The organism is Cyanobium sp. ATX 6E8, assembly GCF_024346335.1.
Lineage (GTDB): Bacteria > Cyanobacteriota > Cyanobacteriia > PCC-6307 > Cyanobiaceae > Cyanobium_A.
This window is the reverse complement of the sequence record NZ_JAGQCT010000001.1, coordinates 162408-372092: the sequence shown is the minus strand read 5'-3', so window position 1 is coordinate 372092 and position 209685 is coordinate 162408. Positions and strand designations below refer to the sequence as shown.

Here is a 209685-nt window from a genome sequence, read left to right as displayed (position 1 = left end):
CTGGGATCAACCCAAAGATGTGTGGATCAACAAGCCACCGGAAGAGCACGAACTGACCCTGGCGCTACCCTTAATTCAGGCCGTCTGAATGGCAGCCCAGGAGTGACAACTTTCCTGAAAGTCACCGGGAGCCAGCCTGTAGCCAAGCCGGTGCAGCAGTGGGCAGCGACACTGGCCTCAGAGGTGGATGGCGCAACCACCGACTTCCTGATGCATCTGGCCGACACGATCCACCGTGGCTTTCAACACGTGGGACGGCCCGACGGTGAGCCGATGCCCCCTGTCGACACGCTCGCAACGCGGACCGGCGCCTGCCGTGACACCGCCATGCTGTTTGTGGCGGCCTGTCGCAGTCTCGGTCTTGCCGCTCGATTCGTCAGCGGCTACTCGATGCACCACCCCGCGGAAGTGAGCGAGCACGAACTACATGCCTGGGCGGAGGTTTACCTGCCCGGCGCAGGTTGGCGGGGCTATGACCCCAGCCTTGGCTTGGCCGTGGCAGACGGGCATGTGGCGCTCACCGCTGCCCCCGATCACCACCTGGCCGCTGCTGTCAGCGGCAGCTACCGCGGCACCGGCATTGGCTCGTTGATGCGCTACGCCGTGGAGGTGCGCACAGCCAGAAACCTGGACGAGCTGCAGGGCCTCGATCGCAACCAGCAACTCCAGCTGCCTCCGTTGGAGCAGTGGCTCAGCGGTGAGCAGCCTTCAGCTGTGTCTTGCTGAACAGATGCAGGCTCACGCCAAGTGGTAGTGCTCAGCACAGCCCATGCCGATCCAGGGAGCCCACGATTGTCAAACCGACCTTGATCGCCATGCCCACTTTCACGATCACGCTTGAGAGCGGCAAATCCTTTCCCTGCCCAGACGACGCTTACATCCTCGATGCCGCCGAAGAGCAGGGCATTGATCTCCCCTATTCCTGCCGGGCAGGCGCCTGCAGCACCTGTGCCGGCCAGCTCATCGCGGGCAAGGTTGATCAATCCGATCAGTCCTATCTGGACGACGACCAGATCGAGAAGGGGTTTGCACTCCTCTGCGTCAGCTACCCGCTGAGCGATTGCACGATTCGCGCCAACGCAGAGGAAGACCTGGCGTAGTGCTCATTCCAGGCTGCCATGCAGCACATCCATCACCTGGAGGATCCATCACCTGGAGGATGTCGTCTGTGAGCGACTACTCCAGATTGAGAACCGCGGCAAGATTATTGAGAATATTTCGCTCATCCACCTTCAGCTCACCATCAGATGCTCGGCTCCCTGTGTGCGCAATTGCCCTAACAGGCCATCCAGCAATTGCGCCATCTCGCCATCGCTGTAGTCGCGAAAAGGCAGGCGGTAATCCAAAGCGTGGCGAAGGGAGCGAGCTCCCGCTGCGCTCATCACGCCATCCCAGCAGAGCGCTGCCAAAGCCACCGCCGCAAACCCATCCGCGGCACTGGGGGAGGTTGTCATTGTTGAGGTCTGCAGACGTTGAGAAATCACCAGTTGCGGAGAAGCAGCTCCTTGAATCTTTGGTGACAGTCATTCATTGCACAGCTTCCACTCGCCTGGCTGCTGTGGCCTGTGCAACAGGTTCTTGAAAAGTCACGCATTTAAAAAAGAAAAAATAACGAATCAGCAAGCTGTGACCTACCGCACAGCACAGGGACCAAGTCGGCATCTGCACTGGGGTGGTTTGCTGATTCCGGGTTCAGCCGCCACCACGCGGGGATCATGGCCAGCCCTGACAGCTGGCAGGGCCTGCGCCGATCCCGATCGGCCTAGGACGAACAGCTGTAATGCGACACGCCACCCGCATTGAAGAACTCCCTGGGCTTGAGCCGGTCGTAGGTCGCCGCCAGTTCGGCTGCTGGCGCGTCGTAGGGATGGCTGAACACCTCCTGAAGCTCCTGGATCAGGGTTGTATCTCCCTGTTCAGCCTGTTGATAGGCGGGCGCCACCAACCACTCGCGCCAGGTGATCGCGGGGTTGACCCCTTTCATGGCTGCGGAGGTTTCGCTGAGGTTGCCGTTGGCGTTGAGTTGATGCCGCCACCGTTGCAGCCAGCTCTCCCACTGCACCTTGAGCTCCTCGGAGCTGGGCAGATAGAAGCTCGCTTGTAGGGCTGAGAGCTGCTCGGGAATCTCGGAGAGCCGCCGAAAGAAGATCGTGTAATCCGCCTTGGACGCCACCATCAGCTCGAGCAGCTCGTTCACCAGCGCGGCATCGGGACTGCTCAAGCCCAGCTTCCTGGCCCACATCGCCTCGAGCTCCTGTTGCATCGCTGCGACGAAGCTGTCGCGGATCGCATCCAGCCGCTCCAGGGCCTCCGCATGGTCTGCGAGCAGCAGCCGGATGGCGGCCCAGAACATCTGGAAGTTGGCTTCGGCGGCCACCGGTTGATTCAAGAAGCAGAAATGCTCGCCGCCGCCGGTCCAGGGTTGGAAGCGGGGGTCGAACAGTTCGCAATAGCCGAAGGGGCCGTAGTCGAGGGTGTAGCCACCGGCAGCGCAGTTGTCGCTGTTGAAATTGCCCTGGCAGTAGCCCACGCGGATCCAATTCGCCACCAGTGCGGTGAGCCGCCCGCGAAACAAGCCCGCCAGTTCCACCACCTGATCCCTGAACTCCAGGCTCGGATCAATCTCCGCCCGGTAGTTGCGCTCGATCAGATGCGCCACGATCATCCGCAGCTCGAGTAGCGCATCCGGATGGGCCTGGCTGCGGGCGCGACGGGCAAACAGCTCCAGCTGACCCACCCGCAGAAACGAGGGCGCCACCCGGGTGGTGATTGCCACGGGATTGTCCACCAGGATGTCGGGATCGAACGAGCTGGAGTTCGGCGCATACCAGGGCCGCCGCACCGTTTCAGCGCGCGACACATAAAGCGTCAGCGAGCGGGAGGTGGGAACCCCGAGGGCATGCATGAACTCCTGGGCCAGAAACTCGCGCACGCTGGAGCGGAGCACCGCCCGTCCATCGGCGCCGCGGCAGTAGGGCGTTGGGCCGCCGCCTTTGAGTTGCAGTTCCCAGCGCTTGCCGTTGAACAAGCCTTCAAACACGGAAATGGCCCGGCCATCGCCGTAGCCGTTGCCGGTGCCAAACGGGCACTGCTGGATGTATTCGCTGCCGTAGATCGACAGGGCATAGCCGGTGGCCCAGCCATACGGGCGCATCGGCCCTGTGGCCACGCTGATGTCGCCGGAAAACAGACGGCGGAACTGGTCGTCGTGGGCCAGCCCATCGCTCAGGCCCAGTTCATCAAACAAGGCTTGGCTATGGGCCACATACTCCGGATCTGGCAGCGGCGTGGGCGTCACCGGCACAAAATGACCGGAGAACACCTGGCGGGGCCGGTGATCCTGGCCATCGCCGCTCGCCTGGGGATCGCCCTGCAGCGACTCCAGGAGCGAATAGTCGGCCCGTTGGACGAACTCCGGGAAGGTTGTGATCAGCACGGCTCTCTCAGGTTCTGGGCTTGCCGGGGCCAGCCCGGTCGCTGAGGTCATCATCTCTATGAAGCTGCTCATCGATGGCCTATCAAGAGCTGTACGGATCGCGACCGCAACCCCAGCCTCCGCCCCACCATGCAGATCGTGATCCTCGATGGCTACACGGCCAACCCCGGCGATCTGAGCTGGGCTGAACTCGAGGCCCTCGGCCCGTGCACCGTGTTTGACCACACGGAGGCGGAGGCGGTGATCTCCCGCATCGGGGCTGCGGAGATCGTGCTCACCAACAAAACTCCGCTGCCGGCGGATGTGCTCGCTGCCTTGCCCCATCTGAAGCTGATCAGCGTGCTGGGCACGGGCTTCAACGTGGTGGACGTTGCAGCGGCCAAGGATCGCGGCATCACGGTGTGCAATGTGCCGGCCTACAGCACGCCTGGAGTGGCTCAGGCGGTGTTCGCCCTGCTGCTGGAGCTCACCAACCGCACCGGCCACCACAACCGCACGGTGCACGAAGGGCGCTGGAGTGCCAGTAAGCAGTTCTGCTACTGGGATGGCACCCTGCAAGAGCTCGCCGGCCTCACCTTGGGAATCGTGGGCTACGGCGAGATCGGCGCGGCGGTGGCCCGCGTGGGCCGGGCCTTCGGCATGCACATCCTCGCCAACCGGCGCAGTGGCGCAGGCACCATCGCGGAGGGCGGCGCCTTCGTCGACCTCGATCGCCTGTTTGGCGAGAGTGATGTGGTGAGCCTGCACTGTCCGCTCACCGCCGACACCGAGCATCTGGTGAACGCCATCCGGCTTGCCCAGATGAAGCCGACGGCCTACCTGATCAACACAGCCCGGGGCGGCTTGGTGCAGGAAGCAGATCTGGCGGCTGGCCTCAACGCCGGCCACCTTGCCGGTGCCGGCCTCGATGTGCTCTCCGTGGAACCTCCCCCGGCCGACAATCCACTGCTCACGGCGAAGCATTGCGTGATCACCCCCCACATCGCCTGGGCCACCAGGGCCGCCCGCCGCCGGCTGCTCACCCTCTCGGCTGCCAACATTGCCGCGTTCCTCGCCGGCACGCCGCAACACGTGGTGACCTGATGCCATCCCTCCTCTGCAACGGCACCAGCATGCAACCGGCGTAATCTGCCCCCAACTCCCGCTCCGCTCGCACCATGCATGCCGTGCCGCTCCACCTTGAGGCCGGCAGCGACGTGCGCCGCGGCCTCGAGCAGCTGGCCCAGCAGCATCAGGCCGGTGGCTTTGTGCTGAGTGTGGTGGGCAACCTCTCCCAGGCGGCCTTCGCCTGCCCCGGCAAAACCGCCCCCACCGTGCTCCAGGGCGAACTCGAAATCATCACCTTGCAGGGCACCCTCTCGCCGGATGGTGTTCACCTGCACCTGAGCTTCTCCGATGCCGAATGCCAGGTGTGGGGCGGCCATCTCGAGCACGGCACCCTGGTGCTGCGCGGCGCCGACCTGCTGGTGGGGTTCCTCACCGAGCCGGCCCAGGAGCTGACCCACCCGCGGATGATCGCCAAACCGCGCGTTGAGATCGCCACGTTGCCGGGCTGTCCCTTCTCGCGGCGGGCCCTGCGCATGTTGCGCACCCTCGGCATTCCTTTCCTGGAAATCCAGCCCACTGCCGAAGGCAGCGTGCCCCAGATCGTCATCGATGGCGTGGCCATCGGCGGCTACGACGCCCTGGCCGAGCTGCACAGCCGCGGGGAACTGGAAGCCCTGCGCGGCCTGTGAGCGCCTGGCCGAGCAGCGGCCAGCTGCAGCTGAGCACCACAGCGGGCTGCGGCCTGGCGATCGCCGGCTATCCCCGCTTCCGCTACGACGCCCGTGGAGGCGGTGGCCTCGGACACCTCGATGCCGCCGATCACACTGGCCGCCAGGCGCTGGTGTTTGCGCCGGCGAGCCTGGTGATTCCGCCGCTCTGCTGGCGCACCACCCGGGTGCTGGGGCTGCCGCTGCCACCAGGGCTGGCCATCCACATCGAGCCCGAGGAGCTAGCGGGCCACTGGGATCCAGCCACTGCCAGCCTGACGCTGCGATTTCGCGCTCGCTTTCACCTCAACCTCGCAGGCCTCTACCAGCCCCCCGCTCTGCAGATCGACACGGAGCTCAGCAGCACCGCGGCCCAGGGCCTGCGCCACCGGGCCAGCGGACAACCCCTGGACGCGGATGGCCAAACCTTGCTGGTGGGCGTCGCCACGGTGCCACCCAGCGGAGACCCCTGGCTGGATCGCTTCCTCGGCCTTCCGGATGAAGCGCTTGCCATGCTGCGCTGCAGCGTCGTGCCTGTTCCGTGAGTGAATCGCTGCCCCAACGCCTGGATCGCTGGATCGCCCGAGCTGGTTTCAACCTGGTGATCCCCGTGGTGATCCTGCTGATCCCCTGGCTGCAGGAACTGGTGGATCAGCTGGTGTTTGGTGGGCGCTGGAATCTGCCGATGACGCCTGGTGGCTCATTTTTGGGCGTGCTGACGGCTCCCTTCAGCCACAGCGGTTTCGGCCACCTGCTGGCCAACTCCCTCACCTTTCTGCCCCTCTCCTGGCTGGTGCTGCTGCGCGGTCGCCGCGATTACCTGGCCGTTTGGCTGGGGGTGTACGCCACCGCCATCCCCGTGTGGCTGCTCTGGCCCAGCGGCAGCCATGGGCTCTCTGGTGTGGTGTATGGCCTGCTGGGTTACCTGCTGCTGATCGGCTGGCTGGAGAAGCGCCCCCTGTCGCTGGCCCTGTCGGTGCTGGCCCTGGTCACCTACGCCGGGGTGCTGCCAAGCCTGCTGCCAATTTTTTCGCCGCCCGGCGTCAGCTGGATCGGCCACCTCAGTGGCTTCGCCGGCGGCTTGCTCGCGGCTATGGGCGTCGCCCGCGATTGAGCTGCCGCATCTGCCAGGTCACCAACGTGCCCACCGGACTCCAGAGCAGATAGGGCACCAGCAGGCCAGCGGCCAGGGAGCTCAGCGTTGACACCCCCAGGGTGAGGGCAATGCCCCACACCCAGCCGGCAAAGCCGATCGCCGTGCCCGCACCCAGGCTGCGGCTGCGGCAGATCGCCAGGGTGTAGCTCTGCACCAACACCAACTGCACCAGATACGCCACCATCCAGGGTGCGCTCCAGGAGGCCTGCCAGGTGAGCCAGGCTGAAGCCGCGAAGCAGGCATAGATCAGCAGCCAGATCACCGGGATCCAGCCTTCAAACACCAACCAGCGGGGCCGGCGTAGCCGAATGAACCAGGCAAAGTCCTGACGACTGGGGTTCAGCACTCCCGCCACCCCCGTCATCACCAGCAGAATCATCAGGCCTGCCAGCACGGCGCGCGGCTCGTCAACCCCCACCCTGACGCAGCACCGGCGGCGCTGCGCTAAGCCAAGTCACAACGCACCACACGTCGCAGCCATGCAGCCAGCCAGCCAGGTCGATCGGCCCAGCCCACAAACCATCCTGGCTGCCTCTAGCCCCTGGGTAGCCGTGGTGCTCAACCTGGTGCCCGGCCTGGGCACTGGCTACATCTATCAACGTCGCTGGCGCGCCTACTGGATCACCTCCGCGGTGGCCACGGCCTGGTTTGTGGCTGGCGCCCTGCTGGGCCAGAAGGTGGATCCCGGGCTGATGCCCGACCTCGTGCAGCGCAACCAACTGATCGGTCTGGCCGGACTGTTGGCGCTCGCGGGCATCACCGCCACCGAAGCGGGCCTGGCGGCCCGCCGCGCTCAGCCCAGCTCCAGGCAGGCCAACCCATAAACGTCGTTGAGGGGCACCGCCGGCAGCACGCCTCGCACCATCCGCAGGCTCTCCCCCACCACGGCAAAGCCAAGCTGCTGCAGGAGCGGAGCAGCCTGGGGATTGGCCCCCGGGGCATCGATCAACACCACGCCGGGATGGCGCTCCATCAGGGCCTCCAGCAGGCGTACCGCCAGGGCTGGCGTGTCGGCCAGCAGGGGGCCAATCCGCCAACCCTCCCCCCGTTGCAGCAAGCAGGGGCGAATCCGCCCGAAGCCATGGCAGGCCCCCGCCGCATCCATCAACGCCAGCACCGTGCCAGCGGGATGGTGCAGCCAGTCGGCCAGGAAATGGGGGCGTGGGCTGGGCTCCCGCACCGCGTCGTAGGCCTGCACGGCCGCATCCGGAATCGCCGGCCCCTCCACCAGGCTGAGCCCCTCCGCCGCGGCGGCCTGGCCCGAGGCATTGCCCTCAACGGGTGCTCGCTCCTCCACGATGCTCTGCCAACGTCGGGTCGGAGAAGCCGCCACAAAGCCCCAGCTGGCGTAATCGGCAATGCGATCCGTTGCCGCCTCGATGCCGATACAGGGGATGCCCTCGAGATGCGCCAGGGCATGGCACCAGAGCTGGCGGCCATAGCCCTGGCCGCGGTACTCGGGCTGCACCAGAAACAGGCCGATGAAGCCGTATTCGGCATTGTAGCGCACACCGGCGATGCAACCGATAGGACGGCCATCAAGACAGCCCACCCAGAACCCCTGGCGATCGGTATGGCGGTAGATGGCGAAATCCCCGCGGCCCGGCGCGAACTGTTCAGCCCGTGCCCAGGCGGTGACCAGGGGCAGGTCCCCCTTGTTGAGAGCCCGAATCTGCAGCCGTGAAGCGGCCACCCGCCCTCAGACCGAGCCGTAGGCGATCTGACAGCTGGCATTGAGCAGCTGCGCCTGGTCGGCCGTGGTGGGCGGGACGCCGTTGATCAGGCCCTGCTTGCAATCGCTCGTGACCGTGGCGTAAGGCATGCCGGCCGCAGCAACGGCAAATTGCACCCCGTTGGGGGGCAAAGCCTGAATCGAGCCGTAATCGAGCTGCAGGCTGGTCTGGGGCACAACGATGACGGTGGACTGCTGGTCGGCGGCAGCATCCACGGCACTGGTGATCACGGCGGCTGTGGCCAGACTGGTGACACCCCAGGCCGCTGAACTGGTGCGCCACCAGGGCCAGGCAGCCGGATAGGGCCGATACCAGCCGGTGGACCAGGTGCGGGCAGGCCAGTAGCCCCGCCGCCCCCAGGCCGGATTCCAGGCCGAAACCCCGGGTGCCCGGGTCAGCCCAACCCCAGGTGCGCCGAAGCCTGCCCCGGGCCGCACCCCAGCTCCGGGGGCACCCCAGCCCGCCCCTGGACGAACCCCGGCGCCGGAGGCGGGTCCGCCGAGGCCGCCGCCGCGCATCGGGCGCGCCAGGGCCGCGTCCAGCCAAGGGGCGGCCGTCAGCAGGCCCAAAACAAGACCTGTCAGTGACGCGGTGGGATAAACCCTGGCCATGGAGATCTCGATCGCTAAGCGATGTCTAGCCAATGGATTGGGCCCTGGCGGGAAGAAACCACAGAATGGTGTGCATCGGCACAGAAGCTGCGCTCGCACTGCCGCAGGGTCGGTGCGATCAGAGGACACCTGGGCCATGGAACCCTGCCTCTACCGAAATTGCAGCGCCCAACTGGTAATCCTGCGCTGTATCGGTGCTGAGGCCTACTTTCTCGAGAAGGTGATTTTTCCCTTTGAAGACTGGTGTTTCCAGGCGCCCGGCGATGCCGATGTGGAGCTCTGGACCCACGGTCTCGGGGGGGCGGAGTTGCTGGAGCGCTTTGATGCCCGAACGTTGGTTCAGCAGGTCAACCAGCCTGCCGATACAGCAGCCGTCGCTGCCTGAGCAACGCCAACTTCAAACGAACCAGCAATCAACCAAGGAACCGAACCAAAGCCTCAGTTGTATTCGCCCGGTATGTCCTGTTTGGTCACGGTGACCCGGCCCACCTTTTGGCCTGAGATCCGCAGCAGTTCGTCCCCAGAAAACTCATAGCCCAGGCCTGCACCGATCTGGGCCACGTCGTCGGCCGTCGCAGCGGATTTGACCGCTTCTCTCAGGGCCGCGTCATCTTGAACCTTGGCCAGAAAGGCCTTCAACTCAGCGAGGGACATGGCAGGTCGTCGGCGAGGAGGCTCAGCAGATCGGTGGCATCCTGATCCACCAGCACCAAGCGCTGCAGCACGAGCTGCCGATCCAAAGCTGTCAGTTCACCATCGGCCTGCCACTTAAGGCAGGTGCGTCCCAAACAGGTCATGCCCCCTCCTTTGGTGTGTGTGTCGTTCTGTCTTCCATCGTCATCCCGGCGGAGCAGGCTGTCTGCCCCCATCCGGGGGTGATTACGGCGCACCAATGCAGCGCACGAAACCAAATGCTGCAACGAGCGCTCGCAGCCGCTCAAAATGGTGGATCTGTGTGACTCCAGGCCATGGCCAGCGATCGCGAACGCCAGCTGGATCTGCTTCAGATCGTCTGCTGCGTGGCCTGGGTGGACGGAGATGTCTCGGCAGAAGAGAAACGCCTGCTCGAACAATTGGTGGTGCGCTACTTCTCGTCTGAAGGGGGCGCCGATGCCAGTGAGGAAGCGGCTCGTCTGCTGGCAGCCTGGACTGTGGATGGGGCGCTGCTGGATGAGCTGATGGCGCGGATGAGCGTGGCCGAGGACCGGCTTCTGGCGCTGAAACTCGCCTACATGATGGCCCGGGTGAGCCAACGCCCAGAGGACAGCGCCGCGATCAATGCCCAGGAAAAAGCGATTTATCGCCAGCTGGTGGAAGGACTCCGCCTCACCGAGGCCGAGGTTCGGGAAGCGGAGTGGGCCGCTGAGCAGGAGTTGTCCAGCGGCAAAGGGATCTGGGCCCTGCTGGGGGCGGCATTCTCAGGGCTGGGCGCTTGGCCCAGCCAGGAGATGCTCGAAACCCCCGGGATGCAGTGGCTCTGAGCACGTGAGTACGAAACCTGGTCTCAGCCCAGGCCGATTTGGTGGAGGATGCCCTGGCCGGTGAGCAGCTCGGTCGCGAGGCCGATCACAAAACCCATCATGGCCATGCGGCCATTCCAGGTTTCAGCAAAAGCGACGAAGCCAAAGCGGGAAGAGGAATCAGTCATAACCGAAAGTTTGTTACGAAACTTCGCGTCAACGTAACGGGGGGTGGGACTCCCGGATGTATCTCCGGATGCCAATCGGCGCATCTGCCGCACGTTCGCCTTGTTACGAAAGACTGAGGTCCGGTCACTCCAAGATCGACGGAGCAAACTTCTGCGAAGCCGCACCGCTCCACCATGTCTGTTGGAACCGTGTTTCTCGAAGCCCTCAGCACCGGGGTCATCGCCCCAGCCGAACTGAGCTGGCTCACCCAGCACCAGGACGACTTCAACCGCGTCGAAGAAGCCACCGCCTTGCGCCTGGGTCGCCTGCTCGACCAAGGCGTCATCCAGCTGGGCTGCCGCCTGCCTCGGCCCTGAGGCCCAGCTCCAGCGCCTCCAGCAACGCCGGCCCGTAGCGATCCAGCTTCGCCTGGCCAATGCCGCTGATCTCGGCCATCGCCTGGAGTGATCTGGGCCGGCGGGCCACCACCTCCACCAGGGTGCGGTCGTGGAACACCACATAGGGCGGCAGCCCCTGGCTACGGGCCTGCTCCCGTCGCCAGTCCTTGAGCGCCTGCAGCAACGGAGCGTCGTCGGGGCTGAGCTCCGCAGGAAGGGGTGCCGTGCCAGCAGACGGCTGGCGTCGCCGCTCCCGCTTGGGGGGCGGCAGGCGCAGCAGCAGCTGTTGCTCGCCCCGCAGCAGAGGCTTCACCAGCGCATCAGCGCCAAACCCCAGGGCGCCATAGCGGTCAGGGTCCGAATGCAGCAGGCCGCGGGCGACCAGTTGCCGAAACAGGCTGCGCCACTGGCCCCGGTCGAGCTCCTGGCCGATGCCATACACACTCAGATCCTGGTGGCCGAGCTCACGCACCCGGGCGGTGTCCGCCCCCAGCAGGACATCCACCAGATGGGCCGCCCCGAAGCGACTGCCGCAGCGATACACCGCTGAAAGGGCTTTGCGGGCCGGCTCGGTCACATCCACCGCCGTGTCCGGCTCCAGGCAGAGATCGCAGTTGCCGCAGGGTTGGGCCAGCCCCTCAGCGAAGTGGGCCAGCAACACCTGACGGCGGCAGCCGCTGGCCTCCGTGAAGGTGATCAGGGCATCGAGTTTGCCGTGCTCAATCCGCTTCTGAACGGGCTCGGCGTCGGAGTCGTCGATGAACCGGCGCAGCTGGGGCACATCCCCGGCTCCGTGCACCATCCAGGCAAGCGCCGGCAGACCATCGCGGCCCGCCCGGCCCGTCTCCTGGTAGTAGGCCTCCAGGCTCTTGGGCAGATCCACGTGGGCCACAAAGCGCACATCGGGCTTGTCGATGCCCATGCCGAAAGCGATCGTGGCCACCACGATCACGCCGCTCTCCCGCCGAAAGCGCTCCAGGGCAGCGCTGCGCTGGGCCGCATCCAAACCGGCGTGGTAGGCCACAGCGTCGTACCCGGCGGCCTGCAGGTCGCGGCTGAAACGGTCCACCCGGCTGCGGGAGCGGGCATACACAATCCCCGCCTCACCGCGGTGGTCGGCCAGCAGCTCAAGCAGCTGACGGCGGGCATCGTCCTTGTCGCGCAGCACATAGCGGATGTTGGGCCGATCGAAGCTGGCCAGAAACACCCGGCCCTGCTCCAGTTGCAGCCTGGTGCGGATCTCTTCGCGGGTGCGGGGATCGGCGGTGGCGGTGAGGGCCAGCCGCGGCACATCGCCAAAGCGCTGGGCCAACACCGCCAGCTGCAGATAGTCGGGGCGGAAATCGTGGCCCCACTGGGAGACGCAGTGGGCCTCATCAATGGCAAACAGAGCGATCGGCAGGACCGCCAAACGATCCAGGGTGCCCGGGGCCAACAGACGCTCGGGGGAGAGGTAGAGCAAGTCGAGCGCTCCGGTGCGAAGAGCGCTCCAGGTGGCAGCGCTCTCCTCAGCGGAGCAACTCGAATGCAGCGCAGCTGCCCGCACCCCGGCCTGGCGCAAGCCTTCCACCTGGTCCTGCATCAGGGCAATCAGGGGCGAGATCACCACGCCGATACCGGGGCGGCAGAGGGCGGGGATCTGATAGCAGAGCGATTTACCGCCGCCCGTGGGCATCAGCACCAGCGCCGAACCGCCCGCCACCACGTGCTCGACGATCTCCTGCTGGGGGCCCCGGAAGGCGCCATAGCCGAACACCTCCTGCAGCACCTGCGCGGGAGAGGGCGGGCCCGCCATCGCAGCGGGTGGCATCGCGGCTGGCCGGCTCAGGCCTTGGCGAAGCGCATCGCCGCGGGCTGTCCCCAAGCACCGCTGGCCCGATAACCGCGGGGGTTGGCACAGAGATGGCGCAGGATCCAAAAGAGGGGCTCAGGGCTTTCGGCGCCGAGGGCCTGCTGCAGCTCCTGCAGGCTGCGCTCCTGGCCATCCGCCAGCAGCGCCTCAAGCCGCCCCTGCAACGCCAGGATCTCGGCAGCCGCCTTCTTGCCGGCCTCGACGCCGGGCTGGTCGTAGGCGTTGATGTTCACCAGTTCGGCATAGAGGCCAACGGCGCGCTCAAACAGGGCGATCAGGGCGCCGAGGGTGGTGGCATCAAAGCGGCGCAGGGTGATCGAGAGGCTCTGGCGGCCGCCCTCCTTCAGGGCAGAGCGGGTGCCCTGCAGGAAGCCATCGAGGAAGTCGCCGGGGATCTCATCGCCAATCGGGGGGATATCACTGGGTTCCTCCAGGGCCTCGATGAAGGTGACAAAGAAGTTGTCGATGCCATCGCGCAACTGCTGCACATAGGCGTGCTGGTCGGTGGAGCCCTTGTTGCCATACACCGCGATGCCCTGGTGCACCACCTGGCCATTGCGGTCGTGCTTCTTGCCCAGGCTTTCCATCACCAGCTGCTGCAGGTAGCGGCTGAACACCTCCAGGCGATCGCGGTAGGGGAGCACGACCATGTCGCGCTGGCCCCGGCCGTGACCAGCCACATACCAGGAGGCCGCCATCAGGGCCGCCGGGTTGCGACGCAGGTCGGCCAGCCGGGTGAGCGCATCCATGCGGGAGGCCCCGGACAGAAAACCAGGGATGTCGGCAGCGATCAGAGCCGCGGGCAACAACCCCACCGCACTGGTGATGCTGGTGCGTCCGCCCACCCAATCGAACATGTCGAAACGGCGGAGCCACTGGCCCGCAACAGCCAGCTGATCGAGCTTGCTGCCCAGCATCGTGACGGCCACCGCCTGGCCGGCCCACTGGCCACCGCGGGCCTCCAACCGGGCCTGGGCCTGCTCCATGCCGATGTGGGGCTCCGGCGTGCCGCCCGACTTGCTCACCACCACCACCAACGTGGTGGCCAGCCGACTGTCGAGGGCCGCCAGGGTGCGGCTCATGCCATTTGGATCGACGTTGTCGAAGAAATGGAAGGGGAGCCCCTGACCCGCGTCCTGCAGGGCACGCACCATCAACAGAGGCCCCAGCCCGGAACCACCGATGCCGATCCAGAGCACGTCGGTGAAGGCCTGGCCGTTGGGAGCCTTGAGGCTGCCGTTCAGCACCGCCTGGCCGAAGGCTGCGATCCGTTCCACCTCCGCGTCGATGTGGGCGGCAATGGCGGGTTCCGGAGCCAGGCTGGGCGTGCGCAACCAGTAATGACCCACCTGACGCTGTTCGTCAGGGTTGGCGATCGCCCCGGCCTCAAGGGCTGCCATGGCTGTGAAAGCCTGTTCGAAGCGAGGAGCCAGGCCGTCGAGGTCGCCCTGGCCGATCGCCATGCGGCTCACATCCAGCCAGATGCCGAGATCCTCCTCGTACCAGAGCAGCTCGCAGAAGCGCTGCCACTGGGATTCAGCACTGGAGCCATCGAAATTGGCAAGCATGGGCTTGCGGCTCAGGCCGCTCACGTCGACAGAACTTACGCCTGAACCCCGCCCTGCACCAGCGCAGGAGCAGGGGCCGGACGTCAGACCGTTCCCTGGGCCAAGAAAAACCCAGACAATTCCTTAAGATCAGTTTGGGAATTTAAGACTTGTGTGTCGAACCGTTTCAGCCACCGGAGCTGGCTTGCCTGGGGCAAGCGCCTGGTAGGGGTTCGGCGCCCCACTGGGCTGACGGCAGCCCTTCTGGCCGTGGCTACCCTGCCGTTCACCGGTGGCCCCAGCAAGCCCCTGCTGCTGCTTGACCCTGGTCTGAGCGGCAGCATCGGCACCGCCCAAGGCGCAAGCGACCAAGTCGACCCCCTGCAGTTCTCGGCAGCCGAGCTGAGCGAATTAAAGCGGCGTTTTGGCGTGCACGGCCCCCAGCCACGGCTGGCCCAGCTTTTCACCAGCGGCATCGACCAACTCGAGCCCCTGCGCTCCCACACCCTTGGGCGCATCGCCGATCTGAGGCCTTTGATCCTGGCCGAAAGCCATCGCCAAGGTGTGAATCCGATGCTGGTGGCGGCGATTCTCTTCGACGAAATGCGCCACGCCAAACCCGGCGAAGATCTGCCCCTGGCGGCCCACTCCGGGTTGTTCAGCACCCACGGCCCGGCCCAGCTCGGCCTGGGTGAAATGGTCCACCAGGGTCTGCTGAAGCCCGATGCCTCCGATGCCGAGATCAGCCAGGCCCGTGATGCCTTGCTCGACCCCGAGCAGAACGTGGTGCTGCTGGTGGGCAAATTCGCGCGCCTGAGCCGGGAGTTGAACTTGCCGAAGCGCCAGCTGCAGGCCAGCAAGAGCCAACGGGATGCCAAAGCGCTGGCCACCCTGGCCTATCTGCACAACGGCAAGCTCGACTACCCCCGCCGCATCCTGCGCGCCATGCAGGATGCCGAGCTGCACGCCCTGATGTACTCCAGGCGCAAAGCGGCGCCTTCACCCCTGATCTGATCGGCCAGAACACAGCATTCCCAGGTTCTGGAGGCGCTGTTGCAAGGCTGACCACTGAAAACTGCGGGGATCGGCCCGCTCGCCGCCCAGATCCACGGCTCGATGGGTGGTGATGTGCTCGGCCGGGATCCCGTAGCGCTGCATCCAGCCGGCCAGCAGGGCCGCCAAGGCGTCGTACTGGGCCGCGGAATAGCCGCTGTGGGTCGGATTCTGGCCCTCGCCATCAAGGGGCGTTTCCAGGCTGACGTGCAAGGCGAAGTTGTTGACAGAGCCGCTCGCCTTGGCGTTGGTCACCACCCAGCGGCCATTGAAGGCCGAATTGCCGGCGCCAAAGGCGCGCTTGGCGGGATCCAGCACCTGCACCACTGAGCCATCCCCACCAATGAGGGAGTGGTAGCTCACCTGGTCGTCATCGCGCGGATGGGGGGTGAGGAAGGTGTTGATCGCCGAGCCGATCCCGTACACCGTCTCGTGCAGCACCACCAGCTGGGGAGTGGGGTCGATGGGGTTGCCATAGGCATCCCGGATGAACCGCTCGCCGTAGTTGGTGGGGTGGATTTGCACCCGGGCCGGCGAGGTCTGCACCTCGCTCACCAGGGCCTGCAGCCGGGTGCGTTGGGCGGGATCGGTGATCGTGCAACTGCTGCGCAGAGGCGATTGCCAGCTGGCCTGTCTCGGCGGGCCCGGGGCCGCACGCCGGCCCGGCTCCGGAGCCGCGGGCGGCTGACGCACCTCCTCCAGCAGCTCCAGCAGGCTGGGGCGCTTGCGGCCGCCGCTGGCTTCTGCCGACAACTCCCGGGCCAACCAGCCCATTCCCCCCAGGGCGACCATGGCGCCTGCGGCCAGGGCCAACCACAGGGGGCGGGGGGAGGCGGTCATGGCACCTCCAGGGTCAGCCACCGCTGGCGCTGGGGTGCCGTCGCCTCGCCGGATGCGGGGTCCAGATCCAGAGTCCAGCGCTCCACGGCTGGCGCCTCGGGCAGGAGGGTGGTGGTGCGCACCCGTCCGTCCCGGCAAAACAGCAACGCGTGGCCACTCAGAGGACGCTGCGGCCGAAGCAGATCCGCGATGTCGTCGACATTGCGCACACGCATGCCATCGAGGGCGAGCCATTCATCGCCAACGGCCAGGCCCGCCCGCTCGGCCGGGCCATCGCGGACAACCCGCTGCAGCTTCAGGCCAGCGGCCCCAGGCTCCAGCCGGCAGCCCAACTCCTGGCTGGGGGCCAGCTGGGGTTCCAGCCGCAGGCCCACATCCGCCAGATAGGCCTGCAGCGGTGGATCGTCGCAACTGTTGAGCCACTGCGGCAGCAGCACGGCCAGATCGGCGGCATGGCGGGCAAACGCATCGATCAGATCCACGTCCCGGTAACCCCGGCCCCCAGCCCCATGGCTGGCCCACAACTCGCGCAGCACCTGGGGCAGGCAGGCCCCAACGCGACGCAGGTGCAGATCCAGCACCAGGGCCAGCACCGCTCCCTTGAGGTAGTAGCTGATCTGGCTGTTCGGCGAATAGGCATCGGGCCGGTAGAGCTTCACCCAGGCCTCCTCGCTGCTGGAGCGCAGGCTCTGCACCCGCCGGCCAGGGCTGAGCAGGTAACGGCTCAAGTCGGCGCCCAGATCCTCGAGCACCTCCTTCTCGGTGCTGCACCCGGCGCTGTGGGGCAACAGCTGATCGACATAGCTGGTCACGCCCTCGGCGAACCAAAGCGTGGGGACCACCACCGCCTGGTCGTAGCGATAGGGCGTGAGCTCGGCGGGGCGTAACCGCCGCACGTTCCACTGATGCAGGTATTCGTGGGCGGCGAGCTGCAGCAACTTGCGGCGCCCCTCCGGTCGGCCCAAAGACCGCCGACCGAACTGCAACACCGTGCTGAGATCGTGCTCCAGGCCGCCATAGCCGCTGTCGGTGAGGTGCAGCACAACCAGGTAGTGATCCGCCGCCGGCCGCTCCACCCCCATCAGGCGGCAACAGGCCAGGCAGACCTGCTCGAGATCCTTAAGCCAGCGCGGATCGGCGTCAACGGGATCACGTCCTTGCAGATCGGAGCCCCAGCTCACCCAGCGGTGGGGCACGCCGGCAACGCTGAAGGCGTGGGCGCGGTGGGGGCCGGCCTCGACCGGCGTGTCCAGCAGCTGATCGAAGTCGCGGGCCAGCCAGCCGCCGCCTTCAGCCCCGGTGGCATCGCCCTGCGGGGCCTCCGGCAGGGGCACGAAGGCCTGCCACCCAGTCGGGAGCGAAAGCTGCAGCCGGTGGGGCGTCCAGCGCTCCCCCTCCAGCTCCAGGGCCACCGCCGCCAAGGCCAGAAAGCCATGGTCGCCGTCGAGGTGGCAGGTGCGCACCGTGAGCTCGGTGGCCAGCACCGCGTAGTGGATCTCCAGCGGCTCGAGGCTGGGCAGCTCGAGCTGCCAACGGCTCGGGGTGAGTCGACGGGGCTCAAGGGTCCGCCCCCCCTGCCTGACTGTCAGCCCCTCAAGCTGACGGACATAGTCGCGGATCAGGTAGGAGCCCGGGGTCCAGGACGGCAGAGACAGGCGCAGACAGGAACGACTGGGGGTGTGGCTGAGGCGCACCCGCACCAGGTGCTGGTGGCAGGCCGTGAGATCCAGGTGAAACGCGGGCACGGGCTCTGGCACGGATCGCTCTGGCACAAGCAGGCGTCAGAGCACCACGCTCACCTGGGCCCCCGACAGCTGGCTGGCCGCTTCGCGCAGGGCCATCTCAGCGGCGTAGCGGCGGGTGATGGCGCCCAGCAGACGCTGCAGGGTCTGGGAGCGGCTCAGCCGCTGCAGATCGCCCACCAAGGCAAGGGATCCATCCGTGTGGCGCGTCCAGCCGAGCTGCACGCCACTTGAAAGGGTCACCTGCAAGTCGACAGGCTGGGTCTCGCCGGCGAAACCCTCCAGCTGGCCGCCCCACTCCGGGGAATGGCCCAGAGCCGCCAGGCTGGCTGCGAGTCCCTCGGCATCGCGAAGCACGGTTGGCAGGATGGAGAGGTGGGACACGGCACAATGCCCGCTTTTTCAGACCCTAGCGATCAAGGGCCCTGCGTCCAGTGGCCGTTGCCACCGGATTGCCGAGAAGCCCATGCAACGGCCTGCGCACCGGAGCCCGGCCTCCTGCGGCTGGGGGTGATGGCCTCCGGTGCCGGCAGCAACTTCGAGGCCCTGGTGCAGGCCTGCCGGCAAGGCAACCTCCAGGCCGAAGTGGCCCTGCTGGTGGTGAACAACGGCGGCTGCGGTGCCCAGCAGCGGGCTGAGCGGCTGGGCATTCCCTGCCAGCTGCACGATCACCGGAACCATCCCAGCCGCGACCAGCTCGACCGGGCCCTGGTGGCCAGCTTTCAGGCAGCTGCCGTGGATCTGGTGGTGATGGCGGGGTGGATGCGGGTGGTCACCCCCACTCTGATCGGCGCCTTCCCAGACCGGCTGCTCAACATTCATCCCTCCCTGCTGCCCAGCTTCCGGGGCCTCGATGCGGTAGGTCAGGCCCTGGCGGCCGGGGTGACCCTGGCCGGCTGCACGGCCCACCTGGTGAGCGAGGAGGTGGATGCCGGCAGAATTTTGGTGCAGGCGGCCGTGCCCGTGCTGGCTGGCGACGACCACGCCAGCCTCACCCGCCGGATTCAGATGCAGGAGCACCGGATCCTGCCCCTGGCCGTAGCCCTCACCGCCCAGCAGCTTGGCAAGCCTGGCTGAGCGGGCTCAGGGATAGAAGGGCAATAACGGCAGACCCGTCGTGGACTCCAAGCCCGCCATCAAATTCAGGCACTGCACCCCCTGGCCCGCCTGACCCTTCACCAGGTTGTCGATCGCGCCCATCACGATCAGCTGGCCCGTGCGGGGATCAACCTGCACCGACAGCAGGGCCCGGTTGGTCTGGCGCACCCACTTGGTGGAGGGGTAGGTGCCCACCGGCAGCACCTCCACGCAGGGAGCCTGGCGGTAGGCCGAGGCCAGCAGGGTGGCGCAGTCTTCAGCGGTGAGGCCCGGATCCCGCAGGCGGCAATACACGGTGGCTAGCAGACCCCGCACCATCGGCATCAGGTGGGGCGTGAACTGCAGCTGGATCTCGCGGCCGGCCACTCGACCCGCCAACTGCTCGATCTCGCTGGTGTGGCGGTGGCCCACCACGCCATAGGGCGCCACCGACTCGGAGCACTCGGCCAGCAGCAGGTGCTCCTTGGCGGCCCGTCCTCCGCCGGAGGTACCGGTCTTGGCGTCGATCACGATGCCGCCGGTGTCGATCAAGCCCTGCTTCAAAAAGGGGAGCAGCCCCAACAGGGATGCGGTGGGGAAGCATCCGGGGGCGGCCACCAGGCGGGCGCGACGGATCGCATCCGCCTCCCATTCCGGCAGCCCGTAGACAGCCTCACTGCACAGGTCGCCGTCGCTGCGGGGCACCTGGCGGGCCTCGGTGGCGTACACCTCTTGCCACTGGGCCAAAGAGCTATAGCGGTAGTCGGCGGAGAGATCCACCACCCGCACGCCGCGCTCGAGCAGGGGAGGCACCAGCTGGGCCGCCACACCGTTGGGCAGGCTGAGCACTGCCAGATCCGCCGCCTCGGCGATGGCGTCGGGCTCCGGGGTCTGCACCACGGGGTCACCGGCCAGGGGCAGGAAGGGCACCAGTTCGCTCCAGCGCTTGCCGCTGCTGCGCTCGCCGCCCAGGAACGTGACGTCTAGGTTTGGGTGCTGGTGCAGCAGCCGCAAGGTTTGGAGCCCGCCGTAACCACTGGCCCCGATCACCGCAACGCGCTTGTTGGCCATGGCAGAGCCGCGGGGAAGGACGACCCGGGCTTTATAAAGGATGATTGCGCCAGGGCTCAGGCCCCACCCGCACTCCGTTGACCCTCCTGCGCGACCAGCCCCTCCCCTCCCACGACCCCGGCATCCGTTTCGACTCGATCGCCGATGCCCTGGCGGCGATCCGCAACGGCGAGTCGATCGTGGTGGTGGACGACGAAAACCGCGAAAACGAGGGCGACCTGATCTGCGCGGCCCAGTTCGCCACGCCCGAGCAGATCAACTTCATGGCCATCGAGGCTCGGGGCCTGATCTGTCTGGCGATGGAGGGCGAGCGGCTCGATGCCCTCGATCTGCCGCTGATGGTGGATCGCAACACCGACAGCAACCAGACCGCCTTCACCGTGAGCGTGGATGCGGGTGCTGAGAACGGGGTGAGCACCGGCATCTCCGCGGAGGATCGGGCCCGCACCATCCAGGTGGCGATCCATCCCCACACCCGTCCCAACGATCTGCGCCGGCCCGGCCACATCTTTCCGCTGCGGGCCAAGCAGGGCGGCGTGTTGAAGCGGGCTGGTCACACCGAAGCCGCCGTCGACCTGGCTCGCCTGGCCGGCCTCTACCCGGCCGGGGTGATCTGTGAAATCCAGAACAGCGACGGCTCCATGGCCCGGCTGGCCCAGCTGGCCGTGTACGCGAGGCGCCACGGATTAAGGCTGATCAGCATTGCCGACCTGATCCGCTACCGCCTCGACACCGAGCGTTTCGTACGCCGCCAGGCGGAAGCCACCTTGCCCAGCGCCTTTGGCGACTTCCGAGCCATCGGCTACCGCAACGAGCTCGATGGCAGCGAACATATCGCGATCGTGAAGGGGCAACCCGAGCGGGCTGAAGCCCCGGTGCTGGTGCGGGTGCACAGCGAATGTCTCACCGGCGATGCCTTCGGCTCCCTGCGCTGCGACTGCCGGCCCCAACTGGAAACCGCCCTGCGCATGATCGAAGCGGCCGGCGAAGGCGTGGTGGTGTATCTGCGCCAGGAGGGCCGCGGCATTGGCCTGATCAACAAACTCAAGGCCTATTCCCTCCAGGACACAGGCCTCGACACGGTGGAGGCCAACGAGCGCCTCGGCTTCCCCGCCGACCTGCGCAACTACGGCGTCGGTGCCCAGATCCTCAGCGATCTGGGGGTGAACCGCCTGCGCCTGATCACCAACAACCCGCGCAAGATCGCCGGTCTGGGCGGCTACGGCCTGAAGGTGGAAGACCGGGTGCCGCTGGTGATGGATCCCGGCAGCCACAACGCCGCCTACCTGCAAACCAAGCGCATCAAGCTGGGACACCTGATGGGTGATGGGCCGTCCTGCCCCATCGGTGGACCCACGGCGGTGCTGGCCTGGCACAGCACCGCCGAGCAGCACAGCACTGAGCTCAGCACGGAGCTCAGCACGGTGGCGATTGCCACCCAGCTGGACGCCCTCCAGCAGTGGGCGCAGGCGCAGGGGCTTCAGGTGGAGCGTGAGGAGCACCCGCGCCTGCTGGCCCTGCTCAACCAACCGGCGCTGGCGGTGGTGCTCAGCGGCCTCGACCAGACACGGGGTGGAGTGGGAGCAGTGGGGGCAGCCCTCAGCCAGATGGCGCACTGGAGCCACACCAGCGCCGTCAGCCTGCTGCTGGCTCCGGATGCCCAGCGGAGCAGTCACCCCAGCGCTGACCTGGAGCGCCAGCAGCGCTCCCTCAGCGAACTGGGCGCCGAGTTGAAGGTTCAACCCGGCGCCTTTCTGGTCTGGCGCTAACGCAGTCCTGGCTGGAGGATCTTCAATCCTGAACAGTCACCTTGGTGATGCGACTGCCGTTCTTGAGGGCGAGCACCACGTCCATGTTGCCGGTGTGGCCAAACACGGTGTGCACGCCATCGAGGTGGGGCTGGGCGCCGTGGCAGATATAAAACTGCGAACCACCGGTGTTCTTGCCGGCGTGGGCCATCGCCAGGGTGCCGGCCTGATGCTTCTGGCTGTTGATCTCACAATCGATCTGGTAGCCGGGGCCACCGGTGCCAGCCGTACCGCGGGAGCCTTCCCGGCTGTTGGGGCAGCCGCCCTGGGCCATGAAACCGGGGATCACACGATGGAAGGCCAGTCCGTCGTAGAAGCCCTCCTTGGCGAGCTTGGTGAAGTTGGCCACGGTGTTGGGCGCATCGCTCTCGAACAGGTCGAGTTCGATGGTTCCGGCCTCGGTCTCCATCACGGCTTTGGTCACGGTTGCTGTGCGTAAAAGCCGACTGTATGGGGTGGGGGAATGCGCGTGATGAAAATGGAGAGCCATGCGGTCGCCTCGCCGATGAGCAGCCCCACGTCCGACTCGCCCAGCGGTCTCGATCTGAGCCGTGCCCGGCTTGGAATCCTGGGAGGCAGTGGCCTTTACGCGATGGAGGGCCTGGAGGATGTACAGGAGCTGACGATCGACACGCCCTACGGGCCTCCCTCCGATTCCCTGCGACTGGGCAAGATCGGCGATATGGAGGTTGTGTTCCTGGCCCGCCACGGCCGGCACCACAGCCACACCCCCACGGAGGTGCCCTATCGCGCCAACCTCTGGGCCCTGCGCTCCCTGGGCGTGCGCTGGATCCTGTCCTTGTCGGCAGTGGGCTCCCTGCAGGAGCAGTTTCGGCCGCTCGACATGGTGGTGCCGGATCAATTCATCGATCGCACCCACCAGCGCCCGCTCACCCTGTTTGGCGACGGGCTGGTGGCCCACGTGGGCTTCGCCGATCCCTTCTGTCCGGTGCTCAGCCGGCTGCTGGCCGATGTGGGCGAAAGCCTGATGCCCACCGGCCGCCAACTGCACCGCGGCGGCACCTACCTCTGCATGGAGGGTCCGGCCTTCTCCACCCGCGCCGAATCGGAGCTCTACCGCTCCTGGGGCTGTGCCGTGATCGGCATGACCAACCACACCGAAGCGCGCCTGGCCCGGGAAGCTGAGATCGCCTACGCCACCCTGGCGATGGTGACCGACTACGACTGCTGGCACCAGGAACACGCCTCGGTGACGGTGGAGATGGTGATTGCCAACCTGCACGCGAACGCCAGCCTGGCCCAACAGATCGTGCGGGTGGCGGCCGAACGGGTAGCGGCCCAGCGCCCCACCAGCAGCGCCCACCAGGCCCTGCGCCACGCCCTGATGACCCCCAAAGAGCAGGTGCCGGCCAGCACCCGCCGCCAGGTCGACCTGTTCACCGCGCCCTACTGGGGCTCGTTCAACTGAGCCAGACCGTTCAACTGAGCACCGCAGGCCTGCAGAGCCGCCCGCAGGCTGGGGCCATGCTGGGCCAGATGGGCGGCGGCTGAGCCAGGATCCATGCCTGAGGCCGCCATCAGCAGCGCGAGCTTCACCGAACCACCCGCCTGCTCCAGCAGCTGAGCGCCCTGCTCGCGGCGCAGCCCGGCCAGGTCCTGCAGGATGCGCAGGGCCCGATCTTCGAGCTTGGTGTTGGTCACGGCCACATCCACCATGCGGTTGCCGTGCACCTTGCCCAGCCGCACCATCACGCCGGTGGACAACAGGTTGAGGGCCATCTTGGTGGCGGTGCCGGCCTTAAGCCGGGTGGAGCCAGCCAGCAGCTCAGGGCCCGTCAGCAGGCGGATGTCGATGTCACAGGGCATGGGGGCCTGGTTGGCGGGCACGCAGGCCATGGCGATCGCCAGGGCACCGGTTGCCTGGGCGTGGCGCAAGGCGCCGAGCACGTAGGGCGTGGTGCCGCCGGCGGCGATGCCCACCAGGCAATCGCCAGGGCCGAAGCCCCGCTCTTCCAGATCGTGCTGGCCGGCCTCGGCCAGATCCTCCAGCCCCTCCGAGCTGCGCAACAGGGCGGGCGCCCCGCCAGCTAGCACGCCCTGCACCAACTCCGGCGACGTGCAGAAGGTGGGCGGGCATTCGGCCGCATCGAGCACCCCCAGCCGGCCGGATGTGCCGGCGCCCAGATAAAACAGCCGCCCGCCGATCGCAAGCCGCGTCGCAATGGCATCCACGGCGGCCGTAAGCGCCGGAGCCGCCGCCTCCAGGGCCCGTTGGGGCTCCCGGTCGTTGGCGCAGAACAGAGCCACCAACGCGTCGGTGGGCAGCTGGTCGAGCCGCTCGCTGAGGGGATTGGCCTGTTCGGTGAGCAGGTGGCCGCGGTCTGCGCCGGCCGCGGCCCCGCTCACAACAGGCCCTCGAGCTGGCGGCGAAAGGCCTCCAGGCTGGGGTCGCCAGAACTCTCAGCAGTCTCGGCCGCCTGCTGCTCCTGCCATTTGGCGACGTCCATGTTGCGCTCGGGCGGCGCAATCAGCAGGCGATCTTCGGCGCTCTGGGGCAGAAACCCCGCCGGCACGAAACGGGCCTCGTACCCCGCCTGGCTGCAAAACAACTCCATCTCCTCCCGGTCGAGCGGCTCCACGGTGGGCACGGGAAAGTCCTGGGCCTCCAACAGTCCGGCATAGCGCTCCGCGTCATCGCGGTCCTCAAACAGCAGCACCACGGTGCGGCCATTGAGCTCCAGCGAATGGATGCCTTCCTGGTCACTTCCGGCATCGAACAGCATCACGTGCACCGGCATGGATCGCGGCAAAGGGCAGAGGACCCTCAGTGTGTCACCGGTGCAGACCGTCGGGATCGTCGGCCAGTTCCTGCAGGCGGCGATACAGGGCGGCTTCGGCGTCGCCCAACTCCTCGGGCACCACGATGCGCACCTCCACCAGCTGGTCGCCGCGCTGCTCCCCCCACTCCTGGCCACGGCCCCGCAGGCGCAGCAGCCGGCCGCTCGAGGAGCCCGGCGGCACCCGCAGCTTCACCGGCCCCCGCAAAGTTGGCACCACCACCTCGGCGCCCAGGGCGGCTTCCGCTGGGCTGAGCTCCAGCGGGTAGAGCACACGCAGGCCATCGATGCGCAGCCCCTCCTCCGTGCGCACCCGCAATTGCAGGAAGTGGTCGCCGCCGCCGGGGGTCACCCCCGCGAGCCGCAGCCGCCAGCCATCGCCCGCCAGGGGTGGGGTCCACACCTCCACCGCCGTGCCATCGGCAAGCTCCAACTCCACCCGCTCCCCCTGCAGGGCCTGCTCGGGGCTGAGCTCCACCAGGCTCTCTTGGTCGCTGGAGGCCTGCACCGGCAGCGGCGGCGGCGGCGAGGCCGTCACCGAGCCCGGAGCCTCTCGCTCGTGTCCCTCTGGCTCGGCGTCGGGCTCCGGGGCAGCCTCGTCGTCGCGTCCAGGGGGCCCAAAATCAGCACTGGAGGGCCGACGGGAACGGCGCCGCTCACCGAACAGAGCGTCGAGGTACTCCTCGAAGTCGGGAAAGCCGGTGGCGAAGGGATCCTGCGGCTCGCGGCCAGGAGCGTCACCACCAGGATCGCCGGCCTCCCAGGCCTGGCGGCGGCGCGGGTCGGACAGCACCGCATAGGCCTCGTTGACCAGCTTGAAGCGCTCCTCTGCCAGCGGGTCATTGCCGTTGAGGTCGGGATGCCAGCGGCGGGCCTGGGCGCGAAAGGCCCGCTTGAGGCTGCTGGCGTCGGCGCCGGGCTCAAGGCCCAGCACCGACCAGTAGTCGGACGGGGCGGCGGGGCTACGCGTCACCGGTAGGACCCATCCCCCCAAGGGTCGTCATCCACCCGGGGCGGGCGCTCACGCACCAAAGCTTCGGGTTCGCGATAGGGAGGTTCCCGATAGCTGGGCTCGCGATAGCTGGGCTCGCGGTCATAACGCGACGGTGGCATGGCCCAGGGGTCGCTGCCGGGGCGGTTCCAGTCGTCCCAGTCGTCGTCGGCAAACAACTCATCCTTGAGGGAGCCCAGGGTGTTTTTGAGGCCCTGCAGGGGCCCCTGTTCGGCCTTGCGCTCACTCAACAGGCGCCGGTTGAGCCCAAACAGGGCCTCCTGCAGCTGGCTCACCGCCAGTTCCAGCTCCACCAGGTCGTCGGCAGCGAGCAGGTCCTGCACGTCGCGCAGGGCCATCTCCACCGAGCGCTGCTGCCGCTCGGCGCCATAGGGCCCCAGCTCCAGGGCGGCATCCCTGAGCCGGCGCTCCGCCTGGGCCACCAGGGTCTGGGCCCGATTGCGACGATCGATCTCAGACCGCTTGCGGCGATCTTCGCTGGCCTTCTGCTCCGCCTCTTCGATCAGCTTGGTGATCTCCTCCTCGCTGAGGTTGGAGCCGCCCTGAATGCTGACGCTCTGCTGCCGGCCGGTGGTGCGGTCGGTGGCCGACACCTGCAGCAAGCCATTGGCATCAATGTCAAACGAGACCTGCACCTGGGGCACGCCCCGGGGCGCCGGCGGGATGCCAGACAGGCGGAAGCGGCCCAGACTCTTGTTGTCGTCCGCCATCTGCCGCTCCCCCTGCAGCACATGGATCTCCACCGAGCTCTGATTGGCTTCGGAGGTGCTGAACAGGTCGCTCTTGCGCACCGGAATGGACGAGTTGCGAGGGATCAGCACCTTCATCACGCCGCCGATGGTCTCCAGACCCAGCGACAGGGGGGTGACGTCGTTGAGCATCAGATCGCGCAGCTCGCCGGTGAGGATGCCGGCCTGCACCGCCGCGCCGATCGCCACCACCTCATCGGGATTCACCGACTGGCAGGGCTCCAGGGGGATGAGGGTGCGCACCATCTCCTGCACCATCGGCATGCGGGTGGAGCCGCCCACCAGCACCACGTCGTCGATGTCCTCGGCTGCGAGGCCGGAATCGCGCAGGGCCCGCTGCACCGGCCGCAACAGCCGATCGAGCAGGTCGGGGCAGAGCCCCTCAAACACCCGGCGCTCCAGGGTGGTTTCGATGTGCAGCGGCCCGTCGGGTCCGGTGGCGATGAAAGGCAGCGAGATGGGCGTGCTCTGCACGCCGCTCAGCTCGATCTTGGCCTTCTCCGACGCCTCAGTGAGGCGCTGCAGGGCCTGGCGGTCACGGCGCAGGTCGATGCCGTGCTCCGCCTGGAAGGCATCAGCCAGCCAGTCGACGATGCGGCGATCCCAGTCGTTGCCGCCGAGCTGGGTGTCGCCGCTGGTGGCCTTCACATCGAACACCCCCTGGGCGATGCGCAGCACCGACACATCGAAGGTGCCGCCGCCCAGGTCGAACACCAGCACCCGCTTCACCGTGCTGCGGTCGAAGCCGTAGGCGAGGGCCGCTGCCGTGGGCTCGTTGAGGATGCGCTCGACGCTGATGCCCGCCAGCCGGCCGGCATCCCGGGTGGCCTGGCGCTGGGCGTCGTTGAAATAAGCCGGCACGGTGATCACCGCCGCCTCAACGGGTTCCCCCAGGTAGGTGGCGGCGTCGTCGCAGAGCTTGCGCAGCACACTCGCAACCAGCTCTTCCGGGGCGTATTCCCGCTCGGTAGCCGGACAAACCACCCGCACATTGCCCTGCTCGTTGGCCCGCACCGAGTAGGGCACCGACAGGCTGCCCTCCTCCAGTTCGTCCCATTGGCGCCCCACGAAGCGCTTGAGATTGGCGAAGGTGTTGCGGGGGTTGAGCACCAGCTGGCGGCGCGCCAATTGGCCCACCAGCAGCTCCTGGTCGCGGCTGAAGCCCACCACCGACGGCGTCGTGCGGCCGCCCTCGGCGCTGGCGATCACCGCGGGGCGGCCACCCTCCAACACCGCCACCACTGAGTTGGTGGTGCCCAGGTCGATGCCGACTATCCGCGACATGCCACCCCGCGAGATGCAAAACCGCTACTTGCAAAACCGTGCCAGGAAACCCGTCGACCCATGAAACCGGCTGTTGCAGCCCCGCGCGGTGGAGCCCAAAACTACCGGGCTCTCAGACGTTAATCACCACTTAAACGACCTGGTGTGGGGCTCTTCGTAGATTTAGCTCGGATCGGCCACCCCTGCGCTGACCGATGCAAAGCCTTCTTCCCCCATGCTGACGGACCCAAGCCCCGCCCTGGACGCCGACGCCTTCACCCTGCGTCGGCGTCCACCGACCGAAAAACTGGTGGACCTGGGCTTCCGCCAGCTGACCCTGGTGCTGGCTTCGATGGTGGCCATCGTGCTGCTGGGCATCTTTCTCACCGTGTTCCAGGGGGCACGGGAGGCCATCGCCACCTTCGGACTGGACTTTCTCACCACCTCTGCCTGGGACCCCGTCAACGAGCAGTACGGGGCCTTCATCGCCATCTACGGCACCTTGGTCACGTCCTTCTTGTCGCTGCTGATTGCGGTGCCCCTGGGAGTGGGTACGGCCATCTTCATCACCGAAGACCTGATTCCCACGGTGTTGCGGGATGCCATCGGTCTGATGGTGGAGCTGCTGGCAGCGATTCCCTCGGTGGTGCTGGGCCTCTGGGCGATCTTCGTGATGGAGCCAGCACTCCGCCCGGTTCTCAACCTGCTCCACAGCCTGCTCGGCTGGAGTCCGTTTTTTAACACCGTGCCCCAGGGCCCTGGCATGACCCCGGCCATCCTGATCCTGGTGGTGATGGTGCTGCCGATCATCACGGCGATTTCTCGGGATGCGCTCAACCAGGTGCCGATTGAGTTGCGGCAGGGGGCCTATGGGGTTGGCACCACCCGCTGGGGCGCGATCTTCAGTGTGATCCTGCCGGCAGCGATCTCGGCCATTACTGGGGGCGTGATGTTGGCGTTGGGTCGAGCCATGGGTGAAACCATGGCGGTGACGATGATCATCGGCAACGCTCTCAATTTCAACCTGTCGCTGCTGGCACCGGGCAACACCATCGCCTCCATGCTGGCCAATCAGTTCGGTGAAGCCAATGGCATTCAGGTGTCTGCCTTGATGTATGCCGCTCTGATCCTGATGTTCCTCACGTTCGCCGTGAATGTGGCAGCCAAATGGATCGTGCGTCGCCTCAGCCTGCGCTACTGAGATCCCCCATGGCGAACCAACCCATCACCTATTCCAGCAGCGCCCTCTTCGACAGAAGGCCACTGCACTTTGATCCCAACCTGCGGCGCAACCGCCTCAACCAACTGTTTACCGGAATCGCTGGCTTGTTTGCTGTGATTGCCGTTCTGCCCCTGCTGCTCGTCCTGTTTCACGTGCTGGTGCAGGGCGGCAGACTGATCTCCGTGGGCATGTTTAGCGAACTGCCACCGGCACCAGGGCTCGATGGGGGTGGTATTGGCAATGCCATTCTCGGCACCCTTTTGGTAACCCTGATTGCCTCCCTGATCGCCATCCCGGTCGGCGTAGGAGGGGGCATCTACCTCAGCGAATACTCCCAGCGCGGTTGGTTTGCTCAGTTTGTGAGCTTCGGCAACGACATCCTGGCCGGCGTTCCATCGATCATCAGTGGAGTTTTCGTTTACGGGATTGTGGTGGCGACGCGGGTGTTTTTTGATCAGAGCTACAGCGCCATGGCTGGCGGTATCGCCCTGGCGGTGCTGATGCTTCCCACGGTGATCAAAACTACCGATGAAGGCCTCAAGCTGGTGCCCCAGGAACTGCGCTGGGGAGCCTATGGCGTGGGGGCTTCGAAGTTTGTGACGGTGATGCGAATCACCCTGCCCTCAGCCTTCACCCCCATCGCCACAGGGGTGGTGTTGGCGATCGCCCGAGCCGCCGGCGAAACCGCACCACTGATCTTCACCGCGCTGTTCTCCCCCTTTTGGCCCGAAGGGGTGTTCAACCCGATCGCCACCATGTCGGTGCTGATCTTCAACTTCGCGATCATGCCTTATGAGGCCCAGAACGCACTGGCCTGGGCGGCCTCCTTCGTGTTGGTGATGATGATCCTGGGCGCCAATCTCCTGGCTCGCTGGATTAGTCGGATGGCCAAAGCCTGATCACGACCTCATCCCGTTTCCTTAACTCCTCCCTGCTCTCGAGCCATGACCAGCAGCTTCCACACCAGCCCAGCCGTTGAAGCCAGCAAGGAGGACGTCTGCATGTCGCTGCAGAACGTCACCATTTCCTACGGGAAGTTCGAGGCCGTCAAAAATGTCTTCATGGACATTCCCCGCGGACGGGTCACCGCGTTCATCGGTCCATCCGGCTGCGGCAAGTCGACCGTGCTGCGGGGGTTGAACCGGATGAACGATTTAATTCCGGGCTGCAGACTCAAAGGCCGTGTGGTGTTCGATGGCTACGACCTCTACGACCCCAAGGTGGATCCGGTGGAGGTGAGGCGTCGCATTGGCATGGTGTTTCAGAAACCCAATCCGTTTCCCAAATCCATTTACGAAAACATCGCCTTCGGTGCCCGCATCAACGGCTTCAAAGGCGACATGGATGAGCTGGTGGAGCGATCCCTGCGCAAGGCTGCCGTGTGGGATGAGTGCAAGGACAAACTGCGCGAGAGCGGCTTTGCCCTCTCGGGCGGTCAGCAGCAGCGCCTCTGCATCGCCCGAGCCATCGCCACCGAGCCGGAGGTGATCCTGATGGACGAGCCATGCTCAGCTCTCGATCCGATCTCCACCCTCAAGATCGAAGAAACGATGCACGAGCTCAAACGGAGCTACACCATCATCATCGTGACCCACAACATGCAACAGGCGGTGCGGGTGGCTGATCACACGGCCTTCTTTAATGCGGAAGCGGTGGAAGGAGGCACCGGCAAGGTGGGGTATCTGGTGGAGTTCAACGACACGGAACGCATCTTCAATGCACCCGCCCAGCAGGCCACCCAGGACTACGTCAGCGGCCGCTTCGGTTGAGGATTAAACCGCGGGATTCTGGCCATCGACGACACCCTTCGCCGACGAAGAAATTGCCATGAAAAAGCCGGCTGCAAAGCCGGCTTTTGAACGGAGAGGGAGGGATTCGAACCCTCGATAGAGTTGCCCCTATACAGCATTTCCAGTGCTGCGCCTTCGACCACTCGGCCACCTCTCCAGGGGCAAAATGGGGCAACCAGATGGCAATGTAGCAGTTCGACTCTGGCTTCCCAGTCGCTTCGCACCATGACCCGCAGCCACCCGATCACGATCCACTGGCGCCAGACCGGCCGCGTGATCCGCCACGAGGTGCCGGAGGGGGACTACATCCTGCGCAGCTTTGAACAGCAGGGCGATGCCCTGCCCTTCAGCTGCCGCAATGGCTGCTGCACAGCCTGCGCCGTGCGGGTGATCTCCGGGGAGATCGACCAGCGGGAAGCGCTGGGGCTGTCGCGCGAATTGCGCGGCCGCGGCTACGGCCTTCTCTGCGTCGCGCGTGCCACCGGTCCGCTGGAGGTGGAAACCCAGGACGAAGACGAGGTGTACGAGCTGCAGTTCGGTCGCCACTTCGGCCGCGGCAAGGTGCGCCCTGGCCTGCCCCTCGACGACGAATGACTGACTTCCCCACCCATCCGGCCAGCCTTTCAAACCAGGCCTGGGAAGCCTCGGAGCTGCCTGCCGTTGAACTCGAGCGGCTCGCCGCCGTAGCCCGCCGGGCGGCGGAGGCCGGCGCCGAGCAGCTGCGCCATCACTTCGGCCACCTGGAGCGGATCCGCGAGAAGGGCCGGGCCGGCGACCTGGTGACCGAAGCCGATGTGGCGGCGGAGCAGGCCGTGCTGGCGGTGCTCGAGCAGGAGACGCCCGAACTGGGGGTGCTGGCGGAGGAGAGTGGTCGGCGCCAGGGCCAAGGTTCACCGCTGGAGTGGTGCGTGGACCCACTCGATGGCACCACCAACTACGCCCATCGGTTTCCGTTCTTCGGCACCTCGGTGGGCCTCACCTGGAATAGCCAGCCGCTGCTGGGGGCCCTGGCGGTGCCAGCGCTGGAGCAGCTCTACTGGGCGGCGCCGGGGTTGGGGGCCTGGGCCAACAACAGCCCGATCCGGGTGAGCGACTGCAGCGAACTCAGCCAGTCGCTGCTGGTCACCGGCTTCGCCTACGACCGTCACACCCGCGTCGACAACAACTACGCCGAATTCGCCTGGTTCACCCATCGCACCCGGGGGGTGCGGCGGGCCGGTGCCGCTGCGGTGGATCTGGCCTTTGTGGCCGACGGCCGGTTGGATGGCTACTGGGAGCGGGGGCTCTCGCCCTGGGATCTTGCCGCCGGCGTGGTGCTCGTGGAGCAAGCCGGCGGGGTGGTGTGCGCCTACGACGGCGGTCCGGCGGAGCTGGCCAGCGGCAAGCTGATCGCCTGCACACCAGGGCTGCGCCAGGCGCTGATCGAAGGGCTGGGCGCCTGCAAGCCCCTGGCAGGCGGCAGCTACGGCGCTCCCGAGCTCGATGCCCCCAACCTGGATCCATAAGATCATCCCAGTCCCTTTCGCCAGCTCGACGCCGCAATGGCCCTGCAACCCGCCGCCGGCGCCCGGGATCTCAATCCCCGCGAGGTGGAAGGCAACTGCCGCATCGCCGAGCAACTGGCTGCGGTCTACCGGCTCTGGGGCTACCAGGAGGTGGCGCCGCCGAGTTTTGAACGGCTGGACACCCTCGAGGCCGGTGGTGGCATCGATGGCCGTGAGCTGGTGCGGTTGGCCACCGATGAACCTCTGGGCTTGCGCCCCGAGCTGACCGCCTCGATCGCCCGAGCCGCGAGCACCCGCCTGGCGGAGCGGCCCCGCCCCCTGCGCCTGTGGGCGATGGGCAGCACCTTCCGCAGCTCCACCGGCGATGGCGGCGGCCAGCGGATCCTTGAACAGCTCCAGAGCGGTGTCGAGCTGCTGGGGGTGCGCTCCGCCGCCGCCGACGTGGAACTGATGCGACTGCTGCTCGCGGCCGCCGGACGACTGGGCCTGGAGGAACGCCATCAACCCCGACTGCTGGTGGGGCACCACGGCGTGCTCAGCGTCCTACTGAGCCAGCTCCCCGACGGACAGCGCAGCGCTGCCCGCCGCGCCCTCACCAACTTCGATCCCCTGGCACTGGCCCAGCTGCCCCTGCCGGAGTCCGATCGCCAGCGGCTAGCCACCTTGATGCGCCTGCGGGGCGAGCCGGCCCGGGTGCTGTATCAAATCGAGCAATGGCTGGGCCCCGTGCCGCTGCTGGCCGAGCTGGGCGCCACCCTGGCCGCGGTGGCCCCGGCTGCCGAGCGGCTGGGGGTGGCGCTGCAGCTCGATCCCAGCTTCCAGCCCCACTTCGCCCTCTACGACGGCCTGGTGCTGAAGCTGGTGTGCCAGGGCCAGGAAGCGCCAGTGGAGATCGCCAGCGGTGGCCGCTACGACGCCCTGGTGGGGCGGTTCTGCCAAGACCCTGCCCAGGCCGCAGGCGTGGGCTTCGGCTTTGACATCGAGGCGGTGCGCGAGCTGGTGGCACCAACGCTGGACGCCTCTTCGCCGGTGCTGGTGGCCTACGGCCGGCCGGAGGATCTGGCCCCGGCCCTCGATCACCTCGAAGCCCTGCACCAGGCCGGCACCTGTGCGGAACTGCTCAGCGGTGCCACCGCCAGCCAGGCCGAAGCCCAGGCCATCGGCGAGGCCCGAGGCTGCAGCCGCACCCTCTGGATCGCTCCCTAGGATCCGGCCAGCACCCGCGCGAGCCATGGCCCACACAATCGTCACCAACGTCTGTGAGGGCGTCGCCGATTGCGTCGATGCCTGCCCCGTGGCCTGCATCCATCCAGGCCAGGGCGCCAACACCAAGGGCACGGCCTTCTACTGGATCGACTTCGACACCTGCATCGACTGCGGCATCTGCCTGCAGGTGTGCCCGGTGGCCGGGGCGATCCTGCCGGAGGAAAAGCCCGAGCTGCAGCAGGCCGGCTGAAGCACCGCCCCTAACGCTCCAACACCTCGTGAGTGGCTGAGACCCAGGCGCCGCTGCCGTCGTAGCAGCGGATCAGGCGCTCGAGCCGATCGGGAGCGGTGAGCCAACCGGCCTGCACGCTGAAGGCTTCCCGGTGGCTCACCTGCTGGGGCCAGCGGCAATAGCCGCCATCGGCGAGCCACTGCAACTCAGCCATCTCGGCAGCCGAGAAGCTCACCCGGGCCTCCGATCGATCGGGCTCGGGCCAGTCGGCGGCAATGGTGGCCCGGCTGCCCTGCCACGAACCCTGCAACTGCTCCGGCGTCAGCGGCGGACACTCCTGGGCGCCCGAGCCGACGCGGTATTCCCGGATCAGCACCAGCTGGTCGGCATCGCCGGCTTCGGTGTAGAGCAGCACCAACCGGTGGCGACGATCGCCATGCACAAAGCCAAACTCCCCGCCGAACACCGTGCCCGGTGCCAGCTGCAGCGACCCCTTGCAGAACGTGCCGGTGTCAAAAAACACTACCTGGCGGCCGAGGCTGCGGTACTCCTGGCTCAGGTCGCTGCTGGGCGGAGCGCTGCGGTCGCCCCCTTCAAAGCGCTGCAGGCGGAAGCGCACCATCGAGATCGCACCCTCTGCGTTCTGCTCGCCGGCTTCGAGGCTGAGCAGCGAAAGGGTGGTCTTGAGCTCCGTGCCCGTGGGGCTGATGCCGGTGAAGGAGCCCTGCCAAGCCCCCAGATTGGCCAGGAAGTTCTGCCACTGGCTGGCCATCGACTGGGGATCAGGAGACTGCAACTGATCCTATGGAGCCCCCACCGGCAGAGGCCTTGGACGGTTTCCTGCCCATGGCGCCCCCTTGGCGGGCGGCCCCACCCCGGGGGAATCTGGTGTCAGCGTGATTTTGAAAGCTGTGGTGCTACAGGCGGAACAGGGCCAGATTCAGATCCATACCGAGAACATCTTTCCGATCATCAAAAAGGCCGTCTACAGCGGCCATGAGGTGTTCCTGCGGGAGCTGGTGAGCAATGGCGTCGATGCCATCAGCAAGCGCCGCATGGCCGCCATGGCCGGCGACTGCAGCGAAGGCCCCGAAGGCAAGATCTCCATCCGCATCGACCGCGAAGCCAAAACGCTCACCATTTCCGACAACGGCATCGGCATGGGCGCCGACGAGGTGAAGCGCTACATCAACCAGGTGGCGTTCTCCAGCGCCGAAGACTTCCTCGAGAAGTACAAGCAGGAGAACGACGCGATCATCGGCCACTTCGGCCTGGGCTTCTACTCCAGCTTCATGGTGGCCAAGCAGGTGGAGCTGGTGAGCCTCTCGGCCCGCGAGGGGGCTGAGGCGGTGCGCTGGAGCTGCGACGGCTCGCCCAACTTCTCGCTGGAGGCGGCTGAGCGCAGCGAGCCGGGCACCGATGTTGTCCTGCACCTGATGGAGGAGGAGCTCGAGTACATCGAGCCAGCCCGCATCCGCACATTAATAACCACCTACTGCGACTTCCTGCCGGTGGAGGTGCAGCTGGAGGGCGAAACCGTCAACAAGCGCGAATCCCCCTGGCGCAAGAGCCCGCGCGACTTGAGCGACAACGACTACATCGAGCTCTACCGCTACCTCTACCCCTTCCAGGGCGACCCGCTGCTGTGGGTGCACCTCAACACCGACTACCCCTACAACCTGCAGGGAATCCTCTATTTCCCCAAATCCACTGGCCGGGCCGACTGGGAGAAGGGTGAGATCAAGCTCTACTGCAACAACGTTTTTGTGAGCGACTCGATCAAGGAGGTGGTGCCCCGCTACCTGCTGCCCCTGCGCGGCGTGATCGATTCGCCCGACATCCCCCTGAACGTAAGCCGTTCAGCCCTGCAGACCGACCGGCGGGTGCGCTCGATCGGTGGCATCGTGGCCAAGAAGGTCGGCGACCGGCTCAAGGAGCTGCATCGCGACGATCCGAAGCGCTACGCCGAGATCTGGGAGTCGCTGGCTCCGTTCATCAAGATCGGCGCCATGGAGGACGACAAATTCGCCGAACAGGTGGCCGACCTGGTGCTGTTTGGCTCGACAGCTGCTGCGGGTGAAGGCGACAGCCCCGATCCCATCCCCGGCGAGGGTGGCAAGGCTTACACCACCCTCGCTGGCTACCGCTCACGCCTGGCCGCCGACAATGACAAGCGGATCCTCTATTGCACCGATGAGGCCGGCCAGGCCGGAGCGCTGGCCCTGTGGAAGAGCCAGGGCGCCGAGGTGCTGCTGGCCGACACCTTCATTGATACCCAGTTCATCCCCTGGCTGGAATACCGCCACGAGGAGCTGAAGTTCCAGCGGGTGGACAGCGAACTCGACGACTCCCTGCAGGAGAAGGAGAGCGAGCTGAGCGATGCCGAGGGCAAGGACTCCAGTGAAAAGGTGCGGGAGCTGTTCAAAGGCGCCCTGGCCAACGACAAGATCACCATCCAGGTGCAGGCCCTCAAGGGCGACAACGCCCCCGCCGCCCTGATCCTGCTGCCGGAGCAGATGCGCCGCATCAACGACATGGGCGCCCTGATGGAGCAGCGCCTGCCGGGCCTGCCCGATCACCACGTGCTGCTGGTGAACCGCAAGCACCCCCTGGTGGAGGGCCTGCTCAAGCTCTCGGCCGGTTCGGTGATCACCGGTGCCGGCGGCAGCTCCCCCAGCCAGCAGCTCGCCGACGACCTCAGCCGCCATGTCTACGAGCTGGCCCGCCTGGCGGTGGGCGGCCTGGAGCCCAACGAACTGGCCGGCTTCCAACAGCGCAGCGCCACCCTGATGGGGCAACTGATGGCGCGGGGGCTCTAAAACCGCAACCAGCCCTGGGCCAAGGCGATCTGAAAGCCAACGGTGCCGAGCAAGGAACCCAGCAGCCCACCAGCAAAGGCCAACCAGGCGATCGGTGCTCCCACCGCCTGGCTTACCGAGGTGGGCTGAACGAGGCTCAGGCGCTCAGCGGCAGTGGACTGATGGTCCTGCTGGCGACGGATGAGGGCTTCGAAATCAGGCATTCAATTTCCTGGGCAACGGACTGATAGGCCGACCAACCGGCCATGCGGCGAGGGTCAGCCCGGCCGCGGTCGTCGATGGCGGCAAACACGGGCAATCCCTGGGTTTCGGCCTTATCGAAGGCTGCCAGCAGGGGGATTTCGGCCCTGAGCACCTGCAGCCCAAAGGTTTCGAGGGCTTTGCGGGCTTCGTGGGCCGCCCGCTGCTGGCGCAGATCCACCTTTACCAACAGCACGGCATGGGGCACCTGCACGCGCTGCAACAGCTGGGCCAGCTCTACGGTGAGCTCAACGGCACGGGCCTTGGGGGCAGTGGGCAGCAGCACGAGGTCGGAACCGTCGGCCAGGTGACGCAGCTCCTCCTCATCGCTGCTCGCCTGGCCATCGGTGATCACCACATCGGCAAAGCGGCTGGCCTTGGCGGCGGCCTCCACCGGCACCACCTGGAAGGGCAATTCGCCGCGGATGCGATAGGCCAGGGCCGAGCGGTTGCGGTCGGCATCCACCACGCACACCGAGCGGCCGAGCTCCGCCCAGACACTGGCGAGGTGGATGCTGGTGCAGGTTTTGGCGACCCCACCCTTTTGGCCGGAAACGGTGATGAACACCGCAGCTCAACAACTGGTTCAAAAATAGAGGTGTTATTCGAATCGATCAATCAAATCCGCGACCTGGGGAGGCGTTGTGAGCAAAAGCCGACGCAAGCCCAGGCCCAGGCGCCATCCCTTGCCGGGGCCGACACCCCCCTGCAGACCAGTTGGTACAGTGGTGGCTTGGGCATTGTGCCCTGCACGTCGTTTCGGAAATTGGTCATGTCCCGGGTCTGCCAGCTCACCGGCAAGCGCGCCAACAACGGCATGGCCGTCTCGCACTCCCACGTGCGCACCAAGAAGCTGCAACAGGTGAACCTGCAGGAGCGGCGCCTGTGGTGGGCCGAAGGCAACCGCTTTGTCAAGTTGCGCGTCTCCACCCGCGCCCTGAAAACCATTCAAAAGAAGGGCCTGGGCGCCTATGCCAAAGAGCTCGGCGTCAACCTGGCCAAGATCTGAGGGCACCATGCAACGCCGGGCAGTTCTGCGCAGCCTGGCCGCCCTGGTGCCTGCCACTCTCGGGGCAACAAGCCTGCTGGCCTTCGGTCGGCAGGCTTTTGCTTTGGGAGGCACGCTTCCGGCCCTGAATCAGCCCGCTCCGGATTTCGCCCTGCCGGGCATCGCTCCCGCGGCCGATGGTGAGGCCGTCGAAACCCAGTTGCAGCTTGCTGATTTCCGAGGACGCTGGCTGGTGCTGTATTTCTATCCGCGTGATTTCACCGGCGGTTGCACCCTGGAGGCACGCGGCTTTCAGAAGGATCTGGCTGCCTTTGAAGCCGCAAACGCCGCTGTGGTGGGGGTGAGCGCCGATGACGCCGAATCCCACGCCGACTTCTGCAGCAGTGAAGGGCTTGCTTTTCCGCTGCTCTCCGATCCAGCGGGCAGCGTCAGCCGCGCCTACGGCAGCTGGATCGCACCGTTTTCGCAACGCCACACCTTCCTGATCGATCCCGTTGGTGTGTTGCGATCCACCTGGGTGGCCGTGCGTCCAAGCGGCCACAGCGCCGAAGTGCTGGCCACCCTGCAGGAGCTTCAGATCAGCCGCTAGGTCAGGCCAGCCGATAGGTCATGAACCATCCCGTGCCGGGGCCTTCCACCTCCCAGCGCGGCAGCCAGTGCCGCCAGCTGTAACGCACGCCGTGGCCTCCCCGGCCTACCTGCACGTACCCGCCACCTGGGTTGTCGAGTTCGCCATAGGCCGTCGGCGAGATGGTGTCATCGGCATTGATCCCCAGCAATGCCCCAGGGCGCAGGTATTTGATGGCCATGGCGCAGGTGCTGGAAAAGCACATGCGATGGGCCTGGCCCGGCACGGCACTGTCGGTTTGCACGTAGTACTGACGCACCGGCAGGACGGTGCCAGCGGAAACGCTCATGCCCCCTGCTAGCAAGAGCCGCTGCAGGTGTCCAGGCTCTCCAGCAGTTGGCGATGCACCGCCGTCTGCTGGCGGAGCTCCGCTAGCCGGGCGCTGGGCGGCGGGCTGTCGAGCACGGCCGTCCAGGCGGCCACCAGCTCGGCCGGCGCTGCTGCCGCATCCAGGCTGTGGCAGGGGCAGCCCAGGGCAGAGGCGGCGGCGGCCACTTTCGGGTCGTAGCTGAGGGCGGCGCAGGGCGCTCCGGAGAGGGCCGCCAGGATCAGGCCATGCAGGCGCATCGCCACCACAAGTCCGGCACCACTGCCCATCGCCATTGCTTCGCTGGGCCGCTCCGCCAGCACCTCCCGGCTGCGGGCCGCCAGGCCTGCTGGCAGCAGCTGCTCCTGGCGCAAGTGCTCCAACAGGCCCCGGTCCTGCGTGGCGTGGAAGGGCAACCAGATCACCTCGCGGTCGTGCTCGCGGGCCAGTTGCTCCAGGGCCTCGAGATAGGGGCGCCAGGTTGCTCCCTGCAGCTGACCGGTTGGCCGAAAACAGAGCACCAAGGGGCCACCATGCCCGCGCCAGGGCTGGGCCGGCAGGGCCCACACCGGATCACTGCCCACCGGGCCCTCGCGCCCGAGGCGCTTGGCCAGAGCCGCCGATTCCGGATCCCGCCAGCTCACCGCCGTGGCCAAGCGCAACAGGCGGCCCACCAACAGCCTGCTGCGACGGCGCCGTAGCGGACCCAAACCCTGGCCCCAGAGCAGCACCGGCTTGCCTTCCAGCCGGGCCGCCGCAATCAGAGCGCCGTAGTAGAGCAGGCTGCGGAAACTGGTGGAATCCTGCAACAGGCTGCCGCCGCCGAGCACCAGGGCATCGCAGCGCCGCAGCGCCTTAAGCACCAGCGGCAGGCTGCGGCGCGGCACCGTCTCCACTCCAAAGCGCTCCTGCACCAAAGCAGCGTCATGGGCTGTCACCACCGCCTGGCATCCCGCAGGCAGTTGGCTTATCAGCACCTCCAGCAGGGCGTCATCGCCGAGGTTGTGCTCCCCGTAGTAACCGCACAGCAAAACCCTGCGAGGCGCCAGGGTCTTGCGCACCAGGCCCATCGGAGCCGGGTCAGTCTTCTGTCTGGTCTCGCGCACGAGCCGGGCCTCACCGCCCAATCAGCATGGCACCAAAACTGATTGGTGCAGATCGCTGCATCGATGCAGATTGATGGCCATCAGCCCTGGAAGCGGAGATCCGCAGCGCACCCGCCGCATTCACAACCACCACTTCGACAGCCGTCGCTGGGATCATGTCGCGCTCCGCGATGACGACATCGTCATCGCCAGCCCCTACAAGAGCGGCACCACCTGGTTGCAAGCCATCGTGGCCCACCTGGTGTTTGACGGTGAACTGGCGGCCCCTCTGGCCGACCTCTCGCCCTGGCTGGAAGCCAATTACCACGATCTCGACGCTTTGGTGCTGACGCTGGAGCAGCAACGCCACCGCCGTTTCATCAAAAGCCACCTACCCTCGATGCCCTGCCATGGGATCCCCGGCGGCGTTTTCTCTACATCGCCCGCGATGGAAGGGATGTGGCGATGTCGCTCTGGAATCACTACCTGAACTGGAGCGATCAGGCCCATGCCCTGGTCAACCAGGTGCCCAACGAACGGGGCGAGACCTTCCCCCTTCCCCCGGCAGACGTGCAGACCTTCTTTGATCGCTGGTTGCACAACGGTTGGCTGGACTGGGAGAAGGATGGCTGGCCTTTCTGGTCGTTCTTTCACAACGTGCAGTCGTGGTGGGATCACCACCATCAAGCCAACATCCTGCTGCTGCACTACAGCGACCTCAAGGCCGATCTGCCGGCCCAGATCGCCAGGATTGCCAGCTTTCTCGGCATGGAGATCGATGCTCCGCGGCTCGAAACTGTGGCGGCCGCGGTTGCCTTTGATGCCATGCGACTCCACAGCGATCGCTACGTGCCCTGCGGGGGACGTCTCTGGAAAGGCGGCGCCACCACATTCCTCTACCGCGGCAGCAACGGCCGCTGGCGGGGCGTCCTGCGTCCGGAACAGCTCGAGGCCTACGACCGGGTCAGCCGGGAAGCCCTCAGCCCGGCCTGTCACAGCTGGCTGCATGGCGTCGACAGGGAATCGTCGCTAGCACTTGAGTGGTGCTAACAGACCACAATGGTGACGGAGGAAGCCCTTGAGGCCCTCGATCTGCTGATCTGGCTTGGGAATGGCGCCCATGCCAGTGAGCTCGCTCATTGCAACCAGAGCACCGTGTCGCGTCGGGTGCAGCAGACCCTGGCCACCTTCAACCTCAAACTGCGCCGCGTCTCAGAAGCCTGGCAAGCGACGGGCGACCCACTGCTGCTCCGCCTAGAGCGGCAGCTGCACCAACGCGGCCGGTTTCTGGGACGGCAAGCCCTGCGCCTGCAGGCTCCTTACTGGAGCTCCGATGCCCTGTTCAACAACCTGCCTCCCCACTGGATCAGCAACCCCTTCAGCTCCTTGGGCTCCGCCCACCACTGCCTGGACCTGCTCGAGCAACGGGTGGTTGACGCCTGCCTGGCCACCCTGCCAGAACGGCCGGCCAGCGATGACACCCGATTTGCCTGCTTTGACCTGTTCCACTCTCCGATCCATCTGGTCACGCGCCCTTCAGCACGGGTGAGCCGAATCACCCAGCCCAGCAGGGCTGAGATCGGCACCCATTGCCACATCGACACCTTCCCCTTCAACCCTCGCCCCCAGAAGCAGTTCATCCGCGGCTTCTATGACCACCATTTCCGGCCTGCTCGCACCCGCAGAGGCACGCGACACCCCGATACGGATCCTGTTTATTTCGCCAACAGCCTCATGCTTAATGCCTTGGCTGACAAAATTGACGTCATCTGCCTCAAGGTGGCCGTACCGTCTCACTACGTGGAAAGCCTGGTGGTGTTGCACGAATACCGGGAAGAGCCAGCTGTTGCCCAACTGGTTGAACTGCTGCGCCGGCAGATCCTCGAACGTTCACGCTCCGAACCACAACTCATCGCCATCCACTGACCCCATGCACGCCCTGTCCCTACCCACATGGTGGATCCATGTCGCCTCGGTGCTCGAGTGGGTGGTGGCGATGGTGGCGATCCAACGGCTGGGCGTTGCCCGCCGGGAAGGGGGGTGGCGCTGGCTGAGCCTGGCCATGCTGCCCGCCCTGGTGAGTGCCATGGCCGCCTGCACCTGGCACCTGTTCGACAACAGCCCCACGCTGCAAGGCCTTGTGGTGCTGCAGGCCGGGCTCACCACCCTCGGCAACGGCACCCTGGCCCTGGCGGCCTGGAACCTGGTGCGTCAACAACGTCAGGCAGCGCCATGAGTGGGCCGCTCAGCTGGCTGGCCGGCATCGATCCCACGCCGCTGTTTGTGCTGTCGCTGCTCCCCTACCTGGCCTTTCTGTGGTGGGCGGGTCGGATCGTGGGGTTCCCAAAGCTGGCCCTGCGCGGCTTCCAGTTCACCCTGGTGTTTGTGGCGGTCACCATCGGTGCCGCTGTGATCGCCCAGCTGCGCTACGGCGCCCTGCTTGCCAACGTGGACCCTCTCCACGGTGGCGCCGAATCCCTGCTCACCGTCTCCAACCTGTTGGTGGTGCTCGGATTCAGCGGTGTAGGCGCCGTGGTCACCACACGCCCCCAGAAGGGAGGGCAATGAACAAGTCTTAAGCAGGGGGATGCAAGGCCAACGGTGCCCGGAAGATGGGGCGTCGGCACTTGCTCCATGATCACTCCGCTTCTGGCCCTGGCCCCCGCCACGATCACCTGGTCGCCCAAGGTGGCGCTGGTGATGATCGTCTGCAACGTGATCGCCATTGCCATCGGCAAGGCCACGATCAAGCATCCCAACGTGGGCCTGCAGCTGCCCAGCCCCAGCCTGTTTGGCGGCTTCGGCCACGGAGCCATGCTCGGAACCCTGAGCCTGGGTCACATCCTCGGCATGGGCGCCATCCTCGGCCTGGCCTCCCGCGGCGTGGTTTGAATCGTCAGCCCGGTTTGAAGTCTGGCGTTCAACGCCAGCCCAGCAGATAGGGCAAGGCTTTGAGCCCGTAGCGCTCAAAGCGGTAGTCGAACAGCAGGGCGGAGAGATCCTCCGCCCGTTTGGTCTGCAATCCCGCCAGCAGTCTCTCCAGGCGTTGGTCCGCTTGCTGATCGGCCAGGCCCAGCCAGGTGCGCCGGGCCAACCGTCCGCTCAGGCTCCAGCGCCAACCCAGCTCCCGCCGCAGCAGCAGCGGATAGCGATCGAGCGGCGTGGCTGTATCACCGCGCTGGCCGCCACCATCGCCCCACACCTGCAGCAGCAGCGGTGCCAACACCCGGGCACTGGCCAGGGCGTGGCGGATCCCTTCACCGCCAAGCAAGTTGGCGGTGCTCACAGCGTCGCCCAGGCCGATCAGCGGCCCCTGGCGGTGCGCTTCCCGGCGCCGCAGCGTGCTGCGGATGCGGCCGCCATGGCGGTCGAGCACCACCGCTCCCGCCAGGCCGCTGCGCTGCAGCAACTCCTGCAACTCCTGCCCAAGCGGCGGTTGGGGCCGTTGGGCATCGTGCAAGCGGCACACCCCCACCTTGAGCTGGCCGGGGCCCATCGGAAACACCCAGCCATACCCCTGCTGCACCCAGTCGCTACCCAGGAAAAAACTGAGCCGATCCGCCCAGGCGGCGTAGGCATCGGAACTCACCTGCAGCAACCACTCCACACCCAGCCCCGCCACCAGCGGATCGCCCGGGCAGCTGCTGGGCTCGCCAATCAGGGCGCGGCTCTCACCACTGGCATCCACCAGCCAACGGCTGCGGATGGCGCGGCGGCCACCACGGCCATCCCGCACCCAGGTGCAGGCCCCCTCCCCATCGGGCTGCCAGCCCAGCGCCGTGACCCCGAGCTGCAGCCGGGCGCCCCAGCCCTGGGCCTGATCCGCCAGCCATTGGCGCAGGGCGCCGAAATCCAGCACGGCCCCCAGCGGCTGATCGGAACTCCACTGACGCCCCTGCGCTCCGGGGCCCACCAATTGCCAGCCGCTCCAGCGGGCCGCCACCACCGCAGACGGCAAGCCGTAGCGCTCCACCGCCGCCAAGGGCAGGGCCGCGCTGCTGAAGGCCGCCTGGCGGAGGTCGGCCAAGCGATCCACCAGCAACACATCCACCCCCGCCAGGGCCAGCAACCGGGCCAGCTCAGCTCCCGCCGGGCCGGCACCCACCACCAGCACCTCGCAGCGGTCGGGCTCAGCCGTGGTGGAACGCTCGCTGAGGCTCAGACGGCAACGGGCTGACCGGCGGCCGCCAGATTGGTGGGGCGGGGAGAGCCGAAGCGCTCCAGGATGCGGTCGGCCATCTGGGGAGGGGTGAGGCCGAGGCTCTGCTTGCTCTGGTCGGGGCTGGCGTGGTCGACGAGCAGATCGGGAATGCCAATGCGCAGCACGGGCACAAGCACGTCGTGATCGACGAGGGTTTCCACCACCGCGGCACCGAAGCCACCCGCCAGGGCGCCCTCTTCGATGGTCACCACCTTGCCAATGCGCTGGGCCATCGGCAGGATCAGCGCCTCATCGAGGGGCCGCAGGAAGCGGGCGTTGATCACCGCAGCGCGGATGCCCTTCTCCTGCAGCAACCCAGCGGTGGCCATCGCCGGGGCCACCATGGCGCCGTAGGCCACGATCAGCAGGTCGTCGCCATCGGTGAGCAGCTCACCGCGGCCGATCTCCAGGGGTTCAAAGCCCTCTTCCGCAAGAGGCACGCCCTCGCCTTCGCCGCGGGGGATGCGCAAAGCGCAGGGGCCGCTGTGATGAATTGAGGTCACGAGCATGCGCTGCAACTCAGCCTCATCCTTGGGAGCCATCACGGTGAAGTTGGGGATGGCACGGAAGTAGCTGATGTCGTACTGGCCCTGGTGGGTGGGGCCGTCGGCACCCACGATCCCGGCCCGGTCCAGCACGAAGGTGACCGGCAGCTTCTGGATGCCCACGTCGTGGATGAGTTGGTCGAAGGCGCGTTGCAGGAAGGTGCTGTAAATCGCCACCACCGGCTTGAGGCCCTCGCAGGCCATGCCCGCAGCCATGGTGACGGCATGCTGCTCGGCGATGCCCACATCAAAATATTGATCGGGCAGGGCCTTCTCCAGCAGATCCAGACCGGTGCCCGTGGCCATGGCGGCGGTGATGCCCACCACGGTGGGGTCCTGTTCGCAGAGCTTCACCAGCGTTTGGCCGAACACCTTGCTGTAGCTCGGCGGTTTCGGCTTGCTGGAGGGATAGGCCTTGCCGGTGGCCAGATCAAAGGCGCTCTGGGCGTGGTAGCCCACCTGGTCGGCCTCGGCGTAGGCATAACCCTTGCCCTTGGTGGTGGCCACGTGCACCAGCACGGGACCCTCGGTGCGATGCGCCTGCTCGAAGGTGCGCACCATCCCGGCAATGTCGTGGCCATCGATCGGGCCGATGTAGGTGAAGCCCAGCTCCTCAAACACGGCACCCACCTTGGGCACCGCCAGGCGCTTCATGCTCTCCTTGAGCGTCTTGAGCTCGGTGGGGAGCTCGCCGTGCAGGAAGGGCAGGTGCTTAATCGCCTCCTCGGCGTTGCCCTGCAGAAACTGCAGCGGCGGGCTCAGCCGCATGCGGTTGAGGTAGGTGGAGAGGGCTCCCACCGGTGGACTGATCGACATGTCGTTGTCGTTCAGCACCACCAGCAGCTTGGTTTTGGGCAGGTGGCCGGCATGGTTGATGGCCTCGAGGGCCATGCCGCCGGTGAGGGCACCATCGCCGATCACGGCGACGCATTTGAAGTCTTCGCCGCGGCGATCCCGTGCCAGGGCCATGCCCAGGGCGGCTGAAATCGAGGTGCTGGCGTGGCCGGCACCGAAGTGGTCGAAGCGACTCTCACAGCGCTTCAGATAGCCCGCCACGCCGCCCTTTTGGCGCAGGCTGTCGAAATCCTTGTAGCGGCCCGTCAACAACTTGTGGGGGTAGGCCTGGTGGCCCACATCCCACACCACCTTGTCGTGATCGAGATCGAGGGTTTGATACAGGGCGAGGGTGAGCTCCACCACCCCCAACCCTGGCCCCAGGTGACCACCGCTGGTGCTGACCACCTCCAGGTGGCGCTCCCGGACCTGGCGGCCAATGGCTTCAAGCTCAGCCGTGCTCAGGCCGTGCAGCTGATTCGGGTGATTCAGCTCGCTGAGATGCATGCACAACCCTGGAGGTGGGATGCAATCTAGGCCTTGGATCCCGCCCAGCGGTGCGGATTGCGACACTGGTGCCATGAGCGAGGCTCCCCACAGCTATCTCCAGCGAATCCTGCGGGCGCGGGTGTACGAAGTGGCGATCGAGTCGCCGCTCGATCCCGCACCCAATCTCTCGGCGCGCCTGCACAACCGGGTGCTGCTGAAGCGCGAAGACCTGCAGCCCGTGTTCAGCTTCAAGCTGCGGGGGGCCTACAACAAGATGGCGGGCCTCTCGCCGGCGGAGCTGGAGCGCGGCGTGATCGCCGCCAGCGCCGGCAACCACGCCCAGGGGGTGGCGCTGGGGGCCCAGAAGCTGGGCTGCAGGGCGGTGATTGTGATGCCGGTGACCACACCGGAGATGAAGGTCAAAGCGGTGGCCGCCCGCGGCGCCGAAGTGGTGCTGCACGGCGACAACTACGACGCAGCCTGCACCGAAGCCACCCGACTGGCCGCAGAGCGGGGGCTCACCTTCATCCACCCCTTCGACGATCCGGATGTGATCGCCGGGCAGGGCACGATCGGGCTGGAGATCCTGCGCCAGTGCTCCGCGCCACCGGATGTGATTTACGTGGCGGTGGGCGGTGGCGGCCTGATCGCCGGCATCGGCGCCTACGTCAAAACCCTGTGGCCCCAGGTGCAGATCGTGGGCGTCGAGCCAGTGGATGCCGATGCCATGACCCGCTCGCTGGCCGCCGGCGAGCGGGTGCAGCTCGACCAGGTGGGTCTGTTTGCCGATGGGGTGGCCGTGCGCCAGGTGGGAAAGCTGACCTTCGATCTGGCCCGCCAGACGGTGGATCGCATGGTGACCGTCGACACCGACGCCATCTGCGCCGCCATCAAGGACGTGTTCGAGGACACCCGCTCGATCCTGGAGCCGGCCGGCGCCCTGGCGGTGGCGGGCATGAAGCGGGATGTGCTGCAGCAGGGCCTGCATGGTCAGACGCTGGTGGCGGTGGCCTGCGGCGCCAACATGAACTTCGATCGGCTGCGCTTCGTGGCCGAACGCACCGAAATCGGCGAAGACCGCGAGGCGATGCTGGCGGTGGAGATCCCCGAGCAAACCGGCAGCCTGCGGCGCTTCTGTGGGGTGCTGGGCCAGCGCAGCCTCACCGAATTCAGCTACCGGCTGGCCGATCCCCGCGTCGCCCACATCTTCGTGGGGGTACAGACCAGCGGCAGCGACGACGAGCAGCAACTGATCCACGACGTGCAGGCCGCCGGATTCCCCTGCCTCGACCTCTCCAACAACGAATTGGCCAAGCTGCACCTACGCCACATGGTGGGCGGACGCCTGCCCGCCAGCGCCGGCCCCGCCCTGGAGCAGGGGGAGGAGTTGCTCTACCGCTTCGAGTTTCCCGAAAAACCCGGGGCCCTGATGGCGTTCGTCAACGCCTTGCACGCCAACTGGAACATCAGCATCTTTCACTACCGCAACCACGGCGCCGACGTGGGGCGGATCGTGGTGGGGGTGCAAGTGCCCCGCGGCGAACGGTCGCAGTGGCAGGCCTTCCTCAATGGCCTGGGCTACCAGCACTGGGATGAAAGCGACAACCCCGCCTACCGGCTGTTTCTCGGCCCCAGCAGCGCTCCCCTGCCAGCCCTGGCCTGAGCCCGAACACCTGCGGTACCGTGCCGCCATGCACACAGGCGCAGCGGCCACTGAGGCGATCCAGGGTCTGTCGCTGCCGGCCCGGATGGAGGCGATTCTCTATCTCAAGGGCCGACCCCTGAGCCTCGCTGAGCTGGCCGAGATTGCCGCCGTTGGTCGGGAAGAGGCGGAGCTGGGGCTGATCACCCTGATCACCGACTACGCCCACCGCGACACCGCGCTGGAAGTGCGCCAGGAGGGCAACCGCTACAGCCTGCAGCTGCGCGACGGCCTGGGCGACCTGGTGCAGAACCTGCTGCCGGTGGACCTCTCCACCGCTGCCCTGCGCACCCTGGCCACGATCGCGCTGAAGAAACGGATCCTGCAGTCGGATCTGGTGGAGCTGCGGGGTTCGGGTGCTTACGAGCACATCAAGGAGCTCCTGGCCCAGAACTTCATCGAGCGCAAGCGCCAGAGCGAGGGTCGCTCCTACTGGCTCACCCTGAGCGAGAAATTTCACCGCACCTTCGCCGTCAAGGCCGACGACCTGCAACCCCGTCCGAGGGCGGCCAAGGCCAAGGTGGTGGATCCCGAACCAGCTCTAGATCAGGCTGAGGATCAGGCTGGTAATAAGGCTCCAACTCAGGATGAAGCCTGGGACGAGGCTGCCTAGAGTTTCCCGATCGAGATTCCGCCAACGAGCACCCATGGACGCGCTGAGTTTTCTGCTGCAGGTGCTGGCCCAAACCCTCAGCATCTACACCGTTGTGCTGCTGGTGCGGGTGCTGCTCAGCTGGTTCCCCAACCTCGACTGGAGCAATCCGCTGCTCTCCACGGTGAGTTCGATCACCGACCCCTACCTCAATGCCTTCCGCGGCCTGATCCCGCCCCTGGGCGGCCTCGACCTGTCGGCGATTGTGGCCTTCATCGCCCTGCAACTGGTGCAGAGCCTGCTCGCAGGCGCCAGCGTGTCGGTGCTGAGCGCCGGTTACTGATCGGGCTCCGCGTTACTGATCGGCGAGAGCCTGCTCAAGCGGCAGCAATTCGTCGTCGATACCGGCGCGGGTGCGCACCGGGGCACTGAAACCACGCGCCTTGACGCTGCGGAAGCTGAGGGGCCCTGGTGTGCCCGCCGGCACCGACAGGCGCAGGGCAAAGCCGGAGCTGCCGGGGGGCACGTCGCCGATCGACCCCACGCGGGTGCGGTTCTGGAGCACCGGCTCGCCGCTGGAATCGACGATCAGAGCAAACACATCGGTGTCCACCACAGGTTTGCGGCCCGGATTCAGCACAGTGCCACGCAGGGCGTAGCAGCTGGCGCCGGAAGGGCGCCGCAACTCGGGTTGGGCGCCAACATCTTCGGCGGGACAGGGCTCGAGACTCACCTGCGAAACCTGCAGCTCGGCCGCCCAGGCAGGACCAGGCACAAGCAGCAACAACGTCACCAGAAAAGGAGCTAGCACGACTCTGATCACCGCGTATCCCCACTACCTGCAATCACGTTACGGGCGGCGCGGCTGGCCAGCTTGTCGAGATTGGCCTGGGCGATCTGATCGAGCTCCAGGCCCAGTTCGGTGGCGAGTTGCGCCACGTACCAGAGCACATCCCCCAGCTCCAGCTGCAGGGCGGCGATCACCTCGGGGGTGAACACGCCGTTCTGGTCGCGCATCACCTTCTTGACCTTGTCGGCCACCTCACCGGCCTCACCGCACAGCCCCAGGGTGGGATAGATGGGGTTGTCGCCGGCCTCGGGATAGAGGGCGGTGGCGCGGGAGCGCTGTTGGTAAGCCTGAAAGTCCAACTGCGGCAGCTCGTTGCAGGCCTGGATGGTAGTTTCCAGCTGTCTGATGGCGTGTTGATGCCCCAGCCCGATCTCATGCGTCGCACCAAGATCGTGGCCACGATCGGGCCCGCCACGGAATCTCCGGAACGCCTGCGCGAGTTGATTGCCGCCGGGGCTACCACCTTTCGCCTCAATTTCTCCCACGGGGACCACAGCGAGCACGCGGCTCGGATCGCCACGATCCGCCAGGTCTCCACCGAGCTGGGCATCGAGATCGGCATCCTCCAGGACCTGCAGGGTCCCAAGATCCGGCTGGGCCGCTTCGCCGACGGGCCCATCACCCTGGCCAAGGGTGATCCCTTCACGCTCACCTCGAGGGATGTGGCTTGCAATCAATCGATTGCCACAGTCACCTACGACAATCTCGCCGACGAGGTCGTGCCCGGCAGCCGCATCCTGCTGGATGACGGCCGGGTCGAAATGCTGGTCGAGCGCGTCGACAAGCCCGAGCAAACCCTGTTCTGCAGCGTCACCGTCGGTGGCGTGCTCTCCAACAACAAGGGCGTCAACTTTCCAGACGTGCAGCTCTCGATCCGGGCGCTTACCGAAAAAGACCGGATCGACCTGGCCTTTGGCCTGCAACACGGTGTCGATTGGGTGGCGCTCAGCTTCGTGCGCAACCCCTCGGACATGCGCGAGATCCGCGAGCTGATCCGCAGCCACGGACACAGCACGCCGGTGGTCGCCAAGATTGAAAAATTTGAGGCGATCGACCAGATCGACGACATCCTGCCCCTTTGCGACGGGGTAATGGTGGCCCGCGGTGATTTGGGCGTCGAGATGCCTGCCGAAGAGGTGCCGCTGCTGCAGAAGGAGCTGATCCGCAAAGCCAACAGCCTCGGCATCCCGGTGATCACCGCCACCCAGATGCTCGATTCGATGGTGAGCTGCCCCCGCCCCACCCGGGCCGAGGTGAGCGACGTCGCCAATGCCATCCTCGATGGCACCGACGCCGTGATGCTGTCCAACGAGAGCGCTGTGGGTGATTTCCCGGTGGAAGCGGTGGCCACCATGGCCACGATCGCCCGGCGCATCGAGCGTGATTACCCCCAGCGGGTACTCGACAGCCACATGGCCACCACCATTCCCAACGCCATCTGCCAGGCGGTGAGCAGCATTGCCCGCCAGCTCAATGCCGCGGCAATCCTGCCCCTCACCAAGGGTGGCTCAACCGCCCGCAACGTCAGCAAGTTTCGGCCCAGCACGCCCATCCTGGCGATCACCAGCGAGGTGAAGGTGGCCCGCCAGCTGCAGCTCTGCTGGGGAGTGAATCCCCTGCTGGTGGCGGAACAAAGCTCCTCCACGAGCACCTTCAGCCTGGCCATGGGCATGGCCCGGGAGCTGGGCTTTCTGCAGGACGGCGACCTGGTGGTGCAAACCGCTGGCACCCTGTCTGGGGTGAGCGGCTCCACCGACTTCATCAAGGTTGGCATCGTGTCGGCCGTGCTGTCGAAGGGCACCGGCATCGGCAACGGCTCGGTGAGCGGGCGGGTTCGCCTCGTGGATAGCCCCGAGGCAGCAGCGGCGATCCAGTCGGGGGAGATCCTGGTGGTACGTGAAACCTCGGCTGATTACATCGAGGCGATTCGCAAAGCCAAGGCCGTGATTGCCGAAGCCGACGGCATGGAGAGCCACGCGGCCGTGATCGCCCAGCGCACCGGCATTCCGGCGATTGTGGGCGTCGACAACGCCTTTGCCAGCCTGCGTCAGGGCGAGATCGTGACCCTGGATCTGCTCCGCGGGGAAGTGCATCGCGGCGCCCGCAGCCACAACGCGGACAGCGGAACCGCCATCGTTTAGGGTCCCAGCACGTGCCCATGGCTTCGAAATTGCCCGTCGGTGAAACCGTGGGCATGGCTCTGACCACCCTGCGGGCCAACCGGCTGCGCAGCCTGCTCACGATGCTCGGCATCGTGATCGGCAATGCCTCGGTGATCACCTTGGTGGGCGTGGGACGGGGAGCCCAGAACCTGGCCGAAGGCCAGCTCAGCAACCTCGGCGCCAATGTGTTGTTTGTGGTGCCGGGCAACAACGACACCCGGCGCCAGGGCATCGACTTCCCCAAAACCCTCGTGCTCGAAGACGCCGAGGCGATCGCCGAGCAAGTGCCCAGCGTCAAACGGGTGGCGCCCCAGATCACCCTGAGCGAGGTGATTCAAGCCGGCGGCATCAGCAGCACCGCCTCGGTATCGGGAGTGACACCCGAGTTTCTGCCGGTGCGTCAATTTGAGGTGGCCCAGGGCCGTTTCTTCTCCGCCAGCGACCTCAGCAGCGCCCGCAACGTCACTGTGGTGGGGCCCGATCTGGGCGCCAAGATGTTTCCCGGCAAGGCGCCGGTGGGGCGCCAACTGCGCATCCGCAACCAGCTGTTCGAGGTGATCGGCGTGCTGGAACCCAAGGGGGCGGTGTTTGGCCAAAACCAGGACGAAAACGCCTACGTGCCGCTCACGACGATGGTGAGCAAGCTCTCCGGCCGCGATCCCACCTACGGCGTCAACCTCAACTTCATCAGCGTCGAGGCCCGCGACGAACAGAGCACCGGAGCCGCGAGCTTTCAGATCACCAACCTGCTGCGCCAACGGCACCGGATCCTGCGGGAGGACGACTTCGCCGTGCGCTCCCAGAAGGACGCCCTGACAATCGTGAGCACGATCACCGGTGGACTCACCTTGATGCTGGCAGCCATCGGCGCCGTGTCGCTGCTGGTGGGCGGCATCGGCATCATGAACATCATGTTGGTGTCGGTGAGCGAGCGCACCGAGGAGATCGGTCTGCGCAAGGCCCTCGGCGCCCGCAGCGGCGACGTGCTGCTGCAGTTTCTGGTGGAGTCGCTGGTGCTGGCCAGCCTCGGCGGCGTGATCGGCAGCGCCGTGGGCATCGGCACGGTGGTCATGGTGGCCGCCGTTACGCCGTTGCCCGCCACGATCGGAGCCGCCACGGTGCTGGCCACGGTGGGGCTGTCGGGCTCGATCGGCCTGTTCTTCGGCGTGGTGCCGGCCCGCCGCGCCGCCCGGTTGGATCCAATCGTGGCCCTGCGCAGCCTCTGAGCCAGCCGCGCCAGACCCTCTTTGCTCCAGCCCAACCGGCCCGCAAAACCGAAGAAACTATTAAAAACCTAAAAACGTGGCGTTCGTCACCAAATCCGCACGTGAGGCGATGGCTTCATGGTGTGCCCTCACCAGAACTGGCCTTGACTCTGCTCTCGTGCGGCTACCGCAACACCAGGGATCGCATGGTGATCCTGCGCTGCGTCGGACCCGAGCAGTTTTTCCTCGAACGGGTGGTGTTTCCGTTTGAGCTCCTCAGCTTTCAATGCCCGCCACTAAGCGTGATCAAGATCTGGACCCATGGCCTCGGCGGTCCTGAACTGGTCGAAACAATCCAGGCCCAGGAGTTGCTGGTTGAGCCACCCAGCAGTCCTGCCCAGCTCGAAGCCCTCGCCGGTGCCAGCTTCAACGAGCTGCCCTGGGCGCAAGCAGGCTGAAGAAGGGTTCGATGGTGCACAGAGCGCCAGCCTGCCTTTGTTGAATTCGGCGTGAACAAGCACATCCAGGGAAGCTACAGCGGTCCGCAGCGCCGTTACACTTGTTAAGAATGTGTCTCAGCTATGAACCAGCGCTGGCGTCTGATTGCCCTCTGGCTGCTGCCCCTGGCGGTGGTTGCCTTTCTCGGATGGCAGTTGCTGAGCAGCGGAGGCACGGCCCGCTTCAATCCCAATAATTCCGCCAGTCCCACCGTTGCGCCCCGCAATGCGGCGGTAGCCCGGATGAGCTACGGCCGCTTCCTTGACTACGTCGACGCCGGACGCGTGACGGCCGTAGACATCTTTGATGGTGGCCGTAGCGCCGTGATCGAAGCGGTGGATCCCGACCTCGACAACCGGGTGCAGCGGCTGCGGGTGGATCTTCCAGGAGTGGCGCCGGAGCTGGTGAACAAGCTCAAGGATCAGGGCATCAGCTTCGACATCCATCCACCCAAAACCGCCCCTCCGGCTCTGGGACTGCTGGGCAATCTGCTATTCCCGCTGCTGCTGATCGGTTCGCTGGTGTTCCTGGCCCGTCGCGGTAACGGCATGCCTGGCGGCCCCGGCCAAGCGATGCAGTTCGGCAAGACCAAGGCCCGCTTTGCGATGGAGGCCGAAACCGGCGTCAAATTTGACGACGTGGCCGGCGTGGAAGAAGCCAAGCAAGACCTACAAGAGGTAGTGACCTTCCTGAAAACGCCGGAGCGCTTCACCTCCGTGGGCGCCAAGATTCCCAAAGGCGTGCTGCTGGTTGGGCCTCCAGGCACCGGCAAAACCCTTCTGGCCAAGGCCATTGCCGGCGAGGCCGGCGTGCCCTTTTTCTCCCTTTCCGGTTCGGAATTTGTGGAGATGTTCGTGGGCGTGGGTGCCAGCCGGGTGCGCGACCTGTTCAAGCGGGCCAAGGAAAACAGCCCCTGCTTGATCTTCATCGACGAAATCGATGCGGTAGGCCGCCAGCGTGGCGCCGGCGTGGGAGGTGGCAACGACGAACGGGAGCAGACCCTCAACCAGCTCCTGACGGAGATGGACGGCTTCGAGGGCAACAGTGGCATCATCATCATTGCCGCCACCAACCGGGCCGACGTGCTCGATTCGGCGCTGCTACGCCCCGGCCGCTTTGACCGCCAAGTGCAGGTTGACGTGCCCGACATCAAGGGGCGCCTGTCGATCCTGAATGTGCACAGCCGCAACAAAAAGCTGGCGCCGGATGTGAGCCTCGAAGCCGTCGCACGCCGCACCCCTGGCTTCTCAGGCGCCGACCTGGCCAACCTGCTCAACGAAGCGGCGATCCTCACCGCCCGCCGCCGCAAGGAAGCCACCACCTTGGCCGAGATCGACGACGCCGTGGACCGGGTGATCGCCGGCATGGAGGGCAAACCGCTCACCGACGGGCGCAGCAAGAGGTTGATCGCCTACCACGAGGTCGGCCATGCCCTGGTGGGCACCCTGGTGCAGGCCCACGACCCGGTGCAAAAGGTGACGCTGATCCCCCGGGGTCAGGCCCAGGGCCTCACCTGGTTTTCCCCCGATGAAGAGCAGATGCTGGTGAGCCGGGCCCAGCTGCGGGCAAGGATCATGGGCGCCCTGGGCGGCCGCGCTGCTGAGGATGTGGTGTTCGGCTATGCGGAGGTCACCACCGGTGCTGGCGGCGACATCCAGCAGGTGGCCTCGATCGCCCGCCAGATGGTGACGCGCTTCGGCATGAGTGACCTCGGCCAGGTGTCGTTTGAAGCGGGCAACCAAGAGGTGTTCCTCGGCCGCGACCTGATGACCCGCAGCGACGGCTCTGATCGTCTTGCCAGCAAGATCGATGACGCCGTGCGCCAGATCGTGCAGAGCTGCTACGCCGACACGGTGAAGCTGGTGGCGGAGCACCGCGCCTGCATGGACCGGGTGGTGGAGCTTCTGATCGAGAAGGAAACGCTCGATGGTGAAGAGTTCCGCGCCATCGTTGCCGAATTCACCACAGTCCCCGAGAAGGAGCGTTTCTCGCCCCTTCTTTCTGATGCGGCTGTGGCTGAACCAGCCCCTGCTGCTTAAACCAGACCCAAAAGCCCCCCCGTGGATCAACCTCGGGAGGGACTTTTTTGAAACCTCGCTGGGCCTCAGATCAGTCGAAGCTGAGCTTCAAACGGGTCGAACGGGACGCTTCTCGATCACCTTGTCGATCAGGCCATACTCCACCGCCTCAGCCGGCGACATGAAGAAGTCGCGGTCAGTGTCCTCTTCGATGCGCGGCAGGGGCTGGCCGGTGCGATCGGCCAGCTCCGTGTTGAGCTTCTTTTTGAGATAGAGAATCTCATCGGCCTGGATGCGGATGTCGCTGGCCTGGCCGCGGGCACCGCCCAGGGGCTGGTGAATCATGATCCGCGAGTGGGTGAGGCTGCTGCGCTTGCCCTTGGTGCCGGCGCAGAGCAGGAAGGCTCCCATCGAGGCGGCCAGCCCCACACAGACGGTCTGCACATCGGGCTTGATGTGTTGCATCGTGTCGAAGATGCCGAGGCCGTCGTACACCGATCCGCCGGGGGAGTTGATGTAGAGGAAGATGTCTTTCTCCGGATCTTCCGCTTCCAGAAACAGAAGCTGGGCCACCACGCGGTTGGCCGACTCTGACGTGACCGGTTCGCCCAGGAAGATGATTCGCTCCCGCAACAGACGGGAATAGATGTCGAATGCGCGTTCACCCCGGCCCGACTCTTCAATCACGATCGGGATCATGGAGCTGTTGGAGCGACTGGACCCGATCCTACTGAGCCTGGGCGGCTAGGGTCGGCGGATCTTGGCCCGATTCAGCGTGAGCGCAGCCCTCACCGTTGCCGACAGCAAGCGTGCCTTCCACCGCACCTTTCCCCACGTGATTGCGCCGCTCTACCGGCGCCTGGTGGATGAGCTGCTGGTAGAGCTGCACCTGCTCAGCCGCCAGAGCGGCTTTCGCAGTGATCCCCTGTTTGCCTGCGGGCTGATTCAGGTGTTCGACAGCTTTGCCAAGGGCTATCGCCCCGACAGCCAGCGGGAGCCGCTGTTGGCAGCGCTCTGCTCCGCCTCAGGCTTTGATGCCGCCGCCCTGCGTCAGCAGCGCGATCAGGCCATGGCCGCCATGGGCAGCCACAGCGTCGAGCAGGTGAAGCAGTGGATCGAGCAGGAAGGGGCCGGTGCACCCGAGCCGGTTGCAGCTGCTTTGGCGAGCATCCGCCGGCCCGACTTTCACTACTCCCGGCTGATGGCAGTCGGCCTGCTGAGCCTGCTGGAGCAGGCCCAGGGAGCTGATGCCATGGATCCCACGGCCCTGCGCAGCTACGCCCACGACCTGGGCAGCGCCATGGGCCTGCTGCGCGATCGACTCGACAAGGACATCAGCCTCTATGCCAACAATCTCGAGAAGATGGCCCAGGCGGTGGAACTGATGGAGGAAACCGTTGCCGCTGAGCGCCGCAAACGCGAACGGCAGCAGCAAGCTGCTGAGGCTGCACCCAGCGCTAGCGAGCCACCGGCGGACGCTGGGAGCGAAGCTGCAACTGAAGCTGCCCCGTCAGCTGGCTGAGGGGCGAGCCGAGCACTCCGGCGCCACTGGCCGCATGCATGGCCACCAGATCCAGCTGGGCGGCCTGCTGCACCAGCTCCGGCAGCTCCGGAGGCAGCAAGCCCAAGCGGGCCAAGGCCTGGGGGCGAGCCCGCAACACCGTTGCCCCAGCTGAGCCGGGCAGCCCGAGGGACGGGGTGGGAGCGGCAAGGGTTGGATTGGCAAGGGTCGCAGCGAAGTTGGCCAAGGGGGGCTCAGGCCCCAGATACAGAAGCAGTTGGGGCTCGCCCGAGGCGGCCAGCACCCAGCGCCAGCCACCCACCACCAGGCCATCCTCGCGGCGCCAGCTGATGGCGGGCAGGGCAGCTGAGCCGGTGCGGGTCGCGGCAAGACCCTGCGCCTCCAGCGGCGCCACCAATCCATCCAGCAGCTGGGTCCAGGGGCGGCATTCGCCGCTGACATGCAACTGAACCTCAAGACCGGCCTGAAACGGCCCCTGAGCCAGCGGCCGCACCCGCAGCACAAAGGGAACCCGGCGCAGCAGGGTCAGCTGGCCATCACCGATGCCATAGCGGGCCGCCAAGGGTTCGCGGATCAACTGGCGGCTGAGCAGTCCCTGCACCAGCGCATCCAAAACTGGGCCGCGCCACTCCAGCAGCAAATCGGCGGGCAGAGGCGGCAGCGGTGGAGCCGGTTGGGGCCGGCCGGGGGCGCTCAGGAGGCCGCTGGCGGCACTCGCCTCGCCCGTCAGGCCCAAGCTGGCCCCCTCCAACCGCAGGCTCAGGCAACCCTCCTGGAAACGCTGGAGCAGGGGCGCCATCGGTCCAGCCATCACCCCGAGGCCGAGGGGCGCCCAGAACACCGCCTGCTCCTGCTGCAGCCGCAGCAGACAGCGCTGCTCCAGGCCGCGGCGCTGGCGCTGGGCCAGCCGCAGCTGGTCTTGCAGCAGCCGCTGGGAGAGCGGATCGGCCGCCACCACCACCAGGTCATCGACCCGCAGGCTGTGGGGCGGCAGGCCACTGGCGGCGCGGGCCGTGAGCGCCGGGGGCAGGGTGTGGGCGGGGAACGCCAGATAGGCACCGCCATCGCCATCGCGCCCCCAGAACTGCCACCACACCCGCCGCTGCTGCTGCCAGACGTTGCGGGCCAGGGCTGGCCCTAGCCGCTGGCTCCACAGGGCCGGCACGGGGCGCTGCGGCGAGGCGGGAAAGCTCTGCATCAGCGCCGCCTGACCCATCAGCCGCTCCAGGCCCTGGGCCCGCGGCCGGGGCCAGCGCAGCAACGCACCAGCCGGCACCAGCACCAGCAGGGCAGTGAGGGCCGCGGTCCAACGCAAACGCGTCATGCCACAGCCCCGTAGAGGGTGGTGCGGCGGCGCACCGGACGGCCCAGCTGACGGGCTGCTGCCTCGAGAGCCTCGGGCGACTGGCAAGTGCCGCCGCTGGCCCCCGCCATCGTGGTGATGTGCTCCTCCATCAGGGTGCCGCCCAGGTCGTTGCAGCCCCAGCGCAGGGCTTCGGTGGCGCCGGCGAGGGTGAGCTTCACCCAGCTCGGCTGGTGGAAGGGAAACCAGGGCCCCAGCAGAATCCTGGCCTGGGCCGTGAGCCGCAGCATCGCCGCGGCATCGGGCTGGTCGCGCCGCACCCGGGCCCGCAGGGCGGCCGGCGCCGAGGCGCCCACGAACGGCAGCAGCACAAACTCCGTGAAACCCTGGCGTTGATGCTGCCAGGCATAGCGCTGCACGGCCACCAGGGTGAGCAGATGGGCCGCCCGATCGGCCGGGCCCTCGATGTGGCCGGCCATCAAGGTGCTGGTGGACGGCAGCCCGTGCTGATGGACCTGCAGCATCACCGCCACCCAGTCCCGCGCCGTCAGCTTCTCGGGGCAGAGCACCCGCCGCACAGGCTCACTCAGCACCTCGGCTGCCGTACCCGGCACCGAGCCCATCCCCGCCGCCTGCAGCCGCTCCAGCACATGATCCAGGGGCACACCGTCGTGCTGGGCGAAATACAGGAGCTCCTGGGGGGAGAAGGCATGTAGATGCAGGCCCGGGGCAGCTTGCTGCAACCGCTGCAGCAGCCGTTCGGCGTAGGCCAGCTGGCTGCCCTCCACGGTGGCCGCGGGGTTAAGGCCGCCCTGGATGCAGAGCTCGGTGGCGCCGGCATCGCAGGCCTCGGCGGCCCGCCGCTCCAGGTCCGCTTCAGCAAGCCAGTAGGCACCCGGTTCACCGGCATCGCGGCGAAAGGCGCAGAAGCTGCAGTGCTTGATGCAGTGGTTGGACACGTTGAGGTTGCGGTTCACCACGTAGGTGACCGTGTTGCCCGCCAAGACGTGCCGCAGGGCATCGGCGGCGCCGCGCAGGTGCTCGTCGGCCGCGCCGCTGCTGGGCTGACTGAGCAGGGCCAGGGCTAGCGGTGTCAAGGCCCGAGGCAGAGCTGCAGGATCAGTCAATTCCTCGCCGGATCCAGCCGCAGCGTGGAGATCGGCGATGGCCTCTAGTAAGTCAGACAGGGAGCCGGGCGCCACCTGCTCGGGTGGCGGCACCAACAGTTCATCTGCCGTGTGCCAGGCCCAGTCGGCGAGCCCGGCAGCAATCACGAGCGTCGCTTGCCTTCAAGCGCCTTGCGGCGACGGCGATCTCGCCACTCAACGGTGGAGAGGTAGATCACCCCACCACTGACAAACACCAGCAGCAAGGCGGCGATGGCCGACAGCAGCTGGGGGAGGGAAATGGGCAGCTCAGGCACCGAAAGTTGCCGGGCCGCGGTCAGAACTTGATGCTGTTGTCGCCATGACGACCCCAGACCACCATCGCGATCGAGAAGCTGAAGAGGGCTGCCAGCGACGCCCAACCCAAAGTGATCAACATGGCGCTGCCATCAGTCGTTGGCGGCACTTTACCTAGGGTGGGCCCATCAGGCGTCTGCGGTAGAGGTCTTGGTGATGGATGGTTGGGCTGTTGTGGAAGGTGAAACTGTTGTGGATGTTTGGGCTAGGGATGGGGTTCAGCCGGTGCTGATGGTGAGTTCCTCCCCCACCGCCGTGCAGGAGCGGCAGCGGCTGCGCCAGCCCTACCCCCACTTCAAGGTGGTGGTGCTCGACGACGACGTGAACACCTTCCAGCACGTTGTGGAGTGTCTGGTGCGCTTGATCCCGGCGATGCAGCCAGATCAAGCCTGGGCCCTGGCGCACCGCATCGACAGTGAGGGCTCGGCAGTGGTGTGGTGCGGGCCCCAGGAGCAGGCCGAGCTCTACCACCAGCAACTCGGAGCCGAAGGGCTGACCATGGCACCCCTGGAGCCCGCCTGATGGGCCGGGTGGTGATCACCCACAGCACCTACGTCGAGGGCCTGGTGCCACTGCTCAAGCGACTGGCCCGCTGCCCCGGCATCGACACGGTGACCCCAGCGGTGATCAGCCGGGTGCGAGGCCGCAGCGCCCAGCTGCGGCTGCGGGTGTCAGCCCCAATCACCGGTGGCCACAAGCTGGTCGCCCGGCGCGGCAGCAGTGCCCAGGAGGTGTTCGTGGTCACCGGCTGGAGCCGTGAGCAACTGCAGCAGCAGTTGGATGCGCTGTTGGGTCAGGCGTCGCCCAACAGCAATTCGCCGGATGGCGATCGCTCGTAAACCGCTGGCGCCCGGAAGCGCGCATAGGCGCCCCCCTCGCGAAACCAACTGCCGGGCTCCAAGTACAGCCCATCGGGCTGGAGCTGCCAGCGCTGCTGCAGATAGGCGGTGTAGTCGTTCGCGTTGACCTGGGGGGCCTGCCAGTGCACCACCGCAAACGCCAGGGCCCGCACCCGCACGATCCCACCACTCGACTCCTGGATCTCCTCCTCGAGCAGAAAGGTGCGGAAGCGATCGCGCACCCCGCTGGAGGGAGCCGGCGCACCGTCTTCGATCAGCCTGCCCTCCAGCGGATATTTGCGCAAATAAAGCTCCCGGGCCCTGGGAAAAACCGGCCCCGGAGCAAGGCAGAGCAACGACTCAAAAGCCTGCTGAAAGGACTCCATCGAGGCAGGGGGGCAGAACCCGTCTTCAACAACCATGGCGTCCAGAATGCCGCCTGATCCCGCCCCCTGTCGCCGCCCATGCCGATCACCCCAGCCCAGCTCGATGGGGCCATGGCGTGGCGCTATGCCACCAAGGTGTTCGACCCAAGCCGCCGGATCGACGCGGCCACCTGGAGCGCCCTGGAGAACGCCCTGGTCCAGAGCCCGTCGAGCTACGGGCTGCAGCCCTGGAAATTCCTGGTGATCCGCGAGCCAGCCGTGCGCGAGCAGCTGCGGCCCGAGTCGTGGAACCAGAGCCAGATCACTGACGCCTCCCATCTGGTGGTGTTTCTGGTGCAACGCCACATCGGCCCCGCGGAAGCCGACCGACTGATCACAACCATGGCCCAGACCCGCGGCCTCGATCCCGCCGATCTGGCCTCCTACCGCCAGATGATCGACGTTGATCTAATCAACGGCCCCCGCAGCCAGCAGATCGAGCGCTGGGCCAGCAACCAGGTGTACATCGCCCTGGGCACCTTGATGACGGCCGCTGCCCTGCTGGAGGTGGACACCTGCGCAATTGAGGGCTTCGACCCAGCGGCCTATGACCGCATCCTGGGGCTGGATAACGCGCCCTACCGCAGCTGCGTGGTGTGCGCCGTGGGCTACCGCTCGGCCAGCGACAAGTACGCCAGCCTGACCAAGGTGCGCTACTCGGCTAGTGAGCTGATCGAAGTGCGCTGACCGAAGTGCGCTGAAGGCGCAGGGGTGATCAGGTTGGAAATGGGGTGGACCGCCGTGCCGTTTTGCCCCAGTGTTCGACCTGGTGGAACCAGAAGGGGGGTCAAGGGCGGGGCGCCGTTTCCGGCTACGAGGCCGGCTTACGTTGCTTCCGCTGCAGACCCCCCATGTCGAAAAGGGAGTCAGATCAGAAAACTGTAAAAGGCAGTGACCAACGCGGCAGTCCTCTGGCACTGTAGGCCGATTTGCGCCGAGTCAGCCCGGTTCCTCGGGCGATGGCGCCATGGCACTTGGTGCCACCGCCGGGGGTAGGGGCCAGATCAGGCGCACCTGCTCCAGCAGCTGCTGCGCCTGATCGTCCCGCTCCTGGGGAGTGACGCCCTCCAGCAGCAAGGTGACATGGCCCAGCTTGCGCCCCGGGCTGGACCCCTGCTTGCCGTACCAATGCACCGTGGCCTGGGGCAGGGCCGCGAGAGCGTCGCGTTGGCTCTGGTAGTCGACGTCGGAGCTCTCAAAACCGAGCAGATTCACCATCAGAGCCCCAGGCACCTGCAACTCCACGGGTCCCATCGGCAGGCCGGCAACGATGCGCACCTGCTGCGCAAACTGACTGGTGTGGGCTGCCTCGATCGTGAAGTGGCCGGAGTTGTGGGTGCGGGGGGCAATCTCATTGACCTGGAGGCCGCCCGGTCCGTAGAAAAACTCAATCGACAGCACCCCCACATAGTTGATGGCGGTGAGAAGGGAGGCAGCGATGTTGCGGGCGTAGGCCTGCACCGCATGGGGCACGGACGCCGGTGCCAGCACCCAGTCACACACCTGCTGATGCTGGTGGGTCTGCACGAGCGGGTAGCACTGCAGATTGCCGGCCCGGTCGCGGCAGGCGAGCTGGGAAAGCTCCAGATCAAAGGACACCAGCTCCTCGAGGATCCAGTCGCTGGGGGGAATGCGGGCCAGCAGCGCCTGGAGATCCTCCGGCCCCTGGAGCACGGCCGTGCCCTTGCCGTCGTAGCCGCCGGTGGAGGCCTTGGCCATCAGGGGGTAGGAGAAGCCATCCGGCAACACCCCATCGGAGGGCAGATCACACCAGCGGGGAGCCGGCAAACCCAACTGCTGCAGCAACTCACGTTGGCTGCGCTTGCTCACCAATGGGGAGAGCGCTTCCAGGCTGGGCAGGAAACTGATGCCGTCAAAACTGAGCGGCGCCAGGGCTGGCAGGTCGACCCACTCATTTTCAAAAGTGATGGCGCTGCAGCGGCGGGCCAGCTCGCGGGTGGCAGCGATGTCGTCAAGTTCGGCCTCCACCACGCTGGTGGCCAGGGCTGTGGCGGGATCGTGGGCCCCCGGGGTTTGCACATGCAGAGGCACATGCAGCTGCTGGGCCGCCGCCGCGAGCATCCAGGCCAGCTGGCCGCCACCCACCACGCCGATGGATGGCATCAAGGGGGTGGCTGTTGGCTCGGCCATAGGTGTTGGCTGAGTCGGGAATCGCCCCTTCTCGATGGCAATCCATCAGGTTACGGCGCCGGGGGTCAGCTGAATCCGCGGTCGCCGGCGAACAGATACCGCACCAGGCTGAGCAGCAGCACGATCAGAAACAACGCCAGCCCGATCGTGCAGGCGTAGCTGATCTCCAGCTCGGCGAAGGCCTGGTCGTAGACGTAATAGACCAGCGTGCGCGTGGAGTCGGCCGGTCCTCCCTGGGTCATCAGGTAGACCTCCTCAAACACCTTGGTGGCGGCAATCGCCGAAATCACCGCCACCAGGGTGATGTAGGGGCGCAGCAGGGGCAGGGTGATGTCGAGGTGCTTGCGCAGGCCTTCGCTGCCATCGAGCGCCGCCGCTTCGTAGAGGTCGGGGGAGATGCCCTGCAAGCCGGCCAGAAATATCACCATGTAGTACCCCAGCCCCTTCCACAGGGTGACGAGCATCACCGAGGGAAGCGCCAGCAGCGGCGAAGTGAGGAAACCGATGGGCTGAAAAGAGCCAGGCAGAGGGGCACTCAGCCAGCCGTCGCGCAGAAGCGCGCTCAACCAGCCGTTGATCAAGCCGTTTTCGGCGTAGATCCAGCGGAAGGCGATCGCCGCCACCACGATCGACACCAGCACCGGCGTGTAAAAGGCGCCTCGAAACCAATGAATCCCCGGCAGCTGGCGGTTGACCAGCACCGCCAGGGCCAGGGCACCGATCACGATCGGGGGAACGACACCCACCAGGTAGAGAAAAGTGGTGCCGGTGACCCGGAAAAACATCGGATCGGCCAGCAGCCGCCGCACGTTGGCCAGGCCCACGAAGCGCAGGGGCTCACTCACATCCAGGCCAGCCTGGCTGACGCTCATCACCAGGGCCATCGCCGCCGGGATCAGCACCGACAGCCCGATCAGCACCAGGGCCGGCAGCAGAAAACCCCAGGCTGTGGCCGTGCGGGGGGCGGAGAGAGACATGGACAACTCCGGGTCGTTCCATTGTGGAACCCGCTGCCACAGTGCTGTCCCAGGGGCGGCTTTAGCCTCAGGCGACGCCCGCCCCTACCGATGACTGCGACCCCAGCCGCCTGCCCGCTGCGCACCATCGCGGTAGAGCTCAGCGCCAACCCCTACCCGGTGGTGATCGGCGCCGGCGCCTTGGCCGGCCTGGGCGAGCAGATTCGCGCGCGGGGCTTCAAGGCCGGCACCAAGGTGCTGTTGGTGACCAACCCCGTGGTGCAGGAGCACTACGGCGCCACCGCCCTGGCCAGCCTGCAGGCCGCCGGCTTCGACGCCAGCACCCTGGTGATTGAGGCGGGCGAAGACCAGAAAACACCTGCCACCGTGGGGCTGATCCACGACGCTGCCTTCACCCGCAAGCTGGAGCGGGGCTCGCTGATCGTGGCCCTGGGCGGCGGCGTGGTGGGCGACATGGCGGGATTTGCCGCCGCCACCTGGCTGCGCGGCATCGCCGTGGTGCAGGTGCCCACCACGCTGCTGGCGATGGTGGATGCGGCCATCGGCGGCAAAACGGGCGTCAACCACCCCGGTGGCAAGAACCTGATCGGCGCTTTCCACCAGCCGCGGCTGGTGCTGATCGATCCCACCACCCTTTCCACCCTGCCGGAGCGGGAATTTCGAGCCGGCATGGCCGAGGTGATCAAGTACGGCGTGATCGGCGACACCGAGCTGTTTGCTGCGTTGGAGGCAGCCGGCAACCTCAGCGCGATGGCAGCGGTGGTGCCCGAGCTGCTGCAGACCCTGCTGGAGCGCTCCGCCGCAGCCAAGGCCCGTGTGGTGGCCGCCGATGAACACGAGGGCGGCCTGCGGGCGATCCTCAACTACGGCCACACCCTGGGCCATGTGGTGGAAGCCCTCTGCGGCTACGGCACCTGGCTGCATGGCGAGGCGGTGGCCATCGGCATGGCCGCCGCCGGCGAGATCGCCTTGGCCATGGGCCTCTGGAGCGCTGCCGAGCAGCAACGCCAGCTGGCCCTGATTGAAGCGGCCGGCCTGCCCCACCGCTGGCCGGAGCTCAACCCCGAAGCGGTGCTCACCTGCCTACAAGGGGACAAGAAAGTGCGCGACGGCCAGGTGCGCTTCGTGCTACCTACAGCGATCGGCAGCGTGGAGATCCGCAGCGACGTGAGCGAGGCGATCATCCGCCGCGCGCTCTACGCCTCCCCGTAGGCATCTTCCAGGGCCGTTTCCAAGGTGGTGATCAGCAGCACCAAGGCCGCCCGGGAGTCGAGGTCGGGGCCGGTCACGGCTGAGATCCAGCGATGACAAAGCCCCTCGATCTGCTGAAACAGGTCGCCGCCGGCAGCCAGGGTGGCCATCACCCGCTCCACGCTTTGCTCATCGGCCTCCGGCGGCAAGCCCACCACGTAGCGGCGACCGTCATCGCCGACATAGGTGAGCTGGCCCTGCTCATCCATCACCGGCGTGGCATGGGGTGTGATCGGTGGCGGCGGCTCCACCTCAAAACCCTCTTCAGCGCGGTCCCTGGGTTGATCCCCGGGTTGATCCCCGGGTTGATCCCCGGGTTGGTCTCCGGGTTGGTCCCCGGGTTGATCCCCGGGTTGATCCGTGGGTTTGTTCACCATCACCCAGGCCCGGCTTTTCTCCCTCCTAGCTAGGGCCGCCAGCCCGGATTGCCAATCGTCTGAGGGCGCCGATCAGCAGCCCTGATCCTTCCGCGCTTGGTGACGAACGGAACCTTGCACCCTGGCGCTGCGCTGGGCATGGTGAGAGGCCCGGACGGCCGCGCGATGAGCTGGAGCGAACTGGAACGGTTGGTGGAAGACGCCGAAGCCGACACCACAGTGCAAAGGGCGCTGCGGCACTGCCGCTCCCAGCAGGAGCTGGTGCTGGCCTCCCGCCAGCTGGGCTATCGCATCACCCGTGTCGACCTGCTGCGGGCCTGGCAACTCCACTGCCGCGAGCAGCCCCTGCGCCAGGGAAGGGGCTGATCAGGCGTCACGCCGATCCAGGGCATTGCGGGGCGGATGGCCGTCGCCGCGCAGCAGCAAGCGCTCCCAGCGGTTGAGCTGGCGCAGCAGCAGTGCCGTGAAGCCCAGGGCCACCAGCAGGCCAACGCGAGCAGCGGCTCCCGGCAGCCAGGCCGCCAGCACCAGCTCCAGTCCCAAGGCCACCAGCACCAGCGGCCGCCAGCGGCGCACACCCCGCAGGGCACCGGAGCAGGCCCGGCAATGGCGGGTGTGGCTGTCGTAGCGGTCCATCAAGGCCGCCCGACCCCAGCGGGGAGGGAGGGCGCTGCCGGGAGCCGGTGGTCCAGCGATGGTGTTGACCCAGTTGTGCAGCGCCTGCACGTAGACATCGGCGCTGGTGGGCAGGAAGCAGGCCTGGGCCAGGGCGCCGCTGCCGCCCCGCTCCGCCAGAACCCGCTCCTGGCCGTGCAGAAACACCTGGTCGTCTTCGAGCACCGTGTGGTTGCCGAGGTGCTGCAGCCACACCGGCCGGGCGCGCAGCAGCAGCCGCGGCAAGGCCGAGCGGAATTGGAAGGGAAAGCGGGCAAACAGGCGGCATTCCCCAGCCCGGATCGGCGTCGCGTACACGACGGTCATGAACCGGGCGAACCCCTTGGCGGTGAGGTCGTGCCACATCAGGCCCGGGGCCACGAAGGTGGTGAACTGGCTGCCGAGCTTGCCCCGCCGCGGCCCCTCCGGCCAGGCCAGGGTGAACCCCTCGGGCCCGGAGCTGGTGAGCTCGGCGGCAACGGGCGCGGCGTTCTGGCGGCGGCCCACGGTGCGGTGGTGGGTGAAGGGCACGTGGCTCACGTCGAGCACGTTTTCCAGCAGGGTGAGGGCATCCATCGGCAGGTCGCGGAAGGTGTCTTGCACCAGCCAGCCGGACTCCTCCAACACCGGCACCAGGGGCAGGGGCGCCGTTGCCGCCCGCTCCGGGTCGCCGGCGAACACAAACAGCAGCCCCTGGCCGGTGGCCGTGGCATAGGCGCGGCAGGCACTGCGGGCACTGGCGCAGGCGGTGGCAACCGCCCCGGGATCGGCCTGGGGGATGGCGGTGCAGCGGCCCTCGCCGTTGAAACTCCAGCCGTGATAGGGGCACTCCAGTTCACCCCGGCCGTTGAGCCGGCCTTCGCTGAGGGGCACGAGCCGGTGGGGGCACACGTCGGCGAAGGCGCGCCACTGGCCGGCGGCAGCGTCCCACCAGAGCACCAGGTCCTGTTCCAGCAGGGTGAAAGCCGTGGGTTGGCGGGGATCCAGATCCTGGAGGTAGGCCACCGGATACCAGCGCTGCTGCCAGTGCTCTTGCCAGCGCTCCTGGCTGGCGGCATCGCTTGCGGCATCGCTTGCGGCAACAACGGTGGGGGACACAACCATGGAGAAACCGCCGAGAAGACGAAAGGGTTGGCGCTGATGATGGCGCGCCGTCGCTGGAGGCCGCTCAACTCGATGCCGAGGTGTAGGAACGCTGGGCGAAGCGCCACAGCAGCCGGCTGCCCGCCAGGCACAGCGCCGCCACCAGCAGCGAACCGATGGCCCACAGCGCCGAGCCCCGGCCCAAAAGCGCCTCGGCCGGCACGGTGGTGAGAAAGGCCACGGGCAGCACGAAGGTGAACAGCAACCTCAGTGCCGGCGGATAGGCGCTCACCGGATAGCGACCGGCGACCAGCGTGTAGCGCAGCACCTCGGTGGCATTCCACACCTTCACAAACCAGATGCTCAGAGCCGCCAGCACAAACCAGAGGCTGTAAAGGATCGCGAGGGCGGCCAGCAGCAGCGCCAGGGGCAGCAGCACGGCCCCGGGCGAGCGCAGGCCAGCTGCAGCCTCGGGGCCGCCCTGGGCCAGGGCCCAGCCGATCAGCCCCAACCCCGCTGCAACCGCCGGCAGGCCCCAGGGTGACACCGTGCGGGCCGAGAGCCAGAACTGGCTGTCGATCGGCTTGAGCAGCACGTAATCCAGGGTGCCCGTCTGCACGTGGCTGACGATGCGGCTGAGGTTGGGCTGCAGCACGCAGGTGGTGAAGCCATCCAGAAGGGTGTAGAGCCCCAGCACCACCAGCGCCCCGCTCCAGCTCCAGCCCCCCAGGCTGGGGCCGCCGGCAAACAGCAGCTGCAGCACAAACAGGCTGCCGGCCAGGTTGCCCAGCACCGACACGAATTCAATCGCCGCATTGAGCGGATACTCGAGCTCGGCCGCCAGCGAGGTGCCCCAGAAGCAACGCAGGCTGCGCCAGTAGCGCTTCATGCTTCAGGCCCCCATCGCCGAGTAGCGCCGCAGGCCGGCCCGCCACAGCACACGACTGATCGGCCAGAGCAGCAGACACCAGGCAGCGATGGCGCCGAATCCCAGCGCCACATTCACCGGCTCACCGGCCAGCAGCCGGGCCGGGAAATCCACCATCCAGGGAAAGGGCGTGGCCAGGGCCAGCCGCCGCACCGCCGGCGGAAAGGTGTCGAGCGGGGCCACCAGACCGGAGAGAAACAGGTAGGGGATCAACAGCAGGCGATCCAGCGCCGCCGCCCGCTCGCTCCAGAAGCACAAGGTGGTGACGATCACCTGCAACACAAACCGCAGCAGGAAGGCTGCCTGAATCGCCAGCAGTCCCAGCAGCAGCTCAGCAGGCGAAGGCCACCACAGCACCCCCGGCGCTGCCAGCCCCACCACCACCAGCATCAGCAGCACAAACGGCACGCGAGTGGCCTGCTCGCTGAAATGAGCCGCCAGGTAGCGCCACAGCGGCGCCAGGGGCTGCAGCAGCAGGGGCGAGAGGCGGCCCTGCAGGGCATCCTCCTCAAACACGTGGATCAGCCACACCACCGTGAACTGGCGCACCACAAACGCCGCCAGGAAATAGTGGCTGATCTGCTGGGGCGTCAGGCCCGCCGCTACGCCGGCGCCCGAGCCGCTCCACACCCCCAGCATGATCAGGGGCAGCACGCCCGAGAGGGCCCAGAGGGCGATCTCGGCCCGGTATTCGAGCATCAGCGCGTACTGGCTGCCCAGCAGCGCCCGCGCCACGCGCCAGGCCCAGCTCAAGGCACCCCTCCCGTCACCGAAGCCTCCCCGCGCTGGCGAAACAACCCACCGATCAGCTCCTCGATCGGTGGATCACTCACCTCCAGATCCACCACCGCAAAGCGCTCCAGCAGCACCGCCACCCGCTCGGTGAGCTGCGCGCGCGGCACCAACAGCCGCACCTGGTGGCCCTGGTGCGCCTCGATCACACCAAAGCCCGCGAAGGCCTCGGTTGGTTGCAGGTCGGCTAGCTCCAGGCGCACCTGGCGGCAGGGGGCCAGCCGCTGGGTGAGGTCGGCGAGGGAGCCATCGTGGAACAGCTGACCCTGGTGGATCAGCAGCACCCGCGGGCAGAGGGCGGTGATGTCGCCCATGTAGTGGCTGGTGAGCAGCACGGTGGCGCCGGTGCGGCGGTTGTAGTCGGCCAGGAAATCGCGCACCCGCGCCTGGGCATTCACATCCAGCCCAAGGGTGGGCTCATCGAGAAACAGCACCGAGGGCCGGTGCAGCAGCGCCGCCAGCAGCTCGGCCTTCATGCGCTGACCGAGCGAGAGCTTGCGCAGGGGGCGCTGCAGCTCGGGACCCAGCTCCAACATCTCGGCCAGCTCGGCGATGCGGCGCCTCGCCTCGGCCTCCTCGATGCCATACACCGCCGCATTCACCCGCAGCGAATCGAGGGCCGGAAGGTCCCAGATCAGCTGCTGGCGGTTGCCCATTACCAGGGTGATCTGGCGCAAGAAGCGGGCCTGACGCCGAAAGGGCTCGTGGCCTGCCACCTCCAGCTCGCCACCGCTGGGGTGGATCAGGCCGGTGAGCATCTTCAAGGTGGTGGTCTTGCCGGCGCCATTGGGGCCCAGGAAGCCAACGATCTCCCCGGGCTCGATCGTGAAGCTGATTCCATCCACCGCCAACACATCGCGATGGCGCCGCCGCAGCAGATGCTGGATTGTGCCGGCCAGGCCAGGCTGCTTCTCGCTGATCCGGTAGGTCTTGCTCAGCCCCCGGGCCTGAAGGATGGGCCCCGCCACAGTGCACCGCTGATGGAGCAACCGTAGTCAGCCCACTGCAGCCCCGAGGCGAGCAACATGGACCTGGCGTGAATGAGCAGCAGCAATGGGCCTGGTGGCGGTAACGGGAGCGTCTGGCAAGACCGGCTGGCGGGTGGTGGATGAAGCCCTGCGGCGGGGCCTGGCGGTGCGGGCGATCGTGCGGCCCGGCTCGGTGCTGCCGCCGGCCCTGGCGGAAGCCGAGCAGCAAGGGCGGCTGGAGGTTCGGCGGCTCGATCTCAGTGCCACCGAGGCCCTCCATGCCGCCCTGACCGGCTGCGAGGCCCTGGTGATCGCCACCGGTGCCCGCCCGTCGGTGGATCTCACCGGGCCGCTGAAGGTGGATGCCTTCGGCGTGCGCGACCAGATCCAGGCCTGCCGGGCGGTGGGGCTGGGGCGGGTGGTGCTGGTGAGCTCCCTCTGCGCCGGCCGCTGGCAGCACCCACTGAATCTCTTTGGCCTGATCCTGGTGTGGAAGCGCCTGGGCGAGCGCTGGCTCGAGCAGAGCGGCCTCGACTGGACCGTGGTGCGGCCCGGCGGGCTCAGCGAAGACGACAGCCGCAGCGAGCGCGAAGGGGTGGTGTTCAGCGGAGCCGACCAGCAGGAGAGCGACAGCATTCCCCGCCGGCTCGTGGCCCGGGTGTGCCTCGATGCCCTCTCCACGCCGGCCGCGATCGGCCGGATCATTGAGATCACCAGCAGCCCCAGCCAGCCAGCCAAGCCCCTCAGCCAGTGGCTGACGGCCCAGGCTCCAGGCTGAAGCGGGGCGCCTCCAGGGGGACGGCGCGGCCGTAGGCCAGCCAGCGGAAATCGCCCAGGGCCCGCGGATCCACCAGCCGCAGCAGGGCCTCACGCCGGGCCAGCAGGGTGGCGAGCTCGGTGGCGCTGCCCTGCTGCAGGCCATGCAGGCGTTCCGCCAGACCCAGAGCCAGCAGGGCCTCCCCCTGGCGCGCCTGGCCCAGGAGCTGCCAGCCACTGGCGGCGGCAGCGCCATCCACGCTCTCGATGCAGAGGTGGGCGGTGAGATCCCAGGCGCCCGGATCCGCCAGGGGATCGTCGCTGGCCTGCTGGCCCCGGTAGGCCATCAGGGTGCCGTTGCTGCGCTGGGGGGCGTAGTAACGCCAAGCCTCCAGGGCGTAGTCGATCACCAGCAGCTGGCCCGCCGTCAGGGCGGCCGCCGCCTCGGCCAACCAGGGGGTCAGGCCGGGATGGAGCTCGGTGCTCCAACCCGGCGGGCGCTGGGGGGAGGGGGGCAGGAGCCCCAGGGGGTCGAGTTGGGCGGCCGCGTCGGGCTCCAGGGGCGCGCCGGGCTCCAGCCGCAACGAGGGCTCGCCATCCGCCCCCTCGTGCAGGGCCACCACCTGCTGGCGCCAGAGCGCCCCGTCCCAGATGATCCGCTCCACCGCCAGGGCATCGAGCACCTCGTGGGCCAGCATCACGCCGCGCACGGGAGCAGCCGCCAGCTCCGCGAAGCTGACCCAACGGCAGGGCAAGGGGCACGAAGCCAGGAGCTGGCGCTGCCGCGCAGCCATGCCGGCATTGGGCTCCACCAGCACCAGCTCAAGGCGCTCCGCCAGCTGGGGCCAACCGGCGGCCAGGGCCTCGGCCAGCTGCAGGGCCAGGCTGCCCTCGCCGGGGCCCGTTTCCACCAGGGCCAGGGGGCCGGGGGCAGCGGCAGCCGAGGCCTGCAGCCAGTCGGCGAGCTGGGGAGCCAGCAGGGCCGCGAAATCTGGACCTAGGGAGGGGGCCGTGGCGAAGTCGCCCGCCGGACCGATGCGCAGCCGGCCCGCCCCATAGGCGCCGTGCAACGGATCGTGCAACACCCACTCCATGTAGATGCGGAAAGGCACCGCCCCGCCGGCGGCCTCAAGGCGCTGCAGCAGCCAGGTGGGCACGGCGCCGCTCGGGCTCGGATTCACGCTCGGGCGCCTGTTCAGGGAGAATACATCTTCCCTGAGGCCGGTGGATGGGTCGCGTTCTGACTGCGATGAAAAAGGCCCTGACAAAGACCCTGACTACGACCCTGGCCTCGCTGCTGCTGGTGCTCACCTGCTGGCTGGGCGTGGGCATCGCGCCGGCCTTCGCCTACGACAACCCCGACCTGCTGCCCGACCACCCCACCCCGGTGATCGACCTGGCCAAGGCCCTCACCGATGGCCAGCGCACCAGCCTGGAGGACAACCTCAACCGCTTCGAGGCCGACACCGGCTGGAAGCTGCGGGTGCTCACCCAGTACGACCGCACCCCCGGTCAGGCGGTGAAGAGCTTCTGGGACCTCGATGAGCGCAGCCTGCTGCTGGTTGCCGATGAGCGTGGCGGCAACCTGCTCAATTTCAACGTGGGCGATGCCCTGTTTGCGCTGATGCCGCGCACCTACTGGGTGGAGCTGCAAACCCGCTACGGCAACCAGTACTACGTGCGCGACAACGGCCAGGATGCGGCGATCGTGGACGCCCTGACGGCGGTGGAAACCTGCCTGGTGCAGGGCGGCTGCCAGGTGGTGCCGGGTCTGCCGCGGGAGCAGTGGCTGCTCACCCTCTCCACCTCGGTGCTGGGGGGGCTGGTGGTGGGCTTCGCCGCCTATCCCCGCAAAGAGGGGCGCAAAGTGGAATGGGCCTGGGTGCTGCTGCTCTCGCCCCTTTGGCTGATTCTGTTCGGCGCCCTGGGGCTGGGTCCGATCGTGACCCGCACCAGCGATCTACTGCCGGTGGCCCGCAACACCCTGGCCTTCCTGGGGGCAGCGCTCGCTGCCTACCTGATCGCCGGAGCCACCGTGGGCAAGGCCCGCCTGCGGGACTCAGAGTGAGCTGGTGCGGCTTCTAGGCCCGAGGCGGTCAAGGCTCTCGAGCTGACAGCGCAGCGACGTGGCCGGGGTGCAGGCCGGTTTCGGCGGTTCGACGGCGGCAACGGTGAGCTGGCCGCGCAGGCGCGCCAGGTTGTCGTCGTAGAAGCGCTTGAGGTCATGGAAGCGCTTCACCGGCTGCCCGTAGTAGCTGTGACCCGCCAGGGTCGGGAAGCTGGCCCACTCCGGCGCCAGCTTGGCGGCCAGCAGGGGTGTGAACAGGCCTTGGTCGGCCAGAGCCAGGGCCCCGCGCCGCTGGATCAGAAAGATGGCGCCCTGATCCTGCACCTGGGGACCGAACTCAGCGATGCCCAGGGAACGGGACACCAGATTCCAGGTGAAGGGCATGAATTGATAGGCGCCAGCGGCCGCACTGGCGTAGCGGGCCGTGCGCACCACCCGATCGGGGTGGCGCTCGAGCGACGGCATCAGGCCACCGCCAAACATGATGCGGTAACCGATGTCGTCACCGCCCGCCCAGGTGCCCTCGGCGAAGCGAATGGTGTTGAGCAACGCCCGACGCTCGGGCGTGATCGCGAAGATGCGCGGCGGCGGCGGCAGGGGCAGCGCCAGCGCCGTGTGGGGATGGGCCTGGATCAGCGCGGCAGCAGATGGTTGCTCGGCAGCGCCGGCTCCAGGGGCGACGAGGGCCAGAAGGGCAAGTCCGGCCATGCCAGCCAGCACAGAGCGAGCGGAATGGGAGCTGGGGCAAGGCAGGGTCATACCGGAGCGAATCAGACGGCAAAACCGCCACCAGGCGGCCAAAATTGAAAAAGCGAAATAATTTTTTGGTTCGCGCCAATTTGCCTACCAAACCCTGCCAAATCGACAACATCAGTGCCAATCGCACAAGTGTCCATTGGTGTCAACAATCACCTTGAACGGTTCAGATCACTGACAGTGCCAACCTTTGTCGTCAAAAATCAAAATTGATCTTGGCCAGCAGCCCCTTGCTGGCTCGAGAAGAATCGCTGGACCGCAAAGGTCTCGATGGCCTGGGCCGCCTGGACGTTGCCATCGGCAGCCAGGGGGGCTCCCTGGGGCGGCAACAACGGCTGATCCAGTTGCCAGTCGCCGCTGCGGGCCTGCTCCTGGCTGAGCAGGCGGTGCCAGCCATGGCGCACCAGGGCCGCCTCGAGCACCGGGGCCTCGGCAAAGCCGTCGCGGTGCACCAGGTGCACCCCCACACCGGCACTCAGGGCTTCACAAAAGGAGCTGTAGCCCGGTTTGGTGAGCAGCCGCCCGCACAGCCCCATCACCTCCAGGGGCCGCACGCCTGGGGGCAACAGCCGGGCATTGGGGGCCTCAGCCAGCGGGGGATCGGAGGTGATGAACACATGGTCGGGCCAGCGACCCAGCAGCTCCGGAGCCAGGTTCAGGCCGAGCCCACCGAAGCTGATCAACACGCAACGCTCTCGATCAGACGGCAGGCCCAGCTGCTGGGCCAGGGCCGCAGGGTCGAGCCGGGGCTGGCCGGCCGTTAACCCGATCTCCACCTCAGGGATGTCCCAGTCCATCGGCATGGCCAGGGGGCAGCGCAGCAGCAGATCTCCCTGTCGATAGGCCTCCAGGCTGCGGCGGGCCCAGGGTTGAAACGCCGGCCCCATGGGGCCGTAGATGGACTCCCAGCCGAAGCTGGCCAACCAGATCAGCGGGGCATCCACCCGCCGGGCCAGCTCGGCGGCAGCCGGCGGCACATCCCCCAGCACCAGCAGCGGCTGCCGCTGGGCCACCAGCCAGGCCGCTTCGGCGGCCCACTGCTGGGGCAACTGGGCATCGAGGGCCGTCAGGGCCGCCAGGGTGGCCTCCGGATCCGCGCCCAGGGCATCGGCCTGCACCACCCCCACATCCCAGCGGCAGGGGCGACGTTCAAACGGCACCGGCCCCAGGGCCGTGCGCAGAAAGGTTTCGGGCAGCGCCGTGGACAGCACCAGCCGCCAGCCGGGTTGCCGCTGATGCAGGGCCGTGAGCACGGCGGCGGTGCGGGAGCCATGGCCGAAGCCATGGGCGCTGATGCAGGCAACGATCAGCACGGTGCCAGCTGGGCGGCTTGGCTGGGGGCCTGCCAGAGCCGCTCCTCGTACAGCAGCTCACCGCCCAGGCCATACCAGCGGTGACTGGCGCTGCGCAGCTCCTGCCCCACCAGCTCAACCCAGCTGAAGTGGCGCAGGGCATGACCGGCGCCGTCGGTGCCGTGACGGGGCACGCAGGCGGTGTTGAGGTAGGCGGTGCCGGCCCGGTCGCGGCAGAAGCTCTGGCGCGCCCCCTGCCCCCGCCTGAGCGCATGGTGCATGTGGCCGAACACCACCAGGGGCACGGAGCGGCGGCGGCGGATCTGCTGGATCGCCAGGGAGAGGTCGAGGTCGCCCCAGTCGCAGGCGGGGGGCTTCCAGTCGCGGCCGCAGGGGGAGGCGGCGTCGCTACCGAGGCCGGAGGGGCCGCTGTGGCCCAGGAGCACCAGGGGCCAGTCGGCGGGAGCGGCGGCTGCGGCGGCCGTGATCCGGTCCGCCGACTCCTGCAGGCTCACCGGCCCGCAAGCCGCCTGCACCGCCCGGGAGAGGTTGTAGCCGCCACCGGCCGTGCCAGGCCGGCCCCCCACCACGGCCAGACCCGGCGGGCTGAGGGCCCGCAGCCGCCAGCCGCAGTGCACGTCGCCCAGCAGATCCATCTGGCGCTGCAGGGTGCGGCCGGAGGCGTCCTTGCCGGCGTCGTGGTTGCCAAGGATGCAGGCCACCGGCAGCGGCAGCTGGCGCAGCAGCGCCGGGATCCGCTGCTGGCCATCGCTGAGGTCGCCCACCACCAGCAGGGCATCCGGAGCGAGCGTCGCCAGCAGGGCGTGATCGGTGTGGTCCCAGGCCCCGTGCAGATCACCGGCAATGGCGATGCGGAGCGTTTTCCCCCCGCCGGGTGCCGCCATCTCCGCTGCCTAGGCTGAGGCCATCCTGCATCAGTTGGGGGCCCGGGTTGGTTTTCGCCGCCATCCAGCACACACCAGCCGTCGACCTGCCCGGGGCGATCGCCGAGCTCAAGCGCCAGCGCAACGCCGTGATCCTGGCGCACTACTACCAGGACGACGCCATCCAGGACATCGCTGACTTCATTGGCGATTCCCTGGAGCTCTCCCGCAAGGCAGCCGCCACCGAGGCCGATGTGATCGTGTTCTGCGGCGTGCACTTCATGGCCGAAACGGCCAAGATCCTCAATCCTTCCAAAACGGTGCTCCTGCCGGATCTGGAGGCCGGCTGTTCCCTGGCCGACACCTGCCCGGCCGACGCCTTCGCCCGCTTCCGTGCGCAACATCCCGACCACATCGCCGTGAGCTACATCAACTGCTCGGCAGCGGTGAAAGCCCACAGCGACCTGATCTGCACCAGCAGCAATGCGGTGGATCTGGTGCAGCAACTGCCCGCCGATCGGCCGATCCTGTTCGCCCCCGACGAGAACCTCGGCCGCTGGGTGCAGGCCCAGAGCGGCCGGGAGCTCACCCTCTGGCCCGGCAGCTGCCAGGTGCACGTGGCCTTCAGCGAGCAGGCCCTGCTTCAGCTCAAGCTTGAGCATCCGGACGCCGAGGTGCTGGCCCACCCCGAATGCCAGCAGCACCTGCTGGATCTGGCGGATTTCATCGGCTCCACCAGCGCCCTGCTGCGCCGCGCCGAGGCCAGCCCCGCCACCAGTTTCATCGTGCTCACCGAGCCCGGCATCCTGCATCAGATGCGGCTGAAGCTGCCCCACAAGCACTTTTTTGAGGTGCCCGGCGCCGACGGCTGCAGCTGCAACGCCTGCCCCTACATGCGCCTCAACACCCTGGAGAAGGTGTGGCAGTGCCTGCACGACATGGCACCGGAAATCGTGCTGGACGAGGAGCTACGGCTCAAGGCCCTGGCGCCGATCGAGCGGATGCTGGCGATGAGCCGCTGAACCCACCGCCCCTGAGTCAGTAGCTGTAGTTGGCCACAAACAAGCTGGTGTCGTTGGAGGGCTCGCTGCCGGGCTCGTAGGCGCCGCGGCTGGCGGCTCCGTTGGCGCGGGCCCGGGCCAACAGGGCCGCCTGGCCGGCCGCCCGATCCGTGCCGCCCCAGTGCTTGAGGCAGGAATGCTGCAGGGCGCGACCGTAGGAGAAGCCCAAGTGCCAGGGGGCGCCCTCCTGGGCCGCCACCTGATTGATGGCGTTGAGGCAGAGGCTGGCGTCCTCCTCGCTGAGGCCGCCACTGAGGAACAGGATCGCCGGCACCGCCGCAGGCACGGTGCGGCTGAGGGTGCGCATGGTGAATTCCCCCACCTTCTCGGCACTCGCCTGCCGGGGGCAGTCGGCGCCTGGGCAGGTCATCGAAGGTTTGAGCAGGCTCCCCTCGAGAAACACACCATTCAGCGCCAGGGCTTCGTAGGTGGTGCGCAGAACCCACTCCTGCACTGAGGCGGTGGTGGTGATGTCATGGTCGCCATCCATCAAGATCTCAGGCTCCACGATCGGCACCAGGCCGTGCTCCTGCACCGTGCGGGCGTAGCGGGCCAGCCCCCAGGCGTTCTCACGCACCGCCAGCTCCGATGGCGCGCCGCTGGCGCTGATCTGCAACACAGCGCGCCACTTGGCGAAGCGCGCGCCACGGGCGTAGTAACGGGCCGCGCGCTCCCCCAGGCCCTTGAGCCCGGTGCACCAGCTCTCGCCGGGCACCCCACCAGCCAGGGGTTCCACCCCCTGATCCACCTTGATGCCGGGCACGATTCCCTGGCGCTGAAATAGCTCCACGAGCGGCACGCCGCCAGCCGCAGCGGTGCTGTCTTGAAAGAGGGTTTCCTCGTAGAGGATCACGCCGGAGATGTGGTCGCTGAGGCCTGCGGTAGTGGCCAGCAGGCTGCGGTAGGCACGCCGATGCTCCTCGGTGTTCTCCAGGCCGATGGCCGCGAAGCGCTTGCCGATCGTGCCGGTGGATTCATCCGCCGCCAGCAGCCCCGTGCCCGGGGCCGCCAGGGCCGCAGCGGTGGCGGCGAGCTCATCGCGGAAATCATCCAGGGCCATGGCGGCAGCCTGCGGGAGATCCCTGGCTAGTCGGGCCGCCGCTCATCGTCAACGGTGGACTGGGGGGGAAAGGCAGGGGGGGTGGTCGGAGCAGGGAAGCCACGTGTCGCCACGCTGCCTAGGGTGCCCGAGCCAGGTCATTCACTCCCCCGGCTACCCATGCGCACCATTGCCTTCGCCAATGGCGACCGCATGCCCCTGCTGGGACTGGGCACCTGGAAATCGGCTCCTGGTGATGTGGGTGCTGCGGTGCAGGAAGCCATCCGGCTGGGCTACCGCCACATCGACTGTGCCAGCGTCTATGGCAACGAGCCGGAGGTGGGCGAGGCGATCCGCAGCGCCATCGATGCCGGCGAGGTGAGGCGCGAGGAGCTGTGGATCACCTCCAAGCTCTGGTGCAATGCCCATGGCCGCGACAACGTCGAACCGGCGCTGCGCCGCACCCTTGGGGATCTGGGCCTGGCGTGGCTGGATCTCTACCTGATCCACTGGCCGGTGCCGATCAAGTCCGGCGTGGCCTTTCCCTCCAGCGGGGAAGATTTTCTACCACCGGCGCAGGGGTCGCTCAGATCCACCTGGGAGGGGATGGAAGGCGCCCTGGAGGCTGGGCTCACCCGCCATATCGGTGTGAGCAATGTCTCCAGCCGCAAGCTCCACGATCTGCTGAGCCACTGCCGGATCCGGCCGGAGGTGAATCAGGTGGAACGGCACCCCCTGCTGCAACAGCCGGCTTTGCTGGCCGACTGCGCAGCCGAGGGGGTTCACATCACCGCCTACTCACCGCTGGGCTCTCGCGACCGTCCAGCCGCCCTCAAGGGAGCGAATGAACCCGAGCTGCTGACGCACCCGCTGATCAGCGCGATCGCCGCGGAGCATGGCTGCAGCCCCGCCCAGGTGCTGATCGCCTGGCAGCTCCAGAGCGGCATCTCCACCATTCCCAAGTCGGTGAGCCCAGCGCGGCTGCGCGAGAACCTCGCGGCAGCAGAGATCGAACTCACGCCGGCCGATCTCGAGCGGATCAGCGAGCTTGATCAGCACCTCCGCCTGGTGGATGGATCGTTCTGGCTGATGGAGGGCAGCCCCTGGTCGCTGCAGAGCCTCTGGGACGAACCTTGATCCCCGGAGCCCTCCGCATCAACCGACAGTTCCCATGCCTCTCCCCCCCGCCAGCCTGCTGGAGCTCACCCCCCAGGGGCTCTACTGCCGGGCGGCCGGGGCCTGGATCGACCCCTGGCGGCCGGTACCCCGAGCCCTGATCACCCATGCCCATGCCGACCACGCCCGGCCCGGCTGCCGCGAATACTGGGCCATCGGCGCCAGCGAGGCGATCCTGCGGCAGCGGCTCGGAGCCAGCATCAACCTGATCCCGGTGGACTACGGCCAAGCGCACCGCATCGGCGACGCCAGGGTGTCGTTTCACAGCGCCGGCCACGTGCTCGGCAGCGCCCAGATCCGTCTGGAGGCTGGCGGCGAGAGCTGGCTGGTGAGCGGCGACTACAAACGCTGCGCCGACCCCAGCTGCACGCCGTTTGAACCCGTACAGGCTGATGTGTTCATCAGCGAGGCTACCTTCGGACTGCCGATCTACCGCTGGCAGAGCGGGGCCGCGGTGGCCCGGGAGATCCTGGCGTGGTGGCGGGCGGCGCCGGAGCGCCCCTCGCTCCTGTTTGCCTATGCCTTCGGCAAGGCCCAACGGCTGCTGGCCGAGCTGGCCGGAATCGGTGTGACGGAAGAGGTGCTGCTGCACGGCGCCGTGGAGGCGCTGATGCCCGCCTACCGCGAAGCCGGTGTGGTGCTGCCGCCCACGCAGGCCGTGAGCGCCATCGCCAGGGGCGAATCCCTGGCCGGCCGGCTGGTGATCGCCCCGCCCTCAGCCCACCGCTCGCCGTGGATGAAGCGCTTCAAGCTGCCGCAAACGGCGTTTGTGAGCGGCTGGATGGCCGTGCGCGGCGCCCGCCGCCGCCGGGGCTATGAGCGCGGCTTCGTGATGAGCGACCATGCCGACTGGCCCGGCCTGATCGCCAGCGTGAACGACAGCGGCGCCCGCCAGGTGTACGTCACCCATGGCAACAGCGATGGCCTGGCCCGCTACCTGCGCGAGGTGGAGGGGATCAGCGCCGAGGCGCTGGAGGGGGGCCATGGCCCCAGCCGCGAAAGCCCAGACCCCGCCGCCTGACCATGCGCCGTTTCGCCGCGCTCTACAGCGAGCTCGATGGGAGCAGCGGCACGGGTGCCCGGGTCGCAGCCCTGGCCGCCTACTTCGCCAGCGCCGATCCGGCCGATGCCGCCTGGGCCCTGCACGTGTTGCTGGGCAAGCAGGGCAAGCGCCTGATCACCGGACGGCGGCTGCGCCAGATCTGCCTGGAGGGCTCCCCCATCCCGGAATGGCTGTTTGACGACTGCTACGCCCACGTTGGCGACTCGGCCGAAACCATCGCGCTGCTTTGGCAGCCCTCCGACCAGGAGGCACGGGCGGACCGACCCCTCCACCACTGGATGGCGGAGCTGTTACCTGCCGCCGCAGCCCTGGACGGGGCCGCGCAGGCCGAAGCCGTGCGGCAGCTGTGGCAGGGCCTGAGCCCCGGCGAGCTGCTGGTGGCCAACAAGCTGCTCACCGGCGGCCTGCGGGTGGGTGTGGCCCAGGGCCTGGTGCTGCGGGCCCTGGCACGCCTGAGCGGCCTGGAGGAAGCTCTGTTGCAGCACCGGTTGATGGGGGGCTTTGAGGCCAGCGCCGAGGTCTTTCTCGCCCTGCTAGCCCCAACCGACCAAGGCGCAGCGTTGCCCAGCCGGCCCTATCCGTTTTTTCTGGCCGCACCGCTGGAACTCCCCGACGGCGCCGCGCCCCTACCCGGCCCCAGCAGCGCCTGGCTGGCGGAGTGGAAATTCGACGGCATCCGCGGCCAACTGATCCGCCGCAGCGGCGAGAGCTTTCTGTGGAGCCGCGGCGAGGAGCTGATCAACGCCGCCTTTCCGGAATTGATCGCGGCGGCCGGCTGCCTGGACGAGGGCACCGTGCTCGACGGCGAGGTGCTCGTGTGGCCCCAGGGCATCGAGCGCCCGGCCCCCTTTGCCCAGCTGCAGCGTCGCCTCGGCCGCAAGGCACCGGGCCGCAAGCTGCTGGCGGAGTGCCCGGCCTGCTTTGTGGCCTACGACCTGCTGGAGCGAGGGGGCGAAGACTGGCGCCCCAGGCCCCTGAACCAACGCCGGGCCGCCCTGGAGGAGCTCCACCAGCAGCTCCAGCAGACGACACCAACCCCGGAAGCCAGGCTCCTGCGCCTGTCCCCCCGACTCCCCCTGGACAGCTGGACACAGCTCGAGCCGCTGCGCCAGCAGGCCAGCACCGCCGCCGCCGAGGGCCTGATGCTCAAGGCGCTGGCGTCGCCCTACCTGGCCGGCCGCAAACGCGGCCATTGGTGGAAGCACAAGCGCGATCCCTACACCCTTGATGCGGTGCTGCTCTACGCCCAGGCCGGCAGCGGTCGCCGCGCCAACCTGTTCACCGACTACACCTTCGGGTTGTGGAACGGGGAGGGCGAACTCGTGAGCTTCGCCAAGGCCTACTCCGGCCTCGACGATGGCGAGATCACAGCCCTGGACCGCTGGATCCGTCAGCACACCAGCGAGCGCTTCGGCCCGGTGCGGGCCGTGGAGCCGCAGCAGGTGTTCGAGCTGGCCTTCGAAGGGCTGCAGCACTCACCGCGCCACAAGAGCGGCCTGGCCGTGCGCTTTCCCCGCATCCGCCGCTGGCGCCACGACAAACCGGCCTGTGAGGCCGACACCCTCGCCAGTGCCCTGGCGCTGCTGCAGCCCTGAGGCACCGCAACATCGATCGCAACCTGCCCATCATGGACTGAATCCCTCGGCTGAGCCCATGCCCACGGCTGCGCCCACGCCCTCCGCCACGCCACCGGGCCAGGGCCTGCAGCGGCGCGATCGCCAACCGGAGGTGATGGATCAGCCGGGGCTGGATCCGGCCGAGCACGCCCGTGCCCTGGCCGGGCTGCGGCGCATCAATCGCATCAGCGGCCTGGCGGCGAGCCTGCTGAAACCGATTGAGGCGCTGGCCCGCCGCCGGGGTGGCGCACCCCTGCAGGTGCTGGAGCTGGCCTGCGGTGGCGGCGACACCGCCATCGATCTGGCCCTGATGGCCCAGCGCCGAGGCCTGGCCCTGGAGCTGCGCGCCTGCGACCTCAACCCAGAGGCGGTGCGAATCGCCGAGGCCAATGCCCAACGGCGCGGCGCGCCGGTGGAGTTCTTCTGCGCCGATGCCCTCGCCGCTCCCCCAGCGCCGGGCGAAGCCGACGTGGTGTTCTGTTCGCTGTTTCTGCACCACCTCCCCGACGCCGATGCCGAGCGGCTGCTGGCGCTGATGGCCCAGCGGGCCCTCCACCTGGTGCTGGTGAACGACCTGATCCGCAGCCGCGTGGGTTATGCCCTGGCCTGGGCCGGCACCCACCTGCTCAGCCGCTCCTGGGTGGTGCACACCGATGGGCTCCTCTCGGTGCGCGCCGCCTTTCAACCGGCGGAGGTGCTGGCGATGGCCGAGCGGGCCGGACTCGCTGGAGCCTCCCTGCAGCGCTGCTGGCCCGAGCGTTATCTGTTGCGCTGGGAGCGTGGCCTGGAGCAAGGCCATGGCTGAGTTGCAGCATGCCAACGGCTGGGATGTGGTGGTGGTGGGGGCAGGCCCGGCCGGTGGCCTGGCGGCCCTGGATCTGGCCCAGCGGGGGCTGCGGGTGTTGCTGGTCGAGAAGCGGGCCTTTCCCCGCTGGAAGGTGTGTGGCTGCTGCCTCAATGCCCAGGCCCAGGCGGTGCTGGCGGCGGTGGGGCAGGGCCAGCTGATCGAGAGCCAGGGTGGTGTGCCGCTGCGGCGGCTGCAACTGGGCCACCGGGGCCGGCAGGCGTCACTGGCCCTGCCCGATGGCCGCGCCCTGTCGCGGGAGCGGTTCGACCAGGCCCTGGTGCAGGCGTCGATCACCGCAGGTGCCAGCTTCCGGGCCAGCACCACGGCCCAGCTGGGCCCGGCAGACGCCACCGGACGGACCGTGACGCTGCACGAGCGCGGCAGTCGCCAGTCCCAATCGGTGCGGGCCAAGGTGGTGCTGGTGGCCGCCGGCCTGGCCCAGCGCTGCATCCCCGCCAGCGAGGCCGGTGCCCCGATCATCCAGCGTCACTCCCGGATCGGGGCGGGCTGCGTGCTGCCGGACGCGGCGGCCGCCTATCCGTCCGGCCGCATCCACATGGCCATCGGCCGCGAGGGCTACGTGGGCCTGGTGCGGCGCGAGGATGGCCAGCTCAACCTGGCGGCGGCCTTCGATCGCCAGGCAATCCAGTGTCCTGGCCCAAGCAGCAGCAGCGGTGCAGCCGCTGCAGCCCGAACGGTGCTGGCGAGCGCCGGCTTCCCGATCCCGATGGGGCTGGAGCAGGCGCGCTGGCAGCTCACCCCCGCCCTCAGCCGTCGCGCCGCGGTGGTGGCTGGCGAGCGCTTTCTGGTGCTGGGCGACGCGGCGGGCTATGTGGAGCCCTTCACCGGCGAAGGCATGGCCTGGGCCCTCACCGCCGGCGCTGCCGCGGCGCCCCTCGTACTGGCGGGGCTGGAGTGCTGGAGCCCAGCCCTGGAGCGCCGCTGGCAGCGGGAGCTGCGCCAGCAGATTGGCCGCCGCCAACGGCTCTGCCGCGGCCTGGCCCTGCTGTTGCGCCAGCCGGGGGCCACAGCCCTGGCCTTTGGCGTCAGCCAACACCTGCCGGCCGTCGCCGAGCAGCTGGTGGCCCAGCTCAACCATGTGACTGTCCCCTCCCTGCAGGTGTCGCCATGCCCCTGAGCATCCGCGGCATCGGCACCGCCACTCCGCCCCACCAGCTGAACCAGGCCGAAGCCATGGCCCTGGCGGAACGGGTGAGTGCCGACAACGGCAGCCGGGCCGCCCTGGTGCGGCGGATCCAGGGCCGCACCCAGGTGCGCCAGCGCGGCAGCGTGCTGGCCACGGGCAAGGCCAACCAGCAGCCCAGCGACGAGCGGCTGCCCTTCTACGGCAACCAGAGCCCCACCACGGCCGCCCGCATGGCCGCATTCGCCGACCATGCCGCTCCTCTGGCCCTGGACGCGGTGCGCGGCGCCCTGGCTGATGCGGCGATCGAAGCCCCCCGGATCACCCATCTGATCACCGTGTGCTGCACGGGCTTCCAGGCGCCGGGATTGGATCTGGCCCTGATCCACCAGCTCGGCCTGGATCCGGGGGTGCAGCGCACCCACGTGGGTTTCATGGGCTGCCACGGTGCCCTCAACGGTCTGCGGGTGGCCCAGGCCTTCGTGGAGGCGGATGCCGAGGCGGTGGTGCTGCTCTGTGCGGTGGAGCTATGCAGCCTGCACCTGTATTACGGCTGGGATCCGGAGAAGGTGGTGGCCAATGCCCTGTTTGCCGATGGGGCGGCCGCCCTGGTGGCCACCGCCAAGCCCGCCAACCCCAGCCCCTACCCTGGCTCCCTCCTCAACCTGCTGGCCACTGGCTCCACCGTGATCCCCCACACCGCCGACTTGATGCACTGGCAGATCGGCGACCACGGCTTCGAGATGGGCCTCTCCTCGCAGGTGCCGGAGGCGGTGGCCGCCCAGCTGGGTCCCTGGCTCGAGCACTGGCTGCACCCCAGACACCTCCGCCTGGCGGAGATCGCCAGCTGGGCAGTGCACCCCGGCGGCCCGCGCATCCTGCAGGCCTGCGCCGCCGCCCTCCAGCTGGAGCCCCACCAGATCGCCACATCCCAGGCCGTGCTGCAGGAGCACGGCAACATGTCGTCGGCCACGATCCTGTTCATCCTCGATCGCCTGCGCCAGGCGGCGGTTCCCGGCCCGTGCCTGGCCCTGGCCTTTGGGCCGGGGCTCTGCGCCGAGGTGGCCCTGCTGGAGCTGGCCGCTGCATGACGCTGTCCATGGCGCCGATCGAGGCCTGGTTCAGCCAGCAGGGCTGGACGCCGCTGCCCTTCCAACGCCAGAGCTGGCAGGCCTACCTGGAGGGCAGGAGCGGCCTGATCCAGGTGCCCACCGGCTCCGGCAAGACCTATGCCGCCGTGATGGGTCCGATCGCCGAGATGCTCGCCGTGCAGGGGGCAGACACAACGCAGCGCCGTCTCCAGGATTGCGTACAGACCGTACAGAAACAGGGAGAGTCTGAAAACAACAAGCGCCCCCGACGCACCACCACACCCCAAACCAACATCCAGGGCCTGCGGCTGCTCTACATCACCCCCCTGCGCGCCCTCAGCCGCGATCTCGCCCTCGCCATCCAGCAACCGATCGAAGCCATGGGCTGGCCGCTGCAGGTGGGCATCCGCAATGGCGACACCGCCAGCAGCGCACGCACCCGGCAGCTGCGCAGCCCGCCCCAGATCCTGATCACCACCCCGGAATCACTGGCGCTGCTACTGGCCAATCCCAAGGCGACGGAGCTGTTCAGCGGGCTCCAGGCGGTGGTGCTGGATGAGTGGCACGAGCTGATGGGCAGCAAGCGCGGCAGCCAAACCGAGCTCTGCCTGAGCTGGCTGCGGCGGCTGCGGCCCGGCCTGCGCACCTGGGCGATCAGCGCCACGATCGGCAACCTTGAGGAAGCGGCTCAAACCGCCCTTGGCACTGGCCCCGAGCCCTGCCTGATTACGGCACCGATCGCCCGGGCCACGGCGATCCGCAGCCTGCTGCCCGAGAGCATCGACGGCTTCCCGTGGGCCGGCCACCTGGGCCTGCGCATGTACGAGGAACTGGTGGCGGCGCTGGAGCCAGGGGTGTCCACCCTGCTGTTCACCAACACCCGCAACCAGGCCGAGCGCTGGCACCAGTGCCTGCGCTATGCCTGCCCGGAGATGGAGGGCGCCCTGGCCCTGCACCACAGCGCCATCGACCGGGCCGAGCGCGAAGCGATCGAGGCAGGCGTCAAAAATGGGGCCCTGCGCTGGGTGGTGGCCACCAGCTCCCTGGATCTGGGCGTCGACTTTCAGCCGGTGGAGCGGGTGGTGCAGATCGGCTCGGCCAAAAACGTGGCGCGGCTGTTGCAGCGGGCCGGCCGCAGCGCCCACAGCCCCGGCGGCACCTCCCAGGTGCTGTTCATGCCCACCCATGCTCTCGAGCTGCTGGAGCTGAGCGCCCTGCGGCGGGGCCTGGCCGCGGGTTTGGTGGAGGAGCGCCGGCCGCCAACGGCCCCGATCGACGTGCTGCTCCAGCACCTCACCAGCCTGGCCTGCGGGCCGGGCTTCGAACCGGACCAGACACTGGCAGCGATCCGCACCGCCTGGAGCTACCGCCAGCTCAGCGATGCCGACTGGCAGTGGTGCCTGCGCTTTCTCGAACACGGTGGCGACTGCCTCGGCGCCTATCCCCGCTACCGCAAGCTCGAGCGCGATGGCGATCTCTATTTCGTAAAGGAAAAGGCGATCGCCCGGATGCACCGCCTGCACATCGGCACGATCACCGCCGACCGCGCCGTCACGGTGCGCTTTGTGCGCGGCGCCGTGCTCGGCCACGTGGAGGAGGCCTTCATCGGCCGGCTCAAAGCCGGCGATGTGTTCTTCTTTGCCGGGCGCCAGCTGGAATTCGTGCGCCTGCGCGAGATGACGGCCCTGGTGAAAGCCAGCTCCAAAAAAAGCAACACCGTGCCCGCCTGGGCAGGCGGCCAGATGGCCCTCTCCGACCTACTCAGCCGCCACCTACGCGCCGAAGTGGATTGTTGCAGCCGCGCCCTGGCGGGAGAAGCCAAGCTCAATAGCCCCGAACTTGTGGCGCTCGAGCCCCTACTGCAGCGCCAGGTGCAGCTCTCCCGGCTACCAAGGCAACACGAATTACTGGTGGAGGTGTGCAACAGCCGCGAAGGCAGCCACCTCTATGCCTATCCATTTGAGGGGCGCTTTGTGCATGAGGGCCTGGGTTTTCTCTGGGCCTGGCGCCTGGCCCGTCACCAAGCCAGCACGATCACGGTGTCGGTAAACGACTACGGCTTTGAACTACTGGCGCCTAAAAACTATCCATTTGAAGAGTTATTTGAGCTACACGCCGAAGAACTGCTTGACGCCACCAATCTCAAGGACGACTTGGAGCAAGCAATCAACCTCTCAGAGCTATGCCGGAGGCGTTTCCGCGCCATTGCCCAGATCAGCGGCTTGGTGCTGAACGGCTACCCCGGCCAGTCCAAATCCGGCGGTCAACTGCAGATCAGTGCCGCCCTGCTCTACGACGTGTTCAGCCGCCACGAACCCGCCAACCGCCTCCTGGCCCAGGCCAGATCGGAAGTGCTCACCGAACAGCTGGATCTGCCCCGGATCACCCTGGCCTTGCAGCGGCTGCAGCGATGCAGTTTGCAGCTAGAGCGCACCCCCCGGCCCGGCCCCCTGGCCTTCCCCTTACTGGCGGAGCGCCTAAACAACCGGATGAGTAATGAGTCGCTGCTGCAGCGCCTGGAGCGCTTGCGCCAGGAGGCTGAGCGCGCCGAAGAAGGTGGGCTTACTCAATACATCGACTGACGTAACCAGGGATGAATTGAGGTCCCACTAAGAAGCTCGCCCTCATCACCAGTCAGAGAGAAGGACTTAAGTGGATGGAATTCTGGCACTCGATTCCAAACGCCTCCCCGAGCGTAGATGATGTTTGAACCGCACCGCGGCTTCTACAACGGCCCATGCATCCGTTAAGAGTTTGCGGAAAAACGGGCTGAACGGCCTCGCTCTCCCCTCCTGAGAGGTGATCAAGTTCTGATCGAGCTGGCTTTCAGTGGATCAACGGTTCAGAACGCCCGATTTCAGCCGTTTTGCCCCGTTTGGGCTCCTTGATCGCTGTCACCTGGCCACACCTCTGGGTAACCACGTGCTCATGCCGCCGCCATTGCCGGGTTGAGCAGGTTGCCCAAGCGGATCAGGTTGTAGGCGATCACATGCAGGCCAAACACTGCGCTCACCTTTTCGGTGCCGCGCAGCTTGAACTGGCGCAGACCGCCCCACTGCTTGATCCAGCCAAACACCTTCTCGATGCCGCGGCGGGCGTGGATCGACTTGGCGTAACCCTCGTGGCAGGTGGTGCGGCCATCGATGGCGGAACCACCAGGGCGGCTGGTGTTCTGCGCCACGTGCGGTGTCACGCCAATCCGCCGGAGTTCGGCGACCATTCCCCTGGTGTCGTAGTTCTTGTCGGCACCCAAGGTTTTCTGGTGGGCACCGGGACGATCAGCCGCCATCACCTTGGCGGCATCCCGCTCTCCGGCGCCCACTGCTTGCGTCACCCTGCAATCGACGATCAGGGCATGGCGGTTGTCCATGAGCACGTGCCCCCGGTAGCTGGGGAGTGCTGGATGGGCATTGGATTTGCGGGCCAGCAGCGCATCCGGATCGACGCTGGAACAATGGGTCTTGTTGCTGAGCTTGATGCCGCGGAAATCCCCTTTCGCACGCTTCTTTCCGGGCTTTGGTGCTCCAAAACCCTCGCCAGGCCCTGATGGCGGTGGCGGTGGATCATCCTCTCCGTCGATCCGCTCCAGCGAGGCATGCGACGCCCAGGCCTGCAGCAGAGTTCCATCCACGGAGAAGTGCTCGTCGCTGAGCAGAGGCTTGACCTCCGGGGCGCCCATCAGCTTCTCGAGGAAGCGCCCCATGACGTCGTCGTTGAGGAGGCGCTCTCTGTTCTTTGTAAACGTGGTGGGGTACCAGATCGGATCATCCGGGCTCAGACCCACAAACCAGCGGAACAGCAGGTTGTAGTGCAGCTGCTCGAGCAACAGCCGCTCGGAGCGGATGCCGTAGAACGCCTGCAGCAACGAGGCCAGCAGCAGCTGCTCGGGCGGCACCGAGGGCCGCCCCTCTGAGGCGTACAGCTCACAGAAGGTAGGATTGAGGCGATCGAGGGCCTGATCGGCCAGTTTGCGGATCCGCCGCAGCGGTTGGCTGGCCGGAATCCGCTCCTCGATCGACACGTAGGAGAACAGGGAGCCGCTGCGCTCCCGGTGGCCTCGCATCTCAGGTGGGCAGTTGGCCTATTTTCGCAGAGGTGGGCGGGTTTTTCAGCGAACTCTTAAGAGCGAAGGGTCGATGACCTCAAATATGACCGTCACCGCAACGTCCAGTTCATCGCTGTTCAGCGCTCAAGACAAAAACAGAAGGGGGTTCAGGCCTTGCTAGGGCCCAGCCAGGGGGTCCAGTGGTGTTGCCGAGAACCTGCTGCATCAGGAGCTCAACCCAACAGCACCAAAAAGCTGCGGGGCTCGTGAAATCACCCACATCCGCGACACAGCTGAAGGGATTTACCTCGACGGCAGTAACCAGCTACACGATCGCTATAGACCCGTTCTATCTGCAGAAGTGGACCAGAGACAGAGACACGCTACCTATGCGCAATTAGAATATTACAAACCAACAAGTCTTGGTTTGCAACGCGGACAATTGTGGTAAATAGTATTTGTATACACACTTTATATGTCTAAGATGCAGGAAATTGGCAACATTGCCAAAGCAAGCGGAGGAGGACGTAACGCGACATCAGAATTTGACAAATCAGTATTTAAGCTGCTGAGGAGTAATCCTAACAAGCTATCAGACCAGGAGCTACTACTTACCAAGGACTATACTAGCGTATCCAAGCAAATTGGAATTCGGAGCCTCAATAGCGCAAAAAAAGTTGGCAAAGTAAGTCGTGCCATCAGCCAGGCTGAGAATTCCGCAGAGCAACCGCAAAACCTAGTAATTTTCATCCGGGACCAGGTCAAGCCTGAAGATCTATGGCTACCTCGCGATTGGGCAAAAGAAAACCTACCCACACGGCAGTGGCTTCTTGACAACGGTCTCTCCTTTGAGAACTCCTTCACCAATACGGCTATGTGCTCGTCTGCAAGGGCGACGTTTTTCACGGGCAAATATCCAGCACAACATGAACTTGACTTGCTACTAAGCGATATAGGAAATCCAATTCTGGATTCTCAAGTGCAGCTGAATCCAGACCTGCCAACACTCGGCACAGTTCTGGGCGACCTCGGATACGACGTGTCGTTCTTCGGTAAGACGCATCTCAGCAAGACAATTACCACAGTGGATGGCGAAGTCGTCTTCCAAGACATGACCGAGTACGACTTCCAAGACTGGCAAGGCCCTGATGCTGGTCAAGACATGGACCCCAAAAACGCTGGAGGCGGTTATGCCGATAACGACACGCGTTTCATCAGCGAAGCGACAACCTGGTTGAACGACCGCCTGGACTCTGGCAACAAAAAGCCCTTTGCGATGGTGGTTTCTCTTGTAAACCCACACGACGTGCTTGCTTACCCACGTACCTGGGGCGAAGGAGATCCAGACACCTATTTTGGCTATACCGCGGACATGATCGAAGGTGACATCAACATTCTCCCGCCAACCGTGGATGAACCCATCACAGGTTCGATCACCTCTGATGGGTACGACTTTTCAGGCAACTACAAACCGCAGATTCAAAGGGAGTGGTTGCGCGTTCAAGCTGGAGGGCAACCACTGCCAACCGATGAGTTAAAACTAAACTATCTCAACTTTTACGGCAATCTAATGAAGATTGCCGATGCCCAAATGGGCGAGCTGATCACCACGCTTGCAAAGCAAGGCGAGGTCAACAATACTTTGTTCGTGAGCACCGCAGACCACGGGGAGATGGGGATGTCTCATGGCGGAATGGTGCAGAAGATGTTCAATGCCTATGAGGAGTCGATCCGGGTACCAATGATCTGGTCCAACCCGCGCTATTTTAAAGGGGGACAGAAATCAGAAGCACTTGTTTCGCTGATCGATTTCCTACCCACGGTCGCCAATCTCTACGGAGCCACAGAAGACAGCATTACCAATTATGACCTCAGGGGCGTTGATTACTCACCAATCATCAAGCGTGCCTCAAGGAATTCCTCACTAGATCATGAGAAGCTCGACGTCCAGTCGTCGATTCTCTACACGTGGGACGACATCTATGCCGGACAGGACCCTCGCGGATCGATTCCTGAGGGCTCATGGGATCATGGATTGCTTCCAGGACCCAACCGCCTGCAGGCGGTGCGCACGAAAGACTTCAAATACGCACGCTATTACTCAGGAGACAAAAGCTATACACCCGAGAATTGGCAGGAAGAACTGTATGACCTCCGACCAAAAGGGGGTGACTACTACCCTAATGTAGACCCAATTACAGGTCAGCTCAACCCGTTCAAGGCAGCGCCACTCGAACTCCGCAATCTTGACCCCAAAGCAGAAGCGCTCCGCGTCTTGCAAGGCGAAAAGCCCATAGCAACGAAGAAACAGAGGAAAGCATATATCGAAATGTCAAAACTACTCGACCAGCTTATCGATGACAAGCTTCAACCTCTTTTGCCTCAACCATCCAAAGCCCCCACTTTGTACCGCTATCGTGGAGGGTCATCGCAGGCATCCGCCTACAGCAAGGGGGATCCGATCGTACGCCTGATTCCCGCTGGAAATGGCACACAGGATCTAGAAGTTGCTTTCAATACACGCGCAGGCCAGACCTACAACGTTGTTTCCATTGATCAGGAGATCGTGAACGGGGCCGTGACAATCACGGACAACGCAACGCTGGTTCCGAGCATTATCGGTACCAATGGACCTGTGTACCAGTACATCCGAGGCCTCCCGTCAGATCTGGATCTCAGCAATTTTGCCGTGGAATGGATCGGCGGCTATGTGCCGATGGAGACCCTTGCATGAATGGCGCGAGTGAACTCAAGCGGTTCATTGAACACAAAAAAAAGGATCCAGCACTTGCCGCACAACTTGCCCAATTTGGCGTGGACCAATGGGGGGAGGCACATTTGCCTCTCGACATCGACATCCACAAGTTGATTGAGCTAGCCCGGCTTCACGGTTTTCACTTTGACGAGAGTGATGTGTTTAGGAGTCAATGCGAACACCTGCAATCGTTTTGGATGTTCGAGATGGAGAACTCATTTGTTGCTCGGCGCTACATGGCCCGCATCCAGCTACACATCGACAAAGGCAATACAAGATTGTCAGAGATAGACTACTATAATTAATAATTAGTTGCTCAACTAAGCTTGACGTGAGGACGCGACTGACGACAAATTGCACCACCCTCCAGATGCGCATCAGCCCCCCGCAAAAATTTGTCGGCGGCGTGACGGCGAGCCGTTTCACCGCGTGCATTTGTATGGCCTACGGCCGACTGCGTCTAAATCACCAGCCTGAGCTCGAGCCCAAAAGCGTTGCTCAGGCTGGCGCGGCAGCCCTGGGCGTTCGAAAACCAGTTGCACTTGCCTCGACACCCAGCTAGGTGAGGAATCTCACCGCTAGACCCATCGCAATGGTGTCCAGGTCCTGAAACTCTTGCGGAGCAAAGCTCTCAACCTGTTGCGCTGTAGGGCTTTCCGATCGAACAGGGCTGATCTGATTGCAGTGGCGCATGACATGAGCCGAATGCTCAGCTGGATCTGAATGAGGGCTGTGAAGAGCTGAAGGCGGATCTACGCGCAACATGCTCCTGGCTCCGTGATCGAAGTGAGCTGGCTGGTGCGGCAGCGCAACTCCAGCTCAAGCACGCTGTTGATCAGAGTTATGGCTGGGGGAGGTGGCTTAGGAGTTCTCGAGACGCTTAACGATGAAAGCCATCAAACCAAGCGAACCGGCCAGGGCAACCAACAGGGCGATCGTCATTTACAGCTAAATATGAGCGGACTGCAATTCCCGCCTTTGCAAGCCCAGAAGATACTCCCACACAGAGGGCAAACACCCAGCAACCGACAGCCGCAGGACCCTGCGCCGGCAGGGCTCGAATCCGGCGCCGTGTCCAACACCTTCACCAATTCCCGGCAACAACCTCGGGGGCAAGGGATTCACATCAGCCCCTCCATAGGCTGGACCCTGCTATGCCCTGTGCAGCTACCTTCGCCATGACCCTTAAGCTTAACGGCGGCGCCCGCAGCCGCGCCTCCATGCCCCGCTGGTATCTGGAGGAGAAGGGGATTGCCTACGACTGGATTCAGCTCGACATGGAGGCAGGCGAACACAAGGGAGACAACTTTTATGCCATCAACCCCTTCGCCAAGGTGCCAGCCCTGGTGGATGAAACCCTGCGCGCACCAGGCGGCAAACCGCTGCAGCTGTTTGAAAGCGGCGCCATCCTCCTGCATCTAGCCGATCACCACGCCCACGAATTCACTGGCACGTCAGCTGAGGTGGCGGCCCAGCGAGCCCTGGCAAACCAATGGATCCTGTTTGCCAATGCCACCCTGGCAGTGGCGTTGTTTGTGCCTACCAACCGGGAGCGGGAATTCCCCCAGTTGCTGGGGGTGCTTGATGGGCTGCTGGCAGGCGGCCTCTCCCTACTGGCAGGGCCCTGGGGCGATCCAGCCTGGAGCGTTGCCGACTGCGCCGTAAATGCCTACCTGGCCTATCTGCCGATCTTCTTCCCCCAGATCGATCTAACGCCCTACCCCAACGTGCAAGCCACGATCGCAGCCACCCAGGACAGGCCGGCCTACCAACGCGGCATGGGTAGGGCTTGAACTCGCAACGAAGCTCTGCTGCAGCAAGCGTCATCTTTGAATGGCGGGACCAGCCGCTGCAGCTGCTTGGAGCCAAGGCGGCGTGGGACCCCCAGCGCCGGACCTTATTAGTGGCCGATTTGCATCTGGGCAAGGCGGAAACCTTCCAGGCCCACGGCATTCCCCTGCCCAGTGATGGCGACGGCGAGACCCTCAATGGTCTGCTGGAGTTGGCCCATCAGCTGGAGCCCCAGCAGGTGGTGGTGCTGGGAGACCTGATCCACAGCCGCCTGGGGCTCACCGGCGAACTTCGCGCCAAGCTGGCTGCCCTACCGGAGCTGCTGGGCTGCCAGCTGCGCCTAATCGGCGGCAACCACGAACAGGGCAGCTGGATCGAGGGGCTGCCGCAGGAGCCATCCCAAGCCCTAGGCCCCTGGTGGCTGAGCCACATTCCAGAGCCGCGGGCGGGCCTGCTCAACCTCTGCGGTCACCTGCATCCAGTGGCAGTGGTGGGCCGGGGTGCCGATCGGCTGCGGCTGCCTTGCTTCAGCTACTGCAAAACCAGTGAGCGCCTAGCCCTACCCGCCTACGGCCGCCTGACCGGAGGCCATCCCTGCTCCCCAGGGGAACGGATCTGGCTGGTGGCGGATGGCGCCGTTGTGGAGTGGACGCAAGCAGCCCCCAGCAACACCCCAACCGCCTGACCCCTCTGCCTGAACGCACCGCGGTGAGACGACCGCTGTGGCAACGCAAGCGGTCGCTGGTGGTGGCCGTGCCGGCGGGATTTCTCAGCTTTCTGGTGGCGATCGCACCACCCCTGACGGGCCCCAGGGCCGGAGCACCCCTGCTCACCAGCGCCGACGGGGTGCCCTTCCGCTATCAGCCCGACGACAGCGTCTACGCCCTCGATTTCGACCCCCGAGAGGTGCGACTCCAACTGTTTGAAGGCTGGGACCGGGAGCAGGAGGCCTTCGCCGACCGCCAGGCCCTGGCCTTCATCTCCGGGCCGATGTACGAGCGCCATGTCGATGAGAGGGGGCGGGAGATCACGGTGCCCCTGGGCGACATCAAGCTGGGCGATCGGATCTGGCGCGGCCGCAACCGCACCGCCGCCCGCCAACGGGCCTTTGTGGGAATCCGCCGCGATGGCGGCGTGGAGTTCGGCTACGGCGAACTCACGAGCGAGCGCGCCCAACGCTTCGACAGCTTCATCGGCGGGTTGCACAGCGTTTACAACGACCTGGAGCAGCCCCCCGCGGCCTACAAAGGCGCGTACAGCATCTCGATGGGGCAGCAGATCCGCTACTTCCTGCCCCGGATCCGCATGGTGATCGGCCTGCGCCCCGACGGCCGGTTGGAGGCGCTGATGAGCCGCGATGGCCTCACCCTGGAGCAAACCCGCTCCTTGGCACGTCAGCGCGGGCTGCGGGCGGCCTACCTGCCCGACCACGCCTCCAAAAGCCGCTTCATCATTCCGGGCCAGAAGGGCTTCAGCGCGGCCGATGCCAACTGGATCAGCGGTGGCGCCACCAGCTTTGTGCACGTGCCCTACCTGCTGCGGCTGAGCCGGCGTGCCATACCCCTACAGGGATCGCTGCTGGCCGGCTTAGCGGGGCGCACGGCGGCCGAGGGCTGCGGCAATCCCTTTCAATGCGGCCAAACCCTGGGCGGCCAGCTGGTGGACCGGGCCCTGGCCGGCTTCAACCGGCTGATGGAGCAGGGCGTGGAGCCCATTGCCCAGCTGATCTGGGCGCCCCAGGGGCCCAAGGATCCCCTGCGGGCGCGTGCCAAGGCGCCCCTGCGGGAGCCACCGATCAGCGCCGACCCCCTGGCCCTACGGCAACGCCAAGAGCAGGCGGGCGCCAGCCCGGCGATCACCGGGGTGGAGCTGGAAACCCTTGGCCTGCCCGCCGACCTGCCCCAGCCGCTGGTGCTGCCGGAAGGCGCAGTGATCACGGATGGCGACGATCCCTTGAATGAAAGGGGGACTGCAAACCTGGATGCAGCTCAGCGCCCGTCCCAGCCCCAGCAGCAGGACGCTCCAAGCGGTTCAGCCGCTGGTGCCACAAGCCGTGCAACAGAACCCGTCGTGGTGGGAGGACAGCTGCCCGGGGCTCCACCACCACCGCCCCTACCGCAACCCTGATCAGCCCGCCGCCGCCAGCGCCCGCACCACATCGCCACGGGTGAGCACACCCACGGGGTGGCGCTCGCCATCGAGCACAAACAGGCGTTGGGTGCTGCGCTCATGCAGCAGGCTTGCCGCCGCCGGCAGGGGCAGGTCGGCGCTGCAGGTGTGCACCTTGGCATTCATCACCTCGCCCACGGTGCTGCCGAGCACCTGGTGCACCTCCTTGTCCCAGCTGAGCGGGTTGCGCAGGTAGATCACCGCATCGAGCAGCATCACGTAGGGCCCGGGCTGGAAACCGCTCTCGCGCACCATCAGGTCCTGCTCGGTGAGTTCACCCACGAGCACCCCCGCCCCATCCACCACCGGCAGGCCACTGATGTGGTGCTCGCTCATCAGCTGAACGGCTTCCTGGAGGGGGCTGCCGGCGGTGACGCTCAGCACCGGGGCCGACATCACGGCGGAAACCAGCTGTTGCACCACGGGCCAGCACGCAAGACTGGAGCCATTCTGGGGCCGAGCCTGGCGAGCACCATGACGACACAAGGGATCGAGCCACGGAAACTGCGCCGCCTGGCCGATGGCCTCACCGTGGGCCGCGCCCTGCTGGGCCTGCCGCTGATCCTGGCTCTGGCGAGCAACCAGCTGGCCCTGGGCTGGTGGCTGCTGCTGCTGGGGGGTCTGAGCGACTGGGCCGACGGCGTGCTGGCCCGCCGCGCCGGTGGCGGCTCAACCTGGGGCGCCCGACTCGATCCCCTCACCGACAAAATCCTGATTGCCGCCCCCCTGCTCTGGATCGGGGCCGAGGGCCTGCTGCCCCTTTGGGCGATCTGGCTGCTGTTGGCCCGGGAGCTGCTGATTTCCGGCTGGCGCAGCGGAGCCACAGGCGGCGGCCCCGCCTCCCGGGGCGGCAAAGCCAAAACGATCCTGCAGTTTGGGAGTTTGCTGCTGCTGCTCTGGCCCTGGAGCGGCGCCGGCTGGGCCCAGCTGATGGGTTGGTGGCTGTTCTGGCCGTCGCTGCTGCTGGCGCTCAGCTCGGCCTGGGGCTACCTGCGCAAGGCCGATCAGCCATAAACATTGGGCACGAAAAACTGTTCATTCAGTGGTGGGCGTTGGTAATCGCCCACGCTCTTGCGCGGTGGCAGGTCGATCGCCTCGGGGGTCATGTCCACGTAGGGCACCTTGCTGAGAATGTGGCGGATGCAATTGAGCCGGGCCCGCCGCTTGTCATCGGCCTCCACCGTGAACCAGGGAGCCTCTGGAATGTTGGAGCGGGCAAACATGTCGTCCTTGGCACGGGAAAACTCCACCCAGCGATCCCGAGATTCCAGATCCATCGGACTGAGCTTCCAGCGGCGCGCCGGATCCTTGAGCCTTGAGCGAAAGCGCACTTCCTGCTCCTCATCGCTCACCGAAAACCAATACTTCAGCAAGGTGATGCCACTGCGCACGAGCATGCGTTCGAATTCCGGACAGGACTGCATGAATTCCTCCACCTGCACCGGGCTGCAGAAGCCCATCACCTTCTCCACCCCGGCGCGGTTGTACCAGGAGCGATCAAACAGCACCATCTCGCCGGCAGCGGGGAAATGTTCCACATAGCGCTGGAAATACCACTGGCTCTTCTGCTGGTCTGAAGGGGTGCCCAGGGCCACCACCTTGCATCCACGGGGATTCAGCGGCTCAGTCACGCGTTTGATCGTGCCGCCCTTGCCGGCGGCATCACGCCCCTCAAACAAGATGATCAGGCGGTATCCGGTGTGCTTGATCCAGTACTGCATCTTCACCAGCTCCACCTGCAATCGGGCCAGCTCGTTTTCGTAAATTTTGCGGTCCAGTTTCGGAGGTCGGCCCTCGGAGTGGCTCGAAAAGTCGTCCAAGATCGGCGACGGGTGGTAGCGATCGCTGCCGTTTCCAGCGGCATCTGCTGACAAAGTTTTATTGTTGGTCGATTCAGCCCGTTCAACCTGTTTCTTGCCTTTCTTTTTTTTCATTTTCTTAGACAGCAGCTTCAACTTCGGCGACGGCATATCCAGAGCGTTGGAAGCGGCCTCCGAACCCTGCTCAGAACTGGTGTCCGATGCCCTCTCGGTCTCGTTTTCACTGGCCATGGATCAACACACACACTGGAAATCACCTATCGCCAAACTGAGGCTGCCAAAGCAGCGATCGCTACCTTCAGGAAAAACGCATACCTTTCTTCACAGGCCATGACCTGTTGTCCATGTCACGCCTGAGCCTTGGCTAAACCTCAAACCTGGATCAATCCCGAATCGGTGCTGGCGTGGTTGCAGCAGGGTCACCGCCGGTTTCTTGAGGGGCATTCCCTCCACCCCCACAGCACGCGGCAACGCATGCAGGCGGTGGTGGAGGGACAACATCCGCGGGCAGCGGTTCTGGGCTGTGCAGATTCGCGAGTCCCGGTGGAGCTGCTGTTCGACACCGGGTTCGGTGATCTCTTTGTTGTACGCAATGCCGGCACGATGAGCACCACGGCGGCGATTGCCTCGCTGGAATATGCGGTGGGGCATCTGGGCGTGCCCTTAATTGTCGTGCTGGGTCACGAAGCCTGCGGCGCCGTGTCGGCGGCTCTTCACCCTGAACTGCTCCTGACCCCGAGCCTGGCCCAGGTGGTGGGGCAACTGCGCATGGAGCTGTTGCAATACGGCGATCAGCTCTCGCTGGAGGAATCCTGCCGGCGCCACACCTTGAGCGCCGCTGGAAATCTGGTGCACTCCAGCGTGCTGCTGACCGATCGCCTGCGGGCCGGTCAGCTCGCCGTGGTGGCCGGCTATTACGACCTCCACAGCTCCTCGATCGACTGGATGGGCAGGGTGGAGCCGATTCGTTATCCGGAACCGTGCCCCGACCTCAGCCTTCGCCCAGCAACGCCGCATCAGCGCTGAAATCGGGGCTGGTGGGCATCCGCTGGGCGTAGTCGTTGGTGTAGCTGTCAGCCAGGGTGGCCTCGAGGTCAAACTCCGGCTCCCAGGCCAGTTCGCGCCGCACCCGGGTGATGTCGGTGAGGAAGTGGGCCAGCCGCAGGGGGAAGGCCTTGCGGGCTTTCTTGTCCAGGCCTGCGGGATCGAAGCTGCGGATCTCCACCGTCGCCGGATCCTGGCCAGCCGCCCGCGCCGCCGCCTCCACCAGGCCGCGGAAGGTGACGCCCTGGCGACCCGTGCAGTTGTAGATGCGGTTGGCAGCGGCCTCCACCTCAATGCAGCGGGCCATGGCGCAGGCCAGATCGCGCACGTGGCCCAGCTGGGTGATGGTGCTGCCATCACTGGGCAGGGGCACCGGCCGGCCGTGCACGATCCGGTCAAAGAACCAGCTCTCCACCGGGTTGTAGTTGCCAGGCCCCACGATGTAGGTGGGCCGGAAGCTGGTGAAGGGAATCCCCTCGCTGCGCAGCCAGGCCTCGGTGTCGGCCTTGCCGGCGTGGCGGCTGGCCGGATCGGTGGGGCTGTCCTCATCCAGGGGCCACAGCTCGCTGTCGGCATACACGCCGGCTGAGCTCACGTACACAAACCGGTGGCTGGGGGAGCCGGTGCGCTCGATCACGGCGCGGGAGTCGTCGAGGGTGCGGCCGGAGCTGTCGACGATCACGTCGAAGCGGCGACCAGCGAGCCGCTGCAGACCCTCGGGAGTGGTGCGGTCGCCGATCAGGTGCTCCACCCCTGCCGGCGCTGGCTTGTTGCCCCGGGTGAACAGGGTGAGGGCATGCCCCGCAGCCTGCAGGCGCTCCACCAGCGGTTTGCCCACGAAGCGTGTGCCGCCCATCACCAGGATGTCCATGCCGATGCCCGCCGGCGGGCCGTGAAACGCGGCGTCATTCTGGGCTGCGTTCCGCTCTGGGGATCCTTCAGGCGCCGGCGCCGGTGCTTAAGCCCGTACTCAGACCCAGAAGCTGCAGCAGCCAGGCCCAGAGCGGCACCGTCAGCAGCGCAGCCAAGGTGCTCCACAGCACCAGGGCCGCCGGCCGCCGGGTATCTACTGCGCGATCGGCACCAGCATCAGACCCCACGGATTCGGCCAGCAGCAGCACCGCCACGGCGGTGGGCGCCGCCGCCTGCAGCACCAGAGGAGCGAGCAGCAATGGCGGCAGCCGCAGCAGCACAGCCATCACCAGCACCGCCAGGGGAAACAGCACCAGCTTGATCGCCATGCTGACGAGCACCCCAAAGGGCAGGGGGCGGCCCAACACCGGAGCGATGCGCAACCCCAGCACCACCAGCGACAGCCACACCACCGCCCGAGCAGGCCACCACAACCAGGCCGCCAGCACCCCATCCCAGGGCGACAGCTGCAGCAGGGCCGCCCCCAGCAGCCCCTGGCTGGCCGGGCTCCTCACCAGAGCGGTGAGGAGCGGTTGCAGAGCCAGACGGCGCTGGGCCATCAGCGAGGGACCGATGGTCCAGGTGAACAGGGTGCCGGCCAGGTCGTAGCTGATCGCGTAGCTCAGGGCCTGCGGGGGCAACAGGGCCAGCGCTGCAGGGATGCCGAAATAGGCCGTGTTGCCCACCACCGCCCCCAAACGCTCGGCGGGGCTGGAACACCAGCGCTGCACCACCAGCAGGCCGCTGCCAACGGCGGCCAGCGCCAGCACGCCCATCTCCAGCACATCCCAGTGCAGGCCGCTGCGCAGCAGCAGTCCCATCAGGCTGAAGGGCACCCCCCAGCGCACCAGGGGCGGTGCCAGCACACCGGCCAAATCGGGCCAACGCCGCGCCAGCAGCATCCCGAGCAGCAGAGCAGGCACCAGCTCGAGCAGAAACGCCAAGGCCAACCCCAACACCCGATGCACCGCAGGCTCCAGGATGGCGCCATGCGTCTCAGTGCCGCCTACACCGCCCAAGTCGCCGTGCTGCCGCAAACCCGCGGCTACCGCCACTTCGCCCTGCTGGGGGAGCGGGGCAAGGGCAGCGAGCGGGCCGTAGAACTCGAGGCGGTGCTGGAGCGCCAATTTCGCCTGGTGGTGCCCCTGCGGGAGCTGGGCGATCGGCAGCTCTGGCAGCCTGGCTGGCAGCAGTTGCCGCCACCGCCCGCCATGCAGATCATTCCCGCCATCGATCTGCTCGACGGGCACTGCGTGCGGCTGCACCAGGGTGACTACGACCAGGTGACGCGCTTCAGCGACGATCCCGTCGCCCAGGCCCTGAGCTGGCAGAGCCAGGGGGCCCAGCGGCTGCACCTGGTCGATCTCGACGGTGCCAAAACCGGCCAACCCGTGAATGACGTGGCGGTGAAAGCGATCACCGCCGCCCTGGACATCCCGGTGCAACTCGGGGGCGGGGTTCGCAGCGCCGAACGGGCCGAGGAGCTCCTGGACTACGGACTGGATCGGGTGATCCTCGGCACCGTGGCGCTGGAGCAACCTGAGTTGGTGGAGGCCCTGGCGGCCCGCCACCCCGGCCGGATCGTGGTGGGCATCGACGCCAAGAACGGCAAAGTGGCCACCCGCGGCTGGCTTGAGGAGAGCGGCACCGACGCCAGCGCGCTGGCCCACCGCTTCAGCACTAGCCCGTTGGCAGCCCTGATCTGCACCGACATCGCCACCGATGGCACCCTGACCGGGCCCAACCTCGACTTCCTGTGCGCCATGGCCGAGGCCAGCAGCGTGCCGGTGATCGCCTCCGGCGGCATCGGCACCCTGGAGCACCTGCTCTCCCTGCTGGCCCTGGCGCCCCTGGGGGTGGAGGGCGTGATCGTGGGCCGCGCCCTTTACGACGGACGCGTCGATCTGGCCGAGGCCCTGCAAGCCATTGGCGACGGCCGCCTCCAGGACCCCATCGCCAGCACGGTGGCCTGATCCCGTAAGCGGATCGGTTGCGGGTTAGCTATAACTGAACGACCATCTCGAGGTGTGTCGCGTGAGCGTCGACGCCCTTTCCCCTACCCAACCCGCCGGTGTGGCTCCGCCCAGCACCAACCTGGGCTGCGCCACCAACGTGGATGAGGTGTATCAACGCTGTCGGGACTTGGGCATGCGGCTCAGCCGCCAGCGCCGCATGGTGCTCGATCTGCTCTGGGCCGAAAAAAGCCATCTCAGCGCCCGGGACATTTTCGAGAAGCTCAACAACCTGGGGCGCAACATCGGCCACACCTCGGTGTACCAAAACCTCGAAGCGCTGCAATCGGCCGGAGTGATCGAGTGCCTGGATCGGGCCAGCGGGCGGCTCTATGGCTACCGCAGCGACCCCCATAGCCACCTCACTTGCGTTGAATCGGGCGCCATTCAAGACCTCGATGTCGAACTACCCCGGGAGCTGCTCGAGCAGATCGAGCGCCACACGGGCTTTGCCATCGAGAGCTACACCCTGCACCTCACCGGCCGCCCCCGGGCCCGCGCAAGCCGTCACCACCGCCCCCCCGCCTTCGACCATCCCTGATCGAGGGCTGGAGAAACCGGCCCAACATCGGTAGCGTTGGCCGAACCATCCGGCCCGACCTGTGAGTGCGCAGCTGCTGCTGTTTGCTGAACCGCTGTTGCGTGATGGGCTCAACCGGCTGCTGACGGATCAGGCCGGGAAATATCACGTTGCCGAAACGCCAGACCAACTCAAGGGTCTGCCCGCGTTGGTGATCTGGCAGGCCAGCAGCCAAGACATGAGGGGAGGCCTGGCCCAGGAGGTGCTGCGCCTGCAGGAGCGCTGGCAGCCGGCACCGCTGCTGTTGCTGCTGCCGGCAGGCCACGGCCTTCAGAGCGAGGCCCTGCTGCAACTGCCCGCGGCTGGACTGCTGGAATCGCCGAGTCCGCAGGAGCTGCTGGAGGCGATCCCCACCCTGCTGGCCGGCGGCCGGGTGCTGGCCGTAGCCGATGACACCCCAACGCCCACGCCAACGGCCACCCCGGCGCTGGGGCTGGGCCAATGGCTATTGATCAGTGGCCTGCAGCAGATCGATGCCGACATCCAGGCCATCGGGCGTCTGCTGACACCGCCCCCCACCAACCTGGTGCAACTGCTGGTGCTGCAGGGTCGCCTCCGGGAACTCTCGGCGGCCCGCCAACTGCTGCTGGTGCTCTGGGGCCCCGTGAGTGTGGCCTGGGGCCCTCTGGCCTCCAGCCTCAGCCCCACCCTGGCCGCAGCCAACGCCCCGGGTGGCGGCCCCGAACCCGTGCTGGCGATCACGCTGCAACAGCGCAGCGCCGATGGGATTTGGCATGCCATTCGCCAGCGGCTTGAGGCCGGCATCGACGCTGGCCTGAGCAACCAAACCGGCCAACTGCTGGCCATTGAGGGGCTCAGCGAGGAGCGGCGGCGGGATCTGCTGCGGGCCCTGCTCAGCCAGGTGGACAGCCTGCGCCAGCGCTTGCTGAGCGACCCCGCTCCTCAGCAAGCGCTGCAGGAGCGCTGGCAGCAGTGGCAGCCGGAACTGCGCCAGCAAGCCCTGCGCAGCCTGGTGAATCCCTACGTGCAACTGCCTCACGAGGGCAACCTCCAGCCCGTGGCCGAAACCCTGATCCGCTGCAGCAACCTCGCCGCAGGCGACCCAGAACTGCCCGATGCCCAACCGATGTTGGCAGCGCTGGTGCGGGCTCAGCCCCTGCTGGTGCAGGGTCGCTTGCTGGCGGCCGATGAGCCGCAGGCCGTGTTGCATCTGGAGCTGCTGCTGGCCAACTGGCTGGTGCGCAGCGCCGAATTGGTGAGCGCTGAGCTGCTGGCCAGCTGTGCCCACTGGCCTGAGCTGCGCCGCTACCTGCTCCAACCCGACCTGCTCGCCACCCGCAACCTGGAGCGGCTGCGCAACCAGCTCAACGCCCAGCAGCGCTGGAGCAGCTGGGTGGAGCGGCCGATCAGCCTCTACGAGAGCCGCCGCCGGCTCTACTGCCTGCGCGATGGCGCCATCCGCTACCAGGAGCTCACCGAACCCCGCGACGCCGAATTGCGCCAGCTCGGCTGGCTGCAGCAACTGGTGACCCTGGCGCTGGAAACCCGAGATGCGCTAGCTCCCCAGGTGCAGAGCCTGGTGCGCGGCCTGGGCGATCTGGTGGTGGTGGTGCTCACCCGGGTGCTGGGCCGGGCCATCGGCCTGGTGGGCCGGGGCATCGCCCAGGGAATGGGCCGCAGCCTGGGCCGTGGCTGAACGCCACAATGGCCCCATTCAAGCCAGCGGATCGGGATGACGGGCACGGCGACAACCACCAAGAGCGTCCTGCGGGCCCTGCTCACCTCCGCCCTGGGGATGCTGCTGGCGTCGGGCCTCTGGGGCCTGTGGAGCCCGCCGGCCCAGGCCTCGCTCACCAATAACACCTACGACGGCAACATCTACGCCCTCTACGCCGGCAACGGCTCCCTGGTGCCGCCCCGCAGCAGCCTCGCCCAGGCCCTGTCCGACCACCGCACCACCGTGGTCGTCTACTACCTCGATGACGACGCCGCCAGCAAACAGTTTTCGGCGGTGGTGTCGGAGCTGCAGCGGGTGTGGCTCAACAGCATCGAGCTGATCCCCCTGGTCACCGACCCCCTGCAGAACCGCGCTGACGCCGGCCCCACCGACCCAGCCCACTACTGGTCGGGCTCGATCCCCCAGGTGGTGGTGTTCAACCCCGAGGGCCAGGTGATCTTCGATCAACAGGGCGCCGTGGACGTCGATGCGATCAACACCGCCGTCAGCCAGGCCACCGGCATCCCCCTGCCGGAAGGGGGCACCAGCAGCACCACCGAGAGCTTCAACGAACTCAATTCGGAGGTGGTGAGCCGCTGATGAGCCGCCTGGAAACCGACAGCATGGGCGCCATCGAGGTGCCCGATGAGCATTACTGGGGCGCCCAGACCCAGCGCTCGATCCACTACTTCCCCTTCGGCCAGGCCATGCCCCTGGCGCTGGTGCACGCCTTCGGCCAGCTCAAGGCGGCCTGCGCCGAGGTGAACCAGGCGAAGGGCAAGCTCAGCCCAGAGCTGGCCGCCCTGATCGTGGCGGCAGCTGACGAGGTCGCCGCCGGGGCGCTTGATGGAGAGTTCCCGCTGAAGGTGTGGCAGACGGGCTCCGGCACCCAAACCAACATGAACGTCAACGAGGTGATCGCCAACCGGGCAATCGAAGCCTCCGGTGGCGTGCTGGGCAGCAAGAGCCCGGTTCACCCCAACGACCACGTCAACCTCAGCCAGTCGAGCAACGACACCTTTCCAGCCGCCCTGCACGTGGCGGTGGCGATCGAGCTGGAGCGCCGCCTGATTCCGGCGGTGGAAGCGCTGCGCAGCGCCCTGGCGGCCAAGGCCGAGGCCTATGCGGAGATCATCAAGATCGGCCGCACCCACCTGCAGGATGCGGTGCCCCTCAGCCTGGGTCAGGAGTTCGGCGGCTACGTGGCCCAGCTGGAGTTGGGGCTCGAAAGCCTGCGCGCCAGCCTGCCCCAGGTGCGCCAGCTGGCCATCGGCGGCACAGCCGTGGGCACCGGCCTCAACGCCCCTGCCGGTTTCGGCGAAGCGGTGGCGGCGCGGCTGGCCGAGCGCCTTGGGCTGCCTTTCAGCTCAGCGCCCAACAAGTTTCAGGCGCTGGCGGGCCATGAGCCCCTGGCCTCCGCCCACGGCGCCCTCACGGTGCTGGCCGGCAGCCTGATGAAAATCGCCAACGACATCCGCTGGCTGGCCAGCGGGCCCCGCTGCGGCCTCGGCGAGCTGGTGATTCCGGAAAACGAACCCGGCAGCTCGATCATGCCGGGCAAGGTGAATCCCACCCAGGCCGAAAGCCTGACCATGGTGGCCGTGCAGGTGATGGGCAACAACACCGCCGTGCAACTCGCCGCCAGCCAGGGCAACTTCGAGCTGAACGTGTTCAAACCGCTGATCGCCCACAACGTGCTCGAGAGCATCACCCTGCTGGCGGGGGCCTGCAGCAGCTTCCGCGAGCACTGCGTCGAGGGGCTCAAGGCCAACGAAAGCCGCATCGAAACCTTGCTCGACCAGAGCCTGATGCTGGTCACGGCCCTCACCCCCGCCATCGGCTACGACCGGGCCTGCGCCATTGCCAAGCACGCCCACAACCACCAGCTCAGCCTCAAGGAAGCCGCCCTGGTGCTCGGCGAGATCAGCGCCGAAGAGTTCGATCGCTGGGTGCAACCCAACCAGATGGTGTGAGGGGCTGAGGCTCAGATGGTCGCATCGCCTACCGAAGCCGGGGCCAGTGAGCTGGTGGGATAGGGCCCATGGCCCAACTCTCCCAACCGCTGCTGGAGCGCGATGCGCTGGCCAGCCTCAACACGCTCCGCGATGGCCCAGCCATCCTGCGGCTGGTCAGTCACCTGCTCACGATCGTGTTGGGCGGGCTGGGCTGGGCTCACCAGAGCTGGCCCCTAGCTCTGCGCCTGCTGGGGCTGCTGCTGTGCGGCATCGGCCTGGCCACCTGCTTTGCGCCGTTGCATGAGTGCGGCCACCGCACCGCCTTTCGCAGCCGGCGGCTGAACGACACCATGGCCTGGCTCGCGGGGCTGCTGAGCTTCTACAACGCCACCCACTACCGGCGTTACCACCAGTGGCACCATCGCTACACCCACCAACCCGGGCTCGATCCAGAACTCGACGATCCGGCGCCCACCGATGCCTGGGCCTATCTGCAGGAGGTGAGCGGCTGGACCTGGTGGTCCGGCAAGCTGGTCGGCTATCGCCGGTTGCTGTGGGGCGACCTCAGCGCTCTGAGCTACCTCAGTCCTGAGGCGATTCCGCAGGTGCGCCGCTCGGTGCGGCTGCAGTTCGCGGTGTACGGCGCTCTGGCCCTGGCCTCCCTGGTGGGGGGCAACGGATTTCTGCTGTGGTTCTGGCTGCTACCCCTGGCAGTGGGGCAACCCTTCCTGCGGGTCCTGCTGCTGGCGGAGCACAGCGGCTGCAGCTTCAGCCGTGACGGCACCGAGAACACCCGCACCACCCTCACCAACCCGGCCGTGCGCTGGTTGATGTGGAACATGCCGTTCCACGCCGAGCACCACCTCTACCCCTCCCTGCCCTTCCACGCCCTGCCGGCCGCCCATCTCCCGATCGCGCCCCATCTTCGCCATTGTGATCGGGGCTACCTGGCGGTGCACCGCCGGCTGCTGCGCAACCTGCCGGCCCTGCGTCTGCCGGCATGAGCGCCACCGCCGTTGCCCAGCGGGCCCAGCACTGCCTCGGCGATTGGCGCCTGGCCTGCGGCCGCACCATCCCCGGCGCCCAGGTCAGCTATCTGCAGATCGGCGAACCCAACGCCGATCGCTCCAACCTGATCCTGGTGCCCACCTCCTATGGCGCCCGACCCGAGGATCTGGCCTGGCTGGTGGGGCCGGTGCTCGATCCCGAGCGCTGGTGCGTCGTGATCGCCGGCATGTTCGGCAACGGCGCCTCCAGCAGCCCCAGCCACGGCGCCATGGGCCTGGCGGAGCAGGGCTGGGTGGTGAGCCACCGCGACAATGTCGCCGCCCAACGTCAGCTGCTGAGCGAGGTGTTCGGCGTCGAACGGCTCCCCCTGATCTATGGCTGGTCGATGGGGGCCCAACAGGCCTACCAGTGGGCCGTGGACCATCCCGAGCAGGTGGAGCGGATCTGCTGCGTCTGCGGCACAGCCCGCACCTCGCCCCACAACCGCCTGTTCTGCTTGAGCCTGCGCCAGGCCCTCACCGCTGATGGCCACTGGAACGGCGGGGGCTTCGACGCACCGCCGGATCAAGGACTGCGCACCTATGCCCTGATCTACGCCAGTTGGGCCGCCAGCCAGCCCTTCTTCCGCAGCATCCCCGAGCCGATGGAGGAGCACGTGGAACGCCAGTGGCTGCCCCACTACCAGCGCCACGACCCCCGCGATCTGATCGCCATGCTCGACACCTGGCTCGCCCACGACGTGGCCGCCGGAGGTGATCTGGCGGAAGCCCTGGGCCGGATCCAGGCCCGCACCGCCGTGGTGGCCGGCAGCCACGACCTCTACTTCCCGGTCGACGATCTGGCCGCCGACGCCGACGCCATCCCCGGTGCTGCGCTGCACCTGATCCGCTCGCAGCTCGGCCACCGCGCCGGCAACCCCCACAGCAGTCCGGCGGAGCAACAGAGCCTGCACCGCATCGTTGCCACCCTCCTCCAGCAAGCGTCCCATGTCTGATCTCGCCCAGCAGGTGCAGGAGCTCAACCTCAAGTTTCTGCTGATCTCCTTCGCCGACCTGTTCGGCATCCAGCGGGCCAAGCTTGTGCCCGCCTCAGCGGTGGCCGGCATGGCCCGGGACGGGGCCGGCTTCGCTGGCTTTGCCGCCTGGCTGGATCTCTCACCCGCCGATGGCGATGTGATGGCGATCCCGGCGGCCGCCAGCCTCACGCCCCTGCCATGGCAGCCGGAGGTGGGCTGGGTGGCGGCCGAGCTGCAGCTCAACGGCGCGCCGATGGAGCAGTGCCCCCGCCGGCTGCTGCGCCGCCAGCTGGAGCGGGCCGCCGCCGTGGGCTTCGAGCTGCGCAGCGGCGTGGAGGCGGAGTTCTTCCTGCTCGATCCCTCTGGTGAGCAGATCGCCGATGGGGCCGACAGCCAGGAGAAACCCTGCTACGACCAACTGGCCCTGATGCGCCGCTACCCGCTGATCGGCCCCCTGCTGGAGGCGATGGAGGCGCTGGGCTGGGGCCCCTACCAGGCCGACCACGAAGATGCCAACGGCCAGTTTGAGGTCAACTGGACTTTTGCTGACGCCCTCACCACCGCCGATCGCCATGCCTTCTTCAAGGTGATGGTGAAAGCGATGGCCGAGCAGCAGGGGCTGCGGGCCAGCTTCATGCCCAAACCCTTCGCCGAGCTCACCGGCAACGGCTGCCACACCCACCTCTCGCTCTGGGGCACGGCCGGCAGCCCCAACGCCAACCAGAACCTCTTCCACGATCCCAGCGGTCCCCTGGGCGTTTCCACCCTGGCCTACCACTTTCTCGCCGGCCTGCTGGCCCACGCGCCGGCCCTCAGCTGCCTCACCAACCCCACGGTGAACAGCTACCGCCGGCTGGCCGCGCCACCGACCAGCTCCGGCGCCACATGGAGTCCGGGCGGCATCAGCTACAGCGGCAACAACCGCACCCACATGGTGCGCATCCCCGACGACCAGCGCCTCGAATTGCGCCTGCCCGACGGCGCCGCCCATCCCTACCTGCTGCAGGCGGCCGTGCTGGCGGCCGGCCTCGATGGCATCGAGCGCCAACTCGATCCGGGCCCCCGCCACGACAACGACAACTACGCCGAGCCACTCCCCACCGGCACCGCCGGACGACTCCCCGCCAGCCTCGGGGATGCCCTCGATGCCTTTGCCGCCGACACCGTGCTGCGCCAGGCCCTGGGCGAGGCGTTCTGCCAGGCCTACGAGCGTCTGCGGCGGCGCCAGTGGGATCAGCACCGCTCCGAAGTGACCCCCTGGGAGCGGCGCACCGGTCTCGACGGCTAGGGAACCAAGCTCAGAGCAGGTTGGCCGCCAGCTCAGCCAGTTCGCTTCGCTCACCCCGCAGCAGGGTCACGTGGCCGGCCAGGGCCTGGCCTTTGAAGCGCTCCACCAGCCAGGTGAGGCCGTTGCTCTCGGCATCCACGTAGGGATTGTCGATCTGGTAGGGATCGCCGGTGAGCACGATCTTGGTGCCTTCGCCCACCCGGGTCACGATCGTTTTCACTTCGTGGGGCGTGAGGTTCTGGGCCTCATCCACCACCATGAACTGGCGGGGAATCGAGCGGCCGCGGATGTAGCTGATCGCCTCCACCTCAAGCAGACCCATGCCTTTGAGGTCGGTCCAGTTGCTGCGCGGCCCGCGGTGGCTGCCGCCCCGGCCACCCGCTCCAGCGCCACCGCCACCGGCTGTCCGCCCGGCACCGCGCCCCTCGTCCTCGCCGCTGCCGCCCAGCAAAAAGTCGAGGTTGTCGAGGATCGGCTGCATCCAGGGCCCCATCTTCTCCTCGAGATCCCCCGGCAGAAAACCGATCTCCTTGCCCAGGGAGATCACCGGCCTGGTCACCAGCAAGCGCTCATAGAGCCGCTCATCGGCCACCTGGTGCAGGCCCGCCGCCAGGGCCAGCAGGGTCTTGCCCGTGCCGGCCTTGCCCACCAGGGTGATCAGCTGAATCTCGGGATCCAGCAGCAGATCCAGGGCAAAGGTCTGCTCCCGGTTGCGGGGCTGGATGCGGCCGAGCTTGGCCTTGGGCGCCCGCTGCAACGGCTGCAGGGTGCCGGTGGCTGCATTGAAGCGAGCCAGCAGGGTGTGGGCCGGTTGGGCCTGGTCGATCAGGGTCACCCCCTCATTGGCCTGCAGGGAGGTCTCCACCGCCAGCCCGTTCACCTCCAGGCCCGGCGGCAGCTTGAGCCGGTCCATCTGCTCGGCACTCACCCACAACTCACACAGGCCGGGGTAAAGGTCGCCGATGTCAACCCGATCGCTGGTGTAGTCCTGGGCGATCAGGCCCACCGCATCGGCCTTGATGCGCAGGTTGGTGTCCTTCGTCACGAGGATCACCGGCGGCTGACTGCCCATCACCGCCTGCAGCCGCTGCTCCTCGAGGGCCACCGCCAGGATGTTATTGTCGCCGTTGCCGGCCTTGAGCTCCGGCGGCAACTGGCTGAGGGTTTCACTGCGGCAGAACACCACCTTGAGGGTGCCGCCCTGGTCACCGTTGGGCACCCCATCGGCCAGGTTGCCCTGGGCCCGCAGCCCATCCAGCAGGCGCGACACCTGGCGGGCGTTGCGTCCCTTCTCGGCCGGATCCCGCTTGAAGCGATCGATCTCCTCCACCACCTCGATCGGAATCAAGATGTTGTTGTCTTCAAACCGGGTTAGCGCAGCCGGATCGTGCAAGAGCACATTGGTGTCGAGCACGAAGGTCTTGCGCATGCCGGGCACCGAAATCGCGACGGTTTGAAGCTGACGGTTTGAAGCTAAGACCGCAGGCCCACTTACGCTCCGGCGATTCTTGCCCGGTCGCAATTGGCTTCTTCGCTTGTCGCCCTCGCCCTGCTGAAGCTCGTGCTGGTGCTGGCCCTGCTGTTGGGCCTCACCCTGGTGTGGCTGGAGCTGCGCCACCGGCTGCGGCCCGCGTCGCCGCTGCAGCTGCGGGCCGATGGCTTCCAGGTGGAGCGCACCCCCGCGGGGTTGGAGGTGACCGGCACGATCACGATCAGCAACCCCCATCGCCGCATGGAGGTGATGGTGCCGGAGATCACGCTGCGGCCCACCCTGCTGGGCCGGGGCGACCTGGCGGGCGTCACGGTGAGCAGTCGGATCGAGGCGCTCCATCCGGATGAGGAGTCACGCCCGGATGGCTACTGGGCCGCCTACATCGTCAAGGGGCGCAAGAGCACCAGCGCCCGCATCCACATCAGCCTCAGCGGAGCGCCGGGCCAGCCCCTCGAGCAGCTGCTCGACACCCTCTGGCTGGACATCCTCTGGATCAATTACGGCCCCTTCGGCCGGCTCGAGCGCCGTGACGGCGTGCTCGTGCCGCTGCAAATGCCCACCCCCCTGGCCGCCGCAAATGCCCGCTGGCGCGACGGCGACCGCTGTCGCGTGCTGCCGTTGGGCACCCACCTGCTGGGGGTGCTGGATGATCCGGAAGCTGTGCTGCGCCGCTACGCCGGCGGCTTGATCCAGCCGGGCGACGTGCTGACCATCGGCGAAACCCCGCTGGCGGTGATCCAGGGCCGCTATCACCACCCTTCCACCGTGCAGCCCAGCGGCCTGGCCCGGCTGCTCTGCCGGGTGTTCCACCCGACCAGCTCCCTGGCCACCGCCTGCGGCCTGCAGAGCCTGATCGATGTGGTGGGGCCGGCCCGGGTGCTGGGGGCCTGGCTGGTGGGTCTGGCGCTGAAGCTGGTGGGGAGCAAGGGCTGGTTTTACCGACTGGCCGGCGAGCAAGCCCGCCTGATCGACGACATCACGGGCACCACCCCGCCCTACGACCAGACGATTGTGCTGGGCCCCGACCAGCCCGCTGCCTTCTGCGCCGCCATGGCTCGCTCCCTCGGTGTGGCGGTGGCGGTGGTGGATGTCAACGACCTGGGCCGGGTCAAGGTGCTGGCCTCGAGCCCGGGCTGCGACGAGGCCTTGCTGGAGCGGGCCCTGCGCCCCAACCCGGCAGGCAACGCCAACGAGCGCACCCCCCTGGTGCTGGTGCGGCCGGCCTGAGCGGCCGCGGGGTGGGGCGCACATCGGGCGCCGCCGATACAGTTGGGAGATCGGATCAGCCTCGGCGCCCGTTCAGCCCCGGCATCTTCGCCACGCCCCATGCTCGGGATATTGCAGCCCCCCTCTGCCCAGCCGGCACCACCAGGGCGGCCCGAACCAGACAGCTGGCGGCTCGAGCCTCTCGCCGGCTGGCACTTGCCCCTGCTCAGCGACCCCGCCTTCCTGCCGCTGCAGCCGCTACTGCAGCGCGCCTTGCTGCTGGGGCTGCCGGAGCGCCTGCTGCAATCCCTGCTGGCCCGTCCATCCTTGGCGCCCCAGGTGCTGGTTGCCCTCAACGGCCAAACACCCCTGGGCCTGATCGTGTGCCGCCGGCTGAACCGCAGCGGCAGCTGCTGGCAGATGCAGCACCTGCGTCTGGCCCCCGCCGCCGCCCGCCAGGAGCTGGCCGCCACCCTGCTACGGGCCGCGATTCAGCGGGCCAAGGGCGCCGCCAGCTGGATTGCCGCGGCCTCCACCCTCGACGACACCCGCCTGGCGATGCTGCGCGAGCAGGGCTTCCAGCCCCTGCGCACGGATCGCCTCTGGTGCTGGCAGCAGCCCGCGAGCGCATCCGCAGCGCCCCCCCTGCCAGCGCCTGCCGACCTGCAGCTCACCGCCCTGAACCGCCGCTCGGCGCCGCTGCTGTGGCACCTGGAGCAGGCGGTCTGCCCGGCCCGGTTGCGGCACCTGCTGGATCGGGGCGTCGACGACCTGCTCGACCAGAGCCACGGCCGGGGCTGGATGTGGGTGGATCCCAATCGCGAGCAAGCGGTGGCGGCCGTGCGCTGGATCGGCGACCATCCCGGCGGCGGCCACGACGTGGAACTGAGTGTCCATCCCGGCTGGACGCATCTGGTGGGCCCCGCCACCGAGCTGTTGCTGCAGCGGGCACAGAGCGAGCTGGGGGCTGGTGAACCCCTGTGGCTGCGCTGCGATCTGCGCGACGAGGCCCTACAGCTCTGGATGGCGGGCCTCGGCGCCCAGGAGCGCGGTGAGCGGGTGCTGATGGCGCGCAGCGTCTGGCGGCGCCAGGGCCTGCAGGCACCCGCCCGGGCCGCCCAGCGCCTGGAGGCGATCCTCGGCCAGTGGCAACCCCGCCGCCGTCCACTTCCCACACCCACCCCTCTCACACCCACCCTTCCCCGTGCGTGACGCTGCCCAGCGGGCCCGCCGCCAGCCTCCCCAGCCCCGCTCGACCCTGGCCCTGGATGTGGGCCGCCGGCGCATCGGCCTGGCCGGCTGTGACCCCCTGGGGCTGACGGTCACGCCCCTGCCGGCCCTGGCCCGGGGGCGCTTTGCCACGGATCTGGAGCACCTGAGGGCGCTGGTGCGCCAGCGGCGCGTCAGCGCCTTGGTGGTGGGCCTGCCCCTCGATGAGGCCGGCCAACCGACCGCCCAGGCTCAGCATTGCCAGCGGTATGGCGATCAGCTGGCCCGAGCGCTCCAGCTGCCCCTGGCCTGGGTCAACGAGCACACCAGCAGCTGGGCCGCCGCCGAGCGCCATGGCCTGCACGGCGACCGCAGCGGCGCCCTCGACAGCGCTGCGGCAGCGCTGCTGCTGGAGCAGTGGCTGCAGGAGGGGCCAGAACCGGTGCAGCCGGCGACCATCGGCGGCGGCGAGATGGCCGGCGTTGCACCATCCTGAGAAGACACGCGCCCCCTGCATGAGCCCCGAAGCCCCCTCCCAGCCCCCCTCGGAGAGTTCCGCCGATGTGCCAACGGTGCTCGTGCACGACAGCCGCGGCCGCCAGCTGCTCTGCTTCCTCGAGCAGCTGATCCCCCTCGACGGCCACGACTATGTGCTGCTCACCCCGGTGGACACCCCGGTCTGCCTGTTCCGCCTGGACGACGACGAAGACCCGGAACTGATCGACACGATCGATGCCACCGAGCCGATCCTGTCTGTCGCCGATGTGGTGCTCCAGGAGCACGACCTCACCCTGGTGCGTTCTGCCGTCACCCTCACGGTGAGCGGTGAACTGGACGAACCCGAGGAGCTCGACGACGACGAGGACGCTGATGACGACTCGGAGACCTACGAACTGCTGGTGAGCTTCCTGGCGGACGAACGGGAGTACGGGCTCTACATCCCCCTCGATCCCTTCTTTGTGGTCGCCCGGATGGACGGCAACGGTGCCGTGCTGGTGGAAGGCGAGGAGTTTGAGCGGGTCCAGCCCCGGATCGAGGCTGAGCTGGAGGAGCGGGAGGGCGACGACTGATGCTGCGTCAGTTGCTGCGCCCCAACTGGCTGCGGGAATGCACCTTGGCCGAGCTGCCCCTGCAGGAGCTGCTGGACCAACCGATCCGGGCCCTGGTGCTCGATGTCGACCGCACCCTGCTGCCCCGCCGCCAGGCAGAGCTGCCCGACAGCGCCCTGCGCTGGCTGCGGTTGGCGCGGCAGCACATGCCGATCCACCTGTTCAGCAACAACCCCTCCCGCAAACGGATTGGAGCCGTCGCGGCCCAGCTCGACCTCCCCTACACCATCTCTGCGGGAAAACCACGACGCAGCGCCCTGCGCAAGGTGCTGGCCGAGCTGCAGCTGCCCCACCAGGAAGTGGCCCTGATCGGTGATCGCCTCTTCACCGATGTGATTGCTGGCAACCGGCTCGGGCTGTTCACCGTGCTGGTGAAGCCGATCGATCCGCTCGGCCAGCCCTGCCAGCGGGATCGGCTGCAGAAGCTGGAGCTGCGCCTGGCCCGTTGGGTCGGCACGACCCTGGGCTGATGGCACACGAGCAAAGCGCCATGCGCCGGGTAATCAAGGTGGGCACCAGCCTGCTGCGGGGCAGCGGTGATCGCCCCACCGCGGCGGTGATCGCTGATCTGGCGGCCAGTCTGAGCCGTCAGCAGCGCCGTGGCGACGCGATTGCCCTGGTCACCAGCGGTGCCGTGGGCCTGGGCTGCGTCGCCCTGGAGATGGACCAGAGACCCAGTGAGGTGGTGGCCCTGCAGGCCGCCGCCGCCGTAGGCCAGGGGCGGCTGATGGCTCTGTATCAAGACGCGTTCGCGGTGCGGGGCCTGGCCGTGGCCCAGGTGCTGCTCACCCGCGGCGATCTGGCCTCCCGGCGTCGCTACCAGAACGCCTGCCGCACCCTCGAGCAGCTGCTGGACTGGGGGGTGGTGCCGGTGGTCAACGAAAACGACACCCTGGCCACCGATGAGCTGCGCTTCGGCGACAACGACACCCTGTCGGCCCTGGTGGCGGTGGCGATCGGCGCCGACGAGCTGGTGCTGCTCACCGATGTGGATCGGCTCTATTCCGGCGATCCCCGCACCGATGCCGAGGCGCGGCCGATCGAGGAGGTGCGCAACCTGGCGGAGCTGGACAGCCTGCACAACGTGGCCACCGGTGGCGGCCAGTGGGGGACCGGTGGCATGACCACCAAACTGGCTGCCGCCCGCATCGCCACCTCCAGCGGCATCCGCGTGCGGCTGGCCGACGGCCGCGACCCCGCCGTCCTCGATGCCCTCCTGGCTGGCGAGCGGGTCGGCACCGTGTTCCAGCCGAGCCCCACCCCCCTGCCCGACCGCAAGGGCTGGCTCGCCCATGCCCTGCTGCCCAAGGGAAGCCTGCACCTCGATGCGGGCGCCGAACAGGCCCTGACCCGCCAGGGGGCCTCCCTGCTGGCCGTGGGGGTGAAGGCTGTGGAGGGCGACTTTGGCCGCCGCGAGGCCGTGCGGCTGCTGGCCAGCGATGGCCGGGAGCTGGGCCGGGGGCTGGCCACCCTCAGCAGCACGGAGCTGCGGGAGCTGATGGGGCGCGCCGGCGTGGAGGTGGTGCACCGCGACCAACTCGTGCTCACCAGCTCCTAGGCCCGGCCTACGATCCGGCCTGGACGGCTCCCTTGGAATGCGCTTCAGCGACCTGCTCAGCCATCTGAGCGACGTGACTGATGCCAGCCCGCGCCACCTGGCCGGCGACCCCGAGATCCGCGGTGCCGCCGCCCTCGACCAGGCCGGGAGCGGCCAATTGAGTTTCCTCGAACCGGGGAATGCCCTGGCGGCGGCCTTGCAGGCCAGTGGCGCCAGTGCGGTCCTGATTCCGGTCCGGGGCGAGGAGGCCGAGGCTCTCCAACAGGAGGCCAGGGATCGCGGCCTGGCCTGGGTCGCCCTGGCCGATCCCAGGCTGGCCTTTGCCGAAGCCCTCGAGGCGCTCTACCCCCGCAGCCGCCCGGCCTCCGGCATTCACCCCAGCGCTGTGGTGGATCCCAGCGCCGTCGTGGGGATGGGCACCCATGTGGGAGCCCAGGTGGTGATCGGCGCGAACGTGCAGATCGGCGCCAGCTGCATCCTTCACCCCCGGGTGGTGCTCTACGACGATGTGCAGGTTGGCGAGGGCTGCGAGCTCCACGCCGGGGCTGTGCTGCAGCCCGGCACGCGCCTGGGCCGCGGCTGCGTGGTGCACTCCAACGCCGTCATCGGCAGCGAGGGCTTCGGCTTTGTGCCCACCGCCAACGGCTGGCGCAAGATGCCCCAGACCGGCCAGGTGATCCTCGAAGACGGCGTGGAGGTGGGTTGCGGCAGCACGGTGGATCGCCCCTCGGTGGGTGAAACCCGCATCGGCGCCGGCACCAAAATCGACAACCTGGTGCACATCGGCCACGGCGTGATCACCGGCCAGGGCTGCGCCCTGGCGGCCCAGGTGGGAATCGCCGGTGGCGCTCGCCTGGGCAACGGCGTGATCCTGGCGGGCCAGGTGGGGCTGGCCAATAAGGCGGTGATGGGCGACCGCTCAATCGCCTCCTCCAAATCCGGCGTGCATGGCGAGGTGGCCGCCGGCGAAGTGGTGAGCGGCTATCCGGCCATCCCCAATCGCCTCTGGCTGCGCTGCTCGGCCGCCTTCAACAAGCTGCCCGAGCTGGCCAAGAGTTTGCGCCAACTGGAGAAACGCGTGCAGAGCTGAGCCCGCCAGGGGTGCAACCAGCCAGCGCCTAGCCTCGCCGCCAGCCCTAAACACCGCCGGCGGCACCCCCACACCACCATGACGACCAGCTACCGGATCACCCTGCTCCCCGGCGATGGCATCGGACCGGAGATCACCGCAGTGGCCCGGCAGCTGCTGGATGCGGTGAGTGCCCGGCATGGCTTTGACCTCGCCTACGACGAGCAGCCCATGGGCGGCGCCGCCATCGATGCCACCGGCGAGCCCCTGCCCGCGAGCACCCTGGAGGCCTGCAGGCATGCCGATGCGGTGTTGCTGGCCGCCATCGGCTCCCCCCAATACGACACCCTGCCCCGGGAGCAGCGCCCCGAAACCGGTCTGCTGGGGCTACGGGCAGGGTTGGGCCTGTTCGCCAATCTGCGACCCGTCAAGATCCTTCCGGCCCTGATCGACGCCTCCACCCTGAAGCGCGAGGTGATCGAGGGGGTGGACCTGCTGGTGGTGCGCGAACTCACCGGCGGTGTGTACTTCGGCACCCCTAAGGGGCGTGTCGAAGCGGAAGGCCGGGTGCGGGCCTTCAACACCATGGCCTACTTCGATGACGAAATCGATCGGATCGCCAAGGTCGGATTTGAGCTGGCCATGCAGCGAGGCGGGCGCCTGTGCAGCGTCGACAAGGCCAACGTGCTGGATGTGAGCCAGCTCTGGCGCGACCGGGTCAACGCGATGGCGAGCGACCACCCAGGCGTGGAGGTCAGCCACATGTATGTCGACAACGCCGCCATGCAGCTGGTGCGCAACCCGCGCCAGTTCGACGTGCTGCTCACCAGCAACCTCTTCGGCGACATCCTCAGCGATGAGGCCGCCATGCTCAGCGGCTCGATCGGCATGCTGCCGTCGGCCTCCCTGGGGTCCAGCGGTCCGGGCCTGTTCGAGCCCATCCACGGTTCTGCGCCAGACATCGCTGGGCAGGACAAGGCCAACCCGATGGCCATGGTGCTCAGCGCCGCCATGTTGCTGCGCATCGGCCTGCAGCAGCAGGCAGCTGCCGCCGATCTGGAAGCAGCGGTGGATCGCGTGCTGGCAGCCGGCTACCGCACCGGCGACCTGATGGCCGAGGGCTGCACCCAACTGGGCTGCCGCGCCATGGGCGAACAACTCTTGGCAGCGCTGGAGGGCTGATCCTGCAACGGTTCACCGCAGGGATGGGGGAATCGGTCCGGCGACCTGCCAAACTCACGGTCGGTTTTTGAATCCCCGCGCATGTCGAAGCGTCACCCGGTTGTGTCTGTCACCGGTTCCTCCGGCGCTGGGACCAGCACCGTCAAGCGCGCCTTCGAATACATCTTCAAGCGTGAGGGGATCACCCCGGCGGTGGTGGAGGGCGACAGCTACCACCGCTACGAGCGGGGCCCAATGAAGGAAGCGATGGCCGCTGCCGTGGCCAAGGGCGAGAACTTCTCCCACTTCGGTCCCGACGCCAACCGCTTCGACAAGCTTGAAGAGCTGTTCAGCACCTACGGCGAAACCGGCGGCGGCGAGAAGCGTTACTACCTGCACTCCGTTGAGGAGGCCGCTGAGCACAACGCCCGCCTCGGCACCAACCTGGAGCCTGGTCAGTTCACCCCCTGGGAGCCGATTCCCGGCGACACCGACCTGCTCTTCTACGAGGGCCTGCACGGCGGCGTAGTGGGCGAGGGCTACAACCTGCGCAATCTGGCGGATCTCCTGATCGGCGTGGTGCCGATCGTCAACCTGGAGTGGATCCAGAAGATCGCCCGCGACAACCAGGAGCGCGGCTACTCAGCTGAAGCCACGGTGTATACGATCCTGCGCCGGATGCCGGATTACATCAATCACATCTGCCCACAGTTCAGCCTCACCGACATCAACTTCCAGCGGGTGCCCACCGTGGACACCTCCAACCCCTTCTTCATCCAGACCATCCCCACCCCGGATGAGAGTTTCGTCATCATCCACATCCGCAAGGTGGCCCGCGACAAGTGGGGGATTGACTTCCCTTACCTGCTCAACGTGATCAACGGTTCCTTCATGTCCACACCCACCTCAATCGTGGTGAACGGCGGCAAGATGGGCTTTGCCATGGAGTTGATCCTCACCCCGATCATCCACCGCATGATCGAAGAGAAGAAGAAGCTGGCCTGATTGCATCTGCAGCCTTTAGTCTGGGACTGCAATTCGTTTTGGTGAGGCCGATTTCCTTCGCCACACCCACGAATCCACCCCGTGTGGAACACCACCAGGCGGATCAACCACAGACCTCGGCGCCGTCGTTTCTGATTCCGGGGGCCTCCGCCAAGGCGGCTCCCGGACTTCGTCTCGATCGGATCAACAGCCAGCTGGTGATTCAGGCGGCACGGCGGGTGCTGTTTCAGGCTCTCAACAATGCCTCTGCGGAGGCGGATCCTGCCGGTGTGGTGCTCCACGGCAACCAGGGCCGCCTGGTGTTCGACCTGCCGGTGCTACTGCCGGACGAACACTTTGTGCCCATCGATCTGATCCGGGGCCGGCTGGGCCGCAGCGGCGGATCCCGCTTGCGCCTGCCCCGCAAACCTTCCTCCATGCCTCCCGCCTGAGGTCCGCTTGAGCGCCACGGCTCCACTTCTGTCCAGCTTTCCAGCCCTGCCGCTGCTGGCGGCCCTGCTCGGGGCCTGCGTCGGCAGTTTTCTCAACGTGGTGGCCTGGCGCCTGCCGCGGGAAGAATCGATCGTGCTGCCCCCCAGCCATTGCCCCCACTGCGGCAGCCGGCTGCGCTGGAGCGAAAACGTGCCTGTGCTCGGCTGGTTGCTGCTGCGGGCCCGCTGCGGCCACTGCGGCGCCCCGATCGCGATCCGTTACCCCCTGGTGGAACTGCTCTGTGCCGGTCTGTGGGTGGCGGCGCTGCTGGCCCGCCCTAGCGCCATGGGCCCCCAACCCCAGCCCTGGCTGCTGGTAGCGGCGGGCTGGTTGCTGCTCAGCTGGCTGATCCCCCTGGTGCTGATCGACCTCGATCGCCTCTGGCTGCCGGAGCCCCTCTGCCGCATCGGCCTGGTGCTCGGCCTGGCGGTGACGGCCCTGATCGGCTTCCAGCAGGACGCGGGCGTGGGCCGCGAGCTGCTGTTCCACCACCTGGTGGCCTCTGGTGTTGGGCTGGTGGGCTTTGAGGCGGTCAGCGCCCTGGCCCAGAAGGCGATCGGCAAGCCGGCCCTGGGACTGGGGGACGCCAAGCTGGCCGCCCTCCTTGGAGCCTGGCTCGGGCTGACCGGCCTGGGGCTCACGGTGATCCTGGCGGTGTTCAGTGGCGCCGTGGTGGGCAGCATCGGCCGTCTCAGTGGCCGGCTCGGCAAGCACCAGCCCTTTCCGTTTGGGCCTTTCCTGGCCGCTGGCGGGGCCGCCGTGTGGCTGCTGGGCCACGACGTCTGGCTTGCTGCGCTGGGGCTGGTGTGGTGAAGCGCCTTAAATAGGTCCATCGCCAGGCCCACTGCCCCCCGAGATCGCATGTCGTTGTTCGACTGGTTTGCGGATCGCCAGAAAAATGCACCAACCGTCCGGGTCACCCAGGACGTGGAGGAAGGCGATGGCCTCTGGAGCAAATGCCCGGAATGCGGGCTGGTGGTGTATCGCAAGGATCTGGTGGCCAATGCCAGCGTCTGCAAAGGATGCGGCCACCACAACCGCATCGACAGCGAAGAGCGCATCGCGTTGATCGCCGATCCGGGCAGCTTTGAACCGCTCGACAGCGCCATGGCGCCCACCGACCCGCTGGCCTTCAAGGACCGCCGCAGCTACGCCGACCGCATCCGCGACAGCCAGCAGAGCACCGGCCTGAGAGACGCGGTGATCACGGGGCTGTGCCGCACCAGCGGACTGCCCCTGGCCCTGGGGGTGATGGATTTCCGCTTCATGGGCGGCTCGATGGGTTCGGTGGTGGGCGAGAAACTCACCCGGCTGATCGAAACGTCCACGGCACGCCGCGTCCCAGTGCTGATCGTGTGCGCCTCCGGCGGCGCCCGCATGCAGGAGGGCATGCTCAGCCTGATGCAGATGGCCAAGATCTCCGGCGCTCTGGAGCGCCACCGCGAGGCCGAGCTGCTCTACATGCCCCTGCTCACCTACCCCACCACCGGTGGGGTCACCGCCAGCTTCGCGATGCTGGGCGATCTGATCCTGGCCGAACCCAAAGCCCTGATCGGTTTTGCCGGCCGCCGGGTGATCGAGCAGACCCTGCGCGAAAAACTCCCCGACGGCTTCCAGACCGCCGAATACCTGCGCGACCACGGCTTCGTTGACGCCATCGTCGAGCGCACCACCTTCAAGGCCACCTTGGCCAGCCTGCTGAAGATGCACGGCTGCCGCGAAACGGTGCCCGCTTGAGCAACCTGGCGTGAAACAGTTGCTGGCGTGAAACAGATCATCTCCACGATGGTGTCCCGAATCGCAGCCCTGGTGCTGCTGGTGGCGCTGTTCACGGGCGCAGCTGGCCCTGCACTGGCTGGCCCCGTGGACTGGCACGAAGTGGCCACCACCAGCGAGGGACGCCAGTGGTGGGACGGCGGCAGCCTGCGGCGCAGCCGCAGCGGCAATGTGTCGGTGCTGAGCCGATTTCAGCCCGCCGCCACTGAGGACAAGCCCCGCCCAGTGAGTGATCTTTACGTGATGGAGATCGATTGCGGCCAGGCACTGTTCCGCGACACCTCGATCAACGGCCTGCCCCAGTTCGGGGCCGAGTGGCAACCAGCCGCCGGAGACTCCCTGATCGCCAGCGTGATCGGCGAGGTGTGTGCCGCCGCCCCTGAGGCCCTGTCATGACCAAACCCCTGGGCGTGGCCATTGCGGGCCTGGGCTTTGGCGAGGCGGTGCATCTGCCGGCCCTGCGCGCTTGCCCCGGCGCCACGCCGGTGGCCCTCTGGCACCCCAGGGCGCAGCGGCTGGAGGCCGCCTGCCGCAGCGCCGAGCTGCCCGGCACCAGCGACTTCGACGCCCTGCTGGCCAACCCCGCAGTGGAGGCGATCGTGATCGCCACCCCCCCGGCACCCCGCTTTGATCTGGCCCGACGGGCCCTGGAGGCCGGCAAGCATCTGCTGCTGGAGAAGCCCGTGGCCCTCTGCGCCGAGCAGGTGGAGAGCTTGCAGCGCCTGGCCTTGCAACGGGGCCTCACCGTGGCGGTCGACTTTGAATACCGGGCCGTGCCCCTGTTTCAGCAACTGGCAGCCCTGCTGGAGAGCGGCAGCCTGGGGGAGCTGGTGCTGGTGAAATTTGACTGGCTGATGGGCAGCCGCGCCGACTCCTCCCGCCCCTGGAGCTGGTATTCCCAGGCCGCCGAAGGTGGCGGCGTGCTGGGCGCCCTCGGCACCCATGCCTTCGACACCCTGCACTGGCTGGTGGGACCCACCCATTCCCTGCAGGCCCAGCTGAGCACGGCCATCCGGGAGCGGCCGCTGGCCGATGGCAGCGGCCGGCTGGCCAGCGTCGATGCCGAAGACATCGCCCTGGTGCAGCTCGAACTGGAAACCCACCAGGGGCAACGGGTGCCGGCCCAATTGAATCTGGCCTCGGTAGCCCGCCGAGGAAGGGGCTGCTGGCTGGAGCTCTACGGCCGTGACGGCACCGCCGTGCTCGGCTCCGACAACCAGGCCGACTACGTTCATGGCTTCGGGCTGTGGCAGTCCCAGGCGGGGGAGCCCTTGCGGCCGGTCGATGCCGACGCCCGCTGGAGCTTCGCCCGCACCTGGTCCGACGGCCGGATTGCCCCCGTGGAGCGAATTCACAGCTGGTGGAGTGCCGCGGTCCGGGAAGGCCGGCCGATGGTGCCTGGCCTTGGCGAAGCGGTGCGCAGCCAACACTGCTGCGACTGGGCCCGCCAGTCAGGCAGCTAGCGCCGTTTTCGGCCAAAGGGCATCCCCTAGACTCCCCCCCAGTCCCAACTTTCGACCCCGAGAGGTTTTCCCATGGCGCTCGTTCCGCTTCGGCTGCTGCTCGACCATGCCGCTGAGAACGGCTATGGCATCCCTGCCTTCAACGTGAACAACCTGGAGCAGGTGCAGTCGATCATGGAGGCGGCCTACGAAACCGACTCTCCGGTGATTCTGCAGGCCTCCCGGGGCGCGCGCCAGTACGCCGGTGAAAACTTCCTGCGCCACCTGATCCTGGCTGCGGTGGAAACCTATCCCGACATCCCGGTGGTGATGCACCAGGACCACGGCAACAGCCCCGCCACCTGCTTCGGTGCCGCCGCCAACGGCTTCACCTCGGTGATGATGGATGGCTCGCTGATGGCCGACGCCAAGACACCCGCCAGCTACGAGTACAACGTGGCTGTCACCAAGGAAGTGGTGGACGTGGCCCACGCCATCGGCGTCAGCGTCGAGGGTGAGCTGGGTTGCCTGGGCTCCCTGGAAACCGGCATGGGCGAGGCCGAGGACGGCCACGGCTTCGAGGGCAAGCTCGACCACAGCCAGCTGCTCACCGACCCCGCCGAAGCCGCTGACTTCGTGGCCAAAACCAAAGTGGATGCCCTGGCGATCGCCATCGGCACCAGCCACGGCGCCTACAAGTTCACCCGCAAGCCCACCGGTGAAGTGCTGGCCATCAGCCGCATCGCCGAGATCCACAAGGCGATCCCCAACACCCACCTGGTGATGCACGGCTCCTCCTCGGTGCCCCAGGAGTGGCTGGACATGATCAACAAGTTCGGCGGTGCCATCCCAGAGACCTACGGCGTGCCCGTGGAGGAAATCCAGGAGGGCATCCGCAACGGCGTGCGCAAGGTGAACATCGACACCGACAACCGCCTGGCCTTCACCGCCGCCGTGCGGGAAGCCGCCTTCAAGGATCCCGCCAACTTCGATCCCCGCCACTTCAACAAGCCGGCCCGGCAGTACATGAAGCAGGTGTGCCTGGATCGCTACCAGCAGTTCTGGTGTGCCGGCAACGCCAGCAAGATCAAGCAGCGCGACATCAACTACTACGCCGATCTGTACGCCAAGGGCGAACTCGACCCCAAAACCGCCGTGGCTGCTTGAGCTAAACAGCCGCCTGATCAACCTGGCAGCTGGGCCATCCGGCCTCTCTCCAACAACACCATGGGCCCCGAAAGGGGCCCATTTTTATGGCGTCAGGGGGTGGTTGTTTCAGCTGGGCTGGGGAAGGTCGGGAGGGAGCGGCGGGGGTCCAGCAGGGCCTCGATCGCTTTCTCGAGGGTGGTGTCCATCGCCACCCGGCTTCCATCACTCACCACCACGCGGGTGAGGGTGGGCAGTCCACCATTGCGAGCCTTGAGATACACCGGCTCCACATAGAGCAGAGCCTCTCCCACCGGCACCACCAGCAGGTTGCCCTGGATCACTTCCGATCCAGCCCGGTCCCACAAGCCAAACTGCTGGCTGATGCGAGGGTTCTGGTTGATCAGGGCCTGCACCTGCTCCGGACCGAAAATCGGGGTCTGGGTGGGGAAGCGCAGCAGCACCAACTGGCCGTAGTTGGGCGCATCGCTGCGGGCCGCCAACCAGGCCGCCAGATTGGGGCGGGCCAGGGGCGTGAGGGGCTGCAACAGCAGGAATTCGGGTGGTAACTCCGGAGCCAGCTGGGCACTCACGTGATAGGGCTTCACCGGGATCTGGCTGCGGCCATAGAGCTCCTTGGGCACCTGCCAAACGTCGTCGCCGCTGTAAAACACCCGCGGATCGGTGACGTGGTAGCGGAGCAGCTGGGCGGTTTGGAGCTCGAACTGGCGCTGGGGGTAGCGGATGTGGTTCTGCAGCGGCGCCGGCATGGCCGAAAGGGGCTGAAACAGGCCCGGGAACAGCCGCTGCCAGCCGGCGATGATCGGGTCGCGTTGATCCGCCACGTAGAGCACGGCAGTGCCGTTGTAGGCATCCACCAGCGCCTTCACCGAGTTGCGCAGATAGCGGATATCGGGATCGCTCGGCACCGCGGCGCTGTAGGGATAGCTGCGGCTGGTGGCGAAGCCCTCCACCATCCAGAACTGGTGCTGGTTGGGGGCGAAGGGACCAGGATCCTTCAGCTGCACCGACACCAGAACGGGATCGCCTTCGAAGCGCACAAACGGAGCCAGGGTGCGCAACCGCTCGCGCACCTCGCGGCGCAGCAACAGCCGGGTCTGCGGCGTGATCGCCCCCTGCACCAAGAGCTTCGGTTCCCCCAGGTAGATCGCCGAGGCCAGCCGCCCCCAGGGTGAGCCGATCGGCACCCCGCCCGACCCGGCGTAGTGGGTGTAGAAATTTTCATCCCCCTGGGGATAGTCAAACTCCTGCACCCGGGTGGGGGCGAGGGCGTAGGGCGATACCAGGGCCCCGAAGTAGAGGCTGGGCTGGCCGATCGGAATGCCAGCGCGCACATCGGCGGTGGTGATGCCGAGCTGGCTGTTGCCCTGCACCCGCGTGGACGCGCCTAGGTCGCTGATGAAGTAATCGGGCAGGCCATCAGGACTGCTGGTGTTCACCGGTGAAACGGTAAAGCCGTAGCCGTGGGTGAACACCAGGTGGGTGTTGAGCCAGGTGCGTGCTGCAGGCGGCAGGGACGCCTGATCGAGCTCCCGTGCCGTGATGATCACCAGTTGGCGCCCCAGCGCAGGGTTGCCACTGAGGCCGTAGCGATCCACCGCAGCCCCGGAAAAGCGGTAATAGACCCGCAGTTGTTGCAGCTGACGGTTGGTGGACAGCAACGGCTGACTGTCCCAGAGCCGGATGTTGCGCAGGGTGGCATCGCCCGCCTGCACATCGGCCCGGGTGAGGCGGCGGCGCGGTTTGACAAAGCGGGTGCTGATGTCGTCGAGCTGGAACGCAGCCCGGGTGGCCCGGATCGAACGGGCCAGGTAGGGGGTTTCCAGCTGCAGTTCCCGGGGTTTGACCAGCAACAGCTGGAGCACGGGAGTGAGCGCGGCTTCCAGCAGCGGCACCAGCAACAGGGCCAGCGACACCCCAAGCAGAAGGCCCCCCCGGATCCCCTGCCGCGGCAGGGGAAGCAGCAGGGCCACGGCGGTGAGCACAGCCACCACGGCGGCCAGGGTGCGCAAGGGCAGCACCAGGTGCACATCCAACCAACCGGCGCCCGGCACGCTGCCGGCGGTGCTGAGCAAGAGCTGGTGGCGGCCGAGCCAGAAGCTGCAGGCCACCAGCAACGCCATCAAGGCCAGGGGCCAGCGCAGCCGCAACAGCTGGGCAGCGGAGAAGCCGTGGAAGCGACCGTCGCTGAGCTGGGGCGGGCGGGCCACGATGCCCCACAGCCCTGCCCCCAAGTGGCAGAGCACCAAGGCGATCAACAGGGTGAGACCCAAGGCCAGGGCGGGAAAGCGCACCAGCCCAAAGACGATGTCGGCCTGAAGCATGGGCTCGCGCAGGCCGCTGTCCGGGGCGAGCAAGGCCAACGACCACAGACCCCACGCCCTGCCCAGGGCCGTGGCCGCAGCCAGCGACGCCATCGCCGCCACCAGCCGGGGGGCCGTGCGGGGACGGGCCAGCAGGGCCCCAGCCAGCCCCGCCAGCAGGAGCAGCAGCGGGGCCGACACGCCACTGAGCACGGTGAGGCCGTGCAACCGGCGGGGATCGAAGGGGTCGACCATCAGGCGCTCGGCCAGCCGCAACAGCAAGGCAAGCGGCACCAACTGGGCCAGGGCCAGCACCACCAGGCTGGCGGCATAGGGCAGGGGCGCCAGGGCGAAGCGCCGCTCCGGGGCAGCCGCCGGCGCAGGGCGCCAAAACCGGATCAACCAGCGCTGCTGAGCCAGGCCCACCACCAGGCCAAAGGCAGCCGCAGCCAACTGCAACAGCCAGCGGTGCAGCAGCACCTCCCCCTTGGCGAATTGCTCAAACCATTGCCACTCCACCCACAGGCGCGCCGCCAGCACAGTGAAACCAGCCAGCAGGGCCAGACCAAGGGCCACGGAGGCCACCTGGCGGACAGCAGAGGGCGAGGAACGCCTCAGCATGGGGGATCGGGGCACCGGCCGAGGGTAGGAAGCCCTGGCTCAACAGCAAGCCCAGCAAGCCCCGAGACGCGCTCGGACCACTGGCCATGAATACCCGACTTCTGCAATCGGGATTAAATCGTCGCACCTGGAAGCGCTGTTAGCCTCCTTCGATCGTTGGGCGTGACTGTGACTGCCACCCTCTCCCGCTCCACCTTCACCGGGCTGCGCTGCAAGGAATGCGGCCATCCCTATGAGGCCGGTGCCCGTCACGTCTGCGAAGACGTCTGCTTCGGCCCACTGGAGGTCGTCTACGACTACGACGCCATCAAAAACCGCGTCAGCCGCGCCACGATCGAAGCCGGCCCCGCCTCGATCTGGCGCTACCGCGAATTTTTGCCGATCGAGGGCGATCCCATTGATGTGGGCACCGGCTTCACGCCCCTGCTCAAGGCGGGCAACCTGGCCAAGCGCCTGGGGCTCAAGAGCCTCTACATCAAGAATGACGGCGTCAACATGCCGACGCTCTCGTTTAAAGATCGGGTGGTGTCGGTGGCGCTCACCCGCGCTCGCGAGCTGGGCTTCACCACGGTGAGCTGTGCCTCCACCGGCAACCTGGCCAATTCCACCGCGGCCATCGCCGCCCACGCCGGCCTTGATTGCTGTGTGTTCATCCCCAGCGATCTGGAGCTGGGCAAGGTGCTCGGCACCCTGATCTACAACCCCACCCTGATGGCGGTGAAGGGCAACTACGACCAGGTGAATCGCCTGTGCTCGGAAGTGGCCAACACCTACGGCTGGGGCTTCGTCAACATCAACCTGCGCCCCTACTACTCCGAGGGCTCGAAAACCCTCGGCTATGAAGTGATCGAGCAGCTGGGCTGGGAGCTTCCCGACCACATCGTGGCGCCGCTGGCCTCCGGGTCGCTGTTCACCAAGATCCGCAAGGGTTTTGATGAATTCATCAAGTGCGGGCTGGTCGATGAGAAGCCCGTGCGCTTCAGCGGTGCCCAGGCCGAGGGCTGCAGCCCGATCGCCCAGGCCTTCGCTGAGGGCCGCGACTTCATCACGCCGGTGAAGCCCAACACCATCGCCAAGTCGATCGCCATCGGCAACCCGGCCGACGGCCCCTACGCCATCGACATCGCCAACAAGACCGGCGGCTCGATCGCGGCCGTCAGCGATGCCGAGATCATCGAGGGCATCAAGCTGCTCGCCGAAACCGAGGGCGTGTTCACCGAAACCGCTGGCGGCACCACGATCGCGGTGCTCAAGAAGCTGGTGGAGCAGGGCAAGATCAACCCCGAAGAGCGCACCGTGGCCTACATCACCGGCAACGGCCTCAAGACAACAGAGGCAGTGGCCGACTGCATCGGCGCGCCCTACACGATCGAAGCCCAGCTCGACAGCTTCAAAGCCGCCTGGGCCCAGGCCCAGTCCGCCCAGCAGGCCTGATCGCCGGCACCACAACTGACACCGTCCTCCTCCTCCTTCCCATCCAGCCCATGGCCGTTCAGGTTCTGATCCCCACTCCCCTGCAGAAGTTCACCAACGACGAGGCCAGTGTCGATCTCGAGGCCAGCAGCGTTGATGGGCTGATCGAGGCACTGGAGGGCCGCTACCCCGGCATCAAGGGGCGCCTTTGCGATGAGGCCGGCAAGCTGCGCCGCTTTCTCAATCTGTACGTCAACAGCGAGGACATCCGCTTCCTCGACAACCAGGACACGCCCCTCAAGGACGGCGATGAGGTGTCGATCGTGCCCGCGGTGGCCGGCGGCTGAATCGCGAACGGTGCTCCCTGCAGCAGCACGGCAGCGCTGAAGTCGGGCTCAATAGGTTGGATCCCACAGCATTAGCCCATCTCGCTTGGAGGCGTTTCCGATGACCCAAGCCCCGTTCCAACCGGGCGACCGCGCCGTTGAAGCCAGCCAGGCCAGCGCGTCCAGCTGGCAGGCCAAAGCCCAGCTGTTCGATTACCGCCAGGCCGCCAACCCGGTGCGCCCTGGCCTCACCGAACCGATCCGCTACCACCAGTGGTCGCCGGAGCTGCATCAGAGCGGCCCCACGGCGGTGATCCCCCTGGATCTCAGCGCCGAGCTCGGCTGCAGCGGCCCAGCCACGAGCCCCGCTCTGGCGGCCCATTTCCTACGAATCCAGGCCGGCGAGGGGCTGAAGGCCGCCGCCAACGCCACCAGCTCCCTCTTCTACGTGCTCCAAGGCGCCGGGCAGCTGCAGTGGGCGGCTCGTGCCCTGCACTGGGGCGCCGGCGACCTGTTCGTGCTGCCCGCCGGGGAGGCCCCCCTGCTGCAGGCCGAGCACACCAGCGTTCTCTATTGGGTGCACGACGGCCCCCTGCTCAGCCACCTCGGCGTGGAGGCGACCCAGGCCCGTTTCGAGCCCGCCCACTACCCGGCCGCCTGGCTGCAGCAGGAACTCGACCAGCTGCTGGCCGACCCCACGGCCGCCCGCAGCAATCGCCTCAGCCTGCTGCTGGCCAACAGCGACCTGCCCCAGAGCCGCACCGTGACCCACACCCTCTGGGCGATGCTCGGGCTTGTGCCCCCCGGCGCGGTTCAGCCTCCCCATCGGCACCAATCGGTGGCCCTGGATCTGATCATCGATTGCGACCCTGGCTGCTACACGCTGGTGGGCACCGAGCTCGATGCCAGCGGCGCCATCGCCAATGCCCGCCGCATCGACTGGCAAGCCGGCGGAGCCTTCATCACCCCCCCGGGCCACTGGCACGCCCACGTCAACAGCAGCAATCGCCTGGCCCGGCTGCTGCCGATTCAGGACGCTGGCCTACACACCTATTTGCGCAGCCTCGACATCTGCTTTGCTGGCGGCATCCACAGCGACAGCTGAGCGGGCTACCACGGCCCGGAAAGCCTCGCCCTCAATGGTTTCCTCCCGGATCAACAACTCCACCAGCTCGTCCATCAGGGTGCGGCGTGCTTCCAGCAACCCCACAGCCTGATCGAGGGCTCCGCGGGCCAGATCCCGCACCAAGACGTCGATGCGATTACCGGTTTCCCGGGAGTAGTGGGGCTCCGAGCGCAACCAGTCGCGCCCCAGAAACACCTCCGCCCCATCCCCCTCCAGAGCCACCGGACCCAGGCTGGAGAAGCCATAGCGGGTGACCATCTCGCGGGCGATGCGCGTCACCATGTCCAGATCGCCACTGGCCCCCTGGGTCACTTCCCCAGGACCGAACACCACCAGCTCGGCGGCGCGCCCCCCGAGGGCGACCACCAGGCGGGCGCGGAGGTAGGCCTTGCTGATCAGACCGGAATCGAGAATCTCCTCATCGGGCATCATCCGGGCGAAGCCGCCAACACCACCGGCCCGGGGCAGCAGGGTCACCTTGTCGAGGGGATCGGCGTGGGGCACCAGGGTGGCGAGCAGGGCATGGCCCACTTCGTGATACGCAATCAAGCGCTTCTTGGCACTGTCCTGCAGGGGTGCCGCTGACAAGCCCATGGTGATCCGCTCCAGGGCACCGGCCATGGCGGCATCGTCAATTTCGCTCTGGTGGCGGCGGGCCGTGAGGATGGCCGCCTCATTGAGCAGGTTGGAGAGGTCGGCTCCGGAGAAACCCGGGGTGCGGCTGGCCCAGGCCGACAGCGACACCGCCGCCGCCAGCGGACGGCTGCGGGCGTGGACCGCCAGGATCGCCTCGCGGCCGCGGCGGTCGGGCAGGTCGACGGTGATGCGGCGATCGAAGCGGCCTGGGCGCATCAGGGCAGCGTCGAGCACGTCGGGGCGGTTGGTGGCGGCCAGCAGAATCACGCCGGAGTTGTCGGCGAAGCCATCCATTTCGGTGAGCAGTTGGTTGAGGGTCTGCTCCCGTTCGTCGTTGCCGCCGCCGATGCCAGCACCCCGCTGGCGGCCGACCGCATCGATCTCATCGATAAAAATGATGCAGGGCGCCTTGGCTTTGGCCTTGCGGAACAGGTCCCGCACCCGACTGGCCCCCACACCCACGAACATCTCTACGAATTCGGAGGCGGCCATCGAGAAGAAGGGCACCCCCGCCTCACCGGCGATGGCTCGGGCCAGCAGGGTTTTGCCGGTGCCGGGTGGCCCCACCAGCAACACCCCCTTGGGAATCTTGGCGCCGACTGCGGTGAATCGATCGGGTTCCCTCAAGAAGGTGACCACCTCCTGGAGCTCCTCTTTGGCTTCGGCGATGCCAGCCACGTCTTCAAAGCGCACCGTCACAGCACCATCGGCCTGGAGGCGTGGCTTGCTGCTGCCAAATCCCATCGCCCGGTTGGCCACCTGGGCCGAGCGACGGATCAGCAGCGCCAGGCCGCCGAGCAGCAACAGCACCAACATGCCGTTGGCCACCAAACCGGCCAAAGCCCCATCGGCGCGATCGTCCCGCACCGTGAGCGGCACCTTCGCCTGCTCGGCGGTGCGCAGCAGCAGCTGGTCGTTGCTGAACACCGGCACGGACAGCTGAAGGCCGTCCTCAAAGCGCACGCGCGCTTCGCGCTGGCGCAACGACAATTCCAGCTCCTTGACCTTGCCGGCCCGCAGATCCTTCAGCAGCTGGCTGTAGGAGGGCACCGGTTCACGGGCCGACAGGGCGTCCCAGCGAAAGGGCTGCGGGCCTGAAGGAGGATTGCCCGGAGCAGAACTGCCTGAAGACAGGCGTCCCGGAGGAAGACTTCCCGGAGTGAAGGCGTCCGGAGGAAGGCTGTCGCTCACTGAGTTCAGGCTTTGTCAGGAGCTTAGCGATTTGACGAAAGGCCAGGCGACAACGGAAGATCTTGGTTTGGCAGTGAGTGTGCGGGGATGGCTGTTCCCAAGAAGAAAACCTCCAAGGGCAAGCGCAATCAGCGCCACGCCACCTGGAAAGGCAAAGCTGCTGTTGCGGCCCAGAAAGCGCTCTCGATCGGCAAGGCCGTGCTGAGTGGCCGTGCCCAAGGCTTTGTTTATCCCGTGGATGAAGCGGGCGACGACGGCGAAAGCTGATCGTTCTGATCCCTGATCCAGCCACCACACCAGCGGCGGCGTCCATCCAGGACAGCCAAACCCGCGGCTTTGTGGATTAGGAGATCCTGGTAGTAACCCGGGGGCAGCGAGCAGAGGCTGGAGCGCACCAGCCGCTCGAGCGCATCGGATGGAAGCCAGGCAGCGCCACGGCGGCGTTGCCTGGCTTCTGCTTGAAAACGCCAGCGGCGCGGCAGGTGCCACCACTGCGGACGCAGCAACCAGAGCTGGCTGCATTGATCCCAGAGCGGCTGGTAGGCCTCCAAGGCCTGATCCCAGCGGGATAGCCACGTTTGTTCGTCGCTGCTCAGGCCCGCCACCCCATGGGCCTGAAGCTCCAGGAGCCGGGTTGGCCCCAGCGGCCGGCAGCCCAGCAACCAGCCTTCCAGCAGAAGTACCTCAGCCTCACGGCCGTCGATCCCATCCCGGTCGCCCTGGCCACCGCGCAGGGTTTTGTCAAACCGTGGCAGGTGCAACGGGCCTCCAGCCCGCCAGGCCTGCAGGCAGGCCAGTGCCAAGGCAACGTCGTGGCTACCCGGAGGCACCCGCGAGACGCCGAAGGGATTGCCGGCCAGGGCCAGCCGGCGCGGCTCCCAGGGCAGATAGAAGTCGTCGATGGAGGCCACAGCCAGCTTCAGGCCCCGAGCGGCAGCCCGTTGACGCAGAAGCGCCGCCAGGGTGCTCTTGCCGGCGCCCACCGGTCCATTGAGGGCCACCACCGGCCTCTGTCCGCCAGCGCCGAGGCGCGTGAGCTCCGCCAGCAGGGGCTGAAGCCAGTGGCGATCCAGGCCTGGATCAATACTGGGATCCAGCGCAGGGGAGGCCATCAGGTGCCGAGTTTGAAGGCCTCCAGCACCACCGCATACACCGCCCCAACGCGCAGGTTGTCCACTACCAGCCAACCCAGGCCAGGCGCCGTTTTCACCAGCCGGCCCCGCAAGCGCACGATCAGCTCCACCAGCAGCACCATCAGCAACACCACCATGGGCCGCCCCCCGGGGATGAGCAACAGCACGTAGGCGGTGACGTTGCTGCCGGCGTAGAAACCCAGCAGCAGCGCTAGCAGCACGGTGCTGCGATGGCGCCAGTTGCCGCGCAGGCTGCCGAGCAGCAGGGCTCCGAGCTGCTCCAGGGCTTGGTTGAAGCGGGTGCGCTGAAGGGGCAGGCGCGTCACAGCTGTGGAGCCTCCAGCAGATCCTGCAGATAGGAGAGCGTGATCTGTCCGCCCTGGCAAGCAGGGCCCCACAACACGCTGGCACCGCTGCCCAGCTGTGTCACCACGGCCCGAGCCCGGCTGAACCGCTCGGGCGGTTCGGCGCTGCCGTAATGGCTGAGCGTCAGCAGGCAGGCCACCCCGGCCTGATCGGCCGCTGCCAGGCCATTGCCGGAGTCTTCCAGGGCCAGCGCCGCCCCGGGGGGCAATCCCAGCTGCACCAGGGCGCGCTGGTAGGCCTCGGGATCGGGTTTCTTGCGGGCGACATCGTCGCCGCACACCCAGACGCTGAAGCAGGGGGCCAACGGACCCAGCAGATGCTCGGCCAGGGCGGCCACGGCCAAGCGGCCGCTGGTGGTGACGATCGCCTGGGGCAGACCGGCGGCATGCACCGCGGCGATCAGCTCCGCAACACCAGGGCGCAGCTGCAGCTCACCGGCACCCACCAGGGCGGCGTAATGGCGTTGCTTGCGGGCCTGCAGATCGGCCACCAGCGCGGCCTCGGGCGGGGCCCCCTGCAGCTCCGCCAGGGCGGCGGCAATGCGTTCGCGGCCGCCGCTGATGGCCAGCAGCTCGCCGTAGCGCAGCCCGTCCCAGTGCAGGGGCACGCCCAGCTCCGCGAAAGCCCGGTTGAAGGCGCGGCGATGGCCGTCCCGTTCCGTCTCCGCCAGGGTGCCATCGACGTCCCAGAGCAGGGCCCCCAAGGCCATCGGCCGGTGCTGCATCTCCGAGTCAGGCTACGGGGATGCATCCGCACGGCAGGCGCCGCACAATGGCGGGGCCCCGGTTGCGCCGTCGTTGCTGCCTGCCCTTGATCAGCAACGCTGGCACCTGCCTGGCCCCCTGGCGCCCGAAGGACTCTGCCAGGCGCCAGCAGACAGTCCGCTGCCGGAGGCCTTGCTGGCGGTGCTGAGCCGGCGCGGCTTCAACAGTGCAAAGGCGATCGCGGCCCTCTTGGATCCGCCCGCCGCACCGCCGGCTGGCCGCCACTTCCCCGACCTGGCCAAGGCCGTGGCCCGGCTGAAACAGGCCTGCAGCCAAGGGGAAGCGGTGGCCATCTGCGGCGACTACGACGCCGATGGCATGACCAGCACGGCCCTGCTGGTGGGAGTGCTGCAGCGCCTGGGGGCCCGACCCGTCGCGGCAATCCCCAGCCGCATGGACGACGGCTACGGCCTCAACGCCGCCATGGTGGAACGGCTGGCCGAGCAAGGCGTGGCCCTGCTGGTGACGGTTGACAACGGCGTCTCAGCCCTGGAGGCCCTGGTGGGGGCTGAGGCGCTCGGCGTCGAGGCGATCCTCACCGACCACCACACGATCCCCGATCCCCTGCCGCCCCACCTGGCCCTGCTGCACCCGGAACGCACGCCACCCAAGTCGCCCTATCGCGGTCTGGCGGGCGTTGGCCTGGCCTACGTGCTGGCGGCGGCCCTGTGCCAAAGCCTCAAGCGGGCCGATGGCCTGCAGATCGCCCTCAATCTCTTTTGCATCGGCACGATCGCCGACATGGCGCCCCTGGTGGGGGTCAACCGGCGCTGGTTGATCGACGGGCTACCCGGGCTGGGGGGCAGCCCCCTGGCGGGCCTGCAGGCCCTGCAGCGGCTGGCCGGACTGGACGAGGCCCCGCTCGATGCCCAGGCGGTGGGATTTCAGATCGCCCCGCGGATCAATGCCGTGGGCCGGCTGGGGGATCCCCAGCTAGTGGTGGAGCTGCTCACCACCGACGATCCCGACCGAGCCCTGGATCTGGCGCGGGACTGCGAGGCCCTCAACCGGCAGCGCCGCGACCTCTGCAGCGCCATCGAGGCGGAGGCGATCGCCCTGCTGGAGGCCGATGGTCCCCGGCGTCCCGCCTTTCTGCTGCTGGCTCAAAACCACTGGCACCACGGCGTAATCGGCATCGTGGCAGCGCGGCTGGTGGAGCGCTTCGGGTTGCCCGCCGCCCTGCTGGCCGGCGAGGGGCAGGGCCGCCTGCGGGCCTCGGTGCGGGCGCCCCGGGGCTTTGCGGTGGACCGGGCCCTTCAGCACTGCGCCCCGCTGCTGGAGCGCTTTGGCGGCCACCCTGCGGCGGGGGGGTTCACGGTGCGGGCCGAACAGGTGGCAGCGCTGCACGAGCAGCTCAACCAATTGGCCGACGCCTGGCTGCAACAGGCCGGCCAGGGCACCCCGGTGGAACCCGAGGCCCTGCTGCCGTTCGCCCAGATCGACCGCGACTTCCACCGGCAGCTGCAGCGGCTCGAACCCTTTGGTATCGGCCACCCCCAGCCAGTGTTCTGGAGCCAGGGCTGCGAGGTGGCCAGCCAGAAACTGCTGCGCGGGGGACACCTGCAGCTGGAGCTGCGCCAGGGTGAAGCTGGCCTGCGGGCCATGGGCTGGCGCTGGCAGGGCGAGGCCAACCTGCCGGGGCGGGTGGATGTGGCCTACCGCCTGGCGCTCAACAGCTGGCAGGGGGAGGAGCGCCTGCAACTTGACTTGGTGGGACTGCGGCCCAGCGCCGGCGGGGCGAGCGGCAGCGATGAAGTGGTGCTCAAGCGGCGCGACCGCACCTACTGGTGCCGCCGCGAGGGGGCCGGCCTGGTGGTGCGCAATGCGGCCGGGGATGAACTCACCAGTGCGGAGGGCAGCAGCCATGCCCATCCCTATGTGCGGGCCCTCATCCAGGATGCGGCCATCGCCTTGGGACTCGTTGCCTGAGATGGCCTTCCCCCTGCTCCGCCCCCCCCTGCGCACCCTGCTTCAGCTTCTGCTGATCGGCGTGCTGGTGGGTCTGGCCTGCTGGCCCCTCAACCTGGTCGAGTGCGCCCAGGACCTGCTGCTGCAGCAGCTGCCCGGTTTCCGGGGTGGGCACTGGACGCCCCAGAGCCTTGCCCTGGCCTTCGCACCGGTGCTGGTCATGCCCCTGCTGCTGTGGCTGCAGGCTGGGCCGCTGGCCCTGGGCGCCGGCTCCGGCATCCCCCAGACGATCGAAAGCCTGGAGCATCCTGCGCAGGCCCCACAGCTGATGAGCCGCGGCCCAACGCTGGCGCGGATGGCGCTCTGGAGCACCGCCAGCCTGGCCCTAATGCCCCTGGGCCGGGAAGGGCCGGTGGTGCAGGTGGGCGCGGCCGTGGCCCATGGGCTGCGCCGCCGCTTTCCCCGCTTGCTAGGCGCGCTCGCGCCCGAGAGCTTGATGGCGATCGGCGCCGGCGCCGGCCTGGCAGGCGGGTTCAACAGCCCGCTGATGGGGATGGTGTTCGTGCTGGAAGAGCTCACCGGCAGCTTCCAAACGTCGGTGCTTTGGCCTGCGGCGGTGGTGTGCGCCGCCGCCGCCCTCGTGAGCAACCTCAACGGCATCTCGATCTTCACCCTGGGCCTGGTGCAGACCCCTCAACCCGAGTGGCAGCAGCTGCTCTGGGCCCTGCCGGTGGGGATCGGCGGCGGCCTGCTGGGCGGACTGTTCAGCCGCCTCCTCTGGACTGGCACTGCGCTGCTGCGCCAGCGGGTGCGGCAACGCCCCCTGGCCTGGGGGCTCGGGCTGGGCCTGGCCCTGGGCCTGATCGCCTTTGCCAGCGGTGGCTGGAGTGGTGGCGATGGCGAGGCACTGATGAGCCAGCTGCTGGACAGTCAGGGGAGCTTGCCCATCCCGGGGGAGCCGATGAGCATCGCCGCCTGGTGGCTGGTGCTGGGCTCACGGATCGTGGCGCCCGTGCTGGCCCTGGCTGCCGGAGTCCCTGGGGGGCTGATTGACCCGGCCTTTGCAATCGGCGCCCTGTTCGGCAGCGGCTCACTCGAGCTGCTCGGCGGCGACGCCCAGCTCGGCCTCGCGTTGGGCATGGCAGCAGGATTGGCCGGAGCCACCCAGCTGCCGCTGATGACGGTGTTGTTCGCCCTGCGCATGCTGGGCGATCAGCAATGGCTGTTCGGCATCCTGCTCAGCGCAGTGGTTGGAGCCAGCGTTGGTCGCCGGGTCCAACCCGAACCGATTTATCACGCCCTCTGGAAGCTGGGCAGGACGCCAGAGCTGGCGTTGGATCAGAGCGCGCCGCGGCGGTAGAAGAGCACGAAGATCACGGCCGGACCGGCCAGGGTGATCAGGGCTAGGGCGGCGAAATTCGCGATCAGATGAAAGTCGATACCCATGGTGGTGGCGGCTGAGAAGCGGCAAACGCTGCGACCACAGGGTAGGCGCCGCGCCCGCCGCTCCAGGGCTTCGGCTTGGCTCTGTGACGGCTTGTCACAGCGGCGGCGCGGGAATCACTGTGGCTGAATGGACAGCAACCGCGACCGGCCGATGGACCAGGAGAAGTGGAGCTGCATCAGCGGTTGCGGGGCCTGCTGCCGCCTGGATCCGAGCCTGCGGCAGGAGGCCATCGACGCCCTCAGCCCCGCTCAGCAGGAGCAGTATCTGGCGATGGTGGGCGCCGATGGCTGGTGCATTCACTTCAACACCGGCTCCCGCAGCTGCCGGATCTACGCCGACCGCCCCGATTTCTGCAACGTCGCCAACCTGGTCAAGCTGTTTGGTTCGCCCGAGGACCCCGGCGCCGGCGACCGCCTGGCGATCGGCTGTTGCCTCCAACAGATCCGCAGCGAATACGGAGGCCGTGGCAGGGTGATGCGGCGCTTCCGGCGGGCCATCCGACAGCGCCCATGAGCACGCCCATGAGCACTCCCATGAGCAACGACAGCGAGCTCCCCAAACCCGCCCCAGCCGGCACCTGGGGTGCGGTCTTTTTGACGACCTTCACCACGGTGTTCCTGGCAGAGCTGGGCGACAAGACCCAGCTCGCCGCCCTGCTGCTGTCGGCCCAGTCGGGACGTCCGGTGGTGGTGTTTGTGGGGGCCTCCCTGGCCCTGATCAGCTCCAGCCTGGTGGGGGTGCTTCTGGGCCGCTGGCTGGCGCGGGTGATGCCGCCGCAGCAGCTGGAACGCCTGGCGGGAATCCTGATGGTGGCCCTGGGGCTCTGGCTGGGCCGTCAGGCCGTGCTGGGGCTGGTGCCCTCTCCCTCCGAACTCCCCCTCAGCTGAACGACCGTGTCCGCCCTGCCGCTCGCCCTGCTCGCATCCACCTTCGTCACTGTGTTCCTGGCCGAATTGGGGGACAAGACCCAGCTGGCCATCGTCACCATCAGCGGCACCTCGACCCGCCCCGGGGCGGTCTTCGCTGGTAGCTCCCTGGCTTTGGTGCTGGCCAGCCTGCTGGGGGCAGCGGCGGGCGGATCCCTCTCGGCCGTGATCCCCACCAATGCGCTGCAACTGGCGGCCTCGGTGGGCTTCCTGGTGATCGGCGTGCGGCTGATCCAGCGCTCCAGCGGCGAAGAGGGCGAAAAGACCGTCGCGGCGGCCGCCGCGGCTGAGGATCCCTCAGCCGACTAACATTTGAAATGAAGGTTTTGGTGGCCGCGGGCATCGCTCCGAGCCCAGTCCGCCATCAGCCGCCTTCATCCCCTCGCCGCCCGCCCCTGCAACCCGGGGCATTCCTGGGTGGCCCACAGCCAACCAGCCCTCCCACCGATGAAGTTCACGGTCGCCGACCTGCTCGACCAGCTTCCCGCCCATGAAGCCCTGCCACTGACCAAGCTCGAAAAGGCCCTTGGCCTGAGCCAGAAAGCTGAAAAGCAGCAGCTGCAGATCGGGCTCGACGGACTCACCAAGCTGGGGCTGGTGGAAATCAGCGATGCCGGCATCGCCCGGCGCGAGGACCCCGAGCTGATTCCCGCGCGGCTGCGCTGCTCCAGCAAAGGCTTCTGCTTCGCCCTGCGGGAAGACGGCGGCGAAGACATCTACATCCGCGATCACCAGCTCAACCACGCCTGGAACGGCGATAGGGTGCTGGTAAAGGTGACCCGCGAAGGCGGACGGCGCCGCTCTCCGGAAGGGGGCGTGCAGTGCATCCTCGAGCGGCACACCACCTCGCTGCTGGCCCAGGTGGAGCAACAGGAGGAGCGGTTGGTGGCCACCCCCCTCGACGACCGGCTGCTGACCGCTGTGGAACTGCCGGCCGGTGATGCCACCCATCTCGACAGCGAGCAGAGCTCGGTGGTGGAGGTGCTGGTAGACCGCTATCCAGTGGGCCAGTTTGCACCCCTAGGCCACGTGGCCCGGTGCCTGCCCGTGAACGGCGGCGAGGCCGCCGACCTCGATCTGCTACTCACCAAGCACCGGCTTCACAACCGTCCCCAGCCCCCTCGGGCCACCCTCAAGGCCCTGGCAGCCAAAGAGCGCACCGACCTCACCGGCCAAGCAGCCCTGCTGCTGGAACCGTGGAGCGGCAAGGAAGCCCCGGGACTGCCGGCCCTGGCCCTTGAGGAGCGTGAAGGCGGCTGGACCCTGTGGGTGCATACCCCGGCCATCGCGGAGCGCTTCGCCAACGGCACCGCCCTCGACGCCTGGCTCCGCAACCAGGCCGATGCCTACTGCGTGGGCCGACAGTGGCTGCCCCTGCTCAGTCCAGCCCTGGCCAAGGCCAGCGCCTTCAAGGTGGGCGAGGTGCAGGCAGCCCTGTCGGTGAGCCTGGAGCTCAGCACCGACGGCAAGCTGGAGCACTACCGCTTCTGCCGCAGCCAGATCCAGCCGGTAGCCGCCGCGGGCCTTGAAGCCCTGACCGCCCTGGGGGATCGCAAGCCCAAGAGCCGCACCGTGCCGGCGGCCCTCAAGGGACTTAAAGATCAGCTGCCCCTGCTGGAGCAGCTGATCGCTGTCACCGGCCTGCTGCGTCAACAACGTCAGGCGGGCTCCCTCGACCTCAACCTGCCGCTGCCCGCCATCGACAGCCTCGGCGACCTGGCGGTGCCAGGTCCTGATGCTCCCCTGGAGGGCTGGATGGTGACCCTCGAACCCCACCATCCCCTGGCGCTGCTGCGCGAAGCGGTGCTGGTGGCCGAGCAGGCCCTGGGCCAGCACCTCCAGACCCTCGAGCTGCCAGCGGTTTACGCCACCAACGCCCCCGCCGACGCCAACGACCTCAACGACGTCGCCCGCTCGGCCCTCGCCCTCGACATCCCCCTCGAATTGAGCGAGGAGGGCAACGCCAGTGGGGCCGAACTGGCGGCCGCCTTCGCCGGCACCGATCGCAGCCGGCCTCTGCAGCAGCAGCTGCAGGCCATCCTCAAGCCGATTCAGCTGAGCAGCGCCCCCGGCGCCCATGCCCTATCGGGTTGGCTGGAGGAGGATGCGGCCCTGGCCCCGTGGTGCTGCCCCACCCTCCATTACGCGGACATCTGGAACCAGCAGCTGCTGGTGCTGCTGCTCACCGAGGGCAAGGATCGCCCAAGCGTGCGCCACAAAACCACCGTCGACCTGGCCTCCGATGCCTGCCACGGCGCCATCGACTGGCCGCTGCTGGCCCCCAGCCAGCTCACCCCCTTCCTGGAGGCCCAGGAGCATGGGCTGGTGCAACGCCTCAATGGCCGGCGCCGTTTCCTGGCCGAACTCCAGGCCGACCTGCTGGCGATGCTGCAGGCCCGCCAGGCCGAGCCGCTGGTGGGCCAGGTGCTCCCTGGTGTGATCAGCGGCGTGCAGAGCTACGGCTTCTTCGTCGAAGTCCCCCCCTCCCAGGTGGAGGGTCTGGTGCACGTCAGCTCCCTCAAAGACGACTGGTACGAATACCGCTCGCGCCAGAACAGGCTGGTGGGACGCAAGAACCGCCGCACCTACATGCTCGGCGACCAGGTGGAGGTGGAGATCCAGAAGGTGGATGCCCTGCGCCATCAGATCGATCTGGCCGTGGTGCTACCCGAAGGCGTGATGGCCGACGGGGACGGGCTGGCCGAGGGGGCCGATGACGCCGATGACGCCCGCGCTCTCGAACATGACCACGATCCGTTTGCGCCGATACCGGTGTTGAGCGAGGCCTGAGCCATGACCCCTGCGGCCGGAAGCGGGCCGGTGGTGCTGGCTGTCTCCGGCGCCTCGGCTCAACCGCTAGCGCAGCGGGCCCTGCAGCTGCTGCTGGAGGCCGGCGAGTCGGTGGAGCTGGTCACCTCCCGCGGCGCCATTGGTGTGTGGCAGGCGGAGCTTGGCCTGAGGGTGCCCTCGGAGCCGGCGGCCCAGGAAGCGTTCTGGCGCGAGTGCACCGGTATCAGCTCCGGCCAGCTGCGCTGCCACCGCTGGAACGACCAAGCTGCCGGCATTGCCAGCGGCAGCTTCCGCACCCGCGGCATGGTGATCCTGCCCGCCTCCATGGGCACCGTTGGTCGTATCGCCTCTGGGGTGGCCCTGGATCTGGTGGAGCGCGCCGCCGATGTGCATCTCAAGGAGGGACGGCCCCTGGTGATCTGCCCGCGGGAAACACCCTGGAGCCTGATTCACCTGCGCAACCTGACAGCCCTGGCCGAGGCAGGCGCCCGCATCGCCCCACCGGTGCCCGCCTGGTACCACCAACCTCAGACCATCGACGACATGGTTGATTTCCTGGTGATCCGGGTTTTTGACGTGCTCGGCTACGAACTCGGCAGCCTGCGCCGTTGGCAGGGGCCGCCCCACCAGCCAGGATCCCCGGGCGACCCTTCCGCCTAGGTTGGCCCTGCTTCAACGCCTACTGCTGCTCCCCCTGCTCGCCCCGCTGCTGCTGGTGCTGCTGGTGGGCGCCCTCAACCCCAGGCCCAACCTGGCCTTGCGGCTGCTGATCTGGAGCACCCCAGCGCTACCGATCGGGGCCTGGATCGCCCTGGCCGCCGGCGGTGGCGCCGGCCTCAGCGCCGCAGCCGCCGCCCTGGCCCTGCAAACGGGGCCGGTCTCGCTGCGCCGCCAGGTGCGGCGCGAGCCCCGCGAACCGGTGGAGTCCTGGGAGGAACCACCCCAAGCGGCCGCCCCTCCGCCACCCCGCCGGGCCGCCGGGCCACAACGTCCACCCGGCGATCCGGCACCCACCGTGGCGGTGCCGTTCCGGGTGATCCGCAAGGGTCGCTCTGCAGCTGCCGCCGAGCCCACTAGCGCCACGCCCCAAACCACCGCCGTGGGCAACGGCTGGGACAACCCCGGCGGCGACGACTGGTGAGCGCGATCTGCGTAGAGTCGGCGCAGATGCCGAAAGGGGCCTGCACCGGTGAGCGAATCCGCCCAGCCAGCCGCCAAAGCCAAGCCACCGGCCCCGGAAGACCAGCCGTTTGCCACGTTTGTGCCCGAGCTCCTGCTCCCCGCCCTGGCCAAGGAGATCCAGGGCTACGGCGGTCCGGCCCCCGAGTTGGCCTTCGAGCAAGGTCCGATGCCCGTGGTGGGTGCGGACTGCTGGATGGTGAAAGGCAAGCTGCCCGGGGAGCGGCGTTTCTGGCTGTGCTTCACCACAGCGGACATCAATTCCCCCAAAACCGTGGCCGTGGCCGAAGCCGGCAGTGAGCCGAGCCTGCTGGAGTCCTTTCTGATCGATGAGAAGAAAATGAGCCTGGCGCTGCTGGTATCCCGGCTGGTGCAGCGGCTGAACGGTCAGAAATGGCTGGGCCCGAACTGACGGGCGGTCCCTCTACGATGACCTCACTGCCGTAAGCCGCCACGCTCGATGGTTCCTCCCGCCGCAATTGCCAGCCCCGCTGCACCGGCCGTCAAGGATCCGGTCAAGGACACGATCCTGACCCCGCGGTTCTACACCACGGATTTCGACGCCATGGCGGCGATGGATCTGCGCCCCAATGCCGTTGAGCTGGAAGCGATCTGCGAGGAGTTCCGCAAGGACTACAACCGGCACCACTTCGTGCGCAACGCGGAGTTTGAAGGCGCCGCCGACAAGCTCGATCCTGAAACCCGCCAGGTGTTCATCGAGTTTCTGGAGCAGAGCTGCACCTCGGAGTTCTCTGGCTTCCTTCTCTACAAGGAGCTCAGCCGCCGCATCAAAGACAAGAACCCCCTGCTGGCGGAGTGCTTTGCCCACATGGCCCGTGATGAGGCCCGCCATGCCGGCTTCCTCAACAAAGCCATGGGCGACTTTGGCCTGCAGTTGGATCTTGGCTTCCTGACCGCCAGCAAGGCCTACACCCACTTCAAGCCCAAGTTCATCTTCTATGCCACCTACCTGAGCGAGAAGATTGGCTACTGGCGCTACATCGCGATCTTCCGTCACCTCGAGAAGAATCCCGACAGCAAGATCTTCCCGATCTTCAACTTCTTTGAAAACTGGTGCCAGGACGAGAACCGCCACGGCGACTTCTTCGACGCCCTGATGAAGGCCCAGCCCGACACGGTGCGTGGCTTGACCGCCCGCCTCTGGTGCCGCTTCTTCCTGCTGGCGGTGTTCGCCACCATGTACGTGCGCGACGTGGCCCGCAAGGAGTTTTATGAGGCCCTGGGCCTGGATGCCCGCGACTACGACAAGTACGTGATCGCCAAAACCAACGAAACGTCCGCCCGGGTCTTCCCGGTGGTGCTCAATGTGGAGCATCCGAAGTTCTACACACGGCTGGAGCGGCTGGTGAGCAACAACACCAAGTTGAGCGAGGCCGATGCCAGCTCGGCTCCGGCCCCGATCAAGGTGCTGCGCAAGCTGCCCTATTGGATCGCCAATGGCGCCGAGATGGCCAAGCTCTATTTGATGGCCCCGATCCGCAGCGAGCAGTTCCAAGCCTCGGTGCGCTGAGGCCTCTGCGGCCCAACGCTTTTGCCCCCCCCATCGCTGATCTCTTTTGGTTGCCTCTGCACCCGACGCCTTTGACCTGGCCTGGCAGCCCCGTCTCGAAAGCCTGTTGGCGGTAGGACAGGGGGCTGGGGCTGACCTGGTGGAGATCTTTCTGGAGCGCACCGATCACCTCGGGGTGCTGGCCGAGCAGGAGACCATCACCAGCGTCAGTCCGTCCTTCGGCATGGGCGCCGGGATCCGGGTGTTTCGGGGCGATCGGGATGGCTTCGTCAGCACCAACGACCTGAGCGACTCCGGCCTGCTCCAGGCCCTGGATCAGGCTCTGGGCATGCTCGGGCTGCTGCGCAGCAGCGCACCCGCCACCCAGTTCGACGGCCTCGGTACCCTGCGCGACTTTGCCGCCGCCAAAGCCGATTGGCTGGAGCGCTGCCCCTCCTTGGCGGAGGCCACGCTGAAGCTGCTGGACGGCACGGCCCGCCTGGCCCACCACGGCCGCCACCTGCAGGCGCGCCGGGGCAGCTACTCCCGCGACTGGCAAGCGGTACTGGTGGCCGCCAGCGACGGCACCTTTGCCCGCGACATCCGCCTGCACCAATCCCTGGGCATCAACGTCCTCGCCGCCGATGGCGACCACCGCGCCGGCCTGGGCCGCCGCTACGGCACCTCCGGCCGTCCCGACGACCTGCGCGCCTGGGATGCGGACGCGTCAGCCCAGGACGTGTGCGCCAGCGTTGGCACCATGCTCTACGCCGACTACGTGGAAGCCGGCCAGATGCCGGCGGTGCTGGCCAACCGCTTCGGTGGCGTGATCTTCCACGAGGCCTGCGGCCACCTGCTGGAAACCACCCAGGTGGAGCGCGGCACCACCCCCTTTGCCGACAAGGTGGGCGAGCCCATCGCCCACGCAGCGGTGACGGCCATCGACGAAGGCCTCACCGACGGCGCCTTCGGCTCCCTGTCCATGGACGACGAGGGAATGGAGCCCCAGCGCACGGTGCTGATTGAAAACGGCATCCTCAAACGCTTTCTCAGCGATCGCGCCGGCGAACGGCGCACCGGCCATGGCCGCACCGGCAGTGGCCGGCGCCAGAGCCATGCCTTCGCCGCCGCCAGCCGCATGCGCAACACCTTCATTGCCGCCGGTCCGCACACGCCCGACCAACTGATCGCCTCGGTCGACAAAGGGCTCTACTGCAAATCGATGGGCGGCGGCAGCGTCGGCCCCACCGGCCAGTTCAACTTCGCTGTGGAGGAGGGCTACCTGATCGAAAACGGCCAGCTCACCAAGCCGGTGAAAGGCGCCACCCTGATCGGCGAAGCCAAGGAGGTGATGCCCCGGATCTCGATGTGTGCCAACGACCTCGAACTGGCGGCTGGCTTCTGCGGCTCCGTCAGCGGCAGTGTCTACGTCACCGTGGGCCAGCCCCACATCAAAGTCGACTCGATCACCGTGGGGGGCCGCTGACGATGGCCACCTCCGCCGGCCTCAATGCCGAGGCCCTGAGCAGCCGCCTCCAGCAGCTGGCCCAGCAGACCGGCATCCAGCAGTGGGATCTAGGCGCCTCCTGCAGCACCGACACCTCCGTGCAGGTCGACCGCGGCGAGGCCAAACAGATGAAAGGGGCCCTGCGCAGCGCCATCACCGTGAGGGTGTGGAACGGCGATGGCCTGGTGGGCATCACCAGCACATCCGACCTCAGCGACGCAGGTCTGGCCAGGGCCCTCGCCGGTGCCCGCGACGCCAGCGCCTTTGGCAACGCCGATGAGACCCCGGCCTTCTCGCCCCTGGCCACGGCCCCCCTGGCCAGCCTGGAGCAGCCCCTGCATGAGCCCCAGCCGATCCTCACCCTGCTTGAGACCCTCAAGCAGGCCGAACGGCAACTGCTCGATCGCCATGCCGCCATCGGCACCGTGCCCTACAACGGCCTGGCCCAGCGCAGCAGCGAGCGGCTTTACCTCAACAGCGAGGGGGCCTGCCGCCACCAGCGCCTTACCACAGCCAGCCTGTATCTCTACGCCCGGGCCGAGGAAGCCGGCCGCAAGCCCCGCAGCTCGGGCGCGGTGCGCCTGGCCTACGGCACCGCCAACCTCGACATCCAAGGCTGCATAGACGAAGCCGCCCAGCGCACCATTGCCCACCTCGACTACGCCCCGATCGAGACCGGCCACTACACCTGCGTGTTCAGCCCCGAGGCATTCCTGGATCTGATCGGCGCCTTCAGCAGCCTGTTCAACGCCAGGGCGGTGCTCGATGGCGTCAGCCTCAGCCAGCGCGATTCCCTGGGCCAAACCCTGGCGGTGCCATTCCTCAGCATCCGCGACAACGGCCTGCACCCCGGCAACGTGGGCGCCTCAGCCTTCGATGGCGAGGGCACACCCACCGCTCCCCTCGACCTGGTGGACGGCGGGGTGCTGCGGCATTTCCTGCACTCGGAGGCCACGGCCCGGGCCTTCGGTGTGCCCCCCACCGGCCATGCCGGCATGGGGGCCAAGGTGTCGGTGGGGGTCGACTGGTTGGAGATCGGCGCCACCCCGGGCAGTGGCGGCGGCCAGCAGGGCCTCAACCGCCTCGGCCACGACGGGCCCGTGGTGGTGATCGATTCCCTCTCCGCCCTGCACGCCGGCGTCAAGGCCAGCCAGGGCTCCTTCTCCCTGCCCTTCGATGGCTGGCTGGTGCAGGGCGGTAACAGCCGCTCGATCGAAGCCGCCACCGTGGCCGGTGACATCCGCACGCTGCTCCAGGCGATCGTCGGGTTTGAGGGCGAGGCCAAGGTGACCCCCGATGGCCTCTGCCCCTACGTCTGGGTGGAAGGTCTCTCCATCACCGGCGAAGCCTGACCCCCCAGTTCTGAACGGGCCCTGAGGTCGCTGTTGTGAAGATCCTGTTCTGGGGCACCCCTGCCTACGCCGTGCCCAGCCTGGAGGCTCTGGTGGCTGCCGGTCACACCCTGGTGGGGGCGGTGAGCCAGCCGGATCGTCGCCGTGGGCGCGGCAAGGAGCTGCAGCCCAGCCCAGTGAAGGCAAGAGCCCTGGAGCTCGGGATTCCGGTGTTCACGCCGGAAAGGATCCGGCGGGATCAAGCCTGCCAGCAGCAGCTCGCGGCCCTGGGCGCCGACGTCTCAGTGGTGGTGGCGTTCGGTCAGATCCTGCCGCCCGAGGTGCTGGCCCAGCCCCCCCTGGGCTGCTGGAACGCCCACGGCTCCCTGCTGCCCCGTTGGCGCGGCGCCGGGCCCATCCAGTGGTGCCTGCTGGAGGGCGACGCCGAAACCGGCGTGGGGATCATGGCCATGGAGGTGGGGCTCGACACCGGTCCGGTGTTGCTGGAGCGCAGCCTCGCCATCGGTCTGCGGGAGAACGCCCAACAGCTGGGGCAGCGGCTGGCCCAGCTCAGCGCCGAGCTGCTCGTTGAAGCCCTGCCCCGGATCGAGGCCGCTGGCACGGGCCCGGAAACCGAACGGCTGACCCGATTGGGAGTGCGCCCCCAGGGGGAGGCGGGGCTCACCATCGCCCGCATGCTGACCAAAGACGACGCGGTGATCGACTGGAGCGCTTCCGCCCTGGCGATCCACCGGCGGGTGATGGGTCTCTATCCCGCAGCCCACACCAGCTGGCGGGGCAAACGGCTGAAACTGCTCAGCACCGAGCCGCTGGTGGCTCGCCTTGCCGAGCAGCTGAGCCCCGAAGCCCAGGCGGCACTTGCCTCCAGCAGCGGAGCCGCACCAGCTCAGCCGGCAGCGGCCGTTGCCCCAGGCACGGTGCTGGCGCTGCTAGCAAGCACAGGCCTGGTGGTGGCCACCGGTGGTTGCCCTGTGCTGGTTCGTGAAGCCCAGCAGGAGGGCAAGGCGACCGCCCGGGGCGGCAGCCTGCTCCAACAGCTCGCGGCCCAGCCTGGCGATCGCCTGGGCTCCGCATGAAGCTCCATGACGGCATGGCTTACGTTCTGTGTTGTTAGGGCTCGCACACTTTTCCTGATCCCCCAAGGTCGCTACAGAGGGTGGAGACTTTGCTGAGGATCCATGGGAAGCGAGCTGTCCTATGTCGGTGAAACAGGCCAGGGCTGCCTGATCTACCGGGAGACGTCGGGTCGCTACGTGGTCAGCCACGAACAACAACCCAAGCAGCGCCGCAGGGTCGCCACGCTGGCCAGTGCCTACGCCACCTGTCAGTGCCTCCAGATGGAGCGGATCACCGAGGCCAGCTGATCGCGATCAGCCCAAGCCAATCTCCTTGCGGTAAAGCCCATGGAGGCCCTCCAGCTGGTTGTGCACCGACACCAGCTGGTCGCGGATGTGCTGGCTGTTGTCGATGCGCCCAAGGGCCAGGAGCATCGCCTCAATCTGCCCCTTGCAATCGATCAGCACGCGGCACTCCGGGGATCCGGGCTCGTAGGGCATGTCAAACGTCTCAACCGCACCATCCGAGCGGAGACCCACCGCAGCCGGTGTGTCCATTGCTGCCGTTCAGCGCGACTGCTGCCGTTCAGCGTCGCGCGCCAGGAGCGCGCGGACTGCGACGGCCCTCACGGCGGGCCCCCTGGGGGGAGGCGTCGGGTCGGGAGGAGGAGGGGCGGCGTCCGCCGCGACCCCGGCCGCCACTGAGATCGAGAGGTGGAGCGGAGAGCACCTTGGGTTCGAAGCCGGGCACCTCCTGACGCGGCAGGCGGGTGCCGATCATGCGCTCGATGGCACGCAGCAGCTCACTCTCTTCGGCCGCCACCAGGGAAATGGCGTGGCCGTTGTGGCCGGCCCGACCGGTGCGGCCGATCCTGTGCACATAGTCCTCGGCCTGGTTGGGCAGATCCAGGTTGACCACGTGGGGCAGCTGGTGGATGTCGATGCCCCGGGCAGCCAGGTCGGTGGCCACCAGCACCCGCAACGTGCCGGCCTTGAAGTCGGCGAGGGCCCGGGTGCGTGCCCCCTGGCTCTTGTTGCCGTGGATGGCGGCCGCCGACATGCCTTCGCGGCTGAGCCGCTCGGCCATCCGGTTGGCGCCGTGCTTGGTGCGGGAAAACACCAGAACCTGCTGCCAATCGTTGCTGCGGATCAGGTGGCTGAGCAGATCCGCCTTGCGATCCATGTCACAGGGATGCAGCAGGTGCTCCACCGTGGGGGCCGTGCGGTTTTCCGGAGTGGCCTGGAGCTGCACCGGGTTGTGCAGCAGTCCAGTGGCCAGGCGCCGGATATCACCGGAGAAGGTGGCTGAAAAGAGCAGGTTTTGACGCTTGGGAGGCAGCAGCGCCAGGATTTTCTGGATGTCACGGATGAAGCCCATATCGAGCATCCGATCCGCCTCATCGAGCACCAGGATCTCAACCCGATCGAGCCGCAGGGCCCGCTGCTGGTAGAGATCCATCAAGCGGCCCGGTGTGGCCACGAGCACATCGGTGCCCTTCTGCAACCGGCTGATCTGGGGGTTGACCTTCACGCCGCCGAACACCACGTCGCTGCGCAGGTCGAGGTAGCGGCCATAGGCCCGCACGCTCTCGGCCACCTGGGCCGCCAGCTCGCGGGTAGGGGTGAGCACCAGCGAACGCACCACACCGCCGCGCGCATGGGGGCCATGGCGCAGCCGCTCCAGCATCGGCAGGGTGAATCCAGCGGTTTTGCCGGTGCCGGTCTGGGCGGCCGCCATCACGTCGTGGCCCGCCAACACGGCCGGAATGCACTGGCCCTGGATCGGCGACGGCTTGGTGTAGCCCTTTTCGGTCACCGCCTTGAGGATCGGCTCACCCAGTCCGAAGGAGGCAAAGTCGACCAACGCCGTGCTGGTTGCTGGATCAGCGGCAGCCTGCGACTGGCTAGCAGCCTGCACCTCGCTAGCAGCCCTCACGAGACTTTCAGCCTCCGGGAGACTGGAAACGGCCGGATGACTGGAAACGCCTGCTGGGCTGGAGATGGCCGTTGCGGTGCGGGATCGGGGAGGGGACTGACGGATCGCCGGCTCTGCGGGATTCTCCACCCTAGGGGGGGCCTGGGCAACGGACCGCACCCCTGTCAGGGGCCATAGAGCCGCCAGGCCTGGTCACAGGTGGCCAGCAGATCCCTGTCGCAGAGGGCCAGAGCCTCGGGCCAGGCCCCCAGAAGCCACAGCCGCAGACGGGCCGGATCCACGGCACCGCTGGGGGAATCGCGCCAGTCGCGGAAGAAAGCGTCCTGGGCTGCCAACACCCGAAATTTGAAAAACTCCAGCAGGCGCGCCCACAGGCGGGTGCCTTCGATAGTCCAGAGGCGGTTTGGGTCCACCCCGAGGGCGATCTCCACACCGGGCGCAATCCCCTCCAGCGGCGGCGCCAGCACTTCCACCACCTGGGGCGGCTGCCCGTGGCGTTGTTTGGTCTGCGGATCGGGCTGATAGATCCACCCCTCCACGGCAGGGGAGTCGCCGCAGCGCACCAGCACACGCCAAAACCGAAAGGTCTCCGGCGGATGGCGATCGGTCCAAAGGAGCTGCTCAAAGCAGTGGTCGGGGTGCTCGCTGCGCAACTCCAGGGGTGCCAGGCTGAGGTTGAGGGTGCCGGCGAAACAGTCAGACAGATCCAGGCCCCGCTGGGCAAACAGGGGGCGCTGCAGGCTGATGGTGCCGGCCGGGTAGGGGGAGCCGGGATCGCGCCCAGAGGCGACGCCATAACCCCGGATCAGGCGCCCCGTGATCCAGACCGGCTGCTCTGGTTCAGCCATGGCCGGCAGCGCCCGCCACGGCGAAGTGGCTGCAGCGCTCGCAGGGGCCATCGGGCAGCACGGCGCAGCGCAGCAGCGGGCTACGGGCGTTGAAACGGCAGCTGGGATCGCCGATCACCCATTGGTTCTGCCACCAGCGGGCATCGGCGGGCCGCCGCTGGGCCTTTACTTGGAGCGCCACGGAGGCGAGTTCATAGCGGCCATTGCGCAGCTGGTAGCGGTGGCGGCGCTGCAGCACCAGAAAACTACGGCCAGCCGCCTCCAGCCAACGGCCGGGCTGGGGCACCTCACCAAGCTCGGCCACCTCCAGGGCATCGAGCAGCTGATCGCTGCCGATCTGGCGCAGCTCCACCCTCATGGCTCGGGCGGTATTTCCAGTGGGGCGTTGCGCGCCGAGAAGCCCCAGGCGAAGAGGGCCGCTACCACAAGCAGCAGCACCCATTCCGGCGGCACCACCTGGGGCAGACCAAGCCGCAGCAACAGCCGAATCCCCACCAGACCCACCGCCAGGTAGCCGGCGGTCTCGAGGTGCCGGTACACCTCCAGCCAACGGATGAACAGCTCGGCGGTGAGCCGCAGGGCAATCACTCCGATCACACCACCCGCCATCACCAGCAGCAAACGATCACTCACCGCCACCGCCGCAGCCACGCTGTCGAGGGAGAAGGCGAGGTCGGTGAGGGCCAGGGTGGCCACGATCGAGCCGAGGCCGGCGTGGTGGAGCGAGCCGGGATGGGTTGATCCACCGGAGCCTTCGGCACCAGCGCCGGCTGTGGCCAAATCACTGGATTCAGCCCCATCTCCGGGCTCCGACCACACCAGCAGCAGATGCCGGCCGCAGAGCCACAGCAGATACCCCGCTGCCGCCAGCTGCAACGGCCAGAAATTCAGCACCCACTGAGCCGCCACAATCAGGCCGAGACGAAACACCAGCGCCAGCGCCAGGCCCAGGTTGAGAGCCTGGCGCTGACGCGCCGGATCCTCCAGGCCACGGGCGATCGCCGCCAGGGCAATGGCGTTGTCGGCGGAAAGCACGGCCTCGAGCGCCACCAGCAAGGGCAGCAGCAGCAGCACCTCTTTCCACTGATCGGCCTGGTTGATCAGGGGAGTGAGGGACTGGATCGACTCGGCTTCCACGGGCTGCAGCGGGCCAAGATGAAAAGCAGTCTAGAAAGACACCCTGAGCCGCCCGCTGCAGGATTCACAGCTCGTGGAGGGTTTACAGCAATTGGAGGAGTCACAGCTGGAGGTCCAACTGGTGCATGCCGACCACGGCAGCCGGGTGGTGCTGGTGCAGGCGCGGCGCGGCGGCACGCTCGTCGACGGTGCCCTTGGGGAAGCCGCCACGGCGGAGGAGGCCGAAGACAGGGCCCGCCAACGCCTGGCAGCTCGCCTCACCCCCAAAACCCCGCCAGCAGCCGCAGCGACTCCAGCACCCGCTTCAGCAACCCCATCAGCCCTGCCCAGCAACCCAACGCCCAGCCCGCCGCCACACCAAGAGCAGCCGAGCCCGCCGGCCGCCCAGCTCGCCGAGGAACCCCCTGCCGATCCGGAGGACTGGAGCAGCGAACTGGCCCGACTGGATCTGGAACTGCAACGGCTCGGCTGGGACCGCGACCAGGAGGCGATTTACCTGGAGCGGGTGTTCAACCACCCCAACCGCAATCGCCTCACCAGCTACGGCGATCTGCTGGCCTACCTCCAGGCCCTGGAGGGATTTGCACCGGGCACGGATCCAGCCACCGCCCCGGCTCCGCTGCGGCGCCGGGAGCTGCTCAGCCAGTGCGACGCGCTGCTGGGACAGTTGCAATGGGATCCCGGCCAGGGCCGGGCCTTTCTCGAGCAGCACTTCTCCCTCACCAGCCGCCAGCAGCTCAGCGACGCCCAGTTGCTGCAGTTCAACATGCTGCTGGAGAGTGAATGGCTGGCCGGGCAGAACCCTTAACAGTGCTGGCGCACCAGTTGGGCACCCAGACCCGATTGAGCCTGGTTGGCATAGGCCTCCCGCTCGAGCTGCTGTTCGTGGGCTGAGGCCTGGCGGTACACCGGATCATTAAGCACCCCCGCCAGGTGGGCCGGCAAGGCGGTAGGCAGACCCAGCAGCCGCGGACTGGAGCGCACCCCCCGGTTGCGGCAGCTCTGGGCCACATGAATGGCCTCATGGTTGAGCACCGTGGCGAATTCCGCACTGCCCTTCTCCACCACCCGGGGCTGGATGCGCAGCGTGCGCGCCTGGGGATCCCATTCACCCGCCGCCCCCAGCTTGTGCGGCTCGGTGAGCTCCAGGCGCACCCCCGCTGTCGCCAACACGCTCAGCAGTTCAGCAATCGCCTGCCGCTCCACTCCAAAGCTGGGGGGATTGGCGATCAGGGCACGCAGCTCAGCCACTGAAAGCGTCGGTTGATCGGCGCGGCGGCGGTAGTGGTAACGGATTGCACCGTTGGCAAGGGTTTCTGCCCTGGGGATCCACTGCTGATCGGCCACAGCCAATTGCTGCAGCAGAGACGCCTCCAATGCCGACGACGGGGCAGCGGGCTGGGAGAGGGCGGGCGGGGGAAGCGGCGGGGCCTCCACCCCAGGCCTCGACAGTTGGGCTACCAATCCGGCGCCCAGTAAAGCCAGCAGCCCGCTGAGCACACGCAGGGAAACCTGGCCGTGGGGGCGATCCAGGCGGGACGGACGGCGAGAACGCACCAGGGCAGTCGGACGGTCCGCACCAGTCTGAGGCTGGTTGCGAAGATCGGGGCTTCTTGCCTCCCGCACCTCCATGCCCCTCTCCGCCCTGGTGCGTCAACTGCAGCAGGCATCCCTCACCGGGGAGGTGCTGGAGCGCAGCAAGCGGCCCGAGCGCCTGCGACTGAGCGGCGCTGGCCGGGGGGCCAGGGCCCTGATCAGCTCGGCGCTGGCGGGCGCCGCCGGCGCTCCCCTGCTGGTGATCGTGCCCACCCTGGAGGAGGCCGGGCGCTGGGCGGCGCTGCTGGAGCTGATGGGCTGGCCCAGCTGCCAGCTTTATCCCACCAGTGAAGCGAGCCCCTACGAGCCCTTCGATCCCACCAGCGAAATCACCTGGGGCCAGCTGCAGGTGCTGGCGGAGTTGCTGGATGGCGGCCAGCGCCTGGCGATCGTGGCCACCGAGCGGGCCCTGCAGCCCCACCTACCGCCGCCGGAGGCCCTGCAGGCCCAGTGCCTGAGCCTGCGCAAGGGCGACACGGTGGATCTCGACGAGCTAGCCACCACGCTGACGCGCCTTGGCTATGAGCGGGTGCCCACGATCGAGCAGGAGGGCTGCTGGAGCCGCCGCGGCGACATCATCGACGTGTTTCCGGTAAGCGCCGAGCTGCCGGTGCGGCTGGAATTTTTTGGCGAGGAGCTGGAGAAGCTGCGGGAGTTTGATCCAGCCTCCCAACGCTCCCTCGATGCCGTTGAGGTGGTGCGCCTCACCCCCACCGGCTACGGCCCACTGATCGCCGATGCCCTGCGCGAGGCGATGCCCGATGAACTGGATCAGCTGCTGAGCGCCGAGGCCAGCGACCAGCTGCTGGAGGGCGGCACCCCCGAGGGCCTGCGGCGGCTGATGGGGCTGGCCTGGCAGCAACCGGCCTGCCTGCTCGATTACCTGCCCGCCCACACCTTGATCGCCGTGGACGAGCGGCGCCATTGCCTCTCCCACGGCCAGCAGTGGTTCGACCATGTTGTGGAGCATCACAGCGAGGTGTGCCAGGAGCTGGCTCTGCTGCCACCGCTGCTGCACCGCCCGCCCAGCGAGGCCCTGGAGCAGGCGGCAGCCTTCGGCGGCTTCGATCTGGCCGAGCTGCACGAAACCGACAGCCACCCCAACAGTCTCGATCTGGCCTCCCGCTCGGTGCCGGCCTACCCCAACGCCTTCGGCAAGCTGGCGGGGCTGGTGAAGGGCTTTGTGGCCGAGAAGGCCACGGTGTGGCTGCTCTCGGCCCAGCCCAGCCGGGCGGTAGCCCTGCTGGAGGAGCACGACTGCATCACCCGCTTCGTGCCCAACCCCACCGACTTCCCGGCCATTGATCGGCTGGTGGAGCAGGCCACGCCGGTGGCGCTGAAAACCAAGGGCACCGCCGAGCTCGAAGGGCTGCAGTTGCCGGCCTGGAAGCTGGTGCTGATCACCGATCGGGAGTTCTTCGGCCAGCACGCCCTGGCCGCCAGCGGCTATGTGCGGCGGCGGCGCAAGGCCGCCAGCCGCACGGTGGATCCCAACAAGATGCAGCCGGGCGACTTTGTGGTGCACCGCAACCACGGCATCGGCCGGTTTCTCAAGCTGGAAAAGCTGGCGATCAGCGGCGAATCGCGCGACTACCTGGTGGTGCAGTACGCCGACGGCCTGCTGCGGGTCGCCGCCGACCAGCTGGGCAGCCTCGGCCGCTACCGCGCCAGCACCGATGCCCCGCCCGAGCTCAACCGCATGGGCGGCACGGCCTGGACCAAGGCCAAGGAGCGGGCCCAGAAGGCCGTGCGCAAGGTGGCGCTGGATCTGGTGAAGCTCTATGCCGAGCGCCACCAGGCCCCGGGTTTCGCCTTCCCGGCCGATGGCCCCTGGCAACACGAGCTCGAAGACTCCTTCCCCTACGAACCCACCCCCGATCAGGTGAAGGCGATCGCCGATGTGAAACGCGACATGGAGCAGCCCCAGCCCATGGACCGGCTGGTGTGCGGCGATGTGGGCTTCGGCAAAACCGAGGTGGCCATCCGCGCCATCTTCAAAGCTGTGACCGCCGGCAAGCAGGTGGCGATGCTGGCCCCCACCACCGTGCTGGCCCAGCAGCACTGGCGCTCCCTCTCGGAGCGCTTCGCGCCCTATCCGCTCAAGGTGAGCCTGCTCAACCGCTTCCGCACCGCCGGTGAGCGCAAGGTGATCCTCGAGGGGCTGGCCAGCGGCAAAGTCGATGTGGTGGTGGGCACCCACCAACTGCTCTCCAAAGGCACCGGCTTCAAGCAGCTGGGCCTGCTGGTGGTGGATGAGGAGCAGCGCTTCGGCGTAAACCAGAAGGAAAAAATCAAGGCCCTGCGCAAAGACGTGGACGTGCTGACGCTCAGCGCCACACCGATCCCACGCACCCTCTACATGAGCCTCTCGGGCGTGCGCGAGATGAGCCTGATCACCACACCGCCGCCGCTGCGCCGGCCGATCAAAACCCACCTGGCCGCCCTCGATGAGGAGGCGGTGCGCAGCGCCATCCGCCAGGAGATCGACCGCGGCGGCCAGATCTTTTACGTGGTGCCCAGGGTGGAGGGCATCGACGATGTGGCCGCCCAACTGCAGAGCATGATTCCGGGCCTACGGCTGCTGGTGGCCCACGGCCAGATGGCCGAGGGGGAGCTGGAGAGCGCCATGGTGGCCTTCAACGCCGGTGAGGCCGACCTGATGCTCTGCACCACGATCGTGGAGAGCGGCCTCGACATCCCCAGGGTGAACACGATCCTGATCGAGGACGCCCACAAGTTTGGTCTGGCCCAGCTGTATCAGCTGCGCGGCCGGGTGGGCCGCAGCGGCATCCAGGCCCACGCCTGGCTCTTCTATCCCGGCGATGCCTCCCTCAGCGAAGCGGCACGCCAGCGGCTGCGGGCGATTCAGGAATTCGCCCAGCTGGGCAGTGGCTACCAGTTGGCCATGCGCGACATGGAAATCCGCGGCGTGGGCAACCTGCTGGGGGTGGAACAGAGCGGCCAGATGGAGGCGATCGGCTTCGACCTCTACATGGAGATGCTGCAGGAATCCCTCGCCGAGATCCAGGGCCAGGACATCCCGGCGGTGGACGACACCCAGATCGACCTGCCGATCACCGCCTTCATCCCGGGCGACTGGATCACCGAGAACGACGAAAAGATGGCGGCCTACCGCGCCGCCGCCGACTGCAGTAACAGGGAAACCCTAGTGGAGCTGGCGGCCGGCTGGGTGGATCGCTATGGGGCCATCCCTGCGCCGGTGCAATCGCTGCTGCAGCTGATGGAGCTGAAGCTGGTGGCCAAGCGCTGCGGCTTCTCGCGCATCAAGCCGGAAAAGCCCAACATCGCCCTGGACACACCGATGGAAGAGCCGGCCTTCCGGCTGCTGCGCCAGGGTCTGCCCCAGCACCTGCATGGGCGGCTCGTGTATCAGCCGGGGTCGGGGAGCACCGCCAAGGTGCTGGCCCGGGGCCTGGGCGTGCTTCCCGCCGAGAAGCAACTGGAGGAGCTGATGGGCTGGCTGAACCAGATGGCGGCCCAACTCCCCGGCGCCGATGGCCTCACCGAGGCCCAGCGCAGCGAGCAGCAAGTGGTTCAGAACGAGGCGGTTTTAACGGTGTGAGAGCGGGCGGCGTAAGAGGGCTGGCGGTGCTAATTCCCGCCCCTGCCCCAAAACCCTCAAAGTTCCGTTACATTCATGAGAACTTGTGTAACGGTGGTCCGATGGGCGAGGTGATCGACGCGACTTCGGGCTTCGGCGGTTTCAGTGGTGGCTTCAGTCTGATCTCCGGAGTGGTCAGCCTGGTGGCCTTAGGCCTCTACGCCCTCCTTCAGGGCGACACAAACAACAACGACGATGACGATTCCAGCCCCGGTGGCGGCCTGATGCAGCCTGTTTCCTAGGCCGTTTCAGGGCTCCAGGCTTTGGCGCTCCTGCTGTTGTGCCCGATAGCTGGCTGGCACCAGCACCAGAAATAGCAGCCACCAGAGCAGTACCACCAGGGGCACAGGCCCAGCGATCCACCAGCGCTGCAGGAGAAACCAGCTCACAGCGATAACTCCCGCTCCGGTGAGCACGATGCTCCAGGGCTGACACCACCAGGGTTTCAGGGTCCATATCGACTCAGCGGGAGCCGTCATTCAGTCAGCGGGCGGCGCCCGTTGGTTTGGCCAAAGCCGAAGGCAGGTTGGTGCTGGCCGGGTTGTAGGCCTTCTCCACACCATTGGCAGCGCGAAGCCGCTTCACCAGGGTGGTCTCGGCCACCCGGTATTGGCTGTCTTTGCGGGTGCCGAGATCCTCCAGCTTGAGCCGCTGGGCATCCAGCTCGGTCATCTTCGCCGTCACATCGGGGTCGATGCCGTGCTTGTGGATGTCCCGGCCACTGGGGGTGAGGTATTTGGCGATGGTCACGGTCATGCCGGAGCCATCGGAGAGCCCCCGCACCGACTGCACCAGACCCTTGCCGAAGGTCTTCTGCCCCACCAACACCGCCCGCTGGTTGTCCTGCAGAGCGCCGGAGAGGATTTCACTGGCACTGGCCGAGCCTTCATTCACCAGCACCACCAGCGGCTTGTTGGTGAGGGCGCGGCCGTTGGCCCGCTTCACATCGCGGATGCCATCGCGGGTTTTGGTGGACACAATCGTGCCCTCGTTGAGCCACTGGCGGGCGATTTCCACGCTCGCCATCAGCAGGCCGCCGGGGTTGCTGCGCAGATCCAACACGTAGCCCTGGGCGCCTTTCTCCTCCAGATCCTTCACCGCCAGACGCATGTCCTTGGTGGCCGTGGCGTTGAACTGGCGCAGGCGGATGTAGCCCACCTTCACCCCATCAGTGGTGGTGTTGATCTGATGGTCAACGGCATGGAGCTCAATGCGCTCGCGGGTGAGCGGCACCTCCAGGGTCTGGCCCTTGCGCTGCAGGGTGAGGGTTACCGAGGTGCCGGCCTGACCGCGGATCAGTTTGACCGCGTCCTCGGTGCTCATCCCCTTGGTGCTCTTGCCATCGATGGCCACGATCACGTCCTTGGGTTGCACCCCCGCCTTGGACGCGGGCGAGCCCTCGATCGGCGACACCACCACAAGATTTTTGGTCTCCTTGTCGAGACTCAGCTGGATGCCCACCCCGGAGAGCTCTCCGGAGGTGTCGATCTGCATCTCCTTGAATTCCCGCGGATCGAGAAAGCGGGTGTAGGGATCATCGAGGCTGCCGAGCATGCCCCGGATCGCTTCGTAGGCCTCTTTGGTGCTGCCGTAGCTCTTGGCCAGCACACTGCTGCGCAGGCTGCGCCATTGCTCCGGTTTGTACTTGCCGTTGATGTCCAGATAGTCGCGGAAGACGATCTGCCAGGTCTGGTCGATCACCTCCTTGGGGCTGTCGCTGATCCGCGACGTGCCCCCCGGCGGCGTCACCACTTCCCGGGCCACAACCGCCGTGGCCGCACAGGCACCGATGCCTACCAGCACAACCAGGCTGGTGCGGGGGCTGGCCATCAGAAAAAGCCGTGGAGGCGCGGGATACGTTCTCTGAAACTAGCGCCGCCGCAGAGGTTTCCACGGGGGTGGGTAACCGGACGACAACAAGCCAGGAGCGCTCAGGGATCAACCCAGCGGCCGTCCTCCCGGATCAGGGCAATCAGGGCCTCCACCCCTTCCGCCTCCGGCACCCGGCGAATCTCCTCGCGGCCGCGGTAGAGGGAGATGCTGCCAGGGGTCTTGCCGACGTAGCCGTAGTCGGCATCAGCCATCTCGCCGGGGCCGTTGACGATGCAGCCCATCACGGCGATGTCGAGGCCGGTGAGGTGGGCGGTGGCGTTGCGCACCTTGTGCAACACCTCCTCCAGGTTGAACAGGGTGCGGCCGCAGCTGGGGCAGGCCACATATTCGACCATCGTTTTGCGCAGCCCCAGAGCCTGCAGGATCGAATAGCAAACCGGGATCTCCTTCTCCGGCGCTTCGGTGAGGGAGACGCGAATCGTGTCGCCCAGGCCCTCGGCCAGCAAGGGCGCAATGCCGGCGGTGCTCTTGATGCGCCCGTAGTCGCCGTCACCGGCTTCGGTCACGCCCAGGTGCAGGGGGTAATGGAATCCCTCCGCATCCATGCGGGCGGCCATCATCCGGTAGGCGGCCATCATCACCGTCGCCCGCGAGGCCTTCATCGACACGACGATGTTGTGGAAGTCGAGCCGGTCGCAGATGCGGATGAACTCCAGGGCGCTCTCGACCATGCCCATGGGCGTGTCGCCGTAGCTGAACAGCATCCGCTCGGCCAGGGAGCCGTGGTTGACGCCGATGCGCAGGGCCTTGTCCTGCTCCTTGAGCAGGCTGACCAGCGGCTCGAAGGTGTCGGTGATGCGCTCGCCGATAGCGGCGATCTCCTCGGGGCTGAATTCGGTGCGGTTGGGGTCGGGCTTGTCAAACACAAACAAACCGGGGTTGATCCGCACCTTGTCGACGTGCTGGGCCACCTCGAGGGCGATCTTCATGCCGTTGTGGTGCACGTCCGCCACCAGCGGCACGGGCTTGTAGCTGTCTTCCAGCCGCTGGCGGATCTCCTTCACCGCCTTGGCATGGGCCAGGGACGGCACGGTGAGCCGCACGATCTCGCAGCCGGCCTCATGCAGCCGCCGAATCCCAGCCGTGGCCCCTTCGATGTCGAGGGTGTCTTCGTTGATCATCGACTGGACCACCACCGGGTGGTCGCTGCCGACCCAGATGCCGCCCACCCGCACGCTGCGGGTTTTGCGGCGGTGGATCTGGGTGTCGAAACGGGGGTCGCTGGCCCAGTCGTTGGTCGGGTCGGTGGCCCGGTCGGGAGAGGAGGCGTCGGGGCGGGCCAGGGTGCCGGTCATGACGGGAGAGCGCTGGGGGCCGGAGGCTGCGCAAAGCCTGTCACAACATCACCACCGCTGGCGGATCAGCCAAGTGATACCTCAGCCAAGTGGCGGGTCGATCAAACGGCGGCGCAGCTCGGCCAGATCGCGAACGGTGTGCCAGCGGGGAGATCCCTCCGCCTGGGAAGGATTGCGCAGCAGATAGGAGGGATGCAGCAGGGGCATCAACCAGCGCCCCTGCAGGACGCCAAGGTTCGGGGTGTCCTGGTCACTGGCGCGCCACTGGCCCCGCAGCCGGGTGATGCCGCCGCGGATGCCCAGCACGGCTTCCAGGGCCGTGGCGCCCACCAGTCCAATCACCAGGGGATCCACCAGGGCGATCTGCTGCTCCAGCCAAGGGCGGCAGGCAGCCATTTCCGCAGCCGTGGGCTTGCGGTTGCCCGGCGGCCGGCACTTCACCACGTTGCACACGTAGGTGTCGCTCTGGCTGTCCAGCCCGGCGGCGGCCAGCAGCTGCTCGAGCAGCTGGCCGGAGCGACCCACAAAGGGAAGCCCCGCCAGATCCTCCTGGGCACCCGGCCCCTCGCCGATCAGCATCAGCCGGGCGGTTGGATTGCCTCGGCTCACCACCACCTGCTGGCGGCCCGCCGCCAGGCCGCAGCGGCGGCAGGCAGCGCAGGAGCGGGCCAGCTGCTGCAAGGGGTCGCGCGGCGGGAGTGGGGAAGTCATCAAGGACCAGTGGTGACGCTCAGCAACGAACTGCCCCTTTCGTGCCAGCTCGAACCGTAGGTGGAGAAACTGTGCGGCAGGATGGATTTCAGTGCTGAAGCCGCGCATCCCGATGCCGGACACAGGGATGTTCGCCGCACCCACCACCAACACCCCTGGGCTCTCCGCCCGAGCGAGGGCGCTGCAGCCCTCCCTCACCCTGGCGATTGCCGCCCGCGCCAAGGCCCTCAAGGCCGACGGCCACGACATCTGCAGCCTCAGCGCCGGCGAGCCGGACTTCGACACGCCCGCCTTCATCCGTGAGGCCGCCACCGCAGCCCTGGAGGCGGGCCACACCCGCTATGGCCCCGCCGCCGGCGAACCGGCCCTGCGCGAGGCCATCGCCGCCAAGCTGAACCAGGAAAACGGCGTAGCCACCACCGCCGACCAGGTGCTGGTCACCAATGGCGGCAAGCAGGCCCTTTACAACCTGTTCCAGGTGTTGCTGGAGCCGGGCGACGAGCTCTTGCTGCCGGCGCCCTACTGGCTCAGCTACCCCGAAATCGCCCGACTGGCCGGAGCCTCGGTAGCGCTGATTCCCAGCTCAGCGGCCCAGGGATTTCGGCTCGATCCCGCCGCTCTGGAAGCGGCCATCACCCCGGCCAGCAAGCTGCTGGTGCTCAACAGCCCCGGCAACCCCACCGGCATGGTGCTGAGCCGGCCAGAGCTGGAGGCGATCGCCGCGGTGCTGCGCCGCCATCCCCAGGTGGCGGTGGTGTGCGACGAGATCTATGAGTTTCTGCTGGCTCCTGGCCACAGCCACCACAGCTTTGCCGCGGTGGCACCCGACCTGGCCGATCGCATCTTCACCGTCAACGGCTTCGCCAAGGGCTGGGCCATGACCGGCTGGCGCATCGGCTGGCTGGCGGGTGCACGGTCGGTGGTGGCCGCCGCCAGCGCCCTGCAGAGCCAGAGCACCAGCAACGTGTGCAGCTTTGCCCAGTTCGGTGCCCTGGCCGCGATCAGCGCCTCCCGCGACTGTGTGCGCGCCATGGCCGCCCAGTTCGATGAGCGCCGCAGCCTGCTGACGGCGGGACTGATGGCGATCGAACGGCTGGAACTGCTGCCGCCGGAGGGAGCCTTCTACGCGTTCCCCGACGTGAGTGCCTACGGCCTCGATTCCATGACCCTGTGCAATCGCCTGCTTGATGAGGTTGGTCTGGCGGTGGTGCCCGGCGTGGCCTTCGGCGACGACCGCTGCATCCGCCTGTCCTGCGCCGCCGGACCTGCCACCATCCAGGACGGCCTGGCGCGCTTGCAGCGCTTCTTGGCCAGCCTGTAGCGCCAGCCGATGGCGGAGGATTGGGTCGTTTCCGAGCCACTCCTGCCTTGATCACACGAGAACGTTGGGCCGTTGCACTCGCCGGCCTCCTGCTGATCGGTCTGCTCCCAACGGCCTGCTCCAATCCCTCCGATCGCGGATCTTCAGCCCCCGGCACAGGGGCCGACCTCGCGGTGCAGCCGCAAGACAAGCGGGTGCTGCGCATCAGCGCCATTCCCGATCAAAACCCCGAAAAACTGAATCGGCTGTACGGCCTTGTGGCCGATGAACTGAGCGAGCAGCTGCAGGTGCCGGTCAAGTTCATCCCGGTCACCGATTACACCGCCGCGGTGACCTCTTTCCGCACCGGCGATCTCGACCTGGTGTGGTTTGGCGGACTCACCGGCGTGCAGGCCTGGCTGCAGAAGCCCGGCGCCCGCGCCCTGGCCCAGCGTGACATCGACCGCTCTTTCCACAGCGTGTTCATCGCCAACCCCCGCAGCGGCCTCAAGCCAATCAGCGGCGTGAACGGCCTGCGCGAACTGAAGGGCAAGCGCTTCACCTTCGGCTCGGAAAGTTCTACATCAGGCCGGCTGATGCCGCAGTTTTATCTCAATGAAGCGGGCGTGCAGCTCAATGATTTTGCCGGCGGCGCACCGGGCTTCAGCGGCAGCCACGACGCCCTGATCGCCCTGGTGAAAAGCGGCACCTACGATGCCGGCGTGGTCAATGAAGAGGTGTGGACAAGCACGCTCAAGGCCGGGAAAGTAACTACCCAACAAGTCATCCCGATCTGGCGCACCCCTGGCTACGCCAACTACACCTGGGTGGTGCAACCCAATCTTGACCAAGAGTATGGCAAGGGCTTTACCATCAAACTTGAGCAGGCCTTTGTGGGGCTCAAAGCCAGCAACCCTCGCCAAGCCCAGATCCTCGACTTGTTCGGTGCTGAGCGCTTCGTGCCAGCCAGCAACGACCAATACAAGGCCATCGAATCCGTGGGACGCCAGATCGGCAAGATCCGCTAACAGGCCCCTCGCCCAGGCTGGCCACGCTGGGTGCCAGACCATTCACAATTGACGCATCCCGGTGCCTCTGTCTGTGGTCTGGTTGATCGATCTGGTGCTGCTACTGGCTGGCCTGGTGCTCTGGCGCCGGGCGGGCAACGAGGGCGATGAGGCGTGGTCGTTGTTTCTGCGCAGCATCGCCTTCCTCGATCTGGCCTTCATCGCCTTCGGCAATGGCCAGCTGTTGCTGGAGATTCCCCTGCTGGCGGTGGCCCTGGCGCTGCCCTCGGCGGCCAGCCTTGAGCGGCGGCGCTTCTAATCCGGCCATGAACCCCCGCGGCCCCGATCTGATTGAGATGAGCCTGGTGGCTTTGATCTTGGCGCTGATCGTCTATCGACTCACCCTGGCCTGACCTCACCTTGCCGTCCCTGCTGAGCCTGGAGTCCATCACCGTGCGGGGGCGCACCCAGCCGCGGCTGGATGGGGTGTCGCTGCAGCTAGAGCCCGGCGAGCGGGTGGCCCTCTTGGGGCCCAGCGGCGCCGGCAAGAGCACCTTGATTGCGGTGGCCAACGGCCTGCTCGCCCCGGATCACGGCCAGGTGCGGTGGCAGGGCGAACCCCGGGCCCGCAGCCGCCGCGCCCGTCGCCGCCAGCAGGCCCGCATCGGCACCCTCTGGCAGGACCTGCGCCTGATCGAGGAGCTGACGGTGCAGCAGAACCTCAACGCCGCCCGTCTGGCGGCGTGGGGCTGGCCGCGGGCCCTGCTCAACCTGCTGCTGCCCCTGGACACCCCGGCCTGCGCAGAGGTGCTGCAGCGGCTGGATCTGGATCCGGCCCTGCTCAACCAACCGGTGTCGGCGCTCTCAGGCGGCCAGCGGCAGCGGGTGGCCCTGGCCCGGCTGCTGCGCCAGGAGCCGCTGCTGCTGCTGGCCGATGAACCCCTGGCCAGCCTGGATCCGCGCCTGGCTGCCGATCTGCTCACCCTGCTGCTGGAGCTGGCCGGCCCGCCGCGGGGCCTGCTGCTGAGCCTGCACCGCCCCGACCTGCTGACGGGTTTCGATCGGGTGGTGGGGCTGCGGGATGGGCGTCTGGTCTTCGACCAACCCTGCGCCAGCCTGGATCCTGGCCAACTCGAGGCGCTCTACGCCGGCGCTGAACCATGAGGCCCGCTGCGCCCCTGTGGGTGCTGCTGCCCGCCCTGGTGCTGCTGCCGGTGCTGGCCCTGCTGCCCGGGATCAGCCATGGCGGCGGCTGGGAGCTGGTGGGGCAGTTTGCGGCGGCAGCGCTGCAGCCCTCCCCTGATCCGCTGGTGCTGAGGTCGGTGCTGGGAGGGCTGGGCGTGACCGCAGGCATCGCTCTGCTGGGCTGGGCCGGCAGCCTGGTGCTGGGCCTGGGGCTCGGCATCGCCAGCTCCCGGGTGGTGTGGCGCACCTGCACGGGCAGTGCCGCCCCGGCCGGTTGGATCCGCCGCCTGCTGGCCCTGCCCCGCTCGCTTCACGAACTGCTCTGGGGGTTGCTGCTGCTGCAGCTGGTGGGCCTGCAACCGGAGGTGGCGGTGGTGGCGATCGCGATTCCTTTCGGGGCCCTGGTGGCCAGGGTGGTCAGCGACCTGCTCGACACCCTGCCCACCGCGAGCCTGGAGGCCCTGCGCTCTGGCGGAGCCCCGGCCCCGGCGGCCCTGCTCACGGCCCTGGGGCCGCCGCTGCTGCCCCAGGTGATCAGCTACAGCGGCTATCGCCTCGAGTGCGCCCTGCGCAGCGCCACCCTGCTGGGGGTGTTCGGCCTGGGGGGTCTGGGCACCGAGCTGCGGCTCACCCTGCAGTCGCTGGCCTTCCGTGAGCTCTGGACCGGCCTGTGGCTGCTGCTGCTGTTGATGCTGCTGCTTGAAGCGCTGCTGGGCTGGCTGCGGCGCCGCTGGGCCATGCCGGCGCGGCTGGGGCTGCGCCAGCGGTCCGTGGGACGGCAAGCGCGCGAGCTGGTGGCCGCGGGTCTGGCCCTGCTGCCGCTGCTGGCGGTGGTGGCCTGGCAGCTGGAGGTAGAGCCCGCCGCCTTGCTGCAGTGGCAGGGCCTGCCCCCCCTGGGCCCGTCCGACTGGGGTGCCGTGGCCGCCCTGCCCTGGCCGGGCCTGATCGCCAACACCGTGCTGTTAACGGTGCTGGCCGCGGCCCTGGCCGTGGGGCTGGCACCCCTGCTGCTGTTGGTGGTCGCGCCCTGGCCGATTGGGGGCGCTCTGGTGCGCGGGCTCTGGGCCCTGGGCCGGCTGTGGCCGCCACCGCTGACCGCCCTGCTGCTGCTGTTTGTGCTCCAGCCCGGGGTGCTCACCGGCGCCCTGGCCCTGGGGTTCCACAACCTCGGCATCCTCGGCCGCTTGCTGCTGGAGGCCACCGAAACCACAGGCGCACACCAGCAGCAGGCCCTGCTGGCCGCTGGAGGCGGGCCGCGCCTGGCCCTGCTCTACGGCCGCTTCAGTGGCCTGGCCCGCCCCTACCTGGCCTACGGCGCCTACCGGGCCGACGTGATCCTGCGGGAATCGGTGGTGGTGGGTCTGGTGGGCGCCACCGGTCTGGGCAGCCAGCTGCTCGAGGCCCTCAGTTCGTTTGCCGGCGACCAGCTGCTGGCGCTGGTGCTGGCCTATGCGTTGCTGACGCTGCTGGGGGAAGATCTGAGCGATCGCGCCCGCCTGTGGCTGTTGGAGACCCCCCATGGTGATGGCCATCCCCAGGAAGCTGGTGGCGCTTGGCGATAGCGGTGTGTTCGGCTGGGGCGACCCGCTGGAGGGGGGCTGGTGCGAGCAGCTGCGGCGCCATTGGATGGACCTGCCGGGCGGCCCGGTGCTCTACAACCTGGGCGTGCGGGGCGACGGGCTGGAGCGGCTGGCTGCTCGCTTGAGCGCCGAAGTGGGTTGCCGCGGAGAGCTGCGGCGCCAGCAGCCCCAGGGAATCCTGCTGGGGATCGGGCTCAACGACACGGCCCGGGTGGGACGGGCTGATGGCCGGCCCCAGCTCGATGCCGAGGGCTTTTTGTTTGGCCTGCAGCAGCTGCTGCAACAGGCCCGAGCGATCGCCCCGGTGCACGTGATCGGGCTTACACCGGTGGAGGAGGCCGCCATGCCCTACGCCGACGTGCTCTGGTATTCCCTAGCCGACATCCGCCGCTACGAGGGCCTGCTGGAGGAGGCCTGCCTGGAAGCCGACGTGCCGTTCCTCCCCCTGCTGAAGGGATTGCTGGCCGATCCCGACTGGCCTCAGTGGCTGAGCAGCGATGGCCTGCATCTCAACAGCGACGGGCATCGTCAGGTGTATGAGCGGGTGCGCAACTGGCCGGCCCTGCTGACCTGGGCAGATCTGCAGCCCCTGCACGGCCAGACGCCTCTGGCCTACTGAGGGGCGATCCCCCATTTGGGTGAGCGCAAGTCCCCCGCGCGGGGGAAGCGACGGTTGGGGCACCGCGGCGACGGTGAAAACACCGACGTCTCGCCCTCCATGGCACCCGCTCCGAAGGTCCCCGCTCCCCAGTCTCTTGCTCCCAAGCCCACCGCATCAACACTCGCCGCATCCGAACTTCACGCGCGCAACCGCAGCTGGCTCGAAGCCATGGCAGCCAGCCCCGACGCCACCACCCGACTGCTGTGGCGCAATGCCCTGGTGGAGCACAACCTGGCCCTGGTGCGCATGGTGGCCCAGCGCCACACCCGCCGCAGTGGCCAGCCCTTCGACGACCTAGTGTCGGCCGGAGGCCTTGGCCTGATCCGGGCCGTGGAGGCCTTCGACCTGCGCCAGCGCTGCAACTTCAGCAGCTTCGCCGTGCCCTACATGCAGGGACATTGTCCATTACTCTGCAGAAACGGACATCGAAAATTCTGTCTTGTCGCAGACCCCTGGGGGCTACTTGGGCAGCCCCTCCGGCGTTAGCGGCAGTGCCGTCCCCGGCCACGGCGCGCCCTCGGCCCTCATCAAGTCCTAGAGGCTGCCCAGCAAGATGCCCCGATAGCCTGCGGTGATGCGGATTGCGGTCGGTGACGAGGACCCAGCTCAACATCAAGGTCGATCCTGAGCTGCTGAAGCTGGTGAAGGCTTACGCCACTCGACAAGGTGTGACGTTGACCGAATTCGTTGCAGCCGTTCTGGCCAAAGCAGTCTCAGGGGAAGACCCCCTGTCCCTGGAGGAGCGCGTCAGCAGGATCGAAAAGCACCTCGGCCTTGGCGACTAGGCAAACTAGATAAGCTAGTCAGCTCATCTTCCGGGGCGGCATGGAGGCAGTGGCAGAGCTTGCCGTCGGCCTAGACGGGGAAGTGCTCAAGCGCTTGACGGCGCTTGCCCGAGCCCGCGGAATCTCCCTCGATCAACTTGTTGGAGAGCTGCTGCTCGCAGCGGTTGAGGAGCTGGAGCGTGGTGAGTAAGCGGCCGTGGTCGCTGAACAGGCTGCCCGCGGTCATGGCTGCTGGGGCAGCCGTTGCCTCTTTGGCCGCCTCGGATGCGATCCCAGCAGGCTCAGCATGGGCTCAACCAATTCCGAGTCAGCCCAGCCCAACGATGCACCGCCTACAACAGCTCCAGCAAGTGGAGCGGGATAGGCAGTCTGCCGAGGATGCGAAGTGGCGGAGCTTCAGAGGCCATGACATCGCCCCCTCGTCCCTCTGGTTTTTTGATGCCTTGGGGCGTACTCCCAAATGCGAGTTCTACTGGCCTGGCTGGACGCTGCGCCCAGATGGGACCCGAGTCACAAAGGTGCGGGGATGCCTTCGGGGCTGGGTAGCCGTCGATTGCAAATCGTTGAAGGTCGCCTGGAGCTTTCGCGCGTATCCACCTAGCTGGTCTAACTGGGGGCTCCCAACATCTAGTGACGTCGAGACGACCCAAATGGTCGCTGCGCTTTGCGACAACATTGCTCCCCCCATAGGCAAGGAGGCGCAGTCCCTCAGCTCTATTGCCTCGATGCCAACACGGTCTGCAAGGCCGACTGCATCAGTCGCCAAGCCGATGATGCCTATACCCAATGATGCCCAGATCAGCACCGTAAACGTCGGAGCAGGAGGGAAGCAAATCCTCCAGCTTCTTGGGGAGATGGGAGTTGAAACTGAGATCAGGGATAAATGCCCAAAAGCTGGGACAGTGGGCGCCTATTCGAGATTCGACAACCTGCTGATTTTGTGCAAGGCATCTCTCCGTGATCCAGCCCTGGCGACTGAAGTCATCGCCCATGAAGCTGTTCATGCACTTCAAGATTGTCTGCAGCAAGGTGGTATCAAAGGATCGGACTCAATTACTTTAACTCGATTTTTTAAGACTTTCAATAATGGTAGGCAATCGGCAGATTTCCGGGATCTTGTTCGCGCGGGTCTCGCAAATAGGCCTAAGACTTTAGCCCATCTTGAAGAGCTAAAAAAGAGCATGCCGCGCAACATGTATGCGATGGAGATCGAGGCCCATGCGCTTGAGGTATCACCTAAGTCTGTAAGGATTTTGCTAGAAGCTTTAGCGCCTTTATGTGGCTTGCCGGCCTGAATTGATGCGGTTCGCTGCTCTGCCTCAATCCCTGCTGAGGACTGTTTGCCCACAGCTTAAGCTCACAAGACCGGCCAGGTGATTGGGCCAGCTCTGGCAGCCCCGGGGTGAGCGATATCGCTGCTGTTACTACTGGATGGTCTGGTCCTGTCGCCGTAGCTCGGTGATCATCATGCCGATCGGCGGCAGTTTGGACTGGGAGGCCCGGATCTATTCACTTGTATGCCTGCTGATGGCAGCTCGTTCGCACAAGGCCAAGCTGGATTCCACGGTTGCAACGCCATGGCTTGTCCGCACTGCGGCAGCACCTCTGTTCGCGCCGATCGCAGCCTGGCTGGTCGGTTGATCTGCGGTCGCTGCGGAGCGGTGCTGCAGGGTGGGAGAGAATTTCCTACTGCCAAGCGCAAGGGGCGGTTGCGGAGCACTCCGAGAGGTTTTCCATGGCGGTTGCTGGCAGTGGCGGTGCTGGCGGTAGCTGTTGCCTTGGCAATGCTGGATGATTCCTGCAGCCGGCAGCGCCAGCTGCAGCCGACGCTGCAGAGCCTGCCTCAACGTGGCTGGCTGTAATCTCCACCACCTCACTTTTCTCGGTTTGCCTGATCTGCAGGCAATTGGCTGTGCGTGGTCGGGCAGCCTTTGACTGTCCATGGCGTGGTGTCTCTTGTGCCGCTGGTCCAGTGATGAGGTTGCCGACGGGCAGACAGGGGGGACTACGGCAAGGCCTAAATGTATGCACAAAGTGCAAAACAATGCAGATTTAAGAGCAATGCAGGTTGGGTAGCGGTTCCCAAGCATCAGACAGGTGCAGACTGCTGAAAGGCGCTCCTGCTCCTTTAGATGCCGATGAAGCCACGGCTGGCGGCGCAACGATGACGGCCACCCCCTCCCGAACTCGCCAGAAGCTCAAGCCGGGCGCAGTCGTCCGGTGTCGCACCCGTCGCTACCTGGTGGAGGACGTTCAGGCACCTCAGGAGCCAGGCGCCGACACGGTTGTGTCGATGGCCTGCATGGAGGACGACGCCATCGGAGCCCGGCTGACGGTGTTCCGCGAGCGGGAGATCGACTTCGAAGTGCTGGGGGAGAGCAGCTGGGAGGCGGTGGCCCAGCGGGGCTTTGACCAGCCCAAGCAGTTCGCCGCTTACCTCAACACCCTGCGCTGGAACTGCGTCACCGCCACCGACGCTGAACTATTCCAGGCCCCTTACAGGGCCGGGATCGATGTGAAGGGCTACCAGCTCGAACCGCTGCGCAAAGCCCTGCAGATGCCTCGGGTGGGCCTGTTCATCGCCGACGACGTAGGCCTGGGTAAGACGATCGAAGCAGGCCTGATCCTGCGCGAGATGCTGCTGCGCCAGCGGATCAAGCGTGTGGTGATCAGCTCCCCTCCCTCTGTCTTGCGGCAGTGGCAGGAGGAGATGGCCAGCCGCTTTGGCCTCGCCTTCACCGTGATGGACCGGGCCTACCTGGCCAAGGTGCGCCAGGAGCGGGGCTACGGCACCAACCCCTGGAGCACCGGCAGCCGTTTCCTGATCTCCCATGCGCTGCTGCGCAATTCGGAGTACTCCGCGCCGCTGCGGGTGTGGCTGGAGCAGGGCAAGGGAGGGGAAGACCAGTCTCCTGTCCAGAGCCTCCTGATCCTTGATGAAGCCCACAACGCCGCGCCGGCCAGCAACACGCTTCGCTATGCCATCGATTCCGGGCTGACCCGCAGTCTGCGGGACCTGGCGCCCCTGTTCGAGCACCGCGTTTTTCTTTCGGCTACACCCCACAACGGCCACAGCAACAGCTTCACGGCTCTGTTGGAACTACTCGATCCAGCGCGCTTTGTGCGGGGTGTCCCTTTCGAGCCTGGGGATCTGGACACCGTGTTGGTGCGCCGCCTCAAGGAAGACCTACGCCGCATTGGCGAGGAGTTCCCTGAGCGGATTGTTGAACCACTTTCCGTACCAAAAGGCAGCCTGCCAGCAGATACCCCAGAGCTGGAGCTCTCACGGTTGCTGCAGAAGTACCGCAAGCAGAGGGAGCAACGGCTGCTCCTGGGGGGTGCCACCAAGCGGCAACTCAATGCCGATCGGCTGGTGATCACCAATTTGCAGAAGCGATTGCTCAGCTCGATCGAGGCCTTCGCACGCACCCTCAAGGTGCACCGCAGGAGCCTGGATCAAAAGCAAGAACAGCGGCGGGAATCCCTGGCGGCTTCAGGTGCCCAACTCGATCTGCTGCTCGGCGGCGTGAATAACGACAGCGACCTAGCCGAACTCACAGAAGACGAGCTGCTCAACCTGGAGGAGGCTCAAACCCGAGCGGCTTTACGCCAAACCGTTGAGGCTGATCAAAGCGATCTGGCCCTACTGGAGCGGATGGGCGAGATCGCAGCGGCCAATCGATCCCTGGCCGATCCCCGCATCCAGCTGCTGGAGAAGTTTCTGCGCACCCACCTCTGCCCCAATCTCGGAGAGGCCAAGGCTGCATGGAACCCAACCCGGCTGCTGATCTTCACCGACTACGTCGACACCAAGCGCTATTTGGAGCGGCAACTGCGGGACCTGCTCGGAGATGACGATGCCGATCGCCGTATTGCTCCCTTCACCGGCGGTATGAGTGAAGACAACCGCGAGCGACTGAAGGCCCAGTTCAATGCCGACCCCGATCAGGAACCATTGCGGATCCTGATCGCCACCGACGCCGCCCGCGAGGGGGTGAACCTTCAGAACCACTGCAAGCACCTGATCCATTTCGATATCCCCTGGAACCCCAGCAAGCTGGAGCAGCGCAACGGCCGCATCGACCGCAAGCTGCAGCGCGCTCCCCAGGTGTGGTGCCACTACTTCGTGCTGGAAGACCGGCCGGAGGACCGGGTGATGGATGTCCTGGTGAAGAAAACGGAGGTGATCCGCCAGGAGCTGGGTTCCCTTTCGCCCCTGGTGCAGCGGCAGGTGGATGAAGTGCTCGAAGGCGGCATCGACACCGACGACACCGAGGTGGTGGAGCAGCAGTTGCTGGCGATGGATTCAGCCAGCACCGATCGGGGCGCGATGCTCAACCGCGCCCGCGAGGAGCTGGAAGCGACCCGGCGGGTGGAGAAGCTGCAGCAACAGCAGGATGAGCTGCGCCAGCTGCTGGCCAAATCCAAAGGCTGGCTGGGATTCGATGACGACCCCTTCCGCGATGCCCTCAACTGCTCGCTCGATCTGTTGGGCGTGAGTGGTCTGGTGAAAGGCAACGACGACAAGGGGCAGGCCTGCTGGCGGCTGGATCATCCCGAGGCCCTGGTGGCCGGCAGCAACGACCGCAGCTGGGAGAACACCCTCGACAGCCTGCGAGGCGTGTGGGATCGCAAGACGCCCCTGTGGCAGTGGCGCCAGGAGCACCCGGTGCGGCCGGTGATCTTCTCGGATCCCGGCCGGCTCAATGCCGAGGCTGTGCACCTGCACCTGGAGCACCGCTTGGTGCAGCGGTTGCTGAGCCGCTTCCTCAGCCAGGGGTTCCTGCACCACGAATTGAGTCGGGCCTGTGTGCTGGCCAGCACGGATCCGCAGCCGAAGGTGTTGGTGCTGGGGCGGCTGTCGCTGTTTGGCCAGGGGGCCACGCGACTGCATGATCAGCTGATCAGCGTGATCGCCGACTGGCATCCCGGCGACGACCGCGCTTCTGCGCTGAAGCCACTGGCGGGTGCTCAACAACAGCAGGCCTGGGCTGTACTCACCAAGGCGATGGAGGCTGGAAACGCAGAGGCGGTCTCGGCTGCCATCCGCAGCCAGCTGCAAGCCGATGCCCCAGCCGATGTCGCGGCCCTCAAACCAGCGTTGGATGCGGCAGCCGAACAAGCCCAGGCCACCGCGGCTGAACTGCTCAAGCAGCGGGGTTCCACCGAGGCCGATGCACTGAAGGAGGTGCTCCGGGCCCAGCGCAAACGCATCAATGCCACCGTGAGACAGCGCAACCGGGATCTAGCCAAGCTCGATCGACAGGCCGCGGCCGCCGATCCCACCGCACTGATCCCAGGTCTGGAAGAGCAGCTGGAAGTGCCTGCCCTGGATCTGCAGAAGCTCTCCAGCCAGGAGCGCAAACAACTCTCGGCTGATCAGAAGCACTGGCAACGGCGGCTGGAAACGATCGAATCAGAGCTGGCCACCGAACCGAAGCGGATTCAGGAGAGCTATCGGGTGATCACCCACCGGCTGGAGCCAGCCGGGCTCGTCTACCTCTGGCCCATCAGCGGATAAACATGGCCAAACGAGGAGTCCAACGCGATCCAGAGCTGCTGGCCCACCAGGAGTGGCTGGGCTACCTACAGCCGGTGGGCCTGGTGGTGGCCCCGGCTGCGATGCAGGACGCCGGCTGGGTGGTGACCCGCAGTGGCAGTGAGCTGATCGAGCGGCAGGAGCGCTACCGGGAATCCCTTGAAGCCCTTGGCTCTGATGAAGAGGCGGATGCGGAAGACCGGGAGCTGGGTTTCTCCCGCATCGAGACCTTGCTGGTGGATCACCTGGGCTGGAGTGGTGATCAGGTCCAGAGCGACCCGAACCTGATCGAGGGCTACACCAGGGACCTACCTGAACTCGGCGAGACCTTGCAACCTTCAGCCGTGGTGCCTGCTGCGGCCGGCGATGGCGCCCAGCTGCTCGTGCAGGAATTGCCGTTGCTCACGCCCCTGGATCAGAAGGTCACCGGTGGCGAGCACCTCTGGCGCGCGAGTGCCCAGGAGCGCTTTGAGCGGCTACTGCGCGAAACAGGCGTGGAGGCGGGGCTGCTGTTCAACGGCAGTCAGCTGCGGCTGGTGGTGGCCCCGAAGGGTGAAAGCTCTGGGCACATCACCTTCTCGCTCAAGGATCTCGCGGCGGTGAGCGGCCGGCTGATGTTCTCGGGCCTGGATCTGCTGCTGGGCCAGAGCCATGTGTTCCTCGATCCCGATGGCTACCGGCTCGCTGATGTGCTCAAAAAGAGCCGCAGCTTCCAAGCGGTGGTGAGCAACGCCCTGGCCGATCAGGTGCTCGCTGCGCTGTGGGAGTTGCTGCGGGGCTTCCAGCAGGCCGATGAACTCACCCAGCGCCAGGGCGGCCTGCTGCTGGGGCATCTGGCCGAGAACGAACCAAAGCAGCTCTATGGCGGCCTGATCACGGTGCTGATGCGGCTGGTGTTTCTGCTCTACGCGGAAGACAACGCCTTGTTGCCAAAGGATGCGGTGTATGAGCAGAACTACAAGGTGAGCGGTGTCTTTGAGCGGCTGGAGCAGGACGCCGCTGAGTTTCCCGACACCATGGAGCAGCGCTACGGCGCCTGGGCCGGATTGATGAGCCTCTGCCAGCTGGTGTTCGCCGGCGGTGGCGCCACGGTGGATTACCTGCCGGCGCGCAAAGGGCAGCTGTTCGATCCGGCGGTCTACCCCTGGCTGGAAACACCCTGGATCAGCGATGGGGTGGTGCACGAGGTGCTCTCCAACCTGCTGGTGGTGAAGGGTGAGCGCATCAGCTACCGGGCGCTGGACGTGGAGCAGATCGGCTCGGTGTACGAAGGGATCATGGGCTATGCGGTGCGCCGAATCCCTGGTCGCTGCATCGGCCTGAAGAGCAAACCCCAGGGGGCAAAGAAGCAGCTCACCACGGCGGTGGATCTCGATGCCCTGCTGGCGCTGCCGGGTGGGAAGCGCAAGGCGTGGTTGGAAGAAGAAGCGGCCACCACCCTGCCGCCCAAATCGGCCAATGCGCTGAAGGCCGCCACCAGCGAAGGCGAGCTGCTGGAAGCCCTGGCCCCGCGCATCAACCACGAGCTGTTCGATGGGCCTCAGGCGGCCGGCAGCCTGGTGTTTCAGCCAACGGAAGAGCGGCGGCGCAGCGGCAGCCACTACACGCCCCGATCGCTGACGCGGCCGATCGTGGAGGAGGCGTTGCGCCCCTGGCTGGAGCGCTGCGGCGGCAAACCCACCGTGGCCCAGATCCTGGCGTTGAAGATCTGCGATCCAGCCATGGGCTCCGGCGCCTTCCTCGTGGAGTGCTGCCGCTACCTGGCCGAACTGCTGGAGCAGGCCTGGGTCCGCGAGGGGCTGCCAGAGGAGTTGAAACCGGGTGGCCATGCTCTGGGCGAAGAACCCCTGATCTATGCCCGCCGGCTGATTGCGCAGAGCTGCCTGTATGGGGTCGACAAGAACCCCTTCGCGGTGAACCTGGCCCGCCTGAGCCTGTGGCTGGTGAGCCTGAGCAAGGACGCACCGTTCACCTTTGTGGATCACGCCCTGAAGTGCGGCGATTCCCTGGTGGGCATGGAGCGCGCCGAGATCGAGAAGGCCTTGAAGGGGGCCAGCCTGCAGCGCGACTTGCAGATGGCTTATCTCGATCAGGTGCGCCAGCAGGAGGCCCGCAGCTTCGCCCTGTTCCATGCCGACAGCCGCAGCGATGCCGACGACGCCCAGAAGCGCCAGGCGCTCGACGATCTGAACGCCAGTACCGCCTACCTGCGCACGGTGGGGGATCTGCTGGTGGCGGCGTTCTTCAACGGCAAGAAGCCGAAGGACCGCGAGGAGCTGAAGCAGCTGTATCTGGAGGCCACCCTGCAGCACAACTCAGCGGATGAACTGGAGGCAGAACTGGCTGAGCCCCTGGAGCGACTGCGTGAGGGGGAGAAGGGGATTCAGCCATTGCACTGGCAGCTGGCCTTCCCCGATGTGTTCGGCCGGGATCAACCGGGTTTTGATGTATTTATCGGTAATCCACCATTCCTTGGAGGCAGTCGGATTGCGGGTGCTCTTGGCTATGTCTACTCTGACTATCTTACGAGCAGGACACTCGCAAAGGCTGGAGCTGCAGATCTGTGTGCCTACTTCTTTAGAGAATTGTACAAGCTTTTGCGGCCCAAAGGCGCGATGGCGTTCGTAGCGACTAATTCTATTTCTGAGACTGCTACAAGAAGGGTTGGGCTTGCATATATTCAGGAGCATGATGGAGAAATCTATTCTGCGGTGACTGATAGAGACTGGCCCGGAATTGCATCTGTCGTGATCACAATCATTTGCGCTTGCAAAGGCGGAAGTGGCTTTGCGCCCATTCTAAATGATCGTGTCGTCGATAAGATTAGCCCCGCACTGCTAGGCGGAATTGACATAGAGGAGGCGAAGAGGCTGAATCACGGCATTAGTTTTTCTCAGGGTGTTTGCCTGATTGGAAGTGCATTCGTCGTTGATTATAGCGATCTGGAGTTGATCAGAAAGGATAATCCTGGAATATCAAAGTACTTGCGGAGATACGTTAACGGGGATATACTCAATAACTGCATTGGTCAAGATGGAGGGAGATATGTCATCGACTTTGGCGAGCGAAGTCTCGATGAGATTAGAGATTGCGGCGAGATTCTTAAGGTTATTTGTAGGGTTAATTCTGATGAAAGAAAGAAGTACACTCAGCAGGTTCACGAGGATCGCCCTTGGCTGTTCTGGGATAAGCGAACAGAGTTCTTTGACAAGGCGAGAAGACTTGAAAGAATTCTGGCCTGCACTCGTGTAGCTAAGCACTTATTCTTTGAATTTGTCGATCCCCACCACCTTTATTCTGACGCAGTTATTCTTTTCTGTGACGATAGACCTTCGCTATTTGCGGTATTGCAATCTACCCTGCATTCATGCTTCGTAGCAATTTCTTCCTCCAGACTTGGCAAGGCAACTAGATATAGTACATCTACTTCGTTTTCCACTTTTCCTCTCCCCGCCAGCGAAAAGCTGGTGGTCCTGAGCGAGTGTGGCTCTCAATACCACCAAATAAGAAGTGCTATTTCTCGGGAGCTTGGTATTGGTCTTACAAGTGTGTACAACCTTTTTCATAGCCCAATTATTGCTACGACTGAAAGTGAGATTAATGCGCTCCGGTCTGCTCGCAGGAGTCTAGATAAAGAGGTCTTGAATTCATATGGTTGGCATGATTTGGACCTTTCTTACGGGTTTGCTCTGGAAGAACTTGATATGCCCGAGGATGTCGAGATGCCAGATGCAATTGCTTGCCGCACTTCTGGTGGCAGTTATTTCTTCCCCGACGCTTATGGCGCAATTCGTTTTCAGGAATACCTAAGGTCGATGGGCATTTCAAGTTCTAAAGGTGAGCTGGCTTGGCGCTACCGCTGGCCTGATGCCGTTCGCGATACCGTGCTCGCCCGCCTGCTGGCGCTGAATGCCGAGCGCTACGAGGAGGAGGTCGCCCAGGGCCTCCACAGCAAGGGCGGCAAGAAGGCTGCAGCCACAGCCGCCGCTGGCGGCAAGCGTCGCGGCAGGCCTGCCAAGGCCGCTGATCCGGCCGATACTGAGCAGATCGGACTGGCGCTATGAGCCTCGCCCTCGCCCAACCCCAGCTCGACGCCATCGCCGACGCCTGCCGGCGGCATCAGGTGTTGCGCATGCACCTGTTCGGCTCGGCCCTGCGCGACGACTTCGACCCCAGCCGGAGCGATCTGGATTTGCTCGTGGAGTTCCAGCCGATCGAGCCGGGTGCCCTGGTGAAGGCCTATTTCGGCCTGGAGCGCCAACTGGCCGCGATCACCGGCAAACCAGTGGATCTGGTGATGGCCGATGCGGTACGCAATCCCTACGTGCGCCGCGATATCGAGGCCTCGAAGAAGTTGATCTATGAAGCGTGATCCTCGGGCCTTCCTCAGCGATGTGATCGAGGCAGGGCAAGCCATCCACCAGGCTATTGCTGGCATCAGCCTCGACGAGTACGGCAACAGTCGTCTGATCCGCTCCTCTGTCGAGCGTGAATTCATCACCATCGGTGAAGCGCTGACGCAGCTGTCTCAACGTGATCAGGCGCTGTTCGGAGAGATCGAGCCGGCACCGCAGATCATCAGCTTTCGCAACAAGCTCACCCACGAGTACATCAATATCAACAACCAGTTGGTCTGGGGTGTCATCAAGACCAATCTGCCTGTGTTGGTCGATCAGTGCCGTCAGTTGCTCGATCGCCTCGATCGGGAGCTTCCCTGACCATGGCCACCTCCGCTGAAATCCGCTCCCAGCTCGTCGCTGCCCTCCACAGCGATCTGATCGGCCCCAGCTGGGACGATGTCGCCCGCCGCCATGAGCAACTGCCCCAGCCGCCATCGGTCTGGTTCACCACCGGCTTCCTGGTGCCCCATGTGTTCCAGCAGGAAGCTGGCCGCACCACAACAGACGAACAACTCTCCTTCTCTGATCTCGCCGGAGAAGAACCCAGCAGCGATGCCGCCAACCGCCTGGAGAAGCAGGAAAAGGACGACGACGCCAATGATGCCCTTGATCAGGCCAACACCCGCCGCAGCTGGTTTACCTCGTCCTGCGGCTTGAGCTTCATCCTGGAGCGCGGCTCCACCATTGAAGCCACGGTCTCCTGGGGGGATTACACAGCCCCGGTCGATGGCGACGACGAGAAGCTCTGGCTGCGCAGCCCCCAGCGCCACAGCGTGACGCTCACGATTGCCGACGAGGGCACCAGCCCAGACATCCCATTGGAGGCCAACCCTCAGGGCCTTTGCCTGCGCTGGATCGCCCGGCCAGCCCCCAACAAGCTCGGCTATCACAGTGATCAGCTGTCGGTGTCGCTCTTTCTGCTCAACAAGAGGGAGCCCCCCAAAACCAACCAGATCCGTCACCGCGATCCGGTGTCTGCTTTCCAGGTGGAGCTGAGCCTCCACTGCCCCCAGGGCTTCCCACCGCGTCGCGATGCCCTGCAGCAGGCCGCCAAGGATCCCGACGAACGCCTCGCAGCCCTTCAATACCGGCGCGATTACTGCTTCGCGAGCGGCCACAACGTCGCCGTGATCGCCTCAGGCATCCCAGACGACAACCCCGCCCGCTGCCACACGCTCACCACCACCTGGCTCCCCACCGCCCGGGTGTTCCGCACCCTTCCCGAACCACCCCCCGGCACCAACGTGCCCATGGGGATGGAGGCCCTGGCGGATCTGGCCCGCAGCGAACGCATCGGCAAAGAGTTGATGCCGATGGTGACGGCCTACCGGGGTTGGATCACCCAGCAACCGAAACACCCCATCAGCGACAACGATCAGAACGAAACCGCCAAGCAGCTGCGGGCCCAAGCGGAAGCCTGCGCCAAGCGCATCGAAAACGGCATCAAGCTGCTGGCTGATCCCCTGGTGCGCGAGGCCTTCCGCACCATGAACGTGGTGATGGCCCGCGCCAGCCGCCATCGCAGTGCCTTCAGCGCCAAGGTGCCGCCCGATCAGATCGGCATCGCTCCGAACACTCGCATCCCGAAGTGGCGCTTCTTTCAGCTGGCCTTTGTGCTGATGAATCTGCCGGGCCTGGCGGCTCCTGAGACCCCCGATGGCCGGCTGGATCGTGAGGCTGTGGAGCTGCTGTTCTTCCCCACCGGTGGCGGCAAGACGGAGGCCTACCTGGGCCTGGCGGCCTTCCTCCTGGTGCATCGCCGCCTCCAGAGCCCTGGGATCGAATCAGCCGGCATCACCGTCCTGATGCGTTACACCCTGCGGCTGCTCACCCTCGATCAGCTCGGCCGTGCTGCCACCTTGATCTGCGCCCTCGAGCTCGAGCGCCTGGAGCGAATCGAGAAGAGCGACCCCTACCTGCTGGGTCAATGGCCCTTCGAGATCGGCATGTGGGTGGGCAAGGCCGCCACCCCCAACAAGCTCGGCGGACAGGGCGACAGCGACCAACAGTCCACCCACGCCATGCTCACCAAGTGGAAGGCGGGCAAGCGCGATCGGCCGATCCCGATCGAAACCTGCCCCTGGTGCAACCGCCCCCTCCAGCCGGAAGGCTTTCACCTGTTGCCCCCGAGGAATCCCGATCGACTGGAGATCTACTGCCGCGAACCCCGCTCTCCTGAGGCCAAGCAGGACTTCGCCCACATGGGGCCATGCCCCTTCCACAAGGGCACGCCATTGCCGGTGCTGGCGGTGGACGAGCAGATCTACCGCCGCCTGCCCTGCTTCCTGATCGCCACGATCGACAAGTTTGCCGCCCTCCCCTGGGTCGGCAAAACCTCCTCCCTGTTCGGCAACGTCAGCACCTATCAGTTGCCCACGAGGAGCGGACCTGCCGGTTTCTGGGGGCCTGCCGAGAAAAGCGCCGGTGGCCTCAAGATCCCCCACGGCCGCCTACTGCCGCCGGAACTGGTGATCCAGGACGAACTGCACCTGATCAGCGGCCCCCTCGGGACCCTCGCTGGCTTGTATGAAACGGTGATCGAGGGGCTGATGCGGCCGAACGCCTCCTCGCCGCCACCCAAGATCATTGCCTCCACCGCCACCGTGCGCCGGGCCGAGGCCCAGATCAAGGCCCTGTTCGCCCGCAGCCAGGTGCGGATCTTCCCGCCGCCGGGCCCAGAACGCGACGACAACTTCTTCTCTCGCACCATCCCCGATCCCGACCAGGCGCGGCTGTATGTGGGCCTCTCGGCGCCGGGCCGCAACCTGAAGGGCGTGCTGCTGCGCTCCTACCTGGGCCTGATGGCCGCAGCCCAGAAGGGCTGGAACGACAACAAGGCCATGGGCGCCAACAACCCAGCCGATCCCTACATGACCCTACTGGGCTATTTCTCCAACCTCAAGGAGCTGGGCGTGACGCGCAGCATCCTGGAAGACGAACTCGGTGGCCAGCTGGAGCAATTTGCCAAAAACCGAGCCCTTGATATGGAGGGCTTCGTTAACCCTTTTGCTACTCGTAAGCGGCCCAATGAACCGCAGGAGCTCACCTCTCGCGTCAACACCGCCAAGATCAGCAGCACTAAAGATCGGCTCTCCAAGCCCTACGTAGATAAGGACCACCTCGATGTGGCCCTAGCTACCAACATGATTTCGGTGGGCCTCGACATCTCTCGCCTGGGTCTGATGGTGGTGCTCAACCAACCGAAAACCGCAGCCGAGTACATCCAGGCCACCAGCCGCGTTGGCCGCCAGCTCAGCGACAACCCGGAGCAAAACAAGCCGGGCCTAGTGCTGGTGCTGCTCAACCCAAACCGCCCAAGGGATCGCTCCCATTTCGAGCTGTTTCCCTACTGGCACCAAACCTTCTACCGCCACGTGGAGGCCACCAGCTGCACACCCTTTGCCAGCCGGGCTCTTGATCGCGGCCTGCCGGGGGTGGTGGTGGCGATGGCCCGCCACGGCGATCAAGCCCTGGCTGGTGCCAAAGGCGCCATGGCCGCAGATGCCCTGCAGCGCATCAAGGCTCAGATCGCCCAGGCGCTGCAGGATCGATGCGTTGCCACCGGTGCCGCTGACGACAGCCTCGATGAACATCTACCCACAGAAGTACGCGATCACGTGATCGATCTGCTCGAAGCCTGGTGGAAGCTCACCCAGGAGCCTGAAGCCAAACTGCAGTACTGGACCCATGAAGAAAAGGGTGCCGGTGCCGGCTTCCTGCACACCGCCCTCGACAACGATCCGATCTATCAAGCCGAGGGCTACAAGCAATTCACCACCAACTGGAGCCTGCGCGATGTGGAGCCCTCCGCACCGATTCGGATGGTGAATTTCAAGGAAGAGATCACCGCCGACGACTGAACCAGTCGCCCACATCCCCATGCCCCCCTCCACCCGCCGCAAAGCTGCTCCCCCGCCCCTCGGTGAGGCGCGTCAGAGCCAGGTGCTCCAGCTCTACGGACCTGGGGCGATGGTTGATTTGCCCGACTACTCCCTGTTGATCGGGGGGCTGGATTTCTGGAACGATCGTGGCTGCGATCTGATCCATGAGCCGCGACTGCTGAACCTGGTGCGGCAGGCCACCGGGGTGGCACGCGTTGACCTGCGCACCCCGCCCAAGGAGGTGGACCCGCTCAAGAACATCAGCGGTTCGATCAAGGCGTTTCGCTTCCCCGAATGGTCCGTGGCTCAGAAGGTGAGCGAGCGGATGGCCTTTGGAATTCCCTGCCGGGCCAGGCCCCTGGTGCATTTCAACGACGGCTGCATCTCCGACTGGCGCACTTATCAGGACGACGAAGGCAAATACCAGCTGGTCCCTGTTCGCTTCGTGATGGCTTGCCCCCATGGCCACCTCAGCGACATCCGCTGGCGGGACTTCTGCTTTCGCCAGTTCGGCTGCAAGAACACCGAGCGTCTCTACCTGCTGGAAGCCGGCACCGGTAATGACTTCACCCAGATCTATGTGCAGTCAGAAGGGGGCACCACCCGCAAGCTTGCCGATGCCCTGGTCACAGAAATGAGTCCTCTGGGGCTTTGTCAGGGGTACACGCCCTGGCTGGGCCGCAACACCCGTGATCCTGAAAAGTGCACAACCGATGGTGAGCCCACCAAGAATCGTCTTCTGGTGCGTTCGGCCACCAACGCCTACTTCACCGAGACCCTCTCGGTGATCTCACTGCCGGAGGAAGCCAACTCCCTGGCCAAGCGCGTCACCGAACTCAAAGACGACCTCGCCTTGATTGAAGCGGAGGCAGATGTGTCCGCAGCCATCAAGTTCAACCCACGTCTCAAGAGCGTCTTCGCCGGGGTGGATCCAGCAGTCCTCTGGCAGACGATCGAGGCCCAGCGGGGCGGATCCGCCGGTCAGCTCGCCCAACCCAAGGATGAGGAGCTGGCCCTGCTGATCGGTCCGATGGATGGTGTCTCCAGCTCAGCCGAGGGGAGCTTGTTCGAGGCGGATGTGTGGCAGCCCCCCAACGCACCAGCCTGGTTCTGCAACGCCATCAAGCGGGTGCTGCTCGTGCACCGTCTGAGGGAGGTTCAGGCCCTGGTGGGGTTTACCCGCTTCACGGCCCGTACCAGCAGCCTGGGCGGCCTGCCGATCGACACGACCAAGGTGAATCGACGGGCACCACTGGCCAACGATCTGCGCTGGGTGCCGGCCAGTGAGAACAAGGGGGAAGGGATCTTCATCGAGTTCGATCCCGCCACAATCAAGGCCTGGGCCGCCAGTGATCCGGTGGTGATGCGCGCCGGCCAGTTCACCAAGGCTTTCGAAAACGAATGGCTGGCGTCCCGCGGCCTCGACGAAGCCCAGTTCCCCTTCCCTGGAGCCCCTTACCTCCTGCTGCACAGCCTCAGCCACCTGTTGATTACCGAGATGGCACTGGAGTGCGGCTATGGCGCCAGCTCGATCCGCGAGCGGATCTACGCCAACAGTGAGATCGGCTACGGCATCCTGCTGTTCACCAGTAGCTCCGGATCAGAGGGCACCTTGGGCGGCCTGGTGGGTGCCGGGAAGCGGATCGTGGCCTATCTGGAGAAGGCCTTCGAGCGTGGTCAGCTGTGTAGCAACGATCCCTTCTGCTCCGAGCACGACCCCAACCACCCCTTCGACATCCGCCCCACCCATGGCGCCGCCTGCCATGGCTGTGAATTGATCGCCGAAACCTCCTGCGAGATCCGCAATGAGTTCCTCGATCGAGCCCTGGTGAGCCCCACCGTTTCGGCAAATCCCGAAATCGGTGATCCATCCTTCTGGGAGTTCATCAACGCATGAACCTCACGTTGCCGGCTCAGACATTGCGAGCAGTAGCGACTGATCTCCGGCATCTGAACTACACCCCCACCAGTTGGCAGGGGTTGCTGTTCACCCACAGTGAAGCGATCCGCCTTCAGCTCGAGCCACTGCTGGTGGAGATGGTGCAAGAGGGGGCTCATCCCCGCTTGATGGCATTGCTGCTGGATCGCCTCGCCGATGCCCAGGACGCTCTGCAGAGGGAGCGGAACGCCTGGAGCTTTGTCTGGTCTGGCCCAGATCCACTCCATGCCAAAACCGCCGACACGTTTGCCACGGTCGCTCAACTCATCAGCGAAGCGCGCTGCAGCCTGTTGATCGCCACCTACAACATCGGCCTCAGCAGTGAGTTTCGCGACTTATTCGCCTCCATTGCCGATCGCCTGGCCCATGGTCAGCTGAACCGGGTCGACCTGTTCTTCCATCCCAAACAGATTGAAGATCGCCTCGGCGCTGATGCGATGGCAACGATCTCAACATGGTTCAACCGAGAAGTCTGGCCTTGGCCAGCCAAACCTCACGCCTATGTGGACCAACGGATGATCTCAGGCTCGGCCGAGCGCTGTTACCAGCACGCCAAGATTGTGATTGCGGATGCTGAAACACCAGAAGCAAAAGCCCTTGTGACCAGCGCCAACTTCAGTGAAACGGCGCAGCGTCACAACTTCGAGGCCGGCTGGCTAGTGCGCGAGCCATGGCGCGCTGACATGATCAACCAGCATTTCCAACAGCTGGTGGAGGCAGGTCTATTTGTCGAACTGCACGGCCGCTCCCCTGAGCGAAACTCCAACCCCCAGAAGAACTCCCATGACGGATGACAACAGAACCCCTCAGTGATGAGTGGAGGATTTCAGTAGCTTCCTGGGATGGGAGGCTGGCGTTCATGTCAGCCTCCTGCTTGTGGCTCACTCCTCCTCGTCCCCGCCCACCGGCACCAGGCGGATCTGCTTTTTGCCCATCTTGATTTCAAACTCATCGCCTGGCTGCAGATCCAGCATGGCGGTGTAGGCCTTACCCACCAGCAGGTTGCCGTTGAACTGCACCTTGGCGGTGTAGCTGAGCGAACGGCCGCCTTTGCCGCGTCCCTTACCACCACCATCGATGCCAAGGCTGACACCTTTGGCACCGAGGAGGGCTTCATAGAAGGCTGTGAAGTTCAGGCGCTCGCTGCCATCCTTCATGGTGCTCACATAGCCGCAGCTACGCACCAAATCGGACTTGGAGACATCGCCGAGCTCTTTGACTTTGGCGAGCAGTTCAGATCCAGTAAGCATGGGTTTAAAGCTATCTCGGCCAAGGTACCAATAGACAGCGGATTGTCTAGTGGGAACAGATCGTGGTGAACAGATTTACTTGTTTGTTTCAATGATCTGGTTCTGCCGCCGCTGATGCTTCTTCAAACAAGGGGCCGAGCGTTATCACGTCGAGCCTGCCTTGCTCCACCACCTGCAGACCAGGCGGGATGGCTTGTTCGGGCCCGTAAAGCACGACTGGTGGCGCTTCCGGGCCGATCGGCAATGGGTTCTGCTGGTAACGCAGTCGTGGCATTCCTCTGATCTGCAGCCGCTCCCAGCGTGCCTCAGCTGCTTGTTGTTGGCTGTGCAACGCCGCAACATTTCGCGGACCCACCCCCATCACCGCTGCTGTCCAGGTAAGCAAGCCATTAGCGCAGTAGCTCTGGGAGCGGTTAGAGGAGCCGATCTCCCGGCTGCAATCCGGGTGGTGGTGGCGTCATTAGTTGCCAGCGCAGCTGGATGGCACTGTTGTGAGGCTGCTTTGCCAGATTCTCCAGAGCCGCCTCTACAGCACGGTCGATGACCTGATCGGCGATAGCTTCCCAGTAGCGGCGTGTGGCTTCATCTATTGAAAAGAAGCGCGGCGGCAGAGCGTTGCTGCTGTTGGAGCTTCTGGTGGCTGGTGTAGGCCGTCCACAGCGAACCGGCGATCACGACAACCACGAGGCTCACCAACAGCTGGTAAACAGTGAAACCCTGGTCAAGGCGAGGCTGGCGCATCCGTTGAGTTCTTTCGACCATCAAAACAGGTCGTGCCTTGCCTTGCCAGCTAGACTCACTCAGAGCTTCCAGCTTTGTTGCCCAGATTCGCGGTGTTCTTCGATGACGAAGGTGGCGCGGGCATCCAGCTGGTGATGGCGATGGATGAGGGCCACGCCAAGGACATCATGCGCGCCACGCATCCGGAGGGTCGGATGAGCGTGCTGGCTGCAGCCCTGATCGAAGGGCAGGACCGACATGCCCTGCTTGCCCGCTGGCTCAGGCGGAAGCAGTGAGCTGCCCAAACAGCTCCCGCTGCCTGCTACCGCCTGCGGCGGCGGATGAACAGCAAGAACTCATGCCGCATCGCTGGTGCAGCGGCGTGATGTCAAATTTTCTGGAGGGGGCCAAACCCCGGGGAGCCACCTTCTCCAGATATGGGTTCAGCTTCCGGCCGTCCGGGCGGCATGGCCAGGAGATCAGCTGGAGGGTGGAGCGGTAGGCCCCACTGCGGAGCGACTCGCCTCCAGCCCTGCCGCTGGAGTTTCCTCCACAGCTCCCTGGCGTCGTTACGGCGCTTGTGAGTGCGCCAGGCATCGGTCGGCCTGAATCGACGAAGTACATCGGGTGCGCGCTCCAACTCTTGGGATCGAAGTGGAACCGCATCGTGTTGGTGGTCCTGGGGTCCTGGATCCACGCCTGCTTCTTCACGGCCTTGACGCAAGTATGCCCGTACTAGCCCTATGCATCTTGTCCCGTCAAGGAGCCATCTCGGCAGAGGCGGGCTTAGGCCTGGCCATTGGCAGCCGAGCACCTGAACCCTGCTCTAGGCATCACCTGCCCCCCACCACCAACCTGGGATCGTGGCCGGGTGGCAACGCTGGCGCTTTACCTGGAGATAGCGGGGGAGCTTAATTGGCTGAATAGAGCTGGAATAATTCGCCTTCGAAGCCGAGTTCGCGCATCATCTCTATCCAGTCTTCTTCGTCATGGGCGTCGTAGTTATCGCTTTTACTGATATTTTCAGTGCCCCACATCGGACGCAGGTTTCGCCAGTTAAAGCACACCCGCTGCTGTTCCTCGATCGTTAGATCAAAGCTCGCGCATGGCCTGATGTGATCCACGTGCCAGCCACGCTTGCCGTAGTTATCCCAGCTCATTCCATCTTCCCAGTTTGCGGACAGATATGCTTTGAAGTCCGCCACTGGTGCGTCGATCAACTCTGCAGTCTTGGCAGCTTTGACAACGCCTTGCCTTTGGAGTGCATCGCTAATCCGAGTATTTAGCCGCGAATGCAGTTTGAACTGCGGATCATTTTTTAACCGCCAAGTGCTCACCGGCATTCCCTTCTCAGCTTCAAAGCGTTCGCGCCATTCCCTACGGGCTTTGTCATGCGATACCTTTCCCTCATCGCTTTGGGCGTAGCGCCTGTCTGCTTCTGCCTTCTTGCCACTAGCAGCAAACTTAGCTTTCGCTCGCTTAGTGGATTCTCGGTACCACTCGGAATCTTTAAACCGTTCGTACCAAGCCTTACGTTTTTCCTTGGCCCCTTCATCAGCTTTGTGTCTTTGGTACGAATCTCGCGCAACCCTTGCTTTATTAGTGCGCCAGTTAGGATCGTCTTCTCGCCGCCTGGCTTCGTAGTCGCGGAAGTATCCTTCCTGACGTTTCTGCTCCATCAGTTCTTTTTGGCAGATAATGCACCTTCCGCCGCTAGTGAACCGCGGTGCCAAGTGCCCTTTGGGGCAGAAGCTGCCGGGGTAGTACTGCTTAAGCCCACGCTCCTGCGCCATTTTTCGCGTCAGGAAAGGTCCATAAACAGCCGCTGTCTCCTTTGCCTGGTTCATTCCCCCAGCTTGATCGACAGGTCTGCTGAGCACAACAGCACCCCAAGTAATCACCCCCGGGGAGCCACCATCTGAGCAGAGGGTGAGTACTCCATCAGCTCCCTCTGCACCTTTCATGGCTTCTGGTGGCACCTGTATGGGTCCTTGAGTCCACGGCCGTGGCTACCACCAGGGTGAGCCACTGCACTGCTGATGGCCCCTGCGGCAAGTACCTTTGTGCTAACTCGCAAAGACGTCAAGGGTCAAGCTCTTGGCCGCAGTACCAGCCACGTCACTACCAACAAGCTGGCGATGCTCACCCCGGTGAAAATCCAATCGGCGTAGGGCGTCCAAACCATCAGCTCTCGCTTCTGTCACTCGCCGTCACTTTCCTAGAGGCGTTGCGGCCGTCAAATCAAGTCTATGACTGGTGTTTGGCTTGCTGCAACCGGGACTCCCAAAGCACCCGCGCAACAATTGGCTCCACGTTCATTTGGGACGGCCTGCTGATTCAGGGGGGCAGAGCCGATGGGCCAGGGCTCATCTGCTCTGGATCGGTTCGCGTCTCGGAGGCTGCCGTCATAAGCAAGTTGCAGCGACGGTAACGGGTCTGCAGACCCGGGTCCTGCATCACCTCCAGCAGCAGGTCCGCCGCAGCCTGGGCCAGAGCTTCGGGGGCCCCCAGGAGGATCTCGTCGTGGATGACATGGCACAGACAGGCCCCGGGCAGCTCTGACCAGAGCAGTTACATCAGGAGGGCCAGGGCCTCCTTCAGCAGCTCTACCAGCTTCAGCCGCATCTGCTCCTAAGCACCTCCGGGGTTGGTGAGGTCCACAACGACGGTGGTCTCGGACTGGCGCAAAGGATGCTCTGGCCAGCCCCGTTTTGGGGTCGTGCGATGTGGTGGTGACCCCCAGCGCGAGGCAACAGCGCTCCCCCCGTACCGGGTGGCCTGGGCGCCCCTGGGCGCTGTTCTTGGCGCCAACGGCGCTGGTCTCCGGCTGCAGGTACTTGCCTGCGGAGGTGGCTGAGTCCACCGCCTGAGCGGCATGGCAAACAGCACCAGGGCGCCGACCGCCACCAGCCCGACCGGGCGAGCAGGGCGCACCCCTCGCGATGGTGAGCACCACCAGCCAGGCCAGGGCCAGCAGCCGCCAGCAGCCGCCAGCAGGGCAGCAGAAGCAGTGACAACCGCGGGCTGCAGGCTTGCCCTTCGGGCCTGCAACGAATCTTTAAATATTCGCTAGATCTATTGTGCTGCAGTGCGTCCAGGCCAATCCACTGGCCCGAGTTTGACCCTGTCAATGCAGTTGTGACAACTGCGGGGCTATGGTGGCCGTGGCGGTGGAGCCGGGCCCAGCGACAGCGGCCGGCACCAGCCACAGAACGCACCCACAACCGGCAACCGGCAGCGAGGCCCAGGCCCTGCCGCACCCGGCGCCACCGCCCTCACGTTCCGCCCCGGCTTCGGCCGGGTTCAACTGATGACCGCCACAACCGCAACCGCACCAGCGCCCGCGGGCTGGGTTCTGCCCATCGACCAGCTGACCTGGAGTCGCGCCGACTGGCTCGACGCCTACCAGGACTACGTCTCCGACACGTTCGCTAGCTCGGTGATCTGGGCCAGTGACGACGCGTGCCAGCTCGCTATGGCCGACCTCCACCGGCTCCTGCAAATGCACGGCTCCACGGTGGCCGAGCTGCAGGCGGAGCTCACCGCCGGCCAACTCCAGGGCGCTGGCGTCCTGCCCCTCACCCACGCAGCCCAGGCCCTGACCTGGCTGGGGTACTGAGCCATGCGCGACCCCAACCCCAACCCCTGGCCCGGCAACCCCAACGCCTACGAGTGCCCCTGGGGCTGCAACGGCACCGGCTCGATGCCCTGGTTCGCCCACATCCAAGGCGGCGTTTGCTTCAGCTGCCACGGCCAGGGCTGGATCCTCGGCCGCGGCCACGCTGCCCTGGCTCAGCCCCGCAAGCGCCGCCAATGGCGCAAGGAAGGCGCCCGCCTGGTGGAGGTGGCCAAGTGAGCACCACCACCACCCCAACCAAGGCAGACGAGCTCGCTGCTGTCGAGGCCCTCGCCGCACAGCTGGGGCCCAGCAGCTACCTAGGCCCATGGCTCAGGGACGCTCTGCCCTGGCTCGCCGATCAGCTGCGATGCGACTACACCCCGCAACGGGCCCGGGCGATGGCCGAGGAGGCCGCCCGGGTACGGGCTGAGGCCTGCTGCGATGCCATCGCCATACGGCAGGCCGCCCAGCTGGATGCCCGCCGCCTGCTGGAGGGCACCAGCGCCCAGGCCGAGCAGCTCAAGGCCCAGGCCGAAGCCGACGCGGACCGCATCCGGGGCCGTGCCTGGCAGGCAATCCGGCTCGCCATGAAGGAGCTGGAGCAATGACGACCACACACCGCGCCGTCTGGCACGCCATCGCCTGCCCTGGGGGCTGGCTGCCCTGGGAGCTGATGCAGACCCCGGAGAGCACCACCCCGGCCGAAGCCCACATGGTCGCCCGCTCTGTTCGCAGGGTCTGCCCCGCCGACCTGGTGGCCGTTCGCCCGGATGACGGCTCCATGCCGGTCTGGCCCGACGCCATGGCCGACCACTACGACCTGCCGCCCTACGCGGGCTGACCAGCCCTCACACCACCACCACCAGGGCCCGGCCACCAGCTGGGCCCATCACCCCTCCGACGTTCCCCGCCATGACCACCACCAAGACCAAGCCCAGGGCCCGCAAGGCCTACGACGGGCCCAGCCCAGAGGAGAAGCTGGCCGCCGATCTCATCGCCCTGCTGGAGCAAGGCGTTAACCCGTGGCGCCGGCCGTGGGTTGGCCACCAGGGGGAGCACAGAAACTTGCTCACCGGCCACCAGTACCGCGGGGGTAATCCCCTGTTGCTGGAGGTGGGCAACCTCAGCCGCGGCAACACCCTGCCGCTGTGGATGGGCGCCGGCCAGGCCAAGGCCAACGGCTGGCACCCTGCCAAGGGCAGCAAGGCGGCCCGCATCGCCCAGCCGCGGCCGGTCACGATCGAAGACGACAACGCCCAGCCCGGCGAGGTCAGCAGCAAGGCCCGCAGCTTCACGGTCTACAAGCTGGTGCCCGTGTTCAATGCCGCCGACCTGGTTGGCATCGACGAGGACAGCACCGCGGCCCTGGCCCGCCGCATCGACGAGGCGACCGGCAACATCGAAGACCGCCCCGAGCACGAGCGCCTGGCCCACGCTGAAGACGTGCTGCAGGCCTGGGAGGTGAAGGCTCAGCTCGGCGGCGCACTGGCCTGCTACAGCGTCGCTCAGGACCGAATCAGCCTGCCCGAGCCGCGAGCGTTCGACAGCCGCGAGCACTTCGCCGCGACCTGGGCCCATGAAGCGGTTCACAGCACCGGCCACGAAACCCGCTTGAAGCGCTGCATGGCCGGGCAGTTTGGGTCGCCCTCCTACGCCCGGGAAGAGCTGATCGCCGAGATGGGTAGCGCCATCCTCTGCGGCCGGCTGGGGATCGGCTCCGAACTCCAGGAGCACGCCAGCTACCTCGGCAACTGGATCGAGGTGCTCAAGGAGGATCCGCGGGCCCTGCTCAAGGCCCTGGGCGCTGCAAAGAAGGCGGCCGATCTGATCGCGCCAGAGGCGATCGAGGCGGCGGCATGAAGCGTCACCGCTACCGGCAGGAGGCCCTACCGCTGCCGGGGGGCCAGCCCCTGGACTACAGCCCCCAACCGCAGCAGCTGGCCGGCCCACATCAGGGCTGGCTGGCCCTCGACGGTGGCGCCCTGGGTCCGCTGTTCAACGACCACGACGACGACACCACCAGCAGCGCCCCGACCCCCTGAACGCAGCGGCAGCGGGCCCGAAACGTGGCTCCAAACCGTTCGCAATAAGGCCCGATTCCGCCCCCTGCAGCGCCGGCCGGATGCACCGGCAAGGCCTGGCAGGGGATCGGGGCCTCTGTTTCGCCTTCTGCCCAAAAGACGAACCGCACCACCACCAACCGACGCCATGGCCACCACACCCCGCAGCGGTGCGCAACGCGCCGCCATTCGCGACCGAAAACACCAAGAGCAAGTGCCCGAGCGGCGGGCGGCCGTGCTCACCCCGCAGCAGATCGGCCAGCTGCTGGCGATCGCCGATTCCAGGGATGCCGCCCTGGTGGCGGTGCTGGCCGCCGGCGCCTGCCGCATTGGCGAGGCTCTTTTGCTGTGCTGGGGCGACATCGACCACAACGGCCGGGTAACGGTGCCGGGCAGCATCACCAAGAACGGCCGCAGCCGAGCCTTCACCATGCCGCCGCAGGCGCTGCAGCGCCTTGACGCCTGGCAGCACCAGTGCCCCCCCAGTGAACGGGGCTGGCTGTTCCCGGGCCAGCCGGTGCGCCAGCCGCTCAGCGTCCGAGCCGGACAGCTGGCCATAAAGCGCATGGCCGAACGGCTAGGGCTGGAGCGGGTCAGCTCACACAGCTTCCGCCGATCGGCACTTACCGCTGCCCACCAGGCCGGCCTGCCCCTGCGGGCCCTGGCCGAGCTCAGCGGACATCAGAGCCTGGCCAGCCTGCAGCGCTACCTCGATGCGGATGCAGCCAGGGCGCAGGCCGAGGAGGCCCGCTCCCTGCTGTTTGGAGCTACCCCGCAGCATGGAGGCAGCGGATCGCTGCAGCCATAAACACCCCGGCCCAGACTGGCCGCAGTCGTCACACTGCAGTAATGCCAGACCAGGTCAGGGAGACATCGGCTGAGCGGACCCGGGCCTACCGGGAACGGCTCAAGGCAGCGGGGGTAGACCAGGCCGACACCCCGCCCTGCTTGCTCTGCGGCCGCCCGATCCTGCTCTCCCGGATCGACCCAGACAGCCCGCGGGGCCGATCCCGCACCGGCCGGGCTCTCTGCGCTCCCTGCTGGCGCAAGTCAGACGATGGTCGAGCTGCCGAACGTGCACGTGACCGCAACCGAATCCGCAACCGATCAGGCACTACGAAACAGGAACCATGACCAGCCCGCACCAGCCCAGCCAGGCCAGCGCAAAGGACTTTCTCTGGCTGCTCGCACCCTTGGTGGCGGTGGCGATGCTGATGACATGGCCGGTGTGGGTGCTGCTGGGTATCGGCTGGGCAATCGTCCACCACTACCGCAAGCCTGCGGGCCAGCGGGCAGCCGAGCGGGACCAGGCCAGGGCCAAGCACAAAGCGCGCCTGCACCGCATCGACACGGTCATTGAGATACAGCTGGCGGCCCATGGTCTGCCCAACACGCCGAGGAACCGAGCATTGATCGCAACTGTTATCAGCCAAGACAGGAGCACCGGCCGGGGTCGGTGAGCTTGGCAGGGCCTCCGATGCGCAGCAGCATGGGGAAAGCGCGTGCAGATGATGGCGGCCGAGGGCATGATCGTTGCGGTCATCGCTAGGGCCATGGAGCGGAGCGAAACCACCCGCCGGAGGTTGAAGTGCCATGGCCGTTGAGCTCAGCCGCTATGGCATCAAGGTGAATCGCGTCTTGATTCACCGGAACAACACATTCGAATTCCTGGGTGATGAGCTGCCAGAGGGCGTATGGCAGTGCGGATCCTTAGTAGGCGGCACCGTCGAGCTGTACCGAGCCGGACCGTCGCCCCGGAAGGTGCAGCCCGCTGAGGTGGTCGTCTACGTGGTGTTGGGCACAGCCGTCTGGGCCGTGGTGCTGGTTGCGCTGCCGTTCGTGGCCACTGTGGTGGGTGTCCTGCTGCCGCTGGCTGCCGTCGGCCTGCTGGTGCGGTACGTGGTGCGGTCCCGCCGGCGCTGAAGGAGCCCCTACTGGCGTGGCATCTACACCTCGGTGAGCAGCCACCTGCAGCTTCGGATCGACATCCTGGAGTTAGGCGAAACCCCGCCGGTTTGGCCGACCTGTTCGATGTGGACTGATGGCGGCAACGTGGGGCATGGCTCGACGACCCCGCTCCGAACGCCAGCTGCAGCTGGATCAGGCCCTGGCCAACCTCAAGGTCGAGAAGGCCGCGCTGAGCACCATCCGAGGCCAGGCCGCTGCACAGCAGCGCCGAGTCAGTGCCGCGCAGCAGGCGGTCGATGCTCTTGGGGCGTGCGACTGGTGCGGCACCAAGGTGCTGCCGTGCGGCGCCGAGCTGCAGCTGTGCAGGAGCTGCTCTGAGGTCGAACGCCAACGGCAACGGGTGAAGTTCCTGGCCCAGCACGGCTACGGCCCCGACGGCAAACGGCTGGCCGCCTGACCGGGGCCTCACTCCAGAGCAGCGCTGAACTGCAGGCCCTGCAGCCGGCGCCGGTGCTTACCGCCCGTGGCTGCCACGGCCCAGGGGTTGACGCACCAGAACCGCCGCCGCGGGTCGCGCTTGTCGCTGCCCTTGGCCACCATCCCCGCCTGCCTCAGACGGGCCAGCGAACGCACAACGGTCTCGGTACGGCTGTGGCCCATCGCCGCGGCCAGCTCAGCGCTGTTCACCCAGGCCCGACCGGTGCGCCAATCCAGACGAGCCAGCAGCACCCACAGCAGCGCCACGTCACGGGGCAGCAGCAGGCCATCGCGCAGCGCCACCAGCAGGGGCCCGCTGGGCTCGAGGGGCACCATCGCGAAGGCGCCGCCCATGCCCTCGCTCAGCTGTTCTTCTGCCATGGCAACAGGTACGCAGGACAAGAACGACCGGCTTCGGTTGCGGCGCCTATGCAGCCTGTGCGGCACCGCGGCGGCGGGAGGTGCAGATCCGCTGCAGCCAGGCGCCAGGCGCCGGGAGTTGCGGTCAAACGGCGACACGATGCACAGGTGCAACTCTCTGCAGGTGGAGAGATCAGGGGTAGCCAGGGAGCACTCATGCGGCCAACAGCGCTGCTGTTTCGTTGTCGTTGTCTTCCTCTTGCAGGCGCGCCATTGCAGTGGTGACAGCTGAACGGGTGCAGGCGGGCTGCTCAGGGTTCTGCTCCAGCCAGGCCATCACGCGCGAGACCATCGCGACGTGAGGGGCCAGCCCCAGCTCGCCTAGGGCCAGCCGCACCCAGTCGGTGGTGGTGGCTGGCCTGGCATCCACTGCTTGCGCCACAACAGAGATGCCCTCCCCCTCTCGCGCGGGGGCCTGCATTTTTGTCTCCGTTGTCTCTGTTCTCTCGGTTATTGGGTCTCTACAGGGATCTGACAGATCTGTCTGCTGCGGGTCCTCAAGCGCGAGGGGGTCACTACGGAGAGAACGGAGACAACCGAGATGGTTTTTAAAGCCCCCGCGCGAGGGCATTTGCATCGTCTCCGTTGTGGGCCAAAACGCATGGGCGCCCTTCTTCCCGAACTGGCTGGGGAGCCTGGTGCTCTGGGCCAGACGCTTCCGTTCCAGCTGTTGGAGTGTTTGGCGGGCAGCCCCCTGGGGGTCCGATCCCGTGAGGCCCAGGGCATCCACCACGTCGGCGGCGGTTGTTCGCTGCTGGTGACCAGCCCACCGATCGCGAAGGACCTCAAGGGCTTCGGCCTGCCGATCGGTTAGCCCGTCGATGGCCGCGGCCTGCTGGCGTTCCTGTTCAAGGTCATCGATGCCGCCATGCAGAACCCAGGTGCTGCCCTCGCGTTCGATCACCAGGGCCTGGGGTGAGCCGCCGCGGCCTTCTGTGGTGAGCAGCCGACGGTTGTCGCGGGGATTGTTGGGGGTGGCCGGCGCCAGCTTGAGGATCTGAGAGGCCAGGGCGGGCAGAGCTGTGCTGCCCCGGCTGGCCCTGGTTGCGCTGTCCCCTGCCCTGCCCTTACTTGCGTGATGGATGAGCGCCACGGTGGCGCCATGGGGCTCGAGCTGTTCCATCAGCTCGGCTACCGGCATGGCGATCTCGGGGGACTCCTCCTTGAGGCCCAGGGGGGCGATGCAGGCCGAGAGGCTGTCGATCACCACCAGCAGGCCAGGATGCTGCTGGGCCTTCTCCGCGATCATGTCGATGCCCTCGGGGTCAAGGTGCACCGGGCGGCCGCTGTGAGCCAGGCCCACGATGGGGGCCAGGATTCGCCCTGTCTTACCCGTGCCTTCCAGCAGGCCAGCGGGCTGCAGCATCCTCCCCCAGTCGGCCTGACCCTGGTCGGTGCCGATGAGCAGCACCGGCGGGCAGGGGCCGTTCAGTTCTCGGCCCAGGAACGTGCCGGCACCGTGATGCCAGGCCGCGATCATCGCGATCAGCAGGCTGGTTTTTCCCTGCTTGGGCTCAGCCACCAGCAGGTTGAGGCAGCCACGCAACAGCAGGCCGCCCCAGGCCCAAGGCTCCGGGCTCAGGTCGAGAACATCCCCAGGGCCAAGCAATCCCTCCACTCCGAGCCGCCGCCGGCGTGCAGCGCTCAGGAGTCCCAGCAGCTCGCTATCCCGAATCGTGAGGCCAATGTCCCCCGCGCGGTGACGCAGCGTTGGGAGCCGCTCGGCAAAGCCCACGCGGTCGGACTGCATCTTGACCGCCAAGCTCTGCAGGTCTGCCAACATCTCTGCGGGGGTCACAGGATTGCGAGGCCGCTGGCCTTCGCGGGGGTTCGTCTCTCCCTCCTGCTGCTGCTTTGCCACGTGCGCGCTCGCTGCCGCTGCTGGATGCGTTTTCTGGTGCTCATGGCTCACATCTGGCTTCCGTGATCGCTTCGGCTCTCGGTAGCCGTATTGCTTGGCCAAGTGGCACAGGGTCGCGATGGTGGCTGGCTGGCCCTTGTGGCCCTTGCCGAAAGACTTCCACTTCGCCAGGCACTCGGCCTCATCGAAGTTCGGCATTGCCTTGCACCAGATCACCCAGTCGGCAAGCAGACCTGGATCGGTGTGATGCAGCGCCATGCCAACGCGTAGCCAGCTGTCGTAGCTGCAGTAATCAGCGGCGGGCAGATGCTCGAGCATCGCCGCGGCGCGGGCCGCATCGTCCTCATTGGATTGCAGCGGCTGAAGGTTGGGCAGTTCCTGCACCAGCAATGCCTCGAGCAGCCAGTCAGGCGCTGCTGCCGGGTCAGGGATCTCATCAGGGCTGCGCCCAGGTAGCCAGCGGTAACCACTGGTTTCAGGGTGTGAGCCAAGGATGACGCTCTGGTGTCGATCCCCTCGAAGTTCCCAGCAGGTCCTGCCGTTGGCGTTGACCCAGCAGCGGCGGTTGGCCAGATGGGGCCACCAATCCTGATCAACCTGGAAAGCATGGCCAGAACGCCCAGACTTGCCACTCGTCCAGCCGATGGTGGTTGGGAGGTCGGTAATTGGATGGCAGGTTTCCTGCTGGAAGGATTCGCGCCAGCCTTCTGCGTCCAGGTCAAGCACCACCACGCCGGAGACCGGACCGGACTTCAGTCCCCAAGCCGGGGGGCCAGACCCAGGCAGGCCGGCCGCCTCATCACCGCTGAAGTTGTCGGCATCAAACCAGTTGTCGCCAGCGATCGGTTCTTTGTGCCTCCCCACCCGTACCAGCCGCCAATCAGTTGGCAGCGCGAGCAGGTCAGCGCGGTAGCCGTTTCCGGATTCCGTCATGCCCTCCCCTCCCACAGCGCGAAATCACGGGCATGGGTGAGCCGGTCCACCAGCAGCGACTCGGGGTGCGGGCAAGCGGGGTGGCGATCAATCAGCCGACCGGCCGCGGCCTCCAGGCCGGCGCAGCCCAGGGCACGGTGCTGGCGGAGGAGGCCGATGCGCCTGACCAGCAGAGCTTGATCTGCTGCCAGAATGAGTTGGTAGGCATCAACAACCCGGTTCCCTTGAGCCGGGGCATCGCCGTGAGAGTTCCCATCTCTCGCGGCTTTGTTGTAGGCATCCATTCATCAGCCCTCCGCCGCAGCAGATGGGTGGCCGGCGTGCAACGACGCTGGGTCCGGGGTTTGGATGACTCGGTAGGACTTGCGAGCCATCACCTCGGCCCGCAGTTCCTCCGCAAGGCCATCACGAAGGCCCAGGCGTGCGATGTAATCAACTAGCGCGAGTCTCAGCAGCCCTGAGGTGCTGATCCCGCTTGCTGCCGCGGCCTCATGGGCCAGCTTGTGAAAGAGGGGGGAGGCGTAGCACTGCAGCGTTGGGGTGCCCGTGCTCACTCCCCCCGAGGCATTTCTGCTCATCGGTAATTGGGATTGAACGGAAGGGTCGGCCCTTGCTGCACTCCCCTTCCGATTCGAGGAGCCGCTGACGATCATTGCCTGAAGCAACTCAAGCATGTCAAATAGGGGCAGTCAACTGACGAGCGCTACTGATGGGCAAAACCGGTGCAGCAGCCCACCCCCCTGGTGTCAGCGTCGCCTCAGCCAGCCATCTGCCAGGACGATCACTTTCGGGTAGGTGTGATCTGGACCCCTGCAGCGACTGGATAGTCGAATTGCTCAAGAACGCCTATGAGGGCACTCCGCCAACATGGCCAACGCGCACCAGGGGGATGCAAGCGTTGCTGAAAACAGATCGGTTGCTGCGCGCGATCGACAGGGAACAGGTGGAGAACGGCCTCTGCAGCGCAGCGCTGGACCTCCAGGAGGCCCTCAGCCGCCAACTGACTCGCCATGCCGATGCCCCCCGCACGGTCATACAGGTGCTTGCCGAGCTGGATTGCTTGATCTCGGCCGCCCAAGGAGTCATCTGCACCTATGGATGGTTCTTTGAGCCCTCTTCTGCTGTCTTCATCTGCCCAGACCAGAGCGAAGCAGCAGCGATCGAGGCCCTGCTGCGGCGGGATGACGACTTTGAGCGGGGAGAGGATCTGCTGGAGTCCGCCCAGTGGGTTGCCGAAGGGCTCATGGCCCCTTCCCCAGGCTGGCGCTATTCAGGCCCACCCCCTGTCCTGCTCGCCGACCAGATTCCTCCTGGAGCTCGTTGGCGCGAAGTGTTCCTGTCCCCCGGCTGCCGCGGCCTCCGGGCCGATCAGCTGGTGCCGGTGGTGGGGGCTGCTGAGGTGGGCCTCCACCTGGTCAGCCAGCAACCCTCCTGATCGCCGCGGCCAGTGTGCCTGCACCCATAGGACAGTCTTGCGACACACCTAGGACAGCCCTATGGATGCTTTGGTAACCCCCAGTGGCGGATCCGCACCACCCCCTGAACCCGAGGCAAACGGCGCTGGGGGTGTGGCAAGTACGAGGGCCGCGGCCAGGTCAGCGTTGCTCCTCGCTGGCCAAGCCAAGCAACCGCCGGCCATCTTCCAGCCCTTGGTCGTAGCCAGCAGCGGCAGGATCTGCCGGGGGTTCACCAGGCATGGGAACGACCAGTAATTCGCCATCACGGGTGACGATGCCAGCGCCAATGCCGGGCTGATCCCATGCCGATGGTGGATTGGCGATGCCTTGGGCAAGGGCAGTGCGCCGAGCAACTCGTGCCAGGGGCCTCCAGTCGATCTGACTGCTCGATCCAACCTGCAGCCCCAGCTGAGCGTCGTCCCCGTTCAGATGAACAGTGAGGCCCATCCGCCGAAAGTGATGCTGCACCGCCCGACGGTCCTCAACAGTGTCGGCACCAGCGGCGAAGAAGCGAAGCAGTTCGCTGATTTGATCCTGAGCTTCAGCAGCGATCACCCTTCCGCCTGGCATCGACTGGAGTTGCTGCACTTCAGCCTGCGCATCCCGCAGATCAGCCATGGCTTCACTTAATCGCTGCTCCTGCTGTGCCTGCCGCCGGGCCAGTACGCCCAAAACAGACGGATCAGCCTCAGCAGCCATCGCTTGCTCCCCTGCCGCAATTCCTGCAACCAGCTGATCGACGGTCGCCTGAGCGCTGGATTTCTTGGTGATCGCCAAAGCCAGCGCCGTGGTCCTCTCCCCACCCTGCTGCTCATCAAACATCGCCAGAAAGGTGTCGGCACCCAGGCGTGTCAGCAATGCCGCTTGCGCGTCCTTGAGCTTTATCCCTGGCTGGCTGCAGCCCTTGCCATTGGTTCGGCCCTTACAGCGCAACCAGTAGGTTGCCTCCCCTTTTCGCATTGAGCAGACAGCACCGATCGGTTCGCCGCAGACACAGAAGGTGAGCCCTGCGCCGATCCATCGCACCTTCGACACCTGGCCCATGCAGGCGGGTTGGCGACGCTTCAGTGCCACCAGGATCGCGGCCTGCTCTGACTCAGTTATGACCGCTGGGTAATAGCCCCTCTGCGGGGCCTCGTAGGTGCGAGCCGGATGCTTTGGTAGCTCGCCCTCAGCAACGCCCTGGCGACGCAGTAGAGCGCATTGCTCCTGCCATTCTCGGATCTGCTGCTTGTGGCCAGGGGTGACGATCTGTCGGTTACCTATCAACGCTGGCGACGAGAGAACCTGTTTCACGCTGGCTCCGGACCAGGCCACCGGCTTGTAGGCATTGGTGCTGCGACGCTGCGCATGGGCAGCCCACTGGTCCCGCCTGTACTGACCAGGCGAGGGAACCCCTTCCCGGTTCAGGGTGGATGCAATCGCATGGCAGCCAAAATCCTCCGCAGCCATTGCCGCCACCCTGCGAATTACGGCGGCGTAATCGTTGAGCACCCACTGGCCATTGGCATCGAGGTCAATCCAGGCCGGTGCGTTGCTGGGGGTTACGGGCTTGCCATCACGGATGCGCTCACGCTTGGCCTGGTGAACATGGCTGATGCGGCGACTAAGGCGTTGGCTGAAGTCATGCGACGCGCTCATCCAAAACAACAGCTCGTGCAGCTCCATCGAACTGGCCTTGATGGATTCCCGGCTGAGGTCGCGGCCCTTGCTCATCACCGAGATCGTCATGCCTGCATTCAGCAGGTCGTCGATCAGCACCGGCAGCACCGCCAGGGGCATGGCCCGGGAGAAGCGATCCAGGTCTTCGATCAGTAGGGCGATGGGTTCAACGCCAAAGCGACCTGCCTTGGCATCGGCCAGGAATCGGCCCAGTTCGCCTTCCCGGAGGTTCTTGCCGCCGAAGGCTGAGACACCTTCATCGCTGTAGCCAGGACCGTCGTAGAGGATCCAGCCGCGAGCGCTGCAATAAGCAGCGGGGTCAGCCGCCTGTCGCTCAAGACCCAGCCCAGATGTCTGGCCAGCACTGGAGACTCGGCTGTAGGGGACGGCTAAAACCAATCGGTTGAAAAGCAGCGCAGAGCTAAATTACCCTGCATCGAAGGGGCCATGCGCCACGACGTGCGCGACCACGGCCAACCGCTGCACACACCGCGGCGGCTGCGGGAACTGCAGCAACGGGCCCGGCGCCTGCAGGAGCAGCGCCGCGGCCAGGGTCTGGCTCCCCTGCAAACGGCCCAGCTCGCCGAGGAGCTTGGCTGCACCCCGACCCAGCTCCAGGAGGCCGCAGCGGTCCAGCGAGCCCTGCAGGTGCGCAGCCTCGATGCCCCGCTGTCCGGCAGCGATGGTGAGGAGGCCAGCTGCCTGCTCGACCAGCTGGCCGCTGGCCGTAGCGCCCATGACGCAGACAGCACAGCGGGTTGTGCAACGGGTTGTTCAACAGGCTGGGCAACAGCAGGAGCAACACCCCACACCGAATCAGACACCCACACAGACTCAGACTCAGAGCAGCAGCTGCAGTGCCGCTGGTTGCACAGCCAGCTCGCCCGCCTCAACCGGCTGGAGCAGCGGCTGCTGGAGGGGCGCTGGATGGAGGGCCTGAGCTGGAGCGAGCTGGCCCTGGAGCTGCGGCTCACCAGCCGCCAGGCCAGGGTCCGGGGGGATGCCCTGCTGGCCTGGCTTCAGGAGGCCGCCGCCAGCACCAGCGGGGCCAGCAGCAGCGGAGCCAGTGCCATGGCGAGCAGGGCGGCAATCGCCGTCTGAATCCCATTCACCAGTTCGTTGCTGAGCCAGGCCCAGCGCTGCTGAGCACTGGCGCCGATCAGGCTTTCAATCAGGGTGGCGGCCAGTCCCACCAGGGTGATCAGCAGCCAGACGGCTCCTGGGTTGACGGCACTGGAGCTGACCGAACTGGTGCTGACCGAACTGACAGCCCCCAGGCCCAGCACCAGCATCAGCGCCGCCATCAGGCCGCTGCCCGCGAGGCTGGCGGCGGTGCCCTCGAGGCTGATCGCCCCTTCGGTGCCCGGCGGCACGGGGCGCAGGGAGGTGATCAGCACCGTGTGGCGCCCCCAGCGCTTGCCGATCTCGCTGCCGCAGGTGTCGGCCAACTTGGCGGCGAAGCTGGCGGCAAAGCCGAGCAGCAGCAAGGGCTGCCAAGACGGCGGCGCCAGCACCGTCGCCATCGCCAGCAGGGCGCCGGTGGCCGCCGAACCCCAGACGTTCTCCGGCCCCCGGGCCCCACCCCGCCCCTCCGCCAGACCGCGGGCCTGCTTGGTGCGGAAGCCCAGGCGGGTCACCAGGGATCCCAAGGCCAGATAGAGCACCACCGCCAGCCAACCCTTCAGCCCAAGGCAGCCCCACAGCAGGCTGCCGAGGATGCCGGCGTGCACCCAGCCAGCCCGGGTGAGCAGGGGCAGGCGCTGGGCCACGCCGATCAACAGGGTGTTCAGGGCCAGGGCCACCAACCAGTGGCTCCAGGTCTGGGGGGCCACCAGGGCTGGGGCGGGGATCGGCACGGGGCAGCGACGGCGCCATCAAAGTGTGTTGCACAGCACGACCAGTGGCGCAGCTGGGGAGCGGAGCAGCGGATAATCGGCCTACGACGCTGCTGCCGTGATGGTGTTCAACCGCAAGGCCTCCTTCTTCCTAGACCTGGGCAGTGAAGGCGCCGAGCCGGCCAAGGTGGCCATCGCCGAACCCAAAGTCCCGCCAACCAAGTCAGCCGAGGGCCAGAGCGCGCCGATCCAAATCCCTGCAGCCACCCCCACACCCAGTCAGGCCAGCGCCAGCAGCAGCCTCACCACGGCCGAAGCCATTGCCGCTGAGCTGCGGGCGGCCCAGGAGGCCCTGCCCCCGCCCAGCAACGCCACCTTTGCCCCCGACTGCCTCAATCCGGCCAACACCCTGCGCAGCCGCCGCCGCCTGGCTGGCGCCAACCTGGCCGGCTTCAAGGACATGGCCTCCGGCATGTTCCGCAACTAGGGCAACCGCTGGGCGCGCCAGTGGCTGAGCAGGGCTGCTGCTGCCACAGCGGCCGTGCTGCAGCGCAGGATCGTGTCGCCCAGGCTCACGGCCTGCCAGCCGTGCTCCCGGGCCAGGTCCTCTTCCTGCGACGTCCAACCGCCCTCCGGACCAATCGCCACAGTCTGGGCTCCCGGCAGGCCATCGGGTGTGGAACCGAGGGCTGCCAACGCCTCCGCCAACAGGGGCGTGCTGCTCTGACGCGTCGTGCAGAGCCATCCCCGGCCCGGGCCGCCTGGCGGCGGGGCGCCCAGCAGCTCCTGGGCCGGCAGCGATGGGTCCAGCACGGGCTGCCAGAGCCGCTCGCATTGCTCCAGCGCCTCCCGCAGGATGGTGCCTGAGCGGCCAGGCGTGAGGGGTTCGGGGTCGACGCTCCGCTCGGCCTGCAGGGGGATCAGCCGGTCGATCCCCAGTTCGCAGACCATGCGCAGCAGCACATCGGCATCCCGCCGGGGCAGGGTCACCGCCAGCTCCAGGGGCACCGCCGGCGGCGGCTCCATCTGCAACGGAGCCGCCAGGAGTTGCTCCAGTTGGGCGCGATCGTTGGCTTGCAACACCGCACTCCAGAGCCGGCCGGCCCCGTCCACCACCGCGAAGCGATCGCCGGGGCGCAACCGCAACACGCGGCCGAGGTAGTGGCCCTCGGCCCGTTCGAGGCTGAGGGCCAGGGCGCCCGATCCAGCCGCAGCAGCAGCCAGGCGCTCCGGGGCGATCAGCAGGCGTCGCAGTTCGCGAGCCACAGCGCCGGCTAGCTCCAGGCCTCGTTGCCGGACGCATCTTCTTCCTCAGCGTCAGCGTCCTCGTCGGTGTGCTCGTCCTGATCATCGATGAGATCCAGGCCCGCAAACATCGCTTCGGGCTGCTCCTCAATCGGCCAGTCGTCATTGAGGCCGCCGATCAGCAACTCCTCGATCTCCAGCACGTCGTTGTTGAGCTGACCCAGAGCATTGATCAACACATCCAGGGCGAAGGCATCGCTGGTGCCCAGGTCCACCCAACAGCGGGCCCAGTCGTCTTGGTATTCCATCGGGCCCATGTTGTGCATCAGGGCCGGCAAGGCGGACGCGGCCGCCTCATGGCTGTAGGCCATCCAGCCCAGCTCCTCCCCCTCCTCATGGGCTTGGAGGTTTTCGGCGTTGAAGCCGCCCAGCTTGCCCAGGAAAAACCAGCTGTCGAAAGCGGTTTCCAGATAGCCCCGCTCCCCTGAGCCCAGGGGATGGGGGAAACGCATCCAGATCCAGCAATTAAAGGGGTTGAACTCGCGGAAGCGCACCTCCATGGCAGAGCGGGATCGGGGGGAAGACTGGCTCCATCAAACACGCCCGGCGGCATGCTGGGTCGATGCTCGAGCTGCGCAACGTCTGCTATCAGCCCGCAACGGCGCAGGAACCGGTGCTCAAAGGTGTCAACTTGACCCTGCCGGTGGGCCGCGCCGTGCTGGTGGCCGGCCGCAGCGGCAGTGGCAAAACGACCCTATTGGAGGTGATCAGCGGCCTGGCCGAGGCCTCCGTCGGCCAGCTGCTCTGGGATGGACAGCCCCTCAACGGCCGCCAACGCCGCTGGCTGTGCGGCCTGGTGTTTCAATTTCCGGAGCGCCATTTCCTCGGCCTCAGCGTGGGCCAGGAGCTCAAGCTCGGCCACCGGCGGCTGACGGCCGAGCAGGCCCAGAACGCACTGCAGCTGGTGGGGCTGGAGGGCCTCTCGCTGCAGCAGGCGCCAGAGCAGCTCAGCGGCGGCCAGCAGCGGCGGCTCGCCCTGGCAGTGCAGCTGTTGCGCAATCCTCAGGTGCTGCTGCTGGATGAGCCCACCGCCGGCCTCGACTGGGCCGTGCGACGCGAGGTGCTGGAGCTGCTGGCCGCCCTGGCCGAGGAGCGGGCCGTGCTGGTGGTGACCCACGAACCCGAGCTGTTCAGAGGCGTGATCGATGGGGGCTGGCGGCTGGAGGCGGGCCAGCTGAGTGAGCTCCGTACGATGCCTTCACATCGAAACGGCGAGCCTTGAGCGATCAGCTGCTGCGGGCCACGGCCGCCGGCGGGGGCATCCGGATGGTGGCGGTGAGCACCACCCACACCAGCCGCACCGCCCAGGAGCGCCACGGCCTCTCCTTCCTCACCACGGCCCTGCTGGGCCGTGCCATGACGGCGGGGCTGCTGCTGGCCAGCTCGATGAAGGTGGCCCATGGCCGCGTCAACCTGCGCATCCAGTCGGACGGCCCGCTGCGGGGGCTGATGGTGGATGCGGGCCGCGACGGCAGCGTGCGCGGCTATGTGGGCCATCCCGGCCTGGAGCTGGATCTGGTGAGCGAGCCCGACGGGCTGCATCACTTCGATTTCCGCACCGCCACCGGCACCGGCTATCTCCACGTGGTGCGGGATCTGGGCGAAGGCGAGCCGTTCAGCTCCACCGTTGAGCTGGTTAGCGGTGGCATCGGCGACGATCTGGCCTCCTACCTGCTGCATTCGGAGCAAACCCCCTCGGCGGTGTTCGTCGGCGAGCAGATCGACAGCAGCGGCGTGCGCTGCAGCGGTGGCGTGCTGGTGCAGGTGCTGCCCAAGGCTGCCCGGGAACCGGCCCTGGTGGCCCTGCTGGAAGAGCGCTGCCGCGAGGTGCAGCACTTCAGCCAGCGGCTGGCCGCCTGCGAGGGGCAGCTGCATAGCCTGCTGGAGGACATCTTCCCCGACCTCGATCCCCAACCTCTCGACGACCGTGCAGCCTGCACGCCGGTGCGCTTCCACTGCCCCTGCAGCCGCGAGCGCAGCGTCGGTGCCCTCAAGCTGCTGGGCCACGACGAACTCAGCGCCATGCTGGCCGAAGACGGCAAGGCTGAACTCACCTGCCACTTCTGCAGCGCGGTGTACGAGGTGGGTGGAGGCGAGCTCCAGGAGCTGATCGACGAGCTCACCCCCGCCTGATGGCGGGAAGCAGCAGCTGGGCCGTGGCCTGGTAGATCCGGTCCTCCAATAACGAGAGGATCGACTGGCCCGGCACCATCTCACCGGTGCCATCCAGCAGGCGAATGATCAGGTTCAGATATTGCAGGGCAGAGCGGGTGTCCGGATCGCGCAGGTCAACCTGCCAAGGCCGATGCAGGTCGAGCAGGGCTCGCTCCAGGCTGAGGGCGCGATCCTGCTCCACCAGATAACGCGCTAAGAGGGGCCGATTGAGGTTGTAGGCAATGCCAACGTGAGGGTGGGTGCGCACCTTCATCGCCTCGCCCGGCAGATACATGAGCGAGCGGCCCGCTTCAGCCGAAAACGAACGACCACCAATGCGGTAGTCGATCCGGCCGAGCTGCAGAAACGCCACCACGGCCTCGTGGTGGTCATCCACCAGGGCAGCCGTGGGCGTGCAGGCCATCGCCGTGAGGCCGATGTCACCCACCAACCGCAGGGCCGAGCGCTGGGCCAGCGTCACGCGGTTGGCGCAGGGCTCGAGCCGACGCAGGTTCATCGCAAGGGAGAGCCTCTCGTGCAGCTCATCCAGGGTGTCGAACAGCTGGGCCTCGCCATTGCCGAACGGCAACTGGGGGGCAACCACCCAAGACCCTGAATCCACTCCTGGGCCCAGGCCGTGCATGGCGCTCAGCTGCGCTCGTTACCGATCAGCAGGGCCCCCAGCAGCAACAGCAGCAGAGCTGGCAGGCTCTGGACCTGCAGGGGCGTCAGAGGCAGGCCGAGGGGCAGGCTGGTGGAGAGGGCGCCGGCCAGAATCGCTCCCACCAACAGGCCCAGGCAGAGCAGGCCAAAGCCCCAGCCCACAGCCGCCAGAAAGCGGCGATTCCGCCACTGCAGGTTGATCACCGTCATGGCGGTGGCCAGGGCTAGCACCAAATCCGGGGGGCAACCCGGAGCCAATAGCAGCAGGAGCAGCAACACCCCGGCGGTCGCCAGCGGGAACCACCGCTCCCGACCACTGGCCAAGGCGAGACCCGGCAATTTGAGCTGGGGCGCTGCCATCCGAGGCAGGGGCAGCTGGGGCAGCGCCGGCACCGCCAACTTCGGCGGTGGCGGGGCCAATTGTTCGCGCTGGGAGGCGGATTTGGCGGCACTGCTGACACGGCCCTGTTGACGCTCCTTGAGCCGCTCCATCAACACAGCGTCGTAGGCCGCCTCAATGCGGGAGCGGGCCATCGTGTCATCGCCTACCTCCTCAAGGCGGGCCAGTTTGGCAGCCTGCACCGCATCGAAACTGGCATCAGACGGAACACCCAACCGCTCATAGGGGCCCGAGGGGTTGGCCGCCGGAGAGGGCTGATCGGAGCGTTGAGTCATGACGAGCCGCGTCGCGGCACCAGGGAGATTGCAGGACGTTGCCTGGACTAGAGCGTATCGAGACTTGGCTAAAAAAGGGGCTCACTGCAGCGGAAACCGGCTTCGAGCTGCAAATGGCGGCGGCAATGTTCCGCCTCTTCTGCACCGAGGCGCTTGCGGTGCTTGAGCAGGGGCAATTGGGGGGGAAGGTGGCTCCCCTCCCGCATCTCCACCGTGGTCGCACCGATAGGTCCCTGGGCGGGCAGGAAACTCACGTAATCGCAGCCCCCGTCCGGGCGGGGACGCACCAGCCAGAGCGGCTTGGGCATCGCTGTAATGGTTCGTTACGCATCAGTCTGGCGCGCTCCCTGGCTGGCCGTGGACCCACCTGCCCCTAGAGCCCGATCGGCTCAACCCCACTCACCACCGGCGCCACGGCGCTCAACTCCAGCTCCGGATGCTCCTCCAAGAGCTGGTTGAGGTTCCAGTCGTTCTTGAACAGCAGCACCGGCCGCCTCCAGGCGTCGCGCACGGTTTTGCAGTTGAAAATCCGCCCCACCTTTTCAAGCTCGCTCCAGCCACCCACCACCCAGCGGGCCACCGCGAAGCCCAGGGGCTCCAGGCGCGTCTGCACGCCGTATTCATGCTCGAGGCGGTACTGGACAACCTCGAGCTGCAGCTGGCCCACCGCCGCCAGGATCGGATCGCGCTTGCTCTCGTCGGTGTCGTACAGGATCTGCACCGCGCCCTCCTCCCGCAGCTCGTTCACCCCCTTGCGGAAGCTCTTGAAGGCCGAGGGGTTGGGGTTGCGCAGCCAGGCGAAGATCTCTGGGCTGAAGCAGGGAATGCCCTCGTATTCCACCTTGGGGCCCAGATAGAGGGTGTCGCCGATGGCGAACATGCCGGGGTTGTTCAGACCGATCACATCGCCGGGGTAGGCGTCCTCCACCACCTCGCGGTCCTGGCCGAACAGCTTCTGGGGGCGCGAGAGGCGAATCGCCTTGCCGGTGCGGGCGTGCTGCACCGTCATGTCCTTTTCAAACTTGCCGGAGCACACCCGCACAAACGCCACCCGGTCGCGGTGGCGGGGATCCATGTTGGCCTGCAGCTTGAACACAAAACCGCTGAAACCCGCCGCCACCGGCTCGATCGACCCGGCGCTGCTGGCCCGGGCGATGGGTTTTTGGGCCAGCTCCAGGAAGGCATCGAGAAACGGCCGCACGCCGAAGTTGGTCATGGCCGAGCCGAAAAACACGGGGCTGAGCTCACCGGCATGCACCAGCTCCAGGTCGAGGTCGGCCCCAGCCCCCTCCAGCAACTCCAGTTCCTCCAGAGCCTGAGCCAGCAGTTCCGGCTCCACGGCACCTGAGTCGCGGGCCTCCTCCACCGACAGCACCTTTTCCTCGCTCTGGCGTCCCCGCTCGGCCCGCTCAAACAGGATCACGTCATGGCTGCGCCGGTCGATCACACCGCGGAAGCGATCGCCGCTGCCGATCGGCCAGTTCACCGGCCAGCAGGCCAGGCCCAGCTGCTGCTCGATCTCATCGATCAGTTCGAGCGGCTCCCGGCCCGGCCGGTCCATCTTGTTGATGAAGGTGAAGATCGGGATGCTCCGCATCCGGCACACCTCAAACAATTTGCGGGTCTGGGGCTCGAGCCCCTTGGCCGCGTCCTCGAGCATCACCGCGTTGTCGGCGGCCGCAAGGGTGCGATAGGTGTCTTCGGAGAAGTCCTGGTGGCCTGGGGTGTCGAGCAGGTTGACCGTGCTGCCCGAGTAGTCGAACTGCAGCACGGTGGAGGTGATCGAGATGCCGCGCTGTTTCTCCAGCTCCATCCAGTCGGAGGTCACCTTCCGCTGCTCCCCCTTGGCCTTCACGGCACCGGCTTGCTGGATGGCACCGCCGTAAAGCAGCAGCTTTTCGGTGAGGGTGGTCTTGCCCGCGTCCGGGTGGGAAATGATTGCGAAATTGCGGCGCCGGGCCACGGCCTCGGCCAAGGCCGCCAGTTCGGGAGAGCTCGTCATGGGGTCAGCCTGCCAGGCCATTCACGCGATGCGCCCCCACACCTCCAGGTAGCGCTGCTGCCGCGGCGCCACCTGCAGCTGTCCCGCCAATCCCGCCTGCTCAAGCTGCCCCACCACCTCCTCAGGCGTGAAGGCGGCATGCAGGGAGGCCCGGTAGTCGTGGCGCAACACCTCCGGGGCACCCCCCATCTGCTCGGCCACCAGGGCCTCCACCGCCGCGGGGCTGGCAGGGCGGCGCAGATCCTGCACAACCACAAAGGCCCCTGGTGCTGCCAGCTGGGCCACGGCCCGCCAAAGCCCCCCCGGATCATGCAGATGGTGCAACAGGCTGTTGCTCACCACCGCCGAGAAGGCAGCGGCCAGGGGGCCCGGCTCGGCCAGGGGCAGCAGTGCCTGCTGAAACTGCAGCCGTTCTGCCAGCCCAGGCTCAGCCGCAAGCCGCTCCTGGGCCAGAGCCAGCATCCGCGGCGCGCCATCGAGTCCGAGCACGCGCGCCAGCGGCCAGCGCCGAGCCAGGCGGAGGCTGATGTTGCCGGGGCCGCAGCCCAGATCCACCAGCCGCCCGCCGGGATCACCGCCGCAGAGCGCCGAAAGGCGATCCAGCATCGCCTGGTCGGAGGCGTCGAAATCGGCGGCGCCATAGGCCTGCACCTGGTCGGCCCCATTCATCAATTCCGGCTCGGGGATTCGCTGCATCGGCACACCACACCTGCCTTGCCAGTCTGGGGGCGCCGGCGGGGCCGCGCACTGTTGCTGGTGTCAACGCTGTCTTGCACACCCCACTGGTGGCGTTATGGTTCGGCTCACCATCAGGCCATACCACCTGTGACCCTCTCCGCTACGCCCCCCACAGCCGCCAGTGCTGAGAAGGCCTTTGCCGCCCCCAGCGGCAGACCGGCGGGCGCAGCCCAAGACTTTCCGGCCACCGCTCCTGCAGCCAATCCGGTCTTCTATCGCACCTACAGCCGCAAAACCGAAACTGGCCGGGAGAGCTGGCATCAGGTGGCCGAGCGCAACCTCGGCGGACTGCGCCGCCTGGGTGATCTGAACGATGCGGAAGTGGACCTGCTGCGCCGCATGCAGCAGCAGCAGAAGGCCCTGCCCTCCGGCCGCTGGCTGTGGATCGGTGGCACTGAATGGATCGAGCGCAGCGAAAACTTCTCCGGCTCCTACAACTGCACCTCCACCAACCTGGTGGACTGGGAAGCCTTCGGGTTAATGATGGACCTGGCGATGATGGGCTGCGGCACCGGCGCCATCATTGAGCCCCATCTGATCAACCGTCTGCCGGCGGTCCGCAATCGCCTCAGCGTCACCGGCGTCACCGACATCGGTGCCACCCCAGCGGATCAGCGCCAGGACCACACCAGCCACACCATCGAGGGCAACCGGGTGGCGATCAAGGTGGGCGACACCCGTCGCGGCTGGGTGGACAGCTACCAGCTGCTGCTCAACCTCTGCAGCGACGCGCGCTTCGACGCCAACAGTCCGATTGAGATCGCCGTTGATCTCTCTGATGTGCGCCCGGTCGGCGAAACCCTCAAAGGCTTCGGCGGCATGGCCAACCCGGTGAAGCTGAAGGATCTCTACGGCCGGGTGGCCCAGATCCTCAACAAGGCCCAGGGCCGCCAGCTCACCTCGGTGGAGTGCTGCCTGCTGATCGATGAGGCCGCCGTCACGATCGTGGCCGGCAACATCCGTCGCAGCGCCGGCATGCGCCAATTCAGTGCTGAAGACAACTCCGCCGCCGGCGCCAAGGAGAACCTCTGGCAGCAGGACAGCGAGGGCAACTGGAGCATCGATCCAGAACGCGACGCCCTGCGCATGGCCAACCACACCCGTGTCTTCCACAGCCGCCCCTCACGGGAGACGGTGCTGGAGGCCGTGATCAAGCAGTTCCAGAGCGGGGAGGGCGCAATCCAGTTCGCGCCTGAGGCCATTGCCCGCTCCAACGCCGACCTGCTGACCACCCCCGAACTGCGCACGGAGTTCATCGGCATCTACTGCGACCAGGGCCGCGAGCAAGCCGGCCGCTGGCTCACCACCCACCACCCCGACATCAGCGCCGCTGAGCTGGAGCACCGCCTGGGGCGCTACGGCCTCAACCCCTGCGGCGAAATCCTCGGCGCCGACTTCCACTGCAACCTGGCGGAGATTCACCTCAACCAGATCGATCCAGCCGACCTGGTCGCCCAGGATGAGGCCTTCCGCGCCGGCGGCCTGGCCGTGGCCTGCCTGCTCAACCACCGCTTCGAGGTGGAGCGCTACCGCCAGAGCCGCGCCTGGGACCCGATCGTGGGCGTGAGCTTCACCGGTCTGTTCGACTTCTTCGTGCACGCCTTCGGCACCCCCTGGCTGCAGTGGTGGGAAGCGGGCCGCCCCAACACGGAAGCGGGCCTGGCCTTCAAGGCCAAGGAGGCCGAATTCCTCAGCCGCTGGAAGGAGATCGTCAACGAGGCCGTGTGGGATTACTGCGATCGCCACGGCCTACGGCGCCCCAACCGCTGCACCACCGTGCAGCCGGCCGGCACCAAGAGCCTGCTCACCGGCGCCTCCCCCGGCTGGCACCCCCCCAAGGCCCAGCGTTTCATCCGCCGCATCACCTTCCGCAAGAACGATCCGGTGGCGCTGGCCTGCATGGACTACGGCTACACGATCGTGCCGAGCCAGAGCGACAAAGACGAGCAGGGCCGCCTGCTGGACGATCCGTTCGATCCCCGCTGCACCGAGTGGCTGGTGGAGATCCCAACGGAAGTGAGCTGGGCCAACATCCCCGGCGCTGATGCGGTGGAGATCAACAACTTCTCCGCCCTGGCCCAGTTCGACTTCTACATGCAGGTGCAGAAGCACTACACAGCCCACAACACCAGTGCCACGGTGGAGTTC

The 209685-nt window shown here is 66.7% G+C and carries 219 protein-coding genes, 1 tRNA gene, 1 other RNA gene and 2 pseudogenes (1 of these 223 cut by a window edge); 138 read left to right on the top strand and 85 right to left on the bottom strand.

The window, feature by feature from the left end; genetic code table 11:
* Positions 1–102 precede the first annotated feature (102 nt).
* Together KBY70_RS02020 and KBY70_RS02015 are read left to right on the top strand one after the other, a co-directional pair.
* On the top strand, positions 103–726 hold the full coding sequence (locus tag KBY70_RS02020) for a transglutaminase-like domain-containing protein (RefSeq protein WP_254987183.1): 624 nt from the start codon (positions 103–105) through the stop codon (positions 724–726).
* A gap of 89 nt (positions 727–815) precedes the next feature.
* Complete coding sequence (locus KBY70_RS02015; RefSeq protein ID WP_254987182.1) at positions 816–1100, top strand: 2Fe-2S iron-sulfur cluster-binding protein; 285 nt, start codon at positions 816–818, stop codon at positions 1098–1100.
* A 132-nt stretch (positions 1101–1232) separates the two neighbouring features.
* Here the strand turns inward: KBY70_RS02015 and KBY70_RS02010 are convergent, their stop codons facing one another.
* Both KBY70_RS02010 and KBY70_RS02005 read right to left on the bottom strand, forming a co-directional pair.
* Positions 1233–1454: a hypothetical protein gene (locus KBY70_RS02010; RefSeq protein ID WP_254987181.1), complete on the bottom strand. Its 222-nt coding sequence runs from the start codon at positions 1452–1454 to the stop codon at positions 1233–1235.
* A gap of 308 nt (positions 1455–1762) precedes the next feature.
* Complete coding sequence (locus KBY70_RS02005) at positions 1763–3487, bottom strand: protein adenylyltransferase SelO (RefSeq protein ID WP_254987180.1); 1725 nt, start codon at positions 3485–3487, stop codon at positions 1763–1765.
* Between the two features lie 78 nt (positions 3488–3565).
* Here KBY70_RS02005 and KBY70_RS02000 point away from each other — a divergent pair, with 78 nt between their 5' ends.
* From KBY70_RS02000 to KBY70_RS01985, 4 genes are all read left to right on the top strand, one after another.
* Positions 3566–4519, top strand: a complete 954-nt coding sequence (locus tag KBY70_RS02000; RefSeq protein WP_094560341.1) for a D-2-hydroxyacid dehydrogenase — start codon at positions 3566–3568, stop codon at positions 4517–4519.
* A 74-nt stretch (positions 4520–4593) separates the two neighbouring features.
* Positions 4594–5172, top strand: a complete 579-nt coding sequence (locus KBY70_RS01995; RefSeq protein ID WP_254987179.1) for a PCC domain-containing protein — start codon at positions 4594–4596, stop codon at positions 5170–5172.
* Positions 5169–5735, top strand: coding sequence for a hypothetical protein (locus KBY70_RS01990; protein ID WP_094560337.1), 567 nt, complete (start codon positions 5169–5171; stop codon positions 5733–5735). The genes KBY70_RS01995 and KBY70_RS01990 overlap by 4 nt, the downstream gene beginning before the upstream one ends.
* The gene (locus KBY70_RS01985; RefSeq protein ID WP_254987178.1) at positions 5732–6304 is read left to right on the top strand and encodes a rhomboid family intramembrane serine protease; all 573 of its coding nucleotides are present in this window, start codon (positions 5732–5734) and stop codon (positions 6302–6304) included. The genes KBY70_RS01990 and KBY70_RS01985 overlap by 4 nt, the downstream gene beginning before the upstream one ends.
* On the opposite strand, the gene KBY70_RS01980 is transcribed toward KBY70_RS01985, so the two are convergent.
* Complete coding sequence (locus KBY70_RS01980; protein WP_315859672.1) at positions 6282–6764, bottom strand: TspO/MBR family protein; 483 nt, start codon at positions 6762–6764, stop codon at positions 6282–6284. The two genes, KBY70_RS01985 and KBY70_RS01980, sit on opposite strands and share 23 nt — an antisense overlap.
* A 61-nt stretch (positions 6765–6825) precedes the next feature.
* Here KBY70_RS01980 and KBY70_RS01975 point away from each other — a divergent pair, with 61 nt between their 5' ends.
* A complete protein-coding gene (locus tag KBY70_RS01975) occupies positions 6826–7170 on the top strand; it encodes a hypothetical protein (protein ID WP_094560335.1) in 345 nt (114 codons plus the stop codon).
* On the opposite strand, the gene KBY70_RS01970 is transcribed toward KBY70_RS01975, so the two are convergent.
* Together KBY70_RS01970 and KBY70_RS01965 are read right to left on the bottom strand one after the other, a co-directional pair.
* Positions 7140–8039 (bottom strand): GNAT family N-acetyltransferase, encoded by a 900-nt coding sequence (locus KBY70_RS01970; protein WP_094560333.1) that lies wholly within the window; start codon positions 8037–8039, stop codon positions 7140–7142. The genes KBY70_RS01975 and KBY70_RS01970 overlap by 31 nt on opposite strands.
* A 6-nt stretch (positions 8040–8045) precedes the next feature.
* Positions 8046–8648, bottom strand: coding sequence for a hypothetical protein (locus KBY70_RS01965; RefSeq protein ID WP_254987177.1), 603 nt, complete (start codon positions 8646–8648; stop codon positions 8046–8048).
* 154 nt (positions 8649–8802) lie between these two features.
* On the opposite strand from KBY70_RS01965, the gene KBY70_RS01960 reads away from it, so the two are divergent.
* The gene (locus KBY70_RS01960) at positions 8803–9075 is read left to right on the top strand and encodes a DUF1830 domain-containing protein (RefSeq protein WP_254987176.1); all 273 of its coding nucleotides are present in this window, start codon (positions 8803–8805) and stop codon (positions 9073–9075) included.
* 53 nt (positions 9076–9128) lie between these two features.
* Here KBY70_RS01960 and KBY70_RS01955 read toward each other — a convergent pair whose 3' ends face one another.
* The gene (locus KBY70_RS01955; protein ID WP_254987175.1) at positions 9129–9344 is read right to left on the bottom strand and encodes a Nif11-like leader peptide family natural product precursor; all 216 of its coding nucleotides are present in this window, start codon (positions 9342–9344) and stop codon (positions 9129–9131) included.
* On the bottom strand, positions 9326–9583 hold the full coding sequence (locus KBY70_RS01950) for a hypothetical protein (RefSeq protein ID WP_254987174.1): 258 nt from the start codon (positions 9581–9583) through the stop codon (positions 9326–9328). The genes KBY70_RS01955 and KBY70_RS01950 overlap by 19 nt, the downstream gene beginning before the upstream one ends.
* A gap of 75 nt (positions 9584–9658) precedes the next feature.
* Between KBY70_RS01950 and KBY70_RS01945 the strand changes: the two genes are divergently transcribed.
* Positions 9659–10171, top strand: coding sequence for a TerB family tellurite resistance protein (locus KBY70_RS01945; protein WP_254987173.1), 513 nt, complete (start codon positions 9659–9661; stop codon positions 10169–10171).
* Positions 10172–10194: 23 nt separating this feature from the next.
* Here the strand turns inward: KBY70_RS01945 and KBY70_RS01940 are convergent, their stop codons facing one another.
* Entirely contained in the window at positions 10195–10338 is a 144-nt protein-coding gene (locus KBY70_RS01940) for a chlorophyll a/b-binding protein (RefSeq protein WP_254987172.1), read from the bottom strand.
* A 174-nt stretch (positions 10339–10512) separates the two neighbouring features.
* Between KBY70_RS01940 and KBY70_RS01935 the strand changes: the two genes are divergently transcribed.
* A complete protein-coding gene (locus KBY70_RS01935) occupies positions 10513–10695 on the top strand; it encodes a hypothetical protein (protein ID WP_094560321.1) in 183 nt (60 codons plus the stop codon).
* Here the strand turns inward: KBY70_RS01935 and recQ are convergent.
* Both recQ and KBY70_RS01925 read right to left on the bottom strand, forming a co-directional pair.
* On the bottom strand, positions 10661–12511 hold the full coding sequence (gene recQ / locus KBY70_RS01930) for a DNA helicase RecQ (protein WP_254987171.1): 1851 nt from the start codon (positions 12509–12511) through the stop codon (positions 10661–10663). The genes KBY70_RS01935 and recQ overlap by 35 nt on opposite strands.
* Positions 12512–12540: 29 nt before the next feature.
* Positions 12541–14136, bottom strand: a complete 1596-nt coding sequence (locus KBY70_RS01925) for a glucose-6-phosphate isomerase (RefSeq protein ID WP_254987170.1) — start codon at positions 14134–14136, stop codon at positions 12541–12543.
* Between the two features lie 249 nt (positions 14137–14385).
* Here KBY70_RS01925 and KBY70_RS01920 point away from each other — a divergent pair, with 249 nt between their 5' ends.
* The gene (locus tag KBY70_RS01920) at positions 14386–15129 is read left to right on the top strand and encodes a helicase DnaB (RefSeq protein WP_409996002.1); all 744 of its coding nucleotides are present in this window, start codon (positions 14386–14388) and stop codon (positions 15127–15129) included.
* On the opposite strand, the gene KBY70_RS01915 is transcribed toward KBY70_RS01920, so the two are convergent.
* The 3 genes from KBY70_RS01915 to KBY70_RS01905 are packed head-to-tail and all read right to left on the bottom strand — an operon-like array spanning position 15115 to position 18134.
* Positions 15115–16008 (bottom strand): N-acetylmuramoyl-L-alanine amidase, encoded by an 894-nt coding sequence (locus tag KBY70_RS01915; RefSeq protein ID WP_254987169.1) that lies wholly within the window; start codon positions 16006–16008, stop codon positions 15115–15117. The two genes, KBY70_RS01920 and KBY70_RS01915, sit on opposite strands and share 15 nt — an antisense overlap.
* The gene (locus KBY70_RS01910) at positions 16005–17753 is read right to left on the bottom strand and encodes a M61 family metallopeptidase (RefSeq protein WP_254987168.1); all 1749 of its coding nucleotides are present in this window, start codon (positions 17751–17753) and stop codon (positions 16005–16007) included. The genes KBY70_RS01915 and KBY70_RS01910 overlap by 4 nt, the downstream gene beginning before the upstream one ends.
* Before the next feature lie 36 nt (positions 17754–17789).
* Positions 17790–18134 (bottom strand): DUF1257 domain-containing protein, encoded by a 345-nt coding sequence (locus KBY70_RS01905; RefSeq protein ID WP_094560313.1) that lies wholly within the window; start codon positions 18132–18134, stop codon positions 17790–17792.
* 6 nt (positions 18135–18140) lie between these two features.
* Between KBY70_RS01905 and purN the strand changes: the two genes are divergently transcribed.
* Positions 18141–18827: a phosphoribosylglycinamide formyltransferase gene (purN, locus tag KBY70_RS01900; protein WP_094560311.1), complete on the top strand. Its 687-nt coding sequence runs from the start codon at positions 18141–18143 to the stop codon at positions 18825–18827.
* 6 nt (positions 18828–18833) lie between these two features.
* On the opposite strand, the gene argC is transcribed toward purN, so the two are convergent.
* Entirely contained in the window at positions 18834–19898 is a 1065-nt protein-coding gene (argC, locus tag KBY70_RS01895) for an N-acetyl-gamma-glutamyl-phosphate reductase (protein WP_254987167.1), read from the bottom strand.
* A 77-nt stretch (positions 19899–19975) separates the two neighbouring features.
* Between argC and ribBA the strand changes: the two genes are divergently transcribed.
* Positions 19976–21667, top strand: coding sequence for a bifunctional 3,4-dihydroxy-2-butanone-4-phosphate synthase/GTP cyclohydrolase II (gene ribBA / locus KBY70_RS01890; RefSeq protein ID WP_261355860.1), 1692 nt, complete (start codon positions 19976–19978; stop codon positions 21665–21667).
* A 22-nt stretch (positions 21668–21689) separates the two neighbouring features.
* On the opposite strand, the gene KBY70_RS01885 is transcribed toward ribBA, so the two are convergent.
* Positions 21690–22130: a peptidylprolyl isomerase gene (locus tag KBY70_RS01885; protein ID WP_094560308.1), complete on the bottom strand. Its 441-nt coding sequence runs from the start codon at positions 22128–22130 to the stop codon at positions 21690–21692.
* Between the two features lie 81 nt (positions 22131–22211).
* Here KBY70_RS01885 and mtnP point away from each other — a divergent pair, with 81 nt between their 5' ends.
* Complete coding sequence (gene mtnP, locus KBY70_RS01880; protein ID WP_094560450.1) at positions 22212–23135, top strand: S-methyl-5'-thioadenosine phosphorylase; 924 nt, start codon at positions 22212–22214, stop codon at positions 23133–23135.
* Here mtnP and murQ read toward each other — a convergent pair.
* From murQ to dnaK, 4 genes are read right to left on the bottom strand one after another with little or no spacing between them, the layout of a single operon-like run.
* Positions 23114–24073 carry an N-acetylmuramic acid 6-phosphate etherase gene (gene murQ / locus KBY70_RS01875; protein ID WP_254987166.1) on the bottom strand — a complete coding sequence of 320 codons (960 nt, stop codon included), beginning with the start codon at positions 24071–24073 and terminating at the stop codon, positions 23114–23116. The genes mtnP and murQ overlap by 22 nt on opposite strands.
* Positions 24070–24465, bottom strand: a complete 396-nt coding sequence (locus tag KBY70_RS01870; protein WP_094560306.1) for a DUF3110 domain-containing protein — start codon at positions 24463–24465, stop codon at positions 24070–24072. The genes murQ and KBY70_RS01870 overlap by 4 nt, the downstream gene beginning before the upstream one ends.
* Positions 24466–24499: 34 nt before the next feature.
* Positions 24500–25477, bottom strand: a complete 978-nt coding sequence (locus tag KBY70_RS01865) for a DnaJ domain-containing protein (protein ID WP_254987165.1) — start codon at positions 25475–25477, stop codon at positions 24500–24502.
* Positions 25474–27549 (bottom strand): molecular chaperone DnaK, encoded by a 2076-nt coding sequence (gene dnaK, locus KBY70_RS01860; RefSeq protein ID WP_254987164.1) that lies wholly within the window; start codon positions 27547–27549, stop codon positions 25474–25476. Before dnaK ends, KBY70_RS01865 begins: the two co-directional genes overlap by 4 nt.
* A 214-nt stretch (positions 27550–27763) precedes the next feature.
* On the opposite strand from dnaK, the gene pstC reads away from it, so the two are divergent.
* From pstC to pstB, 3 genes are read left to right on the top strand one after another with little or no spacing between them, the layout of a single operon-like run.
* Positions 27764–28729, top strand: a complete 966-nt coding sequence (gene pstC, locus KBY70_RS01855; RefSeq protein ID WP_094560305.1) for a phosphate ABC transporter permease subunit PstC — start codon at positions 27764–27766, stop codon at positions 28727–28729.
* An 8-nt stretch (positions 28730–28737) separates the two neighbouring features.
* A complete protein-coding gene (pstA, locus tag KBY70_RS01850; RefSeq protein ID WP_254987163.1) occupies positions 28738–29649 on the top strand; it encodes a phosphate ABC transporter permease PstA in 912 nt (303 codons plus the stop codon).
* Between the two features lie 45 nt (positions 29650–29694).
* Entirely contained in the window at positions 29695–30519 is an 825-nt protein-coding gene (pstB, locus tag KBY70_RS01845; protein ID WP_094560303.1) for a phosphate ABC transporter ATP-binding protein PstB, read from the top strand.
* Positions 30520–30610: 91 nt separating this feature from the next.
* Here pstB and KBY70_RS01840 read toward each other — a convergent pair.
* Positions 30611–30697: transfer RNA gene (locus KBY70_RS01840), tRNA-Ser, on the bottom strand.
* Positions 30698–30765: 68 nt separating this feature from the next.
* On the opposite strand from KBY70_RS01840, the gene KBY70_RS01835 reads away from it, so the two are divergent.
* The 4 genes from KBY70_RS01835 to KBY70_RS01820 are packed head-to-tail and all read left to right on the top strand — an operon-like array spanning position 30766 to position 33501.
* A complete protein-coding gene (locus tag KBY70_RS01835) occupies positions 30766–31134 on the top strand; it encodes a 2Fe-2S iron-sulfur cluster-binding protein (protein ID WP_094560302.1) in 369 nt (122 codons plus the stop codon).
* Positions 31131–32045 (top strand): inositol monophosphatase family protein, encoded by a 915-nt coding sequence (locus tag KBY70_RS01830; RefSeq protein WP_254987162.1) that lies wholly within the window; start codon positions 31131–31133, stop codon positions 32043–32045. Before KBY70_RS01835 ends, KBY70_RS01830 begins: the two co-directional genes overlap by 4 nt.
* Before the next feature lie 36 nt (positions 32046–32081).
* On the top strand, positions 32082–33251 hold the full coding sequence (locus KBY70_RS01825; RefSeq protein WP_254987161.1) for an ATP phosphoribosyltransferase regulatory subunit: 1170 nt from the start codon (positions 32082–32084) through the stop codon (positions 33249–33251).
* 25 nt (positions 33252–33276) lie between these two features.
* Positions 33277–33501, top strand: coding sequence for an indolepyruvate ferredoxin oxidoreductase subunit alpha (locus KBY70_RS01820; protein WP_094560299.1), 225 nt, complete (start codon positions 33277–33279; stop codon positions 33499–33501).
* A gap of 10 nt (positions 33502–33511) precedes the next feature.
* Here KBY70_RS01820 and KBY70_RS01815 read toward each other — a convergent pair whose 3' ends face one another.
* Complete coding sequence (locus tag KBY70_RS01815; protein ID WP_254987160.1) at positions 33512–34255, bottom strand: DUF3598 family protein; 744 nt, start codon at positions 34253–34255, stop codon at positions 33512–33514.
* A gap of 139 nt (positions 34256–34394) precedes the next feature.
* On the opposite strand from KBY70_RS01815, the gene htpG reads away from it, so the two are divergent.
* Positions 34395–36302, top strand: coding sequence for a molecular chaperone HtpG (htpG, locus tag KBY70_RS01810; RefSeq protein ID WP_254987203.1), 1908 nt, complete (start codon positions 34395–34397; stop codon positions 36300–36302).
* 136 nt (positions 36303–36438) lie between these two features.
* On the opposite strand, the gene KBY70_RS01805 is transcribed toward htpG, so the two are convergent.
* The gene (locus tag KBY70_RS01805) at positions 36439–37110 is read right to left on the bottom strand and encodes a ParA family protein (protein WP_094560297.1); all 672 of its coding nucleotides are present in this window, start codon (positions 37108–37110) and stop codon (positions 36439–36441) included.
* 204 nt (positions 37111–37314) lie between these two features.
* Between KBY70_RS01805 and rpmB the strand changes: the two genes are divergently transcribed.
* Complete coding sequence (gene rpmB / locus KBY70_RS01800) at positions 37315–37551, top strand: 50S ribosomal protein L28 (protein ID WP_015108262.1); 237 nt, start codon at positions 37315–37317, stop codon at positions 37549–37551.
* 7 nt (positions 37552–37558) lie between these two features.
* Positions 37559–38140 (top strand): peroxiredoxin, encoded by a 582-nt coding sequence (locus KBY70_RS01795; protein WP_094560296.1) that lies wholly within the window; start codon positions 37559–37561, stop codon positions 38138–38140.
* 1 nt (position 38141) lies between these two features.
* On the opposite strand, the gene KBY70_RS01790 is transcribed toward KBY70_RS01795, so the two are convergent.
* Together KBY70_RS01790 and csaB are read right to left on the bottom strand one after the other, a co-directional pair.
* On the bottom strand, positions 38142–38468 hold the full coding sequence (locus tag KBY70_RS01790; protein ID WP_254987159.1) for a hypothetical protein: 327 nt from the start codon (positions 38466–38468) through the stop codon (positions 38142–38144).
* An 8-nt stretch (positions 38469–38476) separates the two neighbouring features.
* Positions 38477–39556: a polysaccharide pyruvyl transferase CsaB gene (gene csaB / locus KBY70_RS01785; protein WP_254987158.1), complete on the bottom strand. Its 1080-nt coding sequence runs from the start codon at positions 39554–39556 to the stop codon at positions 38477–38479.
* A 109-nt stretch (positions 39557–39665) separates the two neighbouring features.
* On the opposite strand from csaB, the pseudogene KBY70_RS01775 reads away from it, so the two are divergent.
* The 5 genes and pseudogenes from KBY70_RS01775 to psaK all read left to right on the top strand — a co-directional run bounded on the left by KBY70_RS01775 (position 39666) and on the right by psaK (position 42463).
* Positions 39666–40621: pseudogene (locus KBY70_RS01775) on the top strand (sulfotransferase domain-containing protein).
* Positions 40622–40633: 12 nt separating this feature from the next.
* The gene (locus KBY70_RS01770; protein WP_254987156.1) at positions 40634–41497 is read left to right on the top strand and encodes a hypothetical protein; all 864 of its coding nucleotides are present in this window, start codon (positions 40634–40636) and stop codon (positions 41495–41497) included.
* A gap of 4 nt (positions 41498–41501) precedes the next feature.
* Positions 41502–41807 carry a DUF2499 domain-containing protein gene (locus KBY70_RS01765; protein WP_254987155.1) on the top strand — a complete coding sequence of 102 codons (306 nt, stop codon included), beginning with the start codon at positions 41502–41504 and terminating at the stop codon, positions 41805–41807.
* Complete coding sequence (locus tag KBY70_RS01760; RefSeq protein WP_254987154.1) at positions 41804–42139, top strand: DUF3593 domain-containing protein; 336 nt, start codon at positions 41804–41806, stop codon at positions 42137–42139. The genes KBY70_RS01765 and KBY70_RS01760 overlap by 4 nt, the downstream gene beginning before the upstream one ends.
* 66 nt (positions 42140–42205) lie before the next feature.
* On the top strand, positions 42206–42463 hold the full coding sequence (gene psaK, locus KBY70_RS01755; protein WP_094560288.1) for a photosystem I reaction center subunit PsaK: 258 nt from the start codon (positions 42206–42208) through the stop codon (positions 42461–42463).
* A 28-nt stretch (positions 42464–42491) separates the two neighbouring features.
* Here psaK and KBY70_RS01750 read toward each other — a convergent pair whose 3' ends face one another.
* Complete coding sequence (locus tag KBY70_RS01750; RefSeq protein ID WP_254987153.1) at positions 42492–43685, bottom strand: NAD(P)/FAD-dependent oxidoreductase; 1194 nt, start codon at positions 43683–43685, stop codon at positions 42492–42494.
* Positions 43686–43729: 44 nt separating this feature from the next.
* Positions 43730–45658: a 1-deoxy-D-xylulose-5-phosphate synthase gene (gene dxs, locus KBY70_RS01745; protein WP_254987152.1), complete on the bottom strand. Its 1929-nt coding sequence runs from the start codon at positions 45656–45658 to the stop codon at positions 43730–43732.
* Between the two features lie 73 nt (positions 45659–45731).
* Between dxs and ilvA the strand changes: the two genes are divergently transcribed.
* From ilvA to KBY70_RS01730, 3 genes are read left to right on the top strand one after another with little or no spacing between them, the layout of a single operon-like run.
* Positions 45732–47303, top strand: a complete 1572-nt coding sequence (gene ilvA / locus KBY70_RS01740) for a threonine ammonia-lyase, biosynthetic (RefSeq protein ID WP_254987151.1) — start codon at positions 45732–45734, stop codon at positions 47301–47303.
* A gap of 28 nt (positions 47304–47331) precedes the next feature.
* Positions 47332–47955 carry an SMC-Scp complex subunit ScpB gene (scpB, locus tag KBY70_RS01735; RefSeq protein WP_094560284.1) on the top strand — a complete coding sequence of 208 codons (624 nt, stop codon included), beginning with the start codon at positions 47332–47334 and terminating at the stop codon, positions 47953–47955.
* Positions 47956–47989: 34 nt separating this feature from the next.
* Entirely contained in the window at positions 47990–48277 is a 288-nt protein-coding gene (locus KBY70_RS01730; RefSeq protein ID WP_094560283.1) for a YggT family protein, read from the top strand.
* A 12-nt stretch (positions 48278–48289) separates the two neighbouring features.
* Here the strand turns inward: KBY70_RS01730 and KBY70_RS01725 are convergent, their stop codons facing one another.
* Together KBY70_RS01725 and KBY70_RS01720 are read right to left on the bottom strand one after the other, a co-directional pair.
* Complete coding sequence (locus KBY70_RS01725) at positions 48290–48757, bottom strand: hypothetical protein (RefSeq protein ID WP_409996001.1); 468 nt, start codon at positions 48755–48757, stop codon at positions 48290–48292.
* Positions 48754–49083, bottom strand: coding sequence for a nucleoside triphosphate pyrophosphohydrolase family protein (locus KBY70_RS01720; RefSeq protein ID WP_094560281.1), 330 nt, complete (start codon positions 49081–49083; stop codon positions 48754–48756). Before KBY70_RS01720 ends, KBY70_RS01725 begins: the two co-directional genes overlap by 4 nt.
* 57 nt (positions 49084–49140) lie before the next feature.
* Between KBY70_RS01720 and pyk the strand changes: the two genes are divergently transcribed.
* The 4 genes from pyk (at position 49141) to ftsH (KBY70_RS01700) (ending at position 54688) form a co-directional block, all read left to right on the top strand.
* Positions 49141–50925 (top strand): pyruvate kinase, encoded by a 1785-nt coding sequence (gene pyk, locus KBY70_RS01715; protein ID WP_254987149.1) that lies wholly within the window; start codon positions 49141–49143, stop codon positions 50923–50925.
* A gap of 17 nt (positions 50926–50942) precedes the next feature.
* Complete coding sequence (locus KBY70_RS01710) at positions 50943–52172, top strand: ABC transporter permease (protein ID WP_254987148.1); 1230 nt, start codon at positions 50943–50945, stop codon at positions 52170–52172.
* Positions 52173–52315: 143 nt separating this feature from the next.
* Entirely contained in the window at positions 52316–52609 is a 294-nt protein-coding gene (locus KBY70_RS01705; protein ID WP_198953860.1) for a DUF1830 domain-containing protein, read from the top strand.
* Between the two features lie 123 nt (positions 52610–52732).
* Complete coding sequence (gene ftsH, locus KBY70_RS01700) at positions 52733–54688, top strand: ATP-dependent zinc metalloprotease FtsH (protein WP_254987147.1); 1956 nt, start codon at positions 52733–52735, stop codon at positions 54686–54688.
* A gap of 87 nt (positions 54689–54775) precedes the next feature.
* Here ftsH (KBY70_RS01700) and clpP read toward each other — a convergent pair whose 3' ends face one another.
* Positions 54776–55393 (bottom strand): ATP-dependent Clp endopeptidase proteolytic subunit ClpP, encoded by a 618-nt coding sequence (gene clpP, locus KBY70_RS01695; protein ID WP_254987201.1) that lies wholly within the window; start codon positions 55391–55393, stop codon positions 54776–54778.
* Between the two features lie 49 nt (positions 55394–55442).
* Between clpP and psb29 the strand changes: the two genes are divergently transcribed.
* Entirely contained in the window at positions 55443–56189 is a 747-nt protein-coding gene (gene psb29 / locus KBY70_RS01690; RefSeq protein WP_094560441.1) for a photosystem II biogenesis protein Psp29, read from the top strand.
* On the opposite strand, the gene KBY70_RS01685 is transcribed toward psb29, so the two are convergent.
* The 4 genes from KBY70_RS01685 to petN form a co-directional block, all read right to left on the bottom strand.
* Complete coding sequence (locus KBY70_RS01685; RefSeq protein WP_254987146.1) at positions 56125–57513, bottom strand: hypothetical protein; 1389 nt, start codon at positions 57511–57513, stop codon at positions 56125–56127. The two genes, psb29 and KBY70_RS01685, sit on opposite strands and share 65 nt — an antisense overlap.
* Complete coding sequence (locus tag KBY70_RS01680) at positions 57510–58619, bottom strand: CofH family radical SAM protein (protein WP_261355891.1); 1110 nt, start codon at positions 58617–58619, stop codon at positions 57510–57512. The genes KBY70_RS01685 and KBY70_RS01680 overlap by 4 nt, the downstream gene beginning before the upstream one ends.
* 143 nt (positions 58620–58762) lie before the next feature.
* Positions 58763–58915 carry a hypothetical protein gene (locus tag KBY70_RS01675; RefSeq protein ID WP_158217050.1) on the bottom strand — a complete coding sequence of 51 codons (153 nt, stop codon included), beginning with the start codon at positions 58913–58915 and terminating at the stop codon, positions 58763–58765.
* A gap of 20 nt (positions 58916–58935) precedes the next feature.
* Positions 58936–59037 (bottom strand): cytochrome b6-f complex subunit PetN, encoded by a 102-nt coding sequence (gene petN / locus KBY70_RS01670; RefSeq protein ID WP_094560276.1) that lies wholly within the window; start codon positions 59035–59037, stop codon positions 58936–58938.
* A gap of 149 nt (positions 59038–59186) precedes the next feature.
* Here petN and clpS point away from each other — a divergent pair, with 149 nt between their 5' ends.
* Both clpS and KBY70_RS01660 read left to right on the top strand, forming a co-directional pair.
* Positions 59187–59477 carry an ATP-dependent Clp protease adapter ClpS gene (gene clpS / locus KBY70_RS01665; RefSeq protein WP_094560437.1) on the top strand — a complete coding sequence of 97 codons (291 nt, stop codon included), beginning with the start codon at positions 59187–59189 and terminating at the stop codon, positions 59475–59477.
* Positions 59477–59794 (top strand): DUF2103 domain-containing protein, encoded by a 318-nt coding sequence (locus KBY70_RS01660; RefSeq protein ID WP_094560275.1) that lies wholly within the window; start codon positions 59477–59479, stop codon positions 59792–59794. The genes clpS and KBY70_RS01660 overlap by 1 nt, the downstream gene beginning before the upstream one ends.
* Here KBY70_RS01660 and KBY70_RS01655 read toward each other — a convergent pair.
* The gene (locus tag KBY70_RS01655) at positions 59749–60180 is read right to left on the bottom strand and encodes a hypothetical protein (RefSeq protein WP_254987144.1); all 432 of its coding nucleotides are present in this window, start codon (positions 60178–60180) and stop codon (positions 59749–59751) included. The genes KBY70_RS01660 and KBY70_RS01655 overlap by 46 nt on opposite strands.
* A gap of 78 nt (positions 60181–60258) precedes the next feature.
* Here KBY70_RS01655 and KBY70_RS01650 point away from each other — a divergent pair, with 78 nt between their 5' ends.
* The gene (locus tag KBY70_RS01650; protein WP_094560273.1) at positions 60259–60906 is read left to right on the top strand and encodes an NAD(P)H-dependent oxidoreductase; all 648 of its coding nucleotides are present in this window, start codon (positions 60259–60261) and stop codon (positions 60904–60906) included.
* Between the two features lie 42 nt (positions 60907–60948).
* On the opposite strand, the gene ssrS is transcribed toward KBY70_RS01650, so the two are convergent.
* The 3 genes from ssrS to KBY70_RS01635 all read right to left on the bottom strand — a co-directional run bounded on the left by ssrS (position 60949) and on the right by KBY70_RS01635 (position 63347).
* Positions 60949–61132, bottom strand: a non-coding RNA gene (gene ssrS / locus KBY70_RS01645) — 6S RNA.
* Positions 61133–61158: 26 nt separating this feature from the next.
* Positions 61159–62370 carry a 5-(carboxyamino)imidazole ribonucleotide synthase gene (locus tag KBY70_RS01640; RefSeq protein ID WP_254987143.1) on the bottom strand — a complete coding sequence of 404 codons (1212 nt, stop codon included), beginning with the start codon at positions 62368–62370 and terminating at the stop codon, positions 61159–61161.
* 65 nt (positions 62371–62435) lie between these two features.
* Positions 62436–63347: a carbohydrate ABC transporter permease gene (locus KBY70_RS01635; protein ID WP_254987142.1), complete on the bottom strand. Its 912-nt coding sequence runs from the start codon at positions 63345–63347 to the stop codon at positions 62436–62438.
* A gap of 90 nt (positions 63348–63437) precedes the next feature.
* On the opposite strand from KBY70_RS01635, the gene aroB reads away from it, so the two are divergent.
* Positions 63438–64559 carry a 3-dehydroquinate synthase gene (gene aroB / locus KBY70_RS01630; protein WP_254987141.1) on the top strand — a complete coding sequence of 374 codons (1122 nt, stop codon included), beginning with the start codon at positions 63438–63440 and terminating at the stop codon, positions 64557–64559.
* On the opposite strand, the gene KBY70_RS01625 is transcribed toward aroB, so the two are convergent.
* Positions 64544–64975, bottom strand: coding sequence for a PT domain-containing protein (locus KBY70_RS01625; RefSeq protein WP_254987140.1), 432 nt, complete (start codon positions 64973–64975; stop codon positions 64544–64546). The genes aroB and KBY70_RS01625 overlap by 16 nt on opposite strands.
* A 99-nt stretch (positions 64976–65074) precedes the next feature.
* On the opposite strand from KBY70_RS01625, the gene KBY70_RS01620 reads away from it, so the two are divergent.
* Positions 65075–65341: a Nif11 family protein gene (locus KBY70_RS01620; RefSeq protein ID WP_254987139.1), complete on the top strand. Its 267-nt coding sequence runs from the start codon at positions 65075–65077 to the stop codon at positions 65339–65341.
* Here the strand turns inward: KBY70_RS01620 and KBY70_RS01615 are convergent, their stop codons facing one another.
* The 4 genes from KBY70_RS01615 to KBY70_RS01600 all read right to left on the bottom strand — a co-directional run bounded on the left by KBY70_RS01615 (position 65342) and on the right by KBY70_RS01600 (position 69388).
* Positions 65342–66733 (bottom strand): Rieske 2Fe-2S domain-containing protein, encoded by a 1392-nt coding sequence (locus tag KBY70_RS01615; RefSeq protein ID WP_254987138.1) that lies wholly within the window; start codon positions 66731–66733, stop codon positions 65342–65344.
* 64 nt (positions 66734–66797) lie between these two features.
* Positions 66798–67601, bottom strand: a complete 804-nt coding sequence (locus KBY70_RS01610; protein ID WP_254987137.1) for an ABC transporter permease — start codon at positions 67599–67601, stop codon at positions 66798–66800.
* A gap of 3 nt (positions 67602–67604) precedes the next feature.
* Positions 67605–68339: an ABC transporter permease gene (locus tag KBY70_RS01605; RefSeq protein ID WP_094560431.1), complete on the bottom strand. Its 735-nt coding sequence runs from the start codon at positions 68337–68339 to the stop codon at positions 67605–67607.
* Between the two features lie 50 nt (positions 68340–68389).
* Complete coding sequence (locus tag KBY70_RS01600; RefSeq protein WP_254987200.1) at positions 68390–69388, bottom strand: ATP-binding cassette domain-containing protein; 999 nt, start codon at positions 69386–69388, stop codon at positions 68390–68392.
* A 97-nt stretch (positions 69389–69485) separates the two neighbouring features.
* Here KBY70_RS01600 and KBY70_RS01595 point away from each other — a divergent pair, with 97 nt between their 5' ends.
* A complete protein-coding gene (locus tag KBY70_RS01595) occupies positions 69486–70178 on the top strand; it encodes an SDR family oxidoreductase (RefSeq protein WP_254987136.1) in 693 nt (230 codons plus the stop codon).
* On the opposite strand, the gene KBY70_RS01590 is transcribed toward KBY70_RS01595, so the two are convergent.
* Entirely contained in the window at positions 70144–71313 is a 1170-nt protein-coding gene (locus KBY70_RS01590) for a class I SAM-dependent methyltransferase (protein ID WP_315859671.1), read from the bottom strand. The two genes, KBY70_RS01595 and KBY70_RS01590, sit on opposite strands and share 35 nt — an antisense overlap.
* Positions 71314–71405: 92 nt before the next feature.
* On the opposite strand from KBY70_RS01590, the gene KBY70_RS01585 reads away from it, so the two are divergent.
* Positions 71406–72224 carry a TPM domain-containing protein gene (locus tag KBY70_RS01585; protein WP_254987135.1) on the top strand — a complete coding sequence of 273 codons (819 nt, stop codon included), beginning with the start codon at positions 71406–71408 and terminating at the stop codon, positions 72222–72224.
* Here the strand turns inward: KBY70_RS01585 and KBY70_RS01580 are convergent.
* From KBY70_RS01580 to KBY70_RS01570, 3 genes are all read right to left on the bottom strand, one after another.
* Positions 72216–72932, bottom strand: coding sequence for a glycoside hydrolase family 104 protein (locus KBY70_RS01580; RefSeq protein WP_254987134.1), 717 nt, complete (start codon positions 72930–72932; stop codon positions 72216–72218). The two genes, KBY70_RS01585 and KBY70_RS01580, sit on opposite strands and share 9 nt — an antisense overlap.
* A gap of 251 nt (positions 72933–73183) precedes the next feature.
* Positions 73184–74293, bottom strand: a complete 1110-nt coding sequence (locus KBY70_RS01575; RefSeq protein WP_254987133.1) for a hypothetical protein — start codon at positions 74291–74293, stop codon at positions 73184–73186.
* Positions 74287–75177 (bottom strand): TIGR04168 family protein, encoded by an 891-nt coding sequence (locus tag KBY70_RS01570; protein WP_254987132.1) that lies wholly within the window; start codon positions 75175–75177, stop codon positions 74287–74289. Before KBY70_RS01570 ends, KBY70_RS01575 begins: the two co-directional genes overlap by 7 nt.
* Positions 75178–75224: 47 nt before the next feature.
* Here KBY70_RS01570 and nadA point away from each other — a divergent pair, with 47 nt between their 5' ends.
* The gene (gene nadA, locus KBY70_RS01565) at positions 75225–76178 is read left to right on the top strand and encodes a quinolinate synthase NadA (protein ID WP_254987131.1); all 954 of its coding nucleotides are present in this window, start codon (positions 75225–75227) and stop codon (positions 76176–76178) included.
* Positions 76179–76194: 16 nt separating this feature from the next.
* Here the strand turns inward: nadA and KBY70_RS01560 are convergent, their stop codons facing one another.
* Positions 76195–77277: a class I fructose-bisphosphate aldolase gene (locus tag KBY70_RS01560; RefSeq protein ID WP_254987130.1), complete on the bottom strand. Its 1083-nt coding sequence runs from the start codon at positions 77275–77277 to the stop codon at positions 76195–76197.
* Between the two features lie 159 nt (positions 77278–77436).
* Between KBY70_RS01560 and KBY70_RS01555 the strand changes: the two genes are divergently transcribed.
* Genes KBY70_RS01555 through KBY70_RS01525 form a run of 7 tightly spaced genes read left to right on the top strand, consistent with a single transcriptional unit; the run spans position 77437 to position 86775 of the window.
* A complete protein-coding gene (locus KBY70_RS01555; protein WP_254987128.1) occupies positions 77437–78393 on the top strand; it encodes an aldo/keto reductase in 957 nt (318 codons plus the stop codon).
* A 34-nt stretch (positions 78394–78427) separates the two neighbouring features.
* Entirely contained in the window at positions 78428–79453 is a 1026-nt protein-coding gene (locus KBY70_RS01550; protein WP_198953859.1) for a ligase-associated DNA damage response exonuclease, read from the top strand.
* A gap of 2 nt (positions 79454–79455) precedes the next feature.
* Positions 79456–81090, top strand: a complete 1635-nt coding sequence (locus KBY70_RS01545; protein WP_254987127.1) for an ATP-dependent DNA ligase — start codon at positions 79456–79458, stop codon at positions 81088–81090.
* Between the two features lie 58 nt (positions 81091–81148).
* The gene (locus KBY70_RS01540; RefSeq protein ID WP_254987126.1) at positions 81149–81916 is read left to right on the top strand and encodes a methyltransferase domain-containing protein; all 768 of its coding nucleotides are present in this window, start codon (positions 81149–81151) and stop codon (positions 81914–81916) included.
* Complete coding sequence (locus tag KBY70_RS01535) at positions 81909–83096, top strand: NAD(P)/FAD-dependent oxidoreductase (protein WP_254987125.1); 1188 nt, start codon at positions 81909–81911, stop codon at positions 83094–83096. Before KBY70_RS01540 ends, KBY70_RS01535 begins: the two co-directional genes overlap by 8 nt.
* Positions 83087–84193 (top strand): type III polyketide synthase, encoded by a 1107-nt coding sequence (locus tag KBY70_RS01530; RefSeq protein WP_254987124.1) that lies wholly within the window; start codon positions 83087–83089, stop codon positions 84191–84193. Before KBY70_RS01535 ends, KBY70_RS01530 begins: the two co-directional genes overlap by 10 nt.
* Positions 84190–86775 carry a ligase-associated DNA damage response DEXH box helicase gene (locus KBY70_RS01525; protein WP_254987123.1) on the top strand — a complete coding sequence of 862 codons (2586 nt, stop codon included), beginning with the start codon at positions 84190–84192 and terminating at the stop codon, positions 86773–86775. Before KBY70_RS01530 ends, KBY70_RS01525 begins: the two co-directional genes overlap by 4 nt.
* A 344-nt stretch (positions 86776–87119) precedes the next feature.
* Here KBY70_RS01525 and KBY70_RS01520 read toward each other — a convergent pair whose 3' ends face one another.
* Positions 87120–88256, bottom strand: a complete 1137-nt coding sequence (locus tag KBY70_RS01520; RefSeq protein ID WP_254987122.1) for an IS5 family transposase — start codon at positions 88254–88256, stop codon at positions 87120–87122.
* A gap of 457 nt (positions 88257–88713) precedes the next feature.
* Here KBY70_RS01520 and KBY70_RS01515 point away from each other — a divergent pair, with 457 nt between their 5' ends.
* The 4 genes from KBY70_RS01515 to KBY70_RS01500 all read left to right on the top strand — a co-directional run bounded on the left by KBY70_RS01515 (position 88714) and on the right by KBY70_RS01500 (position 94911).
* A complete protein-coding gene (locus tag KBY70_RS01515; protein WP_254987121.1) occupies positions 88714–90972 on the top strand; it encodes a sulfatase-like hydrolase/transferase in 2259 nt (752 codons plus the stop codon).
* Between the two features lie 1199 nt (positions 90973–92171).
* A complete protein-coding gene (locus KBY70_RS01510; protein ID WP_254987118.1) occupies positions 92172–92786 on the top strand; it encodes a glutathione S-transferase family protein in 615 nt (204 codons plus the stop codon).
* The gene (pdeM, locus tag KBY70_RS01505; protein WP_094559247.1) at positions 92783–93469 is read left to right on the top strand and encodes a ligase-associated DNA damage response endonuclease PdeM; all 687 of its coding nucleotides are present in this window, start codon (positions 92783–92785) and stop codon (positions 93467–93469) included. Before KBY70_RS01510 ends, pdeM begins: the two co-directional genes overlap by 4 nt.
* Positions 93470–93492: 23 nt before the next feature.
* The gene (locus tag KBY70_RS01500) at positions 93493–94911 is read left to right on the top strand and encodes a hypothetical protein (protein WP_254987117.1); all 1419 of its coding nucleotides are present in this window, start codon (positions 93493–93495) and stop codon (positions 94909–94911) included.
* Here KBY70_RS01500 and KBY70_RS01495 read toward each other — a convergent pair whose 3' ends face one another.
* On the bottom strand, positions 94912–95349 hold the full coding sequence (locus tag KBY70_RS01495) for a CBS domain-containing protein (protein WP_254987116.1): 438 nt from the start codon (positions 95347–95349) through the stop codon (positions 94912–94914).
* A 78-nt stretch (positions 95350–95427) separates the two neighbouring features.
* Here KBY70_RS01495 and KBY70_RS01490 point away from each other — a divergent pair, with 78 nt between their 5' ends.
* The gene (locus KBY70_RS01490; RefSeq protein WP_254987115.1) at positions 95428–95967 is read left to right on the top strand and encodes a CDP-alcohol phosphatidyltransferase family protein; all 540 of its coding nucleotides are present in this window, start codon (positions 95428–95430) and stop codon (positions 95965–95967) included.
* On the opposite strand, the gene ppk2 is transcribed toward KBY70_RS01490, so the two are convergent.
* Complete coding sequence (gene ppk2 / locus KBY70_RS01485; RefSeq protein WP_409996006.1) at positions 95958–96899, bottom strand: polyphosphate kinase 2; 942 nt, start codon at positions 96897–96899, stop codon at positions 95958–95960. The two genes, KBY70_RS01490 and ppk2, sit on opposite strands and share 10 nt — an antisense overlap.
* Positions 96900–97133: 234 nt before the next feature.
* Between ppk2 and KBY70_RS01480 the strand changes: the two genes are divergently transcribed.
* Positions 97134–97799 (top strand): carbonic anhydrase, encoded by a 666-nt coding sequence (locus KBY70_RS01480; protein WP_254987114.1) that lies wholly within the window; start codon positions 97134–97136, stop codon positions 97797–97799.
* Here KBY70_RS01480 and KBY70_RS01475 read toward each other — a convergent pair.
* Entirely contained in the window at positions 97765–98688 is a 924-nt protein-coding gene (locus tag KBY70_RS01475; protein WP_254987113.1) for an NAD-dependent epimerase/dehydratase family protein, read from the bottom strand. The two genes, KBY70_RS01480 and KBY70_RS01475, sit on opposite strands and share 35 nt — an antisense overlap.
* 67 nt (positions 98689–98755) lie before the next feature.
* Positions 98756–99748 carry an AEC family transporter gene (locus KBY70_RS01470; protein ID WP_254987112.1) on the bottom strand — a complete coding sequence of 331 codons (993 nt, stop codon included), beginning with the start codon at positions 99746–99748 and terminating at the stop codon, positions 98756–98758.
* Here KBY70_RS01470 and KBY70_RS01465 point away from each other — a divergent pair.
* The 9 genes and pseudogenes from KBY70_RS01465 to glnT all read left to right on the top strand — a co-directional run.
* Positions 99692–99907 (top strand): annotated as a pseudogene (locus KBY70_RS01465) (TIGR02450 family Trp-rich protein); the annotation flags it as partial. The gene KBY70_RS01470 and the pseudogene KBY70_RS01465 sit on opposite strands and share 57 nt — an antisense overlap.
* A 33-nt stretch (positions 99908–99940) precedes the next feature.
* Positions 99941–100702 carry a 1-(5-phosphoribosyl)-5-[(5-phosphoribosylamino)methylideneamino]imidazole-4-carboxamide isomerase gene (gene hisA / locus KBY70_RS01460; RefSeq protein ID WP_254987197.1) on the top strand — a complete coding sequence of 254 codons (762 nt, stop codon included), beginning with the start codon at positions 99941–99943 and terminating at the stop codon, positions 100700–100702.
* 175 nt (positions 100703–100877) lie between these two features.
* Complete coding sequence (locus KBY70_RS01455; protein ID WP_254987196.1) at positions 100878–101282, top strand: transcriptional repressor; 405 nt, start codon at positions 100878–100880, stop codon at positions 101280–101282.
* A 61-nt stretch (positions 101283–101343) separates the two neighbouring features.
* A complete protein-coding gene (locus KBY70_RS01450) occupies positions 101344–102978 on the top strand; it encodes a DUF3685 domain-containing protein (RefSeq protein WP_094559252.1) in 1635 nt (544 codons plus the stop codon).
* Between the two features lie 36 nt (positions 102979–103014).
* Positions 103015–103599, top strand: a complete 585-nt coding sequence (locus KBY70_RS01445; protein ID WP_254987111.1) for a thylakoid membrane photosystem I accumulation factor — start codon at positions 103015–103017, stop codon at positions 103597–103599.
* Positions 103599–104972 carry a class II fumarate hydratase gene (gene fumC / locus KBY70_RS01440; protein WP_409996000.1) on the top strand — a complete coding sequence of 458 codons (1374 nt, stop codon included), beginning with the start codon at positions 103599–103601 and terminating at the stop codon, positions 104970–104972. Before KBY70_RS01445 ends, fumC begins: the two co-directional genes overlap by 1 nt.
* A gap of 68 nt (positions 104973–105040) precedes the next feature.
* The gene (locus KBY70_RS01435) at positions 105041–105958 is read left to right on the top strand and encodes a fatty acid desaturase (RefSeq protein WP_254987109.1); all 918 of its coding nucleotides are present in this window, start codon (positions 105041–105043) and stop codon (positions 105956–105958) included.
* Positions 105955–106956: an alpha/beta fold hydrolase gene (locus tag KBY70_RS01430; protein ID WP_094559255.1), complete on the top strand. Its 1002-nt coding sequence runs from the start codon at positions 105955–105957 to the stop codon at positions 106954–106956. Before KBY70_RS01435 ends, KBY70_RS01430 begins: the two co-directional genes overlap by 4 nt.
* Entirely contained in the window at positions 106949–108265 is a 1317-nt protein-coding gene (glnT, locus tag KBY70_RS01425; RefSeq protein ID WP_198953815.1) for a type III glutamate--ammonia ligase, read from the top strand. Before KBY70_RS01430 ends, glnT begins: the two co-directional genes overlap by 8 nt.
* A 10-nt stretch (positions 108266–108275) precedes the next feature.
* On the opposite strand, the gene KBY70_RS01420 is transcribed toward glnT, so the two are convergent.
* Positions 108276–109694, bottom strand: coding sequence for a PhoH family protein (locus tag KBY70_RS01420; protein WP_094559256.1), 1419 nt, complete (start codon positions 109692–109694; stop codon positions 108276–108278).
* A gap of 93 nt (positions 109695–109787) precedes the next feature.
* Here KBY70_RS01420 and KBY70_RS01415 point away from each other — a divergent pair, with 93 nt between their 5' ends.
* The 15 genes from KBY70_RS01415 (at position 109788) to fba (ending at position 122930) form a co-directional block, all read left to right on the top strand.
* The gene (locus tag KBY70_RS01415) at positions 109788–110984 is read left to right on the top strand and encodes a F420-0:Gamma-glutamyl ligase (RefSeq protein WP_233128411.1); all 1197 of its coding nucleotides are present in this window, start codon (positions 109788–109790) and stop codon (positions 110982–110984) included.
* 111 nt (positions 110985–111095) lie between these two features.
* Positions 111096–112175: a GNAT family N-acetyltransferase gene (locus tag KBY70_RS01410; protein WP_094559257.1), complete on the top strand. Its 1080-nt coding sequence runs from the start codon at positions 111096–111098 to the stop codon at positions 112173–112175.
* The gene (gene ruvX, locus KBY70_RS01405) at positions 112168–112668 is read left to right on the top strand and encodes a Holliday junction resolvase RuvX (protein ID WP_094559258.1); all 501 of its coding nucleotides are present in this window, start codon (positions 112168–112170) and stop codon (positions 112666–112668) included. Before KBY70_RS01410 ends, ruvX begins: the two co-directional genes overlap by 8 nt.
* Before the next feature lie 19 nt (positions 112669–112687).
* A complete protein-coding gene (locus tag KBY70_RS01400) occupies positions 112688–113242 on the top strand; it encodes a DUF3727 domain-containing protein (protein ID WP_094559259.1) in 555 nt (184 codons plus the stop codon).
* Positions 113242–113751, top strand: coding sequence for a YqeG family HAD IIIA-type phosphatase (locus tag KBY70_RS01395; RefSeq protein ID WP_094559260.1), 510 nt, complete (start codon positions 113242–113244; stop codon positions 113749–113751). The genes KBY70_RS01400 and KBY70_RS01395 overlap by 1 nt, the downstream gene beginning before the upstream one ends.
* Positions 113751–114839, top strand: coding sequence for a glutamate 5-kinase (gene proB / locus KBY70_RS01390; RefSeq protein WP_233128412.1), 1089 nt, complete (start codon positions 113751–113753; stop codon positions 114837–114839). Before KBY70_RS01395 ends, proB begins: the two co-directional genes overlap by 1 nt.
* 37 nt (positions 114840–114876) lie before the next feature.
* Positions 114877–115929 (top strand): UDP-3-O-(3-hydroxymyristoyl)glucosamine N-acyltransferase, encoded by a 1053-nt coding sequence (lpxD, locus tag KBY70_RS01385; RefSeq protein ID WP_094559262.1) that lies wholly within the window; start codon positions 114877–114879, stop codon positions 115927–115929.
* A 78-nt stretch (positions 115930–116007) separates the two neighbouring features.
* Positions 116008–117090, top strand: coding sequence for a 3-isopropylmalate dehydrogenase (gene leuB / locus KBY70_RS01380; protein WP_254987106.1), 1083 nt, complete (start codon positions 116008–116010; stop codon positions 117088–117090).
* An 81-nt stretch (positions 117091–117171) separates the two neighbouring features.
* Positions 117172–118074, top strand: a complete 903-nt coding sequence (locus KBY70_RS01375; protein WP_254987105.1) for a phosphoribulokinase — start codon at positions 117172–117174, stop codon at positions 118072–118074.
* 83 nt (positions 118075–118157) lie between these two features.
* A complete protein-coding gene (locus tag KBY70_RS01370) occupies positions 118158–118505 on the top strand; it encodes a hypothetical protein (RefSeq protein WP_254987104.1) in 348 nt (115 codons plus the stop codon).
* Positions 118506–118512: 7 nt separating this feature from the next.
* A complete protein-coding gene (locus tag KBY70_RS01365; RefSeq protein ID WP_254987103.1) occupies positions 118513–119358 on the top strand; it encodes a prepilin peptidase in 846 nt (281 codons plus the stop codon).
* Between the two features lie 48 nt (positions 119359–119406).
* Positions 119407–120282, top strand: a complete 876-nt coding sequence (accD, locus tag KBY70_RS01360) for an acetyl-CoA carboxylase, carboxyltransferase subunit beta (RefSeq protein WP_094559265.1) — start codon at positions 119407–119409, stop codon at positions 120280–120282.
* Between the two features lie 27 nt (positions 120283–120309).
* Positions 120310–120717 carry a hypothetical protein gene (locus tag KBY70_RS01355; RefSeq protein WP_315859669.1) on the top strand — a complete coding sequence of 136 codons (408 nt, stop codon included), beginning with the start codon at positions 120310–120312 and terminating at the stop codon, positions 120715–120717.
* Complete coding sequence (locus KBY70_RS01350; RefSeq protein WP_254987102.1) at positions 120714–121784, top strand: Gfo/Idh/MocA family protein; 1071 nt, start codon at positions 120714–120716, stop codon at positions 121782–121784. Before KBY70_RS01355 ends, KBY70_RS01350 begins: the two co-directional genes overlap by 4 nt.
* 72 nt (positions 121785–121856) lie before the next feature.
* Positions 121857–122930, top strand: coding sequence for a class II fructose-bisphosphate aldolase (fba, locus tag KBY70_RS01345; protein WP_254987101.1), 1074 nt, complete (start codon positions 121857–121859; stop codon positions 122928–122930).
* A 92-nt stretch (positions 122931–123022) separates the two neighbouring features.
* Here the strand turns inward: fba and KBY70_RS01340 are convergent, their stop codons facing one another.
* Positions 123023–125809: a UPF0182 family protein gene (locus KBY70_RS01340; protein WP_254987100.1), complete on the bottom strand. Its 2787-nt coding sequence runs from the start codon at positions 125807–125809 to the stop codon at positions 123023–123025.
* Between the two features lie 213 nt (positions 125810–126022).
* Here KBY70_RS01340 and thrC point away from each other — a divergent pair, with 213 nt between their 5' ends.
* The 3 genes from thrC (at position 126023) to KBY70_RS01325 (ending at position 128698) form a co-directional block, all read left to right on the top strand.
* Positions 126023–127288, top strand: coding sequence for a threonine synthase (gene thrC / locus KBY70_RS01335; protein WP_254987194.1), 1266 nt, complete (start codon positions 126023–126025; stop codon positions 127286–127288).
* 50 nt (positions 127289–127338) lie between these two features.
* Complete coding sequence (locus KBY70_RS01330) at positions 127339–127614, top strand: MoaD/ThiS family protein (RefSeq protein ID WP_094559270.1); 276 nt, start codon at positions 127339–127341, stop codon at positions 127612–127614.
* Positions 127615–127714: 100 nt separating this feature from the next.
* Positions 127715–128698 carry a cupin domain-containing protein gene (locus KBY70_RS01325; protein ID WP_254987098.1) on the top strand — a complete coding sequence of 328 codons (984 nt, stop codon included), beginning with the start codon at positions 127715–127717 and terminating at the stop codon, positions 128696–128698.
* On the opposite strand, the gene ftsH (KBY70_RS01320) is transcribed toward KBY70_RS01325, so the two are convergent.
* Entirely contained in the window at positions 128636–130489 is a 1854-nt protein-coding gene (gene ftsH / locus KBY70_RS01320; RefSeq protein ID WP_409996005.1) for an ATP-dependent zinc metalloprotease FtsH, read from the bottom strand. The genes KBY70_RS01325 and ftsH (KBY70_RS01320) overlap by 63 nt on opposite strands.
* 144 nt (positions 130490–130633) lie before the next feature.
* Here ftsH (KBY70_RS01320) and rpmF point away from each other — a divergent pair, with 144 nt between their 5' ends.
* Positions 130634–130813 (top strand): 50S ribosomal protein L32, encoded by a 180-nt coding sequence (gene rpmF / locus KBY70_RS01315; protein ID WP_254987096.1) that lies wholly within the window; start codon positions 130634–130636, stop codon positions 130811–130813.
* Here the strand turns inward: rpmF and KBY70_RS01310 are convergent.
* The 3 genes from KBY70_RS01310 to KBY70_RS01300 are packed head-to-tail and all read right to left on the bottom strand — an operon-like array spanning position 130774 to position 132769.
* Entirely contained in the window at positions 130774–131658 is an 885-nt protein-coding gene (locus KBY70_RS01310; RefSeq protein ID WP_254987094.1) for a hypothetical protein, read from the bottom strand. The two genes, rpmF and KBY70_RS01310, sit on opposite strands and share 40 nt — an antisense overlap.
* The gene (locus KBY70_RS01305; protein WP_254987093.1) at positions 131658–132005 is read right to left on the bottom strand and encodes a DUF565 domain-containing protein; all 348 of its coding nucleotides are present in this window, start codon (positions 132003–132005) and stop codon (positions 131658–131660) included. The genes KBY70_RS01310 and KBY70_RS01305 overlap by 1 nt, the downstream gene beginning before the upstream one ends.
* The gene (locus KBY70_RS01300) at positions 132002–132769 is read right to left on the bottom strand and encodes an HAD-IA family hydrolase (protein ID WP_254987092.1); all 768 of its coding nucleotides are present in this window, start codon (positions 132767–132769) and stop codon (positions 132002–132004) included. Before KBY70_RS01300 ends, KBY70_RS01305 begins: the two co-directional genes overlap by 4 nt.
* 73 nt (positions 132770–132842) lie before the next feature.
* Here KBY70_RS01300 and recJ point away from each other — a divergent pair, with 73 nt between their 5' ends.
* On the top strand, positions 132843–134738 hold the full coding sequence (gene recJ / locus KBY70_RS01295) for a single-stranded-DNA-specific exonuclease RecJ (RefSeq protein WP_254987091.1): 1896 nt from the start codon (positions 132843–132845) through the stop codon (positions 134736–134738).
* Position 134739: 1 nt separating this feature from the next.
* Positions 134740–136077 (top strand): chloride channel protein, encoded by a 1338-nt coding sequence (locus tag KBY70_RS01290; protein ID WP_254987089.1) that lies wholly within the window; start codon positions 134740–134742, stop codon positions 136075–136077.
* On the opposite strand, the gene psb30 is transcribed toward KBY70_RS01290, so the two are convergent.
* Positions 136056–136163, bottom strand: coding sequence for a photosystem II reaction center protein Ycf12/Psb30 (psb30, locus tag KBY70_RS01285; RefSeq protein WP_094559277.1), 108 nt, complete (start codon positions 136161–136163; stop codon positions 136056–136058). The two genes, KBY70_RS01290 and psb30, sit on opposite strands and share 22 nt — an antisense overlap.
* A gap of 127 nt (positions 136164–136290) precedes the next feature.
* Here psb30 and KBY70_RS01280 point away from each other — a divergent pair, with 127 nt between their 5' ends.
* The 12 genes from KBY70_RS01280 to KBY70_RS01225 all read left to right on the top strand — a co-directional run bounded on the left by KBY70_RS01280 (position 136291) and on the right by KBY70_RS01225 (position 146792).
* Positions 136291–136677, top strand: a complete 387-nt coding sequence (locus KBY70_RS01280; RefSeq protein WP_233128417.1) for a YkgJ family cysteine cluster protein — start codon at positions 136291–136293, stop codon at positions 136675–136677.
* Between the two features lie 20 nt (positions 136678–136697).
* Positions 136698–137051, top strand: coding sequence for a TMEM165/GDT1 family protein (locus tag KBY70_RS01275; protein WP_094559278.1), 354 nt, complete (start codon positions 136698–136700; stop codon positions 137049–137051).
* Between the two features lie 15 nt (positions 137052–137066).
* A complete protein-coding gene (locus KBY70_RS01270) occupies positions 137067–137399 on the top strand; it encodes a TMEM165/GDT1 family protein (RefSeq protein WP_094559453.1) in 333 nt (110 codons plus the stop codon).
* Between the two features lie 138 nt (positions 137400–137537).
* On the top strand, positions 137538–139880 hold the full coding sequence (locus KBY70_RS01265; RefSeq protein ID WP_254987088.1) for an RNB domain-containing ribonuclease: 2343 nt from the start codon (positions 137538–137540) through the stop codon (positions 139878–139880).
* 3 nt (positions 139881–139883) lie between these two features.
* On the top strand, positions 139884–140540 hold the full coding sequence (locus KBY70_RS01260) for a flavin prenyltransferase UbiX (RefSeq protein WP_254987086.1): 657 nt from the start codon (positions 139884–139886) through the stop codon (positions 140538–140540).
* Between the two features lies 1 nt (position 140541).
* Positions 140542–141021, top strand: coding sequence for a hypothetical protein (locus KBY70_RS01255; protein WP_254987085.1), 480 nt, complete (start codon positions 140542–140544; stop codon positions 141019–141021).
* A gap of 48 nt (positions 141022–141069) precedes the next feature.
* Positions 141070–141471 (top strand): DUF2996 domain-containing protein, encoded by a 402-nt coding sequence (locus tag KBY70_RS01250; RefSeq protein ID WP_254987083.1) that lies wholly within the window; start codon positions 141070–141072, stop codon positions 141469–141471.
* A 48-nt stretch (positions 141472–141519) separates the two neighbouring features.
* Positions 141520–142590: a magnesium-protoporphyrin IX monomethyl ester (oxidative) cyclase gene (acsF, locus tag KBY70_RS01245; protein WP_254987082.1), complete on the top strand. Its 1071-nt coding sequence runs from the start codon at positions 141520–141522 to the stop codon at positions 142588–142590.
* Between the two features lie 46 nt (positions 142591–142636).
* Positions 142637–144055 (top strand): TldD/PmbA family protein, encoded by a 1419-nt coding sequence (locus KBY70_RS01240; RefSeq protein ID WP_254987081.1) that lies wholly within the window; start codon positions 142637–142639, stop codon positions 144053–144055.
* Positions 144056–144057: 2 nt separating this feature from the next.
* A complete protein-coding gene (locus KBY70_RS01235) occupies positions 144058–145428 on the top strand; it encodes a TldD/PmbA family protein (RefSeq protein ID WP_254987080.1) in 1371 nt (456 codons plus the stop codon).
* A 35-nt stretch (positions 145429–145463) separates the two neighbouring features.
* Positions 145464–146504 carry a methionyl-tRNA formyltransferase gene (gene fmt, locus KBY70_RS01230; RefSeq protein ID WP_094559286.1) on the top strand — a complete coding sequence of 347 codons (1041 nt, stop codon included), beginning with the start codon at positions 145464–145466 and terminating at the stop codon, positions 146502–146504.
* Between the two features lie 102 nt (positions 146505–146606).
* Entirely contained in the window at positions 146607–146792 is a 186-nt protein-coding gene (locus tag KBY70_RS01225) for a hypothetical protein (RefSeq protein WP_094559287.1), read from the top strand.
* A 6-nt stretch (positions 146793–146798) separates the two neighbouring features.
* On the opposite strand, the gene KBY70_RS01220 is transcribed toward KBY70_RS01225, so the two are convergent.
* The 5 genes from KBY70_RS01220 to KBY70_RS01200 all read right to left on the bottom strand — a co-directional run bounded on the left by KBY70_RS01220 (position 146799) and on the right by KBY70_RS01200 (position 150404).
* Positions 146799–147023: a hypothetical protein gene (locus KBY70_RS01220; protein ID WP_315859668.1), complete on the bottom strand. Its 225-nt coding sequence runs from the start codon at positions 147021–147023 to the stop codon at positions 146799–146801.
* Positions 147024–147069: 46 nt separating this feature from the next.
* A complete protein-coding gene (locus KBY70_RS01215; RefSeq protein WP_369802009.1) occupies positions 147070–148347 on the bottom strand; it encodes a DEAD/DEAH box helicase in 1278 nt (425 codons plus the stop codon).
* 236 nt (positions 148348–148583) lie between these two features.
* Entirely contained in the window at positions 148584–149267 is a 684-nt protein-coding gene (locus tag KBY70_RS01210; RefSeq protein ID WP_254987079.1) for a hypothetical protein, read from the bottom strand.
* Complete coding sequence (locus KBY70_RS01205; protein ID WP_094559289.1) at positions 149260–149625, bottom strand: DUF6464 family protein; 366 nt, start codon at positions 149623–149625, stop codon at positions 149260–149262. The genes KBY70_RS01210 and KBY70_RS01205 overlap by 8 nt, the downstream gene beginning before the upstream one ends.
* On the bottom strand, positions 149622–150404 hold the full coding sequence (locus KBY70_RS01200) for a TerC family protein (protein ID WP_254987078.1): 783 nt from the start codon (positions 150402–150404) through the stop codon (positions 149622–149624). The genes KBY70_RS01205 and KBY70_RS01200 overlap by 4 nt, the downstream gene beginning before the upstream one ends.
* A 91-nt stretch (positions 150405–150495) precedes the next feature.
* On the opposite strand from KBY70_RS01200, the gene KBY70_RS01195 reads away from it, so the two are divergent.
* Complete coding sequence (locus tag KBY70_RS01195; RefSeq protein ID WP_254987076.1) at positions 150496–151212, top strand: hypothetical protein; 717 nt, start codon at positions 150496–150498, stop codon at positions 151210–151212.
* Here the strand turns inward: KBY70_RS01195 and KBY70_RS01190 are convergent.
* Entirely contained in the window at positions 151209–151961 is a 753-nt protein-coding gene (locus tag KBY70_RS01190) for a hypothetical protein (RefSeq protein WP_254987075.1), read from the bottom strand. The genes KBY70_RS01195 and KBY70_RS01190 overlap by 4 nt on opposite strands.
* A 73-nt stretch (positions 151962–152034) precedes the next feature.
* On the opposite strand from KBY70_RS01190, the gene mfd reads away from it, so the two are divergent.
* Positions 152035–155583, top strand: coding sequence for a transcription-repair coupling factor (mfd, locus tag KBY70_RS01185; RefSeq protein WP_254987074.1), 3549 nt, complete (start codon positions 152035–152037; stop codon positions 155581–155583).
* 101 nt (positions 155584–155684) lie between these two features.
* Positions 155685–155864 carry a hypothetical protein gene (locus tag KBY70_RS01180; protein ID WP_254987073.1) on the top strand — a complete coding sequence of 60 codons (180 nt, stop codon included), beginning with the start codon at positions 155685–155687 and terminating at the stop codon, positions 155862–155864.
* Positions 155865–155870: 6 nt separating this feature from the next.
* Here the strand turns inward: KBY70_RS01180 and KBY70_RS01175 are convergent, their stop codons facing one another.
* The 4 genes from KBY70_RS01175 to KBY70_RS01160 form a co-directional block, all read right to left on the bottom strand.
* A complete protein-coding gene (locus KBY70_RS01175) occupies positions 155871–156101 on the bottom strand; it encodes a DUF6737 family protein (protein WP_254987072.1) in 231 nt (76 codons plus the stop codon).
* Positions 156102–156105: 4 nt separating this feature from the next.
* Positions 156106–157452: a S41 family peptidase gene (locus KBY70_RS01170; RefSeq protein WP_254987070.1), complete on the bottom strand. Its 1347-nt coding sequence runs from the start codon at positions 157450–157452 to the stop codon at positions 156106–156108.
* A 101-nt stretch (positions 157453–157553) separates the two neighbouring features.
* Positions 157554–158810, bottom strand: coding sequence for a (E)-4-hydroxy-3-methylbut-2-enyl-diphosphate synthase (gene ispG / locus KBY70_RS01165; RefSeq protein ID WP_254987069.1), 1257 nt, complete (start codon positions 158808–158810; stop codon positions 157554–157556).
* Positions 158811–158891: 81 nt separating this feature from the next.
* Positions 158892–159521 (bottom strand): uracil-DNA glycosylase, encoded by a 630-nt coding sequence (locus tag KBY70_RS01160; RefSeq protein WP_094559456.1) that lies wholly within the window; start codon positions 159519–159521, stop codon positions 158892–158894.
* A gap of 127 nt (positions 159522–159648) precedes the next feature.
* On the opposite strand from KBY70_RS01160, the gene KBY70_RS01155 reads away from it, so the two are divergent.
* The 8 genes from KBY70_RS01155 to KBY70_RS01120 all read left to right on the top strand — a co-directional run bounded on the left by KBY70_RS01155 (position 159649) and on the right by KBY70_RS01120 (position 166039).
* Positions 159649–160842: a pyridoxal phosphate-dependent aminotransferase gene (locus KBY70_RS01155; RefSeq protein WP_254987068.1), complete on the top strand. Its 1194-nt coding sequence runs from the start codon at positions 159649–159651 to the stop codon at positions 160840–160842.
* A 47-nt stretch (positions 160843–160889) separates the two neighbouring features.
* Complete coding sequence (locus KBY70_RS01150; RefSeq protein ID WP_094559309.1) at positions 160890–161849, top strand: putative selenate ABC transporter substrate-binding protein; 960 nt, start codon at positions 160890–160892, stop codon at positions 161847–161849.
* 61 nt (positions 161850–161910) lie between these two features.
* Positions 161911–162147, top strand: coding sequence for a hypothetical protein (locus KBY70_RS01145; RefSeq protein WP_233128419.1), 237 nt, complete (start codon positions 161911–161913; stop codon positions 162145–162147).
* A 101-nt stretch (positions 162148–162248) separates the two neighbouring features.
* Complete coding sequence (locus KBY70_RS01140) at positions 162249–162992, top strand: ATP-binding cassette domain-containing protein (RefSeq protein WP_094559310.1); 744 nt, start codon at positions 162249–162251, stop codon at positions 162990–162992.
* Complete coding sequence (locus KBY70_RS01135) at positions 162989–164575, top strand: phosphonate ABC transporter (RefSeq protein ID WP_094559311.1); 1587 nt, start codon at positions 162989–162991, stop codon at positions 164573–164575. The genes KBY70_RS01140 and KBY70_RS01135 overlap by 4 nt, the downstream gene beginning before the upstream one ends.
* Positions 164532–165212 (top strand): GDSL-type esterase/lipase family protein, encoded by a 681-nt coding sequence (locus KBY70_RS01130; protein ID WP_254987067.1) that lies wholly within the window; start codon positions 164532–164534, stop codon positions 165210–165212. The genes KBY70_RS01135 and KBY70_RS01130 overlap by 44 nt, the downstream gene beginning before the upstream one ends.
* 210 nt (positions 165213–165422) lie before the next feature.
* On the top strand, positions 165423–165740 hold the full coding sequence (locus KBY70_RS01125) for a sigma factor (protein WP_254987066.1): 318 nt from the start codon (positions 165423–165425) through the stop codon (positions 165738–165740).
* A gap of 104 nt (positions 165741–165844) precedes the next feature.
* Positions 165845–166039: a hypothetical protein gene (locus tag KBY70_RS01120; RefSeq protein WP_254987065.1), complete on the top strand. Its 195-nt coding sequence runs from the start codon at positions 165845–165847 to the stop codon at positions 166037–166039.
* A 70-nt stretch (positions 166040–166109) separates the two neighbouring features.
* Here the strand turns inward: KBY70_RS01120 and KBY70_RS01115 are convergent, their stop codons facing one another.
* Positions 166110–166265, bottom strand: a complete 156-nt coding sequence (locus KBY70_RS01115) for a hypothetical protein (protein WP_254987064.1) — start codon at positions 166263–166265, stop codon at positions 166110–166112.
* A 424-nt stretch (positions 166266–166689) separates the two neighbouring features.
* On the opposite strand from KBY70_RS01115, the gene KBY70_RS01110 reads away from it, so the two are divergent.
* From KBY70_RS01110 to drmC, 9 genes are all read left to right on the top strand, one after another.
* Positions 166690–167334 (top strand): hypothetical protein, encoded by a 645-nt coding sequence (locus KBY70_RS01110; protein ID WP_254987063.1) that lies wholly within the window; start codon positions 166690–166692, stop codon positions 167332–167334.
* A gap of 163 nt (positions 167335–167497) precedes the next feature.
* On the top strand, positions 167498–167680 hold the full coding sequence (locus KBY70_RS01105) for a hypothetical protein (RefSeq protein WP_254987062.1): 183 nt from the start codon (positions 167498–167500) through the stop codon (positions 167678–167680).
* Between the two features lie 523 nt (positions 167681–168203).
* Entirely contained in the window at positions 168204–171560 is a 3357-nt protein-coding gene (gene drmD / locus KBY70_RS01100; RefSeq protein ID WP_254987061.1) for a DISARM system SNF2-like helicase DrmD, read from the top strand.
* 74 nt (positions 171561–171634) lie between these two features.
* On the top strand, positions 171635–175642 hold the full coding sequence (locus KBY70_RS01095) for an Eco57I restriction-modification methylase domain-containing protein (RefSeq protein ID WP_254987060.1): 4008 nt from the start codon (positions 171635–171637) through the stop codon (positions 175640–175642).
* Positions 175639–175950 carry a nucleotidyltransferase family protein gene (locus tag KBY70_RS01090; protein ID WP_254987059.1) on the top strand — a complete coding sequence of 104 codons (312 nt, stop codon included), beginning with the start codon at positions 175639–175641 and terminating at the stop codon, positions 175948–175950. The genes KBY70_RS01095 and KBY70_RS01090 overlap by 4 nt, the downstream gene beginning before the upstream one ends.
* Before the next feature lie 22 nt (positions 175951–175972).
* On the top strand, positions 175973–176296 hold the full coding sequence (locus KBY70_RS01085) for a DUF86 domain-containing protein (protein WP_254987058.1): 324 nt from the start codon (positions 175973–175975) through the stop codon (positions 176294–176296).
* A gap of 2 nt (positions 176297–176298) precedes the next feature.
* Complete coding sequence (gene drmA / locus KBY70_RS01080; RefSeq protein ID WP_254987057.1) at positions 176299–179838, top strand: DISARM system helicase DrmA; 3540 nt, start codon at positions 176299–176301, stop codon at positions 179836–179838.
* 19 nt (positions 179839–179857) lie between these two features.
* The gene (drmB, locus tag KBY70_RS01075) at positions 179858–181756 is read left to right on the top strand and encodes a DUF1998 domain-containing protein (protein ID WP_254987056.1); all 1899 of its coding nucleotides are present in this window, start codon (positions 179858–179860) and stop codon (positions 181754–181756) included.
* Positions 181753–182592, top strand: coding sequence for a DISARM system phospholipase D-like protein DrmC (gene drmC, locus KBY70_RS01070; RefSeq protein WP_254987055.1), 840 nt, complete (start codon positions 181753–181755; stop codon positions 182590–182592). The genes drmB and drmC overlap by 4 nt, the downstream gene beginning before the upstream one ends.
* Positions 182593–182679: 87 nt before the next feature.
* Here the strand turns inward: drmC and KBY70_RS01065 are convergent, their stop codons facing one another.
* Together KBY70_RS01065 and KBY70_RS01060 are read right to left on the bottom strand one after the other, a co-directional pair.
* Entirely contained in the window at positions 182680–183048 is a 369-nt protein-coding gene (locus KBY70_RS01065) for an AbrB family transcriptional regulator (RefSeq protein WP_254987054.1), read from the bottom strand.
* Positions 183049–183136: 88 nt separating this feature from the next.
* Positions 183137–183409, bottom strand: a complete 273-nt coding sequence (locus KBY70_RS01060; RefSeq protein WP_254987053.1) for a hypothetical protein — start codon at positions 183407–183409, stop codon at positions 183137–183139.
* Positions 183410–183866: 457 nt separating this feature from the next.
* Between KBY70_RS01060 and KBY70_RS01055 the strand changes: the two genes are divergently transcribed.
* Positions 183867–184064: a hypothetical protein gene (locus tag KBY70_RS01055; RefSeq protein ID WP_254987052.1), complete on the top strand. Its 198-nt coding sequence runs from the start codon at positions 183867–183869 to the stop codon at positions 184062–184064.
* A gap of 92 nt (positions 184065–184156) precedes the next feature.
* Here KBY70_RS01055 and KBY70_RS14450 read toward each other — a convergent pair whose 3' ends face one another.
* Entirely contained in the window at positions 184157–184408 is a 252-nt protein-coding gene (locus tag KBY70_RS14450; RefSeq protein WP_409996004.1) for a DUF1651 domain-containing protein, read from the bottom strand.
* A 271-nt stretch (positions 184409–184679) separates the two neighbouring features.
* Complete coding sequence (locus KBY70_RS01045; RefSeq protein ID WP_254987051.1) at positions 184680–185732, bottom strand: hypothetical protein; 1053 nt, start codon at positions 185730–185732, stop codon at positions 184680–184682.
* Positions 185733–187078: 1346 nt separating this feature from the next.
* On the opposite strand from KBY70_RS01045, the gene KBY70_RS01040 reads away from it, so the two are divergent.
* The 10 genes from KBY70_RS01040 to KBY70_RS00995 all read left to right on the top strand — a co-directional run bounded on the left by KBY70_RS01040 (position 187079) and on the right by KBY70_RS00995 (position 191812).
* Entirely contained in the window at positions 187079–187387 is a 309-nt protein-coding gene (locus KBY70_RS01040; RefSeq protein ID WP_254987050.1) for a hypothetical protein, read from the top strand.
* Between the two features lie 3 nt (positions 187388–187390).
* Complete coding sequence (locus KBY70_RS01035) at positions 187391–187624, top strand: hypothetical protein (RefSeq protein WP_254987049.1); 234 nt, start codon at positions 187391–187393, stop codon at positions 187622–187624.
* Positions 187621–187995, top strand: a complete 375-nt coding sequence (locus KBY70_RS01030; protein ID WP_254987048.1) for a hypothetical protein — start codon at positions 187621–187623, stop codon at positions 187993–187995. The genes KBY70_RS01035 and KBY70_RS01030 overlap by 4 nt, the downstream gene beginning before the upstream one ends.
* Positions 187992–188228, top strand: coding sequence for a hypothetical protein (locus KBY70_RS01025; RefSeq protein ID WP_254987047.1), 237 nt, complete (start codon positions 187992–187994; stop codon positions 188226–188228). The genes KBY70_RS01030 and KBY70_RS01025 overlap by 4 nt, the downstream gene beginning before the upstream one ends.
* 71 nt (positions 188229–188299) lie before the next feature.
* Positions 188300–189247 carry an ArdC family protein gene (locus KBY70_RS01020; RefSeq protein WP_254987046.1) on the top strand — a complete coding sequence of 316 codons (948 nt, stop codon included), beginning with the start codon at positions 188300–188302 and terminating at the stop codon, positions 189245–189247.
* Positions 189244–189429, top strand: coding sequence for a hypothetical protein (locus KBY70_RS01015; RefSeq protein ID WP_254987045.1), 186 nt, complete (start codon positions 189244–189246; stop codon positions 189427–189429). Before KBY70_RS01020 ends, KBY70_RS01015 begins: the two co-directional genes overlap by 4 nt.
* Positions 189430–189595: 166 nt before the next feature.
* Complete coding sequence (locus KBY70_RS01010) at positions 189596–190255, top strand: tyrosine-type recombinase/integrase (protein WP_254987044.1); 660 nt, start codon at positions 189596–189598, stop codon at positions 190253–190255.
* A gap of 322 nt (positions 190256–190577) precedes the next feature.
* Positions 190578–190907: a hypothetical protein gene (locus KBY70_RS01005; protein WP_254987043.1), complete on the top strand. Its 330-nt coding sequence runs from the start codon at positions 190578–190580 to the stop codon at positions 190905–190907.
* 133 nt (positions 190908–191040) lie between these two features.
* Positions 191041–191370, top strand: a complete 330-nt coding sequence (locus KBY70_RS01000) for a hypothetical protein (protein WP_254987042.1) — start codon at positions 191041–191043, stop codon at positions 191368–191370.
* 136 nt (positions 191371–191506) lie between these two features.
* The gene (locus tag KBY70_RS00995; protein WP_254987041.1) at positions 191507–191812 is read left to right on the top strand and encodes a hypothetical protein; all 306 of its coding nucleotides are present in this window, start codon (positions 191507–191509) and stop codon (positions 191810–191812) included.
* An 8-nt stretch (positions 191813–191820) separates the two neighbouring features.
* Here KBY70_RS00995 and KBY70_RS00990 read toward each other — a convergent pair whose 3' ends face one another.
* Together KBY70_RS00990 and KBY70_RS00985 are read right to left on the bottom strand one after the other, a co-directional pair.
* Positions 191821–192213 (bottom strand): hypothetical protein, encoded by a 393-nt coding sequence (locus KBY70_RS00990; protein WP_254987040.1) that lies wholly within the window; start codon positions 192211–192213, stop codon positions 191821–191823.
* A gap of 193 nt (positions 192214–192406) precedes the next feature.
* On the bottom strand, positions 192407–195046 hold the full coding sequence (locus KBY70_RS00985) for a PriCT-2 domain-containing protein (RefSeq protein ID WP_254987039.1): 2640 nt from the start codon (positions 195044–195046) through the stop codon (positions 192407–192409).
* Positions 195047–195078: 32 nt separating this feature from the next.
* Here KBY70_RS00985 and KBY70_RS00980 point away from each other — a divergent pair, with 32 nt between their 5' ends.
* Positions 195079–195486: a hypothetical protein gene (locus KBY70_RS00980; protein WP_254987038.1), complete on the top strand. Its 408-nt coding sequence runs from the start codon at positions 195079–195081 to the stop codon at positions 195484–195486.
* A 449-nt stretch (positions 195487–195935) separates the two neighbouring features.
* Positions 195936–196481 (top strand): hypothetical protein, encoded by a 546-nt coding sequence (locus KBY70_RS00975; protein ID WP_254987037.1) that lies wholly within the window; start codon positions 195936–195938, stop codon positions 196479–196481.
* Positions 196482–196641: 160 nt separating this feature from the next.
* On the opposite strand, the gene KBY70_RS00970 is transcribed toward KBY70_RS00975, so the two are convergent.
* Positions 196642–198564 carry a recombinase family protein gene (locus KBY70_RS00970; protein ID WP_254987036.1) on the bottom strand — a complete coding sequence of 641 codons (1923 nt, stop codon included), beginning with the start codon at positions 198562–198564 and terminating at the stop codon, positions 196642–196644.
* A gap of 48 nt (positions 198565–198612) precedes the next feature.
* Between KBY70_RS00970 and KBY70_RS00965 the strand changes: the two genes are divergently transcribed.
* Positions 198613–199266, top strand: coding sequence for a hypothetical protein (locus KBY70_RS00965; RefSeq protein ID WP_254987035.1), 654 nt, complete (start codon positions 198613–198615; stop codon positions 199264–199266).
* Here the strand turns inward: KBY70_RS00965 and KBY70_RS00960 are convergent.
* Entirely contained in the window at positions 199185–200021 is an 837-nt protein-coding gene (locus KBY70_RS00960; RefSeq protein ID WP_254987034.1) for a DUF92 domain-containing protein, read from the bottom strand. The genes KBY70_RS00965 and KBY70_RS00960 overlap by 82 nt on opposite strands.
* 100 nt (positions 200022–200121) lie before the next feature.
* Here KBY70_RS00960 and KBY70_RS00955 point away from each other — a divergent pair, with 100 nt between their 5' ends.
* The gene (locus tag KBY70_RS00955; RefSeq protein WP_254987033.1) at positions 200122–200487 is read left to right on the top strand and encodes a hypothetical protein; all 366 of its coding nucleotides are present in this window, start codon (positions 200122–200124) and stop codon (positions 200485–200487) included.
* Here KBY70_RS00955 and KBY70_RS00950 read toward each other — a convergent pair.
* Positions 200484–201266: a 16S rRNA (uracil(1498)-N(3))-methyltransferase gene (locus KBY70_RS00950; protein ID WP_254987032.1), complete on the bottom strand. Its 783-nt coding sequence runs from the start codon at positions 201264–201266 to the stop codon at positions 200484–200486. The genes KBY70_RS00955 and KBY70_RS00950 overlap by 4 nt on opposite strands.
* An 8-nt stretch (positions 201267–201274) precedes the next feature.
* Positions 201275–201805, bottom strand: coding sequence for a DUF3531 family protein (locus KBY70_RS00945; protein ID WP_315859666.1), 531 nt, complete (start codon positions 201803–201805; stop codon positions 201275–201277).
* A gap of 62 nt (positions 201806–201867) precedes the next feature.
* Here KBY70_RS00945 and KBY70_RS00940 point away from each other — a divergent pair, with 62 nt between their 5' ends.
* Positions 201868–202527, top strand: a complete 660-nt coding sequence (locus KBY70_RS00940) for an ABC transporter ATP-binding protein (protein ID WP_254987031.1) — start codon at positions 201868–201870, stop codon at positions 202525–202527.
* Positions 202524–203438, top strand: a complete 915-nt coding sequence (gene hslO, locus KBY70_RS00935; protein WP_094559317.1) for an Hsp33 family molecular chaperone HslO — start codon at positions 202524–202526, stop codon at positions 203436–203438. Before KBY70_RS00940 ends, hslO begins: the two co-directional genes overlap by 4 nt.
* Here hslO and KBY70_RS00930 read toward each other — a convergent pair.
* The 5 genes from KBY70_RS00930 to KBY70_RS00910 all read right to left on the bottom strand — a co-directional run bounded on the left by KBY70_RS00930 (position 203425) and on the right by KBY70_RS00910 (position 207495).
* Positions 203425–204063 (bottom strand): hypothetical protein, encoded by a 639-nt coding sequence (locus KBY70_RS00930; protein ID WP_254987030.1) that lies wholly within the window; start codon positions 204061–204063, stop codon positions 203425–203427. The genes hslO and KBY70_RS00930 overlap by 14 nt on opposite strands.
* A 44-nt stretch (positions 204064–204107) precedes the next feature.
* Positions 204108–204797, bottom strand: coding sequence for a CPP1-like family protein (locus KBY70_RS00925; RefSeq protein ID WP_254987029.1), 690 nt, complete (start codon positions 204795–204797; stop codon positions 204108–204110).
* 68 nt (positions 204798–204865) lie between these two features.
* Positions 204866–205105, bottom strand: a complete 240-nt coding sequence (locus KBY70_RS00920) for a hypothetical protein (RefSeq protein ID WP_254987028.1) — start codon at positions 205103–205105, stop codon at positions 204866–204868.
* Positions 205106–205170: 65 nt separating this feature from the next.
* The gene (locus tag KBY70_RS00915; RefSeq protein WP_254987027.1) at positions 205171–206799 is read right to left on the bottom strand and encodes a peptide chain release factor 3; all 1629 of its coding nucleotides are present in this window, start codon (positions 206797–206799) and stop codon (positions 205171–205173) included.
* Positions 206800–206820: 21 nt separating this feature from the next.
* The gene (locus KBY70_RS00910; protein WP_254987026.1) at positions 206821–207495 is read right to left on the bottom strand and encodes a class I SAM-dependent methyltransferase; all 675 of its coding nucleotides are present in this window, start codon (positions 207493–207495) and stop codon (positions 206821–206823) included.
* 129 nt (positions 207496–207624) lie between these two features.
* Between KBY70_RS00910 and nrdJ the strand changes: the two genes are divergently transcribed.
* Positions 207625–209685: the 5' portion of a ribonucleoside-triphosphate reductase, adenosylcobalamin-dependent gene (nrdJ, locus tag KBY70_RS00905; protein WP_254987025.1), read on the top strand. 306 nt of this gene lie beyond the right edge of the window; only the first 2061 of its 2367 coding nucleotides appear in the window; it begins with the start codon at positions 207625–207627; its stop codon lies beyond the right edge, outside the window.

Bases quoted from the DNA above. Each gene is read 5' to 3' on its own strand.
- KBY70_RS02015 (WP_254987182.1), top strand. From the start codon at position 816: ATGCCCACTTTCACGATCACGCTTGAGAGCGGCAAATCCTTTCCCTGC.
- KBY70_RS02010 (WP_254987181.1), bottom strand. From the start codon at position 1,454: ATGACAACCTCCCCCAGTGCCGCGGATGGGTTTGCGGCGGTGGCTTTG.
- KBY70_RS02005 (WP_254987180.1), bottom strand. From the start codon at position 3,487: ATGACCTCAGCGACCGGGCTGGCCCCGGCAAGCCCAGAACCTGAGAGA.
- KBY70_RS02000 (WP_094560341.1), top strand. From the start codon at position 3,566: ATGCAGATCGTGATCCTCGATGGCTACACGGCCAACCCCGGCGATCTG.
- KBY70_RS01995 (WP_254987179.1), top strand. From the start codon at position 4,594: ATGCATGCCGTGCCGCTCCACCTTGAGGCCGGCAGCGACGTGCGCCGC.
- KBY70_RS01975 (WP_094560335.1), top strand. From the start codon at position 6,826: ATGCAGCCAGCCAGCCAGGTCGATCGGCCCAGCCCACAAACCATCCTG.
- KBY70_RS01955 (WP_254987175.1), bottom strand. From the start codon at position 9,344: ATGTCCCTCGCTGAGTTGAAGGCCTTTCTGGCCAAGGTTCAAGATGAC.
- KBY70_RS01945 (WP_254987173.1), top strand. From the start codon at position 9,659: ATGGCCAGCGATCGCGAACGCCAGCTGGATCTGCTTCAGATCGTCTGC.
- KBY70_RS01940 (WP_254987172.1), bottom strand. From the start codon at position 10,338: ATGACTGATTCCTCTTCCCGCTTTGGCTTCGTCGCTTTTGCTGAAACC.
- KBY70_RS01935 (WP_094560321.1), top strand. From the start codon at position 10,513: ATGTCTGTTGGAACCGTGTTTCTCGAAGCCCTCAGCACCGGGGTCATC.
- recQ (WP_254987171.1), bottom strand. From the start codon at position 12,511: ATGGCGGGCCCGCCCTCTCCCGCGCAGGTGCTGCAGGAGGTGTTCGGC.
- KBY70_RS01925 (WP_254987170.1), bottom strand. From the start codon at position 14,136: ATGCTTGCCAATTTCGATGGCTCCAGTGCTGAATCCCAGTGGCAGCGC.
- KBY70_RS01915 (WP_254987169.1), bottom strand. From the start codon at position 16,008: ATGACCGCCTCCCCCCGCCCCCTGTGGTTGGCCCTGGCCGCAGGCGCC.
- purN (WP_094560311.1), top strand. From the start codon at position 18,141: ATGCCCGCTTTTTCAGACCCTAGCGATCAAGGGCCCTGCGTCCAGTGG.
- argC (WP_254987167.1), bottom strand. From the start codon at position 19,898: ATGGCCAACAAGCGCGTTGCGGTGATCGGGGCCAGTGGTTACGGCGGG.
- mtnP (WP_094560450.1), top strand. From the start codon at position 22,212: ATGAGCAGCCCCACGTCCGACTCGCCCAGCGGTCTCGATCTGAGCCGT.
- KBY70_RS01870 (WP_094560306.1), bottom strand. From the start codon at position 24,465: ATGCCGGTGCACGTGATGCTGTTCGATGCCGGAAGTGACCAGGAAGGC.
- dnaK (WP_254987164.1), bottom strand. From the start codon at position 27,549: ATGTCGCGGATAGTCGGCATCGACCTGGGCACCACCAACTCAGTGGTG.
- pstC (WP_094560305.1), top strand. From the start codon at position 27,764: ATGCTGACGGACCCAAGCCCCGCCCTGGACGCCGACGCCTTCACCCTG.
- pstA (WP_254987163.1), top strand. From the start codon at position 28,738: ATGGCGAACCAACCCATCACCTATTCCAGCAGCGCCCTCTTCGACAGA.
- pstB (WP_094560303.1), top strand. From the start codon at position 29,695: ATGACCAGCAGCTTCCACACCAGCCCAGCCGTTGAAGCCAGCAAGGAG.
- KBY70_RS01835 (WP_094560302.1), top strand. From the start codon at position 30,766: ATGACCCGCAGCCACCCGATCACGATCCACTGGCGCCAGACCGGCCGC.
- KBY70_RS01830 (WP_254987162.1), top strand. From the start codon at position 31,131: ATGACTGACTTCCCCACCCATCCGGCCAGCCTTTCAAACCAGGCCTGG.
- KBY70_RS01825 (WP_254987161.1), top strand. From the start codon at position 32,082: ATGGCCCTGCAACCCGCCGCCGGCGCCCGGGATCTCAATCCCCGCGAG.
- KBY70_RS01820 (WP_094560299.1), top strand. From the start codon at position 33,277: ATGGCCCACACAATCGTCACCAACGTCTGTGAGGGCGTCGCCGATTGC.
- KBY70_RS01815 (WP_254987160.1), bottom strand. From the start codon at position 34,255: ATGGCCAGCCAGTGGCAGAACTTCCTGGCCAATCTGGGGGCTTGGCAG.
- rpmB (WP_015108262.1), top strand. From the start codon at position 37,315: ATGTCCCGGGTCTGCCAGCTCACCGGCAAGCGCGCCAACAACGGCATG.
- KBY70_RS01795 (WP_094560296.1), top strand. From the start codon at position 37,559: ATGCAACGCCGGGCAGTTCTGCGCAGCCTGGCCGCCCTGGTGCCTGCC.
- KBY70_RS01790 (WP_254987159.1), bottom strand. From the start codon at position 38,468: ATGAGCGTTTCCGCTGGCACCGTCCTGCCGGTGCGTCAGTACTACGTG.
- csaB (WP_254987158.1), bottom strand. From the start codon at position 39,556: ATGGGCCTGGTGCGCAAGACCCTGGCGCCTCGCAGGGTTTTGCTGTGC.
- KBY70_RS01765 (WP_254987155.1), top strand. From the start codon at position 41,502: ATGCACGCCCTGTCCCTACCCACATGGTGGATCCATGTCGCCTCGGTG.
- KBY70_RS01760 (WP_254987154.1), top strand. From the start codon at position 41,804: ATGAGTGGGCCGCTCAGCTGGCTGGCCGGCATCGATCCCACGCCGCTG.
- psaK (WP_094560288.1), top strand. From the start codon at position 42,206: ATGATCACTCCGCTTCTGGCCCTGGCCCCCGCCACGATCACCTGGTCG.
- dxs (WP_254987152.1), bottom strand. From the start codon at position 45,658: ATGCATCTCAGCGAGCTGAATCACCCGAATCAGCTGCACGGCCTGAGC.
- ilvA (WP_254987151.1), top strand. From the start codon at position 45,732: ATGAGCGAGGCTCCCCACAGCTATCTCCAGCGAATCCTGCGGGCGCGG.
- scpB (WP_094560284.1), top strand. From the start codon at position 47,332: ATGCACACAGGCGCAGCGGCCACTGAGGCGATCCAGGGTCTGTCGCTG.
- KBY70_RS01730 (WP_094560283.1), top strand. From the start codon at position 47,990: ATGGACGCGCTGAGTTTTCTGCTGCAGGTGCTGGCCCAAACCCTCAGC.
- pyk (WP_254987149.1), top strand. From the start codon at position 49,141: ATGCCCCAGCCCGATCTCATGCGTCGCACCAAGATCGTGGCCACGATC.
- KBY70_RS01710 (WP_254987148.1), top strand. From the start codon at position 50,943: ATGGCTTCGAAATTGCCCGTCGGTGAAACCGTGGGCATGGCTCTGACC.
- ftsH (WP_254987147.1), top strand. From the start codon at position 52,733: ATGAACCAGCGCTGGCGTCTGATTGCCCTCTGGCTGCTGCCCCTGGCG.
- KBY70_RS01685 (WP_254987146.1), bottom strand. From the start codon at position 57,513: ATGACGCGTTTGCGTTGGACCGCGGCCCTCACTGCCCTGCTGGTGCTG.
- petN (WP_094560276.1), bottom strand. From the start codon at position 59,037: ATGTTGATCACTTTGGGTTGGGCGTCGCTGGCAGCCCTCTTCAGCTTC.
- clpS (WP_094560437.1), top strand. From the start codon at position 59,187: ATGGTGAGTTCCTCCCCCACCGCCGTGCAGGAGCGGCAGCGGCTGCGC.
- KBY70_RS01660 (WP_094560275.1), top strand. From the start codon at position 59,477: ATGGGCCGGGTGGTGATCACCCACAGCACCTACGTCGAGGGCCTGGTG.
- KBY70_RS01655 (WP_254987144.1), bottom strand. From the start codon at position 60,180: ATGGAGTCCTTTCAGCAGGCTTTTGAGTCGTTGCTCTGCCTTGCTCCG.
- KBY70_RS01650 (WP_094560273.1), top strand. From the start codon at position 60,259: ATGCCGATCACCCCAGCCCAGCTCGATGGGGCCATGGCGTGGCGCTAT.
- KBY70_RS01640 (WP_254987143.1), bottom strand. From the start codon at position 62,370: ATGGCCGAGCCAACAGCCACCCCCTTGATGCCATCCATCGGCGTGGTG.
- KBY70_RS01635 (WP_254987142.1), bottom strand. From the start codon at position 63,347: ATGTCTCTCTCCGCCCCCCGCACGGCCACAGCCTGGGGTTTTCTGCTG.
- aroB (WP_254987141.1), top strand. From the start codon at position 63,438: ATGACTGCGACCCCAGCCGCCTGCCCGCTGCGCACCATCGCGGTAGAG.
- KBY70_RS01625 (WP_254987140.1), bottom strand. From the start codon at position 64,975: ATGGTGAACAAACCCACGGATCAACCCGGGGATCAACCCGGGGACCAA.
- KBY70_RS01615 (WP_254987138.1), bottom strand. From the start codon at position 66,733: ATGGTTGTGTCCCCCACCGTTGTTGCCGCAAGCGATGCCGCAAGCGAT.
- KBY70_RS01610 (WP_254987137.1), bottom strand. From the start codon at position 67,601: ATGAAGCGCTACTGGCGCAGCCTGCGTTGCTTCTGGGGCACCTCGCTG.
- KBY70_RS01605 (WP_094560431.1), bottom strand. From the start codon at position 68,339: ATGCTCGAATACCGGGCCGAGATCGCCCTCTGGGCCCTCTCGGGCGTG.
- KBY70_RS01595 (WP_254987136.1), top strand. From the start codon at position 69,486: ATGGGCCTGGTGGCGGTAACGGGAGCGTCTGGCAAGACCGGCTGGCGG.
- KBY70_RS01585 (WP_254987135.1), top strand. From the start codon at position 71,406: ATGAAAAAGGCCCTGACAAAGACCCTGACTACGACCCTGGCCTCGCTG.
- KBY70_RS01580 (WP_254987134.1), bottom strand. From the start codon at position 72,932: ATGGCCGGACTTGCCCTTCTGGCCCTCGTCGCCCCTGGAGCCGGCGCT.
- KBY70_RS01570 (WP_254987132.1), bottom strand. From the start codon at position 75,177: ATGGCGGCACCCGGCGGGGGGAAAACGCTCCGCATCGCCATTGCCGGT.
- KBY70_RS01560 (WP_254987130.1), bottom strand. From the start codon at position 77,277: ATGGCCCTGGATGATTTCCGCGATGAGCTCGCCGCCACCGCTGCGGCC.
- KBY70_RS01555 (WP_254987128.1), top strand. From the start codon at position 77,437: ATGCGCACCATTGCCTTCGCCAATGGCGACCGCATGCCCCTGCTGGGA.
- KBY70_RS01550 (WP_198953859.1), top strand. From the start codon at position 78,428: ATGCCTCTCCCCCCCGCCAGCCTGCTGGAGCTCACCCCCCAGGGGCTC.
- KBY70_RS01545 (WP_254987127.1), top strand. From the start codon at position 79,456: ATGCGCCGTTTCGCCGCGCTCTACAGCGAGCTCGATGGGAGCAGCGGC.
- KBY70_RS01540 (WP_254987126.1), top strand. From the start codon at position 81,149: ATGCCCACGGCTGCGCCCACGCCCTCCGCCACGCCACCGGGCCAGGGC.
- KBY70_RS01535 (WP_254987125.1), top strand. From the start codon at position 81,909: ATGGCTGAGTTGCAGCATGCCAACGGCTGGGATGTGGTGGTGGTGGGG.
- KBY70_RS01530 (WP_254987124.1), top strand. From the start codon at position 83,087: ATGCCCCTGAGCATCCGCGGCATCGGCACCGCCACTCCGCCCCACCAG.
- KBY70_RS01525 (WP_254987123.1), top strand. From the start codon at position 84,190: ATGACGCTGTCCATGGCGCCGATCGAGGCCTGGTTCAGCCAGCAGGGC.
- KBY70_RS01520 (WP_254987122.1), bottom strand. From the start codon at position 88,256: ATGCGAGGCCACCGGGAGCGCAGCGGCTCCCTGTTCTCCTACGTGTCG.
- KBY70_RS01515 (WP_254987121.1), top strand. From the start codon at position 88,714: ATGTCTAAGATGCAGGAAATTGGCAACATTGCCAAAGCAAGCGGAGGA.
- KBY70_RS01510 (WP_254987118.1), top strand. From the start codon at position 92,172: ATGACCCTTAAGCTTAACGGCGGCGCCCGCAGCCGCGCCTCCATGCCC.
- KBY70_RS01495 (WP_254987116.1), bottom strand. From the start codon at position 95,349: ATGTCGGCCCCGGTGCTGAGCGTCACCGCCGGCAGCCCCCTCCAGGAA.
- KBY70_RS01490 (WP_254987115.1), top strand. From the start codon at position 95,428: ATGACGACACAAGGGATCGAGCCACGGAAACTGCGCCGCCTGGCCGAT.
- KBY70_RS01475 (WP_254987113.1), bottom strand. From the start codon at position 98,688: ATGGACATCCTGGTGATGGGCGGCACACGCTTCGTGGGCAAACCGCTG.
- hisA (WP_254987197.1), top strand. From the start codon at position 99,941: ATGCAGATCATTCCCGCCATCGATCTGCTCGACGGGCACTGCGTGCGG.
- KBY70_RS01455 (WP_254987196.1), top strand. From the start codon at position 100,878: ATGCGGCTCAGCCGCCAGCGCCGCATGGTGCTCGATCTGCTCTGGGCC.
- KBY70_RS01445 (WP_254987111.1), top strand. From the start codon at position 103,015: ATGACGGGCACGGCGACAACCACCAAGAGCGTCCTGCGGGCCCTGCTC.
- fumC (WP_409996000.1), top strand. From the start codon at position 103,599: ATGAGCCGCCTGGAAACCGACAGCATGGGCGCCATCGAGGTGCCCGAT.
- KBY70_RS01435 (WP_254987109.1), top strand. From the start codon at position 105,041: ATGGCCCAACTCTCCCAACCGCTGCTGGAGCGCGATGCGCTGGCCAGC.
- KBY70_RS01430 (WP_094559255.1), top strand. From the start codon at position 105,955: ATGAGCGCCACCGCCGTTGCCCAGCGGGCCCAGCACTGCCTCGGCGAT.
- glnT (WP_198953815.1), top strand. From the start codon at position 106,949: ATGTCTGATCTCGCCCAGCAGGTGCAGGAGCTCAACCTCAAGTTTCTG.
- KBY70_RS01420 (WP_094559256.1), bottom strand. From the start codon at position 109,694: ATGCGCAAGACCTTCGTGCTCGACACCAATGTGCTCTTGCACGATCCG.
- KBY70_RS01400 (WP_094559259.1), top strand. From the start codon at position 112,688: ATGAGCCCCGAAGCCCCCTCCCAGCCCCCCTCGGAGAGTTCCGCCGAT.
- KBY70_RS01395 (WP_094559260.1), top strand. From the start codon at position 113,242: ATGCTGCGTCAGTTGCTGCGCCCCAACTGGCTGCGGGAATGCACCTTG.
- proB (WP_233128412.1), top strand. From the start codon at position 113,751: ATGGCACACGAGCAAAGCGCCATGCGCCGGGTAATCAAGGTGGGCACC.
- lpxD (WP_094559262.1), top strand. From the start codon at position 114,877: ATGCGCTTCAGCGACCTGCTCAGCCATCTGAGCGACGTGACTGATGCC.
- leuB (WP_254987106.1), top strand. From the start codon at position 116,008: ATGACGACCAGCTACCGGATCACCCTGCTCCCCGGCGATGGCATCGGA.
- KBY70_RS01375 (WP_254987105.1), top strand. From the start codon at position 117,172: ATGTCGAAGCGTCACCCGGTTGTGTCTGTCACCGGTTCCTCCGGCGCT.
- accD (WP_094559265.1), top strand. From the start codon at position 119,407: ATGTCGTTGTTCGACTGGTTTGCGGATCGCCAGAAAAATGCACCAACC.
- KBY70_RS01350 (WP_254987102.1), top strand. From the start codon at position 120,714: ATGACCAAACCCCTGGGCGTGGCCATTGCGGGCCTGGGCTTTGGCGAG.
- fba (WP_254987101.1), top strand. From the start codon at position 121,857: ATGGCGCTCGTTCCGCTTCGGCTGCTGCTCGACCATGCCGCTGAGAAC.
- KBY70_RS01330 (WP_094559270.1), top strand. From the start codon at position 127,339: ATGGCCGTTCAGGTTCTGATCCCCACTCCCCTGCAGAAGTTCACCAAC.
- KBY70_RS01325 (WP_254987098.1), top strand. From the start codon at position 127,715: ATGACCCAAGCCCCGTTCCAACCGGGCGACCGCGCCGTTGAAGCCAGC.
- rpmF (WP_254987096.1), top strand. From the start codon at position 130,634: ATGGCTGTTCCCAAGAAGAAAACCTCCAAGGGCAAGCGCAATCAGCGC.
- KBY70_RS01310 (WP_254987094.1), bottom strand. From the start codon at position 131,658: ATGGCCTCCCCTGCGCTGGATCCCAGTATTGATCCAGGCCTGGATCGC.
- KBY70_RS01300 (WP_254987092.1), bottom strand. From the start codon at position 132,769: ATGCAGCACCGGCCGATGGCCTTGGGGGCCCTGCTCTGGGACGTCGAT.
- KBY70_RS01290 (WP_254987089.1), top strand. From the start codon at position 134,740: ATGGCCTTCCCCCTGCTCCGCCCCCCCCTGCGCACCCTGCTTCAGCTT.
- psb30 (WP_094559277.1), bottom strand. From the start codon at position 136,163: ATGGGTATCGACTTTCATCTGATCGCGAATTTCGCCGCCCTAGCCCTG.
- KBY70_RS01280 (WP_233128417.1), top strand. From the start codon at position 136,291: ATGGACAGCAACCGCGACCGGCCGATGGACCAGGAGAAGTGGAGCTGC.
- KBY70_RS01275 (WP_094559278.1), top strand. From the start codon at position 136,698: ATGAGCAACGACAGCGAGCTCCCCAAACCCGCCCCAGCCGGCACCTGG.
- KBY70_RS01265 (WP_254987088.1), top strand. From the start codon at position 137,538: ATGAAGTTCACGGTCGCCGACCTGCTCGACCAGCTTCCCGCCCATGAA.
- KBY70_RS01260 (WP_254987086.1), top strand. From the start codon at position 139,884: ATGACCCCTGCGGCCGGAAGCGGGCCGGTGGTGCTGGCTGTCTCCGGC.
- acsF (WP_254987082.1), top strand. From the start codon at position 141,520: ATGGTTCCTCCCGCCGCAATTGCCAGCCCCGCTGCACCGGCCGTCAAG.
- KBY70_RS01235 (WP_254987080.1), top strand. From the start codon at position 144,058: ATGGCCACCTCCGCCGGCCTCAATGCCGAGGCCCTGAGCAGCCGCCTC.
- KBY70_RS01225 (WP_094559287.1), top strand. From the start codon at position 146,607: ATGGGAAGCGAGCTGTCCTATGTCGGTGAAACAGGCCAGGGCTGCCTG.
- KBY70_RS01210 (WP_254987079.1), bottom strand. From the start codon at position 149,267: ATGGCTGAACCAGAGCAGCCGGTCTGGATCACGGGGCGCCTGATCCGG.
- KBY70_RS01205 (WP_094559289.1), bottom strand. From the start codon at position 149,625: ATGAGGGTGGAGCTGCGCCAGATCGGCAGCGATCAGCTGCTCGATGCC.
- mfd (WP_254987074.1), top strand. From the start codon at position 152,035: ATGCCCCTCTCCGCCCTGGTGCGTCAACTGCAGCAGGCATCCCTCACC.
- KBY70_RS01180 (WP_254987073.1), top strand. From the start codon at position 155,685: ATGGGCGAGGTGATCGACGCGACTTCGGGCTTCGGCGGTTTCAGTGGT.
- KBY70_RS01175 (WP_254987072.1), bottom strand. From the start codon at position 156,101: ATGACGGCTCCCGCTGAGTCGATATGGACCCTGAAACCCTGGTGGTGT.
- KBY70_RS01170 (WP_254987070.1), bottom strand. From the start codon at position 157,452: ATGGCCAGCCCCCGCACCAGCCTGGTTGTGCTGGTAGGCATCGGTGCC.
- ispG (WP_254987069.1), bottom strand. From the start codon at position 158,810: ATGACCGGCACCCTGGCCCGCCCCGACGCCTCCTCTCCCGACCGGGCC.
- KBY70_RS01160 (WP_094559456.1), bottom strand. From the start codon at position 159,521: ATGACTTCCCCACTCCCGCCGCGCGACCCCTTGCAGCAGCTGGCCCGC.
- KBY70_RS01155 (WP_254987068.1), top strand. From the start codon at position 159,649: ATGTTCGCCGCACCCACCACCAACACCCCTGGGCTCTCCGCCCGAGCG.
- KBY70_RS01135 (WP_094559311.1), top strand. From the start codon at position 162,989: ATGAGGCCCGCTGCGCCCCTGTGGGTGCTGCTGCCCGCCCTGGTGCTG.
- KBY70_RS01130 (WP_254987067.1), top strand. From the start codon at position 164,532: ATGGTGATGGCCATCCCCAGGAAGCTGGTGGCGCTTGGCGATAGCGGT.
- KBY70_RS01125 (WP_254987066.1), top strand. From the start codon at position 165,423: ATGGCAGCCAGCCCCGACGCCACCACCCGACTGCTGTGGCGCAATGCC.
- KBY70_RS01115 (WP_254987064.1), bottom strand. From the start codon at position 166,265: ATGACCGCGGGCAGCCTGTTCAGCGACCACGGCCGCTTACTCACCACG.
- KBY70_RS01110 (WP_254987063.1), top strand. From the start codon at position 166,690: ATGGTCGCTGCGCTTTGCGACAACATTGCTCCCCCCATAGGCAAGGAG.
- drmD (WP_254987061.1), top strand. From the start codon at position 168,204: ATGACGGCCACCCCCTCCCGAACTCGCCAGAAGCTCAAGCCGGGCGCA.
- KBY70_RS01090 (WP_254987059.1), top strand. From the start codon at position 175,639: ATGAGCCTCGCCCTCGCCCAACCCCAGCTCGACGCCATCGCCGACGCC.
- drmA (WP_254987057.1), top strand. From the start codon at position 176,299: ATGGCCACCTCCGCTGAAATCCGCTCCCAGCTCGTCGCTGCCCTCCAC.
- drmB (WP_254987056.1), top strand. From the start codon at position 179,858: ATGCCCCCCTCCACCCGCCGCAAAGCTGCTCCCCCGCCCCTCGGTGAG.
- drmC (WP_254987055.1), top strand. From the start codon at position 181,753: ATGAACCTCACGTTGCCGGCTCAGACATTGCGAGCAGTAGCGACTGAT.
- KBY70_RS01065 (WP_254987054.1), bottom strand. From the start codon at position 183,048: ATGCTTACTGGATCTGAACTGCTCGCCAAAGTCAAAGAGCTCGGCGAT.
- KBY70_RS01060 (WP_254987053.1), bottom strand. From the start codon at position 183,409: ATGGGGGTGGGTCCGCGAAATGTTGCGGCGTTGCACAGCCAACAACAA.
- KBY70_RS01045 (WP_254987051.1), bottom strand. From the start codon at position 185,732: ATGAAAGGTGCAGAGGGAGCTGATGGAGTACTCACCCTCTGCTCAGAT.
- KBY70_RS01040 (WP_254987050.1), top strand. From the start codon at position 187,079: ATGACCGCCACAACCGCAACCGCACCAGCGCCCGCGGGCTGGGTTCTG.
- KBY70_RS01035 (WP_254987049.1), top strand. From the start codon at position 187,391: ATGCGCGACCCCAACCCCAACCCCTGGCCCGGCAACCCCAACGCCTAC.
- KBY70_RS01025 (WP_254987047.1), top strand. From the start codon at position 187,992: ATGACGACCACACACCGCGCCGTCTGGCACGCCATCGCCTGCCCTGGG.
- KBY70_RS01020 (WP_254987046.1), top strand. From the start codon at position 188,300: ATGACCACCACCAAGACCAAGCCCAGGGCCCGCAAGGCCTACGACGGG.
- KBY70_RS01015 (WP_254987045.1), top strand. From the start codon at position 189,244: ATGAAGCGTCACCGCTACCGGCAGGAGGCCCTACCGCTGCCGGGGGGC.
- KBY70_RS01010 (WP_254987044.1), top strand. From the start codon at position 189,596: ATGGCCACCACACCCCGCAGCGGTGCGCAACGCGCCGCCATTCGCGAC.
- KBY70_RS01005 (WP_254987043.1), top strand. From the start codon at position 190,578: ATGACCAGCCCGCACCAGCCCAGCCAGGCCAGCGCAAAGGACTTTCTC.
- KBY70_RS01000 (WP_254987042.1), top strand. From the start codon at position 191,041: ATGGCCGTTGAGCTCAGCCGCTATGGCATCAAGGTGAATCGCGTCTTG.
- KBY70_RS00995 (WP_254987041.1), top strand. From the start codon at position 191,507: ATGGCTCGACGACCCCGCTCCGAACGCCAGCTGCAGCTGGATCAGGCC.
- KBY70_RS00990 (WP_254987040.1), bottom strand. From the start codon at position 192,213: ATGGCAGAAGAACAGCTGAGCGAGGGCATGGGCGGCGCCTTCGCGATG.
- KBY70_RS00985 (WP_254987039.1), bottom strand. From the start codon at position 195,046: ATGACGGAATCCGGAAACGGCTACCGCGCTGACCTGCTCGCGCTGCCA.
- KBY70_RS00980 (WP_254987038.1), top strand. From the start codon at position 195,079: ATGGGTGAGCCGGTCCACCAGCAGCGACTCGGGGTGCGGGCAAGCGGG.
- KBY70_RS00975 (WP_254987037.1), top strand. From the start codon at position 195,936: ATGCAAGCGTTGCTGAAAACAGATCGGTTGCTGCGCGCGATCGACAGG.
- KBY70_RS00965 (WP_254987035.1), top strand. From the start codon at position 198,613: ATGCGCCACGACGTGCGCGACCACGGCCAACCGCTGCACACACCGCGG.
- KBY70_RS00955 (WP_254987033.1), top strand. From the start codon at position 200,122: ATGGTGTTCAACCGCAAGGCCTCCTTCTTCCTAGACCTGGGCAGTGAA.
- KBY70_RS00945 (WP_315859666.1), bottom strand. From the start codon at position 201,805: ATGGAGGTGCGCTTCCGCGAGTTCAACCCCTTTAATTGCTGGATCTGG.
- KBY70_RS00940 (WP_254987031.1), top strand. From the start codon at position 201,868: ATGCTCGAGCTGCGCAACGTCTGCTATCAGCCCGCAACGGCGCAGGAA.
- KBY70_RS00925 (WP_254987029.1), bottom strand. From the start codon at position 204,797: ATGACTCAACGCTCCGATCAGCCCTCTCCGGCGGCCAACCCCTCGGGC.
- KBY70_RS00920 (WP_254987028.1), bottom strand. From the start codon at position 205,105: ATGCCCAAGCCGCTCTGGCTGGTGCGTCCCCGCCCGGACGGGGGCTGC.
- KBY70_RS00915 (WP_254987027.1), bottom strand. From the start codon at position 206,799: ATGACGAGCTCTCCCGAACTGGCGGCCTTGGCCGAGGCCGTGGCCCGG.
- KBY70_RS00910 (WP_254987026.1), bottom strand. From the start codon at position 207,495: ATGCAGCGAATCCCCGAGCCGGAATTGATGAATGGGGCCGACCAGGTG.